This is a genomic window from Pseudomonas sp. P42 (assembly GCF_017973755.1).
Lineage (GTDB): Bacteria > Pseudomonadota > Gammaproteobacteria > Pseudomonadales > Pseudomonadaceae > Aquipseudomonas > Aquipseudomonas iridis.
This window is the reverse complement of sequence record NZ_JACOPU010000009.1, coordinates 55,595-286,280: the sequence shown is the minus strand read 5'-3', so window position 1 is coordinate 286,280 and position 230,686 is coordinate 55,595. Positions and strand designations below refer to the sequence as shown.

General features: G+C 60.3%; 181 protein-coding genes and 5 pseudogenes (2 of these 186 cut by a window edge). 108 read left to right on the top strand and 78 right to left on the bottom strand.

All coding sequences use genetic code 11. The features are described 5' to 3' along the window. The 4 genes in view from H8B20_RS26840 to H8B20_RS26825 are tightly spaced (at most 48 nt apart) and all read left to right on the top strand, a layout consistent with a single transcriptional unit that may run on beyond the window. Positions 1–1,849, top strand: the 3' portion of a protein-coding gene (locus tag H8B20_RS26840; protein WP_210625106.1) for a TonB-dependent receptor plug domain-containing protein. The gene continues 89 nt to the left of window position 1, outside the view; the window shows 1,849 of its 1,938 coding nt (coding positions 90–1,938); its start codon lies off the left edge, out of view; the stop codon is at positions 1,847–1,849. After that, positions 1,849–2,208 (top strand): (2Fe-2S) ferredoxin domain-containing protein, encoded by a 360-nt coding sequence (locus tag H8B20_RS26835; RefSeq protein WP_042558861.1) that lies wholly within the window; start codon positions 1,849–1,851, stop codon positions 2,206–2,208. The genes H8B20_RS26840 and H8B20_RS26835 overlap by 1 nt, the downstream gene beginning before the upstream one ends. Then, positions 2,205–3,131 (top strand): ABC transporter substrate-binding protein, encoded by a 927-nt coding sequence (locus H8B20_RS26830; protein WP_210625105.1) that lies wholly within the window; start codon positions 2,205–2,207, stop codon positions 3,129–3,131. Before H8B20_RS26835 ends, H8B20_RS26830 begins: the two co-directional genes overlap by 4 nt. Before the next feature lie 48 nt (positions 3,132–3,179). After that, entirely contained in the window at positions 3,180–3,395 is a 216-nt protein-coding gene (locus H8B20_RS26825) for a PLDc N-terminal domain-containing protein (protein ID WP_042558859.1), read from the top strand. Here the strand turns inward: H8B20_RS26825 and H8B20_RS27985 are convergent. Beyond that, positions 3,392–3,533: pseudogene (locus H8B20_RS27985) on the bottom strand (DNA methylase); the annotation flags it as partial. The gene H8B20_RS26825 and the pseudogene H8B20_RS27985 overlap by 4 nt on opposite strands. A gap of 45 nt (positions 3,534–3,578) precedes the next feature. Here H8B20_RS27985 and H8B20_RS26820 point away from each other — a divergent pair. From H8B20_RS26820 to H8B20_RS26790, 7 genes are all read left to right on the top strand, one after another. Then, positions 3,579–3,956: a low affinity iron permease family protein gene (locus H8B20_RS26820; RefSeq protein WP_210625104.1), complete on the top strand. Its 378-nt coding sequence runs from the start codon at positions 3,579–3,581 to the stop codon at positions 3,954–3,956. Between the two features lie 345 nt (positions 3,957–4,301). Beyond that, positions 4,302–4,868, top strand: a complete 567-nt coding sequence (locus H8B20_RS26815; RefSeq protein WP_210625103.1) for a P-loop NTPase family protein — start codon at positions 4,302–4,304, stop codon at positions 4,866–4,868. After that, a complete protein-coding gene (locus H8B20_RS26810) occupies positions 4,865–5,089 on the top strand; it encodes a barstar family protein (RefSeq protein WP_414704624.1) in 225 nt (74 codons plus the stop codon). The genes H8B20_RS26815 and H8B20_RS26810 overlap by 4 nt, the downstream gene beginning before the upstream one ends. A 42-nt stretch (positions 5,090–5,131) precedes the next feature. Continuing rightward, a complete protein-coding gene (locus tag H8B20_RS26805; RefSeq protein ID WP_042558856.1) occupies positions 5,132–5,563 on the top strand; it encodes a bleomycin resistance protein in 432 nt (143 codons plus the stop codon). A 67-nt stretch (positions 5,564–5,630) separates the two neighbouring features. Next, complete coding sequence (locus tag H8B20_RS26800) at positions 5,631–6,116, top strand: GNAT family N-acetyltransferase (protein ID WP_210625102.1); 486 nt, start codon at positions 5,631–5,633, stop codon at positions 6,114–6,116. Next, the gene (locus H8B20_RS26795; protein WP_228732769.1) at positions 6,113–6,541 is read left to right on the top strand and encodes a hypothetical protein; all 429 of its coding nucleotides are present in this window, start codon (positions 6,113–6,115) and stop codon (positions 6,539–6,541) included. The genes H8B20_RS26800 and H8B20_RS26795 overlap by 4 nt, the downstream gene beginning before the upstream one ends. Positions 6,542–6,814: 273 nt before the next feature. After that, positions 6,815–6,973 carry a DUF2986 domain-containing protein gene (locus tag H8B20_RS26790; protein WP_115146881.1) on the top strand — a complete coding sequence of 53 codons (159 nt, stop codon included), beginning with the start codon at positions 6,815–6,817 and terminating at the stop codon, positions 6,971–6,973. Between the two features lie 24 nt (positions 6,974–6,997). Here H8B20_RS26790 and H8B20_RS26785 read toward each other — a convergent pair. The 5 genes and pseudogenes from H8B20_RS26785 to H8B20_RS26765 form a co-directional block, all read right to left on the bottom strand. Continuing rightward, positions 6,998–7,108 (bottom strand): annotated as a pseudogene (locus H8B20_RS26785) (zinc-binding dehydrogenase); the annotation flags it as partial. A gap of 54 nt (positions 7,109–7,162) precedes the next feature. Then, positions 7,163–7,309, bottom strand: a pseudogene (locus tag H8B20_RS26780) (TetR/AcrR family transcriptional regulator); the annotation flags it as partial. 173 nt (positions 7,310–7,482) lie between these two features. Continuing rightward, positions 7,483–8,511, bottom strand: coding sequence for an alpha/beta hydrolase (locus H8B20_RS26775; RefSeq protein ID WP_210625101.1), 1,029 nt, complete (start codon positions 8,509–8,511; stop codon positions 7,483–7,485). 25 nt (positions 8,512–8,536) lie between these two features. Beyond that, a complete protein-coding gene (locus tag H8B20_RS26770) occupies positions 8,537–8,986 on the bottom strand; it encodes a cyclophilin-like fold protein (RefSeq protein ID WP_210625100.1) in 450 nt (149 codons plus the stop codon). A 27-nt stretch (positions 8,987–9,013) separates the two neighbouring features. Continuing rightward, positions 9,014–10,201, bottom strand: a complete 1,188-nt coding sequence (locus H8B20_RS26765; RefSeq protein ID WP_210625099.1) for an MFS transporter — start codon at positions 10,199–10,201, stop codon at positions 9,014–9,016. Between the two features lie 127 nt (positions 10,202–10,328). On the opposite strand from H8B20_RS26765, the gene H8B20_RS26760 reads away from it, so the two are divergent. The 5 genes from H8B20_RS26760 (at position 10,329) to H8B20_RS26740 (ending at position 17,196) form a co-directional block, all read left to right on the top strand. Beyond that, positions 10,329–11,222: a LysR family transcriptional regulator gene (locus tag H8B20_RS26760; RefSeq protein ID WP_210625098.1), complete on the top strand. Its 894-nt coding sequence runs from the start codon at positions 10,329–10,331 to the stop codon at positions 11,220–11,222. A gap of 258 nt (positions 11,223–11,480) precedes the next feature. After that, complete coding sequence (locus tag H8B20_RS26755; protein ID WP_210625097.1) at positions 11,481–12,245, top strand: hypothetical protein; 765 nt, start codon at positions 11,481–11,483, stop codon at positions 12,243–12,245. Positions 12,246–12,502: 257 nt separating this feature from the next. Next, entirely contained in the window at positions 12,503–12,961 is a 459-nt protein-coding gene (locus H8B20_RS26750) for a metallophosphoesterase family protein (protein WP_210625096.1), read from the top strand. A gap of 72 nt (positions 12,962–13,033) precedes the next feature. Further along, complete coding sequence (locus H8B20_RS26745; RefSeq protein WP_210625095.1) at positions 13,034–15,415, top strand: DUF3772 domain-containing protein; 2,382 nt, start codon at positions 13,034–13,036, stop codon at positions 15,413–15,415. A gap of 236 nt (positions 15,416–15,651) precedes the next feature. Then, positions 15,652–17,196 (top strand): methyltransferase regulatory domain-containing protein, encoded by a 1,545-nt coding sequence (locus H8B20_RS26740; protein ID WP_210625094.1) that lies wholly within the window; start codon positions 15,652–15,654, stop codon positions 17,194–17,196. A gap of 118 nt (positions 17,197–17,314) precedes the next feature. On the opposite strand, the gene H8B20_RS26735 is transcribed toward H8B20_RS26740, so the two are convergent. Then, positions 17,315–17,602, bottom strand: a complete 288-nt coding sequence (locus tag H8B20_RS26735; RefSeq protein ID WP_210625093.1) for a hypothetical protein — start codon at positions 17,600–17,602, stop codon at positions 17,315–17,317. Positions 17,603–17,637: 35 nt separating this feature from the next. Further along, positions 17,638–18,423, bottom strand: coding sequence for an AraC family transcriptional regulator (locus H8B20_RS26730; RefSeq protein ID WP_210625092.1), 786 nt, complete (start codon positions 18,421–18,423; stop codon positions 17,638–17,640). Between the two features lie 220 nt (positions 18,424–18,643). Here H8B20_RS26730 and H8B20_RS26725 point away from each other — a divergent pair, with 220 nt between their 5' ends. The 6 genes from H8B20_RS26725 to H8B20_RS26700 all read left to right on the top strand — a co-directional run bounded on the left by H8B20_RS26725 (position 18,644) and on the right by H8B20_RS26700 (position 25,877). Next, entirely contained in the window at positions 18,644–20,269 is a 1,626-nt protein-coding gene (locus H8B20_RS26725) for an APC family permease (RefSeq protein ID WP_210625091.1), read from the top strand. 23 nt (positions 20,270–20,292) lie between these two features. Beyond that, positions 20,293–21,219: a 4-hydroxyproline epimerase gene (locus H8B20_RS26720; protein WP_210625090.1), complete on the top strand. Its 927-nt coding sequence runs from the start codon at positions 20,293–20,295 to the stop codon at positions 21,217–21,219. A 55-nt stretch (positions 21,220–21,274) separates the two neighbouring features. Then, on the top strand, positions 21,275–22,222 hold the full coding sequence (locus H8B20_RS26715; RefSeq protein ID WP_042558840.1) for a dihydrodipicolinate synthase family protein: 948 nt from the start codon (positions 21,275–21,277) through the stop codon (positions 22,220–22,222). Between the two features lie 66 nt (positions 22,223–22,288). After that, positions 22,289–23,881 carry an aldehyde dehydrogenase (NADP(+)) gene (locus H8B20_RS26710; RefSeq protein WP_210625089.1) on the top strand — a complete coding sequence of 531 codons (1,593 nt, stop codon included), beginning with the start codon at positions 22,289–22,291 and terminating at the stop codon, positions 23,879–23,881. Next, the gene (locus H8B20_RS26705; protein WP_210625088.1) at positions 23,871–25,136 is read left to right on the top strand and encodes an NAD(P)/FAD-dependent oxidoreductase; all 1,266 of its coding nucleotides are present in this window, start codon (positions 23,871–23,873) and stop codon (positions 25,134–25,136) included. Before H8B20_RS26710 ends, H8B20_RS26705 begins: the two co-directional genes overlap by 11 nt. Before the next feature lie 381 nt (positions 25,137–25,517). Continuing rightward, positions 25,518–25,877 (top strand): DUF6124 family protein, encoded by a 360-nt coding sequence (locus H8B20_RS26700; RefSeq protein WP_210625087.1) that lies wholly within the window; start codon positions 25,518–25,520, stop codon positions 25,875–25,877. A gap of 201 nt (positions 25,878–26,078) precedes the next feature. Here the strand turns inward: H8B20_RS26700 and H8B20_RS26695 are convergent, their stop codons facing one another. Next, positions 26,079–27,008: a Gfo/Idh/MocA family protein gene (locus H8B20_RS26695; protein ID WP_042558836.1), complete on the bottom strand. Its 930-nt coding sequence runs from the start codon at positions 27,006–27,008 to the stop codon at positions 26,079–26,081. A 253-nt stretch (positions 27,009–27,261) separates the two neighbouring features. Between H8B20_RS26695 and H8B20_RS26690 the strand changes: the two genes are divergently transcribed. From H8B20_RS26690 to H8B20_RS26670, 5 genes are all read left to right on the top strand, one after another. Beyond that, entirely contained in the window at positions 27,262–27,957 is a 696-nt protein-coding gene (locus H8B20_RS26690) for a tRNA (adenine(22)-N(1))-methyltransferase (protein WP_228732768.1), read from the top strand. 253 nt (positions 27,958–28,210) lie between these two features. Further along, entirely contained in the window at positions 28,211–28,426 is a 216-nt protein-coding gene (locus H8B20_RS26685) for a tautomerase family protein (RefSeq protein WP_042558834.1), read from the top strand. Then, complete coding sequence (locus H8B20_RS26680; protein WP_210625086.1) at positions 28,423–29,079, top strand: DsbA family oxidoreductase; 657 nt, start codon at positions 28,423–28,425, stop codon at positions 29,077–29,079. Before H8B20_RS26685 ends, H8B20_RS26680 begins: the two co-directional genes overlap by 4 nt. 49 nt (positions 29,080–29,128) lie before the next feature. Further along, entirely contained in the window at positions 29,129–29,839 is a 711-nt protein-coding gene (locus tag H8B20_RS26675; RefSeq protein ID WP_042562036.1) for an SDR family NAD(P)-dependent oxidoreductase, read from the top strand. Positions 29,840–29,951: 112 nt separating this feature from the next. Next, positions 29,952–30,875 carry a LysR family transcriptional regulator gene (locus H8B20_RS26670; RefSeq protein WP_047300777.1) on the top strand — a complete coding sequence of 308 codons (924 nt, stop codon included), beginning with the start codon at positions 29,952–29,954 and terminating at the stop codon, positions 30,873–30,875. Positions 30,876–30,888: 13 nt separating this feature from the next. Here the strand turns inward: H8B20_RS26670 and H8B20_RS26665 are convergent, their stop codons facing one another. Further along, positions 30,889–31,473, bottom strand: a complete 585-nt coding sequence (locus H8B20_RS26665) for a TetR/AcrR family transcriptional regulator (protein WP_210625085.1) — start codon at positions 31,471–31,473, stop codon at positions 30,889–30,891. Between the two features lie 209 nt (positions 31,474–31,682). Between H8B20_RS26665 and H8B20_RS26660 the strand changes: the two genes are divergently transcribed. The 5 genes from H8B20_RS26660 (at position 31,683) to H8B20_RS26640 (ending at position 38,778) form a co-directional block, all read left to right on the top strand. After that, entirely contained in the window at positions 31,683–32,360 is a 678-nt protein-coding gene (locus H8B20_RS26660; RefSeq protein ID WP_210625084.1) for a type 1 glutamine amidotransferase domain-containing protein, read from the top strand. A gap of 122 nt (positions 32,361–32,482) precedes the next feature. Continuing rightward, entirely contained in the window at positions 32,483–33,607 is a 1,125-nt protein-coding gene (locus H8B20_RS26655) for an alkene reductase (RefSeq protein ID WP_210625083.1), read from the top strand. A 103-nt stretch (positions 33,608–33,710) separates the two neighbouring features. Continuing rightward, complete coding sequence (locus H8B20_RS26650; RefSeq protein ID WP_210625082.1) at positions 33,711–35,249, top strand: cryptochrome/photolyase family protein; 1,539 nt, start codon at positions 33,711–33,713, stop codon at positions 35,247–35,249. Positions 35,250–35,423: 174 nt separating this feature from the next. After that, the gene (locus H8B20_RS26645) at positions 35,424–38,339 is read left to right on the top strand and encodes a PAS domain-containing hybrid sensor histidine kinase/response regulator (protein ID WP_210625124.1); all 2,916 of its coding nucleotides are present in this window, start codon (positions 35,424–35,426) and stop codon (positions 38,337–38,339) included. A gap of 115 nt (positions 38,340–38,454) precedes the next feature. Beyond that, on the top strand, positions 38,455–38,778 hold the full coding sequence (locus H8B20_RS26640; protein WP_210625081.1) for a hypothetical protein: 324 nt from the start codon (positions 38,455–38,457) through the stop codon (positions 38,776–38,778). 38 nt (positions 38,779–38,816) lie between these two features. Here H8B20_RS26640 and H8B20_RS26635 read toward each other — a convergent pair whose 3' ends face one another. Further along, a complete protein-coding gene (locus H8B20_RS26635; RefSeq protein WP_210625080.1) occupies positions 38,817–39,815 on the bottom strand; it encodes a LacI family DNA-binding transcriptional regulator in 999 nt (332 codons plus the stop codon). A gap of 178 nt (positions 39,816–39,993) precedes the next feature. Between H8B20_RS26635 and H8B20_RS26630 the strand changes: the two genes are divergently transcribed. The 3 genes from H8B20_RS26630 to H8B20_RS26620 are packed head-to-tail and all read left to right on the top strand — an operon-like array spanning position 39,994 to position 43,536. Then, complete coding sequence (locus tag H8B20_RS26630; protein WP_210625079.1) at positions 39,994–41,184, top strand: Gfo/Idh/MocA family protein; 1,191 nt, start codon at positions 39,994–39,996, stop codon at positions 41,182–41,184. Next, positions 41,174–42,256 carry a sugar phosphate isomerase/epimerase family protein gene (locus H8B20_RS26625; protein WP_228732767.1) on the top strand — a complete coding sequence of 361 codons (1,083 nt, stop codon included), beginning with the start codon at positions 41,174–41,176 and terminating at the stop codon, positions 42,254–42,256. Before H8B20_RS26630 ends, H8B20_RS26625 begins: the two co-directional genes overlap by 11 nt. A 41-nt stretch (positions 42,257–42,297) precedes the next feature. Beyond that, entirely contained in the window at positions 42,298–43,536 is a 1,239-nt protein-coding gene (locus H8B20_RS26620) for a nucleoside permease (protein WP_210625078.1), read from the top strand. A 162-nt stretch (positions 43,537–43,698) separates the two neighbouring features. Here the strand turns inward: H8B20_RS26620 and ycaC are convergent, their stop codons facing one another. Beyond that, positions 43,699–44,331, bottom strand: coding sequence for an isochorismate family cysteine hydrolase YcaC (gene ycaC, locus H8B20_RS26615; RefSeq protein ID WP_042558826.1), 633 nt, complete (start codon positions 44,329–44,331; stop codon positions 43,699–43,701). Between the two features lie 303 nt (positions 44,332–44,634). Here ycaC and H8B20_RS26610 point away from each other — a divergent pair, with 303 nt between their 5' ends. Next, entirely contained in the window at positions 44,635–45,384 is a 750-nt protein-coding gene (locus H8B20_RS26610; RefSeq protein ID WP_210625077.1) for a helix-turn-helix transcriptional regulator, read from the top strand. A gap of 338 nt (positions 45,385–45,722) precedes the next feature. Here H8B20_RS26610 and H8B20_RS26605 read toward each other — a convergent pair whose 3' ends face one another. The 5 genes from H8B20_RS26605 to H8B20_RS26585 form a co-directional block, all read right to left on the bottom strand. After that, positions 45,723–47,681: a MacB family efflux pump subunit gene (locus tag H8B20_RS26605; protein WP_210625076.1), complete on the bottom strand. Its 1,959-nt coding sequence runs from the start codon at positions 47,679–47,681 to the stop codon at positions 45,723–45,725. 2 nt (positions 47,682–47,683) lie between these two features. After that, complete coding sequence (gene macA, locus H8B20_RS26600) at positions 47,684–48,832, bottom strand: macrolide transporter subunit MacA (protein WP_210625075.1); 1,149 nt, start codon at positions 48,830–48,832, stop codon at positions 47,684–47,686. A gap of 66 nt (positions 48,833–48,898) precedes the next feature. After that, positions 48,899–66,745 carry a non-ribosomal peptide synthase/polyketide synthase gene (locus H8B20_RS26595; protein WP_210625074.1) on the bottom strand — a complete coding sequence of 5,949 codons (17,847 nt, stop codon included), beginning with the start codon at positions 66,743–66,745 and terminating at the stop codon, positions 48,899–48,901. Continuing rightward, positions 66,742–79,758, bottom strand: a complete 13,017-nt coding sequence (locus H8B20_RS26590; RefSeq protein WP_210625073.1) for a non-ribosomal peptide synthetase — start codon at positions 79,756–79,758, stop codon at positions 66,742–66,744. The genes H8B20_RS26595 and H8B20_RS26590 overlap by 4 nt, the downstream gene beginning before the upstream one ends. A gap of 187 nt (positions 79,759–79,945) precedes the next feature. Beyond that, a complete protein-coding gene (locus tag H8B20_RS26585) occupies positions 79,946–86,356 on the bottom strand; it encodes a non-ribosomal peptide synthetase (RefSeq protein ID WP_274611393.1) in 6,411 nt (2,136 codons plus the stop codon). Between the two features lie 487 nt (positions 86,357–86,843). Here H8B20_RS26585 and H8B20_RS26580 point away from each other — a divergent pair, with 487 nt between their 5' ends. From H8B20_RS26580 to katG, 8 genes are all read left to right on the top strand, one after another. Beyond that, complete coding sequence (locus H8B20_RS26580; RefSeq protein ID WP_210625072.1) at positions 86,844–87,638, top strand: helix-turn-helix transcriptional regulator; 795 nt, start codon at positions 86,844–86,846, stop codon at positions 87,636–87,638. Between the two features lie 5 nt (positions 87,639–87,643). After that, positions 87,644–89,050, top strand: a complete 1,407-nt coding sequence (locus H8B20_RS26575; protein WP_342345726.1) for an efflux transporter outer membrane subunit — start codon at positions 87,644–87,646, stop codon at positions 89,048–89,050. Between the two features lie 158 nt (positions 89,051–89,208). After that, a complete protein-coding gene (locus H8B20_RS26570; RefSeq protein WP_210555184.1) occupies positions 89,209–89,814 on the top strand; it encodes an SCO family protein in 606 nt (201 codons plus the stop codon). Beyond that, positions 89,814–90,293, top strand: a complete 480-nt coding sequence (locus H8B20_RS26565; RefSeq protein WP_210625071.1) for a copper chaperone PCu(A)C — start codon at positions 89,814–89,816, stop codon at positions 90,291–90,293. The genes H8B20_RS26570 and H8B20_RS26565 overlap by 1 nt, the downstream gene beginning before the upstream one ends. 150 nt (positions 90,294–90,443) lie before the next feature. Then, positions 90,444–90,818 carry a hypothetical protein gene (locus tag H8B20_RS26560; protein ID WP_150604982.1) on the top strand — a complete coding sequence of 125 codons (375 nt, stop codon included), beginning with the start codon at positions 90,444–90,446 and terminating at the stop codon, positions 90,816–90,818. Then, positions 90,815–91,012 (top strand): helix-turn-helix transcriptional regulator, encoded by a 198-nt coding sequence (locus H8B20_RS26555; protein ID WP_210625070.1) that lies wholly within the window; start codon positions 90,815–90,817, stop codon positions 91,010–91,012. Before H8B20_RS26560 ends, H8B20_RS26555 begins: the two co-directional genes overlap by 4 nt. Positions 91,013–91,266: 254 nt before the next feature. Continuing rightward, a complete protein-coding gene (locus tag H8B20_RS26550) occupies positions 91,267–93,477 on the top strand; it encodes an LTA synthase family protein (RefSeq protein ID WP_210625069.1) in 2,211 nt (736 codons plus the stop codon). Positions 93,478–93,747: 270 nt separating this feature from the next. Continuing rightward, complete coding sequence (gene katG / locus H8B20_RS26545) at positions 93,748–96,018, top strand: catalase/peroxidase HPI (RefSeq protein ID WP_210625068.1); 2,271 nt, start codon at positions 93,748–93,750, stop codon at positions 96,016–96,018. A gap of 141 nt (positions 96,019–96,159) precedes the next feature. Here the strand turns inward: katG and pepN are convergent, their stop codons facing one another. Genes pepN through H8B20_RS26515 form a run of 6 tightly spaced genes read right to left on the bottom strand, consistent with a single transcriptional unit; the run spans position 96,160 to position 102,677 of the window. Next, a complete protein-coding gene (gene pepN, locus H8B20_RS26540) occupies positions 96,160–98,817 on the bottom strand; it encodes an aminopeptidase N (RefSeq protein ID WP_210625067.1) in 2,658 nt (885 codons plus the stop codon). Between the two features lie 10 nt (positions 98,818–98,827). Beyond that, positions 98,828–99,658, bottom strand: a complete 831-nt coding sequence (locus tag H8B20_RS26535) for a DUF2797 domain-containing protein (protein WP_210625066.1) — start codon at positions 99,656–99,658, stop codon at positions 98,828–98,830. Continuing rightward, the gene (locus tag H8B20_RS26530; RefSeq protein ID WP_042558818.1) at positions 99,655–99,915 is read right to left on the bottom strand and encodes a YeaC family protein; all 261 of its coding nucleotides are present in this window, start codon (positions 99,913–99,915) and stop codon (positions 99,655–99,657) included. The genes H8B20_RS26535 and H8B20_RS26530 overlap by 4 nt, the downstream gene beginning before the upstream one ends. 34 nt (positions 99,916–99,949) lie before the next feature. After that, the gene (locus tag H8B20_RS26525) at positions 99,950–100,819 is read right to left on the bottom strand and encodes a rhomboid family intramembrane serine protease (RefSeq protein WP_150595427.1); all 870 of its coding nucleotides are present in this window, start codon (positions 100,817–100,819) and stop codon (positions 99,950–99,952) included. Continuing rightward, positions 100,819–101,790, bottom strand: coding sequence for a metallophosphoesterase (locus H8B20_RS26520; RefSeq protein WP_210625120.1), 972 nt, complete (start codon positions 101,788–101,790; stop codon positions 100,819–100,821). The genes H8B20_RS26525 and H8B20_RS26520 overlap by 1 nt, the downstream gene beginning before the upstream one ends. Beyond that, positions 101,787–102,677 (bottom strand): NAD(+) kinase, encoded by an 891-nt coding sequence (locus H8B20_RS26515; protein ID WP_042558815.1) that lies wholly within the window; start codon positions 102,675–102,677, stop codon positions 101,787–101,789. Before H8B20_RS26515 ends, H8B20_RS26520 begins: the two co-directional genes overlap by 4 nt. A 115-nt stretch (positions 102,678–102,792) precedes the next feature. Between H8B20_RS26515 and H8B20_RS26510 the strand changes: the two genes are divergently transcribed. Then, positions 102,793–103,743 (top strand): DUF1853 family protein, encoded by a 951-nt coding sequence (locus H8B20_RS26510; protein WP_210625065.1) that lies wholly within the window; start codon positions 102,793–102,795, stop codon positions 103,741–103,743. Between the two features lie 93 nt (positions 103,744–103,836). Here the strand turns inward: H8B20_RS26510 and H8B20_RS26505 are convergent, their stop codons facing one another. Further along, on the bottom strand, positions 103,837–105,120 hold the full coding sequence (locus H8B20_RS26505) for an arsenic transporter (RefSeq protein WP_042558813.1): 1,284 nt from the start codon (positions 105,118–105,120) through the stop codon (positions 103,837–103,839). Between the two features lie 154 nt (positions 105,121–105,274). After that, positions 105,275–105,832: an NADPH-dependent FMN reductase gene (locus tag H8B20_RS26500; protein ID WP_042558812.1), complete on the bottom strand. Its 558-nt coding sequence runs from the start codon at positions 105,830–105,832 to the stop codon at positions 105,275–105,277. Between the two features lie 181 nt (positions 105,833–106,013). On the opposite strand from H8B20_RS26500, the gene H8B20_RS26495 reads away from it, so the two are divergent. Both H8B20_RS26495 and H8B20_RS26490 read left to right on the top strand, forming a co-directional pair. After that, entirely contained in the window at positions 106,014–106,250 is a 237-nt protein-coding gene (locus H8B20_RS26495) for a hypothetical protein (protein WP_042558811.1), read from the top strand. An 85-nt stretch (positions 106,251–106,335) separates the two neighbouring features. Then, positions 106,336–107,229, top strand: coding sequence for a LysR family transcriptional regulator (locus H8B20_RS26490; RefSeq protein ID WP_047300754.1), 894 nt, complete (start codon positions 106,336–106,338; stop codon positions 107,227–107,229). On the opposite strand, the gene H8B20_RS26485 is transcribed toward H8B20_RS26490, so the two are convergent. From H8B20_RS26485 to H8B20_RS26465, 5 genes are all read right to left on the bottom strand, one after another. Then, positions 107,195–107,809, bottom strand: coding sequence for a GNAT family N-acetyltransferase (locus H8B20_RS26485; protein WP_047300753.1), 615 nt, complete (start codon positions 107,807–107,809; stop codon positions 107,195–107,197). The two genes, H8B20_RS26490 and H8B20_RS26485, sit on opposite strands and share 35 nt — an antisense overlap. A gap of 14 nt (positions 107,810–107,823) precedes the next feature. Then, a complete protein-coding gene (locus tag H8B20_RS26480) occupies positions 107,824–110,079 on the bottom strand; it encodes an Orn/Lys/Arg family decarboxylase (protein ID WP_210625064.1) in 2,256 nt (751 codons plus the stop codon). Positions 110,080–110,191: 112 nt separating this feature from the next. Then, positions 110,192–110,950, bottom strand: a complete 759-nt coding sequence (dnaQ, locus tag H8B20_RS26475) for a DNA polymerase III subunit epsilon (RefSeq protein ID WP_210625063.1) — start codon at positions 110,948–110,950, stop codon at positions 110,192–110,194. Between the two features lie 191 nt (positions 110,951–111,141). Further along, on the bottom strand, positions 111,142–111,603 hold the full coding sequence (gene rnhA, locus H8B20_RS26470) for a ribonuclease HI (protein WP_042558800.1): 462 nt from the start codon (positions 111,601–111,603) through the stop codon (positions 111,142–111,144). Positions 111,604–111,695: 92 nt separating this feature from the next. Then, complete coding sequence (locus H8B20_RS26465; RefSeq protein WP_210625062.1) at positions 111,696–112,454, bottom strand: class I SAM-dependent methyltransferase; 759 nt, start codon at positions 112,452–112,454, stop codon at positions 111,696–111,698. A 66-nt stretch (positions 112,455–112,520) separates the two neighbouring features. Between H8B20_RS26465 and gloB the strand changes: the two genes are divergently transcribed. The 9 genes from gloB (at position 112,521) to H8B20_RS26420 (ending at position 126,573) form a co-directional block, all read left to right on the top strand. After that, positions 112,521–113,288, top strand: a complete 768-nt coding sequence (gloB, locus tag H8B20_RS26460) for a hydroxyacylglutathione hydrolase (RefSeq protein ID WP_210625061.1) — start codon at positions 112,521–112,523, stop codon at positions 113,286–113,288. Between the two features lie 99 nt (positions 113,289–113,387). Further along, entirely contained in the window at positions 113,388–114,851 is a 1,464-nt protein-coding gene (locus tag H8B20_RS26455; protein WP_210625060.1) for a transglycosylase SLT domain-containing protein, read from the top strand. A gap of 223 nt (positions 114,852–115,074) precedes the next feature. Next, positions 115,075–116,907, top strand: coding sequence for an extracellular solute-binding protein (locus H8B20_RS26450; RefSeq protein ID WP_210625059.1), 1,833 nt, complete (start codon positions 115,075–115,077; stop codon positions 116,905–116,907). Continuing rightward, positions 116,904–118,745 (top strand): extracellular solute-binding protein, encoded by a 1,842-nt coding sequence (locus H8B20_RS26445; RefSeq protein WP_210625058.1) that lies wholly within the window; start codon positions 116,904–116,906, stop codon positions 118,743–118,745. The genes H8B20_RS26450 and H8B20_RS26445 overlap by 4 nt, the downstream gene beginning before the upstream one ends. A 4-nt stretch (positions 118,746–118,749) precedes the next feature. After that, the gene (locus H8B20_RS26440; RefSeq protein WP_042558795.1) at positions 118,750–119,823 is read left to right on the top strand and encodes a microcin C ABC transporter permease YejB; all 1,074 of its coding nucleotides are present in this window, start codon (positions 118,750–118,752) and stop codon (positions 119,821–119,823) included. 1 nt (position 119,824) lies between these two features. Next, positions 119,825–120,844: an ABC transporter permease gene (locus tag H8B20_RS26435; protein WP_042558794.1), complete on the top strand. Its 1,020-nt coding sequence runs from the start codon at positions 119,825–119,827 to the stop codon at positions 120,842–120,844. A gap of 1 nt (position 120,845) precedes the next feature. Beyond that, positions 120,846–122,456 carry an ABC transporter ATP-binding protein gene (locus H8B20_RS26430; protein WP_210625057.1) on the top strand — a complete coding sequence of 537 codons (1,611 nt, stop codon included), beginning with the start codon at positions 120,846–120,848 and terminating at the stop codon, positions 122,454–122,456. A gap of 19 nt (positions 122,457–122,475) precedes the next feature. Beyond that, positions 122,476–123,270, top strand: a complete 795-nt coding sequence (gene fabI, locus H8B20_RS26425) for an enoyl-ACP reductase FabI (RefSeq protein WP_007910591.1) — start codon at positions 122,476–122,478, stop codon at positions 123,268–123,270. A 150-nt stretch (positions 123,271–123,420) separates the two neighbouring features. Beyond that, a complete protein-coding gene (locus H8B20_RS26420; RefSeq protein WP_210625056.1) occupies positions 123,421–126,573 on the top strand; it encodes a hypothetical protein in 3,153 nt (1,050 codons plus the stop codon). Positions 126,574–126,673: 100 nt separating this feature from the next. On the opposite strand, the gene H8B20_RS26415 is transcribed toward H8B20_RS26420, so the two are convergent. The 4 genes from H8B20_RS26415 to H8B20_RS26400 form a co-directional block, all read right to left on the bottom strand. Further along, positions 126,674–127,642, bottom strand: a complete 969-nt coding sequence (locus H8B20_RS26415; protein WP_210625055.1) for a GGDEF domain-containing protein — start codon at positions 127,640–127,642, stop codon at positions 126,674–126,676. Positions 127,643–127,704: 62 nt separating this feature from the next. After that, positions 127,705–128,283, bottom strand: a complete 579-nt coding sequence (locus H8B20_RS26410; protein ID WP_210625054.1) for a hypothetical protein — start codon at positions 128,281–128,283, stop codon at positions 127,705–127,707. Between the two features lies 1 nt (position 128,284). After that, positions 128,285–130,447, bottom strand: a complete 2,163-nt coding sequence (locus H8B20_RS26405) for a xanthine dehydrogenase family protein molybdopterin-binding subunit (protein ID WP_210625053.1) — start codon at positions 130,445–130,447, stop codon at positions 128,285–128,287. Positions 130,448–130,467: 20 nt separating this feature from the next. Next, positions 130,468–130,923: a (2Fe-2S)-binding protein gene (locus H8B20_RS26400; RefSeq protein ID WP_007965305.1), complete on the bottom strand. Its 456-nt coding sequence runs from the start codon at positions 130,921–130,923 to the stop codon at positions 130,468–130,470. Positions 130,924–131,183: 260 nt separating this feature from the next. On the opposite strand from H8B20_RS26400, the gene H8B20_RS26395 reads away from it, so the two are divergent. Further along, positions 131,184–132,014, top strand: a complete 831-nt coding sequence (locus H8B20_RS26395; protein ID WP_210625052.1) for an alpha/beta fold hydrolase — start codon at positions 131,184–131,186, stop codon at positions 132,012–132,014. 409 nt (positions 132,015–132,423) lie between these two features. On the opposite strand, the gene H8B20_RS26390 is transcribed toward H8B20_RS26395, so the two are convergent. Next, positions 132,424–132,816, bottom strand: a complete 393-nt coding sequence (locus tag H8B20_RS26390; protein WP_115146849.1) for a GFA family protein — start codon at positions 132,814–132,816, stop codon at positions 132,424–132,426. Between the two features lie 117 nt (positions 132,817–132,933). Here H8B20_RS26390 and H8B20_RS28425 point away from each other — a divergent pair. Continuing rightward, positions 132,934–133,071, top strand: a pseudogene (locus H8B20_RS28425) (VOC family protein); the annotation flags it as partial. Positions 133,072–133,141: 70 nt separating this feature from the next. Continuing rightward, the gene (locus H8B20_RS26380) at positions 133,142–133,975 is read left to right on the top strand and encodes a helix-turn-helix transcriptional regulator (protein WP_210625051.1); all 834 of its coding nucleotides are present in this window, start codon (positions 133,142–133,144) and stop codon (positions 133,973–133,975) included. Between the two features lie 98 nt (positions 133,976–134,073). Here the strand turns inward: H8B20_RS26380 and H8B20_RS26375 are convergent, their stop codons facing one another. The 4 genes from H8B20_RS26375 to H8B20_RS26360 form a co-directional block, all read right to left on the bottom strand. After that, positions 134,074–134,661: a LysE family translocator gene (locus H8B20_RS26375; protein ID WP_210625050.1), complete on the bottom strand. Its 588-nt coding sequence runs from the start codon at positions 134,659–134,661 to the stop codon at positions 134,074–134,076. A 208-nt stretch (positions 134,662–134,869) separates the two neighbouring features. After that, a complete protein-coding gene (locus H8B20_RS26370) occupies positions 134,870–137,107 on the bottom strand; it encodes an ATP-binding protein (RefSeq protein WP_210625049.1) in 2,238 nt (745 codons plus the stop codon). Continuing rightward, entirely contained in the window at positions 137,104–137,718 is a 615-nt protein-coding gene (locus H8B20_RS26365; RefSeq protein ID WP_210625048.1) for a biliverdin-producing heme oxygenase, read from the bottom strand. Before H8B20_RS26365 ends, H8B20_RS26370 begins: the two co-directional genes overlap by 4 nt. Positions 137,719–137,950: 232 nt before the next feature. Then, the gene (locus H8B20_RS26360) at positions 137,951–138,364 is read right to left on the bottom strand and encodes a VOC family protein (protein ID WP_210625047.1); all 414 of its coding nucleotides are present in this window, start codon (positions 138,362–138,364) and stop codon (positions 137,951–137,953) included. Between the two features lie 128 nt (positions 138,365–138,492). On the opposite strand from H8B20_RS26360, the gene H8B20_RS26355 reads away from it, so the two are divergent. The 3 genes from H8B20_RS26355 to H8B20_RS26345 all read left to right on the top strand — a co-directional run bounded on the left by H8B20_RS26355 (position 138,493) and on the right by H8B20_RS26345 (position 141,134). Further along, positions 138,493–139,575: a bifunctional transcriptional activator/DNA repair enzyme AdaA gene (locus tag H8B20_RS26355; protein WP_210625046.1), complete on the top strand. Its 1,083-nt coding sequence runs from the start codon at positions 138,493–138,495 to the stop codon at positions 139,573–139,575. Positions 139,576–139,606: 31 nt separating this feature from the next. Beyond that, positions 139,607–140,230: a DNA-3-methyladenine glycosylase family protein gene (locus H8B20_RS26350; protein WP_210625045.1), complete on the top strand. Its 624-nt coding sequence runs from the start codon at positions 139,607–139,609 to the stop codon at positions 140,228–140,230. Between the two features lie 388 nt (positions 140,231–140,618). Continuing rightward, complete coding sequence (locus H8B20_RS26345) at positions 140,619–141,134, top strand: HvfX family Cu-binding RiPP maturation protein (protein WP_210625044.1); 516 nt, start codon at positions 140,619–140,621, stop codon at positions 141,132–141,134. A 3-nt stretch (positions 141,135–141,137) separates the two neighbouring features. On the opposite strand, the gene H8B20_RS26340 is transcribed toward H8B20_RS26345, so the two are convergent. Beyond that, positions 141,138–142,754 carry a L,D-transpeptidase family protein gene (locus H8B20_RS26340; RefSeq protein WP_210625043.1) on the bottom strand — a complete coding sequence of 539 codons (1,617 nt, stop codon included), beginning with the start codon at positions 142,752–142,754 and terminating at the stop codon, positions 141,138–141,140. Positions 142,755–142,904: 150 nt separating this feature from the next. On the opposite strand from H8B20_RS26340, the gene H8B20_RS26335 reads away from it, so the two are divergent. Continuing rightward, positions 142,905–143,618: a murein L,D-transpeptidase catalytic domain family protein gene (locus H8B20_RS26335; protein WP_200615848.1), complete on the top strand. Its 714-nt coding sequence runs from the start codon at positions 142,905–142,907 to the stop codon at positions 143,616–143,618. Between the two features lie 90 nt (positions 143,619–143,708). Here the strand turns inward: H8B20_RS26335 and H8B20_RS26330 are convergent, their stop codons facing one another. Continuing rightward, the gene (locus tag H8B20_RS26330; protein ID WP_210625042.1) at positions 143,709–145,121 is read right to left on the bottom strand and encodes an MFS transporter; all 1,413 of its coding nucleotides are present in this window, start codon (positions 145,119–145,121) and stop codon (positions 143,709–143,711) included. A 103-nt stretch (positions 145,122–145,224) separates the two neighbouring features. On the opposite strand from H8B20_RS26330, the gene H8B20_RS26325 reads away from it, so the two are divergent. After that, on the top strand, positions 145,225–146,112 hold the full coding sequence (locus H8B20_RS26325) for a LysR family transcriptional regulator (protein ID WP_210625041.1): 888 nt from the start codon (positions 145,225–145,227) through the stop codon (positions 146,110–146,112). Here the strand turns inward: H8B20_RS26325 and H8B20_RS26320 are convergent. Continuing rightward, the gene (locus tag H8B20_RS26320) at positions 146,109–146,729 is read right to left on the bottom strand and encodes a cell wall hydrolase (RefSeq protein ID WP_210625040.1); all 621 of its coding nucleotides are present in this window, start codon (positions 146,727–146,729) and stop codon (positions 146,109–146,111) included. The two genes, H8B20_RS26325 and H8B20_RS26320, sit on opposite strands and share 4 nt — an antisense overlap. Positions 146,730–146,928: 199 nt before the next feature. On the opposite strand from H8B20_RS26320, the gene H8B20_RS26315 reads away from it, so the two are divergent. From H8B20_RS26315 to H8B20_RS26295, 5 genes and pseudogenes are all read left to right on the top strand, one after another. Beyond that, positions 146,929–147,780: a CAP domain-containing protein gene (locus H8B20_RS26315; protein ID WP_210555155.1), complete on the top strand. Its 852-nt coding sequence runs from the start codon at positions 146,929–146,931 to the stop codon at positions 147,778–147,780. Positions 147,781–147,913: 133 nt separating this feature from the next. Next, positions 147,914–148,912 carry a GTP 3',8-cyclase MoaA gene (gene moaA / locus H8B20_RS26310; protein ID WP_047300730.1) on the top strand — a complete coding sequence of 333 codons (999 nt, stop codon included), beginning with the start codon at positions 147,914–147,916 and terminating at the stop codon, positions 148,910–148,912. Positions 148,913–148,947: 35 nt separating this feature from the next. Further along, positions 148,948–149,846 (top strand): annotated as a pseudogene (locus H8B20_RS26305) (bestrophin family protein). A 502-nt stretch (positions 149,847–150,348) separates the two neighbouring features. Then, positions 150,349–151,713, top strand: coding sequence for a glutamine synthetase family protein (locus tag H8B20_RS26300; protein ID WP_047300728.1), 1,365 nt, complete (start codon positions 150,349–150,351; stop codon positions 151,711–151,713). Positions 151,714–151,798: 85 nt separating this feature from the next. Beyond that, positions 151,799–153,082, top strand: a complete 1,284-nt coding sequence (locus tag H8B20_RS26295) for an NAD(P)/FAD-dependent oxidoreductase (protein WP_210625039.1) — start codon at positions 151,799–151,801, stop codon at positions 153,080–153,082. 130 nt (positions 153,083–153,212) lie between these two features. Here the strand turns inward: H8B20_RS26295 and H8B20_RS26290 are convergent, their stop codons facing one another. Next, entirely contained in the window at positions 153,213–153,998 is a 786-nt protein-coding gene (locus tag H8B20_RS26290) for a DeoR/GlpR family DNA-binding transcription regulator (RefSeq protein WP_042558769.1), read from the bottom strand. Positions 153,999–154,325: 327 nt separating this feature from the next. Continuing rightward, on the bottom strand, positions 154,326–154,844 hold the full coding sequence (locus tag H8B20_RS26285) for a transporter suffix domain-containing protein (RefSeq protein WP_042558768.1): 519 nt from the start codon (positions 154,842–154,844) through the stop codon (positions 154,326–154,328). Between the two features lie 119 nt (positions 154,845–154,963). On the opposite strand from H8B20_RS26285, the gene H8B20_RS26280 reads away from it, so the two are divergent. From H8B20_RS26280 to H8B20_RS26270, 3 genes are read left to right on the top strand one after another with little or no spacing between them, the layout of a single operon-like run. Further along, positions 154,964–156,517 (top strand): efflux transporter outer membrane subunit, encoded by a 1,554-nt coding sequence (locus H8B20_RS26280; RefSeq protein WP_228732766.1) that lies wholly within the window; start codon positions 154,964–154,966, stop codon positions 156,515–156,517. Further along, complete coding sequence (locus H8B20_RS26275; protein ID WP_210625038.1) at positions 156,510–157,634, top strand: HlyD family secretion protein; 1,125 nt, start codon at positions 156,510–156,512, stop codon at positions 157,632–157,634. Before H8B20_RS26280 ends, H8B20_RS26275 begins: the two co-directional genes overlap by 8 nt. After that, a complete protein-coding gene (locus tag H8B20_RS26270) occupies positions 157,624–158,649 on the top strand; it encodes a DUF2955 domain-containing protein (RefSeq protein ID WP_210625037.1) in 1,026 nt (341 codons plus the stop codon). The genes H8B20_RS26275 and H8B20_RS26270 overlap by 11 nt, the downstream gene beginning before the upstream one ends. On the opposite strand, the gene H8B20_RS26265 is transcribed toward H8B20_RS26270, so the two are convergent. Further along, complete coding sequence (locus tag H8B20_RS26265) at positions 158,634–159,080, bottom strand: YMGG-like glycine zipper-containing protein (protein ID WP_210625036.1); 447 nt, start codon at positions 159,078–159,080, stop codon at positions 158,634–158,636. The two genes, H8B20_RS26270 and H8B20_RS26265, sit on opposite strands and share 16 nt — an antisense overlap. 176 nt (positions 159,081–159,256) lie before the next feature. On the opposite strand from H8B20_RS26265, the gene H8B20_RS26260 reads away from it, so the two are divergent. After that, the gene (locus H8B20_RS26260) at positions 159,257–159,877 is read left to right on the top strand and encodes a hypothetical protein (RefSeq protein WP_210625035.1); all 621 of its coding nucleotides are present in this window, start codon (positions 159,257–159,259) and stop codon (positions 159,875–159,877) included. A 5-nt stretch (positions 159,878–159,882) separates the two neighbouring features. Here H8B20_RS26260 and H8B20_RS26255 read toward each other — a convergent pair whose 3' ends face one another. Then, positions 159,883–160,902, bottom strand: a complete 1,020-nt coding sequence (locus tag H8B20_RS26255) for an AbrB family transcriptional regulator (protein ID WP_210625034.1) — start codon at positions 160,900–160,902, stop codon at positions 159,883–159,885. A gap of 142 nt (positions 160,903–161,044) precedes the next feature. Further along, the gene (locus H8B20_RS26250) at positions 161,045–161,467 is read right to left on the bottom strand and encodes an HD domain-containing protein (protein WP_200615814.1); all 423 of its coding nucleotides are present in this window, start codon (positions 161,465–161,467) and stop codon (positions 161,045–161,047) included. Positions 161,468–161,689: 222 nt separating this feature from the next. On the opposite strand from H8B20_RS26250, the gene H8B20_RS26245 reads away from it, so the two are divergent. The 4 genes from H8B20_RS26245 to H8B20_RS26230 all read left to right on the top strand — a co-directional run bounded on the left by H8B20_RS26245 (position 161,690) and on the right by H8B20_RS26230 (position 163,962). Next, the gene (locus H8B20_RS26245; RefSeq protein WP_210625033.1) at positions 161,690–162,121 is read left to right on the top strand and encodes a hypothetical protein; all 432 of its coding nucleotides are present in this window, start codon (positions 161,690–161,692) and stop codon (positions 162,119–162,121) included. A 507-nt stretch (positions 162,122–162,628) separates the two neighbouring features. Next, the gene (locus H8B20_RS26240; protein WP_210625032.1) at positions 162,629–162,919 is read left to right on the top strand and encodes a fructose-bisphosphate aldolase; all 291 of its coding nucleotides are present in this window, start codon (positions 162,629–162,631) and stop codon (positions 162,917–162,919) included. Positions 162,920–163,133: 214 nt separating this feature from the next. Beyond that, positions 163,134–163,634 carry an Hcp family type VI secretion system effector gene (locus tag H8B20_RS26235; protein WP_210625031.1) on the top strand — a complete coding sequence of 167 codons (501 nt, stop codon included), beginning with the start codon at positions 163,134–163,136 and terminating at the stop codon, positions 163,632–163,634. Continuing rightward, positions 163,627–163,962, top strand: coding sequence for a hypothetical protein (locus tag H8B20_RS26230; protein WP_210625030.1), 336 nt, complete (start codon positions 163,627–163,629; stop codon positions 163,960–163,962). The genes H8B20_RS26235 and H8B20_RS26230 overlap by 8 nt, the downstream gene beginning before the upstream one ends. 261 nt (positions 163,963–164,223) lie before the next feature. Here the strand turns inward: H8B20_RS26230 and H8B20_RS26225 are convergent, their stop codons facing one another. From H8B20_RS26225 to H8B20_RS26210, 4 genes are all read right to left on the bottom strand, one after another. Continuing rightward, positions 164,224–164,772, bottom strand: coding sequence for a cupin domain-containing protein (locus H8B20_RS26225; RefSeq protein ID WP_042558757.1), 549 nt, complete (start codon positions 164,770–164,772; stop codon positions 164,224–164,226). A gap of 508 nt (positions 164,773–165,280) precedes the next feature. Beyond that, positions 165,281–166,564, bottom strand: a complete 1,284-nt coding sequence (locus H8B20_RS26220) for an NAD(P)/FAD-dependent oxidoreductase (RefSeq protein ID WP_042558756.1) — start codon at positions 166,562–166,564, stop codon at positions 165,281–165,283. A 52-nt stretch (positions 166,565–166,616) separates the two neighbouring features. Further along, positions 166,617–168,107, bottom strand: a complete 1,491-nt coding sequence (locus H8B20_RS26215; protein WP_210625029.1) for an aldehyde dehydrogenase — start codon at positions 168,105–168,107, stop codon at positions 166,617–166,619. A 173-nt stretch (positions 168,108–168,280) separates the two neighbouring features. Continuing rightward, the gene (locus H8B20_RS26210) at positions 168,281–169,657 is read right to left on the bottom strand and encodes a glutamine synthetase family protein (protein WP_042558754.1); all 1,377 of its coding nucleotides are present in this window, start codon (positions 169,655–169,657) and stop codon (positions 168,281–168,283) included. A gap of 282 nt (positions 169,658–169,939) precedes the next feature. Between H8B20_RS26210 and H8B20_RS26205 the strand changes: the two genes are divergently transcribed. The 5 genes from H8B20_RS26205 to H8B20_RS26185 all read left to right on the top strand — a co-directional run bounded on the left by H8B20_RS26205 (position 169,940) and on the right by H8B20_RS26185 (position 175,249). Further along, positions 169,940–170,701: a gamma-glutamyl-gamma-aminobutyrate hydrolase family protein gene (locus tag H8B20_RS26205; protein WP_210625028.1), complete on the top strand. Its 762-nt coding sequence runs from the start codon at positions 169,940–169,942 to the stop codon at positions 170,699–170,701. 370 nt (positions 170,702–171,071) lie between these two features. Next, complete coding sequence (locus tag H8B20_RS26200) at positions 171,072–172,214, top strand: ABC transporter ATP-binding protein (RefSeq protein ID WP_210625027.1); 1,143 nt, start codon at positions 171,072–171,074, stop codon at positions 172,212–172,214. 29 nt (positions 172,215–172,243) lie between these two features. After that, a complete protein-coding gene (locus H8B20_RS26195; protein WP_191626509.1) occupies positions 172,244–173,125 on the top strand; it encodes an ABC transporter permease subunit in 882 nt (293 codons plus the stop codon). Further along, on the top strand, positions 173,122–173,997 hold the full coding sequence (locus tag H8B20_RS26190; RefSeq protein WP_042558750.1) for an ABC transporter permease subunit: 876 nt from the start codon (positions 173,122–173,124) through the stop codon (positions 173,995–173,997). The genes H8B20_RS26195 and H8B20_RS26190 overlap by 4 nt, the downstream gene beginning before the upstream one ends. Before the next feature lie 154 nt (positions 173,998–174,151). After that, positions 174,152–175,249, top strand: coding sequence for a polyamine ABC transporter substrate-binding protein (locus H8B20_RS26185; RefSeq protein WP_042558749.1), 1,098 nt, complete (start codon positions 174,152–174,154; stop codon positions 175,247–175,249). A 225-nt stretch (positions 175,250–175,474) separates the two neighbouring features. Here the strand turns inward: H8B20_RS26185 and thpR are convergent, their stop codons facing one another. Next, a complete protein-coding gene (thpR, locus tag H8B20_RS26180; protein ID WP_210625026.1) occupies positions 175,475–176,014 on the bottom strand; it encodes an RNA 2',3'-cyclic phosphodiesterase in 540 nt (179 codons plus the stop codon). 107 nt (positions 176,015–176,121) lie between these two features. Between thpR and H8B20_RS26175 the strand changes: the two genes are divergently transcribed. Further along, positions 176,122–176,316, top strand: coding sequence for a hypothetical protein (locus H8B20_RS26175; protein WP_200615762.1), 195 nt, complete (start codon positions 176,122–176,124; stop codon positions 176,314–176,316). Between the two features lie 240 nt (positions 176,317–176,556). Here H8B20_RS26175 and H8B20_RS26170 read toward each other — a convergent pair whose 3' ends face one another. After that, positions 176,557–176,913 carry a DUF1428 domain-containing protein gene (locus tag H8B20_RS26170; protein ID WP_210625025.1) on the bottom strand — a complete coding sequence of 119 codons (357 nt, stop codon included), beginning with the start codon at positions 176,911–176,913 and terminating at the stop codon, positions 176,557–176,559. 2 nt (positions 176,914–176,915) lie between these two features. Beyond that, positions 176,916–177,998: a hypothetical protein gene (locus H8B20_RS26165; protein ID WP_210625024.1), complete on the bottom strand. Its 1,083-nt coding sequence runs from the start codon at positions 177,996–177,998 to the stop codon at positions 176,916–176,918. Positions 177,999–178,276: 278 nt separating this feature from the next. Here H8B20_RS26165 and H8B20_RS26160 point away from each other — a divergent pair, with 278 nt between their 5' ends. Continuing rightward, the gene (locus H8B20_RS26160) at positions 178,277–178,552 is read left to right on the top strand and encodes a hypothetical protein (RefSeq protein WP_042558746.1); all 276 of its coding nucleotides are present in this window, start codon (positions 178,277–178,279) and stop codon (positions 178,550–178,552) included. A gap of 57 nt (positions 178,553–178,609) precedes the next feature. Here H8B20_RS26160 and H8B20_RS26155 read toward each other — a convergent pair whose 3' ends face one another. Then, the gene (locus H8B20_RS26155) at positions 178,610–178,816 is read right to left on the bottom strand and encodes a hypothetical protein (RefSeq protein WP_210625023.1); all 207 of its coding nucleotides are present in this window, start codon (positions 178,814–178,816) and stop codon (positions 178,610–178,612) included. A 243-nt stretch (positions 178,817–179,059) separates the two neighbouring features. On the opposite strand from H8B20_RS26155, the gene H8B20_RS26150 reads away from it, so the two are divergent. From H8B20_RS26150 to paoC, 4 genes are all read left to right on the top strand, one after another. Next, entirely contained in the window at positions 179,060–180,826 is a 1,767-nt protein-coding gene (locus H8B20_RS26150) for an L-lactate permease (protein ID WP_210625022.1), read from the top strand. Between the two features lie 253 nt (positions 180,827–181,079). Further along, complete coding sequence (gene paoA, locus H8B20_RS26145; RefSeq protein ID WP_047300711.1) at positions 181,080–181,703, top strand: aldehyde dehydrogenase iron-sulfur subunit PaoA; 624 nt, start codon at positions 181,080–181,082, stop codon at positions 181,701–181,703. Further along, the gene (locus tag H8B20_RS26140) at positions 181,700–182,653 is read left to right on the top strand and encodes an FAD binding domain-containing protein (protein WP_210625021.1); all 954 of its coding nucleotides are present in this window, start codon (positions 181,700–181,702) and stop codon (positions 182,651–182,653) included. Before paoA ends, H8B20_RS26140 begins: the two co-directional genes overlap by 4 nt. Continuing rightward, positions 182,650–184,848, top strand: coding sequence for an aldehyde oxidoreductase molybdenum-binding subunit PaoC (gene paoC / locus H8B20_RS26135; RefSeq protein WP_210625020.1), 2,199 nt, complete (start codon positions 182,650–182,652; stop codon positions 184,846–184,848). Before H8B20_RS26140 ends, paoC begins: the two co-directional genes overlap by 4 nt. Positions 184,849–184,914: 66 nt before the next feature. On the opposite strand, the gene H8B20_RS26130 is transcribed toward paoC, so the two are convergent. Further along, positions 184,915–185,391, bottom strand: coding sequence for a (R)-mandelonitrile lyase (locus H8B20_RS26130; protein ID WP_210625019.1), 477 nt, complete (start codon positions 185,389–185,391; stop codon positions 184,915–184,917). Positions 185,392–185,588: 197 nt separating this feature from the next. On the opposite strand from H8B20_RS26130, the gene H8B20_RS26125 reads away from it, so the two are divergent. Continuing rightward, positions 185,589–186,488 (top strand): LysR family transcriptional regulator, encoded by a 900-nt coding sequence (locus H8B20_RS26125; protein WP_210625018.1) that lies wholly within the window; start codon positions 185,589–185,591, stop codon positions 186,486–186,488. Here the strand turns inward: H8B20_RS26125 and H8B20_RS26120 are convergent. Further along, a complete protein-coding gene (locus H8B20_RS26120) occupies positions 186,485–187,429 on the bottom strand; it encodes an aldo/keto reductase (protein ID WP_181818475.1) in 945 nt (314 codons plus the stop codon). The two genes, H8B20_RS26125 and H8B20_RS26120, sit on opposite strands and share 4 nt — an antisense overlap. A 112-nt stretch (positions 187,430–187,541) precedes the next feature. On the opposite strand from H8B20_RS26120, the gene H8B20_RS26115 reads away from it, so the two are divergent. Then, positions 187,542–188,312, top strand: a complete 771-nt coding sequence (locus H8B20_RS26115; protein ID WP_210625017.1) for an alpha/beta hydrolase — start codon at positions 187,542–187,544, stop codon at positions 188,310–188,312. A 10-nt stretch (positions 188,313–188,322) separates the two neighbouring features. Here the strand turns inward: H8B20_RS26115 and H8B20_RS26110 are convergent, their stop codons facing one another. From H8B20_RS26110 to H8B20_RS26085, 6 genes are all read right to left on the bottom strand, one after another. Beyond that, positions 188,323–189,234, bottom strand: a complete 912-nt coding sequence (locus tag H8B20_RS26110; protein WP_210625118.1) for a DHH family phosphoesterase — start codon at positions 189,232–189,234, stop codon at positions 188,323–188,325. After that, positions 189,234–190,427, bottom strand: coding sequence for a cysteine desulfurase family protein (locus tag H8B20_RS26105; protein WP_210625016.1), 1,194 nt, complete (start codon positions 190,425–190,427; stop codon positions 189,234–189,236). The genes H8B20_RS26110 and H8B20_RS26105 overlap by 1 nt, the downstream gene beginning before the upstream one ends. Before the next feature lie 72 nt (positions 190,428–190,499). Beyond that, positions 190,500–191,270 carry a sulfite exporter TauE/SafE family protein gene (locus tag H8B20_RS26100; protein ID WP_210625015.1) on the bottom strand — a complete coding sequence of 257 codons (771 nt, stop codon included), beginning with the start codon at positions 191,268–191,270 and terminating at the stop codon, positions 190,500–190,502. A 1-nt stretch (position 191,271) separates the two neighbouring features. Next, a complete protein-coding gene (selD, locus tag H8B20_RS26095; protein ID WP_228732771.1) occupies positions 191,272–192,300 on the bottom strand; it encodes a selenide, water dikinase SelD in 1,029 nt (342 codons plus the stop codon). 270 nt (positions 192,301–192,570) lie between these two features. Then, positions 192,571–193,854 carry a Zn-dependent hydrolase gene (locus tag H8B20_RS26090; RefSeq protein ID WP_210625013.1) on the bottom strand — a complete coding sequence of 428 codons (1,284 nt, stop codon included), beginning with the start codon at positions 193,852–193,854 and terminating at the stop codon, positions 192,571–192,573. Positions 193,855–194,027: 173 nt separating this feature from the next. Continuing rightward, complete coding sequence (locus H8B20_RS26085) at positions 194,028–195,512, bottom strand: NCS1 family nucleobase:cation symporter-1 (RefSeq protein WP_210625012.1); 1,485 nt, start codon at positions 195,510–195,512, stop codon at positions 194,028–194,030. A gap of 623 nt (positions 195,513–196,135) precedes the next feature. On the opposite strand from H8B20_RS26085, the gene hydA reads away from it, so the two are divergent. The 3 genes from hydA (at position 196,136) to preA (ending at position 200,374) form a co-directional block, all read left to right on the top strand. Continuing rightward, the gene (gene hydA / locus H8B20_RS26080; protein ID WP_210625011.1) at positions 196,136–197,575 is read left to right on the top strand and encodes a dihydropyrimidinase; all 1,440 of its coding nucleotides are present in this window, start codon (positions 196,136–196,138) and stop codon (positions 197,573–197,575) included. Between the two features lie 156 nt (positions 197,576–197,731). After that, the gene (locus H8B20_RS26075; protein ID WP_210625010.1) at positions 197,732–199,099 is read left to right on the top strand and encodes an NAD(P)-dependent oxidoreductase; all 1,368 of its coding nucleotides are present in this window, start codon (positions 197,732–197,734) and stop codon (positions 199,097–199,099) included. Then, positions 199,100–200,374: an NAD-dependent dihydropyrimidine dehydrogenase subunit PreA gene (gene preA / locus H8B20_RS26070; protein ID WP_210625009.1), complete on the top strand. Its 1,275-nt coding sequence runs from the start codon at positions 199,100–199,102 to the stop codon at positions 200,372–200,374. A 210-nt stretch (positions 200,375–200,584) separates the two neighbouring features. On the opposite strand, the gene H8B20_RS26065 is transcribed toward preA, so the two are convergent. Genes H8B20_RS26065 through H8B20_RS26055 form a run of 3 tightly spaced genes read right to left on the bottom strand, consistent with a single transcriptional unit; the run spans position 200,585 to position 204,038 of the window. Then, positions 200,585–201,205 (bottom strand): TetR/AcrR family transcriptional regulator, encoded by a 621-nt coding sequence (locus H8B20_RS26065; RefSeq protein ID WP_042559668.1) that lies wholly within the window; start codon positions 201,203–201,205, stop codon positions 200,585–200,587. 38 nt (positions 201,206–201,243) lie between these two features. Next, positions 201,244–202,386: an HlyD family secretion protein gene (locus tag H8B20_RS26060; RefSeq protein ID WP_042559669.1), complete on the bottom strand. Its 1,143-nt coding sequence runs from the start codon at positions 202,384–202,386 to the stop codon at positions 201,244–201,246. After that, entirely contained in the window at positions 202,383–204,038 is a 1,656-nt protein-coding gene (locus H8B20_RS26055; protein WP_210625008.1) for an MFS transporter, read from the bottom strand. The genes H8B20_RS26060 and H8B20_RS26055 overlap by 4 nt, the downstream gene beginning before the upstream one ends. 320 nt (positions 204,039–204,358) lie before the next feature. Here H8B20_RS26055 and H8B20_RS26050 point away from each other — a divergent pair, with 320 nt between their 5' ends. The 6 genes from H8B20_RS26050 to H8B20_RS26025 all read left to right on the top strand — a co-directional run bounded on the left by H8B20_RS26050 (position 204,359) and on the right by H8B20_RS26025 (position 210,726). Continuing rightward, positions 204,359–205,654, top strand: a complete 1,296-nt coding sequence (locus tag H8B20_RS26050; protein WP_210625007.1) for an OprD family porin — start codon at positions 204,359–204,361, stop codon at positions 205,652–205,654. Between the two features lie 392 nt (positions 205,655–206,046). Continuing rightward, a complete protein-coding gene (locus tag H8B20_RS26045) occupies positions 206,047–206,871 on the top strand; it encodes an NAD-dependent epimerase/dehydratase family protein (protein ID WP_210625006.1) in 825 nt (274 codons plus the stop codon). Positions 206,872–206,915: 44 nt separating this feature from the next. Beyond that, positions 206,916–207,809, top strand: a complete 894-nt coding sequence (locus H8B20_RS26040) for an SMP-30/gluconolactonase/LRE family protein (RefSeq protein ID WP_210625117.1) — start codon at positions 206,916–206,918, stop codon at positions 207,807–207,809. Between the two features lie 60 nt (positions 207,810–207,869). Further along, positions 207,870–208,841 carry a TRAP transporter substrate-binding protein gene (locus H8B20_RS26035; RefSeq protein WP_042559675.1) on the top strand — a complete coding sequence of 324 codons (972 nt, stop codon included), beginning with the start codon at positions 207,870–207,872 and terminating at the stop codon, positions 208,839–208,841. A gap of 77 nt (positions 208,842–208,918) precedes the next feature. Beyond that, complete coding sequence (locus H8B20_RS26030; RefSeq protein ID WP_042559676.1) at positions 208,919–209,446, top strand: TRAP transporter small permease; 528 nt, start codon at positions 208,919–208,921, stop codon at positions 209,444–209,446. Continuing rightward, positions 209,446–210,726, top strand: coding sequence for a TRAP transporter large permease (locus H8B20_RS26025; protein ID WP_210625005.1), 1,281 nt, complete (start codon positions 209,446–209,448; stop codon positions 210,724–210,726). The genes H8B20_RS26030 and H8B20_RS26025 overlap by 1 nt, the downstream gene beginning before the upstream one ends. Before the next feature lie 47 nt (positions 210,727–210,773). On the opposite strand, the gene H8B20_RS26020 is transcribed toward H8B20_RS26025, so the two are convergent. From H8B20_RS26020 to H8B20_RS26010, 3 genes are all read right to left on the bottom strand, one after another. Next, positions 210,774–211,574, bottom strand: coding sequence for a sulfite exporter TauE/SafE family protein (locus H8B20_RS26020; protein WP_042559678.1), 801 nt, complete (start codon positions 211,572–211,574; stop codon positions 210,774–210,776). Positions 211,575–211,583: 9 nt separating this feature from the next. Continuing rightward, complete coding sequence (locus H8B20_RS26015) at positions 211,584–212,828, bottom strand: NAD(P)/FAD-dependent oxidoreductase (RefSeq protein WP_210625004.1); 1,245 nt, start codon at positions 212,826–212,828, stop codon at positions 211,584–211,586. 164 nt (positions 212,829–212,992) lie between these two features. Then, entirely contained in the window at positions 212,993–213,334 is a 342-nt protein-coding gene (locus tag H8B20_RS26010; RefSeq protein ID WP_150595589.1) for an ArsR/SmtB family transcription factor, read from the bottom strand. A 96-nt stretch (positions 213,335–213,430) separates the two neighbouring features. Here H8B20_RS26010 and H8B20_RS26005 point away from each other — a divergent pair, with 96 nt between their 5' ends. Then, positions 213,431–214,294 (top strand): MBL fold metallo-hydrolase, encoded by an 864-nt coding sequence (locus H8B20_RS26005; RefSeq protein ID WP_210625003.1) that lies wholly within the window; start codon positions 213,431–213,433, stop codon positions 214,292–214,294. Positions 214,295–214,428: 134 nt separating this feature from the next. Here the strand turns inward: H8B20_RS26005 and bkdR are convergent, their stop codons facing one another. After that, on the bottom strand, positions 214,429–214,917 hold the full coding sequence (bkdR, locus tag H8B20_RS26000) for a Bkd operon transcriptional regulator BkdR (RefSeq protein ID WP_042559682.1): 489 nt from the start codon (positions 214,915–214,917) through the stop codon (positions 214,429–214,431). Between the two features lie 185 nt (positions 214,918–215,102). Between bkdR and H8B20_RS25995 the strand changes: the two genes are divergently transcribed. The 5 genes from H8B20_RS25995 to H8B20_RS25975 all read left to right on the top strand — a co-directional run bounded on the left by H8B20_RS25995 (position 215,103) and on the right by H8B20_RS25975 (position 221,314). Then, positions 215,103–216,338 (top strand): 3-methyl-2-oxobutanoate dehydrogenase (2-methylpropanoyl-transferring) subunit alpha, encoded by a 1,236-nt coding sequence (locus H8B20_RS25995; protein ID WP_042559683.1) that lies wholly within the window; start codon positions 215,103–215,105, stop codon positions 216,336–216,338. A gap of 1 nt (position 216,339) precedes the next feature. Then, entirely contained in the window at positions 216,340–217,398 is a 1,059-nt protein-coding gene (locus H8B20_RS25990; protein WP_042559684.1) for an alpha-ketoacid dehydrogenase subunit beta, read from the top strand. Further along, a complete protein-coding gene (locus H8B20_RS25985; RefSeq protein WP_210625002.1) occupies positions 217,399–218,673 on the top strand; it encodes a dihydrolipoamide acetyltransferase family protein in 1,275 nt (424 codons plus the stop codon). Positions 218,674–218,677: 4 nt separating this feature from the next. Continuing rightward, on the top strand, positions 218,678–220,051 hold the full coding sequence (lpdA, locus tag H8B20_RS25980; protein WP_210625001.1) for a dihydrolipoyl dehydrogenase: 1,374 nt from the start codon (positions 218,678–218,680) through the stop codon (positions 220,049–220,051). Positions 220,052–220,294: 243 nt separating this feature from the next. After that, positions 220,295–221,314: a branched-chain amino acid aminotransferase gene (locus H8B20_RS25975; protein WP_042559687.1), complete on the top strand. Its 1,020-nt coding sequence runs from the start codon at positions 220,295–220,297 to the stop codon at positions 221,312–221,314. Positions 221,315–221,384: 70 nt separating this feature from the next. Here H8B20_RS25975 and H8B20_RS25970 read toward each other — a convergent pair whose 3' ends face one another. The 3 genes from H8B20_RS25970 to H8B20_RS25960 all read right to left on the bottom strand — a co-directional run bounded on the left by H8B20_RS25970 (position 221,385) and on the right by H8B20_RS25960 (position 224,292). Continuing rightward, the gene (locus H8B20_RS25970) at positions 221,385–222,206 is read right to left on the bottom strand and encodes a TIGR03915 family putative DNA repair protein (protein ID WP_210625000.1); all 822 of its coding nucleotides are present in this window, start codon (positions 222,204–222,206) and stop codon (positions 221,385–221,387) included. Continuing rightward, on the bottom strand, positions 222,203–223,423 hold the full coding sequence (locus tag H8B20_RS25965) for a putative DNA modification/repair radical SAM protein (protein ID WP_210624999.1): 1,221 nt from the start codon (positions 223,421–223,423) through the stop codon (positions 222,203–222,205). Before H8B20_RS25965 ends, H8B20_RS25970 begins: the two co-directional genes overlap by 4 nt. A gap of 110 nt (positions 223,424–223,533) precedes the next feature. After that, the gene (locus tag H8B20_RS25960) at positions 223,534–224,292 is read right to left on the bottom strand and encodes an ArsR/SmtB family transcription factor (protein ID WP_210624998.1); all 759 of its coding nucleotides are present in this window, start codon (positions 224,290–224,292) and stop codon (positions 223,534–223,536) included. 79 nt (positions 224,293–224,371) lie between these two features. On the opposite strand from H8B20_RS25960, the gene H8B20_RS25955 reads away from it, so the two are divergent. Continuing rightward, positions 224,372–225,481: a cytochrome P450 gene (locus tag H8B20_RS25955; RefSeq protein ID WP_210624997.1), complete on the top strand. Its 1,110-nt coding sequence runs from the start codon at positions 224,372–224,374 to the stop codon at positions 225,479–225,481. On the opposite strand, the gene dmeF is transcribed toward H8B20_RS25955, so the two are convergent. The 3 genes from dmeF to H8B20_RS25940 all read right to left on the bottom strand — a co-directional run bounded on the left by dmeF (position 225,478) and on the right by H8B20_RS25940 (position 227,571). Next, on the bottom strand, positions 225,478–226,413 hold the full coding sequence (gene dmeF / locus H8B20_RS25950) for a CDF family Co(II)/Ni(II) efflux transporter DmeF (RefSeq protein ID WP_210624996.1): 936 nt from the start codon (positions 226,411–226,413) through the stop codon (positions 225,478–225,480). The two genes, H8B20_RS25955 and dmeF, sit on opposite strands and share 4 nt — an antisense overlap. Before the next feature lie 12 nt (positions 226,414–226,425). Beyond that, positions 226,426–226,701: a metal/formaldehyde-sensitive transcriptional repressor gene (locus H8B20_RS25945; RefSeq protein ID WP_210624995.1), complete on the bottom strand. Its 276-nt coding sequence runs from the start codon at positions 226,699–226,701 to the stop codon at positions 226,426–226,428. 330 nt (positions 226,702–227,031) lie between these two features. Beyond that, positions 227,032–227,571, bottom strand: a complete 540-nt coding sequence (locus H8B20_RS25940) for a chalcone isomerase family protein (RefSeq protein ID WP_210624994.1) — start codon at positions 227,569–227,571, stop codon at positions 227,032–227,034. 146 nt (positions 227,572–227,717) lie between these two features. On the opposite strand from H8B20_RS25940, the gene H8B20_RS25935 reads away from it, so the two are divergent. Both H8B20_RS25935 and H8B20_RS25930 read left to right on the top strand, forming a co-directional pair. Further along, entirely contained in the window at positions 227,718–228,488 is a 771-nt protein-coding gene (locus tag H8B20_RS25935; RefSeq protein WP_042559696.1) for a hypothetical protein, read from the top strand. Positions 228,489–228,562: 74 nt separating this feature from the next. Continuing rightward, a complete protein-coding gene (locus H8B20_RS25930) occupies positions 228,563–229,126 on the top strand; it encodes a DcrB/PsbP domain-containing protein (RefSeq protein WP_210624993.1) in 564 nt (187 codons plus the stop codon). Here H8B20_RS25930 and H8B20_RS25925 read toward each other — a convergent pair. Continuing rightward, the gene (locus tag H8B20_RS25925; protein WP_210624992.1) at positions 229,116–229,832 is read right to left on the bottom strand and encodes an alpha/beta hydrolase; all 717 of its coding nucleotides are present in this window, start codon (positions 229,830–229,832) and stop codon (positions 229,116–229,118) included. The two genes, H8B20_RS25930 and H8B20_RS25925, sit on opposite strands and share 11 nt — an antisense overlap. A 187-nt stretch (positions 229,833–230,019) precedes the next feature. Next, on the bottom strand, positions 230,020–230,686 hold the 3' portion of the coding sequence (locus H8B20_RS25920; protein WP_210624991.1) for a succinylglutamate desuccinylase/aspartoacylase family protein. 446 nt of this gene lie beyond the right edge of the window; the window shows 667 of its 1,113 coding nt (coding positions 447–1,113); its start codon lies beyond the right edge, outside the window; its stop codon occupies positions 230,020–230,022.

Below are 230,686 nucleotides of genomic sequence, written 5' to 3'. Positions count from 1 at the left end.
ACTCAATCAGCAAATCATTTCCGCACCGTCGGTGGAGTCCACGACCGTCGCCGACATGGCGCATTACGGCAGCAAAGTGGACATCGTCAGCCGCGAACAGATCGAGCGCGCCGGCCCCGGAGCGGATGTCAGCCGCGTCATGCAGATGTTCATTCCCGGCCTCTATGTCGCCCCGAAAAACGGCCCGTTCGACTACGGCACTTATTCCCTGCTGGGCGGGCGCAACGACGATACGCTGATCCTGCTCGACGGCGTGCGCCTGAACAACCGCTTGTACGGTGGCTTGTATCTGGACACCTTGCCGGCGAACGCCATCGAACGCATCGAAGTGCTCAAGGGTGGGCAGAGTCTGTTGTTCGGCACGCAAGCGGTGTCGGGGGTGATCAACATCGTCACTCGCTCGCCACAGCGTCGAAAGGCCTCGGGCGAGGTGAACATGGGCCTCGATACCTTCGGCGGCACCACCGGCGATGCCCGGGTCGAGAACATCTTCAGCAACGGTTTCGGCGATCTGGGCTTGCTGGCGTATGTCAGCCACAACGTCTCCGACGGCTACCAGCCGTTTCGCAACCGCGACATGAAAAACGTCACCGAGAAAAAACGCGCCTATGAAGTCACCACGTTCGGTGGCAAGGCGATTCAGTCGTTCGGCGACGACTCGCGGCTGGAACTGTTCTACCAATACGCCGACGCCAACCTCGATTTCGCCCGTCCGGTCGGCAACCACAAAACCACCAACGACCGCGTGCAACAGATCGCCACAGCGACCTTCGAGCAAAACCTCAATGAGCGTCTGAGCTACTTCGTCAAAGGCCATGTCAACGATTGGGACACGCGCTACACACGCATCAACAACGTCGAGGGCGGCGCCAACAGAGTCATCAACCACAACGACTACTGGGGCTTCACCGATTGGGGCATACAGGCCGAAGGCAAGGCTGAATCGTCCGACGGTCATGTGCTGGTGTTTGGCACCGACAACCAGTGGTTCAAGGGCCAGGACGATGTCCTGATCATCGACAACGACAAGGCTGAAGCCCACGCGATCTACACCCAGTTGCGTCCGCGAGTCGACGCCCTGCCCGACTGGCACCCGAGCATCGGCGTTCGCCACGAAGCCATGGGTGGCGGCGACAGCGCCACGGTCGGCATGCTCACTTCGCTCTACGATCTCAACGACAACTGGACCGTGCGCGGTCAGTACGGCAGCGCCTACAAACTGCCGAACGCCGAGCAATTGTTCGTCAACGAACCGGGCGACGAGATCGGCAACCGCAACCTCAAACCGGAAAAAAGCCGCAACGCCGAACTGGGCCTCGACTACAAGGGGCTGCTGCTTGATCGCGCGTTCAGCGCCAGCATCACCGTGTTCAAACGCAGAATCGACGACCTGATCACCCTCGACGATAGTCGCTGGGTCAACGGCGAGGGCCAGGTGCGCATGCGCGGTTTCGAGGCCGACGCGAAACTGGCGCTCAACGCGCAATGGAGCCTGCAAGCGGACATGACCCGCAACCTCACCGAATCGCGCAGCGGCGCGACCATCAATGACATCCCGAGTTTCTTCGCCCGTTCGCGCATAGGCTTCGAGTCGGAAAACCGTCTGTGGGGTGCCGGCGGTGCGATCCGCTATATCCGCGATGTGACCAGCTCGAAACAGGTCGAGTACGGTCACTATTCAGTGATCGATGCCGACGCTTATCGCTACCTCGACAATGCCCGTCAACACCGCGTCAGTCTTCTGGTAGAGAACCTGTTCGACCGCGATTACGTCACCAGCCGTGCCAGCAACGTCGACAACCTCGGACGGCCGTTCACCTCAGAAGTACGCTACACGTACCGCTTCTGATGGCTGAATTCAAAACGGTCGACGGCGTCGACACGCACCCGGACTGGTCGCACGTTCCCGAACATGCGCGCCACGTGTTCCTCTGCACCGGCCCGCGCTGCACCCAGCGCGGCGCCTTGCAGTTATGGAAAACCCTGCGCCGGCATCTGCTGGCGCACGACCGCATCGAAACCCCGGGCGGCGTGTTACTGACGCGCACGCATTGTCAGTTCCCGTGCAATCTGGGGCCGATTCTGACGGTGTATCCCGAGACCTGCTGGTATGGCGCGCACAGCGACGCCGACGTGCAACGGCTGGTCGAGGTGCACCTGGTCGGTGGTGAGGTGGTAGAGGATTTGCTGATAAAGGAGCGCTCATGAGAACACTTGGGTTATGCCTGACGGCCCTGGTCTGCACAGCACCGGCCCTCGCTGACAATTATCGAAACTGCGGCGAAACCTGGAGCGCTGCACAATTGCCGCCATCGCGTATCGTCGCACTCAATCAACACGCGGCTGATCTGCTGATCGCCCTGGATGCAGGGCCGAGTCTGGTTGGCGTCGCCTATCTGGACGACACCCATGCCGGGGATCGAAAGACCGAGTACGCAGGCGTTCCGGTGATCGCGCCGCGCTACCCGTCCAGCGAAGTGCTGTACGCGCAGAAACCGGATCTGGTGGTCGGCGGCTTTGCCACGGCGTTCGGCGACGGCGTCACTTCACGCTCGGGTCTGGCGCGCAACGCCGTCGCTTCCTATTTACTGGAGTCGGCCTGTGCGGGGCATTCGCTGGATTATTTCGGGCATGTGCGCAATGACCTGCTGACCCTCGGTGCGCTGCTGCAAAAACAGCCAAAAGCGCAGCAACTGAGCGCCGCCATGGATGCCGATCTGGCACGCGCCCGCGCACTGATCGGCAGCGAAAAGCCGCTGTCGGTGTTCTATCTGGACAGCGAGGTCAACGGTCTGGATTCAGAGGGCGGACGCGGTTTCGTGACCACCCTGCTCGCTGCTGCCGGGGGGCGCAATCTATTCGCCGACATCAACCAGTATCGCGTGACGATAGATCGCGAGACCCTGCTGATCAGCGATCCCGACGTCATCTTGCTGGCCGATGCCGAGTGGTCGCCGGCCTGGCGCAAACGTCAGCTGCTGGAGAATGATCCGGTGTTATCGCGCTTGCGCGCCGTGCGTGAGCACCGCCAGATCGACATCCCCTTCACTCACCTGCTGCCGACGGTGGGCAGCGGCCGTGTCGCACTTCACCTGGCGCAGCAACTCAAGGCACTGCAGAAAAATAAATGAACCCGCCGAACCTCAGGCCACCTAAGAAAGACCATCAGGAGGTAGCCAATGCATATCGAAACCGTGTGGATCGTACTGGCGGCAGTTCTTCTATTGATAGAACTGTGGGCCATCAATCGGGTGCGCAAGAGTGAGGGGAAATCGAACAACAAGGGAGTCTGGATTGTGTTGATCGTGTTTGTGCCGTTGTTCGGGCTGATCGCTTGGGCAATCGCGGGTCCTAAACACATCAGCCCGAGCACGGCCGCGCGTCCTGGCCGTTAATCAAAAAGTACCGGCCCTGCTTCACGCCTGAAAATCTCGACGGTCTTGGGACCGATCCCGCCAAATTGCGCCAGGCGTTTCTCGAACGCCTGGCGCGTCGGCACTGGCTGCCACGATACGGCAGACCTTCCCCGCAAAATGGCCAAGGCCTACGCCTTACCTATCTCAAGAGCTTGCACAAATATGAAATTCGCGTCTTTCTGCCAGGCCCTGTCCAATTGGGCCGGCAGCTCAAAAACCTTTATCGCCGCCATTGTTCTGATCATCATCTGGGCGCTCACCGGCCCGGTCTTTCATTACAACGACACCTGGCAACTGATCATCAACACCTCGACCACGATCATCACGTTTCTGATGGTGTTCCTGATTCAGAACACGCAAAACCGCGACAACGATATCTTGCACCTGAAGATCGACGAACTGATTCGCGCCACCAAGGACGCGCAAAACGCCACGTTGGGGCTGGACAAAATGGGCACACGTGAACTGCGAAAATTGCGCAAGCACTACAGATCGCTCGGTGAAGCCGATGAGATCGACGTCGAGTCGACTGCACAGTAAACACAAGCGGTGATCTGCAATGCTTGCCCGACGTTGTTCATGCAGGGTGCAGAAGGCTTTTCCCCATATTCCTCGCAGACCATTGATCCAGCGCGGTCAAGGGTAGCGTCACGAGTTGGCACAGCTAATGCGCGCCTGGGCCAAGCCAAACTCGATGAACCCGGCGCGCAAATGGAAGCCATGAAGGCGAGCCACAAGAAAGACATGGCGGCCGGCAGTATGGCTGCGTAATGCTCTGAAGCTGTTCCGGGCCCGGCATTTTGCCGGGCTTTTTTTTGCGGTCGATGGCCTGCCCCAGGTCTTGGTGGCTTAGAATTGCCGACTTTTGCCGCAAGGGATTTGCATATGCAACGCATCGTCATTCTGGGCAACTCCGGCAGTGGAAAGTCCACCTTGGCCCGGGAAATCGGCCAGCGTCTGGACGTGCCCGTTGTTCACCTTGATCCGCTGTTCTGGGAACCCGGTTGGGTCGAACCGGATGACGAGGCTTTCCGTGAGCGGGTACGACAAGCCATCGCCGGTGATGCCTGGGTATGCGAGGGCAACTATTCCCGACGCACCTTCGATCTGCGCCTGCCCCGTGCAGACCTGATTATCTGGCTCGAAACACCGCGCCTGACCTGCCTGCGACGGGTTATCACGCGCAGCGCAATGAACCGGCCACGCCCGGATCTTCCGGCAGGATGCACCGAACGAATGGATAAAGCCTTTCTGGTCCTTCTGAAATATGTCTGGCACTTTGACCGAGTCAATCGCCCAGCCAGCGAGGCCAGACGAATGGCGATAGCACCGCAGATTCCGGTTATTCACCTGAGTGGGACGCGGCAGATTTCGGTGTTTTTGGCGGGTCTGAACAAATCAGCACCTGGTCACAGGATCGACAGCGATATCGTTACTGGCGAGGCTGAATGATGTCGCGACTTGAGCTTGTGAGTATTGATCTAAGTGAAGTGCAAAGTAGCCAGGCACTCCATGGCATGTTGAAAGAAGCCCTCGGATTCCCCGACTGGTACGGCTGCAACTGGGATGCTTTTTCCGGGCGCCTGCCCAGCGAGGCGGCACTGCTGAAAAAATGTCTGGCACACATGGCGAGCGAGTATCCAGAATCAGCGCCCGCTGTAGCGTTCGACTGAAGATTCAATTCATGGGCTACAGCTCGAAAAGGAAGTCATCTCATGTTTGAACGCAACAAACTGGTTCCCGAGCTCATGGTTACCCACCTGGATAACAGCTTGGCTTTCTGGGTGTCATGCCTTGGTTTCAGCATTGCTTATCAGCGTGCGGAAGATGGCTTCGCTTATCTGGATCTGAACGGCGCTCAAGTCATGCTGGAGCAGATTGATCCGAACGCTCGTCAATGGCTGACCGCTGCGCTGAGCAAGCCATTTGGCAGAGGCATCAACCTGCAGATTGATGTCGAGGCTGTGGGGCCCGTCATCCGCAAACTTGGCGAAGCAGGCTTTGCACTTTACCGGGAATGCCGGGACACCTGGTATCGGGCTGATACGGTAGAAGTGGGTCAACGCGAATTCATCGTTCAGGATCCGGATGGTTATCTGGTAAGGCTGGTAGAGCGCCTGGGTGAACGGCGAATCAGTTCAGCCTGAAAGCTCATCATTACTCCGTCTCGCGTACTCCTGCGCGCCCTTCAAAACTCAAGGAACGTGACTCACCATGGACGACACCATCACCTACCGCATCGCAACCGCTGAAGACGCACTGACCATGTGCGAGTTGGGCCAGTTGCTCAACGCCGTACACTACGCTGCCCGTCCCGATATTTATGCTGCCGCCACCGAAGACTTCTCACGCGACCTGCCACATTGGTCGGGCATTTTCGAGAAGCCGGATCAAGTAGCTTTTATCGCGCACGTCGGCGATCAGGCCGCCGCATTCATTACGGCCAGCCTGTCAGCCAGTTCGCCACCGCTGATGCAGCCGCAAAAGGTTGTGCGCATCGGCTCGGTGTGTGTCGCCGAGCGGTTTTCCGGAAAAGGCATTGGTCGGGCGCTGATGCAACTCGTCAGGGATTGGGCGATTGAACATGACGCACAGGATTTGCGCCTGACAGTCTGGCCGTTCAATGAACGTGCGGCGCGCATGTATGCCGAGTTCGGTTTCGAGAACCGCGCAGTTGAAATGGGCATGCGTCTGGTATGAGCAGGCAACGCCGACTCGTGATGATCGTCCTCGGTTTAGTGGTGTTTTACATGGGACTGTGGGCGGCGTCCCAGTGGTGGGAAAAGGCGCTGGCCATCCCTTACGGTGACGCTGATATCAGCCCCGATGGCTGCGTCCGGGTCCAGGCATTCAGGCCTTATTGGGTGTTGCCAAACTCCTTTCATCCTCAGTTCCACCCGGACGATCCGCAAGATCTGTCCTGGTTCGTTCGATGGGAGAGCCCGGCGTTTTTCCGCTTATACGATAATCGTGACGGGCAATTGCTCGGTGAGAGCGAGACCTACGACCTGACGGCGCATGGCGCGCCAGTGTCCTGGGGCTCCAGAGGCCACCCCACCGTAATGGTCGGTCTGATCCAGATTGGTGATCTCCCGCCCGACTGCGCGCGTAACCGGCCGTATTGATCACCCCGCAAATGCAGATGGCAAATCGCGTCTACGCTCACTCGGTTCCGGGTGAGGGCATTGGTTAATGGAAGAAGCGCGGCCCCCGACGATCAAGCTGTTCGGGACTTTATTGCGATGTGAGCAATTGATGTTGCCTGCACCCCGGCCATGCGTCAGGATGCCTGCCCTTTTGGGCCAGAGACAGCGACGCTTCCTTATGCGACTCTCTGGCCAATGCGCTCGAGAAGCCCTTCAATCGCCGATATCCAACAGACAAACCGAGTCGTCAACATGAACCGTCAGAAAAAACTGAAGCAGTTGTTCAGGGAAAAAGCCAAAAAGGCCAGCGCGAAACTGGCCCCGAAAAAGGAAAAGTACATCAGCAAGGCTGACCGCCTGAAGATGGCTGAGGAAACTGTCGCCGAGCCAGTCGTTTCGACTGATAGCTGAGGCATAGCCCCAACGGCCCCAATCGATCTTGATCACCACCTTGCCGAACGCCCCTTTCGCAAGATGCTCGTACGCTTGGCGGGCTTGCTCGAACGGATATACCTGATCGATAACCGGGCGGATCTTGTGTTCGTTTGAGCGCGGCAATCGGCAGCGTTGCCGCTTCTTCGTCGCTCATGTTGGCGGGCGCGCCGACGGCGCTGTCGGGTATTTTTCGCCCAGCGTCTGCAACGTACGCTCGATGCCTTCAGCGAAGGCCGACTTCAAATCGCCCGACTGACGCGCCGCATCACCGCATAACGCCGCCAGGGTGCAACCCGTGGAGCGCCCATCGCGTGATCCCTGGATTTTGCACACGATCTGCGCGATTTCGACGTGGTATTGAACAGCCTCGCAGATCGAAAGGCAAAGTCACCATTCAATAGGCGTACTGAAAAGAATGTCACTCGAACTCTCGCGAATGCCTCAAGATTTTGAGGCTTTCGCGGCAGGCAATCCCTGCGTGTTGGTTACTTCAGATTGTTCTGAAAGAAGGTAGCCAACTTGTCGAAAGGAATCAGATTGACACGATCATAGAGGTCTACATGGCCAGCGCCCGGGATGATAACCAGCTCCTTGGGTTGTCCGGCGAGCTTGTAGGCCTCCTCGCTGAACTCCCTTGAGTGCGCATCAGCGCCGGCAATGAACAACATCGGGCGCGGAGAAATCGTCTCGATATCATTAAACGGGTAGAAGTTCATGAACTTGATGTTGCTCGTCAGAGTCGGGTGCGTCGTCAACTCTTTAGAGGAACTGGACGGTGTGTACTCGCCGCGAGGTGTGCGGTAGAAGTCATAGAACTCGCGTTGAATGGGATGAGTGTTTTCATCCAGTTGATGTACCGTGCCGCTGGTGTAAGCGGTTTTACCCCCAGCGAACTCGACATCACGCTGCTGTGCCGCTTGCGCGATCATCGCCTTGCGTTGCTCAAGCGTTTGCGAGTGCTTCAAACCATTGCGATTGGCTGCGCCCATGTCATACATGCTGACCGTTGCGATGGCTTTCATGCGCGGGTCGATCTTGGCCGCGCTGATGACGAAACTGCCGCTGCCACAGATGCCGATTGCGCCAATGCGTTCCTTGTTGACGAAAGTCTGTGCACCGAGAAAGTCCACTGCCGCACTGAAGTCTTCGGCGTAGATGTCCGGCGAAACAGCATTGCGCGTACGCCCCTCGCTTTCACCCCAGAACGACAGATCCAGTGACAGGGTCACGAAGCCCTTCTCGGCCATTTTCGTGGCATAGAGGTTAGCGCTCTGCTCCTTGACCGCGCCCATCGGGTGGCCGATAACAATCGCCGGGCTCTTCGATTTTGCGTCGAGGTTTTTCGGGATAAACAGATTCCCCACCACATTCATTTGATATTGGTTTTTGAAGGTGACCTTCTGCACCGTCACTTTTTCGCTGGTGTAAAAATTATCTGCGCCGTTGGACATATCGGCTCCTGTTGCTGAGAGTGAACTGACAAGAAGCGTTAATAGAACAATGAATTTTTTCATTGGAATCCCTGTTGATTCGGATTGATCAGTCTTTAGAGAACATCACGCGCACATCCCCTCGCCCTAGCGCCTGAGCCAAGTCAGCGATGTCATCCACACGCCCGACCCGGGTGTAGGCGTACGTTGAGTTAAACGTTGAATAAAAAACCACCAGCGTATCCGCGCCATACAACATCAAATCACCGCTGTGGATTGTTCCTGGTTTGCTCGCGTTGGCAGGTAAAGTTTCTGGAAGGCTGGCGTGCTTCTCATTGCCGTTGAGATCACTCATCTCGATTGTTAACGGCAGTAGCCTGGCAAACGCGCCAGCGGCGGCGTTGTCAGCCAAAGTGATAGCGAAGCGTTGTTCCCCGACGGTCATCCACATGCGAGATTTCTCCGGTTTTAAAGACGCCGACGCGGCATCACCTACAGCGACGTAACCGCCCAGCACGAGCATTGCAGACAGCAAACCAAGCCAGCGAAGTGCTCTCATTGCCCATCTCCCGTAAAGTTGAATGTCTCAAGCGGATTGCGATATTGGGGACCGTGATGTCATTAACGTCACGAATGCGGCAAGCAGCAGCACGCCTGCGCTAAACACGAAAGTGCTCTGATAGCCGCCATGATCGAAAAGCAGCCCGCCGATGTTTGAGCCCAGGGCGATGGCCAGTTGAATCACCGCCACCATCAAGCCTCCCCCGGCCTCGGCATTGTTGGGTAAGGCCTGCGCGATCCAGCTCCACCATCCGACTGGCGCCGCGGTGGCCAACAACCCCCAAAAGCCAAGCAGTGCGGCAACGACTACGACCGAGGCGCCAAACGGAATCAGTGCAAAAGCAATCAACGCCATCAGCACCGGTATGGCTATCAATGTCCGGAAGAGACCGCGCCGTAAAAACGGGCCGATGATCAGAGTGCCGATAAAGCCTGCTACTCCGATCACCAACAGGATCAGCGACAGTGTGGATACATCGACACGCGTCACCGTTTCGAGGAAAGGTCGCAGGTAGGTAAACAGGGCGAACTGACCCATGAAAAAGGCGCCGCATCCGGCCATGCCGATTGCGACAGATCGGTTCTTCAACAGCTTCAAGGCATTGCCCGTTCCCGACGTGCGCGGCGCTACCTTCATGGTCGGCAGGCTGATCCACAGCCAGATGAAGGCAATCGTTGCTACGGGTACCAGACAAAAAAACGCGCCGCGCCAACCGATGATCGAGCCCAGATAGCTGCCCAGCGGTGCGGCGATCACGGTAGCCAACGCATTGCCGCCATTGAAGATGGCCAAGGCTTTGGGCACCTGCGAGGCGGGTACCAGTCGCATCGCGGTCGCAGCGGACATCGACCAAAAACCACCAATGACCACACCGATCAAGGCACGACCGACCATGTAAGTCAGATAGTTAGGGGCCAGTGCGACGATCGCGCCGGAAGCGGCCATCAACCCTGCCAATGCCATCAGCAAAATCTTGCGATTAAGGGTCCCGGCCATCCAGGAGAGGGTCAGGCTGCTTAACACGGCAAATGCCCCGGAGATCGCAATGCCCTGCCCGACCATCCCTTGCGTCACCTGAAGATCATCGGCCATCGGCGTCAGCAGACTGACCGGCATGAACTCCGACGCGATCAGCGCAAAGACACAAAGCGTCATTGCAAAGACGCCGCTCCAATGAGCAGGCGCATTCTGGGGAGCGGAGACAGCGACCATTGGGGCCTCATTAGCATTCATATTCATGCCGACAATGGTGACGAGTGAACGCGAGCGCGACTAGCTAATGAATACTTAACAAGGTTATAAGCTCAGCTAATCAATCGACTGTGACGGCGTTTACAAAATGGTCAGAAGAAATCTCAACGATCTGCTGTCGTTCGTAACGGTGGCGCGCGAAGGCAGTTTTACGCGCGCGGCAGGCGTACTGGGCGTCACGCAGTCTGCCCTGAGTCAGGCCATCAGCGGTCTGGAAGCACGTCTGCAAATCAGGTTGTTGACGCGAACCACACGCAGCGTTTCGCCGACCGCAGCCGGCGAAAGGCTATTGCAGGCGATCGGCCACCGCTTCGATGAAATCGAAACGGAACTGGATATCCTGACGGATCTGCGCGACAAGCCGGCCGGCACGGTACGCATCACCTGCGGCGATCACGTTTTGCGGACAACACTCCTTCCAAAACTCACCGCATTGCTACACGAATACCCTGATATCAATGTCGAGTTCGACGTCAATTACGGGTTCAGAGACATCGTGGCGGATCGTTTTGATGCAGGTGTGCGTCTTGGGGATACCATCGACAAAGACATGGTCGCCGTTCCGATAGGGCCGCCCTTACGCATGGCCGTCGTCGCCTCGCCAGCGTACTTCACCGCGCACGAGCGCCCGAAAAATCCACGAGACCTGATGAACCACAACTGCATCAATCAGCGTATGCAGACATCTGGCGGGCTCTATGTGTGGGATTTCGAGCGGCGCGGCAAACAAGTGAACGTGCGCGTAGACGGCCAGCTCATTTTCAACACGTCGACCCACATCGTCTATGCCGCTTTGGCCGGGCTGGGCATTGCCTACCTTCCCGAAGAGGAGTTTGAACCGCATCTGCAGGAAGGCCGGCTCGTGCGGGTTCTGGAAGACTGGTGCTTACCATTTTCTGGATATTACTTGTACTACCCCAATCGCCGGCAACCTTCGCCTGCATTTACATTGGTTGCGAATGCGCTGCGCGAAAGGGTTTAGTGGGGGGCGGGCTTTGGATAAGGTTGAGATAGCCGGATAGCCGCTGATAATCAGTGGTGACCGACACACTTGTCGCCACTGATTCGATCTGCTTATTCATTGTTTTACGGCCGGAAGCTTTCGGCCAAAATCGGACAGTGATAGAAAATAAATCTGTCGCCTTTCGATCGTCTTTTTTGGTCGTGGGTTGTGAGCAGTGGCAATTGCGGGCAACGTTGTACCGCTCGGTTATCACGACTTTAAAAATAAGGATGGGTCATGAAACTCAAGGAATGGGCTCAACTCGAGGCCCTTTATAAATTCAGTCGTAAACAACCCAATAAACACATATTCAAGCTCCACAATGCTCGCAAGTTGTGGCCAATGTGGTCAGCTGTAGGGTCAACCGCATTGCTTTTTGTGTTCGCAATGTTCGGCATCAAGAACCCAACGCTAATTCCTTACACCTACATGGCACTGGCTCCTTGGGCTCTTCTGCTCTATGTCACGCGCCTTAAGGCATTGCGCATGGTTTACCCGCAGCAGTTTGCAGATCACGCGATTGACCAGCAGCCGAGCCTGGAACGGGAAAACACCCTTTGTTATGCCTTCTTTCTGGAGGGATTGCGCAAGGAGGGCTACACGGTAGAGAAACTACGCGAGTTGTCAGCTTATGCGGGCCTGACCGGAAAACCCGCCAGGCCTGCTTTATCCCAGAACCTGAGTTTCGCCTCTCTGATCGCCCTGATGATCGCGTTGTGCACGGAAATTATTAAAGCCACGCCTTTGTTCACATGGGGCAAGGGCTCGGTGATCGTGGTGCTGGGTATGGGCGCACTGTTCTTGAACTGGCTGGTACTGGACGGTATTCGCAGCGTTTCCTATGAGCGGATGTGCATAAAACGCTATGTCGAAATGGCCGTTTTCGACTTGGGTGAACTTCTTGAGAAGACCGCCGAGGTACCTGTGGAGCAGCAGATACCGGTGGTGTTGAGCATCGCAGAACGAGACAGTAGCGTCAGCCCTGTCGCTAATTTGTCCTAGCTTTTTGGCTGCGGGGTAAATGCAGCCTTTTCAAGGTATTTAGGTAGAACAGGCAATAAGTAACCTGTGGCGAGCGGGCTTGTCCCGCGTTGGGTTGCGAAGCAGCCCCAAAACCAGCAGTCGAAGAGTGCCTGACTCGACGCATTCTTTCTTTTGGGGTCGCTTCGCAACCCAACGAAAAGGGGACAGATTTATTTACGGCTCCTCAGTCCGCTTCTGGCCGAAACCACCCACCCATTCCCTGCTAATCTCCCCCCATGAAAATCGCCATCATCTCCGACACCCACGGCCTCCTCCGTCCCGAAGCCCTCACCGCCATCCAAGGCTGCGACCTCATCCTCCACGCTGGCGACATCGGCAGTCCCGAAATCCTCGATCATCTATCCCAAATAGCCCCCGTCCACGCCGTGCGCGGCAACAACGACCTCGACCTCCCTTGGGCTGCCAACATCCCCGACCACCTCAGCCTCGACCTCAACGGCTGGCAAACCCTGTTGATTCACGACATCGCCGACGTCCCTGCCCGCCTCGCCTCCCATACCCGGCTCATCATTACCGGCCATTCCCACAAGCCTTTAATCGAATGGCGCGACAACCGCCTCTACCTGAACCCTGGCAGCGCCGGTCGCCGTCGTTTCAAACTCCCCGTGACGCTGGCCCTGCTCGAGGTGCGTGCAGACGCACTGGAACCGCAGCTGATCCACCTCCTGCCCTGAAACTTTTCCGCTTCATCCGGCTCGATCACCTAACCTCATAGACTGTGTGTTCCCTTCGAGCCCGTCCTACCCATGCGTAACACCATGAAGTCGTTGTTTCTGGTCGCTTTCATGCTGCTCGTTCCCGACAGTCTTTCGCTGTGGGCTGCGGATCTGCCGGCGCCTTCCGCGACGGCTGCGGCGCCGTTGCCGGCGATTAATCAAAGTGATCTGCAAGCGCTGCAACAACGTCTCGATGCGCTCAAGCAGCAGATCTCGTCGGCGAACAATTTCAATCAGCTCGAAGGGCCGCAGGATCGGGTTCAGGCTTTTATGCTGGATGTTGATCGGCTAACGACGTCGTTGTTGCCGCAGCAGGCACAGTTGGCGGTGCAGTTGGGGGTGTTGGGCGCGGCACCGGATGTCGAGGCGGCGGCGGAGCAGGCAGATATCGTCGCGCAGCGGGCGGCGCTGACGGAGCAGAAAAACAAGATCGATGGCACGCTGAAGAGTCTGGCGGCGTTGAAACAGAGTGCGGCGGATTTGATCACGCAGATCGCCGGTATCCGCCGTACGCTGCTTGAGAGCGAATTGACGCTGCGCACCCTGAGTGTGCTGAATCCGGATTTCTGGGCGCCGCTGGTCAATCCTTCAGAGAGTGATGCCCAGCGTTTCAATTATTTCTCCGACCAGATCCGCAAAACCTGGGCGACGGTATGGGCGCCGGGTGAGTACTTTTTCACGCTGGTGCTCATGCTGATCGCATGGCTGGTGTGGACGCTCGGACGGCGGCTGGCCGAGCGAGGGCTGACGTGGGTGTGTATTCACCGCATGCCGGAGGGGCGCTTGCGGCGCAGTGCGCTGGCGTTTGCATCCGCGCTGGCGACCATCGTCACCACCACCCTCGCCTTGCATTTGCTGTTCTATGCCCTGACTCGGCAAGCGCCGTTGACGCCAATGCTGACAACGTTCTCCGAAGAGTTCGAGAAAGTCGTCTATGCCTGTGTGCTGATCACAGGTTTGAGCCGCGCGCTGTTGGCGACGGAGCATCCGTCGTGGCGTTTGCCAGCGATTGCCGATGAAGTGGCGCTAGCCCTCAAGCCCTATCCGCGCATCTTGTCCTGCACATTGCTGGTGTTGGTGACGCTGGTGCAGGTCAGCAATGCGACGGCAATGAGCAGCAAGATTGTGCTGGCCGGCCGTGGCGTGGTCGCCATGGTGGTCATGGCGATCATCGTGACGATGCTGTTGCGTGTTGGCAAAGTGCGCAAGGCCTTGGCTGCGGCTCATGACCCGCAGACGAGCAGCACCTTCGCCGGAGTGATTTTCACCGTCGCCAGCATTTCAATGGTTGTTTCGACGGTCGCGCTGCTGACCGGTTACGTGTCGCTGGCCCGCTTCGTCACGTATGAACTGGTGTGGGCGTACATCGTGCTTGCTGGGTTCTACCTGTTGATTCAGGTGGTCAAGGACGGTTGCGAGTTCGCGTTTTCGCCCAGGTATTCAAGCGGCAAGGCGCTTGAGCATCTGTTCGGGATTGGTGATCGGCGGCTGGATCAGATCGCCATCCTGATATCCGGCATCAGCCGCGCCGTGCTGTTGCTGTGCGCGGTGATCACGCTGTTTGTCGGCGGCATCGGCACCACGCTCGGGCAGTTGACAAGCAACATCCTGGCGATCCTCGGCGGCGCCGGGTTGCGCAAGCTGAACATTGTTCCCGCTCATCTGCTCAACGCGGTGTTGGCGCTGCTGATCGGCATCTGGTTGATCCGCGCCCTGCGCCGCTGGCTGGACAACGAGTTCCTGCCCAAGACCGACATGGACCCAGGCATGTGCGCGTCGCTGAGCACGCTGTTTTCCAATATCGGTTACGCGTTGGTGATCCTGCTGACACTGTCGTCGCTCGGCGTGCAGTGGACCAATCTGGCGTGGATCGTCAGCGCACTGTCGGTGGGCATCGGTTTCGGTTTGCAGGAGATTGTGAAGAACTTCGTCTCGGGCCTGATTCTGCTCACCGAGCGCCCGGTGAAGGTCGGCGATCTGATCAGCATCAGCGGCGTCGAGGGCGACATCCGCCGGATCAATGTGCGCGCCACGGAAATCCAGCTCAGCGACCGCTCGATCGTGATCGTGCCCAACTCGCAACTGATCTCGCAGAACCTGCGCAACGTCACCCTCGGCGGCAGTGCCCAGGGCGTGGCGTCGCTGGAGTTGATGTTCCCGCTGGATATCGATCCCGAGGAGGTCAAAGAGCTTCTCCTCAACACCTACTGCGAGAACGAAAACATCCTCGACAAGCCGGCGCCGTTTGTGCGCTTCAGCCATTTGTCGCCGGACGGGATTACGTTGACGGTGACGGGGTATGTCGGCAGCCCGAGGATTGTCGGGGTGACCAAGAGTGATTTGCTGTTCGAGGTGCTCAAGCGGTTGGGCGCGGCAGGGATTGCGCTGGCGAAGCCGGCGTCGAGTGCTTGATCACAGATTCCCGGATATTTAAAGAATCTGCGCCAGACGCCGATCACTGTAGGAGTGAGCCTGCTCGCGGTGAGGGCATTTAGCGGCTGGGGCCTGCTCCGCAGTCCATCGGGGGATGAATCCTCGCCACCATGCGGACACGAATAGAAATACTCACTCGCATTTTGTCCTTGTGGCCCGTAATCACCAGCCCTTATAAAACCAGCCTTTCCGTAACGAAATATTAGGACACGAACATGAGCGACACCTGGAACGAAGGGTATTTCACCGACGAAGGCTACACCTACAGCTATAGCCGGGAAATCAATCCTGTCTTCCAGCGTTATTGCTTGTTGCTGCGCGGCTTTGCCAGCCTGGAATCGAGCGAAAGCTTTCATTGCGAACTGGGCTTCGGCCAAGGCGTATCGATCAATATCCATGCCGCCGCCAACCCCGGTTCCTATGTGGGTACAGACTTCACACCGTCCCAGGCCGCCTTTGCCAGTACGCTCGCCAGCGATTGGAACAGCGATGCCCGGCTGTATGACGACAGCTTCGCGCAACTACTGGCCCGCAATGACTTGCCGCAATTCGACAGCATCAGCCTGCATGGCATCTGGACCTGGGTCAGTCGCGACAACCAGCAACTGATCGTCGAGTTTGCCCGTCGCCATCTGAAACCGGGTGGAATGCTGTACGTCAGTTACAACTGCTTCCCCGGCTGGTCGCCCGCAGCGCCACTGCGCAACCTGTTCAGCCTGCATGATCGCTTCACCAAGTCGGCGTCTGCCGGCCCGGATCAGCGTATTGACGCCGCTCTGCAATTCTCTGAAGCGCTGTTGGCCGCTAATCCCAACTACGCCAGCTCAGTGCCGAACCTGGATGCCAAACTTCAGAGCATCAAGGGGCAGAATCGCCAGTACATCGCCCATGAATACTTCAATCGCAGCTGGGATTGCATGTATTTCACTGACGTGGTCGACGCCATGGCCCCCGCCAAACTCGACTACGTCACCACCGCTGTGCCGCTGGATTCGGTCGACCCGCTCAACCTCAGGCCCGAGGGCATGGATTTCCTGGAAGGGATCGAGCATCCGATCATGCGCGAACAGGCGCGTGACTATTTCGTCAATCAGAGTTTCCGACGTGACCTCTACGTGCGCGGCGCCACCCGGCTGTCCACCGCAGAGCAGCGCCAGGCATTGTTCAATACCCGCTTCATCCTGCTGCAAGCGCCAGAGAGCGTACCTGTCCACGTTCGCGGCCCTGCGGGTGAAGCCTCGCTACAGACGGAGATTTACGCCCCGGTACTTGAAGCGCTGGCAGCCAACGACTATGCACCGAAAACCTTGCGCCAGTTGTCAGCCGCCGCGTCCTCGCTGGCATCTGACGATGTGCTGCAGGCGCTTAACGTGTTGATCGGCATGAGTGCCGTGGCACCGTGCCAGAGCGAAGCTGCAGAGAAAGGCGTGCAGGCGCGTTGCAACGACCTGAATCTGGAACTGTGCAAACGCTCTCTGCTGAACGACAAGATCCAAGTGTTGGCCAGCCCGGTGACCGGCGGCGGCATCACCGTCAGTCGTTTCGAACAGCTGTTCCTGATAGCGATCAAGCATGGCCAGGAACACCCCGCCGAATGGGCACAACTGGCGTGGGCCATCCTCGGCGAACAAGGCGAAGTCCTCGTCAGGGACGGCGCGCCGCTGGCGAGCGCCGAAGAGAACATCGCTGAGCTGACGCTGAGTGCCCAAGTATTTGCCAGTAACAAACTGGTGATTCTCAGAGCGTTGAACATCGTCTGACAGGCACACGCGCGCAGAAGTATCGCTCATGAAAAAACCGGCTGAAGAGGCCGGTTTTTTTGTCACTAAAGGTTCGGTTTCGTTCGCGGCAACCGCATTAGCACCTTCGCAGCTCAAATCATTTGCACTTGGCCAACACCACCTGACAAGTATTCGGCGTGCCGCCTGAGCGACCGGCATAACGAATACAGTTGTTCATGGATTTCTGCCGCGCCATGTTCAGGCTTGAGCCCCAGGCCAGACCGCCCTCGCCCACCGTCGGCAACGCCTTGGCGTAGCAACTGTCGCCTACGCCGGAGGGCGGATAGTGTTTGCGGTTCGAGCAGCCGGCGCTCAGCGTCAGGCTGAAAACGACGAGCGCTGGCAAGAGCCACTGCGAGCATCGGTGCCAATGTGTTCCGATCATCGCTTCGCTCCTGTAGCAAGAGGGTTTTGACTCATTCAGTCTAGGTGCACCGGGATGTTCGTGGCCTGGCGATACTGGCGCGGGGTGAAACCGGTCGAAGCCTTGAACTGGCGGGTAAAGGCGCTGTGATCGGTGTAGCCACATTGCAGTGCAACCTCGGTGATCGGCAGGTCGTTGTGCAACAGCCGATGCGCATGTTCCAGCCGTACTTTCTGGATCATCTGTCGTGGCGTCAGGTGGAATACCCGTTTGCAGTAGCGCTCCAGTTGCGCCACTGAAATGCCCGCAATGCGAGTGAGTTCGCCCAGCGTGACGCGCCGATTGAAGTGCTTGCGGATGTGCTCGTCGACCGCGGCAAGTCGCTGGAATGCCGGATGCGTTTCAGTGGCCGACTGCAAATCGACCGAGATCCCGGCCAGCCCGATGATCGCACCATCACCGTTGTACAACGGGTGTTTGTGGGTCAGGCACCAACCCGGTTCGCGGCTGCCGTACAGATGCAGCTCGAGCTGATCCTCCAGCACGAAGCCCTGCTCCAGCACTTTGCGATCCTGTTCCGTATAGCCCGGCCCCAGTTGCGCCGGGAAGACCTGCGCGCTGGTTTTCCCCAGCATTGGCCGCAGATCCTTCAAGCCACAACGCTGCACCAGCGTGCGGTTGGCCAGCACATACCGGGCCTTTACATCCTTGATGAAAATCGCCGCATTGGGAATCAGGTCGAGCATCGGCAACAGCGGCGCCGCGCCGGCCAGGAGCGCTTCCAGCGTTTGCGGGCGATTGCCTTGACCCTCCTGGCACAGGATTGAAAGCGCGTTGTACATCGAAGGTTTCTCCCTGTTCGCAGGTCGGCCGTGGGGCAGCCGCCTGCAGATTGCAGCAACGTCTGCGCCGTGTCGAGTGACGCCGTGCATCCACGCAACTGTGCCGATTTCGTCATCAATCGCACCGCAAAACATCAATCGCGCCAATGCCGATGAGTTCAAAGTCTGGCCGTCCCAGTGACACAACTGCCTATCCAATAACTCACAAGAAGGCAACGCCATGTCTGGTCAAGGCAAGTTCAAAAAACAGCTATCACTGATTGATCTCACGTTTATCGGCCTCGGTGCGATTTTCGGCTCGGGCTGGTTGTTCGCGGCCAGTCATGTGTCCGCCATCGCCGGGCCGGCGGGGATTTTTTCCTGGCTGCTGGGCGGCTTCGCCGTGTTGCTGCTAGGCATCGTTTATTGCGAACTCGGCGCCGCACTGCCACGCGCCGGCGGCGTGGTGCGTTATCCGGTTTACTCCCACGGGCCGCTGCTCGGTTACCTGATGGGCTTCATCACCCTGATCGCGTTTTCCAGTCTGGTGGCAATCGAGGTGGTTGCCTCGCGCCAATACGCGGCAGCGTGGTTTCCCGGCCTGACCAAAAGCGGCAGCAGTGACCCGACCTTGCTCGGCTGGCTGGTGCAGTTTGGCCTGCTCTGCCTGTTCTTCGTGCTCAACTATCGCAGCGTGAAGACATTTGCCAAGGCCAATAATCTGGTGAGTGTTTTCAAGTTCATCGTGCCGCTGCTGGTGATCGGCGTGCTGTTCACTTTCTTCAAACCGGAGAACTTTCAGGTACAAGGTTTTGCGCCTTTCGGCCTGTCGGGTGTGGAGATGGCGGTCTCGGCAGGCGGGATCATCTTTGCCTATTTGGGGCTGACTCCGATCATCTCGGTGGCCAGTGAAGTGAAGAATCCACAGCGCACGATTCCCATCGCACTGATCCTTTCGGTGTTGCTGTCGACCCTGATTTACGTACTGCTGCAAATGGCTTTCCTGGGCAGCATTCCGACAGAAATGCTGGCCAACGGCTGGGCCGGTGTCAGCAAGGAATTTGCCCTGCCGTACCGCGACATCGCGCTGGCACTGGGCGTGGGCTGGTTGGCCTACCTGGTGGTCGCCGACGCGGTGATCTCGCCGAGCGGCTGCGGCAACATCTACATGAACGCAACGCCACGGGTGATCTACGGCTGGGCGCAGACCGGCACATTTTTCAAGGTCTTCACCCACATCGATGAAAAGTCCGGTATTCCGCGCCCGGCGCTGTGGCTGACGTTTGCGCTGTCGGTGTTCTGGACCCTGCCGTTCCCGTCGTGGGAAGCGTTGATCAACGTGGTCTCCGCCGCATTGGTGTTGAGCTACGCCGTGGCGCCGGTGACGGTGGCGGCGCTGCGCCGCAATGCGCCGGACATGCCACGACCGTTCCGGGTCAAGTACATGGGCGTGCTCGGGCCGGTGTCGTTCATCATTGCTGCGCTGATCGTCTACTGGTCCGGCTGGAACACCGTTTCGTGGCTGCTTGGCCTGCAAATCCTGATGTTTGTCGTGTATCTGCTGTGCGGCCGCTTCGTGCCAACCGCGCACCTGAGCCTGGCCCGCCAGGTCCGTTCTTCTGCGTGGTTGATCGCCTTTTACGCAGTCACCATCGTGCTATCGAAGCTCGGCACCTTCGGCGGCCTCGGCATTCTCGCCCACCCTTTCGACACAATCGTCGTGGCCGCGTGTGCCACCGGTATTTATTACTGGGGCGCCGCCACGGGCGTGCCGGCACACCTGCTGCGTCTTGAAGAGGGCGATGAAGAAAGCGAAGTCGCCTCCCCCGCTACCACCGTGAACGCGCGCCCTGCCGGCGCCTACTGAACTCAGCCAACGGGACACCTCTCATGAAACGAGTACACGTCATCGATTCCCACACGGGTGGTGAGCCCACGCGTCTGGTGATGAACGGCTTCCCCGAATTGCCCGGCAGCACCATGGCGCAAAAGCGCGATGCCCTGCGCAATCAGCATGATCAGTGGCGACGCGCCTGCCTGCTGGAACCGCGCGGCAACGAGGTGCTGGTCGGCGCGCTGTATTGCGCGCCGGTGTCGGCGGACGCCACCTGCGGCGTGATCTTCTTCAACAATGCCGGTTATCTCGGCATGTGCGGCCACGGCACCATCGGCCTGATCAACTCGTTGCAGTACCTGGGGCAGATCACTGCGGGCGTCCACAAGATCGACACACCCGTCGGTCCGGTCAGCGCGACCTTGCATGAAGACGGCATGGTCACGTTGGGCAACGTGCCGTCGTACCGCTACCGCCAACAGGTGCCGGTGGACGTGCCCGGTTTCGGCCGCGTGTCTGGCGACATCGCCTATGGCGGCAACTGGTTTTTCCTGGTGTCCGAGCACGGGCAAAACCTGTCGATGGACAACGTCGAGCACCTCACCGTCTACACCTGGGCGATGCTCAAGGCCCTCGAAGATCAGGGTATTTATGGTGAAGACGGTGCCGTGATCGACCACATCGAACTGTTCGCCGATGACCCCGACGCCGACAGCCGCAACTTCGTCATGTGCCCCGGCAAAGCCTATGACCGCTCCCCTTGCGGCACTGGCACCAGCGCCAAACTCGCGTGCCTGGCCGCCGACGACAAACTGCAGCCCGACGAGCGCTGGGTGCAGGCGAGCATCACCGGCAGCCAGTTCGAAGGCCGCTTTGAATGGCAAGGCGAACGCATTCGCCCGTACATCACCGGCCGCGCCTACATGACCGCCGACAGCACACTGTTGATCGACGAAACAGACCCGTTCGCGTGGGGCATCTGAGCCACCGCGCCGACTTTTCAACCCAATCCGAATGATGTGCCAAGGAGTTAAAACAATGAGCGACAACATCTTCACCGGTTGCATGCCGGCCCTGATGACCCCGTGCACCGCCCAGCGCAAACCGGATTTCGACGCACTGGTGGCCAAGGGTCGCGAGCTGATCGATATCGGCATGAGCGCTGTCGTGTACTGCGGATCCATGGGTGACTGGCCGCTGCTGACCGAAGCCGAGCGCCAGGAAGGCGTGGCGCGGCTGGTGGCCGCGGGCATCCCGACGATTGTCGGTACCGGTGCGGTGAATACCCGAGAGGCCGTTGCCCATGCAGCCCACGCGGCAAAAGTCGGCGCGCAGGGCTTGATGGTGATTCCACGCGTGCTGTCCCGAGGCGCTTCGGCCGCCGCGCAAAAGGCTCACTTCGCCGCGATTCTGCAAGCTGCGCCGAACTTGCCGGCGGTGATCTACAACAGCCCCTACTACGGCTTTGCCACCCGCGCCGAGCTGTTCTTCGAACTGCGCCGCGAGTACCCGAACCTGATCGGCTTCAAGGAATTCGGTGGCGGCGCCGACTTGCGTTACGCCGCCGAGAACATCACCTCCAAGGATGACGACGTGACCCTTATGGTCGGCGTCGACACCCAGGTGGTGCATGGCTTCGTCAACTGCAACGCCACCGGCGCGATCACTGGCATCGGCAATGCTTTGCCCCGCGAAGTGCTGCAACTGGTGGCCCTGAGCAAGCAAGCAGCGAAGGGTGATGCCAAGGCGCGGCGTCAGGCGCGGGAGCTGGAATCGGCACTGGCTGTGCTGTCGTCGTTCGACGAGGGCTGCGATCTGGTGCTGTATTACAAACACCTGATGGTGCTCAACGGCGACAAGGAATACACCCTGCATTTCAACGAAACCGATGCGTTGAGCGACTCCCAGCGCCGCTATGCCGAAAACCAGTACGCGCTGTTCCGCCACTGGTACGAAAACTGGTCGGCGGAGCAGAACTTCGCCTGACCCCAGGCTTTGTTTTCTTGCCCGCCGGGTTTGCGGCGGGCGCTTTTTTCTCATCAGGAAGACACCATGACTCTGACGGGCAACATGCTGATCGGGCAGCAACGTATTGCGGGCAATCGTGAAGCCATTCGCGGGATCGACCCGGCCACCCATACCGAGCTGGAACCTGCCTATGCCGGTGGATCGGCAACGCATGTCGAACAGGCCTGTGCCTTGGCGTGGGCGGCGCTGGACAGCTATCGCGAAACAACACTGGATGCCCGCAGCAAATTTCTTGAAGCCATTGCCCATAAAATCGAAGCCCTTGGCGATGAACTGATCGACCGCGCCGCCGCAGAAACCGGTCTGCCGCGTGCGCGTCTGCTCGGTGAACGCGGGCGTACTTGTCAGCAACTGCGTCTGTTTGCGCGCACGGTGCGCAACGGTGAGTGGCTGGACGTGCGCGTCGATACCGCACAACCGCAGCGTCAGCCGCTGCCGCGTTCGGATTTGCGTCAACGTCAGGTACCGCTGGGCCCGGTGGCCGTGTTTGGCGCGAGCAATTTTCCGCTGGCGTTCTCCATCGCCGGGGGCGACACGGCGTCGGCACTGGCCGCCGGTTGTCCGGTAATCGTCAAGGCGCACAGCGCGCATCCGGGCACCAGTGAGCTGATCGGTGATGCAATGGCGCGGGCGGTAAAAGCCTGCGGTCTGCCGCCGGGGGTGTTCTCGTTGCTGTACGGTTCCGGGCGCGAAGTGGGCATTGCGCTGGTCACCGACCCAAGGATCAAAGCCGTGGGTTTTACCGGTTCTCGCAGCGGTGGTCTGGCGCTGGTTCAAGCGGCGCAGGCAAGGCCGGAGCCGATTCCGGTGTATGCGGAAATGAGCTCGATCAATCCGGTATTGCTGTTTCCGGCGGCGTTGCACAATCGCGCGCAAGCGCTCGCTGAAGGGTTTGTTGCTTCGCTGACGCTAGGGGCTGGGCAATTCTGTACCAATCCCGGGCTGGTGATTGCGCGTAAGGGCCCGGCGCTGGACAGCTTTATCGCGGCCGCTGCCGAACGGTTACGACACAGCCCGGCGCAAACGATGCTGACGCCCGGGATCTTCAATGCCTATGCGGCTGGCGTGACTGCGTTGCTTGAAAACCCGCGCGCGCAACTGTGCGCTGAGGGTCAGATGAGCACAGGGCCAAATCAGTGTCAGGCCTGGCTGTTCGTCACTCAAGCCGGGGATTTTCTCGCCGATCACAGCCTGCAGGCCGAAGTGTTTGGTGCGGCGGCGCTGATTGTGCAATGCAGCGATGACGATGAAATTCGTCAAGTAATCGAACGCCTGGAAGGCCAACTCACCACCACGTTGCACCTTGACGACGAAGACCTTGAGCAGGCTCGCGCATTGTTGCCGACACTGGAGCGCAAGGCCGGTCGCTTGCTGGTCAATGGCTGGCCTACCGGCGTCGAGGTGTGTGAGGCGATGGTTCACGGCGGACCGTTTCCGGCCACGTCCGACTCGCGCACCACGTCGGTCGGCACCGCAGCGATCCAGCGGTTCCTGCGCCCGGTCTGTTATCAGGACTTCCCCGACAGCTTGCTGCCCGGCGCGCTGAAACAGGCCAATCCGCTGCGGTTGCGACGCTTGCTCGACGGGCAAAGGGAAGCGCAGAACAATGCCCAATAACGCCTCGCACGATATCGCCGTGGTCGGCGCCGGCATCATCGGCGTTGCCTGCGCATTGCGTCTGGCTCGCCAGGGTTTGCGAGTTGTCGTCATCGACCAACAGGAACCGGGCCACGGCGCATCGTTCGGTAATGCCGGGCATCTGGCGACCGAACAAGTGTTTCCGATTGCCGATCTGTCGATACTCAAGCGCCTGCCGGCCATGTTGATGGACCCGATGGGGCCATTGCGCCTGGACTGGAAATACATGCCCCGCGCCCTGCCCTGGTTCACACGGCTGTTATTGAATCTGCGTTCGGAACCCTTTCAGAAAACCGTCGCCGGACTGCGGGCGCTCAACGAAGGCAGCCTCGAAGCCTGGCATCGCTTGCTCAGCGACATCGAGCGTCCCGACCTGCTGAAAGTCGACGGTTCATTGCTGGTGTTCGAACGTGCGGAATCACTTCAGGCCATCGAAGCGCTTCAGGCACGCTTGCATCAGCAGCAGGTCCCCGTCGATTTCTGGCAGGCAGATGCGATTCGCGACACCGCACCGCAACTCAGCGAGCGGATTCGGGGCGGTTTGTTCTTTCCCCGCACCGGGCATTTCATCGATCCTTATCGCGTGGTTTGCGAGTTGGTCAGCGCAGCCAAGGCCAGCGGCGTGCGTTTTGAGAAGCAGCAGGTTCAGGGCGGATATGTTCAGGAGCACGGTGTTTCACTGATCACCGGCAACGGTGATTTGACCGCGAGCCGCGTCTTGATCGCCTGCGGCGCGCACTCGGCCAAACTCACGGCCGCGTTGACCGGTAAAACCGTGCCGCTGGACACCGAACGCGGTTATCACTTGATGCTGCCCCAGGAACACGGCCGACTGCCCTTCCCCGTCACCTCCATGGAACGCAAGTTCATCATGACGCCGATGTCCGAGGGACTGCGGCTGGCCGGTACCGTTGAGTTCGCAGGGCTTGAACAGCCGCCGAAGATGGAACGCGCGTGGCAGTTGCATCGGTTGAGCCAAGGGCTGTTCCGCAAAGATCTGAGTGCTGAAGCGGCGACACCGTGGATGGGGTTCAGGCCGTCATTGCCGGATTCACTGCCAGTGATTGATCAGGTGTGCGGTGGCAAGGTGCTGCTTGCGTTTGGGCATCAACACCTGGGACTGACGCAGGCGGCGGTCACCGCAGACATGATCGTGCAGATGGCGGGTGCGGCAACCACAAACCCGCCCAAAGACCTGCCATGCAGCGAGGCGTATCGACTGGCGCGCTTCTGACCTCGCGTCAAATGCGCTGAAGCGCGTCGCCTTGGTGCAGTGATCTTCGCTTTTAAACCAAGGTGTTTAAATGACACCTGAGGACACGGATCCGAGGCTACGCATCCTTGCGCAATTGCCTACAGCTAAGCCAGAATCCGCCGGCTTGTACGCCTTGAGGGCGGGTTCTATTGTGGTGCGGTCGCTGACGAATCAGTGATCGGGTTTAGCAGCTCGCCAATTTTCAAGGCACGTAAGTCCCGCCATTTCCCTATGGCGGCTTTGCGTGGGGCACTTCGGTGCGCCGGGATCCTTGAGCCTGGTCTGCTAACCCGCGCACAGCCGCCACCCTCTTCGTTTAGCAGCGAAGGTTGACGGCTCCATTTCTCAAGGAGCTTCACCATGATAAAACCAACACCAAACCCGCCCGAAACCGATCCCACCTCCCCCTACGAATCCCTCGATTCAAAAAAACTGAACGAAGCTGCCGACCGCGCCCTCGATCACTACCTCTGCCCGCCCGGTTCCACCCCTGCGCCACGCAAAACCCGCAGGATGTACGCCGTTAACGCGGATTTCAAAAACGAGGAACTGTTGGTCGATGCCTGCGAAACGCTCGCCTCGGCGAGAACCATCGCCAATGATTTCGCTGCTTTGGTGCCGACATCGCAGCGTCGGACGCTGGTGGGGATTACGCAGTTGATCATGCTCGGGGAGCTGGCGGTGAATCGGGTGCTGGATAATCTGGAGTTGCCGGGCTGACAATCGCGGTCAATATCCGCAGCGTTATCCGGGGCCAATTCTGGCCCCTTCGCGAGCAGGCTCGCTCCCACAGTTGACCGCGTTCCAATGTGGGAGCGAGCCTGCTCGCGAAGGCTGACGAATAAGCAACGCAGTGTCATCAGGCAAAAAAACCGCCGTCCCGATCAATCAGGACGGCGGTTTTTTGTGACCGCATTGGGATTATGCGTCGTAGAACGGGGCGACTGAGACGCGACTGCCGACGAAGAAACTATCCGCCACCAGCCGCAGTGGCTGAAGGTCGAGGTCGCTGGCCTTGTCACCAATCAACTGCTGAAAGTGCCGATAGACCGCCGCATATTCACCCTCCTGCGAAACGGTCTGGCGCACACCGTCGATACTCAACAACGCGCCGCCGTTGTCCAGTCGCAACACCCCTTCGGCGCAACGGATCTCGATGCTCCAGAGTTCGTCGTGGCCGTGGTCGAAGTCAAACTCGGCACGTACATCGAGGTGGCGAGCGTCTGACATTTTGATCGACGCGGCAATCGGTGACTGGCAGTTCTCTGGAACGCGCAGTTCGGCGGACTCGACAAACAACGGCAGCGCCAGCAAGTGCGTGACAATCGACAAGGCATTGATGCCCGGATCGAAGACGCCGAGACCGCCCGGCTGCCAGATCCAGGTCTGGCCGGGGTGCCATTTGCGCACGTCTTCCTTCCAGTCGATCTGCACGCTTTGCAGGGTGCGCGTGGCGAGCCAGTCGCGGGCGGCGGCAATGCCGGGGGCGTAGCGGGAATGCCAGGCGAACAACGCACTGACGCCTTGCTGCCCGGCCAAGCTGACCAAGGCCATGGCCTCGCCTAATGTGGCGCACGGCGGCTTTTCCACCAGCACATGTTTGCCGGCAGCCAGCGCCTCTTGCACCAAAGCAAAGCGCCCTTGCGGTGGTGTGCAGAACGCGATCGCATCAACCTGCGGGCCGTTGGCGAGCAGTTCGCTCAGGGACTGAAAGTTCTCAACGCCGGCGCAAGGCTTGCCCTGTGTGGCGACAGACACCAACTGGAATGCGGGATTGGCGTTGATCGCCGGGACGTGTTGATCCTGGGCAATCTTGCCGTAGCCCACCAGACCGAGACGGATCGGTTGCATCAATGACTCCTGTTTTTGTCTTGTTTTAGTCAGCGAGCCGGCAGATTACCCGCAATCACCGCGTTCGTCTGTCGGTGCAACGTCACAATGGCGCACAGGATCAGGCAAGCATTGCACAGGATTGCACTACTTCACGCCCGGATCGCAACGCGGCCCTTATCACCGGGATTTGACAGGCGACGCATAGCTCGACAAAGTCGCACCCCTTTTGCGGCCACCAGTGCCGCACGTCAGTGTTGAACAGGGGTTGTCGTTGAACGAACACACATTGTCCATGCGCCTGGAGCGCGTGGCGGCGCACGTGCCCGCCGGCGCGCGACTGGCCGATATCGGCTCGGATCACGGCTATCTGCCGGTGGCGCTGATGCGCCGTGGCGTGATTGCAGCGGCAGTGGCTGGCGAAGTGGCGTTGACGCCGTTCCGCTCGGCTGAACGCACGGTGCGCGAAAACGATCTTGAACAGCACATCACCGTGCGTCATGCCAGTGGTCTGGCGGCAATCGAGCCTGGCGACGCAATCACCGCGATCAGCATTTGCGGCATGGGCGGCGAGACGATCCGCGACATTCTTGACAGCGGCAAAGCGCAGCTGAGCGGCGCCGAACGCCTGATCCTGCAACCCAACGGCGGCGAGCAACCCCTGCGCCAATGGCTGATGGATAACGGCTACTGCATCCGCTGTGAAGAACTGCTGTGGGAGAACCGCTTCTACTACGAAATCATCGTCGCCGAGCGTGCAGATTCCGTCGCCTACACGGATCCGGAGTTGTACTTCGGGCCACTGCAAATGCAGGCGCGCAGCCCGGCGTTTCTGAGCAAGTGGCAGCGCATCCTTCGCGAGAAACAAAAGACGCTTGGCCAGTTCGCCCGAGCGCGGCAGGCGCTACCCGAAGCCAAAGTGCGAGAGATCACGCAACAAGCGCAATGGATCACCGATTTATTGGCTTGAGTGGCGTACGCCTGATCGTAATGACCGCTTCGCTTCAATCCTCGGCGCATATCCGTCGCGACCTAGGCTCCCGAACAACTCCCCCGCCAGCACCCTCTGTGGAAGGATCCCGCAGGGTTCGCCCCTTTCGATTTGATACACCACATCACAAATGAAGTACCTCAAGGCGTATTTATCAATCGCGCGCCACTTCTTAAAGTTCACTCCAACAGCAGCCCATCATCCCGACAGGCTGGCTAGTGGAGTTACTCCAATGCCTTTCATCAGCGTACGCATCACCCGTGACGGCGTCACTCGCGAGCAAAAAGCCCAGGTGATCAAAGAGATCACCGAAACGATGGAGCGAGTACTCAACAAGGACCCAAAACTCACGCACATCGTGATTGAAGAAGTCGACACGGATAACTGGGGTTACGCCGGTATAACGACCACCGAGTACCGCCAGCAGCTAGCGGACGAACAGTCATGAGCCGCACGGTAAAAATCGACTTTGTCTCGGATGTGGTCTGCCCATGGTGCGCCTTGGGCGCAACGGCCCTTGAGCAAGCGATTGCGAATCTGGCCGGTGAGATCGATGTTGAACTGACCTACAAACCGTTCGAGCTGAACCCGGAGATGCCGGCCGCAGGTGAGCACGCCGTCGAGCACATGATGCGCAAATATGGCCGTAGCGCTCAGCAAGTGGCGGAACGCAACGCGATGATCATTCAACGCGGCAAAGACATCGGTTTTAGCTTCGACCTGGAAAAACGCAGTCACTTCTTCAACACGTTCAATGCACATCGCCTGTTGTTCTGGGCACACATGGAAGGCCGGCAACGCGAACTGAAGCAAGCCCTGTTACGTGCTTACTTCACCGATGGCAAGAACCCGGATGACGCGCAGACGCTGGTGAATCTGGCGGGCGAAGTCGGCCTCGACACCCGACGTGCGCAAGAAGTGTTGGCAAATGGTGAGTTCAGTCAGGAGGTCCGCGAGCTTCAGCAGTTTTATCAGGCGCGAGGCATCAATTCGGTCCCGGCGATGGTGCTCAATGACCGAGAACTGATGTCCGGATCGCACTCGGTCGCCGAATACCAGCAAGCGCTTCGGCAGGCGGCACGAGAGACCTCTCACGCCTGATTTACAGATTTTTCTACTCAATCTCTATCGATTCAATGAGGAATTCATCATGAGCACTTCCAATAAAGTCGTAGTGGTCACCGGCGCCTCGCAAGGCATTGGCGCTGGCCTGGTCAAGGGCTTTCGCGATCGCGGGTATCAGGTTGTCGCGACGTCTCGCTCCGTCAAACCGTCGTCAGACCCGGATATTCTGACCGTCGCAGGCGACATCGCTGATCCGCAAACCGCCGAGCGGGTGATCCGTGAAGCCGTTGCACGCTTTGGTCGCATCGACACACTGGTCAACAACGCGGGCATCTTCGTCGCCAAGCCGTTCACCGATTACAGCAAAGAAGATTACGCCCAGGTCGTGGCGACCAACATGAGCGGCTTCTTCTACATCACCCAACTGGCCATTGCCGAGATGGAAAAAAACCGTAGCGGCCACGTCGTCAGCGTTACCACCAGCCTGGTCGACCACGCGATTGACGGCGTGCCTTCGGTGCTGGCTTCGTTGACCAAGGGTGGGATCAACGCGGCAACCAAATCGCTGGCCATCGAGTACGCCAAGCGCGGCATTCGGGTCAACGCGGTTTCGCCGGGCATCATCAAGACGCCAATGCACGGCGTGGAAACCCACGAAGCGCTGGGCAATCTCCACCCGGTTGGCCATATGGGCGAGATTGATGACATCGTGCAAGCGATCCTTTATCTGGATAACGCGAACTTTGTCACGGGCGAGATCCTGCACGTCGACGGTGGCCAGAGCGCGGGTCATTGATCCAGCCGCTGTCCTCGCCACAACAAACGGCACCGTCGGTCTATACCGGCGGTGCCGTTTGTTGTGGTAAATACCGGGATGAAATATCCGTTGAGCCTCGGTGTAATCAATTATGAAGCGCCACTTTGAAGACTTGCAGCTGGGCAGTATCGAACTCTTTTGCCTCGCCGCCGAAGCGGGCAGCTTCACTGCGGCTGCGCAGCTCGCCGGGGTGACTCCGGCAGCGGTGAGCCGGTCGATTCTGCGTCTGGAACAACGGCTCGGTGCGCGGCTCTTCGCGCGAACCACGCGCAGCATTCGCTTGACCGAGGCCGGTAGCAACTTCTTCGTCCAGTGCAACCAGGCGCTGACCCAACTGGTTGAAGCTCAGCAAGAGGTCATGGGCGCACAGACAAGTGCGTCAGGAAGATTGCGCATCAGCCTGCCGACCACATACGGGCATCACCGCATCCTGCCGCTGCTGCCAAAATTTCGCGCGCTGTACCCCGACGTCACCGTCGATATCCACTTGGGTAATCGCAACATCGACTTCGTCGCGGAGGGCTACGACTTGGCAATCCGCGTCCGCGCCCAACCGGACTCAACGATGATTGCGCGCCTGCTGGAGGACGCCAAACTGGTGGTGGTCGCCTCGCCCGAGTATCTGCACAAGGCCGGTACGCCGCAGACGCTGGAGGATCTGGTTGAACACGAGTGCATCCAGTTCGAACTGCCCAGCAGCGGACGGCGGATTTCATGGCTGTTTCAGGAAAATGGCAGCGATCGCGAGATTATTTCGGACGGCGGTTATTCCTGCTCCGACGATGTGCTCGGTGGCGTGACCCTGGCCAAGCACGGTGCCGGGGTGTTCCAGACCTACAAATTCATTGTCGAGCAGGAATTGGCGGACGGCCGACTCGTCGAAGTCCTGCAGCCCTATAAAGGTCGTTCCAGACCCTACACCTTGCTGTATCCACACGGCCGCTACGTGCCGCAACACGTGCGGGCCTTCGTTGATTTTCTGCTACAATATCGGGATCAATGGGCGGCGCTTTAGCCGACCGTCGAACTCAAACGCTGAGCAGTTGCCGGGTGGTCGCCATCGACGTGTTCAGCGACTGCCCGGTGCGCTGCAACTTGTTCAAAAGACTGGCGCCCAACCACATCTGGTACAGGGTTTCCGCCAATTGGCGAGCATCACCGTCAGGAAGGCTTTTTTCAGCCTGGCCCTCCTCGATGCACAGGGTAATGCGCGACACCACTTGTTCGGCGCCATCACGCAAGGTGAGGCGCATCGACTCGGACAGGTCGGCGACTTCGGCGCTGAGTTTCACCACCAGACACTCATCGCCATGCCCTTCAAGGGTGCAGCGGTTCTGCCAGCCCAGCCAGTAATCCATCAACCGCTCATAAGCCGTAAGGCCCGGCAGCGTCAGGCGCCGCTCCATGTCGGCGAGATAACCGACAAAGTAATCCTCGAGCAAGGCCTGGCCGTAGAGCTCTTTGGATTTGAAATAGTGATAGAACGAGCCCTTGGGCACGCCAGCGGTTTGCAGGATTTCATTAAGGCCGACACTGGTGAAGCCCTTCTCGGCCATCATCCGGTGGCCGGTATCGAGCAGGTGTTGGCGGGTGTCGTCGTAGGTCGGTTTCATGGGGCGCAAATTACCAGACAATAGACCAGTCGTATATTTCCAGGGAACGGGAGTTTGCCATATCTGTCAGTGAAAAACCTGCGTAGAAAAAACTACTAGACGACTGGTCTAATTGGAATCTATGCTGCGCTCCGACAACTCATCTCCCGGTGTCGGCGTTTCGCAAATCCGTTGCGCAGCGACGCCACCTGATCAACCAAGGGTGCTTTATGAAAATCTTGATGGTTCTGACTTCGCACGATCAACTTGGCGACACCGGCAAGAAAACCGGCTTCTGGCTCGAAGAGTTCGCTGCTCCTTACTACGCCTTCAAGGACGCCGGTGCTGAAGTCACGCTGGTGTCCCCGGCCGGTGGCCAGCCACCTCTGGATCCGAAAAGCGACGAGCCAGACGCACAGACCGCCGAGACCGATCGCTTTCGCAATGATCCGGCCGCCCAACAGGCACTGGCCAATACCGGGCGTCTGGCGGATGTTCGGGCGGATGATTTCGATGCGGTGTTTTACCCAGGTGGTCACGGCCCGTTGTGGGATCTGGCCGAAGATAAACAGTCGATCGCTTTGATCGAAGCCTTCGACCGCAGCAACAAGCCGCACGGTTTCGTTTGCCACGCACCGGGCGTACTGCGCCACGTTTTGAATGCCGAGGGCAAACCGCTGATCCAGCATCGCCAGGTCACCGGTTTCACTAACGCCGAAGAGGCTGCGGTCGGTTTGACTGATGTCGTGCCGTTCCTGATCGAAGACGAGTTCCAGCGTCTTGGCGGTTACTACTCCAAGGTCGCCGACTGGCAAGTGCATGTGGTGGCAGACGGGCAATTGGTCACTGGCCAGAACCCTGCCAGCTCCGCAGCGGTCGCCGAAAAACTGCTGAAGATGCTCGGCTGATTTCTCACGCCAAGCCCTTCGGGGGAAAAAACCACCCGAACGCCGTGCGCGTCATGCACGGCGTTTTTTTTACGCTCACTCAATAGTTGACTGGTCTAATAAATCAGTAAAAAAGGTTATTCATGAACAATAGCAGTTTCTTTACTCCCACCCAGTTGGGCCTGCACACCCTGAAAAACCGCATCGTCCTGCCGCCTCTCACCCGCCAGCGCAGTACCCAACCGGGCAACATCGCCAATGAATTGATGGCCGAGTATTACCAGCAGCGCGCCGGCGCGGGTTTGCTGGTGACCGAAGGCACGCAGATCGAGCCACGGGGCCAGGGTTATGCCTGGACGCCGGGCATTCACACCCCCGAGCAAATCGCCGGATGGCGCAAAGTCACCGATGCCGTGCATGCCGTCGACGGGGTGATTTTCGCCCAGCTCTGGCACGTCGGCCGTGTGTCGCACAGCGCGTTGCAACCTGGCGGTGCGGCGCCGGTATCGGCTTCCGCCGTGGCGACCGACCGCGTCAGTGTGTTCATCGAAACCGCGCCAGGCAAAGGCGAGTTGGTGCCGCCGTCCGCACCGCGCGCATTGAGCACTGATGAAGTTCAGGAGCTGATCCAGCTCTATATCCAGGCAGCACGCAACGCGATGGACGCCGGTTTCGACGGCATCGAACTGCACTGCGCCAATGGCTATCTGGTCAACCAGTTCATCTCCGCCCACAGCAATCTGCGCACCGATCAATACGGTGGTTCGCTGCACAATCGCCTGCGTTTTCTGCGCGAAGTGGTGGCGGGCGTCGCCGAGTGCATTGGCAAGGAGAAGGTCGGCGTGCGCTTCGCACCGCTGTTCACTACCACCGATGAGGCGCGCACGTACCTGGGCCTGGTCGAGGAAGATCCGCACACCACCTATATAGAAGCGATCAAGGTGCTGGAGGACGTCGGCATTGCTTATCTGTCCATCGCCGAAGCCGATTGGGACGACGCGCCAGCGATGCCGCAAACCTTCCGCCAAGCGGTGCGCGATACCTTCAGCGGCGCGATCATCTATGCCGGGCGCTACAACGCCGAATCCGGTGCGCAGTTGCTCGACTCCGGTCTCGCCGATTTAGTCGCTTTCGGTCGGCCGTTCATGGCCAATCCGGATCTGCCTGCGCGAATCGCCAATGGCTGGCCGCTGAATGCACTGAACCCGGCCACGGTGTATGGCGGCCGCGCTGAAGGTTATATCGATTACCCGGTGTACCCCGGCTAGCAAAAAAACCTATACAAAACCAACTTTCCGTACAACTATCTGAGCAAGGGCTTTCCCACCACTGGCTACCTCTATTGCCTCTCATCAGGCTGATTGCGTTCGAATGAAGACTGTTAACCGCTTGTGCCTGGTCCTCGGTGACCAGTTATCTTTCGATCTCGCCTCGTTGCAAGGGCTTGATCGCGAACGCGACACCGTCCTTTTGGTCGAGGTGATGGAGGAAGCCAGCCATGTTCCTCACCATCCGCAAAAAATCGTTCTGGTGTTCAGCGCCATGCGTCATTTTGCTCAGGCGTTGCAGGAGCAAGGCTTTCAGGTGCAGTACGTCAGGCTCGACGATCCGCAAAACACCGGCGCTGTGCCGAGTGAGTTGCAGCGCTGGCATGCGCTTCTGAAGCCGGACGAGTTGCACCTGACCGAATGCGGCGACTGGCGTTTGGAGCATTCGCTGCGCGATTGTGGTTTGCCCATCCATTGGCACAGTGACAGCCGTTTTCTATGCACCCGCGCCGAGTTCGCCGATTGGGCGGCCGGTAAAAAGCAGCTGCGCATGGAGTACTTCTACCGCGAGATGCGCCGCAAAAGCAGGATGTTGCTCAATGGAGATGGCACTCCGGTGGGTGGCGCTTGGAATTTTGACGCCGACAACCGCAAGTCGCTGCCCAAAGGCGTGAAGCCGCCCTACCCGCTCAACTTCAGCGCGGACCCTGTCACTCAGCAAGTCCTCGTTTTGGTGCGCGAGCGTTTCGCCAGTCATTACGGCGCTGTGGACGACTTCAACTACCCGGTGACCCACGCCGACGCCCAAGCGCTTTGGCAATACTTTCTGGATTTCGGTCTGGCCGGTTTTGGTGACTATCAGGACGCCATGGCCAGCGACGAGCCGTTTCTGTTCCATGCGCGCATCAGTGCCGCGCTCAACATCGGCTTGCTCGATCTGCGGCAACTGTGCAGCGACGTCGAATCGGCCTATTGGGCGGGCAGCGTTGCCCTGAACGCCGCCGAAGGCTTCATTCGGCAACTGATCGGCTGGCGTGAATATGTGCGCGGGGTCTACTGGCTGAAAATGCCTGACTACGCCGAAGGCAACTCATTCGGTAACACCCGGCCATTGCCGGAATTCTACTGGACCGGCAAAACACAGATGAACTGCATGCGCCAGGCCATCGGGCAAAGTCTCAAACATGCCTATGCACACCACATCCAGCGGCTCATGGTCACGGGCAATTTCGCCTTGCTGGCCGGCATCGCGCCGAGCGAGATCTGCGAGTGGTATCTGGCCATTTACATGGACGCGTTCGACTGGGTCGAGTTGCCCAACACCCTGGGCATGGTCATGCACGCCGATGGTGGATACCTGGGCTCCAAGCCTTACTGCGCCAGCGGCCAGTACATCAAGCGAATGTCCGACTACTGTCGCGACTGTGCCTACAAGGTAAGTGAAAGCACCACCGACAATGCCTGTCCGTTCAATGCGTTGTACTGGCATTTTCTGATGCGCCACGGCAACCTGCTGCGCAGCAATCAGCGCATGGGCATGCTCTATAAGAACCTCGACCGCATGCCCGAAGCCAAACAGCAGGCCCTTTGGCAACGCGGGCAAATGCTGCTCGACACGCTGGATAACGGGCAGTCGTTGTAGATCCGCAAGCGCCGCCCTTCAAGGCTGCAACTTATGTAGGTCGCGCCGTGTCAATGGGTGACCCGTAGTGTTCGTTTGCAGCACGCTGAACGAGTCCGGACCACAATAATCAATCAGGCGTGAGTGGTGAAAATCCTGAAACATCTTACCCGCGAAGCGCTTGAGTCAGAGGTCATGCGCCTGCGCCAGGCGCTGGAAACCAGCGCAGGACAAACACTCGTCAACGGCGCACAGCACGATATCGCCGCGCAACTGGCCGCCAGCCGTGCGGCGCTCGCCGCCAGTGAAGCGCGCCAGCGGGCGATCTTCGAGTGCGCGATCGATTTCGCCATGGTCGCCACCGATCCGCGAGGCAACATTACCGAATGGAACGCCGGCGCCGTCAATGTCATGGGCTGGACCGCCGAGGAAATACTCGGCCAGAGCGCCGCGATTTTTTTCACGCCGACGGATCGCGCCTCGGGTCGCGTTGAAATGGAAATGCAGCGCGCTCTGCTTGAGGGGCGCGCTTCCGATGAGCGCTGGCACCTGCGCAAGGACGGCCAATTGTTCTGGGCGTCGGGCGAACTGATGCCGCTTTATGCTGACGATCAATCCCATTTGGGCTTCGTGAAAATCCTTCGTGACCGCACCCAGGAGCATCTCGCTGGCCGTGCACTTTTCGAATCGCAAGAGCGCTATCGCCTGGCGCTCAAGGCCACACGCGATGCGGTCTGGGACTGGGATCTACAGACCCGGCAGATTGTCTGGAACGAAGCCCTGCAACAGGCTTATGGATTCCCGTGTGCGGCCATCGACTCGACGAGTGAATGGCGCTTTGCCCAGATCCATCCGCAGGATCGCGAACGCGTCGAGGAATCGATACGCTCGGCCATCGATGGCAGCGGATCGACCTGGAGCGCCGAGTACCGCTTCCGCTGCCAGGACGGTTCCTACGCCGAAGTGCTCGACCGCGGCCACTTGATCCGCGACGCCGACGGCCGCGCCGAACGCATCATCGGCGCGATGCTTGATCTGACGCGCTCGCGCAGTGCCGAAACGGCGCTGCGCCTGAGCGAAGAACGCTTCAGCACCATTCTGGAAACCATCGAAGCCGCATTCGCCATCGTCAAGGTCAAATTCGACGCCGACGATCGTCCGGTGGATTACTACTTCGTCGAGGCTAATCCGGCGTTCGAACGTCAATGCGGGGTCAATCTGCGGGGTAAATGGGTGACCGAGTTTGCACCCAATCTGGAAAAGTTCTGGTTCGAGACCTACGGGCACGTGGCCAAGACTGGCGAACCGGCGAACTTCGAAAGTTACGCCAACACCTTTGAGCGATGGTTCGACGTACGTGCCGTACGAGTCGGCGATCCGGCCGACCGGCAAATTGCGATCCTCTTTAATGACGTTACCGAACGACGCGACGCCGAAGAGCGCCTGCGCGTCAGCGAAGCACTGGCGCGTGAAAACGTCGAGCGTGTACAACTCGCCCTCGCCGCCGGCGCCATTATCGGCACATGGCACTGGGACCTGCCGACCGATAGCTTTACCGTGGATGAAGCCTTCGCCAAGGTGTTCAATCTCGACCCGGCTCTGGGCCGCACCGGTCTGAGCCTGGAACAAGTGGTGACGACCGTTCACCCCGACGACCGGGACGGACTCATCGGGGCGATCAACGAAGCGATTGCCCGCGGCGGCGCCTATTCCCATCAGTATCGGGTGCGCGACGCCGATGGCAAATTCAACTGGCTCGAGGCCAACGGGCGCGTCGAGTGCGCCGACGACGGTACGGCGCTGCGCTTCCCCGGCGTGCTGATCGATGTGGAAGAGCGGCGCAGTGTCGAGGCCGAGCGCGATCGGGCCAACGCGGCACTGCGCGCACTCAACGACACCCTGGAACAACGTGTAATCGCGCGCACTGCCGATCTCATGCAAGCCGAGGAAAAGCTGCGGCAATCTCAGAAAATGGAAGCCGTCGGGCAACTGACCGGCGGCCTCGCCCATGACTTCAACAATCTGCTGGCCGGCATTTCCGCCGCCCTGGAGCTGATGCAAAAACGCATCGCTCAGGGCCGCTTCAAGGACGTCGACAAGTATTTGGCCACCGCCCAAGGCGCGACCAAACGTGCGGCGGCGCTCACCCATCGATTGCTGGCGTTCTCCCGACGCCAGACTCTCGATCCGCGGCCAACGGACGTCAACACGCTGATTGTCGGCATGACCGAGTTGATCCAGCGCACCGTCGGCCCGAGCATTCGTCTGAAGACGTTGGTGGCACCCGATCTGTGGCCGGCGCTGGTCGATGCCAGCCAGTTGGAAAACGCTCTGCTGAATCTGTGCATCAACGCTCGCGATGCCATGCCGGATGGCGGCAGCATCACGGTGGAAACCGCCAATCGCGCCGTGGCCGTCGAGTCGGTCCGCACGCTGGACATTCCCGAGGGCGAGTACCTCTGCCTTTGCGTCACCGACACCGGCACCGGCATGAGCACTGAAGTTATCGCCAAGGCCTTCGACCCGTTTTTCACCACCAAACCGCTCGGTCAGGGCACAGGTCTGGGGCTGTCGATGATCTATGGCTTCACCAAACAATCCGGTGGCCATGTGCGCGTGCATTCACAAGTCGGCCAAGGCACCACGATGTGCATCTACCTGCCACGCTATCGCGGCGAAGCCAAACAAAATCACGACGCCACCCGCAGCACGACAACACCGCTGGTAAAAGCAGGCGAGACCATCCTTATTGTCGACGACGAACCCACGGTGCGCATGCTGCTCAAAGACGTGCTCAGCGAACTCGGCTATACCGTGCTGGATGCGGCCGACAGCATCGAAGGCCTTGAGACGTTGCGCTCCAACGCGCAGATCGACCTGCTCATCACCGATGTCGGCTTACCGGGCGGCATGAACGGCCGGCAAATGGCTGACGCGGGCCGGGAAATCCGCCCGAAACTCAAAACCCTGTTCATCACCGGCTACGCCGAAAACGCCGTCATCGGCAGCGCTCAACTAGGGCCGGGGATGCAAGTGCTGACCAAGCCTTTTGCGGTCGATACCCTGGTGTCGCGGGTCAGTGATTTGCTGTACGAAGCGAAAATGCCGTAACCCTCAACCGACCCGTGCAGGCGCTGCGGCGCGGGCTTTGATTCTGCCGTTGAACGCCCCGTGATCTCGGCTATCAACATGTCAGAAGCGCCTGCATCTTCAGAGGGGTTAGCAGATGCATCCAACCACGCCTGACGGCCGTTATTTCGTGGTCAAAGAACGGCTTTGGCGATGCAGCAACCCGTCTTTGGACCCGCAACAACGCCAGCATCTGGTCGACGACTTGATGACTGCGCGGCGCGAAGTCAAAGCGGCGAAGTCGCTGGGGGACCCGCAAGAATTGAAAACAGCCAGGGCGCATGTGCAAGCCGCCAAATTGGCACTGGGCGAACGTGGACCGGTCTGGTGGGAGGACGGCAGTGCGGATTACAACCGATACAAAGTGAGCAACACGCCGTATGCCGAGTGGTATCAAACGCTGAAGCCGCAAAGCGATTAAAGCGTTCGCTACCTGCGCAATGCGTGCTGACAGATGAGTCAGTCAAGTCGCGCCGTGCTGTCACGTGGCGTCAGCTGGAACGGCAACACCACATGTCGGGCAGGCAACGGCTGTTTCTCGATCAGCGCAATCAGCATTTCGACAGCTTTCTCGCCGAACACTTCCGCCGGTTGAGAAATGGTTGTCAGCGGCGGATCGCAATAAGCCGCCATCGGAATGTCATCGAATCCCGCCAGCGAAATATCCTCCGGGACGCGCAACCCCTCCTCCTTGATGCGCTTCAACGCACCAATCGCCATCTCGTCATTTTCACAAAACAGCGCACTCGGCCGGTCATCGAGCGCAAGCATTTTTCCGGCGCCGTCATAGCCCGCAGCCAGACTGAAATCCCCGTGACAAACAAGCGCATCGTCCAGCACAAGGCCCGCCTGGCGAATAGCCTGTTCGTACCCCGCCAAACGATCTCGCGTCAGCGGACTGCCTTTCGACCCTTTGATCAGGCCTATGCGCCGATGCCCAAGCGCAATCAAATGCTCAGTCATCGCCTTGGCGGCCGCGACGTTATCGAGGCTGATTGTCGGATGACGCCCTTGCTGGATCACTTCGCAGGCATTGACGATCGGCGGCAGATCCTTCCCCGAAGTGGAGCCTTCGAAGGGATCGAAGGCGCGCAGTTGAATCACGCCATCCGCTTGATGGGCGTACACCAGATCGGCGAACTGGCGCTCCAGTGCTTCGCGGCCTTGAGTGTCGCAGAGCAACAATCTGTAGCCGGCGGCATGCGCAGCCTTTTGTGCACCGCTGATGACCCGGGCGAAAAACGTGTTGGCGATGGTCGGGACCAGAATCACCAGGTTCCCGGTTCTGCGTGAGCGAAACTGCACCGCCATCAGGTTCGGCCTATACCCGGCCTGTTCGACGGCAGCCATGACCCGATCGCGGGTGTCGGGCAGTACGCGCTCCGGCGACTTCAGCGTTCTTGACACTGTTGCCACCGAAACGCCCGCCAGCCGTGCCACTTCGCGGATATTGGACAAGTCTGCCTCGCTCTTTCAATCAAATCGGCCGCCGAGCTTACCGCACCGCGGCGCACGCCGAAACGCCGACATTCGTCAGACGAGGTTTGACAGCGGAGCATTTCAAGCCTAGATTTCGCCTGCGATGTAACCGGTTACATCATAGACAACTTATGCACTCTCCACAGAGACAATTGCCATGATTGCTGCTGCTCGAAAAATAAGAATGGGCTTCGTCGGTGGGGGTGAAGGCGCCTTCATCGCTCAGGCACACCGGCAGGCAGCCGGCCTCGATGGACGCTTCGAACTGGTCTGCGGTGCGTTCAGCCGAGACGTGCAAAACAATCAGCGCAGCGGCACCGCACTGGGGCTGCCCGCGAAACGCTGTTATGACACCTGGCAAGACATGCTCGCCGCCGAATCCATGTTGTCGCCCGATCAGCGCATGGAGCTGCTGGTGATCGTCACGCCTAATCACTTGCACGCGCCTGTTGCCAGCGCAGCGTTGAGCGCCGGTTTCCATGTTTTCAGCGAGAAGCCTGCTGCGCTCAATCTGGCCGAAGTGCAGGCGCTCGAGCGCGTCGTCAGCAGCAGTCAGCGAATCTACGCGCTGGCGCACACGTATCTGGGTTACGCGATGGTATGGCAGGCTCGGGAAATGGTTGCCAGCGGCGTGATTGGTCGCCTGCGCAAAGTCCTCGTCGAATACCCGCAAGGCTGGCTCAGCACCGACGTCGCCGGACAAGGCAACAAGCAGGCCGACTGGCGCGACAACCCAGAGCAATCGGGCATCGGCGGCTGCATCGGTGACATCGGCACTCACGCGTTTTCCCTGGCGGAGTTTGTCGCCGGTCAGCCCATCCAGTTCATCAGCGCGATGCTCGGCTCGCATTTCAGCAGCCGTCAACTGGATGACGACGCCGCCATGCTGTTCAAAATGGTCGACGGCGCCAGCGGTGTGTTGATCGCCAGTCAGGTCTGCGCGGGCGAAGAGAATCCGCTGAAAATTCGTCTGTATGGCGACAAGGGCGGCCTGGAGTGGCGTCAGGAAGAGCCCGCCAGCCTGATCCACCGACCATTGAACGACCCCATGCGCGTGCTGCGATCCGGCCTCGGCCAAGCGTGGTTATGTGAAGCAGCAACCCGACGCATGCGCCTGCCCGCCGGGCACCCGGAAGGTTATCTGGAGGCCATGGCGAATCTTTATGGCGACCTCGCGCAGGCGATTCTTGAGGGCACGAGCGGCCCTGATGCGCCAGGCGTGCCGGGCATAGAGACCGGCCTGCGCGGCATGGCCTTCATCGAAACCGCTATCGCCAACCATCGCGGCGATGCCAAGTGGAGCGAAATACCTCACCAGTCAATCGGAGCATCCGCCAATGAAAACTGATCAAACAAAGCCTGGCGGCATGCGCGGCCCGGGCATCTTTCTCGCGCAATTCATCTCGGACGAAGCGCCCTTCGACTCCCTCGCCAACATTGCACAGTGGGCGGCCTCGCAAAGCTACAAGGCCATCCAGTTGCCAACCCTTGGCACGCGTTTCATTGATCTTGAGCGCGCCGCCGACAGTCAGGATTACTGCGACGAACTCATCGCAATCTGCGCCAAGGCCGGCGTGGTGATCAGCGAATTGTCGACGCATCTGCAAGGCCAACTGGTCGCGGTGCATCCGGCGTTCGACAGCCTCTTCGACGACTTCGCCCCACAGGATGTGCGCGGCAAGCCGCAAGCGCGCACCGAGTGGGCGATCAACCAGATGAAGCTCGCGGCGCGCGCCAGTCAGCGCCTGGGGCTGACAGCCCATGCAACCTTTTCCGGCGCCCTGCTCTGGCCGTATGTCTACCCGTGGCCGCAACGCCCTGCCGGTCTGGTCGAGCAAGGTTTTGCTGAACTGGCCAAGCGCTGGCTACCCATACTCGACTGCTTCGACGAGGCCGGTGTCGACCTCTGTTACGAAATCCATCCCGGCGAAGACCTGCACGACGGCGCCTCTTTCGAACGCTTTCTTGAGGCGGTGAATCATCATCCGCGCGCGGCGATTCTGTATGACCCGAGCCACTTGTTGTTACAGCAGATGGATTATCTGGGCTTCATTGATCGCTATCACGAGCGCATCCGCATGTTTCATGTGAAAGACGCAGAGTTCCGCCCCGATGCACGCTCCGGTGTCTACGGCGGCTATCAAGGCTGGGTTGATCGTCCGGGCAGATTCCGCTCGCTGGGCGATGGCCAGATCGACTTCAAATCGATCTTCAGCAAGTTGACTCAATACGACTTCAACGGCTGGGCCGTGCTCGAGTGGGAGTGCTGTCTGAAAGATGCTGCGCAAGGCGCTGCCGAAGGCGCCGCATTCATTGAACAACACATGATCACCAAGACCCGCAAGGCGTTCGACGACTTCGCCAGCGTGAGCGCTGACGTGCAATCGAATCGACGTCTTTTGGGGCTCCACGACCACTGATTTACCGCTGTTACCGACATAAAAATAATACGGTGATTGAAATGAACGTAATGAATGCGCGACTCAGCGTCATGATGTTTTTGCAGTTTTTTATCTGGGGTGGCTGGTTCGTCACCCTCGGCACGTTCCTCACCACAACGCTGGCGGCCAGCGGTGGACAGGTGGGGATGGCGTTCTCGACCCAGTCGTGGGGCGCGATCATTGCGCCCTTCGTCATTGGCCTGATTGCCGATCGATTCTTCAACGCCGAACGCATCCTGGCGGTGCTGCACCTGATCGGCGCAGTGCTGCTGTTCCAGCTCTATCAGGCGGCGGATTTCAGCGATTTTTATCCCTATGTGCTGGCCTACATGATGGTCTACATGCCGACGCTGGCCCTGGTCAATGCGGTGGCGTTCCGCCAAATCAAAGACCCGGCCCTGGAGTTTTCGCGCATACGGGTCTGGGGCACCGTCGGCTGGATAGTCGCCGGCATCGTCATCAGCTTCGGCTTTGCCTGGGACTCCCAACAGGCCATCGCGGCGGGCGGCCTGCGCAACACTTTCCTGATGTCTGCCGTTGCGTCGCTGGTATTGGGGCTTTACAGCTTCAGCCTGCCGAACACCGCCCCGCTGAAATCTGATGATGGGTCGGCAAGCCTTAAGCAGATGCTGGGTTTGGATGCGTTGAGTCTGCTCAAGGATCGCAGTTATCTGGTGTTCTTCCTCGCGTCCATTTTGATCTGCATTCCTCTGGCGTTTTATTACCAGAATGCCAATCCGTTCCTCGCCGAAATCGGCGTCACCAATCCGACGGCGAAGATGGCCATCGGGCAAGTGTCCGAAGTGCTGTTCATGCTGCTTCTGCCGCTGTTCATTCAGCGCTTCGGCATCAAGATTGCGTTGCTGGTTGGCATGCTGGCGTGGGCGCTGCGATACGTGCTGTTTGCCTTCGGCGATAACGGTGATCAGGCGTTCATGCTGCTCATCGGTATTGCCCTGCACGGCGTTTGCTACGATTTTTTCTTCGTCTGCGGGCAGATCTACACCGACGCCAAGGCCCCAGAGCGCTTTCGCAGCTCGGCTCAGGGCCTGATTACCCTGGCGACTTACGGTTTGGGCATGCTCGTCGGCTTCTGGATCGCCGGCCAGATTACTGACCACTTCGCCTCGGCTAACGGTCATGACTGGCGCAGCATCTGGCTGTTTCCGGCCGGTTTCTCGGTCGCGGTGCTGCTGCTTTTCTGGCTGACGTTCAAAGGGCGGGACACCGACAAGGCGGTGGTCCCCTCACTCGTCTAGACACTACTGTCCCTTGTGGGAGCTGCGATCTTTTGATCTTCATTTAAAGATCAAAAGATCGCAGCCTCGCTGCACTCGAATGCGCCTACAGGATGTTGTGTGTTCAGTTGAACGAACAAAAGCCTGCTTTTCAGGGCAGGCTTTCAGTCAGTCAGCGTCGACTTATTTTTGCTGCGCCGTCAGCGCCGCATAACCATTCATCAAGTTGCGATAGTTCGGAATCCGCTGCGACAGCAGATTGCCAAGTCCTTCGATGTCGTTGCGCCAGTCGCGGTGCAGCTCACAGGCTACCGAGAACCAGTTCATCATCTGTGCGCCGGCCTGAGTCATGCGGCTCCATGCGGCTTGTTGCACCGTGGTGTTGAAGGTGCCGGAGGCGTCGGTGACCACGAACACATCAAACCCTTCGGCCAGTGCCGACAATGTCGGGAACGCCACACAAACATCGGTGACCACGCCGGCAATGATGATCTGCTTGCGGCCAGTAGCCTTGATCGCCTTGACGAAATCTTCGTTGTCCCAGGCGTTGATCTGGCCTGGGCGGGCAATATAGGGCGCATCCGGGAACATCTCTTTCAGTTCCGGTACCAGTGGGCCGTTCGGGCCTTGTTCGAAACTGGTGGTGAGGATGGTCGGCAATTCGAAGAATTTCGCCAGATCAGCCAAGGCTAAAACGTTGTTCTTGAACTCGTTTGGCGAGAAGTCCTGCACCAGAGAAATCAAACCGGTCTGGTGGTCAACCAGCAGTACTACGGCGTCGTCTTTGTTGAGGCGGTTGTAGGTTGGAGTGTTCATCTGTGCAGTCCTTTTGGGTTGGGGAAGTTCTTGTTGCGTTCAAGATGTGCCCAGATTACTGACACTCCATCGATGGATAAATCGGCTGAAAAGCGTTTCACCGTCAACCAGAAAAGGACAATCAGATCAGCACGTAATCGCTACAGCGGTTGCCGTGGTTATTCGCTAATAACGCCTTCATTAAGCCGTCGCTCAAACGTTGTACTAGGATAGGATCCAACACCTGTAGTTTTGCGCCGCTTATGGAGATCGCCGACGGCGCTGCAGAGGGATTTGTACCCCGCACACTCATGGATGAAAAATATGAATTCGTACCTCTTCCCCCACATTGGCAAGGTCATCGCGAGCACCGGCAGCCGGCATTTTCCGCGCATGCTGCATGACCTGATCCTCACCCAACTGGCGGTCGACGCCACGCACATTCGGCAGATGCGTGTCGAACCGGTGGGTCGTAGCGCGAACCGCTCCGAGCCGGAACCCCTGACAGAACCGACACTGCTCGCCGAAACAGTATTTTCCGATCGCAATGCCGTCACGAGCGACGACCTGCCTGACGCGCAATCTGCGACTATCGACGACGCTCCGCAATTGCACCTGACACGGCGCAAGGACGGCTACCGTTACGTGATCTCGGTGTACCGCAATGGCCAGTCGCAACGATTTTCCGCGCAGGAGCGTAGCCTGTTACAAGACATATCCCCGGTCCTGCTGCCGATGGTCGAAAAACACATCATCGCCCTGCAACCGCCAGATGTTGACGCCACGAGTCCGTCCAGCGCCGCCGAAGGTTCAGGCCTGGAAACCCTGCGCGTGCGCTTCACCGAACGCTTGCAGCAGCTAGGACTAAGCCTGTCGAATCGCGAAACCGAGGTGTGCATCGGCCTGCTCGCCGGGCGCACGGCACCGGAACTGGCTGAACGGTTACAGTTGAAGGTCAACACAGTGGAAAGCTATCTCAAGCGCGCGGCAATCAAACTGGGCATCAGCGGTCGGCATTCGTTGATGCGCTGGATGTATTCGCCGTTGGAGGCATCGGCGTCGAGTGCGGCGTGACAGAGATGGATTCGTTCACGGCTCTGAACCGCTAATCCCAGCCCTCCCGAAACGTCGGACCTCCCCCAAGGGGGCGAGGGGGAAAGGGAGCCGATCTCGGTTGAATTCGAAACTGAACTCGACTTGGGAGCCGATCTTTGTACTGTTCAAAACCCGAGTTCGACTCGGTATCTCACGTCGACGTATTTTCAGCAAACACCACGGTCAGTCCCCTCTCCCTCTGGGAGAGGGTTAGGGTGAGGGCAATCGCGCGACGTGCTCCAATGCCTGATTCACCGCCAATCCCCTCCAACATCACGACCTGAGCAATGCCCAGCAGGTTTGATGAGGCCCGTTTTTTAATCCCGAGCCAACGCTTCAATCGGATCAAGCCGCGAAGCATTCCTCGCCGGCACAAAACCGAACACAACGCCGATCAACGTCGAGCACACCACCGCCGTCAGCACCGACGCCAGCGAGAACACCATCTCCCACTCCTTGATGAACACCGAAAACAAATGCCCGATCGCATACGACAGGGAAATGCCGATCGCCCCGCCCAACAGACAGACCATCACCGCCTCCACCAGAAACTGTTGACGAATGTCCGACTGCCGCGCGCCCACCGCCATGCGAATGCCGATCTCGCGGGTCCGTTCGGTCACCGACACCAACATGATGTTCATCACCCCGATACCGCCCACCACCAAGGAAATGACCGCAATCAGCGACAGCAGCAACGCCAGCGAGCGACTGGTTTTCTGCACCGTTTGCAAAACGCTGTCGAGGTTGTTGGTGAAGAAGTCCTTGGTGCCGTGGCGTTGCAGCAGCAGTTGGGTGACGTGCTCTTCGACCACTTTGCTCGGCTGGCCGTCCTTCATGCGTACGCTGATGCTGTCCAGATAACGCTGGCCCAACACCCGCCCGGCCGCTGTTTCGTAAGGCACCCAGACGTTGAGGGTCTTACCCGAGGCAAACAGGCTTTTATCTTCAGCGGCCACGCCGATCACCGTGCACGGCAGGTTGCCGATCAGGATCACCTGGCCCAGCGGGTCGACATCCTGGCCAAACAGGCGCTGACGGGTCTTGTGATCGATGACCACCACCTGCGCCTGGCGCCGCGCATCGCTTTCGCTGAACGCAATGCCCGCGGCCATTTTGATCCCGCGCACCTTGAAGTACTGATCGCTGACGCCGTTGACCTGGGCGTCGAGGTCGATATTGCGATAGCGCAGCAACAGACTGCGGCCGATCATCGGCGTGGCGCTGTCGACGTAGTACAGCTGATTCAACGCGGTGACGTCGGCCGGTGTCAGGGTTTCGATGGCTGCGGCGCGTTTGTCGCCATAACTGCTGCCCGGATAGACATCGATGGTGTTGCTGCCAATGGCGGCGATGTCCTTGAGCACGTAATTCTTCGCGCCCTCCCCGACCGCCGAAATCGACACCACCGAAGTGATGCCGATGACAATGCCGAGCATGGTCAGCAAGGTACGCATGCGATGGGAAATCAACGCCACCCACGCCATGGCGAACGCCTCTTTGAACAATCCGAGGCTGGCGACCAGACGCCGCGAGGAGTTGGCCTTCGGGGCAACAAGTTCTTCGCTGAGCAGGTGTGTGGTGTCGCGTTCGTTGCTGCGGTCGCTGAGGATCTCGCCGTCGCTGACTTCGATGATGCGCTCGGCGTTGGCCGCGACTTTCGGGTCGTGGGTGACCAGAATCACCGTGTGCCCCGCCGCGTGCAGCTCCAGCAGGATGCGCATTACCTCTTTGCCGCTGGCGGTGTCGAGGGCGCCGGTCGGTTCGTCGGCGAGGATCACCTCGCCGCCGTTCATCAAAGCCCGGGCGATACTCACCCGCTGCTGTTGACCGCCGGATAGCTGGCTCGGCCGATGCGTCAAATGCCCTTCCAGACCCAGTCGCGCCAACAACTCACGGGCACGGGCATGGCGCTGAAGCTGCGGCGTACCGGCGTAAATCGCCGGCATTTCGACGTTGTGCATCGCGCTCAAATGCGGCAGCAAGTGGTAACGCTGGAAGATGAAACCGAAGTAATCGCGGCGCAGTTCGGCCAAGGCCTGATTGTCCAGATCGCGGGTTTCCTGGCCATTGATCCGGTAGCTGCCGGCCGTGGCGTAGTCGAGGCAACCGAGGATGTTCATCAGGGTCGATTTGCCCGAGCCGGAGGCGCCGATGATCGCGACCATTTCCCCGGCATTGATCGTCAGATTGATGTTCTTCAGTGCGAGAAACTCACGATCACCAGCGGTGAAACTGCGGGTGATGCCGGTCAGTTGTAGCAGTGGCTCAGTCATGCTCACGCCCCCGCCACATTCGTCACCGGATCACCGATCACCACGCGATCGCCTTCCGCCAGGCCGGCGTTGATCTGCACTTTGACGTTGTTGTTGATCCCGGTCTGCACATTGCGCGACTGCGCGTGACCCTTGGCGTCGAGCACCCGTACCGGAAAACTGCCATCGGCATTGCGTGGGCCGAGCGCCGCCACCGGTACGGTCAGCACCGACTTGGCGGTGTCGAGGACGATGCGCACCTGCGCCGTCATCGATATGCGCAGGCGATGATCGGGATTGGGCACCTCGAACAAGGCGTTGTAGAACACCGCGCTGCTCTGCTTCGGCGTGCCGGCGGGCGGGGTTTCGAGGAAATTCTGCGGCGCCGGCTCGGTACCGCGCAGCTTGCCGTAATAACGTTTGTCCTCGCCAAGAATGGTGAAATACACCGCCTGCCCCGGGGCGATGTGAATCACATCGGCCTCGGAGACCTGCGCCTTGACCGTCATGGTGTCCAGATCCGCCAGTTTCAGCAGGATCGGCGCCAACTGGTTGGCGATCACGGTCTGGCCTTCCTGTGTCACCACGCCCACCACATCGCCGTCGATCGGCGCGACGATGCGCGTGTAGGCCAGATTGACCTTGGCCGTGTCGATCTGGATGTGCGCACTTTTGATCTGCGCGTCCAGCGACATCAGATTGGCCTGCTGCACCTGATAATCCGACTCGGCGGTTTCGAAATCCTGGCGCGAGATCGACGCGTCGTCCTGCAAGTTCTTGTAGCGTTCATAAATCGCTTTGGTCTGCCTGAGCTGAGCCTGGGTGGCGCGTTTTTGCGCTTGCAGGTTTTCCTCATCGACCTGGGCCTGACGCAGGGTGTTCTGCAACACCAGCGGATCGATTTCCGCCAGCCATTGGCCTTTTTTGACCTTGTCGCCGAGCTTGACCTTGAGCGACTTCAATTGCCCCGACACTTGCGCACCGACGTCCACTTGCCTGATGCCTTCGAGCAGCCCGGTAGCGAGCACCGCGTTTTCAATATCACCGCGTTCCACCGGGGCGGTCAGGTACTGCGGCGCCTCTGCCGGTGCCTGCACCGCGTAGAGCGTCAATCCCGCCACTGCCACCAACGCCAAACCCATACCGACTTTGCGCAACTTCGACTTTTCCATAAATAACCACAAGTCCGTTCAGGGGTGAGCCCGGCCAGCGGCCGGGCTCTGATAGATAAACAACAATCAGGACAGCACTTGGCCGGCCGGCACTTTCAGGCCGTCATGCCACCACGCTGCGAGGCTGAAGACGTTGGGCGCCTTGAGAATCGTGAAGTGGTTGCCCGGCCCGTACCACACCGCCAGATCCGCCACCTGACGCTGCCAGCCTTCGACCATCGCCGCCTGCTCGCGCTGATTGCCCCACGCATCCAGCGTCGGGTCATCGACCAGCGCAAGCCGCACCGGACCGGTGTAGGCCAGTTGCGGTTGATAGACCGTGCGCAAGGCTGTGGCGAAGGTGCGTACAGGGCCGTGCATCGCCTGAGCTGACGAACGCGCAGACAACACACCGGCGCGCACCATGCCCTCGTGCAACAGGCGCATTTGCGTGGTGTCGTCAGCCTCGGCGAACGCCAGCGGATCGATGCCCAACGACTTGCCGCTGGACAGTTGCAGCGTCTCGATCAAGCGTTCCAGCGCGGCAGTCGTCGTGTATGGCTTGCCCGCCGTACCGTTGCCACCGGGAGATTCGCTGTCGATCAGGGTCAACGACGCCACCTCACGCCCGGCCGCCTGCAACTGCGTCGCCATGGCATGCGCGACCCAACCGCCGAACGAATGGCCGATCAAGTGCACCGCACCTTGCGGATACAACTGCTCGACGGCTTGCAGGTAACATGCTGCTGCCGCTTCTACCTGACTGTGCGGCACGCCGTGACCATCCAGGCCACGCGGTTGCAGGCCGTAGATCGGCCATTCCGGGCCGAGCGCTTCGGTCAGGTGAATGAACCCGGTGACACTGTCGCCCGCCCCCGGCACGCAGAAGATCGGAGCATGTCCGGCGTGCCCGCTCTGGATCGTCAACACGGGCTGATACGCCTGTGGTGGCGGTGCCTGCGCCGCCGCCATGGCCTGACTCAAGGTCTGGCCGAGTGCCTGGACATCCGGGTTTTTCATCATGCTGCGGTGATCCCCCGGCACATCGATACAGCGCAGCAAACCGGGACCGACCTTGCTTTCCCAACCACGGGTCGGACTTGGCTGTGTCTGCCCCGGCATCAGTGCCTGAGCGCGGAACAAGTGCACCGGCTGACTGGCCGGGCTGACCCGGTAATGCGCCAGCGCCAGGCCATGAGCGGCCTCACGATCGAAGTAACTGCAAGCCTGCGCCGCCGTCAGTGCGACCAGTTCCGGGTCGGGCAATTGCTGTTCGCAGCAGCGTTGGAACAGCTCATCGAAGGCGATGAGTTCGACTTCAGCCTCAAGCCTTTCTACGTCAGCCAACGCTGCCTGCCCTTCTGCCCCCCGCATCTGCGAACGCGCGCGGCAGTGCTCGAGCAATTGACGCTTGTCGCGATGCGCGCCGCTCCAGCGGGTTTTATCCTGACTCGCGGGATGCGGCGCGTAGGTATCGAGCAGGCCGACAAACGCCACCGCCTCATCGAGACCGAGCAATTGCTGAGCGACTTCGTACGCCAGCAAGCCGCCAAACGACCACCCGGCCAGACGATACGGCCCATGCGGTTGAACCGCACGGATAATCCCGACCATCCGCGTGGCCATGCACTCAAGGGTCGGCAGTTGCGGTTGTCCCAATGGCACACCGGGTAAACCGTAAATCGGAAATTGGCCGTCGATGTGCAGCCCCAATACCGGGAAATAGACGTCCCGCCCGCTGAATTCATGGATCAGGAACAGCGCATTGCCGCCCTCGCCCGGTCGCACCACGACCAGTCCTTCCGGCTGTTCGGGCACGGCATGGCGTTGACTGAGCAGCGCGGCCAGCGACTCGATACTCGGACGCTGGAACAGCTCGGCCAGCGTCACTGGCTGCCCCGCACGTTGCAGCAGGTTGACCAGACGAATCGCCAACAGCGAATGCCCGCCCAATTCGAAGAAGTTGTCATGACGCCCGACCTGATCGACCTTGAGCACCTCGCCCCAGACCTGCGCGAGCAAGTTTTCGACCTCGCCTTGCGGCGCTTCGTAGTGTCGGCTGAGCACGGCGTCGATGCCCGGTGCCGGCAGCGCGTGACGGTCAATCTTGCCGTTGGGGCTCAACGGCAACACATCGAGCGCGACAAACGCGCCCGGCACCATGTACTCGGGCAACTGCTCGAGGATGAACGCGCGCAGCGTGTCGATAGCCGGTGCAGCGCTGCCGTCGCGCAGAGTGAAATACGCAACCAGACGCTCGTCGCGCATCAGCACCACCACCTCGCGCACCTGCGGGTGCTGGATCAACCGAGCTTCGATTTCACCGAGTTCCAGACGCAAGCCATGCAGCTTGACCTGGAAGTCGTTGCGCCCGAGGAATTCGAGGTTGCCGTCGGTGCGGTAACGCACCAGGTCACCGGTGCGGTACAAGCGATCACCGACCACGAACGGACTGTCGATAAAGTGCTCGGCCTGCATCTGCGGCAGCCCCCTATAACCGCGCGCAACGCCGATGCCGCCGATGTGCAATTGGCCGATGACGCCCAGCGGCACCGGTTGGTCGTGCGCATCGAGCACATACAGGCGGGTGTTACAGATGGCTTTGCCGATCGGCAATTCCGACGTTGGCACCGGCATGTGTGGTTCCAGTGTCCACGCCGTGCTGTCGACCGTGGCTTCGGTCGGGCCATACACGTTATGCAGGCGCACCCACGGCAGGTGCTGGCGCACAGCACCGGCCAGCGCCGCAGTGAGTTCGCCACCACCACAGAAAATATCGGTGAGGCTGGTGCATTCGCTGACCTCCTGCAGTTCAACAAACTGCTGCAACAGCGCCGGCACAAACTTGACGACCGTAACCCTTTGCTGACGAATCACCTGCGCCAGATACGCCGGCTCCCGATGGCCGCCGGGCCGTGCCAGCACCAGACGCACACCGGCCGTCAGCGGCCAGAAGAACTCCCACACCGAGCCATCGAAACTGAACGGTGCTTTCTGCAACAACGCGCCGTCCGGGGTTGGCGGGCAAATCTGCGAGCCCCAATGCACCAGATTGCACAAGCCACGATGTTCCAGCATCACGCCTTTGGGTGTACCGGTCGAACCCGAGGTGTAGATCATGTAGGCCAGATTCGAAGGACTCAGACCAGGCACCTGCGGATTGCTCTCCGATTGCGCGTGCCAGCTGCATTGGTCGAAGTCGATCACGGCCACGTTGCTCCCGGCAAACAGCGCACGGGTGGCCGTCTGCACCAGCACCGCCACCGGCGCGCAATCCCTGAGCATAAAGTCCAGGCGCTCCACCGGATAAGCCGGATCCAGCGGCACGTACGCGCCACCGGCCTTGAGAATGCCGAGCAACCCCACCACCAGATCAAGCCCACGCTCGACGCACAGCGCCACCCGCGCGTCCGGCCCCACGCCCTGCTGGCGCAGATGATGCGCGAGGCGATTGGCGCGGGCATTCAGCTCGCGATAGGTCAGGCTGTGTTCCCCCGACTGCACGGCGATGGCGTCCGGCTGACGCTGCACCTGCGCTTCGAACAGGCTTTGGATCGGTTGTTCGACCGGGCAATCGACTTGCGTCGCGTTGAAGTCGCCGAGCAAACGCTGCTGTTCATCCGTCGCCAGCAGGTTGACCTGCGCCAATACCCCTTGGTCATCGCTGACCAGCGCCGCCAGCAAGCGCTGCAAGTACCCGACAAAACGCTGCACGGTCGACTCATCGAACAACGCCGTGGCATAGCGCAGCGCGCCACGGATGCCTTGCGGGTTTTCCCCCAGGCTCAGCGACAGGTCGAACTTCACAAAGTGATTTTCTCCGGCCAGGCCCTCCAGCGTCAGCTCGCCCAATGCCAGGGCTGGCGCGACGCTACTGTCCCAACTCACCAGGGTCTGGAACAACGGTGTGTGGGAAAGGCTGCGCACCGGCCGGGTGATTTCCACCACGTGTTCGAACGGCAGATCCTGATGCGCCTGCGCGGCCAGCGTCTGCGCCTTGACCCGCGCCAGCAGCGCTGCGCCCGTCAGATCGCCCGAGGTATCGATGCGCAGCGCAAGGGTGTTGACGAACATGCCGATCAGTCCTTCGATCTCCGCGCGGGTTCGGTTGGCCACTGGCGAGCCAATGACCACATCGGACTGCCCGGACAGGCGAGCGAGCAACATCGCCCAAGCGCTCATCAGCACCATGTACGGCGTCACGCCGTGGCGCTGACACAACGTCTTGAGACCGGCGCTGGTCTGCGCGTCCAGCACGATCTCGACACTGGCGCCGCGGTGATCCTGTTGCGCCGGACGCGGACGGTCGGTCGGCAGGCTCAACAACGCCGGGGCACCGGCCAGGGTGTGCTGCCAGTAATCGCTCTGGCGCTGCAGCACCTCGCCGCTGAGCCAGCGCCGCTGCCACACCGCGTAGTCGGCGTATTGCAGGGCCAGCGCTGGCAGTGAATCTGCCTCGCCACGGCTGAACGCCTGATACAGCGCCATCAGTTCGCGGGTCAGCACGCCCATCGACCAGCCGTCGGAGATGATGTGATGCATCGTCAACAACAGCACATGGTGATCATCGGCCAGCCGCACCAACCGTCCGCGAATCAACGTGTCATCCTGCAAGTTGAACGGCGCGCGCGCCTCTGTTTCGAGCAAAGCGCGCAAGGTCCCTTCGGTCTGCGGCTGTTGCCGCCAATCCTCCTCAATCAGCGGCAGGCCACTGTCGACCGGGGCAATCAGCACTTGTGCTTCGTCATTCAGTTGGGTGAAACGGCTGCGCAGGGTTTCGTGACGCGCGACGATCCGCGCCAATGCCCGTTGCAGGGCCACGACGTCGAGTCGGCCACGTAAATGCAGGCCCAAAGGAATGTTGTAAGCGGTGTTGCCGCCGTCCATCTGCGCGAGGAACCACAAGCGTTGCTGGGCGAACGACAACGGCAGCGCCTGATCGCGGGGCGCCGGCAGAATCTCCGGCAAGCGGCTGCATTCGGCCCGGCTCAACACGTCGGCGACCGCCGCCAGTTCCGGGTTGGCAAACAGATCGGCCAGCGCCAGCTCCACGCCCAATTGCTGGCGCACCTGGGAGAGCATGCGCATGGCCAGCAATGAATGGCCGCCGAGCTCGAAGAAATTGTCACGGCGACCGACCTGCCCGACCTGCAACACCTCGGCCCAGACCTGCGCCAGACTTGCTTCCAGTGCGTTGGTCGGTGCCTCGTAGACCCGACTGAGCAGCGCCTCCGGCGTCGGTGCCGGTAATGCCTTGCGATCAACCTTGCCGTTGTTGTTCAACGGCAAGACATCGAGTTGCACCCACGCCGTCGGCAGCATGTATTCCGGCAGTCGTGCGTGCAATTGGGCGTGCAGTTCGGCGCTGTCCAAGTGCTCATCGTGCGCCGTGTAGTACGCCACCAGACGCGGGGTGTCCTGACCGTCGCGACGCGCCAGCACCACCGCTTCCTTGATGCCTGGGCAATTGAGCAGGCGATTCTCGATTTCTCCCAGCTCGATGCGGAAACCGCGAATCTTCACCTGGTCGTCGTTACGGCCGATGCAGTCGAGTTGCCCCGGCGCCAGCCAGCGCGCCAGGTCGCCGGTGCGATAGAGCAATGCGCCCGGCATCTCGCTGAACGGATCGCAGAGGAATTTCTCGTCGGTCAGGTCCGGCCGGTTCAGGTAACCCAGCGCCACGCCCTGCCCGCCGATATACAGCTCGCCGGTGACGCCCATCGGCACCGGTTGCTGATACGCATCGAGCACGTACACCTGGGTGTTGGAAATCGGCCCGCCAATCGGCACGCTCTCGGCGTTTTCGGCCACCTCTTTCACTTCGAACGTCGTGGCATAGGTGGTGGTTTCAGTCGGGCCGTAGCAATGCACAATTCGCAGTTCCGCCGCCTCGGCCAGCAGCGTGCGGAACGCCGCCGGATCACCGCGCTCGCCACCACAGAGCAGAATGCGCAGGCCTTTGAGGGCTTGCGGGATCAATTGCACGTACTGGTTGAACAGTGCGGTGGTGACGAACAGGATTGTCGCGCCAGTGGCACTCAGTTCGCGGCCGAAGGCGTCCGGATCAAGCAGGGTCTGATGGTCGATGATCACCACGCGAGCGCCATTGAGCAGCGGCCCCCAGATGTCCATGGTGCTCGCATCGAACGCCGGGTTCGAGGCGAAAACCACACGATCCTGCGCATTGAAATCGGCGTACCCGTTGTTGAGTACCAACCGGCCGATGCCACGGTGCGGCACCATCACCCCTTTCGGCGTGCCGGTGGAACCGGAGGTGTACATGATGTACGCCAGCGTCTCTGACGACTGCAGCAGGTTTGGATTGTGCGTCGGCTGGCCGTTGAGGGTCAGCGTGTCCAGATCGATACGCGGCGCGGTGTAGTCGATGTCTTCGCCGCTGAGGGTCAACAGCGCCACCGCCCGGCAATCCTCGACCATGAACGCCTGACGTTCGCTCGGCGCATGGATGTCCAGCGGCACATAGGCCGCCGCGCATTTGGCAATGGCCAGTTGCGCCACCAGCAACTCCAGCGAACGCGGCAGCAGGATCGCCACGTGATCCCCCGGTTGCACACCCTCTTCGGTGATCAAATGATGCGCCAGACGGTTGGCCTGAGCGTTCAACTCAAAGTAGCTCAGTGAATGTGCGCCATGCACCGCTGCCACAGCTTTGGGATGCGCGGCGGCCTGCTGCTGGAAAATCCCGTGCACGGTCAGGGTTTGCGGGTAATCGCGCGCAGTGGCGTTGAAGTCATACAGCATGCACTGGCGTTCATCGTTTGCCAGTAATGGCACACGTTCCAGCACCGTTTGATCATCGGCAACCATCGCTTCGAGCAGACGCTCGAAGTAGCCGATGTAGCGCTTGATCGTCAGCGCATCGAACAGCGCCGTGGCGTAGTTCAGCGAGCCGCGAATCACGCCGTTGACCTCGCCCAGGGTCAGCGTCAGGTCGAACTTGGCGACCTCGTCCGGCCCAGCGACGCCCTCCAGGGTCAAATCGCCCAACGCCAGTTGCGGGCCGACGCTGCTGTCCCAGCTCAGCGTGGTCTGGAATAGCGGGCTATGGGCTAGACTGCGCACCGGCCGGGTGATTTCCACCACCTGCTCGAACGGCAAGTCCTGATGCGCCTGCGCCTCCAGTGTTCGCGCCTTGACCCGTGCCAGCAGCGGTTCGACGCTCGGTGCGCCCGAGGTGTCGATGCGCACGGCCAGCGTATTGACGAACATGCCGATCAGGCCTTCAATTTCAGCGCGGCTGCGGTTGGCCACCGGCGCGCCGATCACCACATCGGTCTGCCCGGACAGGCGACTCATCAGCAACGCCCAGGCACTCATCAGGGTCATGAACAGGGTCGCGCCGTGACGCTGGCTCAACGCTTTGAGGCCAGAACTCAGGCGCTCGTCCAGCAGCACGTCAACGTGGCTGCCGGCATAGGCCTGTTGGGCCGGGCGCGGGCGATCGGTGGGCAGCGTCAACAAGGCCGGCGCGCCGTCGAGAGTCTGCTGCCAGTAGTCGCTTTGCCGCTGCAGCACTTCACCGCTGAGCCACTGACGCTGCCACACGGCGTAGTCGCCGTATTGCAGGGTCAGTGGCGGCAGCGGATCAGGCTGACCGTGGCTGAACGCTTGATACAACGCCATCAACTCACGGGTCAGCACGCCCATCGACCAGCCGTCGGCGACGATGTGATGCACGGTCAACAGCAACACATGATGATCGTCGGCCAAGCGCACCAGCCGTCCGCGAATCAATGGATCGTTGTGCAGATCAAACGCTGTCGAGGCTTCCTGCGCCATCAATTCCTGCACGGTGTGCTCGGTTTGCAAGGCTTGGCGCAGGTCGTCCACGCGCAAGAGCAGGCCGCTGTCGACCGGGGCAATGGCCACATGTGCGCTGTCGTCAAGGCTGATGAAACGGCTGCGCAGGGTTTCGTGACGGGCAACGATCCGTGCCAGCGCCGCCTGCAGGGCATCGACGTCGAGGTAGCCGCGCAGGCGCAGGCCCAGAGGAATGTTGTACGCCGAGTTGCCACCCACCATCTGCGCCAGGAACCACAGGCGTTGTTGGGCGAAGGACATCGGCAACGCTTGATCACGCGGTGCCGGCACAATGTCCGCAAGCGCGCTGCGCCCGGCACGATTCAATACATCAGCGACTGCGCTCAATTGCGCATCGGCAAACAGATCACTCAACGCCAGTTCGACCCCGAGGCGCTGACGGACCAGCGAGACCATGCGCATCGCCAACAGCGAATGACCGCCGAGTTCAAAAAAGTGATCGTGACGGCCGACCTGCTCGACTTGCAGCACCTCGGCCCATATCTGCGCCAGGGCGGTTTCCAGTTCGCTTTGCGGCGCTGCGTATTCGCGGGTGGGCAGCGCGGTCAGATCCGGTGTCGGCAACGCTCGGCGGTCGACTTTGCCATTGGCGGTCAGCGGCAAAGCCTCGAGCCGGACAAACGCGGCCGGCACCATGTAGTCCGGCAACTGCGTCAGCAGCTGTGCGCGCAACTCGCCCACCGCCAGTGGCTCGGTCCTCGCCTGTTCGGTGAAATAGGCCACCAGCCGGGCCTGGCCGGGTTGATCCTCGCGGGCCAGCAGCACCGCTTCGTTGATACCGGGGAGCTGATTGAGGCGGGCCTCGATTTCGCCCAATTCAATGCGCATGCCACGGATTTTCACCTGGTCGTCGTTACGCCCCAAGTAGTCGAGCGAGCCGTCATCGCGCCAACGGGCAAGGTCACCGGTGCGGTACATACGCGCATTCGGCGTGCGGCTGAACGGATCGCGCAGAAAGCGCTCGGCGGTCAGATCGGCGCGGTTCAGATAACCCCGGGCCACCCCCGCGCCACCGACGTACAACTCGCCCATGACGCCCATTGGCACCGGGCGTTGCTGCTCGTCGAGCAGGTAAACCGCCGCGTTCGCCACCGGTTTGCCGATGTGCAACGCCGCGCCGACGTCGATACGCCCGGAAGTGGCGACCACGGTGGCTTCGGTCGGGCCGTAATTGTTGATCACCGCGAAGCGCTGGCGGCGGCTGAACTGACGCAAGCGGTCACCACCAATCAGCAAGGTGCGCAAAGTCGGGTGATCGAGGCTCTGGCTGAACGCGTATTCAGCGATCGGCGTGGGCAGGAAGCTCACATCCAACGATTGTCCGCGCCACCATTCGAGCAGCGCGTCGATGTCTTCACTACCGTCGTGGACCGGCGCCAGGTGCACCGTCGCGCCCACACACAGGGCCGGCCAGACTTCCCACGCCATCGCATCGAAGCCAAACCCGGCAAGGCTTGAGGTGTGGCTGCCGGCGCGTAAATCGAACGCTTCACAGTGCCAGTCGATCAGGTTGGACAGCGTCCGATGCTCGACCATGACCCCTTTGGGCAGGCCCGTCGAACCCGAGGTGTAGATCACGTACGCCAGATGCGCAGCGCTCAGGCCCGGTACCGCCGGGTTGTACTGTGCCTGCGCCGGCCATGCGCACAGGTCGAGATCGATCACTGGCACGGTCAGCGCCGGTAGTCTCCCGTGCAGATCGCTTTGAGTGAGCACCGCGACTGGTGCGCTGTCGCCGAGCAGATAGCTGATGCGCTCGGCGGGATGCGCCGGATCGATCGGCACATAACCGGCGCCAGCCTTGAGAATGGCCACCAGACCGACCAGCGTATCCAGACCGCGGCGGGCGACGATTGCCACACGATCATCGGGTTTCACGCCCGATCCAATCAAGTGATGCGCCAACGCATTGGCCTGTCGATTGAGTTGCGAATACGTCAGTGGCTGCCCGGCAAACACCGCTGCCACAGCCTGCGGACGCTCAGCGACCTGCGACTCGAAACGCTGGGCAATCGTCAGCCCACGCGGATAGTCGGCCTCGGTCGCATTGAAGCGCACCAGCAACTGTTCACGCTCCGGTGCCGGCAGGATCGACAACCGATCAAACCCCACGTGCGGCGTATGCTCCAGCGCATCAAGCAAGGTGCACAACGCACGATGCATGTAGCCACAGATACGCTGCGCATCAAACCCCGCCCCGGCCAATACCTTCAGGCTGAAGTCTTCACCGAGATCATCAACACTGAGGGTCAGGCCATAGTTGGTGTGCTCCTCGGCCTCGAGCAATTGCATGCCGTGCCACGCCGCTTGCACTTCGGCTGATATCGGCCCGACCGGGGCGCTGTGACGATAGTTGAGCAGCGTGCTGAACAGCGGCGTACCCGACGGCATGGCGCTGCACTGCTGCACCTGCGCCAGTTGCGCATGTTCATGGGCGAGCAATTGACTCAGGCGTTCATGGGTCGCCAATGCGGCACCTTTGACGCTATGGGCGTTCAACTCAATGCACAGCGGCAAGGTATTGATGAACACACCCAGCGCGCGCTCGGCGCCTTCACCGCCCTGCAATCGGCCGAGCAACACCGTGCCGAAGACCACCGCGTCGCGCCCGGACAATTGCCCCAACACCTGCGCCCAGGCGAGGTGCATCAGGCTGGCGGCGCTGACACCCAAGCGCCGCGCCTGTTGACGTACGCTGTGGCTGAGTGGGTTTTCCAGGGTCAGCTGTGCTTGTTGCGCGGGACCGTCATGGGCCAGATTCTGACCGTAGGGCAAGGTCGGCTCATCGATGGCGCCGAGCATTTCGCGGAAGAAGCTATCGTGCTCTTGCTCACTCAGACCGGCCTGGGTGTGCGCCACGTAATTGCGATACGGCACCGGTTCGCTCAAGTGCCCGGTGTTGCCGAGCAGAAACGCCTGCATCTCGTGCTGCAACACCTCAAGCGCCACGTGATCCATGACCAAGTGATGGAATAGCAACAATGCCACCACGCGTTGATTGGACACATCGCGGCTGTACACCACGCGTATCAGCGGCGCCTCGGTGACGGGCATGCGGTAGTTATCGACGGTGAACCGGTGACGCAACTGGCTCAGTGCGTCGCCCCCTTCGGTGTCCGGTTCCAAGGCCTCGCAGCTCAGCGAAGCCTGACGCCAGACCACTTGCACCGGCTGCTCCAGCCCCTCCCAAAACAGCGAAGTGCGCAGAATGTCCTGGCGCTCGATCACCCGTTGCAGCGCATCGGTGAAGGCCTGCAAACGCTGTTCGTCGGCGAAGGCAAACTGCGCCTGCAGCACATACGGATCGCCCTGCGCGGCCGCCAGATGATGGAACAGGATGCCGGTCTGCAAAGGCGCCAGCGGGTAGATCTCCTGAACGTTGCAGGCACCGCCGGGGACACTCGCAACGATGCGGTCAATCGTCGCTTGATCCAGCGTCACCAGTGACAACAAATCAGGCGTGATACGCGTGCAGCCCGCCGGAACAAGATTTGCCGGCACCGCCGCATCGGGTTCTCCACCTACCGCCGCTGCCAATGCGGCCAGTGTCGGTTGACCGAACAGTACGCGAATATCCGCCGACAGGCCGGCCCGGCGCATGCGCGCGACCAGATTGACCGCCAACAGCGAGTGGCCGCCCAGCTCGAAGAAATGATCAAAGCGCCCGACCCGCTCAACCTTCAGCAGCTCGGCCCAGATCCCGGCTATGACGGTTTCGACTTCACCGATCGGGGCTTCGTACTCGCGGGTCAACAGTGCAGTCTGATCGGGAGCCGGCAAGGCCTGTCGATCCAGTTTGCCGTTGGGGCTCAGCGGCAAGGCCTGCAAATGCACAAACAAGGCAGGCACCATGTAATTCGGCAGATGCCTGAGCATTTGGCTGCGTAGCTGATCGTTCTCCAGACACTCGCCGCTGTAATACGCCACCAGCCGCTGCTCGCCCGGCACATCTGCACGGGCAAGCACGGCCGCTTCACGCACGCCGTCGACACGCGCCAGCTGCGCCTGAATCTCGCCCAGTTCGATACGCAAACCACGGATCTTGATCTGATCGTCGTTGCGCCCCAGATACTCGATATTGCCATCGGCCAGATACCGCGCGATGTCGCCGGTGCGGTACAAACGCGCGCCAGGCTGATCACTGAACGGATCGTCGAGGAAGCGTTCGGCTGTCAGCTCAGGCCGATTCAGATAACCCCGTGCGACCTGCACGCCGGCGAGATACATCTCGCCGACCACACCCAATGGCGTCGGTTGCTGATGAGCATCGAGGATGTACACGCGGGTATTGCACAGCGGTTTGCCAATCGGCGGCGCGCCTTGCGGTACCGGCGAATGAGGTTCCAGCGTCCACACGGTGCTGTCGACAGTGGCTTCGGTCGGGCCATAAACGTTGTGCAGGCGCACATGCGGCAGACGCTCGCGAACGCTGCGCACCAACGCGGCGGTCAGCTCACCGCCGCCACAGAACACATCGGTCAGGCTGCGGCATTCACCGACTTCTTCCACTTCAAGGAATGGCTGCAACAGCGCCGGTACGAACTGGATGACATTGACCTGTTGCTCACGAATCAGCTGCACCAGCGCGGCCGGATCGCGGTGGTCGTCCGGCCCGGCGAGCACCAGACGCATGCCGCAGCTTAACGGCCAGAATAGCTCCCACACCGAGGCGTCGAAGCTGAACGGGGTTTTCTGCAACAGCGCGGCGCCGGTTGAAAGCGGGCATAGGCTGGCGCTCCAGTACAGCAGATTGCCCAGGTTGCGATGCTCGACCATCACGCCTTTCGGCTTGCCGGTGGAGCCGGAGGTATAAATCACATAGGCCAGATTCGCCGCGCTCAGGCCTGGCACCTGCGGATTGCTCTGCGCCAGGTCTTGCCAGGTGCACTGGTCGAAATCGACCCGCACGCCCGCCCACTCGCCAATCAGCGCACGCGTCGGCGCATGCACCAGCAGCACCGTTGGCGCGCTGTCCTCGAGCATGTAGGCCAGACGTTCGGCGGGATAACCAGGATCGAGCGGCACGTAAGCGCCGCCGGCCTTGAGAATCGCCAGCAGACCGACCAGCAATTGCGGCCCGCGCTCGACGCAGATCGCCACCCGCGCATCACTGCCCACGCCGCACTGGCGCAGGTGATGGGCGAGTTGGTTGGCGCGGCGGTTCAACTCGGCGTAGCTCAAACGCAGCTCACCGGCCACCACGGCATCAGCGTCTGGCGTGCGCAACACCTGCATCTCGAAGCGGCCATGGACGGTCTGCTCAAGATCGTGGGCGACAACGGTGGCGTTGAGATCAACCAGCAGATGCTGACGCTCGTCGTCGGCCAACAACGTCACCTGCTCCAGCACCGCTTGATCATTGTTGACCATCGCCTGCAACAGACGCTGGAAGTAGCCGACGTAGCGCTTGATGGTCGACTCATCGAACAAGGCAATGGCGTATTCCAGCGCACCGCAAATCCCGCCCGGCGCGTCTGCCAACGTCAGCGACAAATCAAATTTGGCGAAGTGGCTCGGCTCGGCGACGCTTTCCAGTGTCAGCTCGCCCAGACTCAGACTGGCGCCGTGGCCGCTGTCCCAACTGAACATCGCCTGAAACAACGGGCTGTGCGCCATGCTGCGCAGCGGCCGGGTGATTTCCACCACTTGCTCGAACGGCAGATCCTGATGCGCCTGGGCGTCCAGCGTTCGCGCCTTGACCCGCGCCAGTAGCGCTTCGCTGCTCAACTCGCCCGAGGTGTCGATGCGCAAGGCCAGCGTGTTGACGAACATGCCGATCAAACCTTCGATCTCGGCGCGGGTACGGTTGGCCACCGGCGAACCGATGACCACTTCGGCTTGCCCCGACAAACGACTCAACAGGCTCGCCCAGGCACTGAGCATGAGCATGTACATCGTCACGCCGTGACGCTGGGCCAAGGCCTTGAGTCCGGCGCTCAGGCGTTCATCGAGCACCACATCGACGGTGCTGCCGGCGTAATCCTGCTGCGCTGGCCGTGCACGATCGGTCGGCAGCGTCAACAGCGCCGGAGCACCCGCCAGGGTCTGTTGCCAGTATTCACTCTGGCGCTGCAACACCTCACCACTGAGCCAGCGCCTTTGCCACACTGCGTAATCGGTGTATTGCAGCGTCAGCGGCGGCAGTGGATCCGGCTTGCCATGGCTGAACGCCTGATACAACGCCATCAATTCGCGGGTCAGAACACCCATCGACCAGCCATCGGAAATGATGTGGTGCAGGGTCAGCAACAGCACATGATGATCGTCGGCCATCCGCACCAGCCGTCCGCGAATCAGCGCGTCATCCTGTAAATCGAACGGCCCCGAGGCTTCGCCCTGAATCAGCGCCGCTAAGGTCTCGTCGGCTTGCGGGTGTTGGCGCAGGTCTTCAACGCGCAGCAATAAGCCGCTGTCGACCGGGGCGATCAGCACTTGCGCCTCGTCGTTGAATTGGGCGAAACGGCTGCGCAGGGTTTCGTGACGGGCGACGATGCGCGCCAAGGCTTGTTGCAGGGCGTGTTCATCGAGTTGCCCACGCAGGCGCAAACCGATGGGAATGTTGTACGCGGTGTTGGCACCTTCCATTTGCGCCAGAAACCACAAGCGCTGCTGGGCGAACGACAGCGGCAAGGCGCCGTCACGCGGCACCGGCACAATCTCCGGTTGCGTGCAGCGTCCGGCCGCGCTCAGTACCGCCGCAACCGCCGCCAGTTCGGCGTTGGCGAACAGCTCAGCCAGTGCCAGTTCGACGCCGAGCCGTTGCCGAACTTGCGAGACCATGCGCATCGCCAGCAGCGAATGGCCGCCAAGCTCAAAAAAGTGATCCTGACGCCCGACCCGCTCGACGTGCAGCACGTCGGTCCAGATCTGCGCCAGCGCGGTTTCCACCTCGCCTTCGGGCGCCACGTATTCGCGGGTAAACAACGCCGACAGCTGCGGTGCCGGCAAGGCTTTGCGGTCGACCTTGCCATTGGCGGTCAACGGCAACGCGGCGAGTTTGACGAACGCTACCGGCACCATGTACTCCGGCAAGCGACTCAACAATTGCGCACGCAACTCGCCGACCGGCAGCGCTTCGACCTGCGCCTGCTCGGTGAAGTACGCCACCAGTCGCGGCTGGCCGGGTTGGTCCTCGCGGGCCAGCAGCACGGCTTCCTGAATCCCCGGCAACTGATTGAGGCAGGTTTCGATTTCGCCCAGTTCGATGCGCACGCCGCGGATTTTCACCTGATCGTCATTGCGCCCCAGGTATTCAAGCGTGCCATCCTCGCGCCAGCGCGCCAGATCCCCGGTGCGGTACATCCGCGCGTTCGGCAAGCGGCTGAACGGGTCACGCAGAAAGCGCTCGGCGGTCATTTGTGCTCGATTGAGGTAACCACGGGCGACGCCGGCACCGCCGACGTACAACTCGCCCGCCACGCCCATCGGCACCGGGCGCTGGTGCTCATCGAGCAGGTACACCGTGGCGTTGCTCACCGGTTTCCCGATGTGCAACGCGTCGCCGCTGTCGACCCGCCCCGAGGTCGCGACCACGGTGGCCTCGGTCGGGCCGTAGTTGTTGATCACGTCGAAATGCTGGTTGCGGTTGAACTGGCGCAAGCGGTCGCCGCCGATCAGCAGCGTGCGCAGGGTCGGGTGTTCGAGGTTCTGGCTGAAGGCGTATTCGGCCACCGGAGTCGGCAAAAAACTCACGTCCAGCGGTTGTGCGCACCACCACGCCAGTAGCGCATCGATGTCTTCGTTGCCATCGTGGGTCGGCGCCAGGTGCAAGGTCGCGCCTGCACACAAGGCCGGCCAGACTTCCCAGGCCATCGCGTCGAACCCGAAACCGGCGAGGCTTGAGGTGTGGCGGCCGGCGCACAGGTCGAAGGCCGTGCAGTGCCAGTCGACCAGATTATTCAAGGTCTGATGCTCGACCATCACACCTTTGGGCAGGCCGGTGGAGCCGGAGGTGTAGATCACGTAGGCGAGGTGTGAGGCGCCAAGGCCCGGCACCTGCGGGTCGAGCGTGCAAGTCAGCGGCCAGGTGCAGCGGTCGAGGTCGATTACCGGTACGTCTAGCGCCGGCAAGCGCGCACGCAGATCGGTTTGGGTGAGGACCACCACAGGCGTGCTGTCGCCCAGCAGATAGTGCAAGCGCTCGGCCGGGTGCGCCGGATCGACCGGCACGTAACCGGCGCCGGCCTTGAGAATCGCGACCAGCCCGATCAGCGTATCGAGCCCCCGACGGGCGACGATGGCCACGCGGTCGTCGGGTTTTACCCCGTGCTCGATCAAGTGGTGTGCCAGGGCATTGGCGTGGCGGTTGAGCTCGGCGTAGGTCAATTGGGCGTCGGCAAACACTGCCGCCAACGCTTCCGGCCGTTGGGCAACCTGGGCCTCGAAGCGTTTTTGCAGGGTCTGAGCCGCAGGGAAACTCATGTGCGTAGCGTTGAAGCCAGCCAGCACTTGCTCAAGCTCCGCTGCGGGCAGAACCGGCAGTTGATTGACCGGGGTTTGCGGGGCCTGCTCGAGTGCCAGCAGCAGGTTTTCCAACGCACAGTGCATGTAGGCGCAGATCCGCTGAGGGTTGATCTGCGTGCTCGCCAGCAACGTCAGACTGAACGCATCACCGAGGTCATCCACGCTCAGGGTCAGCGGATAGTTGGTGCGCTCCTCGGAATGCAGGGTGGCAATGCCCGCCCACGCCGCCAGCGTTTCAGCGCTGGCCGTGGTGACGTTGTGACTGTGGCGGTAATTGAGCAGCGTGCTGAACAACGGCGTCGGCGCGACCACGTTGCTGCAGCGCTGGGCGAGTGCCAGCGGCGCGTATTCATGGCGCATCAGCGTGGTCAGCCGCTCATGGGTGGCGTTGACGGCGGCGCGCACGTCGGTGCTGTCGACATTCACCCGCAACGGCAAGGTATTGATGAAAATCCCCAGCGCCCGGTCGACCGCTTCGGCGCCTTGCATGCGCCCCATCAGCACCGTGCCGAACACCACCTGTTCCTTGCCGGTCAACGCCGCCAGTACCTGCGCCCAGCCGAGGTGAAACAGGCTGGCGGCGCTCACCCCGAGCTGGCGTGCCTGGGTGCGCAAACGCTGGCCCAGCAGCGCCTCGATCGGTTGGCTCAATTCGGCAATCCCGCTGCCGTCACCCTGCACGTCTTGCAAGCCGTACGGCAACGTCGGCTCATCGATGTCGCTGAGCATCTCGCGGAAAAACGCCTCATGCTCGGCTTCGCTGACCCCCAGGCGCGCCTGCGCCACGTAATTGCGAAACGGCACCGGCTGCCCCAACAACTCGCGCTGCCCGCTGAGACAGGCGCGCATTTCATGCCGCACCACGTCGAGTGCCGAGTGGTCGAGGGCCATGTGGTGGAACAGCAACGTCGCAATCACTCGTTGCCCGGCGTCATCCCAGGCATGGGCCAAGCGCATGAGCGGCGCACGGCTGACGTCGAGACGAAAGTGTCGGGCGTCGAAACGCTCGTGCAGGTACGCCAGCACATCGCCGTCAGCGTCAGGGACCTCGACCTCTTCCACCGACAGCTCGGCACGGCGCCAGACCATCTGCACCGGGGCATCCAGGCCTTGCCAGTGCACCGACGTGCGGAGAATGTCATGGCGATTGATGACGCTTTGCAGCGCCTGCGCGAAAGCCTGAAAACGTTCGCGGCTGGCAAAGGCGAATTGTGACTGCATCACATACGGATCGCCTTCGCCGCCACTGACGTGGTGATACAGAATGCCTTCCTGTAACGGCGCCAGCGGGTAAATGTCCTGCACATTCGCCGCGCCGCCGGGCACTTGCGCCACGAGGGAGTCGATGCTGGACTGATCCAGCTCGACCAGGGTCAGCATCGACGGTGTGATCTGCGTGGCGTCGGCCGCTATGCCGTTGGTCGGCACCTCGACCTGGCCGGCCTTGGTCGCCGAGTATTGCCCGGCCTTGATCAGTTCAATCAGCGCCGGTTTGTGTTCGCGCAACAGCGCCAGCAACGCCGGATCGCTCAAGGCCTGCTTGTTGCCGTTCACCCGAAGCTGATCATCGGTGACCGCCAGCTGGATGTCTTTAGCCTTCAATGTGGCCAACAGTTCGATCACGTTCACAGGACGATCTCCATTCGCTCGGTAATTGCGGCGTAGCCAGCCAGGGTCGGATGTTCGAACAACGACCTGACATCGGCTTCCATGCCTTCCTGACGCAACCGGCCGATCAGACTGACCGCCAGCAGCGAGTGACCACCCAGCTCAAAAAAGTGGTCATGACGCCCTACCCGTTCGACATTGAGCAGCTCACCCCACAGCCGTGCGAGGGTGATTTCGACTTCGCCGACCGGGGCTTCGTATTCGCGTGTTTTCAGCGCGCCCTGGTCCGGTGCCGGCAACGCCTTGCGGTCGAGTTTGCCGTTCGGGCTCAGCGGCAAACTGTCGAGATGCACGAACACCGCAGGCACCATGTAGTCCGGCAAATGCTCCAGCAATTGACTGCGCAGCACGTCGATTGCCAGGCATTCGCCGGTGTAATACGCGACCAGACGTTTGTCGCCGGGGGCGTCTTCGCGGGCCAGCACCACGGCTTCCTGGACCCCAGCGATCTGGGTCAGGCGTGCCTGGATTTCGCCCAGTTCGATGCGCAAGCCGCGGATCTTCACCTGATCATCATTACGGCCCAGGTACTCGATGTTGCCGTCAGGCCGATAGCGCGCGACGTCACCGGTGCGGTACATGCGTCCCTGCGGGTGAAACGGATCCTCGAGGAAACGTTCGGCCGTCAGCTGCGGCCGGTTCAGATAACCGCGCGCCACCTGCACACCGGCAATGTACAGTTCGCCAATCACGCTTTGCGGCACTGGCTGCTGTTGCGCATCAAGGATGTACATCCGGGTGTTGGCGATCGGTTTGCCGATCGGCGTGTTGTCCGGGGTTTGCTCGATCGATCCGGCGCAATCCCACGCGGTCACGTCGACGGCTGCTTCGGTCGGGCCGTAGAGGTTGTGCAACGCGCAACCCGGCAATTGCCGTTTGAAACGCCGCACCAGACTGCCCGGCAACGCCTCGCCGCTGCACATCACCTGACGCAGACTGCTGCTGCGGGCGGTGTCGCTGTTGGCGAGAAACACATCGAGCATCGACGGCACAAAGTGCAGCGTGGTGATGTGTTCACGTTCGATCACTTCGCTCAGGTAGCGCGGATCCTTGTGCCCACCGGGCTGCGCCATGACCAGTCGCGCGCCGGTCATCAGCGGCCAGAAGAACTCCCACACCGATACGTCGAAGCTGAACGGGGTTTTCTGCAACACCGAATCGGCCGCCGTCAGGCGATAGGCGTCCTGCATCCACAGCAAACGGTTGACCACACCCGCATGCTCGTTGACTACGCCTTTGGGCTGGCCGGTCGAGCCGGAGGTGTAGATCACGTAGGCGCTGTGCTGCGGTGTCAGCGCCGGAATTTGCGGATTGTCGGCAGACAACGCTTGCCAAGTGTCCTGGTCAAGATCGACCGCCGCTGTGGCGATGTCCCCCAGCAACGCGCGGGTCGCCCCGTGCACCAGCACCACGGCCGGCGCGCTGTCCTCGAGCATGTAGGCAAGGCGCTCCGGCGGATAGGCCGGGTCTAGCGGCACATACGCGGCGCCGGCCTTGTTGATCGCCAGCAAGCCGATGACCATTTCCAGGCTGCGTTCGACGCAGATTGCCACCCGCGCATCCACGTGCACACCAAGGCTGAGCAAGTGCCGGGCCAAGCGGTTGGCGCGCTCGTTCAACTGCGCGTAGCTCAATGCCTGGTCACCAGCGACAACGGCCACAGCCTGCGGTGTACGTTGCACCTGCGCTTCGAACAGGCCGTGCAGCGTTTGCTGCAAATCGTAATCGACGTCGGTGTGGTTGAGGCCGAACAGCAACGCCTGCCGGTCCTCGTCCGACAACACCGTGAGGCGGTTCAACGCTTGCTGTGGGGTGTGCTGCAATGCTTCAACCAGTGCAATCAGCGCGTTGTGCATGTACTGGCCGATGCGTGCCGCACCAATGCGCGACGGCGTCATCACGGTCAGTTGGAAGCCGCTGCCCAGATCGTCGACGTTGAGGGTCAACGGGTAATTGGTGCGTTCCTCTCCGGCCAGGGATTCGATGCCCTGCCAGGCCTCGCGCTTGTTATTTTGCTGAGCTTCGCTGTCGCTATGACGGTAATTGAGCATCGCGCTGAACAGGGGTGACGGCGCCGCGACACCGCTGCAACGCTGGGCCAATGCCAGCGACGCATGTTCGTGAGCCAACAGCGCGCTGAGCCGCGCATGCGTCGCCTTGACCCCGGCGCGCACGCTGGTTTCGTCGACATCCACGCGCAATGGCAGGGTGTTGATGAACATGCCCAGCCCGCGATCCGCGCCCGCCCCGCCCTGCATTCGGCCCAACAGCACCGTACCGAAAACCACCCGCTGCTGAGCGGAGGTTGCCGCCAGCACCTGTGCCCAAGCGAGATGGAACAGGCTGGCGACGCTGACGCCAAGCAACCGCGCCTGGCTGCGCAAACGCTGCGCTACCTCGGCGGGCAGCGGCAGGCAGGCTTCCTCGATGTCGTTACCGTCGCCGTGCACATCCTGCAGGCCAAAGGGCAGTGTCGGTTCGTCGATGTCGCCGAGCATCTCGCGGAAGAACACCTCGTGCTCCCGCTCGCTGACGCCAAGGCGGGTCTGCGCGACATAATTACGGTACGGCACAGCGGCCTCCGGCAGCCGCTCATCACCTCGCAAAATCGCCTGCATTTCAGCGCTGACCACCGCCAGCGCGGTGTGGTCCATGGCGATGTGGTGGAACAACAGCATGGCAACCACGCGCTGATTGTCCGGATCAAGGGCATACACCAGACGCAGCAACGGTGCCTGGCCCAGGTCCAGACGCCAGTGCCGCGCATCGAAGCGCGCGCGCAGTTGATCGATGGCATCACCCTGCGCGGGCTCCAGCGTCACGGCTTGGACCGGCAACTCCACACGGCGCCAGACCACTTGCACCGGCGCCGCCAAGCCTTGCCAGAGCACGCAAGTGCGCAGAATGTCGTGGCGCGTCATGACCTGACGCAACGCCGCCGCGAACCCTTGAAAACGCTCGAGGCTGTCGAACGCCAGACACGATTGCAACAAGTACGGATCGCCCTGCGCGGCGCTGAGGTGGTGATACAGAATCCCTTCCTGCAACGGCGCCAGCGGATAAATATCCTGCACATTGGCCGCACCGCCCGGCACCGTGGCGACGATGCGCTCGATGCTGGCCTGATCCAGTTGCACCAGCGGCAGCAAGTCCGGGGTGATGTGCGTGCAACCGGCCGCAATCAGATTCTCCGGCACGGCGACCTCGCGACCACTGCCCACCGCTGCGGCCAGCGCGGCCAGTGTCGGTTGGCTGAACAGCACGCGCACGTCGGTGCTCAGATCGGCCTGACGCATGCGTTCGATCAGCGTCACCGCCAGCAACGAATGCCCGCCCAGCTCGAAGAAATTATCGTGACGGCCGACCTGTTCGACGTTGAGGACTTCGGACCAGATCTGCGCCAAGGCCATTTCCACCGCGCCTTGCGGTGCAGCATATTCGCGGCTCAGCCACGCCGTTTGATCCGGCTCTGGCAAAGCCTTGCGGTCGAGTTTGCCATTGGCGGTCAGCGGCAGTGCTTGCAGACGCACGTAAGCGGCGGGCACCAGGGCTTGCGGCAACTGCGCTTGCAGATGACGGCGCAAATCCTCGATCTCGACGCTCAGACGTTCGGTAAACCACGCCAGCAACTGCCCGTCGCGCACCAGCACCACGCAATCCTGTACGGCTTCATGACCACTCAACGCCGCTTCGATTTCGCCCGGCTCGATGCGCACGCCGCGCAGCTTGACCTGATCATCGTTACGTCCCAGGTACTCGATATCGCCGTCAGACAGCCAGCGTGCGAGGTCGCCGGTGCGGTACATGCGCGCCTGCGGTGCGTCGCTGAACGGGTCGTCGAGGAAGCGCTCGGCGTTCAGCTCGGGGCGATGCAGATAACCGCGCGCCACACCGGCACCACCCACATACACCTCGCCGGCGACGCCGGCCGGGACGGGGCGCTGCTGGTCGTCGAGCAGGTAAACCTTCGCGTTGGCCATCGGCCGGCCGATATGCAGCACCTGCCCGGCCTCCACCGCGCCGGAGGTGGCAACCACCGTGGCTTCGGTCGGGCCGTAGTTATTGATCACCGAGAAGGTCTGCTCACGCGGGAACTGGCGCAATTTGTCGCCACCGATCAGCAACGTGCGCAAGGTCGGGTGGCCGAGGTTGCGACTGAAGGCGTATTCGGCGACCGGCGTGGGCAGAAAACTCACCTGCAGCGGCTGCGCACGCCACCACGCCAGCAACTCGTCCAGATGCTCGTTGCTCACCGCTTGCGGCGGCAGATGCAGGGTCGCGCCGACACACAGCGCCGGCCAGACCTCCCACGCCATCGCATCAAAACCGAAACCCGCGACACTCGCCGTGTGGCTGCCGGCGTGCAGGTCAAAGGCGCCGTTGTGCCAGTGCACGAGGTTTTTCAGCGTCGCGTGTTCGACCATCACGCCTTTCGGCTGGCCGGTGGAACCCGAGGTGTAGATCACGTAGGCCAGATGCGCCGGGGTCAGCGTCGGCACCTGCGGATTGGTATCCGGCAGATGCGCCCAGTCACAGCCATCGAGATCGATCACCGGCGCGGCACCGAGCAGATCTCGCGTCGAGGCCTCGGCCAGAACCGCCAACGGAGCGCTGTCCTCCAGCAGGTAAGCAATGCGTTCCGCCGGGTATGTCGGGTCGATCGGCACATAACCGGCGCCCGACTTGAGGATCGCCAGCAGCGCCACCAGCATCTGCGGGCTACGCCGCACGCACACCGCGATGCGGTCGTCTGGTCGCACGCCAAGGCTCAGCAGATGGTGGGCCAGACGGTTGGCGCGCTGATTGAGCTGGGCATAGGTCAACGCTTGCGTGCCCTGCACCACGGCCAGCGCATCCGCCCGTTGCGCCGCCTGAGTCTCGACCAGCGCATGAAGGGTTGCGCCACGGGGAAACGCGACGGCACTGCGATTAAAGTCGACCAGCAGTCGCGTCAGCTCGGGCAGCGACAGAATCGGCAGCTGATTGAGTGGCGTCCGGGGCTGATGCTCCAGCGCTTGCACCAGATGTTCCAGTGCAGTGTGCATGTAGCTGGCGATGCGTTGTGCACCGATCTCGGCGAGCGCCAGTACGTCCAGGGCAAAACCGTCGCCCAAATCATCCACCGACAAGGTCAGCGGATAATTGCTGCGCTCCTCGCCGCCGAGCATGCGCACGCCTTGCCAGATCCCCTGGCCGTCTTGCGGCTGTTGTCCAGCAGCGCTGTGCCGGTAGTTGAGCAAGGCGCTGAACAGCGGCGCGCAACCCTGCATGCCGCTGCAACGCTGGGCCAGCGCCAGCGACGCGTGTTCATGAGCGAGCAGCGCCGTCAGCCGCGCGTGGGTGGCTTTCACCCCGGCGCGCACACATTCAGCGAGATCAACCCGCAGCGGCAGGGTATTGATAAACACCCCCAACGTGCGGTCGGCGCCCTCACCACCCTGCATGCGCCCCATGAGCACGGTGCCGAAGACCACGTCGTGGCGGCCGGAGACCACGCCCAATACCTGCGCCCAGGCCATGTGCATCAGGCTCGCCGGGCTGACGCCCAACTGCCGCGCCTGTTCACGCAGGCGCCGATTGAGCGCGGCATCGACCGGTTGCAGCGCTTCTTCGATGCCGCGCCCGTCGCCCTGAACATCCTGCAGACCGAAGGGCAAGGTCGGCTCGTCGATATCGCCGAGCATTTCGCGGAAGAACGCCTCGTGTTCCTGCTCATCGGCGCCCTGGCGTGCTTGCGCCACGTAATTGCGGTACGGCATCGGCGGCGTCAGCGTGTCGAGTTGATCGAACATCAGCGCGTGCATTTCCCGGCCGATCACGTCCATGGCGGTGTGGTCGAGGATCGAGTGATGGAACAGCACGATAGCGACGACTTGCTGGTGCAATGGATCCTCGGCGTAGACCATGCGGATCAGCGGCGCGAGGGTCAGGTCGAGACGGTAATGCCGCGCATCGAATTGCGCGTGCAACTGCTCGAGAATGTCGCCGTTCTGCGCAGCCAGCGGCACGTGCTGCACAACCATCTGCGCCACGCGCCAGACCACCTGATGCGGGCTTGGCAAACCTTCCCAGACCACACTTGTGCGCAGAATGTCGTGACGGGCGATGATCTGCTGCAAGTGCTCGGCGAAGCTGTGCAGACGTTCAAGACTGTCGAAGGCCAGACGCGATTGCAGCAGGTACGGATCGCCCTGCTCAGCACTGAGATGGTGATAAAGAATGCCTTCCTGCAACGGTGCCAGCGGATAGATATCCTGTACGTTAGCCGCACCGCCCGGCACCGTGGCGACGATACGATCGATACTGGCCTGTTCCAGCGTGGTCAGGGTCAGCATGTCCGGGGTGATGTGCGTGCAATCGGCGGCAATCAGATTGGCCGGCACTGCGATTTCCCGGCCACTGCCCAAGGATCGCGCCAGTGCGGCCAGGTTCGGCTGATTGAACAGCACCCGCACATCGGCGCTCAGACCGGCCTGACGCATGCGCTCGATCAGGCTCACCGCCAACAACGAATGGCCGCCGAGTTCGAAGAAATTGTCGTGGCGGCCGATCTGTTCGATGTTGAGTACGTCGGCCCAGATCTGCGCCAATGCGATCTCGACCGGACCTTGCGGCGCTTCGTACTCACGGCTGAGCCACGCGTCCTGATCCGGCTCGGGCAAGGCCTTGCGATCGCGTTTGCCGTGGGCGGTCAGCGGCAGGCTGTCCAGGCGCACGTAAGCCGCCGGAACCAAAGTGTCTGGCAATCGCGCTTGCAGGTGACGGTGCAAATCGCCGATCTCGACAGACTCGATTGCGGTGAACCAGGCGACCAGACGTCCATCGCGCACCAGCACCACGCATTCGCGCACCGCGTCGTGAGCGCTCAGCACCGCTTCGATTTCGCCGAGTTCTATACGCACGCCGCGCAGTTTCACCTGATCATCGTTACGCCCCAGGTATTCGATATTGCCGTCCGCCAGCCAACGCGCGAGGTCACCGGTGCGGTACATCCGCGCGTACGGCTCATCGCTGAACGGGTCGTCGAGAAAGTGTGCCGCGGTCAGTTCCGGACGATTCAGATAGCCACGCGCAACCCCGGCGCCGCCGACATACAACTCGCCTGGAACGCCGGTCGGCACCGGTTGTTGCTGAGGGTCCAGCAGATAAATCCGGGCATTGGCTATCGGCCGGCCGATGTGCAGAACCCGCCCGGCTTCGACGCGTCCGGAAGTCGCCACCACCGTGGCTTCGGTCGGGCCATAGTTATTGATCACGTCAAATGTCTGCTCACGGGGGAATTGCCGCAGCTTGTCGCCACCGATCAGCAGCGTGCGCAGGGTCGGGTGCCCCAAATCGCGGCTGAAGGCATATTCGGCCACCGGGGTCGGCAGGAAACTCACCTGCAACGGTTGGGCGCGCCACCATTCCAGCAGTTCATCAAGGTGTTCATTGCCGATTGATGGCGGCGGCAGGTGCACGGTCGCACCGACACACAACGCCGGCCAGATTTCCCAGGCCATGGCGTCGAACCCGCAACCGGCGACGCTGGCGGTGTGACTGCCGGCGTGCAGGTCGAAGGCGTCGGCGTGCCAGTGCACGAGGTTTTCCAGGGTCTGATGCTCGACCATCACGCCTTTCGGCTGCCCGGTCGAACCGGAGGTATAGATCACGTAGGCCAGATTCGCCGGGGTCAGCCTCGACGGTGTTGGGTTGGTGTCAGGCAAGTGCTGCCAGTCGCTGGCGTCCAGATCGATCAATGGCACGGCGCCGAGCAGCTTCCGTGTCGACGCCTGCGCCATTACCGCGATCGGGTCGCTGTCCTGCAACAGGTAGGCGATGCGCTCTGCCGGATAATCCGGATCGATCGGCACATAACCCGCGCCGGCCTTGAGAATTGCCAACAACGCAACGAGCATGTCCGGCCCGCGACGCAGGCACAGCGCAACACGATCGTCGACTTGCACGCCGAGGCCGATCAGGTGATGGGCGAGGCGATTGGCGCGTTGGTTCAGTTCGCTGTAGCTGAGCTGTTGCCCGCCCTGCACCACCGCCAGCGCCTCGGGATGCGCCGCCACTTGCGCTTCGAACAGGCGCGGCACGGTCTGCGCCGGCGGGAATTCACGACCGCTGATATTGAAGCCGACCAGCACCCGTTGCCGCTCGCTCGGCGACACAATCGACAGCTGCTGCAACGGTGCCTGCGGCGTGTACTCCAGCGCCGTGACCAGACTGTGCAACGCGGTTTGCAAGAAATCGCAGACCCGCGCGCCATCCACCTGCGGCACGGCTTGCACGCTCAAGCGGAAACCTTCGCCGAGGTCATCGACGCTGACCACCAACGGATAGTTGCTGCGTTCGCGCGAACTCAGAATCTGCACGCCATCCCACGTTACAGTGGTCGAATCCGGCGCACTGTGGCGATAATTGAGCAACGTGCTGAACAGCGGCATCGCGCCCGCAACACCGCTGCAACGCTGGGCCAGGGCAAGCGAGGCCTGCTCATGCCCAAGCAGTTGCGCCAGACGCGCATGGGTTGCATGCACGCCGTCCTGTACCGACCCGGCACCGACGCTGACGCGCAGCGGCAACGTATTGATGAACATACCCAGTGCCCGATCAGCCCCCGCGCCACCCTGCATGCGCCCGAGCAGCACCGTGCCAAACACCACATCTTGCTGGCCGCAAATCTGCGCCAGCACCTGAGCCCACGCCTGATGCACCAGACTCGCCACGCTGACACCCAGCCGCCGCGACTGCTCGCGCAGACGTTTGCCGAGGCTGGCGCCCAGCTCTGCATGACTGTCTTGAATGTCACTGCCGTCGCCATGGACATCCTGCAAACCGAACACCACGGTCGGTTCGTCGATGGCGCCGAGCATCTCGCGGAAAAATGCCTCATGCGCCTGGTCATCGGTACCGAGCCGCGCCTGCGCCACGTAATTGCGGTATTGCACCGGAGCCGGCCGAACAATCTGCTCACCGAGCATGACGTCATTCATTTCCGCAATCAGCACCTCCAGCGCGGTGTGATCAAGGACGATATGGTGCAGCAGCAGAATGCCGATCCAGCGGTTGTGCGCTTGATCTTCGGTGTAGACAAACCGCATCAGCGGCGCACGGTTCAGATCCAGACGATAGTGGCGCGGATCGAAACGCGCCTGCATCTGCTCCAGCACATCGCCGTCGAGTTCATCGGCATCGACCCGTTCCAGCGCCAGCGGTGCCTCGCGCCAGACCACTTGCACCGCTTCTGCAAGACCGTCCCAGACCACGCCCGTGCGCAGGATGTCGTGACGCGCGATCACCGCGTTCAGGGCACGGACGAACGCCTTGATCTGTGGCAGGCCTTCGAAGGCAAATTGCGCCTGTAACACATACGGATCGCCGGCGTTGGTGGCCAGGTGGTGATAGAGAATTCCTGCCTGCAAAGGGGCCAGGCCATAGATGTCTTGCACGTTGGCGACACCGCCGGGCACCGTCGCGATAACGCGGTCGATGGCCGTTTGATCCAGATTGGCCAGCGGCAACATGGCCGGCGTGATGCGCGAGCAACCTGGCTCGATCAGGTTATCGGGAACGAAGATGGCGCGTTCGCTGCTCAAGGTCGCGGCCAGTGCAGCCACGCTCGGCTGGCCGAACAGCACCCGCACGTCGCAATGCAAATCGTGTTGGCGCATGCGCTCGATCAGCTTCACCGCCAACAGCGAATGACCGCCGAGCTCAAAAAAATTGTCATGCCGGCCAACCTGCTCGACGCCCAACAGGGTCTGCCAGATTGTCGCGATGAGGTTTTCCACTGCGCCGACCGGCGCCTCGAAACCACGGTGGGCAAAGGCCTCACTGGCAGGTGGCGGCAAGGCTTTGCGATCCAGTTTGCCGTTAGCGGTCAGCGGCAATGCTTCAAGCCGCACGAAGGCGCTGGGGACCATGTATTCGGCCAGCGACGTGAGCAGGTGATCACGCAATTGCGCGATCTCGACTGCACCGCCCTCATCGGCCAGCCAGTAGGCCACCAGTCGCTGATCACCGGGGCTGTCTTCACGGGCAATGACCACCGCTTCGCGCACACCTTCGCAGGCCGACAGGCGCGCTTCTATCTCGCCCAGTTCAATACGGAAACCGCGGATTTTCACTTGGTCGTCGTTACGTCCAAGGTATTCGAGGCTGCCGTCTGCGGCCCAACGTGCCAGGTCGCCGGTTTTGTACAGGCGCACTTCGGGCTGATGGCTGAACGGATCAACGATAAAGCGCTCGGCGGTCAGCGCCTGGCGATTCAGATAACCGCGAGCCACCCCGGCGCCGCCGACGTACAACTCACCGATCACACCGGTCGGCACCGGTTCGCGCTGGGCATCGAGAACATACAGTTGCAGGTCAGGAATACGCACGCCAATCGGGCTGACGCCCACCATGTGCGCATCGGCGGCCTGCAACGGGCGATAGGTCACGTGCACGGTGGTTTCGGTAATGCCGTACATGTTCACCAGTCGCGTACCAGCATTGCCGACCCGCGCATACCAGGGTTTGAGCAAGCCTGGCTCCAGTGCTTCCCCGCCGAAAATCACTTCGCGCAACGAGTGCTGCAACGGGCTGCGGTCTTGCGCGGCGATCAATTGCCGGAAGGCACTTGGCGTCTGGTTGAGCACGGTCACGCCGGTTTCGCAGAGCATCGCGTAGCAGTCGTCCGGCGAACGGCTGACGGCATGCGGCACCAACAGCAATTGCCCGCCGAATGCCAACGCCCCCCAGATTTCCCACACGGAAAAGTCGAACGCGAAAGAATGGAATAGCGCCCAGATGTCTTGTTGATTGAACTGAAACCAGTCATCGGTGGCGGTGAACAGCCGCGCCACATTGCGATGCTCGACCATCACGCCTTTGGGCAAACCGGTGGAGCCGGAGGTGTAGATGACGTAGGCCAGATGCGCTGCGGACAATTCTGCAACGTGCGGGTTGCTGTCGAGTTCAGCCTTGAGATAGCTGCTGTCGAGGTCGATCTGCGGCACGTTGAGATCGACCACGCGGTACTGCGTCGCCGCCTGCATCAAAACCGCCACTGGGGCACTGTCCTGCAAGGTAAAGCTGATTCTGTCCAGCGGATAGGCCGGATCGATCGGCACATAGGCGGCGCCAGCCTTGAGCACACCCAACAGGCCGATGATCATTTGCGGGCCACGTTCGACGCAGATGGCGACGCGGTCGTCCGGGCGAATGCCCAGCGCCAGCAAGTGGTGCGCGAGCTGATTGGCGCGGCGATTGAGCTCGCCATAGCTGAGCGTCTGCCCGTCAAAAATCAGCGCCGTGGCATTGTGTCTTGCCTGCGCGTGGGCTTCAAATTGCTGGTGGATCAGCGGTGTATCGGCGAACTGAGCCAGCGCTGAGTTGGCGCCGCGCAACAGCTGTTCGCGTTCGCTGGCCGGCAGGATGTTCAGGTGATGCAGCGCTGCATCGGGGCTGTTTTGCAGGGCCGCGACCAGACTTTCCAGCGCCGTGTTCAGGTAAGCAACCATACGCTCGGCACCGAGCACAGCATCCGCCAGTGCGGTGATGCGCAAGTCCGCGCCGATGTCATCGATGTTGATTGTCAGCGGATAGTTGGTGCGCTCGCGCGCGCCCAAAACCTGCACGCCTGGAGCAATCTCGATGACGTCAGCGACTTCTTCGGCGCTGCTGTGACGATAATTCAGAATTGCGCTGAACAGCGGCGTCGGCACCGCCACTGCGCTGCAACGCTGGGCCAGGGCCAGTGGCGCCTGTTCATGTGCCAGCAACGCAGTCAACCGTCGATGGGTCGCCAGCACGCCGGCGCGCACGCTCTGCGAACCGACATCGACCCGCAGCGGCAAGGTGTTGATGAACATCCCCAATGCCTGCTCGCCGCCCTCGCCCGCGTCCATTCGCCCCAGCAACACGGTGCCAAACACCACCGCTGTGCGCCCGGACAATTGCCCGAGCACCCGCGCCAGTGCCAGATGCGTCAGGCTCGCGACGCTCACCCCGAGCTGACGCGCCTGCTCGCGCAACTGCTGACTCAAGCCGCGGTCGAGCAGCCACCGGGCTTCCTCGATAGCGTGGCCGTCGCCCTGCACATCGTGCAAACCACACGGCAGCGTCGGCTCGTCGATATCGGCGAGCATGTCGCGGAAAAATGCTTCCTGCGTCTGTTCGTTGCCCGCCATGCGCGCCTTGGCCAAGTGGTCGCGATAGGGCACGGCCGGGGCGACTTGCGCGGTCTGCCCGAGCAGATACGCCTGAACTTCCCGGCGCAGCACATCCAGTGCCACGTGATCCATGATCATGTGATGAAACAGCAGCAGCGCCACCACACGCCCCTGCGCGGGATCCTGCGCATATACCATGCGCAGCAACGGCGCCTGTTGCAGGTCGAGTCGAAAATGCTCGGGGGCGTGGCGCTCAAGCAGTTGCGTCAGCGCATCGGCGCGGCTGTCGACGGTGACTTCCTGGCAAACCAGCGGCGCCTCGCGCCAGACCACTTGCACGGCTTCGTCCAGGTATTCCCAGACGAATGAGGTGCGCAGAATATCGTGACGTTTGACCACCCAACGCAGCGCCTCGGCGAAGGCATCCAGCCTTTGTCGGCTGTCGAATACAAAGCGCGCCTGGGAGATGTAGGGATCGCCGTCGGCGGCCGAGAGATGGTGATACAGCATGCCTTCCTGCAAGGCGGACAACGGATAAATATCCTGCACATTGGCCGCACCACCCGGCACCGTGGCGACGATGCGGTCGATGGTCTCCTGGCTCAGGTTGACCAGCGGCAGCATGTCCGGGGTGATGCGAAAGGCCGGGCTCAACCAGTCGCCGCCATGGCTGGCGACCAGCTCCAGCAATTGCGCCTTGTGCGCAGCGAGGCTGTCCCACAACGCGTCATCCAGCGCGTCGTCGCTCCCCAGAATGACCAGGTCTTCATCATCCTGTTGAAGGCGGATCGCATGGGTCGAAATAACAGCCATCAGTTCGCTGAATTGCATGGGGTAACCTGCTGTAAATACGCGGAAAAGGAGCGCGCAGCAGCGAGTCCGTGCAAGCCGCGCGCAGCCTGGAAAAACTAAAACATCGGGGCGTGAATGTCTGACATGGGAAGCGGGGACAAGCCGTACTCTGCTCATCCCCGTAGAAGCGGCCTAAGGCTGCTCCTACAGGACGAGTGTGTTGGTGTCAGAGCCGGCGTTTTCGGTTGAGGTCGGGAATGGTGGTCTGCGCAATCTCCAGTTGCTTCGCCTGCCGTGTGGTCTGCGCCGCCAGTGCCGCCAGCGTCGGTTGGCTGAACAGCGTCCGCGCATCGACATGCAGCCCGGCCTGGCGCAGGCGCGCGACCAGACTCACCGCTAGCAGTGAGTGCCCACCCAGCTCGAAGAAGTTGTCATCGCGCCCGACCCGCTCGACCTTCAGCACCTGCGCCCAGATCTGCGCCACGGTGCTTTCCACTTCACCTTCAGGCGCTGCGTAAGGTCGGTTGAGTACGGCTTCGGCACCGGGCGCCGGGAGCGCCTTGCGGTCGATTTTGTCGTTGGGGGTCAAGGGCAGCGCTGCGAGCGACACGTAAGCGCCGGGCACCATGAACTCTGGCAGGCGTTCCAGCACATGTGCTCGCAACGCTTCAAGCGTTGGCACCGTAATCCCGGCCCGCACAGTGTAGTAAGCCACCAGGCGCTCATCGCGAACCAACACCACGGCCTCACGGATCGCCGGATGTTCAAGCAACCGCGCTTCAATCTCGCCCAGCTCAAGGCGCAGGCCGCGCAGCTTGACCTGAAAGTCATTGCGACCAAGGAACTCCAGGTTGCCGTCAGCACCGTAACGCACCAGATCACCGGTGCGGTACAAACGGTCACCGACCACGAACGGGCTGTCGATAAAGCGTTCTGCCTGCAGTTGTGGCAGCCCCAGATAACCTCGCGCCACGCCGACCCCTCCAATGTGCAAGTGACCGCTGGCGCCGAGCGGCACCGGCTGATCGCTGGCATCAAGGACATACAGCCGCGTATTGCTCAACGCCTTACCGATCGGCACCTGCGCTTGCGGCACTGGCTGGTGCGGCTGCAGCGTCCAGCCGCTGCTATCGACAGTGGTTTCGGTCGGCCCGTAGACGTTATGCAAACGCACCCAGGGCAAGCGCTCACGTACCTGCTGCGCCAGCGCAACGGTCAATTCGCCGCCACCGTTGAGGACATCGGTGAGGCTGACGCACTGGCTGACATCGTCTTGCTCGATGAACTGCTGCAACAGCGCCGGCACGAACTTGACCACGCTGATGTTCTGTTCGCGGATCACTTGCGTCACGTAGGCCGAATCGCGATTGCCATCGGGACGCGCGAGGACCAGACGCATGCCCGTGCACAACGGCCAGAAAATCTCCCACACCGAACTGTCGAAACTGTACGGTGCCTTTTGCAGCAACGCGCCGTGTTCGGTGGGCGGTGAAAGCTGCGAGCCCCAATGCACCATGTTGCACACGCTGCGATGCTCGATCATTACACCTTTGGGCGTGCCGGTAGAGCCGGAGGTGTAGATCACGTAGGCCAGGTTTGAGGCATCAAGGCCGGATACCTGTGGATTGCCGTGCGGTTGGTCTCGCCATGCGCCGTGGTCAAGGTCAATCTGCGGCACGCCAGCGCCATCGAGCAGATCGCCAGTCGCGGCATGCACCAGCAGCGCCACCGGAGCGCTGTCTTGCAACATGTAGTTGAGACGTTGCAGCGGGTAATCCGGATCAAGTGGCACGTAGGCGCCGCCCGCCTTGAGGATGCCCAGCAGACCGATCACCAGTTCAGGCCCACGCTCGACACAGATCGCCACCCGCGCATCCGGCTGCACGCCTAATCCACGCAGATGATGCGCGAGGCGGTTGGCCTGCTCGTTGAGCTCGCGATAACTCAAGCGTCGCTCAGCAAACTGTAAGGCGATGGCATCCGGTTTCTGCAGGGCTTGCGCTTCAAACAATGCCTGAATCGGCTGTTCCATCGGGCAGTCGACTGCGCTGGCGTTGAACTCTATCAGCAGTTGTTGGCGCTCTGCTTCCGGCACGACTGGAAGACGATTCAACGGCCGCTGCGGCGTGGTCTCCAGCGCTTCGACCAAACCGCTCAATGCCGCTTGCACATAGCCGCAAATCCGCTGCGCGCCAATGTGCGCCAGGGTTCTGGTGGTCAAGCGCAATCCCGTACCGAAATCATCGACACTCAGGGTAAACGGGTAATTGGTGCGTTCTTCGTTGGCCAGGGTTTCGATGCCCTGCCAGGTTTGCCGTGAGGCTTTTTGCTCGACATCGTCGCTATGTCGATAGTTGAGCAAGGCACTGAACAGCGGCGACGGCGCGGCAACGCCACTGCAACGCTGGGCTAACGCCAACGAGGCATGTTCATGGCCGAGCAACGCCGTCAGTCGCGCATGGGTGGACTTCAGTCCCGCGCGAGCTCCTGCCCCGACATCGACCCGCAACGGCAAGGTGTTGATGAACACGCCCAGCGCACGGTCTGCCCCATCGCCGCCCTGCATGCGGCCCATCAGCACCGTGCCAAACACCACACGCTGCTGGCCGCAGGTCGCCGCCAGCACTTGCGCCCAGGCGAGGTGGATCAGGCTGGCGACACTGACCCCGGCCAGGCGTGCTTGCTGTTGCATGCGCGGGTAGAGCCCGGTCTCCAGCGTTTGTTCGGCTTCTTCGATGTTGCTGCCGTCGCCCTGCACGTTCTGCAAAGCGAACGGTAAGGTCGGTTCGTCGATATCGTCGAGCATGTCGCGAAAGAACACTTCATGCTCCTGCTCGCTGACGCCCAAACGCGTCTGTGCCACATAGTTGCGGTACGGCACCGCTGCCGCCAGCGGCTGCGCGTGCCCCGACAGACTGGCGTGTATTTCCTCGCGCATCGCTTCCAGTGCGATGTGATCCATCGCCAGATGATGGAACAACAGGATGCCGACCACTCTGTTGTGGGCCGGGTCCGGGGCGTACATCAAGCGCAACAGCGGCGCCTGGCTGACATCGAGGCGATAGCGCCGCGCATCGAAGCGCTGGCGCAATTGATCAATGATCGCGCCTTGAGCCGGATCCAACTGCACCTCCTCGAACGGCAGAGTTGCCTCGCGCCACACGACCTGCACTGGTGAAGTCAGCCCTTCCCAGACCACTGCCGTGCGCAAAATGTCATGCCGGGCGATGACCTGACGCAACGCAGCGGCGAAGGTCCCGACTCGCTCAATACTGTCAAACGCCAGCAGCGATTGCAGCAGATACGGATCGCCCTGGGCGGCGGTGATGTGGTGATAAAGAATGCCCTCCTGCAACGGTGCCAAGGGGTAGATGTCCTGCACATTGGCGGCACCGCCCGGCACCGTGGCGACGATACGCTCGATCGTCGCCTGATCGAGTTGCACCAGTGGCAGCAGATCCGGGGTGATGTGCGTGCAATCGGCCGCAATGCGGTTGGCCGGCACTTCGACTTCGCGGCCACTGCCCTCTGCCGCCGCCAACGCCGCCAGTGTCGGTTGACTGAATAACACCCGCACATCGCTGCTCATGCCGATCTGCCGCATGCGTTCGATCAGACCGACCGCTAACAGCGAATGCCCCCCCAGCTCAAAGAAGTGGTCGTGGCGCCCTACCCGCTCAACCTGCAAAACCTCGGCCCAGATCTGCGCAAGGGCGATTTCGACTTCGCCCTGCGGCGCCTCGTATTCACGCCGGATCAACGCCTCCGGCCCCGGCGCCGGCAACGCCTGGCGATCAAGCTTGCCATTGGCAGTCAATGGCCACGCCGTCAGGCGCACATAGGCGCTCGGCAGCATGGCGCTGGTCAGACGGGTTTTCAGGTGCGCGTGCAACTGGTTGATGTCCAGCGACTCACGCTCGATGAACCACGCCAGCAGTTGCCCGTCGCGCACCAGCACCACGGCTTCCTGGAGCGCGTCGTGGCTGCACAGTGCGGCTTCGATTTCGCCCGGTTCGACGCGCACACCACGGACTTTCACCTGATCATCATTGCGTCCCAGGTATTCGAGATTGCCGTCGGCGCGCCAGCGTGCGAGATCCCCTGTGCGGTACATGCGCGCGTTCGGCTCAGCACTGAAGGGGTCATCAAGGAAGCGTTCGGCGGTGAGGTCAGCGCGGTTCAGATAACCTCGGGCGACCCCGGCACCGCCAACGTAGAGTTCACCCATGATGCCAACCGGCACTGGGCGTTGCTGATCGTCGAGCAGGTAAACCGTGGCGTTGCTCATCGGTTTGCCGATGTGCAACGTCTGGCCGGCGGCGATTTGCCCCGAGGTTGCAACCACTGTGGCTTCAGTCGGGCCGTAGTTATTGATCACCGCGAAAGACTGCGCGCGATCGAACTGGCGTAAACGATCACCGCCAATCAGCAGGGTGCGCAACGTCGGGTGATCCAGTTGTTTGCTGAAGGCGTACTCAGCAATCGGCGTCGGCAGAAAACTCACGTCCAGCGGCTGCGCACGCCACCAGGCGAGCAGCGCGTCGACGTCTTCATTCCCCTCGGTCGCGGGCGCAAAATGCACGGTCGCCCCGGCACACAGCGCCGGCCAGACCTCCCACGCCATCGCATCAAAGCCGAACCCGGCGAGGCTGGAAGTGTGTTGCCCCACGCCAAGAGCAAACGCTTCGCAATGCCAGTCGACGAGATTGCCCAGCGTCTGGTGCTCGACCATCACGCCTTTGGGCAAACCGGTGGAACCTGAGGTGTAAATCACATAGGCAAGGCTGGCCGGGGTCAGCCCCGGCACGTCGGTATTGCTACTGTTGGCGAGCGGCCAATCGCGTCGGTCGAGCTCGATCACGGGCACCGATAGCCCAGGCAAGCGTTCACGCAAATCGCTTTGCGTCAGTAGCGCAACCGGAGCGCTGTCGCTGAGCAAATAGCTCAGGCGCTCGAGCGGGTGCGCAGGATCGATCGGTACATAAGCGGCGCCAGCCTTGAGAATCGCCAGCAGGCCGACCAGTGTCTCCAGTCCTCGGCGGGCAACAATCGCGACCCGATCATCAGGCCGGACTCCGAAGCCGAGCAGATGATGGGCCAGCGCATTGGCCTGAGCGTTAAGTTCGCCATAGGTCAGCGTCCGCCCCGGAAAAGTCGCGACCAGCGCATCGGGCTGTTGCACCGCCCGGGCTTCGAATCGCTGATGAATCGTCTGGCCCTGCGGGTAGCTGACGCGGGTGTCATTCCACGCCTCTAACGAAGCGATGTCTGCCGCTGTACTCAAGTTGAAATCGCAGACAGCCCGATCGGGACACTCCAGGCCTTGCTCCAGAATCAGCAGCAGGCGTTCGGTGAAAGAGGCGATCTCATCGGCCGCGAAATACGCCGGGGTGTAGACCAGGTGCAACCAGGCTTTATCGTTGAAACGGTTGCTGCGCAGGTGAATCGCCAGCGGTGTCGTCTCGTGCTGATTGGAGAGTTTGACGGCGTGCCCCGACGCCTCACCGTAGCGATAGTCGTGGTCGTCCTGCTCGTAGGACACCGACAGTTCAAACAGCTGCGAGCGGTCTTCGCGCAGCAGGCCCAGCGCGCGATTCATCTCGCTGAGCGGGTAACGCTGATGACGGAAATCCTGCCTCAGATCCTCGCCGATCGCCTTGACCAACGCAGCAAACGACAGCGTTCGGCCAAAGCCCATGCGCATCGCACTGACCTGGGTGAACAGCCCCAAGGTATTTTTGAAGCGCGCGCCCGAGCGATTGAGGATCGGCAGCCCCGCCACCCATTCATCACGCTGGGCCGTGCGACTGAAGTACACATGCAGCGCCGCCAGCAACACATGAAAGGCCGAGCCGCCGAGCCGCCGTCCAGTGTCTTTCATGCGCTGATGCAGCTGTGCAGGGAAAGCTTCGACGTGGATGCGGGCCGGCGCCGTGTTCGGTTCGAGGGTCTCGCGATGACGCGGGGTCAACAAGGACTCGGGGATACTGCGGTACTTATCCAGCCAGTAGCGCTGATCGAGTGCATAGCGTGGCGACTGCCGGTAGCCAGCGTCCTCTTCGATAAACCGGGCATAGGACGGTGCCGACAGGCAGGGCTGCTCGCCACGGCGCAACGCGCTATAGATTTCCCCGACCGACTTGAACAGCAGCGCGAAACCCCAGCCATCCATGATCAAGTGGTGAGCCTGCCCCGCCAGCCAGTGGCAGTGATGGTCAAGGCGAATCAGGCAGAAGCGGAACAACGCATGCCCACGCAACACGCCGGCCTCGGCCATTTGCGCTGCGACCAGCGCCCGGGCCGCCGCCAGTGGGTCGGGGTGCTCGCTGACGTCATGCAGTGGCAAAGCCACCGGCAATGAATCAGCAAAACACTGCAACGGCAACCCATCAGGATCGACGTCCGATAGCAACACAATGCGCAAGGCATCGTTGGCGTCGACCAGGCACTCGAGCGCCGTCTGCAACAACGCCGGATCCAACGTACCGCTGAGCTCGACGTAACCACCAATGTTGTACAGCGGCGAATCACCGCGGCTCAGTTGATCCAGCCAAATATCCCGTTGGGCGGCGGTCAGGGGGAACGTCTCGACAGGCGCGGACAGATCGTCCGCCGCGTTGGCAGAAGTTGGCTGCATAAGATCCATCTCATGAAATTTGTCACGTATTCAAGCATCGGCCTCCCCGCTGACATGACACCTGAAACCCGGACAACCACAGCCCCTTCCTACGCCTTTGACGCATTGTTCACCGACTCAGCGCTGGCATTCTCCAAAAGCTCTGGAAGTAAATACGGAAAAACTTGTAGGAAAAGCGCTACACGCCAGACGTGCTTTTTGCTTAAGGACGTTTACTCGAAATCCATAAACCCACTGCTTCCCGGGGCCGCGCCGTGACCATGCAGTCACAAAATCCCACATCAACGGGTCTCACGACGTCAGAAGCCCGGCGCCAACATTCAGAAATAGTGGCACTTTGTGTCCCCGTTTTCCCCTACAGACGTAGGACAAATCTATAGGCTTAAATCCAGCCCCAGATCATGTTCAGGAGAGATGACTGCGTGGGCGGCTTTTGCATAGACGGCAGACGACTCGGTGATGGCTCTGTACCAGGGATGACAAGGATATGAATCTGACCGGCAGTATTCGCAACATGGAAAACCCGCACTTCTATTGGCAACTGGGGGAGTTGATTGCAAGCACGGGCGATGATCACTTCGCCACGAACATGTTCCAGTTGGTCGACACCCTGGTGCCGGTCAATCGTGTCGATCTGAGTGAGTGGACGCTGGATGAACGTCAGGCCAGCGTGGTTGAGATCAAGACGCTGGGCAGTGCCGGTTTACCGCAAACCCTGCACGCGCCCGATCCGCTGGAACGTCCCGATGACCACCCGTTGTTGCAGAAAATGATCGAGATGAATGACTCGCTGTTGATTCAACTGAGGGCTTCGCTCCTGCCCCGACATCCGCTGCACAGCGTCCATCAATGCAACCTGGTGTCACGCAGGTCCAACCGGCGCTGCGTCATCTCGTTTTTCCGCCCGCACACCCAGCGGGTGTTTTCCTTGCCGGAACTGTCGTTTCTCAAGAGCCTGTCCGACACCTTGTTGCCGCTGATCGAACGACACGCGCAGATCAGCCGTGAAACCATCGCCAAACAAACGCGCCTGCCTCTGACCGATATCGATCAGGCACCGCTTGCGCAGGTGCTCGATGAGCGCCTGACGTTGAACGGCGTTGTCCTGTCAGCGCGCGAAAAAGAGGTCTGCCTTGGCTTGCTGACCGGCGGCACCGTGCCGCAGATGGCGGAAAAACTGCGGGTCAAGAACAGCTCGATCGAGACCTACCTCAAACGCGCCACCGCCAAGCTTGGTGTCAGCGGCCGGCATGGTCTGGCGAAATGGATGTCCGGGGCGTGATTCCAATAAACCTGAAAAAAACCCTACTGTTCTTGCCGATCCTGATAGGCGGCTGTTCGCTGATCCCCGACTACCAGCAGCCCGTCTCGCCGAGCGCCGGGCAGTACCCAACGGGCGCTGCGTATCCGCCATCGAACCCGACTGCAGTCAGCGAAGACTGGCGCACGCTGTTCAACGATCCGGCCCTGAAACAGCTGATCGAAAGTGCCTTGGTCAACAATCGTGACCTGCGTGTGGCGGCGCTCAATGTCGAAGCGTTTCAGGCGCAGTACCGCATCCAGCCCGCCGACCTGCTGCCGGCGGTGTCGGCCAATGCCAGCGAATCACGGCAACGAATGCCTCCCAGCGTGACCCGCGGCAAAGCCATGATCACCTCGACCTATGCGGTCAACCTCGGCATCAGCGCCTATGAACTGGATTTCTTTGGCCGCGTGCGCAGCCTCGGCGAACAGGCGCTGCAAACCTGGCTGTCGACCGAAGAGGCACGCCGCAGCGCACAGTTGAGCCTGGTGGCCAACGTCGCCAATGCTTACCTGACCTGGCGCGCTGACCTGGAGTTGCTCGCCCTGACCCGCGAGACCCTCGCCGCCGATGAACAGAGCCTGCGCCTGACCACGCGCAACCGCGACGCCGGCAAATCCTCGTCACTGGAACAGGCGCAAGCGAAGACCCGCGTCGATACTTCGCGGGCCAATCTGGCGCGCTATCAGCGGCAGGTCGCGCAGGACATGAACAGCCTGACGCTGCTGGTCGGCGCGCCGCTGCCGGCGTACTTGCCGGGGCGTCCGCTGGCCAGTGATCTGGTGCAACAACTGCCGGCCGGTCTGCCGTCGGACCTGCTGCAACGGCGCCCGGACATTCTGCAGGCCGAGTACAAACTTAAAGCAGCCAACGCCAATATCGGCGCGGCACGGGCGGCGTTTTTCCCCAGTGTCAGCCTGACCGCCAATGCCGGTACCTCCAGCCGCGAACTGTCTGGCTTGTTCGGCGCAGGCTCCGGGGCGTGGACGTTTCAGCCGCAGATCAACCTGCCGATTTTCAATGCCGGCAGTCTGCGCGCGAGTCTGGATTACTCGAAACTGCAAAAAGACCTGGCGGTTGCCGAATACGAAAAATCGATTCAAACCGCGTTTCAGGAAGTCGCCGACGGACTGGCCGCGCGCGCCACTTACCAGCAACAACTGCAAGCGCAGCGCGATCTGGTGCAGGCCACGCAGGACTATTACAACCTGGCGCAAAACCGTTATCAGAATGGCGTGGACAGCAGTCTGGTGTTCCTTGATGCGCAGCGCTCGCTATTCAGTTCGCAGCAAGGCCTGATCACCGATCGCCTGGCGCAACTGGTCGCGGAAGTGAACCTGTACACCGCGCTGGGCGGTGGCTGGCCGGCTACGCAGGAGATTGCTCAGTAAGCACCCGTCACTTTTTCTTACACCTTTTGTCGCCCTGCGACACCCTGTCAGCCGATCGAAAACCGACTCGCCGGTTCAGTTTGGTATCATGCGCCGCTTTTACGGTTAACCCACCCCGCCGGTCCTGCCGACTGACGGGCTGCAAAAGGCGGTATTAAATGACGGCTTTGTTGACTCGCCGCAAGGTACTTGCGGGAATGGGCGTACTCGGGCTCGGCCTGCTCGCCGGCTGCGACACCCGTGGCCAACTGTCGTACAAGTACGGCAAGGATCTGAGTAACAAGATCATGGGCCGCACCTTCAAACTGAAGGACACCGACGGCGACACCATGACCCTGTCGAGCTTCCGCGGCCTGATGCCGATGGTGTTCTTCGGCTTCACCCAGTGCCCGGCGGTCTGCCCGACCACCCTGGCCCGCGCGGCAAAAATCAAAAAACTGATGGGCAAGGACGGCGATCGCTTGCAGGTGATCTTCATCACCCTCGACCCCGAGCGCGACACGCCGCAAATCCTCGACGCCTACGTCAAAGCCTTCGACCCGACGTTCGTCGCGCTGTACGGCACGCTTGAGGAAACCAAGGCCACGGCCAAGGAATTCGACGTGTTTTTCGAGAAGGTGCCGGCCGGCGACACCTACACCATCTCGCACACATCCACCAGTTACGTCTTCGACTCGCGCGGCGAACTGCGCCTGGGTCTGTCCACCTCGCTTTCGGCAGAAGAATGCACGGAAGATTTGCTTACTGTTATGGAGGTTTGCTAATGCAACCGGTTCTGAACAACATCAAACGCGCGGTACTCGGTCTGTCCCTGCTGGGCCTGGCCTTTCAGGTTTCGGCGCAGACCAAGGTCGACGATGCGTGGGTGCGTGCAACCGTGCCGACCCAATCCGCCAGCGGCGCGTTCATGACCCTCACCGCCGACAGCGACAGCAAGCTGCTCAGCGTCGCGACCCCGGTGGCCAAAGACGTGCAAATTCACGAAATGAGCATGAAGAACGACGTCATGAGCATGGGCCCGGTCAAATCGGTCGACCTGCCGGCTGGTAAAGCCGTCAAGCTTGATCCGAACGGTTACCACGTGATGCTGATGGGCCTGACCGGTCAGTTGAAAGAAGGCGAATCCGTGCCGCTGACCCTGACCGTGGAAAACGCCAAGGGCGAAAAAGAAACCGTTGAAGTGAAGGCCAGCGTGCGTTCGCTGACCAACATGGAAGGTCACGATCACAGCAAAATGCATTGATCTGACTGAGCGGTAACAAAAAAGGGGCGGCCTGATCGTTGATCAGTCCGCCCCTTTTTAGTTTGGGAAATCAACTTTTATGGAAAGCGAGCTTTACATAAGGGAGATCTTTCGCAACTATGTAAAGGGTCTTTTACATAGGAAGTAAGCATGAACCGGTATTACCTGGAAATTGGCGCAGCACTGATCCTTTACACGGTGGCGTTGGTCGCCTCACTGGTTGCCTCGCAATACCTGATGGATGCCAACATTATTCTGCGTTCAGCCGTCGCCCTGACACCGATCCTCCCGGCAGGTTTGATGTGCTGGGCCATCGTGCGCAACATGCGCCGCATGGATGAAATGCATCTGCGCATCCAGTTCGAAGCACTGGGCTTCGCGTTTGCCGCTTCAGCGCTGCTGACCTTCAGCTACGGTTTTCTGGAAAACGTCGGCGCGCCGCACATTCCATGGACTTGCGTGTGGCCAGTGATGGGCGCGATGTGGATTCTCGGCCTACAGATCGCCCGGCGCCGCTACCAATGAAGAACCGCCTCAAGGCACTGCGCGCCGAGCGCAAATGGTCACAGGTCGATCTGGCTGAAAGGCTCAACGTGTCACGCCAGACGATCAACGCCATCGAGAACGAGCGCTACGACCCAAGCCTGCCACTGGCCTTCCAGATTGCCCGGGCGTTTGAACTATCGATTGAAAGTATTTTTGATGACGGCGTGGACTGAGCAAAAGTCGGTGCTGGCGGATCCCAGTTTCGGTTAAACAGCCTGAAACAAAAAAACGCCTGCACCGATTAGCCTGCCGTATTCCGGTTAATTGTCAGACACCCGCCCCTGACTGGGCTCCAGCTCGGTGCCCACGCTTACAAGTGCTCCCGACACCGGATCACCTTCAAGTTTTAGAAGGCGATCACACAGCTCACCCTTGGTATCATCACCCACACTTTTTTGACGATTTAATGACTGGAAGGTCTTTTTTTGTGAGCGCTCTTTTTCGCTGGTTGCGGCAGCCGCATGCCCGCCTGTTCTCTTTGGTTCTGCTGGTACTGATTGTGCCGGTGTGCCTGCGCGCGGCATTGGGCTGGTCGACACCGCTGGGTTATCTGTCGGATCTGGCCATTGGCAGTTTGCTGGTGGTTCTGCTGCATCGCCGGGCATGGTGGCTGGCGATGCCGGTGCTGGTGTTCTGGGCGCTGCTGGCGGTGGCAACGGCCGAGTTGGTCAGCGCTGTTGGCCGTTTGCCGAATCCTTCCGATCTGCATTACCTGATTGATCCGCAATTTGTCGAAAACTCCACCGGTGGTGGTTTGGCGCATCCGGCGCTGGGCATCACATTGCTGCTGGCCTTGGCGTTCTGGCTGCTGACGCAGTTGACCGGTCGCGGCATTGTCCGCCCACCCCTGCCCCGCGCGGTCTGGAGCGCGCCGCTGGTATTGTTCGCCGCGCACTGGGGCGCGCAGAATCTGTGGCCGAGCGAGGACGATCCGTGGCGCGCGTACAACCTGCCGCATCAATTGCTCGCCACTCAGGTCGCCGATATTCAGATTCAGGCCGAGGAATGGCTTGACGGTGATGTCGAAGAAGCCACACCGGCGATGGCCGGGCTCACCGACGTCGACCTCAACGGTCAAAAACTGCTGGCCGCGCCGGGGCAAGCACGCAACGTCTTGATCATTGCCCTGGAAGGCATTCCCGGTGCTTACATCCGCGCCAATCGCGAAGCCATCGGCAGCCATTATCAGGAAGACCTTATGCCCAACCTCAGCCGCTGGGCCGAGCGCGGCATGAACACTCCGGATTACGTTCTGCACACGCACCAGACCATTCGCGGTCTGTACGCGATGCTCTGTGGCGATTACGACAAACTAAACAACGGCACGCCCAAAGGCGTGGAAATGCTCACCCAGAAGGAACGCAATCAGGCCTGTCTTCCGGCGCAGCTGCGCGAACATGGCTTCAGCACTCACTACTTGCAAGGCGCCGGGCTGCGCTTCATGGCCAAAGACAAGATCATGCCGCACATCGGTTTCGATGCGACTCATGGCCTGGAATGGTTCACCAATGCCAACTACCTGGAGTTTCCGTGGGGCAAGGATGACAAAGCGTTCTTCGAGGGTGCGCTGGATTACGTCGGCCAACTTAACAAGCAGAAACAGCCGTGGATGCTGACGTTGTTGACGGTGGGTACGCATCAGCCCTACTCCGCGCCGGACGAATACCTGGAGCGCTACGAGACACCCAAGCAGGCCGCCGTCGGTTATCTGGACGATGCGCTGGACCACTTCCTCGCAGGGCTTGAGCGCCAAGGTGTGCTCAAAGACACGCTGGTGGTGATCACCTCCGATGAATCCCACGGCATCGACGGCGTACGTCTGGCCTCGTCGTGGGGCTTCAACCTGACGCTGGCGCCGGAGCAGCCACAACTGCCGCGACTAAATGCCGGGGTCTATGGTCATGTGGATCTGAGCACGTCGATCCTCGACTACTTCGACCTGCCGGTGCCCTCCGCGCTAAGTGGCCGTTCGCTGTTTCGCAACTACGATTCCGGTCGCGAAATCATGTCGTACACCAACGGCAAACTGCGCTATCACGACGGCCAGGGCATCTTTTCCGAATGTGACATGCCGCGCCGCTGCCGCTACTACGAAAGCGCCGGCTTCATCGCCGAGAGCGCCACGTTCAAGGGAAGCTACAGCGGCCAGCGCGCCCGGCAAGTCGCCGCCCGCGCCTCGGCACTCGACCTGTCGCTGCTGCGCACCCCGCTCAACCATCGCTATCAGTTCGGCAGCACCAACGTCATTGCGCTGCAAGCACAAATCAAGGACGACTGGGCCGACAACCTGATCGGCGCGCAATACCTGGAAATGCCCAAGGGCTCGCACACCCGCGTGCGCCTGACCGTGCGCTCTGTCGATCCGCAACAGGCGGCGTACATCCAGCTCAAGGCCAAGGAGTTCGAGCAGGACGTGCAACTGGGCTTGCCAGCAGAAATGGTCGCTACGGCGGATCAACCGCTGGAGATGGATTTCAGCTTTGATAACCCGCAGCAGCGCAAGGCGTTCTCGTTCCATTTGCTGGGTTATGGACTGGGCGCGGTGGAGGTTACGGATTTCAGTGTGATTACTGAAATACCGGGGCAAGAGGACATTCTCGACGACGTGCTTGAGGACGAGGCCGCGCAGTCGAGTTGACCGCGCAATCCCGTGTAGGAGCTGCCGCAGGCTGCGATCTTTTGATCTTGCTTTTTAAAGACCAACGTCAAAAGATCGCAGCCTTCGGCAGCTCCTACAGGGGGTTATGCGCTATGCCGAGTGAGGGTTTTGCAGCAACATCTACGGTAAAAGACTCTGCCTATCAGCGTCCAATAGTCGGGCTATTAGCCGACTCGCCAACTCGGGTCTAGCCTTACAAGTCCGAAGTCGGCACGAGCCGGCCGTCGCAGACCTGATAAGGACCCGAACATGGCAAATGAATCGAAATGCCCGTTCAACCACGCCGCCGGTGGTGGTACGACGAACCGTGACTGGTGGCCGAATCAACTCAACCTGAAGATCCTGAGTCAGCACTCGCCCAAGTCCGATCCGCTGGGCAAGGACTTCGACTACGCCAACGCCTTCAAAAGCCTGGACTTCCAGGCACTGAAACAAGACCTGCGCGCACTGATGACCGACTCCCAGGACTGGTGGCCGGCAGACTTTGGCCACTATGGCCCGCTCTTCGTGCGCATGGCCTGGCACAGCGCCGGCACCTATCGCACCGCGGATGGCCGCGGTGGTGCCGGCTCCGGCCAGCAACGTTTTGCCCCGCTCAATAGCTGGCCGGACAACGTCAGCCTCGACAAGGCCCGTCGCCTGCTGTGGCCTGTCAAACAGAAATATGGTCGCAATATTTCCTGGGCTGACCTGATTGTTCTCACCGGTAACGTCGCGCTGGAATCCATGGGCTTCAAGACCTTCGGCTTCTCCGGTGGTCGCGCGGATGTCTGGGAACCGGATGAAGACGTGTACTGGGGCTCGGAAAACGAATGGCTGGGCGGCGACAGCCGTTACGGCAAAAGCAAGGAGCCGATGCAGGAGCCCGGTGACGGTACGCTGGTCGCCGAGCCGGATTTGCATGGCAAAGAAGAAAGCCGCACCGACCAGGGTGAACGCAATCTGGAAAATCCGCTCGCCGCGGTGCAGATGGGGCTTATTTATGTGAACCCGGAAGGCCCCGAGGGCAATCCGGACCCGGTAGCGTCGGCCCGCGACATTCGCGAAACCTTTGGCCGCATGGCCATGAACGATGAGGAAACCGTGGCGCTGATCGCCGGCGGCCACGCTTTCGGCAAAACCCACGGCGCCGGCCCTGCCGATAACGTCGGTGCTGAACCGGAAGCCGCCGGGCTGGAAGAACAAGGTCTGGGCTGGAGAAACAGCTTTGGCACCGGCAAGGGCGCTGACACCATCACCAGTGGCCTCGAAGTGACTTGGACCACCACGCCGACCCAGTGGAGCAACAACTACCTGGAAAACCTGTTCGGCTTCGAGTGGGAGCTGACCAAAAGCCCGGCCGGCGCGCACCAATGGAAACCGAAAAATGGCGCGGGCGCTGGCACCATTCCCCATGCCCATGACCCGAACAAACGTATCGATCCGACCATGCTGACGTCTGACCTGGCACTGCGCTTCGATCCGGCTTACGAGCAGATCTCCCGGCGTTTCCTGGCCAATCCCGACCAGTTGGCCGATGCATTTGCCCGCGCCTGGTACAAGTTGATCCACCGCGACATGGGCCCGCTGTCACGCTACCTCGGCCCGGAACTGCCGAACGAGGAGCTGCTGTGGCAAGACCCGATTCCCGAGGTCACTCATCCGCTGATCGACGATAACGATGTGGCCACGCTGAAAAGCAAAGTGCTGGCATCGGGGCTTTCCGTCTCGCAACTGGTTTCGACCGCATGGGCGGCGGCGTCGACGTTCCGTGGTTCGGACAAACGCGGTGGCGCCAACGGTGGTCGCCTGCGTCTGGCACCGCAGAAGTTCTGGCAGGCCAACCAGCCTGAGCAATTGGCCAAGGTCCTGCAAACCCTCGAAGGGATTCAGGGCGAGTTCAATGGCGGCGCAACCGGCAAGAAAGTTTCGCTGGCCGACCTGATCGTGCTGGCGGGTAATGCCGGGGTCGAGCAAGCGGCGAAAAATGCCGGCCACGCGGTCACCGTGCCATTTTCGCCGGGACGTACGGATGCGACTCAGGAGCAGACCGACGTCGAGTCATTCGGTTTTCTCGAGCCGATTGCCGATGGCTTCCGCAATTACAGCAAGGGTAAATACACTGTAGCGGCCGAGGCGCTGCTGATCGACAAGGCGCAATTGCTCACCCTGACCGCGCCGGAAATGACCGTGTTGCTCGGTGGTCTGCGGGTGCTGAACACTAACGTCGGGCAAACCCGCCATGGCGTGTTCACCAGTCAGACCGAAGCGCTGACCAACGACTTCTTCACCAACCTGCTGGACATGGGCGTGGAGTGGAAGCCGACCTCACCGGAAGCGGACGCGTTTGAAGGCCGCGACCGTAAAAACGGTAGCGTGAAATGGACCGCGACACGGGTTGATCTGGTGTTTGGTTCCAACGCGATATTGCGGGCAGTCGCGGAGGTGTATGCGAGTGCGGATGCGAAGGAACAGTTTGTTAAGGACTTCGTCGCAGCGTGGACGAAGGTGATGAATCTGGATCGGTTTGATTTGAAGTAACTGACAAAACGCAAAACCCCTGTAGGAGCTGCGGCACGCTGCGATCTTTTGATGTTGATTTAAAGATCAGATCAAAAGATCGCAGCGTGCCGCAGCTCCTACAGGGTTTTGTGTTTGCCGAAGATATTGATTAGGCGAGCATTACGCCAGGCTCTTGCTCACCACCTCATACACATCACTCGACAGCTCACCCGAAGCCAGAATCCGCTCCAGTTCGCCTTTCATCAACGCCTGACGGGCGCTGTCGTATTTGCGCCAGCGCGTCAGCGGTGCCAGTTGGCGCGAAGCGATTTGTGGGTTGAAGCCATTCAGCTCGATCACCAGATCCGCGAGGAAGCGATAACCGGAGCCATCCGCCGCGTGGAAGTTGATCAGGTTCTGCCCGGCAAAAGCCCCCACCAGCGCACGCACCTTGTTCGGGTTCTTGATGTTGAACGCCGGGTGCTGCATCAGCGCTTTTACCCGCGCAAGACCGCCCGGCAACGTGCTGCCGGCCTGCACGCTGAACCACTGATCCATGACCAGCGGATTGTCCTTGAAGTGCTCGGCGAAACTCGCCAGCGCCAGGTCCTTCTGCTCATCAAACGGCGAGTTGACCAACACTGCCAGCGCGGTCAGGCGCTCGGTCATGTTGTCGGCCGTTTCGAACTGCTCCAGCGCCGCTGCCAGCACTTCCGGCTTGCCGCTGAGCATCAGGTACGACAGCGCGATGTTCTGCAGCGCACGACGGGCAAAGTGTTCGGCCTCGGCCACGTACGGGGTTTTCTTCGACAGGTCGCGGTTGGCCTGATAACGCAGCCACAGCGCCTCGAACAATCCTTCAGCCAGTTGCTTACGGGCAAACTCACGCGCGCTATGGATGGCATCAACGTCTGCGACTTCGCTGATTTCGGTGAGGTACGCCTCACCCGGCAGCGAGAGCATCTCGGCAACCATCGCCTGATCCAGCGACTCATCGGACAGCACCGTGCGCAGGGCCGACACCAGACGCGGGTCGAGCTTCAGGCTTTCGCCCTTCTGTTGCTGGCCGATCAGTTCTTGCAGCACCTGTACCGACAGTTGCTGACCGGCATCCCAGCGGTTGAAACCGTCGCTGTCGTGCTGCATCAGGAACATCAGTTGATCGCGGTTGTACGGGAAGCTCAGTTTCACCGGCGCCGAGAAACCGCGCAGCAAGGATGGCAGCGGCTGTTCAGCGATATCGACGAAGGTGAACGTCTGCTCAGCCTCGGTCACCGAGATCACGCGGGTGGTGCCTTGGGCCGACGCTTCGCCGCTCAGACGCAGGGCAATCTCATTGCCATTGCTGTCGAGCAGGCCCAATTCAACCGGGATCACAAACGGCAGTTTTTCCACCTTGTCCGGGGTTTCCGGGCAGCTTTGGCGGAAGGTCAGGCTGTAGGTTTTCGCCGCAGCATCGTAAGACTCGCTCACTGCCAGACGCGGCGTGCCGGCCTGGCTGTACCAGCGTTTGAACTGGGTCAGATCAACACCGTTGGCGTCTTCCATGGCCTTGATGAAGTCATCGCAGGTCACGGCTTGGCCATCGTGACGGTCGAAGTACAGATCGCTGCCTTTGCGGAAGCCTTCGGCACCCAACAGGGTGTGGATCATGCCGACCACTTCCGAACCCTTTTCGTACACGGTCAGGGTGTAGAAGTTGGAAATCTCGATGAAGCTGTCCGGGCGCACGGCGTGGGCCATCGGGCCGGCGTCTTCGGCAAACTGGTGGGTGCGCAGGTAGGCGACATCCTGAATGCGCTTGACCGTGGCCGAGTTCATGTCGGCGGAGAAGCCCGAATCGCGGAATACGGTGAAGCCTTCCTTGAGCGACAGCTGGAACCAGTCGCGGCAGGTCACGCGGTTGCCCGACCAGTTGTGGAAGTATTCGTGGGCGACGATCGCTTCGACCCGCTGGTGTGCGGCATCGGTGGCGGTTTCGGCACGGGCCAGCACGGCGCTGGAGTTGAAGATGTTGAGACCCTTGTTCTCCATGGCGCCCATGTTGAAGTCATTCACGGCGACGATCATGAAGATGTCCAGATCGTACTCGCGACCATAGACCTCTTCGTCCCAGCGCATCGACTTCTTCAGGCTGTTCATGGCGTGCTGGCACTTGTCGATGTTTTCCGGTTCGACGTAGATGCGCAGCGCGACTTCGCGCTCGGTCATGGTGGTGAAGGTGTCTTCAACGCACCACAAGTCACCGGCCACCAGCGCGAACAGGTACGCCGGTTTCATGAACGGATCTTCCCACGTTGCCCAGTGCCGGCCGTCTTCGCCTGGCCCCGAGGCAATCGGGTTGCCGTTGGACAGCAGCACCGGATAGCTGTGCTGTTCGGCCACCACGGTGGTGGTGAACTTGCTCATCACGTCCGGGCGGTCGAGGTAATAGGTGATTTTGCGGAAGCCTTCGGCCTCGCATTGGGTGCAGAACATCGCGCCGGACTTGTACAGGCCTTCCAGCGCAGTGTTGGTTTCCGGGTGGATCCTGACGCTGGTGTCGACCGTGAAGGTTTCGCTGGTCGGCTGCAGGATCAGGTTGTTTTCGCTGAGCTGATAAGCGTCGGCACTCAGTTCCTGATCGGACAGCGTCACCGACAGCAGTTCCAGTTGCTGGCCATCAAGCACCAGCGGCGGCAGGCCCGCGCCACGCGCCGGGTTGCGGCGCATCACCAGTTGCGCATGGACCAGGCTGTGGTCCTCGAACAACTCGAAGGTCAGGTGCGTTTCGTCGATCAGGTACTCGGGCGCCTGATAGTCCTTGAGGTAAATCATCTTCGGTTGTTCGGTGCGCATGCTGGAATCCTTATTGATGCACGGCGAGCTGATAAGCCGTGTACTTGCGAATATTGATCACGCCGGTGTCGAAGATCAGGTACTGGCCCTTGATTCCCAGCAGCGTGCCTTCGGCAATGGGGTTCTTGTCCAGGTTGAAGCTGACGATTTTGGCCGGGTATTGCTCGACCGGATAGCGGATTTCGAGAGGTTCGACATCGGCAATCGTCTGAATGGCTTGTAGGCCGAATCGCTCTTGCAAGCCTTGCAGACCTTCGGCGCAGCTTTCAAACAACTGTTCACGCACCTGCGCCAGATCCACAGACACCGCATCGCCCTTGAGCAGCGCACGCCAGTTGGTCTTGTCCGCCACCTGACTGCGGAACAGGTCTTCAACGAAGCCTGACTGCTGTCGCGTGGACACACGCATGATGGGCAATGCCTGACTGGCGCCCTGATCAAGCCAGCGCGTCGGCAATTGGGTTGCACGGGTAATGCCGACCTTGATGCCCGAGGAATTGGCCAGATAGACCACGTGGTCGGTCATGCAAAACTGCTGGCCCCACACCGGATCCCGGCAGGTGCCCGCATGAAAGTGGCAACGCTCCGGGCTCATGATGCACAGATCGCACTGCGCCAGTTTGGTCATGCACGGGTAGCAATACCCCTGGCTGAAACTGGTTTTGGTCTTGCGCCCGCAATGGGTGCAATGTATCGCCCCCAGATACTCCAGACGCACCGTCGTGCCGATCAACGGGTTGACCGGCACCTCGACGTCATCCAGACGAAACGCATATTGCACGTTCGGCCCGTCAAGGCGCGCCGACATTTTGCTGATTGCACCGCGGCCAATCTCGATCAATGGATGGCATCCGACTTGAACAGGATGTTCGGCACTTCGATCGACTTCGACGCACATTCTTGCGGGCCCATGTAACCGGTGCGCTGGTCTTCAGGCAGGTTCTGGATTTCCCAGGCGATCATCGCCTGCAACGACAACTCGCGCTGTTCAGCGGTGAGCTTGCCACCGTCGGCCCACTTGCCGATTTCCACGGCCAGTTTCAGGCTCTCGTAGATGTCCGGGGTGATGTTCTTGATCATGTCGTTAAAAGAGGACATCTGGGTCTCCGTGCTCTTTATCTACAAACTAAAATTAGATGGCCAGTTTACGGCGGTTATACAAACCACCCAACAAACCGGTGAAGCATCCGATGAGTAACCCGCTGACATGCGCGGCGTTGGCGATTTCACCAAAACCGATCATCGAGATCAGCCCGGACATGCACACCACCAGCCATACCAGCATCATCACCAACACGCCGCGCGGCAGGCGATAAGCCGGATTCGGCGCCAGCAACTGGAAAATCCAGCAATGCCCGAGCAAGCCGTAAAGCACGCCGGACAGGCCGCCGAACAGGGTCGGACCGCTCCAGACAAATTGCGCGTAGTTGGAAACGAGGCTGAACAATAAGGTCAGGCCGATCAGGTTGATGCTGCCCTGACGCGACTCAATGCGCCGCCCCAGCTCCCAGTACCACATGCCATTCATGGCCAGGTGCAGGATGCCAAAGTGAATCAGCATCGGCGTGACCAGACGCCACCACTGCCCCGCCGCGAGGCTGTCGGCCAATGGCGTGAAGTGGATGTACTCGCCGATCACGCGAAAATCGAGAAAGGTCAGCCAGCGAAGGGTTTCAAGATTTTCGCCGAGGAAGGTCAGGCCGCCGACGATCAGGCTCAGCAGCAGGATGAACCCGGTAGCCTTGGCATGCTTCAGTTGCTCGACAAACCCGGGGCGCTTGAAAGTCTGCGCAACCGGGATATCCAGCTGCTGATCGGGATCGCCCGCCGGAAAACGCTCGTACAGCGAACGCACGTCGTCGCTGATCTCCGCAGGCGCCCACAGCACCTGCTCGCCCGCCTCTTCACTGACTCGATGGGGCACTTGCATGCGTTGCAACAGCGTGACGAAACCGCTCAGATCCACCGCCAGGGGCAGACGCAATACCGCTACCGAACTCATTACAGCACCTCCGGCCGCTCGACATCGACCCAGACAAATTTATGCGGATCCAGACGCGTTTCCTGATCCAGACGATAGGCGACGAGTTTGCCGTAGAGCACCGCGCTGTAATCCAGACACGCGAGGTTCGGGCGGATCGGCGCCGGTTTGCCGCTGCGCCAGTAGTGGCCGACGAACAGCAATGGCTCATCTACACCGTAGCGCAGCAGGGAATTCTTTTCGGTTGAAGTCAGCGGGGTTTGCGCCACCGGCTCCGGCAGTGCATCGGGCTGGAAGACAATGTCGCCGTAGGTTTTCGGATCGTCCTCCCAGAACTTGGTGCGGAAGAACGAACGCACCAGGCCATCGCCACTGGTCATGGTCTGGCCGTCGGGCAGGCGCATGTCGGTACCGCGCAGCAAGCGGTCGAACACGGTGCAGGCGAAACTGCCCGGCACTGCCGAAGCCTGGAGGAAGTGTTCATCGATGCAGCCGTCGGGGAACAACGCGCGCAACGGCTCGATCAGGCCGGCATCCCAACAGGCATGCACCACGCGAAAACGCCCGGCATCGACGAACAGCGGCAGTTGATAGAACCACTGCTGGAAGTCATGCCAGTCGCCCGGATGGTCTTCGAATTGCGTCAGGGTTTCATGCAGCAGGCGCGCATGGCGCGGCGTGTGTTCGCGCACAAACTGCTTGCCGCTGCCCGGTGGCGCCGGGGTGCTCCAGCCCAGAGCGTTGAATTCGTGGTTGCCCATGATGCACAAGGCCTGACCGGCCTCGACCATGTCATGGACGATGTGCAGCGCCTCGCGAATCCGCGGGCCACGGTCGATGATGTCGCCGACGAACACGGCCATGCGCGATGGATGCCGCCAGACCCCGCCCTGCTTGTGATAGCCGAGGCGATCAAGCAAGTGTTCGAGGGTCAGCGCGCATCCGTGCACGTCACCGATCAAGTCATAACTGCGCGCGGGATCGAGCATCAGTCGCCTCCACCACCCAACTTGCTGCCCCAGCCGAGCTTGGTCCGGCAGACTTCGTAGTAGTTGTGGTCGAGCGGGTGAATCAGCCGCAGCTTTTGCGCTTTTTTGCTGACAGTGATGGTGTCGCCCGGCGCGCAGGTGAAGTGGTTCTGCCCGTCGCAGGAGACTTGCGGGTAGATCTGCATATCTTTGGACACGACGATTTTCAGCTCACTGTTGCCATCGACCACAATTGGCCTGCTGGACAACATATGGGGATACATCGGCACGATCACAATGGCGTCGAGCTTGGGATGCATGATCGGGCCACCGGCAGACAGCGCATACGCGGTGGAGCCGGTCGGTGTGGCGACGATCAGGCCGTCGGCCTTTTGGCTGCAGACGAACTGGCCATCGATGTACAGCTCGAACTCGATCATTCGCGTCGACTTGCCGGGGTGCAGCACCACATCGTTGAGCGCGTCGCCCTGTCCGATGGCCTCGCCGTGGCGGCGAACTTCGGCTTGCAGCAGGAACCGGTTTTCCACCAGGTAGTGGCCGTCGAGTACTTTGGCGACTTCGACTTCCAGCTCATCCGGGCGAATGTCAGTGAGAAACCCGAGGCTGCCACGGTTGATCCCGAGCACCGGCGTATTGTGTTTGGCCAGCGCTCGGGCGGCGCCGAGCAGGCTGCCGTCGCCGCCGACAACGATGACCATGTCGCAGACTTCACCGAGCATCTTGCGCGACGAGGTTTGCAGGCCATGCCCTGGCAGGACTTCGGCGATGGTGTCTTCGAGGATCACATGCAGGTGACGATCGAGCAGAAACCGTTTCAGTCGGCGGACGGTATCCAGCACCTGAGAACTGCCCAGGCGACCGATGATGCCGATATTACGAAATTGCTCCATGGGACCTCTGCGGACAATCGAAAACGCGAAAAACCCGATTATGGGCGAAAGCCGCCGTTAGACAAAATCCTTTCAGCCTCAAGGGAGGGCGCGTGTTTAAGGCTATGCTCGCAAGATGATCCTATTTCCAGACCTGCTGCAGCTACCCCACCGATTACGCCATCCGCACGTGCGCGATCTGGCGTGGGTGATCCTCGCCCCGCCGATGCTCGCGACCACGCCGTGGCCGCAGCGCCATCCACTGGCGGGCAGCGACTGGGTCAGCGATCCCGAGCGACTGGAGCAATGGCTGCGTCAGCTCGATCACGACAGCAGCGGTTTGCTGCACTGGTTGTCCCAGGCACGCACGCGGCGCCTGGGTTTGTATTACGAGCGACTGTGGCAGTTTGCCGTGCAGCACGCGCCAGGCATTGAGTTGATCGCGGCCAATCTACCGATCCGCCGCCAGGGGCACACCCTTGGCGAGCTGGACATGCTGCTGCGTGATCGCGACGGCGTGCATCACCTGGAACTGGCGATCAAACTCTACCTCGGCCCGCAAAACGGCGACGGCCAGGATCCGGCGCAGTGGCTGGGGCCAGGTTGCCATGATCGACTGGATCGTAAACTGGCACACTTGGCCGAACATCAACTGCCCATTTCGGCGCGCCCGGAAAGCCGTGAAACCCTGGCTGCACTGGATATCGAGGCCTTCAGTGCACAACTGTGGCTGGGCGGATATCTGCTGTACCCGTGGCCCGGCAAGTCGCAATCACCGAATGGCGCGCATCCGCAGCATTTGCGTGGCAGTTGGTTGCATCAGAAAGACTGGCCGGCATTCCTGGCGCAGCGTCCGCCGGGACGCTGGCAACCCCTGCCCCGCCATGCCTGGCTGGCGCCGGCGCATTACCCGGCGGATCAGACCTGGAGCCGTGAGCATTTGCAGATGTGGCTCGAGGCGCTGGAACCCTTGGCGCCAGCGCAACTGATGGTGCGCCTGACCGAGAATGCGGGAGGGGAATGGGAAGAGGCGGAGCGGCTGTTTCTGGTGTCCGACCTTTGGCCGAATGTCCCCGGGCAACCCTGAGAATCTGTGGTGTTCATACCGGCCCCCTCGCTGGCAAGCCAGCTCCCACAGGTTTCTGTGAGAGCTGGCTTGCCAGCGAGGGGGCGACCCCGGTCAAAGGGATAAGCGCAATGCCAACGCCGCCAACGTCACCAACAACACCGGCACTGTCAGCACAATCCCCACCCGGAAGTAATACCCCCAGCCAATCCGGATCCCCTTGCGCTCCAGCACATGCAGCCACAGCAAAGTGGCCAGACTGCCAATCGGCGTGATCTTCGGCCCCAGGTCGCTGCCGATCACGTTGGCGTAGATCATCGCCTCCTTGACCACCCCGCTCGCCTGACTGGCATCAATCGACAAGAGCCCGATCAGCACCGTCGGCAGGTTGTTCATGATCGATGACAACAGCGCCGTCAGCACGCCGGTTCCGAACGCCGCGCCCCACACACCATATCCGGCGAAACCATCGAGCCAGCCAGCCAGATACCCGGTCAACCCGGCATTGCGCAGGCCGTAGACCACCAGATACATGCCCAGCGAGAAAATCACGATCTGCCACGGCGCTTCTTTCATCACTTTGCGTGTGGAAATCTTGTGGCCACGGGCGGCGATCGCCAGCAGCAGCGCCGCGCAGACAGCGGAAATCGCACTGATCGGAATGCCCAGCGGTTCCAGCGCGAAACACCCGATCAGCAAAATCACCAACACCGCCCAACCGGCATAGAACGTGGCTTTGTCGTGGATCGCGGTTTCTGGACGCTCGAGCTGTTCGGGGTCGTAAGCCGCCGGAATATCGCGACGGAAAAACCACATCAGCATGCCCAGCGTCGCGGCCACACTGACGAAGTTTACCGGCACCATCACCGCCGCATAGCGGTTGAAGCCGATGTTGAAGAAGTCCGCCGAAACGATGTTGACCAGGTTCGACACCACCAGCGGCAGGCTTGCAGTGTCGGCGATAAACCCTGCACCCATGACGAACGCCAGGGTCGCTGCCGGCGAAAAACGCAGCGCCAGCAGCATGGAAATGACAATCGGCGTAAGAATCAACGCCGCTCCATCATTGGCGAACAGCGCCGACACCAGCGCGCCGAGCAGCACCATGAAGGCAAACAGCTTGCGCCCGCTGCCCCGCCCCCAGCGCGCCACGTGCAATGCGGCCCAATTGAAAAAACCGGCTTCGTCGAGCAGCAGACTGATAATGATCAGCGCAACAAAAGTGCCGGTGGCGTTCCAGATGATTTGCCACACCAGCGGGATATCACTGAGGTGCACCACCCCAAAGATCAGCGCCAGCACCGCGCCCAACGTCGCACTCCAGCCGACACCTAGGCCTTTGGGTTGCCAGATCACGAGGGTAATGGTCAGTAAAAAAATCAGTGACGCAAAAAGCATTCCTAACAACCTTCAATAGGGTGAAATAACTCAATCCACAAAACCTGTAGGAGCGAGCTTGCTCGCGAAGAGGCCTTCAGCCACACATTATGGGTGATTGAAGGTCCGCCTTCGCGAGCAAGCTCGCTCCCACAGGGCTTCGGTTAAGAGGTCTTTACTTTTTGTGTTGCTCGACGAACTGGCCATAAGCATCAATAAACTTTTGCAAGAACGGCTTCACCGACTCGCTCAATTTACCCGCCTCGTCAAATGCCGAGCCCGCGCCACCCAAATAGGCTTCCGGTTGCTGCATGCAGTGAACATCAAGAAACACAAACGACTGGCGCAGATGCTGGTTCGCGCCAAAACCGCCGATTGCCCCCGGCGATACGCTCATCACCGCGCCCGGCTTGCCGCTCCAGGCGCTCTTGCCGTAAGGCCGCGAGCCGACATCGATGGCATTCTTAAGCGGTGCCGGCACGGAACGGTTGTACTCCGGCGTTACAAACAACAACGCGTCGGATGAACCCACTTTTTCACGGAAAGTGCTGTAGGCTGCGGGCGGTGAATCACCGTCGATGTCTTCGTTGTACAGAGGCAGGTCGCCAATCTCGACAATCTCAAGCTTCAGGTTCGCCGGCGCCAGCTCAGCCAGTGCCAAAGCGACCTTGCGATTGATCGAAGCTTTACGCAGGCTACCAACCACTACTGCGACGTTGTAGACATTGCTCATGGAAACTCTCGACTGTCAGTGGGGGAGCCACTAGTTATAGATGATTCGATGACGATTTCACCAGCTAAGGAGGGAAATTCCCGCCTGCTGATTATTTTTTTCCTGTAGGAAAACTTACAGCACTTGATGACGGTCTACCAAGCCGCAAATCAAGCGTTTTATCTCCAGAGGTTCTAAGCAGATGGCAGCAGTACTCGTCGGTCAGTTCCATGCAAGAGATGCGGAAGGCCGCGTTTATTCCGTGCATGAGTTCCAGGAATCCACTCCGTCGGCGGACGGAATCACCGGCAAGGAGCCCGTCACCACTTACAAACTGGCGATTGGCGATCGCATCGAGAAACTTGATGACGCTGAATTCAAGCTGGTTCAGTCGGGCATTATCCTGACGCGAGAACCTGAGCCAATCGTCGCTTCATAAGCGTGCGTTATGAGCAGAAGTCATATGCGCAGACTTGGGGTAGGATTCGGCCTCTGACCCCACCTGCTGAACATGGACTTCACGCATGCGTTTACGCCATATCGAAGTGATTCAGGCGCTCTTGCAGACTGGTCACATGGGCACCGCCGCCGAATGGCTGCAGTTGCCGGTGACCGAAGTCGAAGAGCGTTTGCGTGAAGCCGAGAGTCAGTTGGGGTTCATGCTGTTCGCCAGCGTTCGCGGGCGCCTGCAATCGACGCCCGAGGCGCGGGCGTTGCAGGTGGAAATCGCGCACGTTTACGAAGCGCTGGAACCGGTGCAACGCCTGGCCAGCAGCCTCAAGCAATACCTCGCACCGCCGCTGCGCATCATCGGCACCCCGCCGCTGGCGCAACAATTACTCCCGCACAGCCTCGCCGCCCTGCGTCGACGCGTGCCAGACGCACCGTGCAGCCTGCTCAGCGCGCCGACCCGCGATATCGTCCGCAGCTTGCTGCTGCGCGAAAGCGATCTCGGCTTGAGCCTGCATGATCCCGAACACCCCGACATTCATTGCCAGCCACTGGCCCAGAGCAAGCTGCAACTGCTCGCGCCGCATGGCTGGCTGCAACCCAGACAAAAGTACATTTCCCTACAGGATCTTGCGGGCCAGGCGATGGTCGGACTCGAGGGTCAGGACCCGCTGAGCCCGGCGCTGGATAACAAACTCCAGGCCGTGCGCCCGGCGCCGAGTATCCAGACCCGCGTGCAAACCCACCAGATGATGCGCAGCATGGTCGAGGCTGGCGAAGGGCTGGCCATCGTCGACCCGTTTACCGCGCTCGGTGCACGTGCGGCCGGGCTGGATGTCTGCCCGCTGTCGCCTGCCGTGCCGATCAGCCTCTACGCCCTGACCTTCAAACACGCCGCCCCCTCATCGGCGATTCAGACGTTACTGGCGATCATCACGGAACAAGCCGAGGCGATGTTGTCGAACTGAGCGGATTTTCCAGCGGGTTATCGAACAATCGATACCAGAACAGCGCCTCTTCGGCGGTGTTCGGATCAATACCGCGATAACGCAACTTGTCGACGCCGCCAATCACATACCCGCATCGCTCATACAGCCGACAGGCACCGAGGTTGTTGTTCTGGGTTTCGAGCATGATGCCCGGTAGCTTCTTCTTGCGACTCCAGAACTGCGCCACATCCAGCAATGCCTTGGCCACGCCATGGCGACGGGCCGGCGCGTGCACCGCCAGTTCATCGATATGGGCAAAGCCGTTCCAGTTGGTGCTGATCACCAGATGGCCCACTGGCTCATCATCGAGGTAGGCCATAAATATCGCGCTATCGGCAGCTTTGTGAAAGCTGCTGAATTCCTCGGGATCAATGCCATAGCACTTGCGGTACGGCACGATGGGCGTCACCCGCCACTGGTCGACGGGTTTGCCGATAACAGCGACACCATACGCCGCGACTTCAAAACTGAAGTCACTGCCCCAGATATAAGGCGCAAAACCTTCATCGGCAACCCGCACCGACAGCCCTGGGTGTTTTGGATTCATGACCGGTTGCATGCTCGCAAAGCTCCTCATTCCTTGACGCAATCGACGGTGTAATGCCGCCCATTGCCTTCGTCTTCATGTTGCAGTCCATGTACATCGGCAACGAAACCCTGGAAGCTGCTATCGAACGTGCGGGCAAATTTCAGGTAATCGATGACCGAGCGAGTCGACTCGGTAAAGCGCTCGCCGGGCATAATCAACGGAATGCCCGGCGGATACGGCACCAGCATCACGGCAGCAATCCGCCCTTCCAGCTCGTCGATCGGCACCGCCTCGACTTCACCGCGCACCAGGTGATCGTAAGCGTGGGCCGGCTTCATGGCGATTTCCGGCAGCACCGTGTACATGCGTTTGAGATGCCTGGCGGTGGCATTGCTGCGATAACAGGCGTGCAACTGATCGCACAAATCCCGCAGGCCCATGCCGCGATAGCGTGCGGTATCTTGCTGAGCGACACACGGCAGACACGTCGCCAGACTTACATTAGCGTCGTAACTGCGCTTGAACTCCAGCAACTCGGTGAGCAACGTGCTCCATTTGCCTTTGGTGATGCCCATGGAGAACAACACCAGAAACGAATACAGCCCGGTCTTCTCCACCACCAGCCCACGCTCCCAGAGGAACTTGCTGACCACCGCCGCCGGGATGCCCTTCTCGCTCAACGCGCCACCGGCGTTCAGGCCCGGCATCACTAGCGTGACCTTGATCGGATCGAGCAACACGTAATCGTCGCTGACCTCGCCGAAACCATGCCAGTCGGCGTCGGGCTTGAGCAGCCAGTCCTCGGTGTGGACGCGGTCGATGCCTTCGACACCCGGCGGCTGCCAGATCGAAAACCACCAGTCATCCGCCGCGATGTGCTGACGCAGATTGGCCAGCGCACGGCGAAAACTCAGGGCTTCGTCGAAGGTTTCCTGCAACAGCGAGCGCCCGGCCGGGCCTTCCATCATCGCCGAAGCCACGTCCAGCGAGGCGATGATGCTGTACTGCGGCGAGGTCGAGATGTGCATCATGAATGCTTCATTGAAACGATCACGATCCAGTTGCCGCGCGCCGCCGTCCTGCACATGAATCATCGAGGCCTGACTGAACGCCGCCAGCATCTTGTGAGTGGAATGGGTGGTAAACACCAGAGGACTGTCTTCACTGCGCGAAGTGTCCATGCCATAGCGCCCGGCGAAGAACTCGTGAAACGCCGCATAGGCGTACCAGGCCTCGTCGAAATGCAGCACTTCGACGCTGTTGCCCAGGCTTTGCTTGATCAGTTCGGCGTTGTAACAGAGCCCGTCGTAGGTCGAGTTGGTGACCACCGCCAGTTTCACTTTCGGCGCGCGCCCCTTGGTCAGCGGACTGGCGTCGATCTTGGCCTGGATCGATTCGCGGCTGAATTCGCTGAGCGGTATCGGGCCGATAATCCCCAGTTCATTACGCTCCGGGCACAGGTACAGCGGGATCGCGCCGGTCATGATGATCGCGTGCAGCACCGACTTGTGGCAATTGCGATCCACCAACACCAGATCATCGCGAGCGACCATCGAATGCCAGACGATCTTGTTGGCGGTCGAAGTGCCGTTGATCACGAAAAAAGTGTGGTCGGCTCCGAAGTTGCGTGCTGCGCGGGCTTCCGCCTCGGCGAGCGGGCCGGTGTGATCGAGCAGCGAACCGAGTTCGGGCACCGACACTGACAAGTCGGAACGCAGAGTGTTTTCACCGAAAAACTGATGAAACGCCTGCCCCACCGGACTCTTGTGATACGCCACGCCGCCGCCATGGCCGGGGGTGTGCCAGGAATAATTGGAGTCGGCGGTGTGTTGCACCAGCGCCTTGAAAAACGGCGGCAGCAAACCGTCGAGATACTTGCGCGCCGCCCGCGCCACTTGCCGGGCCAGAAACGGTACGGTGTCTTCGAACAGGTAAAGGATGCCGCGCAGTTGATTGAGCTCGGCCATGGCATCGGCCGGGGCATTTTCCAGGGTGACTTGCTCGCCCAAGGCGAAGATCGGCAGATCCGGTGCCCGCACCCGTGCGAGGCTGATCAGTTCGGCCATGTTCTGCAAGAGATGCGAGTCGGTGCTGGCGTCCTCGGCGGCAATCAACACGCATGCCAGACCATGATGGGTCGAAGCCACCAGACGCCCTTCCGCGTAGTCGGTGGCCGAAACGATACCGAAACCTTCCTGCTCCAACTCCCGGGCAATGCCTCGAATACGATCGCCGGCGACCGTGTCTGCCTTGATATCACGATGGACAATCAATACCGGAAATTTCAAGTCTTTGTACATGAGGCTCAGTGTCCTGAGGCGGCGGATTCGAATCCGCCAATGCATTCAGGGTAGAGGGTTGCAGCGAAAGTGGCGAGGGTGGCCAGTTGTCAGCAACGCGATCTTTTGATCTTCAAGCCTGCGCGTCAGCCTCGGCAATCTGCGTCCACAACGCCGGGCCACCGGCCGACTTGGCAATGATCTCCAGCCGCACCAGATGCGCAGCCAGTTCAGCTTCAGTCGCACGAATGATCCGTGCTGGCTGGCGATCAGCCGGCAAGCGACGAATCTCGGTAGCGGAGTTGTCCGAGCCATCGCCCGTGCCATTGCCGTCGGAGGCGTTGCCGGCCAGCGACAGACTGGTCTGGCCACCGGTCATGGTCAGGTAGACGTCGGCGAGGATCTCGGAGTCGAGCAAGGCGCCGTGCAGTTCACGGCCGGAGTTGTCGACGCCATAACGTTTGCACAATGCATCGAGGCTGTTGCGCTGACCCGGGTGACGTTCCCGGGCCATCATCAGGGTGTCGAGGATCGAGCAGTGTTGCGTGATGTCTGCGAGATCCTGTCGCCCCATCAAGGCGAATTCGTTGTTGATGAAGCCAACGTCGAACGCCGCGTTGTGGATGATCAGCTGCGCGCCTTTGATGAACTCGAAGAACTCATCGGCGACTTCGGCAAAGCGCGGCTTGCCGACGAGGAATTCGTTGGTGATGCCGTGGACGCCGATGGCGCCTTCGTCACTCTCGCGATCCGGTTGCAGGTAAACGTGGAAATGCCGGCCCGTGAGGCGCCGACCGATCAGTTCGACACAACCGATTTCGATAATCCGGTGACCATCGGTCACCGGCATGCCGGTGGTTTCGGTATCGAGTACAACGGATCTGGTGGCCATCAGTGCTCAGCTCTCAACGGGTCAATCGGGCAAAAACGCGGATCTTAACACGCTCACGGGGTGTATCTGCCTTGGCGCGTTATCGTTCTTCGCCAGCAGGCTCGCTCCTGGAGGGGGATTTGTGAGCTGCACAAATCCAATGTGGGAGCGAGCCTGCTCGCGAATGGGCGCCACGGTGGAACTGGAAAGAATCAGCTCTGTTTGTAACCGCGCACTTCATCAACGCCACGGTTCGCCAACTGGTCAGCCCGCTCGTTACCGTGATGACCAATGTGCCCGCGCACCCACTTCCAGGTGACCTTGTGGCGGTTGACCTGCTCGTCCAGCTCTTTCCACAGATCAGCGTTCTTCACTGGCTCTTTGGCAGCTGTCTTCCAGCCGCGCTTCTTCCAGTTGACCATCCACTCGTTGATGCCCTTCATCACGTATTGCGAGTCGGTCACCAGCAGCACTTCACACGGGCGCTTCAAGGCTTCGAGGCCGCGGATCGCGCCGAGCAGTTCCATGCGATTGTTGGTGGTGTTGGCTTCGCCGCCCCACAGTTCCTTTTCGACGCCCTTGCACACCAGCAAGGCGCCCCAGCCGCCCGGACCGGGATTGCCCTTGCAGGCGCCATCGGTGAACAGTTCTACGCTTTCGACGGTTTCGCTCATGCCAATCTATCCAGAAAAAATGCGTGCCTCGCCAATCGCGGATCGACGATGACTGCGGCCGAAGCAAGTCCGGCCACTATAAAAAGAAGGGTTTACGGTTCGATGCGGCGGCGGTTGACCTTGGCCATCGGCAGCGGAATCAGCTTGCCCATCGGCTCGCGTCGCTCCTGACGCAGTGGGCGTAGCCCGACAACAATCTTGCGCGCCACCAATAAGTAGAAGCCGCCTCCCGACAGTTGCCAGTCACCGGCCTTGCTTTCCCAGCCGGCCAGACGGGCCTGCCACTTGGGCGACGCAAGCGGCGGACGATAGCACCCGAAGCGGCGTTTCTCCAGCGCAAAGCCCAGCAGATTGAGCCAGTCGGCAACCCGCGAAGGCGAGATGCAGCGTGCCTTGCGCAAGGCGTCGTGAGCAAACGCATGGCGCAGGCCCCAGGTGCTCCAGGGGTTGATGCCGATAATCAGTAAATGCCCGCCAGGGCGGACGCTGCTCGCCGCTTCGCGCAACAGACCGTGAGGTGACAGACAGAAATCCAGTCCATGCTGCATCACCACCACGTCGGCGGCGTGCTCGCTCAATGGCCAGGCCTGCTCTTCGCAGACGATCTCGACCCCCGGCAACGGCGCACCGAGCCGCACGTTGCGCTGCACTTGCGGCGCTGACGGCGGGGTTTCGGCCGAGGGGCCGTAGTGCACCAGATAGCCACCAAAGAACCGGGCCAACTCGTCCTCGAGCATGCGCCGCTCTTCATCCAGCAGAAATTGCCCGAGCGGGCCCGACAGCCATTCACGGGCGGCGCTGATCAACGCCAGCCAGTCGGGATCTGCCTGAGCGAACGCTTTATCGGTCATGTGATTCTCCAACGCGCCAGGAACTACTAAGATGCGCCAATGTTTTCCGCTTGGCGAATTCCGACGATGATACAGATCAGTGCCCTGCCCGCGTTCACCGATAACTACATCTGGTTGTTACAGGATCACCGTGCCCAGCGCTGCGTGGTGGTCGATCCAGGCGATGCCGCGCCCGTGCTGGCGTGGCTCGACGCCCATCCTGGCTGGGTGCTGAGCGATATCCTGATCACCCACCATCATCACGATCACGTCGGCGGCGTCGAGCGCCTGAAGCAGCTCAGCGGCGCCACCGTGTACGGCCCGGCCAGCGAAAATATTCCGGCACGAGACGTGGCCCTCAAGGACAACGACAGCGTCAGCGTGCTCGGCTGGGACTTCGATGTGTACGCGGTGCCCGGTCACACATTGGGACACATTGCCTATTATCACCACGGCTTGCTGTTTTGTGGCGATACGCTGTTTGCCGCCGGTTGTGGCCGCTTGTTCGAGGGCACGCCTGAGCAGATGCACCACTCGCTCGGCCGGCTCGCCGCGCTGCCTGAAGATACGCTGGTCTATTGCACCCACGAATACACCCTGAGCAACCTCAAGTTTGCCGCAGCGGTTGAACCGGGCAACCCGGACATTGCCGCCCGTCTGGAAAAAGTCACCCGGCAACGGCAAAACGGTGTCATGACCCTGCCCTCGACCCTGGCGCTTGAAAAGCTCACAAATCCGTTTTTGCGCACCACTGAAACATTGGTTACACAAAAAGTGGACGAACGGGACGGCGCTCAAAACCGGGGCCCGAGTGAGGTTTTTGCGGCTCTGCGGGCATGGAAAGATACGTTCTAAGTGCCCCATGGCCTGATACAAAAATTCTGAATGGTTGACCGCAAGGGGTGCACTTTCTAGAATCGCCCGACATTTTTGCCCGGAACTTACTTCCAGCCAATGTCGTCATCCATACGTAAGTCCGTCAATTCAGATGCGTTGACCCGCCTGGCGCAAGCCATCGCGGTGGCGGTGTCTGCCACGCTGGCGGGCTGTTCCAGCCATGCCCCGCAGCCTGAAGCGACCCATACGCCGAACATTGCTGCGCGAGCGAAGCAGAAGCCGATCTGGCTGACCGAGAAGCCCAGCCCACAGGTTCCCCAGGATGTCTGGGAGCGCATGCGCCAGGGTTTCCAGTTGCAGGAAGGCCTGGGTGTGAACCCGCGCATCGAGCAGCAGCGCCTGTGGTTTGCCAGCAACCCCTCTTTTCTCGAGAACGCCGGCGAACGCGGCAGTCTCTATATCCATTACATCGTCGAACGCCTCGAAGAACGCAACATGCCGCTGGAACTGGCCCTGCTGCCAGTGATTGAAAGCTCGTACAACCCGATGGCCTATTCCCGGGCCCATGCGGTAGGTCTCTGGCAATTCATTCCTTCAACCGGTCGTTACTTCAACCTGCGTCAGACCCGTTTCTACGATGGCCGTCGCGATATCACTGCCTCGACCACCGCAGCAATGGATTACCTGACTCGTCTGCACGATATGTTCAACGGTGACTGGCTGCTGGCGCTGGCGGCCTACAACGCCGGTGAAGGCACAGTGAGCCGCGCGATCGAGCGTAACGAAAGGCTCGGCCTGCCAACCGACTACTGGAACCTGCCGCTGCCAGCGGAAACCCAGGCCTATGTGCCAAAGTTGCTGGCCCTGTCGCAAGTGGTCCTGGCGCCGGAAGCCTACGGCGTCAATCTCAATCCGATCGCCAACGAACCGTACTTCCAGGTCGTCGAAATCAACCAGCGCATGGACTTGTCGAAAGTCGCTGCGGTGGCCAACATCGACGAAGACGAACTGTTCCAGCTCAACCCGGCGTTCAAGCAGCGCACGACCATCGACGGGCCTCAGCATTTGCTGGTGCCGACGTCCAAGGCGCAACTGCTGACCGCCAGCCTGCAAACCATGCGTCCTGACGAGTTGATCAGCCCGCGCTCGCTGAAACCGGTGTTCGAAGGTGCCGATCCTGCCGAAGTGGCGCAGCTCAAGCGCGCCTACCGCGTGAAGCGCGGCGACAACCTTGGCACCATCGCCAAGGCCAACAAGGTTGAAGTCAAGGATCTGCAACGCTGGAACAAACTGACCGGCAAGAACCTCAAGGTCGGTCAGACCCTGGTGATGCAGGACAACACCAAGCGCAGCCCTTCGCGCAAGAGTGGCCGGGTCAACACCGTAATTGCGGCGAACAGCAAGGCCAAAGGCAAGGCCGAGAGCGCCCAGCAGACCCAGTACAAGGTCAAGCGCGGCGACACCCTGTATGTTGTGGCCAAGCGTTTCAATGTTGAGATGCAACATCTCAAGCGCTGGAATCCGGGTGCCGGCAAGGCATTGAAGCCAGGGCAGATGCTCACGGTTTATTCGCCGCATTGATTGATAAAAAAGCCCCTGAATTTCAGGGGCTTTTTTTCGACGGGCGTCTGACTTGAACGCGGGGTGACTGGCAGATCCATCCCCTCTCCCTTCTGGAAAGGGTCAGGGTGAGGGGTTCTTCGGCAAGAGGATTAACAGCCCATTACCCGGCTATCTTTTTCCTGTCCAGACAAGCTGTTACTGTACGGCCCACAAAGCCCAAGCCGCCTGGATCAGATCTGACTTGAAGCGTCCCCTCCTCCTGCTCCTGATCAGCCTGGCCTTGAGCTCACCCGCAAGTGCGACGATTACCGAAAGTCACGGTTATGCGCAATTCGGCACGCTCAAGTACCCGGCCAGATTTACCCACTTCGACTGGGTCAACCCGCAAGCGCCCAAGGGCGGTACGTTGCGGGTAATGGCGTTCGGCACCTTCGATACGGTCAATCCGTACACCTTCAAGGGCACCAGCCCGGTTTCTACAGGGAATTTCCTTCAGTACGGCATCAACGAGCTGAATGAGCCGTTGATGGTCGGCACTGGCCAGTATTCGCCGTCCGGTGACGAACCGGCATCCAGCTACGGCTTGATCGCGCAATCGGTGGAGTACAGCGAAGATCGCAGCTGGGTGGTGTTCAATCTGCGCCCGGAAGCACGCTTCCACGACGGAACACCCATCACCGCCTACGACGTGGCGTTCTCCTACCGATTGCTGCTCAAGGAAGGTCATCCGCTATATCGCACCGCGCTGCAGGAAGTGCTGCGGGTCGACATCCTCAACAAGCAGCGCATTCGTTTCGTGATGAAGCGCTCAGGCAACCCGCTGTTGATTCTGCGCCTGGGCGAATTACCCGTGCTGCCGCAACACTACTGGAAAGACCGCGACTTCAAGGCCACCACCTTCGAACCGCCGCTGGGCAGCGGCCCGTACCGCATCACTTCGGTGACGCCGGGGCGCCAGTTGATCTTCGAGCGGGTCAAGGATTACTGGGGCAAGGACCTGGCGGTCAATCGTGGCAAGTACAATTTCGATCGCATGGAAGTCGAGTTCTACCGTGACAGCGACGTCGCTTTCGAAGCCTTCAAGGCCGGCGAGTTCGACATCTACATCGAGCATCAGGCGAAGAACTGGGCCAACGGCTACAACTTTCCGGCCGTGCGCCGTCGCGAGGTGATCAAGGCGCAGATCGCGCATCAGATCCCGACCCAGAGTCAGGGCCTGTTCATGAATACCCGGCGAGCGACCTTCGCTGACACCAGGGTTCGCGAAGCGCTGGGCCTGATGTTCGACTTCGAATGGACCAACCGCGCGCTGTTCAGCAATGCGTACAAGCGCACCACCAGTTACTACCCCAACAGCGAATTTTCCGCCAGCGGCCTGCCGGTCGGGCACGAATGGCTGATGCTCAAGCCGTACAGGGAGCAACTGCCGGCCAAGCTGTTTACCGAGCCGTTCACCCTGCCGCAGACCGACGGGCGCGGGGTCCCGCGGGACACTATGCGCAAGGCGCTGGCGTTACTTGCCGAGGCTGGCTGGAAACTTAATGGCCAACGCCTGCAAAACGCCGCTGGCCAGCCGTTTCGCTTCGAGCTGTTGCTGGTCAATCCGAACCTGGAACGCCTCCTCCAGCCGTATATCGAGAACCTCAAAAGTATCGGCATCGACGCGCGCCTGCGCACGGTGGATCGCGCCCAGTACAAACAACGCCTCGATCAATTCGACTTCGACATGATCCTGATGACGCTCAACCAGACCCTCAGCCCGGGCCTTGAACAATGGCAGTACTTCCATTCCAGCCAGGTCGGGATCAAGGGCAGCAAGAATTACGCGGGCATCGCCAATCCGGTGGTCGATCACCTGCTCGAACAATTGCTCGCCGCGCGCACCCGCGACGAGCAGGTCGCCGCCGGCAAGGCCCTCGACCGCGTACTGCTCTGGCAGCACTACAGCATTCCCAACTGGTACCTCAATTATCATCGCCTGGCCTACCGCAACCGGTTGGCCTTTGTCACCACGCCGCCCTTCACCCTGGGCCTGAGCGCATGGTGGCTGAAGTCTTCGGAGAAAGATCAATGAAACCGATCCGCGCCCTGCTCGTGCAGGCCAGCGGCCTGCTGTTCGCCGGGCTGGCGTTTGCCGCCCCGCAGCATGCCTTGACCCTGTACAACGAGCCGCCGAAATACCCGGCCGACTTCAAGCATTTCGACTACGTGAACCCCGACGCGCCCAAAGGCGGGACTTTTCGCCAGGCCGGGTCCGGCGGCTTCGACAGCCTCAACCCGTTCATCAGCAAGGGCGTACCTGCCGAAGACATCAGCCAGATCTACGACACCCTGACCAAGCACAGCCTTGACGAGCCCTTCACCGAATACGGCCTGATCGCCGGCAAGATCGAAAAGGCCCCGGACAACAGCTGGGTGCGGTTTTACCTGCGCCCCGAAGCGCGCTTCCACGATGGTCACCCGGTACGCGCCGACGACGTCGTGTTCAGTTTCGAGACGCTGACCAAGGAAGGTTCACCGCTGTTTCGCGGCTACTACAATGACGTCGCCGAAGTGATCGCAGAAGATCCGTTGAAAGTGCTGTTCAAATTCAAGCACACCAACAACCGCGAACTGCCACTGATCCTCGGCCAGTTGCCGGTGCTGCCCAAACACTGGTGGGCCGGGCGCGACTTCACCAAAGGCAACCTGGAAATTCCGCTCGGCAGCGGCCCCTACAAAGTCACCGAAGTGAAGGCCGGGCGCTCGGTGCGCTACGAGCGGGTCAAGGATTACTGGGGCAAGGACTTGCCGGTCAATCGCGGCTTTTACAACTTCGACACGATGACCACCGATTACTACCGCGACAACACCGTCGCGCTCGAAGCGTTGAAGGCCGGTCAATTCGATTACTGGCTGGAGATGACCGCGAAGAACTGGGCCAACGCCTACAACATCCCGGCCGTCACCGAGGGTCGGTTGATCAAGGAACAGATCGCCAACGGCAACCCGACCGGCATGCAGGGTTTTGTCTTCAACCTGCGCCGCCCGGTGTTCCAGGATGTTCGGGTACGTCAGGCGCTGGGGCTGCTGCTCGACTTCGAATGGACCAACAAGCAATTGTTCAACGGCGCCTATGTGCGCACCCGCAGTTATTTCGAAAACTCGGAAATGGCCGCCATCGGCCTGCCCGACGCTGATGAGCGGGCGATCCTCGACCCCTTTCGCAGCAAACTCCCGGCGCAGGTGTTCAGCGAAGCCTTCGAGAATCCGAAGACCGACGCCAGCGGCATGATTCGCACGCAGCAACGCGAGGCCTATCAACTGCTGCAAGAGGCCGGCTGGAAGATCGTCGACGACAAAATGGTCGACGCCAGCGGTAAACCGGTGGTCATCGAATTTCTGCTGACGCAGACCGACTTCGAACGCGTGTTGCTGCCGCTCAAGCGCAACCTCAGCGACCTCGGCATCGATCTGGTGATCCGCCGTGTTGACGTCTCGCAGTACATCAACCGCGTGCGTTCGCGGGATTTCGACATGATTGTCGGCAGTTTCCCGCAGTCCAATTCGCCCGGTAACGAGCAGCGCGAATTCTGGATGAGTGCCGCCGCCGACAAGCCGAGCAGCCGCAATACCATGGGCTTGAAAGATCCAATCGTCGATCAACTGGTCGAGAGCCTGATCAACGCTGATACGCGCAAAAGTCTAGTAGCCCATGCCCGCGCGCTCGACCGCGTTTTGCAGTGGGGCTATTACGTGATCCCCAACTGGCACATCAAGACCTGGCGCGTCGCGTACTGGAACCACATCGGCCACCCGAAAGTCTCGCCCAAGTACGACATCGGAATTAATACCTGGTGGGTCAAACCCGACGCGAAACCGGCGATAGAAGTCGAAACCAAACTGCAAGCCGACCCTGCGGGCACGGAGTAATCAGATGCTGGCGTATATTTTTCGGCGACTGTTGCTGATCATCCCGACCCTGTTCGGCATTTTGCTGATCAACTTCGTGATCATTCAGGCTGCGCCCGGCGGGCCGGTCGAGCAAATGATCGCCAAGCTCGAAGGTTTTGAAGGCGCCACCAGCCGCATTGCCGGCGGCGGTGCCGAAGTGTCGGTGGCCGGTTCCGCCTATCGCGGTGCGCAGGGCCTCGACCCGGCGCTGATCAAGGAAATCGAGCACATGTACGGGTTCGACAAATCGGCCCCGGAACGTCTATGGATCATGGTCAAGAACTACGCATCGCTGGATTTTGGCGACAGCTTTTTTCGCGACGCCAAGGTCATCGACCTGATCAAGGAAAAGCTGCCGGTATCGATCTCACTAGGGCTGTGGAGCACGCTGATCATGTACCTGGTGTCGATCCCGCTGGGGATCGCCAAAGCCACGCGACACGGCAGTCACTTCGATGTCTGGACCAGTTCGGCGATCATCGTCGGCTACGCGATCCCGGCGTTCCTCTTCGCGATCCTGCTGATCGTGGTGTTTGCCGGCGGCAGTTATCTGGACTGGTTTCCGTTACGCGGCCTGACCTCCAACAACTTTGACGAATTGAGCCTGGGCGGCAAGGTCCTTGATTACTTCTGGCACCTGGCGCTGCCGGTGACGGCATTGGTGATCGGCAATTTCGCGACGATGACTCTGCTGACCAAAAACAGCTTCCTCGACGAGATCAACAAGCAGTACGTGGTCACCGCCAAGGCCAAGGGCCTGACCCGTCACCGCGTGCTCTACGGTCATGTCTTCCGCAACGCCATGCTGCTGGTGATCGCCGGGTTTCCGTCAGCGTTCATCGGTATCTTCTTCACCGGCTCGTTGCTTGTGGAAGTGATTTTCTCGCTCGACGGCCTCGGTCTGATGAGTTTCGAAGCGGCGATCAACCGCGATTACCCGGTGGTGTTCGGCACCCTGTTCATTTTCACCCTCCTGGGGCTGGTGGTGAAACTGATTGGCGACCTCACCTACACCCTGGTCGATCCGCGTATCGACTTCGAAAGCCGGGAGCATTGAGATGAACCTGTCCCCTCTCAACCGCCGCCGCTTCGAACTGTTCAAGGCCAACAAGCGCGGCTGGTGGTCGCTGTGGCTGTTTCTGATCCTGTTCGGGCTGAGCCTGGGCGCCGAATTGATCGCCAACGACAAACCGCTGGTGGTGCATTACGACAACAACTGGTACTTCCCGGCGATCAAGCGCTACCCGGAAACCACCTTCGGCGGTGAATTTCCGCTGGAAGCCAACTACAAGAGCCCGTACATCCGTGAACTGCTCAAGGCCAAGGATGCGTGGGTGCTGTGGGCGCCGATTCCGTACAACTATCAAAGCATCAACTACGACCTGAAGGTCCCGGCCCCTGCCCCTCCGTCGGCGGACAACCTGCTGGGCACCGATGATCAAGGTCGCGATGTGCTGGCGCGGGTGATTTACGGCTTCCGCATTTCGGTACTGTTTGCCCTGACGCTGACCATTCTGAGTTCGATCATCGGCGTGATCGCCGGGGCCTTGCAGGGCTTCTATGGTGGTTGGGTGGACTTGGCCGGACAGCGTTTTCTGGAGATCTGGTCAGGGTTGCCGGTGCTGTACCTGCTGATCATTCTGGCCAGTTTCGTCCAGCCGAATTTCTGGTGGCTGCTGGGGATCATGTTGCTGTTTTCGTGGATGAGTCTGGTTGATGTGGTGCGTGCCGAGTTCCTCCGTGGCCGTAACCTCGAGTACGTACGCGCAGCGCGGGCGCTGGGCATGCAGAACGGGGCGATCATGTTCCGCCACATTCTGCCCAACGCCATGGTCTCGACCATGACCTTCATGCCGTTCATCCTCACTGGCGCCATCGGTACGCTCACTGCACTGGACTTCCTTGGTTTCGGCTTGCCGGCCGGCAGTCCGTCGCTGGGCGAGCTGGTGGCCCAGGGCAAATCCAACCTGCAAGCGCCGTGGTTGGGCATGAGTGCGTTTGCGGTGCTGGCGCTGATGTTGAGTTTGCTGGTGTTTATCGGCGAGTCCGCTCGCGATGCCTTCGACCCGAGGAAGTGAAATGAATCAGGACAATCTGATCGAAGTGCGCGACCTCGCCGTCGAATTCGGTGTCGGCGAGCGCCTGCACCGGGTGGTGGAGGGCGTGAGCTTCGACATCAAACGCGGCGAAACCCTGGCGCTGGTCGGCGAATCCGGCTCGGGCAAATCGGTGACCGCCCACTCCATCCTGCGTTTGCTGCCGTACCCAATGGCGCGGCATCCGGCCGGCAGCATCAATTACGGCGGGCAAAACCTGTTGGGCCTGAGCGAGAAAACCATCCGCCACATCCGCGGCAACCGCATCGCGATGATTTTTCAGGAGCCGATGACCTCGCTCAATCCGCTGCACTCGATCGAGAAGCAGATCAACGAGGTGCTCGGCATCCACAAGGGGCTGACCGGCAAAGTCGCGACCAAGCGCACGCTGGAGCTTTTGGAGATGGTGGGCATCCCCGAGCCGCACAAGCGCCTCAAGGCCCTGCCCCACGAACTGTCCGGCGGCCAGCGCCAGCGGGTGATGATCGCCATGGCCCTGGCCAACGAGCCCGAACTGCTGATTGCCGATGAACCGACCACGGCGCTGGATGTGACCGTTCAGCTGAAAATCCTCGATTTGCTCAAGGAACTTCAGGCCCGATTGGGCATGTCGCTGCTACTGATCAGTCACGATTTGAACCTGGTGCGAAGAATTGCGCATCGCGTATGTGTCATGCAGCGCGGTTGCATCGTCGAACAGGCATCGTGCGCAGAGCTGTTCCGTTCGCCGCAGCATCCGTACACTCGGGAATTGCTCGGCGCGGAGCCCAGCGGAGGCCCGGCGACCAATAAAATCGGGGCGCCGCTGCTTGAGGTCGAGGACTTGAAAGTCTGGTTCCCGATCAAGAAAGGCCTGCTCAAGCGCACGGTGGATTACGTCAAGGCAGTGGACGGCATCAATTTCAGCCTGCCTCAAGGTCAGACTTTGGGCATTGTGGGCGAAAGCGGTTCCGGTAAATCCACGCTGGGTCTGGCGATTTTGCGGCTGATCGCCAGCAAAGGCGCGATCCGTTTTGAAGGCAAGCAGCTAGACTGCCTGACGCAGAACGAGATTCGCCCGTTGCGCCGGGAGATGCAGGTGGTGTTTCAGGACCCGTTCGGCAGTCTGAGCCCGCGGATGTGCGTCAGCGACATCGTGGGTGAAGGCCTGCGGATTCACAGGATGGGTACCGCCGCCGAACAGGAAGCGGCAATTATTGCGGCATTGAAGGAGGTAGGTCTGGATCCGGAAACCCGGCACCGCTACCCCCACGAATTTTCCGGTGGGCAACGGCAACGCATCGCCATTGCTCGAGCGTTAGTGCTCAAACCGGCGCTGATCCTGCTGGACGAGCCGACTTCAGCGCTCGACCGGACGGTGCAGCGGCAAGTGGTGGAGCTGTTGCGTTCACTGCAAGCCAAGTACAACCTGACGTATTTGTTCATCAGCCATGATCTGGCTGTCGTCAAAGCGCTGAGCCACCAGTTGATGGTGGTCAAGCATGGCCAAGTGGTCGAACAGGGAGACGCGCAAGCAATCTTTGCCGCCCCTGAACATCCGTATACACAGCAGTTGCTGGAAGCCGCTTTTTTGGCACCAGCCACTGCGCAATAACCTGAAAGAGGAGCAACACATGGGTTTTCTCGCCGGTAAGCGCGTACTGATCGTCGGTGTCGCCAGCAAGCTGTCCATCGCATCCGGCATCGCTGCCGCCATGCATCGCGAGGGCGCTGAGCTTGCCTTCACTTATCAGAACGACAAACTGAAAGGTCGTGTTGAAGAGTTCGCCCAAGGCTGGGGTTCGAGCCCTGAGCTGTGCTTCCCGTGCGACGTGGCCAGCGATGAAGAAATCGCCAAGGTCTTCGAAGCACTGAGCAAGAAGTGGGACGGCCTGGACTGCATCGTGCACTCCGTTGGCTTCGCCCCGGGCGACCAACTGGACGGCGACTTCACCGAAGCCACCACCCGTGACGGTTTCCGCATCGCTCACGACATCAGCGCCTACAGCTTCGTGGCCCTGGCCAAAGCCGGCCGCGAAATGATGAAAGGCCGCAACGGCAGCCTGCTGACCCTGTCGTACCTGGGCGCCGAGCGCACCATGCCTAACTACAACGTCATGGGCATGGCCAAGGCTTCGCTGGAAGCTGGCGTACGTTACCTGGCCGGTTCCCTGGGCCCGGACGGCACCCGCGTCAACTGCGTATCGGCTGGCCCGATCCGTACGCTGGCCGCTTCCGGCATCAAGAACTTCCGCAAGATGCTGGCCGCCAACGAAGCGCAGACCCCACTGCGTCGCAACGTCACCATCGACGAAGTCGGCAACGCCGGCGCGTTCCTGTGCTCTGACCTGGCGTCGGGCATCAGCGGTGAAATCATGTACGTGGACGGCGGCTTCAACACCACCGCCATGGGCAACATCGAAGAGTGATCTCGATGTAGAAGAAACCGCCTTTCGAGGCGGTTTTTTTTCGCCTGCGCAAAACGCGCGCACGGGCAATAACTATGTACCACCGGAGGTTCTCCCCGTCGTTCGACAATCGACGCTCAGCGGTTTTCAACCGCCTATAGGAGAACACTGATGGACGAAACCGAACCGCAACCGCAACCGCAACCGCAACCGCAACGCGACCGGCGCGAACAGGCGCTGATCCGATGCCTCATCGATGAATTGACCGCCGTGCCGGTCGCCAGCCCCGACGCCCCGCTGCGCACCCTGGAAATTCCGCGCGAGTGCCTGCTGCATGAGTGGACAGAGCTTTATTGGTCTGCACTGGAGCGCCCGGAGTTTCTCGACTGGGCCAGCCGGTTCCACATCGACCTCGACACCCTCAATCTCAAGGACGACACGTTACAGGTCCTGACGGCCCCGAACGGCACGCGCACCCTGCGCACATTCACCCTGGAGGACGACTCCGGCTGGTGGCAAATGGCACCGATCCTGTGGTCGATCTCCCAGCGCATCGATACGGCCGGATTCGGCCTGCCGTATGTCGGCGGCAAGTCCGCCAACCCGCTGCATCGTTTTCCGCGCCGCGTGGTGCTGGCGTTTTACGGTTATCCGGAGCCACAAAACGTGCAGCAGGCTCGCGCATTGATCAATGAGCTGAAACACAGCGGCCTCGCGCGCATCAACGCCGACGGCCACACGACGTCCGCGCTGGTCGTGGAGCGCAGCACTCAGCTCCAGGATCTTCGCGACATTGCGACGACACTCGAACAGGCCCTTGCGGAAGACGAGCAACTGAAGCGGCCGTTCGACCGTGCGAGCATTGCCGGCCTACCGATTACCCTCACGTCAGGCTCGCAGCTGTCCAACGCCGCTTTAGCCCTCGACCTCGATCACGTATTGAGCCGGTACGGCTACCCATTGCCGCAAAACAGCCAGCAAGCCCGCACGCTGGTCTCGCGTTTGCGCCAGCAGACCTGGCCACCCCTGCCCTACGTCAGTGAGTATGTGCAGACGGCGCTGCCCATCCTGCGTTACCAACAGGCTTTCGGCGACGTCGAGAACTGCCAGCACATCATTCGGCGGCTGGAGGCGTTTAGCCGTAACAAAGACGCCACGGCGCCAATTGATCTGACGGAACAGAGCCAACCGATGCCGGTTTCTTCATTGGGGCACCGGGTGGCCGCCGACAAGGTGACCCTGGCGGCGTTCAGGGCCAATGCTGCGTTTCAAGCGATTCTCAGGCGCGAAAACCTGCGGGCGAACAGCCCATTGTTGGTAAGCGAAAGGGGCCACGTGGGGACGCCAGGCAGGAACGACAGTTGGGTCAACCTGACGGCAAAGGTGAAAAAGAACAGGGAGCTGAATGCCATGCTCGAGCGGCTTAAATCACTGGCGGCCGAGGCCGGTGGCGCCATGCGCAGCAACGGCAAGGTCAGCCTGAGGCAAATGATGCGTTTCTATGAAATGAATCTGCCCGACAACGTCGAATCGGCGCGACGCATCGCGCAGTGGGAAAAAACCCTGTTGGCCCTGCATCCCTCTTACATGGATCACTGGTACCTGTTAGGCCACCCCGGCAAAAACGCCGAGCGATTTACCGTGGAGCAACGCCAACTGATCATCGACACCACCCAGGCATTCGTCCCCCCTGACAGCGCACCGCTGATCGACTACCTGAGCGAAGGCGTCGACACCGACCTGCCCCGCGCAACACTGCTGGCCAAAGCGGATTACCGGATCAGCCAGATCCTCATCACGCCCCGTTCGCATGCGCTGGGCAACCAATTGTTGAGTGCGTTCAAGCAGGCGTACAAAGAGAAGGCATTGATTGCCGTCAACCGCGAACGTCTGATAATGGCGGCGCTGATACTCAGTCTTGATGCGAACATCGGCGAGCAGCTCGACCGGGTCGTGGGCCAACCGTTGAACGACCGCTTTTTCTGGGGTGAAAGTCTGAGCGAGGTGCGTCGCTTCATCGAGCATCAATCCGGTCTGGCCGCGATCACAAACAAAACCCTGGCCACCCACTTGCTGTTGTCGGGCATTGCGCCGGAGTTTCTGATTCGCGGCATCCCGGACTCCGTCACGTACATCAGCTCCATTGACTGGGTCAAACTGAAACAGACGGTGTTGCATGTCGAGCATCTCAAGTCAGGCCTGAGCCGACTGATGTCGTTCGACCAACTGATGACCCTGGCCAGCATCCCGATCGCGCTGACTGCACAGACGTACGAGAGCAAGTATGCGAGCGCTGCGCTGGTCGCCGACTGGGCCATCGCCCGAGGTCTGATCCAGCGTGATCCCGAGCTTGCCGGCAACACCTATGACGCAGCAACGCTGGGACAGGCTGCCGCCCGGTTCAGCGCGCACACGCAAGCGTTGGACCGGCTGCGCCAGGAAGCTTTCGACTCAGGGTTCGCCACGCCTTACACCGTGGCACTGGCCGATCTGCAGACTGTCTTCGGCCATCACCTGCACCTGGAAGACAGGGTTCTGGTCGCGAGCGACGCCAGCGCCAATGCGCACAACCAGGCGCCTTTTTACTCCCTCGTCGAGCTGCACATGGCCGACAGGTTGAAGCCCGACATGACGCACTGGCGCTCGACGCTGGCAGCGTTGAATCTGCAAACGATGGCGCCGCAGTTTTACCGACTTAGAAAGGTATCGGGGCAATTTCAGTCTGCACTGGCCAGCCGCCTGACGCGTTTGAAAAACGCCTACGTCGCGCTGATCAAGGAAGCGTTCTGCGAGCTGCCGTTGCAGCAAAGGCTCGATATCGAAGACGGTACGCTGCAACTGTTTGCGCTGCACCCGGTAGCAGAGCCGCAGCAGCCTGCCGGTGCGGGGTCGTTCGCCATCATCGCGTTGCTCGAGGGTTTTACCTCGCGGATTTTCGAAATTTTCGTGCGCCACTCGCAGGTGCGGTTGCGCAGGGACATTCCCCCGTCACTGTTGATGTCAGCCGCTCAGCGCGAGCTGCCATTCGATGACGAGGCCTACCGGCGCGGCACGCGTCCTCGTGAGCAGGCGATCTGTCAGGGCACCATTGTGCGTCTCGACGTACCGGGGGCGCCGTTCACGCGGCAGTCGGCCGCGATTCCCGACACCTACGCCTCACCCGCAATCAACGCCATCGCCCAGGCCGCAGTCGATCACATGTTCAAGGAGCGCGAAGCATCAGCCCTGGAGCGTGCCGGGGCTACCCTCGACCTGAAAGATGCCGAGACCTGCCATGCGGCCTGGTTGGCGTTCTATCAATCCTTGAGTCCGTACGAACGATGACAACGCGCCGAACGTCACCGGCGCCATTATGTTTTGAGCGGTTTGCTGGAGTTCAGGCATGCCGCCGCCCGTGTGGGAGCGGGCACTGCGCTTCAGGTGCTTACTGGATACGCTTCAACGCCTGTTTGTGCGCGTACATCGCCGTGTCCGCGTCGGCCAGCAGGCGGTCGACGTTGTCGTGGCGTTGCGCGTCGTATTCGATCTGGCCGACGCTGAAGCGGATGGCGTAACCACGGTGGAGCGTGGCGTTGCGTTCTTCGAGAATTTCCTTGAGGCGTGCCATGACCGCTGTGGTCTCGATGTGGCTGGAGCCGGTCAGCAGTGCGACGAATTCATCGCCGCCCAGGCGTCCGACCACATCGCTCTCACGAAAGGCGATGCGCAGCACATCGGCGAAAGTCTTCAACGCGTTGTCGCCCTCGGCATGGCCGTACAGATCGTTGATTTGCTTGAAGTCGTTGAGATCGAAAAACAGCAGCGTCGCCGGGCGACTGAGCCGGGCGCAGGCGTCCAGGGCATGTTGAGCCAGCTGCTTGAAGCCGCGACGGTTGGACAGCAGCGTCAGCTCGTCCATGCTCGCCATCTGCACAGCCGTCAGCTCTTGCTCGGCCATTTCGGCCAGATCACGTAGCAGTGCACGCTCCTCTTCGTCGAGATCACGGGGTTTGGTGTCGATCAGGCACAACGTCCCAAGTTTGTTGCCAGTGGGCACGGTCAGCGGATAGCCGGCGTAGAAACGAATGTTCGGCTCGCCGGTCACCAACGGATTGTCATGGAAGCGCTCATCCTCGCGGGCATCGCGCACCAGCAGGAGGTCATCCTTGAGAATCGCGTGGCCGCAGAAGGAAATGTCCCTCGACGTCTCGGTAGCATCGAGCCCGACACAGGATTTAAACCACTGACGGTCCTTGTCCACCAGCGTCACCAATGCAATGGGCACATTGAACAGACGTTTGGCCAGCCGCGTGAGTCGGTCGAAACGCTCTTCGGGGGCCGAATCCAGAAGATTGAGGCCATGCAGCGCCTGAATGCGCGCCTCTTCGTTGGCAGGTTTTCGGGGAACCAGCATCACACACTCCATTGGCATCAGTGTTCCTAAGAGTAGCGCTAATTCTCCTCGGCCTCACCCCATCAACCACCCACTACAGGACATGGCCCCCCAGCATCGGCCCAGAGCTTGAACTGGTTCACGAATATGTCGTGCGGCACCGGCACTGGCGCGCGGCCGGTGCCGGGATTCCAGCCCCAAAGCACCAGTTTGTCCTCGCTGACATGTTTGATCAGCGCGGCGAAATCGCGGTCGCCATTGCTCGAACGGTCTTTGATCATCGCGCACAGCTTGTCCGGCGGCAGGCCGATCCAGGCCATTTTGTGCGCCGCTGGGGGCAGGCTCCAGTGCGGCGCCCCCGGCGGGGCATGGGGGCCATAACTGGCCGGCGGATTGTTGTCAGCATGACACGTGGCACAAGGCAAACCGGCGGCGCCCTTGCCGTCCATACCGCGCACAACGCTCATCGCATGAGGAATGCCGGCGTCGAATTGCAGCGGCGAATCGCCGGGAATGTGGCAGTTCTGGCAGCGCGGACTCTGGAACACTTTCTGCACCGTGGCGAAGGCTTTCAAGGCCTCCTGCTCGTCGGCGAACACATCCGCGGCATAGCCGCCCAGACCGACCAACACCACCGCTCCCAAGACCAGATGTCGTTTCATCTCATACCCCCGACAGTTGCAGCGGCAGCTCGCGCAGGCGTTGCCCGGTCAGGGCGTACACCGCGTTGGCCACCGCCGGTGCGGTCGGCGGCACACCGGCCTCGCCGATGCCGCCAGGTTTGTCGCTGCTGGGTACGATGTGCACCTCGACCACCGGCATTTCGTTAAGCCGCAGCACCTGATAATCGTGATAGTTGGACTGCACGACCGCACCGTCCTTGAGCGTGAGCTTGCTGTGCAGCGCCATGCCCAGACCGAAGGTGATGCACGATTCCATCTGCGCCGCGATGCTCTGCGGGTTGGCCGCAATCCCACAGTCCACCGCGCACACCACCCGATGCACGCGAATCGCCAGATTGTCCTGGGACACCTGCGCGACCTGCGCCACATAACTGCCAAACGATTCGTGCACCGCGACACCCAGGGCATGGCCATCCGGCAGCGGCGCTGTCCAGTTGGCCTTCTCAACCGCCAGATTGAGCACGCCGAGATGACGCGGATGCTCCTTGAGCAATGTTCGCCGGTATTCGACCGGGTCCTTGCCCGCCGCCGTGGCCATTTCGTCGATCAGCGACTCCATGACAAACGCCGTGTGGCTATGCCCCACCGAACGCAGCCACAGCACGTTGATTCCGGTCTGCGGTGAATGCAGATCGACCTGATGATGGGCCAGACCTTTGACGTACGGACTGTCGCTGACACCTTCGACGGACGTCGGGTCGATGCCGTTCTTGACCATGGTCGCTTCCAGCAACGTGCCGGTCATGATCGACTGCCCGACCAGCACATGCTGCCAGCTCAGGGGCAGCCCATCCGCGCCAAGGCCGATTCGCGCCTGATGCAGAAACATCGAGCGGTAATAACCGCCGCGGATATCGTCCTCCCGCGACCACACGGTTTTCACCGGCAGACCCGCCGCTTTCGCCACTTGCACGGCTTCAGCGACAAAATCCGAAGTCGGATTGGCCCGGCGGCCAAACCCGCCGCCGAGGAATTCCGTGTGGATTTCCACCTGCTCGGGCTTCAACCCGGTGATTTTTCCGGCAACCATTTGGTCGAGCGTCTGAAACTGCGTGCCCGTCCAGATTTCACATTTCTGCTCGCTGATTTTCACCGTACAGTTCAACGGTTCCATCGGCGCATGCGCCAGGTAAGGCACGCTGTATTCAACGTCGATCTTCTTCGCCGCTTTGCTGAAGTTGCCCTTGGCATCGCCGGCCTGACTGGCTGATGTGCCCGGTGTGGTGGCCAGTTTGCGAAAGCTCTCCAGTAGCTTTTCGCTGCTCAGATCCGCGTGAGGCCCAAGGTCCCAATCGACTTTCAGCGCATCGCGGCCCAGTTTCGCCGCCCAGTAATGCTCCGCAATTACCGCGACGCCACTCGGCACCTGCAGCACTTTATGTACGCCCGGGATCGCCAATGCTTGAGCGCCTTCGAAGGACTTGACCGTCGCCCCGAAAACCGGCGCACGGACGACCATGGCGGTCATCAAACCCTCGAATTGCACGTCCATGCCGAACTTGGCGCGGCCGGTGATTTTCTCCGGGGTATCGAGGCGTTTGGTCGGTTTGCCGATGACCTTCCAGTCCTTGGCCTCCTTGAACGTGATGGATTTCGGATCCGGTACCGGCAGTTGCCCGGCGGCGTCCGCCAGTTCGCCGTAGGTTGCGCGTTTATCGCCAGCCATCACTACACCCGATTCGGTGCGAATCGTCGAAGGCGCGACGTCAAAGCGTTTGGCCGCCGCTTCGACCAGCATCTGCCGGGCCGTTGCACCGGCTAACCGATAACGGTCGAACTCCATCCAGGTTGACGTCGAGCCGCCAGTAATCTGCATGCCGCCGAAAGCGGGCATGCCGTAATCCGCCGCCGACGCGGGCGAATGTTCGACGCGGATGGTCGACCAGTCAGCGTCCAGTTCTTCGGCGATCAGCATGGTCAGGCCGGTCCAGATGCCCTGGCCCATTTCCGAATGCCCGAGCAGTACGGTGACGCTGTTGTCGGCGCCGATGCGCAGAAAGGCATTCGGCGCAAAGACTTTGCCCTCACCCTCCGCCGCCATGGCAAACCGGTGGCCGCCAGGCACGGCAAACGCCACCACCAGACCGCCGCCCAACAGGGCACTGCCTTTGAGAAAACCCCGACGCGATACGGGACTGTTCATCGTTTATCTCCCCGTCAGGTTCAACCGATCTCGGCCGCACGTTTGACCGCTGCGCGAATTCTTGGGTAAGTGCCGCAGCGGCAGATGTTGCCGGAGAGCGCCTGATCGATATCGCTGTCGGTAGGTTTGGGGATTTTCGCCAGCAAGGCGGCGGCCGACATGATCTGCCCGGACTGGCAATAACCGCACTGCACCACATCGAGTTCGGCCCAGGCTTGCTGCACGGGGTGCGAGCCATCCGTGGACAAACCTTCGATGGTGAGGATTTTCTGCCCATGGGCGACGGCCGTGGCCGGGGTGATACAGGCACGCAACGGCGCGCCATCGACATGCACGGTGCACGCGCCGCACTGCGCCATGCCGCAACCGAATTTGGTGCCGGTCAGGTGCGCGACATCACGCAGGACCCAGAGCAACGGCATGTCCGCGGGGACGTCGAGCTCTTGATCCTTGCCATTGATATTCAAAGTCAGCATCGGGATTTTCCTCAGACTCACGGTGTTCTGAAGGGGCATCACTGCGGCTGTAAAGCCTGCGCGCGCCTCGGCTTATCCCTTTCAGCAAAGCCTAATTTGCGCCTCAAGCCAGACGTGGCGACCACCGGTCATGCACATGTCGACTTTAATCCTACAGTTGATAACGGCTCGCACTGCGCCGCCAGAGGAACACTCGTACCAGCGAACCGATTCGCGAACATCTCGCGGATTGCCCTCCATATGTGTCAGGAGTAGCGAACATGGGATTTGTCACCACCCAAGATGGCGTCGAAATTTTCTACAAGGACTGGGGACCGAAGGACGCCCCGGTCATCCACTTTCACCATGGCTGGCCGCTCAGCTCCGACGACTGGGATGCACAGATGCTGTTCTTTCTGGGGCAAGGCTTTCGGGTGATTGCCCATGATCGCCGTGGCCACGGACGTTCGAGCCAGGTCTGGGACGGTCACGACATGGATTACTACGCCGATGATGTCCTGGCGGTGGTCAACCATCTGGGCGTGAAAAAAGCCGTGCACGTCGGCCACTCCACCGGCGGCGGTGAAGTCATCCACTACATCGCCCGCCATGGCCAGGACAAAGTCCTCAAAGCAGCGATCATCAGCGCGGTGCCACCGCTGATGGTCAAGACCGACAGCAACCCGGGTGGTTTGCCGAAATCGGTGTTCGATGACTTGCAGGCGCAACTTGCGGCCAATCGTGCACAGTTCTATCGCGATGTGCCGAGCGGTCCGTTCTACGGCTATAACCGACCGGGTGCCGAGGCGCAGGAAGGTGTTATTGCCAACTGGTGGCGCCAGGGCATGATTGGCGGCGCGAAAGCGCATTACGACGGCATCGTGGCGTTCTCGCAGACCGATTTCACTGAGGATCTAAAGCGCGTGACGGTGCCGGTGCTGGTGATGCATGGCGAAGATGACCAGATTGTTCCCTATGAGAACTCGGCGCCTTTGTCGGCGAAATTGCTGCCAAATGGCACGTTGAAGTCGTATCCGGGGTTCCCGCACGGGATGCCGACGACGGAGGCTGCGACGATTAATGCGGATTTGTTGGCGTTTATTCGCGGGTGATCATTCCTGGAGTCAGAGACTTGGCCCTGTAGAAGCGAGCTTGCTCGCGAAAGCGGTCTGTCAGTGAATATCATGCTGACTGACCCACCGCTTTCGCGAGCAGGCTCGCTCCCACGGGTTCTGAGTGCATACAGTGAAATATGGCAACTTGAGTGGTGAGAAGCGCAGGCGGTCGGCTTTGGGTCTCGTGGTGTGCTCGCCCCTCACCTCAGCCCTCTCCCGAGGGAGAGGGAGCCGATATCTGGGCTTTTCAACACTTGAGTTCGACTCGATATCCCACGTCGGTGTACTTCTCGCCAGCGCCTCGGTCAGTCCCCTTTCCCTTTGGGAGAGGGTCTGCTTTTGGCTGTTTAAAAACGTGCAGACGGTGCACACCGCTCTTGATCTTGTCCTGCGGCCCCGTCACGCACTAGTCCTCGGAACGCCCACGACGCTCGCGATCCCGTTCGTAATGGTGAGCCACAGGAAGCGCCGGCAGCCAGGACTCACGCCGAATCGTCCAGAGCTCATAAGTGGGTTTGAATTGATCAGGCTGATCGAGCGACCCCACGTTCACCTCAACTTCATCAGCCGAACGCGTAAACACGGGAGAACCACAGCGTGGGCAAAAAAACCGCCCATTGTAGTCACGCGTTTCGCCAGTAACCGTCACTGCGCTAGCAGGAAAAATCGCCGAGGCGTGAAACAACGCGCCATGGCGTTTGCGGCAGTCGAGACAATGGCAAAGTCCCACGCGGTAGGGTTGCCCTGAGGCTTCGAAGCGAATGTCGCCGCACAGGCAGCCACCCGTGAATCGGTCCATGGTGGATCTCCTCTGTTCACCTATGTGTACCGTGCGTAAACACATTCCCGCACGCCAGTTTTAAGCGATCTACGGCACCACTAATCGACGAAGGACTGACTACGCTGTTAATCCAGCATGTCTTACCTGCCGAGGACGACTGCCAGGCAACGCTTTCAAAAACTCACCCTGTGCCTGTGGTTCGACAATCAGGCTGAAGCCGCCGCGAGGTTCTACTGCTCGATCTTCGATGACGCGAAAATTACCGGTCTGACTACAGACTGCAACGAGCCTTTGCCGGCCAGAGCTAATACACTCGGGCGCTGGCCTGCCGGGAAGGACGATGATGAAACACGCTGCCGCCAAAAACCCTGAAAAAGCCCCGCGCTTCTGGCGTGATGAGGCCCTGCCATTCATTGAGGCGCGGGCCATCGCCGATGGTCGCGAGGTGTGCTACGCGCGGCATTCCCACGCGCATTTTTCCATTGGTGCGATCACTGCCGGGCGCAGCACGTATGTGCATGAGCAAGCACATTTCGAGGTCGCCGCCGGCACTGTGGTGTTGATGAATCCTGGCGATGTGCACGCGTGTAATCCGATTGATGATCAGCCGTGGTCGTACCTGATGCTGTATGTCGAGACACCTTGGCTGACCGATCTGCAACACCAACTGGGTTTCGGTGTGGAGCTTGAGTTTCGCCGGTTTGCGACCACCCATGTCAACGATGCCAGCCTGTTCGAAGACCTCAACGATTTGTATGAAATCCTCGTCGACCCCCAGCAGGATGCCCTGCGTAAACAGAGCGCAGCGGTGGAGTTTTTCACCGATCTGCAATTGCGCCTGAACCCCTCGCAACTGCCGGTGCGCGAGCCGAATTTCAAGCTCGAACGTGCCGCCGACTACATCCGTGAACACTGCACCGACCTTCTGAGCCTGGATGACATTTGCCGCGCGGCGCAGCTGTCACCGTCCTACCTGATCCGCGCCTTCAAGCAACATTTCGGCATGACGCCGCATGCTTTTCTGGTCAACCAACGCATCCAGTTCGCTCGCGAGCGATTACGCAACGGACAGTTGATTGCCGATGTGGCGCTGGAGGCGGGGTTTGCCGATCAGGCGCATTTCCAACGGGCGTTCAAACAGCATCTGGCAGCGACGCCCGGCCAGTATCGCGGCTGACCGGGTCGTTCAGAATCAAAAGATCGCAGCCTCCGGCAGCTCCTACAAGGATCGGTGCAGGAGCTGTCGAAGGCTGCGATCTTTTGATCTTCAAGCAACTACGGTAGCAACAGATAAACCGCGCTCACGACCAACAACCCCGCCATCAGCCGATTGAACAGGCGCATCCCCGCCGGATTAGCCAGATACCCACGCAAAAACGTCCCGGCATAGACCCAGCAGCCCACCGACACATAGCAGATCACCAGATACACCGCCGCAAACTGCCAAACCAACCGTGCCTCGCCATCAGCAACAAACGCGCCCATGCCGGCGACGCAGGCCAGCCAGGCCTTCGGATTGAGCCATTGCATGACGGCGCCATAGAGCATGGATGGAGCACGCCCCGAGTCACCGGTATTCAGTCGCCCGTCATCGCTCGCGAGCTTCCAGGCCATGAACAGCAGAAACGCCACCCCGGCCAGCTGCACCACGCGGGTCATGAATGGCCAGAGCTTGAGGATTTCGTGCAGGCCCAATCCCATCAGCACCAGCAACAGCACAAACCCCAACGTCGCCCCGGCGACATGTCGCTGGCTGGCGCGAAAGCCGAACTGCGCTCCGGAGCTCAGCGCCACGATGTTGACCGGGCCGGGTGTAATGGACGCTGCCAGAGCAAACGCCGCCATCGAAAGAACAAGACTCATCGCACACCTGCTTCAAAACGAGGAACAAGGTGCTCACGGTAACCAGCGACTGGTCACCGGTATTGAAGAAAATCACCCTGAACCTGAAACGACTAACCCCTGTAGGAGCTGACGCAGGCTGCGATCTTTTGACTTTGTTTTTTAAAATCAAGATCAAAAGATCGCAGCCTTCGGCAGCTCCTACAGGGGCGAAGTGCAGGCAATTGGATCAGTCCAGCCGCGGCACGGTGAAACGGAACTCGCTGCCCTGCCCCGGCTCACTGTCGGCGAAGATCTGGCCGCCATGCGCTTCGACGATGCCTTGGCTGATGTACAAACCCAGGCCGGTGCCAGTCGGATTACCTTCTTTCACCGTCCAGTAACGGTCGAACACGTGAGGCAGATGTTCCTTGGGAATGCCTTCGCCGCTGTCGCGCACGATGAAGACGATTTCATTGCCGACTGATTTCGCGTGCACGCCAACCGAACCCAGGCGCGGGGTGAATTTGATGGCGTTGCCCACCAGATTCGACAACACCTGAAACAGCCGCTCCGGGTCGGCATGGATGCGCAGATCCGGATCAGCCGCGAAAGAAATGCTGATGTCCTTGTCCAGTGCCAGCGGCGCGAGCAAGGCTTGCGCCTCTTCGAACATCTGGCTGACGTCGAGTTTCTGCGGCGTGATGCTGTATCGCCCGGCGTCGATCTTGGAGGTATCGAGCAAGTCTTCGAGCAGCGTATTCATACGCCCGGCCGCCTGTTGCATGGTGTCGATGGCCGTCGAGATTCGCCGCGAGGTGTGCGGGCCGTCGGAGCTGAACGCTTTCTGCATCATGCCGCAGAGCATCGAAATGACGGTCATTGGATTGCGCAGGTCGTGGGAGACCACCGCCACCAGTTCATCGCGGGCACGCACGGCTTCCTGCTCGCGTCGTACCTGACGGGCCAGATCGTTTTCCAGCGCCGACCGGCGCAAATCGTTGGCCGCAAACAGGTCGCCATGGCTCCACTTGGCGGAAATACCGGCCATCTCGACCTTCCAGATTTCAAACGAGGTGCGCGGACGCAGGCGCATGCCCGAATCAGAATTTTCCAGATCCAGCGGCTTGCGCGGATCGCCACTCCAGTTGATGTTTTCTTTCACTTCCGCCCGGAACCACAGCACGCCGTTGTCCACCGGTTTTGGCAGGCTCATGGCAAGTACGCCGCTGGCCACGTGGGGATACTGCGCGGCGGGTGGATAAACGCTGGCCAGATGGTGACTGGCGAACACCGGCTCGGCGCTTTCCTGCAACCATTTGTGCAGGGCGCGGATGTCTTCCGGTTCAGGGCAGTTGCCGTAACGATGCAATTGCTTGTCTTCAATGATTGCGACACCGCCTGCATCGGCCAGCGCCATCAGAACCTGTGGCTGATTGGCCAAGCCGTCGAAGACATTTTGCGGCGAATCGATCATGGCCTGATTGAGCAGCGCCAGCGCTTCGACCTTCTCTTCACGCTGGCGACTGACCTCCAGCGCCTCCATCGCGCTGATCTGCAGCGAAAGCACCTGGCCGATGGTCTGGCAAGCGGTGCGCAATTCATGCGGTACATGCAGTGGCTGACGGTTGCCGCAACTGATCAGCCCCCAGAGCTTGTCACCCTTGAGCAGGGAAATGCTCATCGACGACAGCACGCCCATGTTCTTCATGTATTGGCAGTGAATCGGTGACACGCTGCGCAGCGTCGCAAAACTCAAATCCAGCGGCGTCTGCGTATCCGGACGCAACTTCGGTACAAGTGGCACCGGTTGATAGTCGGCGTTGGGAATGATCCGCAGCCAATTTGTCCGGTACAGCTCTCGCGCCTGTTCGGGAATATCCGAGGCCGGGAAGAACAGTCCGTTGAAGACTTCCATCGACGGATCGGACGCTTCGGCGATGACCTGGCCGTGTCCCTCTTCTTCGAAACGATAGATCAGCACCCGGTCATACCCGGTGATCGCCTGGATTTCCTTGACGCTGATGTCGTACAGCGCCTGCAGCGTCGTGGCCGCTTGCAGACGCTGGAGCATGCGCCCCAGATTTGTCTGGCTGCCGGCAACATTGCGCGGCTGGAAGTTTTCGACGTGAATCTCAAGCTCAAGAATCAGCACGCCTTGATGCCGATGCAGCAAGCCTTCGAACGCGGTGCCATTGAGCTGAAAGTGCAGCGGCGGCGCGTCGAAAAACGCCGCTTGTTGCAAGACCTCACGCACCTGTTTGGTGTGCGCGTCACCCAGCAGATCCGGCAATGGTCGGCCAATCAATGCCTCTGGCGCACGGCCCAGCAGGGTTTCGACGTTGGCGCTGACCTGAATGATTTCGAGCGCAGGTTCGCTCAGCGTCAGCAGTAAACCGTGAGGCTGGATTGCGCCGGGGAAGCGGATCGGCTCGTCAGCACAGTTGGCCAGCAGCTCTTCAAAATCTTTCTTGTCTTGCGGGTTCATGCCAATACCTCCTGGCATTCGAGCCAGCGCTCGAAGCAACTGAATGTGGTTTGCGCGGCCAGCACGACCGCATTGCGCTCATCAGCGTCCATCGGGCGATTGCCCAGGTATTCGATGAAATCGCGCCAGCGACGGCCGGTGGCAGCGCCGTAGACATCGAGGAAGGCAGCGCCGTTGTCTGCTTCAAGGCCCAACCGTGCGGAGATTTCTCGACGCAGGATCTGTCCGCCGAGGGTTGCGCCTTCGAGCACGTACAGCACACCCAGGCACGCAGCGCTCGAATCAATCACGGGCAACTGATCGCAGATCGGCAGGTTTTCCAGCGAAGCGGGCGCTAACCCCAACGCTTGCAGATCGCCGCGCAATGTATGGGTTTTGAGGCGTGGCGTCAGGTCGAAATCGTCGGGGACTGAACCACTGCGCTGCAATGCGTTTTCCAGCGGGAAATAGAAGCCGTAATAGGCCGCTATCAAGCGCTTGAAAGCAGGTAAATCGAGCGTATCGGAGAAAAAAGGAAGGCGTTTTTCCAGTGCGATGTGCAGTTCGGAAGTGCCGGCCCGCAAATCTTGCAGCACCGGTGGCACATAAACCTCACGGGCCTTTGCTTGCATGTATGTCGCTCTTGGTGAGGCCACCTGGGGCCATTCGGGGTGTAAAAACGTCACGTGAAATTTTACACGTCAAACGACATTTCTGACCGCGCAGATCGTTTTTTCAGACGAAACCACGGCCCTCGGACATTTCAGAGTTCCCTCTGACGCGAAAAGTTCGACCCGATTTGATGCGCCTGCGGTTGCTGTACCGCGACGGCACCGCCTGACTGTATGGGCCTGCGAAGCGGGCTTAAGTCTGCGACGGACCTTTGAGTTCGACCTGATTGCCATCCGGGTCGAAACAGTACAGCGACAAGCCGTTGCCCTCGGCACCGAAGCGGGTGGCGGCTTTTTCCACGCTGAGGCCGTGTGCCCGCAAGTGCTCGATCAGCGCCGCTTCATCGAATGGCTCGACGCGCAGGCAGAAGTGATCGACGTTGCGCCCCTCGGCACCCGCCGCTGCGCCGCCCTGGCGGCCGATGTCGCCCGCAAGGTCAACGAGATCGATCATCGAAGTACCAGCGCGCAAATGCACCAGGCCCAGAGGTTCATTGCGCTTGACCACGTCGGCACCGAACACCTGGCCGTAGAAATCGATGCTGCGTTGCAGATCCGCGACGCGCAGCACAATGTGATCGATGTGTTGAATGGAGAACGGTTGCATGGGCAGACCTCAACAAACTGTAGGAGCTGCCGCAGCCTGCGGCAGCCCCTACAATAGTTCAGCGTTAGCCGGAATTCATTGTCGATTTTTCGGTGGAGCCATCGAGAATCTGGTTTTACTCTCACCCCATGAACATACAAACCGCTGCCCTGCCGCCCCACACCGAGATGGTTCGCGCCATGCTCGAACGCGACACTGCCTATGAAGGCGTGTTCTTCACGGCCGTGAAAACCACCGGGATCTTCTGCCGTCCCAGTTGCACCGCACGCAAACCGAAACCGGAAAACGTCGAGTTCTTCGCCCATGCCGATGAATGCATGAGCGCCGGTTACCGCGCCTGCCTGCGCTGCAAACCGCTGGACGCGGCGGCCATTGCGCCGGACTGGGTACAGCGTTTGCTCGCGGCCGTCGACGCTGACCCCGAGCTGCGCTGGAGCGATGCGCAATTGCTCGCCGAAGGCATTGAGCCGCTGAAGCTGCGGCGCTGGTTCAAGCAGCATTTCGGCATGACGTTCCATGCCTGGCTGCGTACCCGGCGCCTGGGCATGGCACTGGGCGGGATCAAGCAAGGCACCTCGATCGACCACGCAGCGTTCGATTCAGGGTATGAATCGCTCAGCGGATTTCGCGACGCCTTCCAGAAATCATTCCACATCACCCCGGGCCGCACCGCCCACAGTGAACCGCTGTTGTTTACCCGACTGACCACGCCGCTGGGGCCGATGATCGCCATGGCTGAACAACGCGGTCTGGTGTTGCTGGAGTTCCTCGACCGGCCGGCACTGACCCGGGAAGTCGAGGAATTGCAAAACCGCTATGGCTACGTGGTCGCGCCGGGGCACAACGCGCATTTGCAGCAGATCGAGCATGAGCTGGCGCAGTATTTCGCCGGCCGCTTGACCGCGTTTACCGTCGCCTTGCACCTGCCCGGCAGCGAGTTCGCCCGGCAAGTCTGGTCGGCCCTGCAGCAAATCCCCTACGGCCAAACCAGCACCTACGGCGCCGTTGCCGCCAGCCTGGGCAAACCCGGCGCCAGTCGCGCGGTGGGCCTGGCCAACGGTCAAAATCGTCTATCGATTGTGGTGCCTTGTCATCGGGTGATCGGCGCAGACGGCTCGCTCACCGGCTATGGTGGAGGTCAGCCGCGCAAGGCGTTCCTGTTGAGGCTGGAAAACGCCGCCGTTCAGCTCACGCAACAACTGGCTTTCTGATTGCCCGGATCAACCGACAAGAAGGATTTCGATGGCCCCGCACGACACTTATCGAGCGCAAAGCTCATTCCTCGCCACGCTCGATGCCGACTGGCAACGACACATCGCCGCTGTCGGCCCTTGCCTGCATCAACCGCATCCGGCGCGCGATCCATACGAATCGCTGGTGCGGGCGATTGCCTATCAGCAACTGCATGCCAAGGCTGGAGATGCGATTGTCGGTCGGTTGGTCGGGTTGTTTCCCGGGCAATCGTTTCCGCGACCGGAGCAAATCCTCGCCACCGGGTTTGATCAACTGCGCAGCTGTGGGTTTTCGGCGGGCAAGATTGCGACGATTCAAGGAATCGCCCAGGCGACGCTGGATGGCGTGGTGCCGGATTACGCCACGGCGTTGGCGATGGATGATGAAGCGCTGATCGAGCGACTGGTCAGCCTGCGCGGGGTCGGGCGCTGGACGGTGGAGATGCTGTTGATTTACAGCCTTGAGCGGATGGACATCTTGCCGGCGGATGATTTTGGCGTGCGCGAGGGGTATCGGCGGTTGAAGGGGTTGCAGGTGCAGCCGACGCGAAAGCAGATGGTTGAGATTGGTTTGGGCTGGAGTCCGTATCGGACGGTGGCGGCTTGGTATTTGTGGCGGGTTGCCAAGCCGTAGACCGCATCATCGTTCATCGCTGGCAAGCCAGCTCCCACGGGTTTTGTGTCGGATGGAAAACTTGTGTTCGCCGCTAGACTCTGTGGGAGCTGGCTTGCCAGCGATGGCGTCTACACGTTCCGCACATGCTCCAAGTCCAGACACTATCCCAACGTAGGAACTGCCGAAGGCTGCGATCTTTTGATTTGGTTTTTTAAAGACAAAATCAAAAGATCGCAGCCTTCGGCAGCTCCTACAGGGGAATGCAGTGGACTGTATCGCACTGTGTACCGCCAGGCGGCAGACACATCCAATGCACAAATTCGCACAGTGGCGACACACCAACGATACACCCCAACGCTCAAATCACCCGGTCGATCCCACTCACCCGATCCACCGGAGATTCCCCATGACCACCACCCTTTCGAGCGCCGTCAAAGGCTTGCACCTGAACCTGGACCGCGCCGGTGCCTGGCTGGCGCCGCTGACCCTGCGCGTGTTTATCGCCTGGGAATTTTTCGAGTCGGGGCTCGAGAAGTTCCACGGGCAGAACTGGTTTGAAGACATTCAGGACAAATTCCCGTTTCCCTTCGATCACCTGCCGGCGACACTGAACTGGGAACTGTCGATGTGGGCCGAGCTGATCTGCGCCTTGGCGATCCTTATCGGTTTCGGCACGCGAATCTCGGCCATTTCGCTGATCGTGGTGACCGTCGTCGCCACCGCCGCCGTGCACTGGCCTGCCGACTGGTCGTCATTGAGCGAACTGGCCCAAGGTTACGCGATCACCAACAAGGGCTTCGGCAACTTCAAGCTGCCGGTGATTTACCTGGCAGCTTTGGTGCCGCTGGTGTTCGCCGGCGCCGGCAAGTTGAGCATCGATGCGTGGCTGGCGCGGGTGTTGTGGAATCGCCGCGACCGCTGAAGCTCAATGCGCGCGATCCAGGGCCACCAACAAGGCACTGTCACGGCTGTAGATGTCTGGCGAATAACGCACGTGACCGGCGCTGTCGACCTGCGCCGTCCAGTAGGTCATCAGGATCGGCACCGGCGCCGACAAGCGAAACTCATGGGTGGCGCCGGTGGCGAGCAAGGTGTCGGTGCGTGCCCTTTCCGCAGGGCTGAGCAGCAGATCGCGCAGTTGCATCGGGTGCTCGACCCTGACGCAGCCTGAGCTGAACGCCCGCGGCCCTTTGTCGAACAGTGCCTTGCTCGGCGTGTCATGCAAGTACACCGAAAACGGATTGGGGAAGCGAATGACCATCTGTCCCAACGGATTGCGTGGCCCCGCGTCCTGGCGCAAAAGGATGTTGCCGGGGTGGTCCCAGTCGATGTCTGCGGCCGCCAACGGCTGACCGTTGGCATCCAGCACTTGCAGATTATGCCGACTGAGGAAGGTCTGGTCCTTGCGGATCTCCGGCAGTTTGTCTTCCTTCCAGATGGTTGGCGGCACGGTCCAGGTCGGGTTCAGCGTCAGGCGCGTGACACGGGATTTGAGCAGCGGCGTCTGGCGCTCGGCACGGCCGACCTGGGTGCGCGTCTGCCACACCGGTTCGCCGCCCTTATACAAGGTCAGTTCCGCCGCTGCGACGTTGACCAGCAAACCATCGGGCTCCATGTCCTGGGCCAGCCAACGGAAACGTTCAAGGTTGACCCGCAGTTGTTCACGGCGGGTCAGCGGGCTGATGTTGAGTTCGGCAATCGTCCCCGGCCCGACCACACCGTCAGCCTGCAACGAATGATTGGCCTGGAAGCTTTTCACCGCGTCCACCAACGCGCCTTCGTAAACAGTGTCGGTAGTGCCGACCGCGTGGCTCAGATAGCCTTCGCTGTACAAGCGCTGGGCCAGTTCCGGCACGCGTTTGTCTTCCATGGAGGGGCGCAACAGCGGCCCGCTGCCCACCGACTGCCATTTCGGCAAGGCTGTGAGCCGTTGCGCGGCGTAGAGCTGGCGCAGTTTCTGATATTGCGCCAAGTGCGGACGGGCCAGGTCGAACGCCGCCGGAATGTCATGCATACCCGGCACGGCAATCGCCAGCAGTTCGGCCTGACGGTCACGCTGTGTGTCATCGGCATGCCACAACGGCTCGAAGTGTGATTGCAGCAGACGGCCGTAATGCAGATCCTGCAGGGCTTGCAGGTAATAGCGGCTGATATCGATATCGGCGCACAACTCGCCATCCTGCGGCGCGGCTAACGCGACCGGATAGCGTTGCGGGCTGAGGCCATCGTCGGCCAACAGCGGCAATTGCGACTGCAAAGCCTGCAATCGTGAAGATTCACTGGTCCATACCGGCATCCAGTCCTGCTGTTGATAGAAGGCTTGCAACTGTTGCAACGACGGGCCGCTGAGCTGCTTTGCGAGCGCCGGGCAGGTCTGTGGCAGACCGATCAATACGGCATGCAATGGACTTTGCAGCTCGACCGGCATTTCGGCAGGAGGTGTCGGCAGCGTCTGCAATGGCGGCAGTGATTCATCGGCACAAGCGACAAACGGCGCTGCGAGCAAACAAATGCTCAAGTAGGATGCGTACTTTTTGAACAACTGCTTTACTCCAATCCATGGCCACCTTGATGATGGCCACCTTACATCAGGTGCGCTGAACAGTCAGGCTCGAACTTCGGGCTTGCAGGTTACGACTGGACGTCAGGAGCCAAAGTGCCAAATAAGTAGCAAGTTGAGGACACTTTATAAATGTTGACGTATTTGCGCCGACTTCTGCTGACCACCGCGACCCTTGTCGCCGTGAGCAGCCCAGCTTTCGCCGCCGGCAAACCATCGCCGGTTCTCTTCACCAGCCTCGCGCACGCCGCGCCAGAACTCAATCCCCAGGCGCTGAAAGGTGCCTTGAGCGCCATGCAATGTGCGGTCAACAGCGGAGCCAAGCCGTCCCGTCACCTGGCGATCATCGACTATTCGCAACCGTCCACCGAACGCCGACTGTGGATCTTTGACCTCAACCGGAAAAAACTGGTGCTGCGCGATCTGGTCGCCCACGGTTCCAACTCCGGGGAAAATTTCGCCACCCAGTTTTCCAATGTCGAAGGCAGCTATCAATCCAGCCTCGGCTTGTTCCGCACCCAGGAAAGCTACAGCGGCACTCATGGTTACTCGCTGCGCATGGATGGTCTGGAACCCGGCTTCAATGATCTGGCACGTGATCGCGCTATCGTCATTCACGCCGCCGATTACGTGAATCCGTTGTGGAGCAAGCGTCAGGGCCGCATCGGTCGCAGCCAGGGTTGCCCGGCCGTCCGCCCACAGATTGCGAAACAGGTGATCGACAAACTGAAGAACGGTCAGTTCATGTTCTCGTGGTACCCGGATCAGCGCTGGTTGAGGAAGTCGCCGTATCTCAACTGCCAGCCGCAGCAGGTGGCGAGCATCATCAGTACCCACGCCAGCTAAGAGAAACACCACAAAACCCTTTAGGGGTAGTGTGCCCCCCGCACTGCGAAAACCACCTGTGGGAGCCAGGTTGCTGGCGATAGCGGCGTCTCAGTCACCGGTTGTTTTGGCTGAGCCGACGCCATCGCGAGCAGGCTCGCCCCTGTCGTTGATCTGCATTCGGCTGATGATCAGGGCCATGACCATCAATGCCGTGCCCACACCGAAAGTGATGTGCATGCCACTGCCGATGACGGCGGCGGGCGCTTGCGTCGGGTTACCGGTGGCCACGGCAAACACCGCGCCCATCGCCGCCGCGCCTGTGATCAACCCCAGATTGCGGGCCAGCCCGAGCAGCGCCGACACCACGCCGCGCTGGTCCTGACTCACCGCCGCCATCAGCCCGGTATTGTTGGCCGCCTGGAACAGCGCGTAACTGCCGGCGATCACCGTCATCGGCAACACGTAAGCAGGCAATCCGAAACTCATCGGCAGCAGCGCCAATGACCCGCAACCGCAAACCATCCCGAGCAAGGCGCCCGGCACCACCCGCTGTGCGCCGAAACGATCGACCAGCCGTCCGGCCGGCACGCCACCGAGCGCAGCCAGCAACGGCCCGACCGACAACACCAGCCCGACCACGGTGGGGCTCAGACTCAAACCGCGACTCAGGTAAAACGGCCCGACCACCAGCGTGGTCATCATCACGGTCGTCACCAGCAACGTCAGCGCCAGACTGCCGCTCAGGCGTAGATCGGCGAACAGTGACAGGCGAATCAGCGGTGCCCTGGCTTTCATCTCGACCACGATGAACAATCCCGCGCCGCACAGGCTGATCAACAGCAACCTCAGCGTGAACCCCTCAATCGTCATCGCCAGCGCATAGGTCGCCAGCGTCAACACGAGCACCCCGCTGCCAAGGTAATCAAACGCAACTCGCGGCCCTGCGGCCCGATCTGCAGGCAGATAGCGGTACACCAGCCATGCGTTGAGCAGTCCCAATGGCACGTTGAGTAAAAATATCGATTGCCAGCCAACATGCGCCATCAACAACCCACCCAGCGACGGGCCGAGGGTGGTGCCGGTGGCCGACATCGTCGCCAGCAACCCCATCGCACTGCCCGCCCGCGTTGTGGGCACCGCATCGGCCACCAGCGCGACCGTCAATGCAAACATGATCGCTGCGCCAATGCCTTGCACCGCCCTTGCGCCGATCAGCCAGCCAAGCCCCGGGGACAGCGCGCAAAACAATGAGGCACTGGTGAAAATGCCTATCCCGATCAACAGCAATCGCCGCCGACCAAAGCCATCGCCCAAACGTCCGACGCTGACAATCAACGTGGTGATTGCCAGCAGGTACGCCAGAACAATCCACTGCACCTGTTGGAACGTCGCATCAAACGCCGTCGCCAGCGTCGGCAACCCGGCGTTGGCGATGCTGGTGTCCAGCGACGGCATCAACATCGACAGCGCCAGACTGGTCAGCGCCCAGCGGGCTTGGGTATCGAGGGGTTGTCTGGGCATGGTGTGCTCACTGAACAAAGGACATGCGCCATAGCCTGAGCCTCGACAATACAAGGCGCAAGACGCATGCTTTGCACTCAACACCTGCATGGAACGCCATGTCATGACAACGCCGGATCTGAACCTGCTGATCACCCTCGACGTGCTGCTGCGCGAAGGCAGCGTCGCTCGCGCCGCCAAATGCCTGCGGTTGAGCCCTTCTGCCATGAGTCGCGCCTTGGCCCGTCTGCGCGAAACCACCGCAGATCCGTTGCTGGTGCGCGCCGGTCGAGGCCTGGTGCCAACGCCGCGCGCGCTGGAATTGCGCGAACGGGTCAGTCACCTGGTGCAGGAAGCCGAGGCGGTTTTGCGCCCTGCGCAAGTGCTTGATCCCGCGCAGCTACAACGCACCTTCACCTTGCGCAATACCGACGGGTTTGTTGAAACCTTCGCCGCCGCCCTGCTCGCCCGCATTGCCGCCGAGGCGCCCAACGTGCGCCTTCGTTTTGTGCAGAAAGCCGACAAGGACAGCACGCTGCTGCGCGAAGGCCGGGTGGATCTGGAGACCGGTGTAGTCGACGACAGCACCGACCCGACGCTGCACAGCCGCATCCTGTTTCACGATCACTGGATCGGTGTAGTACGTGAGGGCCATCCCTTGAGCGCAGGCAAGGTCAGCGCCAAACGCTTCGCCTCAGGCCAGCATATTCTGGTGTCACGGCGCGGGCGCAGCAGCGGCCCGGTAGATCAAGCGCTACTCGAGTCCGGACTGACGCGGGACATTGTCACGTCGTTCGGCGGGTTTTCGGCGGCACTGACGCTGGTTCGTGAATCCGACCTGATTGCCACCGTCCCGGAACGTCACACCAGCAAACTGCGCACAGGCCTGCACAGTTTCGAGCTGCCATTGAAGATGCCGCAGATCAGCGTGTCGATGCTCTGGCATCCGCGCATGGATGCCGATCCGGCGCATCGCTGGTTGCGCGATTGTGTGCGGGAAGTCTGCGCCTAGCGCGCATCGCCGCCAGCGGGTTTATAAAAGAGGAATTTTTTCGTCTCGGCGGTTTTCCGGTATTCCCTGGCCCAACTCGGGCGGACATTGCGGTCATGGAAATACAACGCGCCATTGGTGCGATCCTTGAGCTGACGGTTCAGCGCCTTGCCGGCAACTTCCTTGGCGAGCGCGTATTCGGCGTCTTCCTTGACCTGATCCGGACGCCCGTCACACCACCAGGAAAACTGGCAGCTCCTGGTTTCGGAACCTTGCTTGACCACCGCACACACCGTGTCTGGAAAACCTTCGTGGCCGAGGCGATTCATCACCACACTGGCCACGGCTTCCATTTCCGGCGTGTCCTTGCCTTTGGCTTCCCAGTAGATGCTGCGCGCCAGACAAGTGATCGGATCATCCAGCGGCGCGGCACCGGCAGGGTCGACCGCCTGCACTTCCTTCGGGGTGATCGCCTCGGATTTCGGCGCTGGTGCCGCGCTGACTTTATCGGCGGCTTTTTCTTCCAGCACCTGGGCTTTCTCTTCAGCCTTGGCTTTGATCGGCGCTTGATCGGTGGCCCAGGCAGCGCTGGCCAACAGGGTTATTGCGAAACAGCCAGCCAACCATTTCAATCCCATGTGAACTCTTCCGGCAGGGCCCGGTTCGGGCAAGGTGTTACGTCGGGGAGACACCCGGATCCCGGGGTCTTGGCTGAGTGTAGACGGCTAAATCAACCGCAGCGTTCCGTAGAAAAAACTGTCGACGGAAGAAAAAGACATTGCACCCACCGGGGGCGTTTCGCGCATCATGGGCGCATTCAGCTCAAGGGAGAATTCCATGCGCTTCATGCCGTCCGTTTTGCGATTTGCCGCGCTGTCCGCAGGCCTGATGTTTGCCGCCTCGGCCTTGGCCACCGACGAGTTGCAACTGATCGAGTCGATCAACAGCTATCGCAGCCAGCCGCAACGTTGTGGCACGCAGGCGTCCAGTGAGTTGCCGCCCCTGTCGGCTGATCCACGCCTGAGGTTGCCGGCCAGCGGCGCCGTCAATCTGCAGCAAGCCATGGCCAGCGCCAGTTACCCGATGGTCAACGTACAGGCGATTACCCTCAACGGCCCACGCGATGCGGCGTCGGCGATGAAGGCGATTCAGGAGAGCTTCTGTCAGGTCGTGCTGGATCCGCAGTTTGTCGATGTCGGCGTCAGCCGCGCCGATCGCGACTGGCGCATTGTGCTGGCGCGGCCGCTGCTGTCAGCCAAACTTGGCGACGCGCAGAGTGAAGGGCAAAAATTGCTCGAACAACTCAACACCGCACGCAGCCAGCCACGCCAGTGTGGCGGCCAGGCCTTCGCCGCCGCCGCACCGCTGGCGTGGAATGCGACCTTGGGCACTGTCGCTCAGGATCACAGCCGCGACATGGCCAACAAAAACTACCTCGACCACAAAGACCGCGACGGCCGCACCCCCGGCGATCGCGCTGAGCTGTCGGGCTACAGCGGGCAACTGGTTGGCGAAAACATCGCCGCCGGCCAAGACACCGTGGGCAAAGTCGTCGACGGCTGGCTCGCCAGCCCCGGCCACTGCGCCAACCTGATGAACCCGCAATACAAGGAACTGGGGGCCGCTTATGCGACCGATCCGAAAAGCGATGCGGGGATTTACTGGACCGCGATGTTTGGTGCGCAATAACCCTCAGGCTCACACTTGATCATCGACGCGATCAATCAGCCGTTAACTTTCACTGATTGGACGCCCATGGCAGTTACGCCTACCCTGCCCGTCCAAACCCGTTCATCAGCGGTTTCAATACTGCGAGGCTGTCATGACAGAGCGCGTCCTGATCGATGCTCACAACCGCCGCGTCGACTATCTGCGCATGTCGGTGACCGACCGTTGCGACTTCCGCTGTGTCTATTGCATGGCTGAAGACATGCAGTTTCTGCCGCGCCAGCAAGTGCTGACGCTCGAAGAAATCTTCCAACTGGCGCAGAGCTTTGTCGCGCTCGGTACCCGCAAGATTCGCCTCACCGGCGGCGAGCCGCTGATCCGCCGCGGCGTGGTGCAGTTGTGCGAACAGATCGCCGCGCTGCCCGGCCTGCGTGAACTGTGCCTGACCACCAACGGCTCGCAACTGGGCAAACTCGCCGCGCCGCTGTTCGACGCTGGGGTCAAGCGCCTGAACATCAGCCTCGACAGCCTCGATCCCGAGCGCTTCAAGCAGATGACCCGCACCGGCGATCTGGCGCAAGTGATCGACGGCATCGATGCCGCGCGCCAGGCCGGTTTCACCCGCACCAAGCTCAACTGCGTGGTGATGCAGGGCCGCAACGATCACGAGATCAATGATCTGGTGAGTTTTGCCATCGACCGTCAGCTCGATATTTCTTTCATCGAGGAAATGCCACTGGGGATCATCAGCGACCACAGCCGTGCGGAGTCGTTTTTTTCCAGCGTGCAGGTCCGCGAGAAAATCGCCGAGCGCTACACGCTGATCGACTCTACGGAATCGACTCAAGGCCCGTCGCGCTATTGGCGTCTGGCCGAGGCCCCGCAGATTCGCCTGGGGTTTATCTCGCCGCACAGCCACAACTTCTGCGGCACCTGCAATCGGGTGCGGCTCACCGTCGAAGGTCGTCTGCTACTGTGTCTGGGTAACGAACATTCGGTGGATTTGAAAGCAGTACTGCGCGCTCATCCGGGGCATCCGCAACGTCTGGAGAACGCCATCATCGAGGCGATGAAAATCAAACCGTATCGGCATAATTTCGAAATCAACGACGACGTCCAGGTCGTACGCTTCATGAACATGACCGGCGGCTGATCCGCCGCTTTCCTGCGTTATCGGGACCGCTCTGCATGATCATCAGACCCAAGGTCAGCCAGTTCGCCATTCTCTTCACCCTCAAGGGCTCGATTGCCAAGCGCATCGCGTTGCGCACCTTGATGGTCACACTGCTGGCCTCGGCCATCGTGCTGGTCGAAATCCTTCATCCGAGCAGTTTCACCAAGGTCAACGCCACGCCGTTCACTTTGCTCGGCTTGTCGCTGTCGATCTTCATGAGCTTTCGCAACAACGCCTGTTACGACCGCTGGTACGAGGCACGCAAGGCCTGGGGTGAGGTGATCGTGCACATTCGGTCGGTCATCCGCGAAACCCATGTCATCCGCGAATCCGCAGAACGCAAACCGCTACTGCTCAACCTGTGCGGGTTTGCCCATGCGCTCAATGCGCGGTTGCGCAAGGAGAGTGAAGCCGACGCCAGCCGTCAGTGGATCACCCCAAAACACGATGCGGGGGTGCCGGATTACAGCGCGCGGATCCTGCAACAGATCGGCCAGCAGTGTTCCGATCTGCATCAAAACGGTGAGCTGAGCGAGTGGCGCTACATGCTGCTGGCCAATCACCTGACCAGCCTGACGCAAGCGCAAGCCGTGTGCGAGCGGATCAAAACCACGCCACTGCCGTTTCCCTACACGTTGCTGTTGCACCGCACGATCTACCTGTTCTGCATCCTGCTGCCGTTCGCCATGGCCGAGCCGCTGGGCTGGCTGACGCCCTTGTTTACTGCGATTGTCAGCTACACTTTTTTGGTCTGGACGCGATTGCCGATGAACTGGAAGACCCGTTTGGCCGCGATGAGAATGATCTGCCGACCGACGCGCTGGTGCGCACGATCGAGCGCGACATTCTCGCCGAACTCGGCGTGGCGGATCTTCCGCCGCCGCTGAAGCCGGTCGAGTATGTCCTCAGCTAATCACCCCGTTTCCAAGCGCGGGAGCCATGTCAGGTTGATCGTTTGCGTCTCCGTGAGACCGGGCGTTCGTCTGCTGCGCTGAGTAACCGGTCACAGCGCATCCCGGAAACAGTCGTTTACACGCCCGCAGATTCCCCCTTACTATCCGGGCACACCGGTCGACGGGTCAGTCCCGCCGCCGACGTTTTCCGCCAACGGAAACATGCGTTATGAGCACGTCACTACAACAACCAGAATCGTTGACCGTCTCTACTCAGCGCGCCCTCTCTCACAGGGGCGGCGTATGAATCGTATCGTCAATCTCCCCATGGCCCTGCGCCGTTCCAAGCTGCGTCACTCCGCACGCCCGCCGGATATCGCCCGGACGCTCTGATCGCGCCCGTTTAAAACCGGCGACAGCCCCCTGCTCCCTGATATCCCCTGCCAGGACGCCCGCGCCTATTCTCGCGCCGCGTCCGGCCTGAACCTGCGCGCCTGTGCGGCGCCAACGTGAGTGTTTGCCATGAAATTCGCAGCCATTGAAGACGCACGCCTGTTCCTTGAACAAAACCCCGACATCGACATGATCGAGCTGTTCATCCTCGACGCCAACGGCGTGCCGCGCGGCAAGCTGTTGCACCGCGAAGAATTGCTCGCCGTGTATGAAAGCGGTCGCCCGCTGCCCAGCACTATCCTCGGTCTGACCGTGCAGGGTGAGGACGTCGAGAACTCCGGCCTGGTCTGGGATGTCGGCGATATCGACTGCCGCGCCTATCCGCTGGAAGGCAGTCTGGTGCGCTTGCCGTGGCGCAAGATTCCGACCGCTGCAGTGCAGGTCAGCATGCACCCGACCGAGGGCATGCCCGCCAGCATTGCCGACCCGCGACACCTGCTGATCAAGGTCATCGACGGCCTCAAGGCGGAGGGTTACAACCCGGTGATGGCCTGCGAGCTGGAGTTTTATCTGCTCGATGCCAAACGCGATCACAACGGTCGTCCGCAACCGGCACTCGATGCTGATGGTGGTCGACCGCGACATACCCAAGTCTACGGTTTGCGCGAGCTGGAACAGATCGAACCGTTCCTCGCCGACCTTTACAGCGCCTGCAAACTGCATGGCATTCCGGCGCGTACGGCAATCTCGGAATACGCACCGGGTCAGGTGGAAATCACCCTCGAACACGGTGATGCGCTGGAGGCAATGGACCAGGCGGTGCGCTACAAGCGACTGGTCAAAGCCGTGGCGCACAAGCACGGCATGCAGGCGACATTCATGGCCAAGCCGTTCGATGATCTGGCCGGCACCGGCATGCATATGCATGTCAGCCTCGCCGATGGCGAGGGGCGCAACCTGTTCGCCTCCGAAGACCCGGCCGGCACACCGCTGCTGCGCACGGCGATTGGCGGCATGCTCGCCTCGTTGCTCGATTCGCTGCTGCTGTTCTGCCCGAACGCCAACTCCTACCGACGCTTTCAGGCCAACAGCTACGCGCCACTGGCGCCGACCTGGGGCGTCGACAACCGCACCGTCAGCCTGCGCGTACCGGGCGGCCCGGCCAACACCCGGCACATCGAGCACCGCATCTGCGGCGCCGACGCCAACCCGTATCTGGCGGCGGCGGCGATTCTTGCCGGCATCCATCGGGGCATTCGGGAGAACCTTGATCCGGGCGCGCCGGTTGAGGGCAACGGCTATGCGCAAGCCAAGGAATTGCTGCCAACCGATTGGCTGACGTCGTTGCAGGCACTGGAAAATTCGGTGTGGGCACGCGATGCGCTGGGGCAGGAATTTCTCGGGGTGTATCTGGCGGTGAAGCGTGCCGAATATCGGCAGTTCATGGCTGAAGTGGGTGAGCAGGATTGGCGCTGGTATCTGACCGAGGCCTGATTACACCCCGCTAACCTGTGGGAGCTGGCAAACCAGCTCCCACAGGGATCCCGATTAGCTTCCCGAATTTTGTGTGGACACTGACATGACTGAACGTTGCAATTCCTACTACACCGCCACCCTCAACCAAGAGACCGATTACCCGACCCTGCAGGGCCGGCACAAGGTTGATGTGGTGATCATCGGCGGCGGCTTCACCGGCGTCGCCACCGCTGTCGAACTCGCCGAAAAAGGCTTGAAGGTCGCCATCGTCGAAAGCAACAAGATCGGCTGGGGCGCCACCGGGCGCAATGGCGGGCAGGTCACCGGCAGCCTCTCCGGCGACGGCGCCATGCGCAAACAGATGCGCCCGACACTCGGTGACGAGGTCGACGATTTCATCTGGCACCTGCGCTGGCGCGGCCACGAAATCATCAAACAGCGCGTGGAAAAATACGCCATTGAGTGCGACCTCAAGCACGGCCACCTGCACGCCGCGTACAAGCCGAGCCACATGAGCGATCTGCGCAAGGATTACGAAGAAGCGGTGCGTCGCGGTCTGGGTGACGAGGTCAGCCTCCTCGACCGCAGTCAGCTGCGCGATCTGCTGCAAAGCGACCTTTACCACGGCGCGATCAAGAATACCCGCAACATGCACCTGCACCCGCTCAACCTGTGCATCGGTGAAGCGCGGGCGGCGGAAAGTCTCGGTGCGCTGATCTTCGAAAACAGCGAAGTGCTGGAGATCATTCACGGTGACGCCCCAGGCGTGAGAACTGCCCACGGCCAGATCGACGCCAACCAGGTGATGCTGGCCGGCGACGTTTATCACAAGCTCGAACCTGGCCAGCTAAAGGGCAAGATTTTCCCGGCCATGGGCGGCATCGTCACCACCGCGCCGCTGGGCGATCTGGCCAGGCAGATCAACCCCGAAGACCTCGCGGTGTACGACTGCCGTTTCGTCCTCGACTACTACCGCCTCACTGCCGACGGCCGTCTGCTGTTTGGCGGCGGCGCCAACTACAGCGGCAAGGACTCGCGCGACATCGCCGCCGAACTGCGCCCGTGCATCGAGCAGACTTTCCCGGCGCTCAAAGGCGTGCAGATCGACTATCAGTGGAGTTGCGCGATGGGCATCGTCATCAACCGCATCCCGCAACTGGGCAAACTCTCGGACAACGTCTGGTACTGCCAGGGTTACTCGGGGCACGGCATCGCCACGACGCACATCATGGGCGAAATCATGAGTCGGGCGATTACCGGGCAGATGGAGCAGTACGATACGTTCGCGGCGTGTCAGCACATTCGCGTGCCGATGGGGGATTTGCTCGGCAATCCCTTGCTGGCGGCGGGGATGTGGTATTACCAGATGCTTGAAAAATTGCGTTGACGGCCCTGGCCCCATCGCCGGCAAGCCAGCTCCCACAGGTTTTTATTGGTGTACATGGACGCTGTGTACAACGCGGACACTGTGGGAGCTGGCTTGCCAGCGATGGGGGCATTAGCCCCAACACAAAATCTCAATCCGGCAACTGCTCCACCTCAATCCCCAACCGCCGATAATCCTCGACACTGCCCGATGCCAGATGCTGCTCGGTAATCAGCGTATGCACGCGATTGCACGGCGTCACCACAAACGGCTCGACCGCCCCCAGCTTGTCCGCCGTGGTGACTGCAATCACTTGGGCGGCGCTCTCGAACAATGCCTGCTTCACCGGCACCTCATCGAAATACAGCGAGCTCAGCCCAACCTCCGGGTGAATCGCGCAGACCCCGGTAAACAGCACGTCAGCCTTGATACTTTGCAGCAGCCGCACGGTTTCGTGGCCGCTGACTGACATCGTCGCCAGATTGAGTTGCCCGCCAGCAAGAATCACCTTGATGCCTTGGTATTCGGCGAGTGTGATCGCGGTCATTGGCGAGGTGGTAACGGCGGTAATCCGGATGTCCGCAGGCAATGAGCGCGCGATCTGCAACGTGGTGGTGCCAGAATCGAACAGCACGATCTGGCCGTCCTTGACCCTTCCGGCAGCGAGCTGCGCCAGGCGGGTCTTCACTTCATCGGTTTCGCTGATACGGGTGAAGTAATCCTTGCCGGTGTCTTTGGGCCGCGGCAACGCCCCGCCGTGTACTCGCTGCACCAGCCCGGCGTTGTCGAGTTCGGCGAGGTCGCGGCGGATCGTATCTTCAGACACCGCAAAATGCTGGCTCAGCTCGGAGGCCATGACCTTGCCGTCGCGTTCCAGGATCAAAAGGATTTTCTGTCGGCGCAGGGACGGCAGTTCGGTGACGGAATGATCGTGCATGGTTCTGCCTGTTTATGCTTGTAGTTGCAGGTTTTCGCGGAGTTTAGCGAAAGCCTCGGGCAAACACAAACAGACAGGTATCGATTACTTTGATCATTGGAATCGACAAGGCGAATTTTTCCTTTGCATTCAACCTGTTCAGAATGACGCCACTCTCAAAAGTCTCAGGATGGACACCGCATGAATCTCAATTTCGCCTTCGCTTGCATGATCGTTGTGTCTTTCGCGGTTGCCCTCGGGCACGCGTGATGCGGTCACATTCTCCACGCGCATATCAGGATCGTGGCGAGGGGATTTATCCCCTCACCGACATGATTTCACGCTCTCTCAAACGCTGACCACACGCGCCTTGCGCACGAACAGCGCTTGAGCCTTGTCCCAGAAATTCCCCCCCAGCACAAAAAAACTGCCAACAAACATCAAATCCCCAAGCAATTGCATTTGCCACAGGTTGGGCCGCAACCCTGGCCAGAAGTTATCGAAATACGGTTCCAGAAAAGACGACAGCAACGGCAGGCAAAACATCACCACGCCGATGCGATGGCGCGTCGGGCCAACCTCGTCCACCGGGGCTGGAATGATCCCCGAGACATAACGCCCGATCGTGTGCTTGAGCTCGGCAAATCCGGCCTTGCCCATCACCGCGATCACCACCAGCAACAACACCTTGTTGCTGATAAACAACACGCCAGTGAGTGCCGCGACTTTCGAGCCAGGCACATCAAGCGCGGCCGCCAGCGGCACCATCAACCACGAACCGAGCATCAGGCAAATAATCCCCACACCGACCTTGAAGCGCCAGGTTGCGGGTGCCGCCGGGGTCTGCGGATCTTGGGCAGTGTCCATGGTTTCTTACCTGTCTGGGTGGAGTTGCGATGCCTCAAAAGCGTAGCAGCAGATTCGCCCGAACAACTTGCAATTGGCCGTCTATGCTCCACTGATATTCACGGCCCGGGAAACAAGCAATGCCTGCAACAACAGCACTGCTGACGCGATCCGGTCATCTGTTATTGCTCGGTGTCTTGAGTGTGGGCGGTTGCGTGCGCCTGGGGCCGGATTTCCAGCCGCCCGCCGAAGCATGGAGCAAACAATGGAACAGCACGGCTTTGGAGCAGGCCAGTGAACGCGCCGCCCATCCCGATCTGCGCCAATGGTGGCAAGTCTTCGGTGACCCGGTGCTGGATCGCCTGATCAGCGAAGCCGATGCGCGCAACAGCAGTCTGAAAATCGCAGGCCTGCGAGTCCTCGAAGCCCGCGCACAACTGGGTATCGCCGAAAGCGGCCGCTACCCGCAATTGCAACAGCTCGGCGTCGACAGCCTTTACGTCGACCGTCACCAGTCCGGCGGCAACAATCCGCAGGATCTGCACTTCTGGCAGCACAGCGCCGCGTTTGATGTCGGTTGGGAACTGGATTTCTGGGGCCGCTTCAGTCGCGCCATCGAGTCATCCGATGCGCAATATTTCGCCGCGCAAGCCAACTACGAAGACGCCCTCGTATTGCTGCGCGCACAAGTCGCCGACACCTATTTTTCCCTGCGCACCACTGAAGCAAGGCTGCGCGTCGCGCGGGAAAACGCTGTCCAGCAGAAGCGTAATTTCGAGATCACCGAAAAACTCTTCAACAGCGGCCAGAGCGCTGAACTCGATCTGCAACAGGCGAAAACCCAATACCTTGGCACGCTGAGCAGCATCCCGGCATTTGAAGATCAGCTACTGCGCACGCGCAATGCGCTGGCGGTGCTGGTTGGCCAGCCGCCCGGCGGCGCGGCGCTGCTCGCCGAACAACCGGGGCTGATTCCGTTGGTGGATCGCGCCGTGCTGCAAGACGTACCGGCCAACCTGCTGCTGCGCCGTCCGGATGTGCGCGCGGCGGAACTGAATGTCGCCGCGCAATCGGCGCTGGTCGGTGTCGCTGAAACCGATCTGTATCCATCGCTGACCTTGCTCGGCAGCATCGTCTGGTCCACCGACTCCCTCAGCGCCACGCCGCGCAGCCTCGACCTGATCGGCGGGCCGAGCCTGCGCTGGAACATCTTCGATTACGGGCGCATCCGCAACAACATACGGGTGCAGGACGCACGCTTGCAGCAACTGATCGAAGCCTATCGCGACAAGGTCCGCCAAGCCGCACGCGAGGCCGACGACGCCGCCAGTGGCTTGAGCAAAGCGCTGGAACGCGAGCGGATTCTGCGGGAGGCCGAAGGCGCCGCGCGGCGCTCACTGGTGCTGGCCAACACGCAATATCGCGAAGGCTATTCGGACTTCCAGCGCGTGCTCGACGCGCAACGCGCGCTGCTGGAATTGCAGGACAACTATCTGGTCAGTCGCAGCAACGCCGTGAGCAACCTGATCGCCCTCTACAAAGCCCTTGGCGGCGGTTGGCAAAGCACTTCGCCGCAGATCGACGAGCCGACCCGCGAACAGATGCAACAACGCACTAATTGGGGCGACTTGCTCACCGCGCCGCCCGCCCAACCGCTGTATCCACTCCCGTCGCAGGACCGCCGCCATGACTGACGCCGCACCTCCCCCTCCGGCGCCCACGCCAGCCCCGAGCGATCCGGCCAAAAAAGGCATCCGCTGGGTGCTGCTGTTGATTGTGCTGAGCCTGGCCTGGTACCTGCTCGCCGACCGCTACACGCCCTACACCCAGCAGGCGCGGGTCGGCGCATTCGTGATTCCGGTGGCGGCGGAAGTCGCCGGCCGGGTGATCCGGGTCAACGTGCGCAACAACCAAGACGTCAAGGCTGGCGACGTCCTCTTTGAGCTCGATCCGCAGCCGCTGCAAATCGCCGTGGATCGGGCGAAAGCCGATCTGGAATCGACCCGCCGTCAGGTCGGCGCCAGCACCGCCGGCATCGCTTCGGCGCAGGCCTCGCTGCGTGCCGCGCAAGCCAACGAGCTCAAGACGCGGCAAGACAATCAACGCCTCGAAGGTTTGTACAAACAGGACCCGGGCACCATCTCCGTACGCTTGCTCGAAGTGTCGCGAGCCAACCGCGAACAGGCGGTCGCCCAGGTCGCCGCCACCCGCGCCGAAGTGCAGCGCGCGCAGGAGCAGGAAGGTGGCAACACCGACACCAACGCGCAGCTGCGCAGCGCGGCCTCGGCACTGGCAAAAGCCGAACTGGATCTGGCCAACACTCGCATCGGCGCACGTTCGGCCGGGTTGATCACCGACCTGCGCACCGATGTCGGCCAGTTCGCCGCTGTCGGCAGCCCGGTGATGACTTTGATCGCCATCCATGATGTGTGGATCAGCGCCGATCTGACCGAAAACAACCTCGGCCGCGTGCAACCCGGAACACCGGTGGCCATCGTCCTCGACGCGCTGCCCGGCGAAGTCCTCGATGGCCGAGTGCGCAGCGTCGGCTATGGCGTCAGCGTCGGGCAGACGCCAGCGCCGGGCACCTTGCCGAGCATCCAGAACAGCCGCGACTGGCTGCGTCCGGCGCAGCGTTTTCCGGTGATTATCGAGTTCACTGAGGAGGCGAAAAAACGCCTCATCGACAACCGCGCGATCCGTGCCGGTGGTCAGGCTGAAGTCATGGCCTTCCCCAGCGAAGGCAACCCGCTCAATCCGCTGGGGCGGCTGTTTGTCGGGCTGATGAGCTGGCTGTCGTATGCCTACTGAGCACAGCGTCCCGGCGCAACGGGCGTTGCGCCTGGCGTTCGGCACCGCGTTGTGCACCGCCGTCAGTTATGCGCTGGCGCTGCCGCTGGCGTTTATTTCGCCGGTGCTGGCGGTGTTGTTACTGGCCAGTCTGCCCCGGCCATTGCCGCTCAAAGGTGCACTGGTGCTGGCGTTGGTCGCGGCGCTCACCACCAGCATCGGGCTGCTGCTGATGCCGCTGCTGCGTTACTACCCGGTGAGTGGCGTGTTGTTGATCGGCCTCGGTCTGTTTCTGGTGTTCCGCTTTGGCTTGCGCGGCGGCAACCCGTTGATCGTGACCTTTCTGGTGATCGGCATGACCATGATCTCCGCCGCCGGGTTCGCCGAATTCGATCTGGCAATGGCGGTGATTGGTGCGTTGATCAAAGGCCTGTTGCTGGCGGTGGCGGTGGTCGGCGTCAGCCACGCGCTGTTTCCTGAGCGGCCTGATAGCCCGCTCCCACCCAAGCCACCCGCAATGCCCGCCGACGAAGTACCGCGCGTGGCCCTGCGCGCCACGTTGATCGTGCTGCCAACCTTTTTGCTGGCCCTGAGCGACCCGGCCAGCTACATGCCGATCATCCTCAAAGCCGTCAGCCTCGGCCAACAAAGCTCCACGACCAACACCCATCACGCGGGGCGTGAACTGCTCGGCTCGACCCTGCTCGCCGGCGTTTTGGCGGTGCTGGTGTGGTGCGGATTAAGCCTTTTCGTGCACCTGTGGATGTTCTTTCTGTGGATGCTGCTGATCGGACTATGGCTGGCGCGCAAACTCTATCGCCTCAGCCCGGCGCAGCTCAGCCCGGGGTTCTGGCTCAACACCCTGATAACAATGATCATCCTGCTCGGCCAATCAGTGCAGGACAGCGCAGCAGGCAAAGACGTCTACACAGCGTTTGCCGTGCGCATGGCCCTGTTTATTCTGGTTACGCTTTACGGCGTATTGATGATGCACCTGCTCCAAGGGCACAGAACCCGCCGTCAGGGCGTGACCTGATAGCCGCGTCCTTGCAAACACCCGGTGTAGGCACTGGAACTGGCCGCTGCATCGGTTTTGCTCTGCGCGCGACGTTCTTGCCGCTGTCGAGAGCCACCGACTACCGCACCGGCCGCAGCGGTTTGCTGGGCCCGGTTCTGTCGGTAATCCTGTTTGCGATCATCGTCGACGCGGTCGTAAACCTCGTCGTGTTGACGGCCGCGGACTTCAGAACCTACTGCTCCGGCAGCGGCACCGACAGCGGCCCCCTTCAGACGACCACCCGCTTGGGGTGTTGAAGTCGGCGAAGACGAAGCGATGGAGTGGCAGTCGTTGATGTCGATCTGGGTTTGTTGAGAAGACTGGCCTTTGAGCGGAACGATGGATTCGGCGCTGGCGTGAGTGGCGTACAGGGCAGCGATCATCAGCGTGATGGACGTTAGGCGATACATGATTACCTCCGGCGGGGCCTGGGGTTGGCTGTGATGCGGGGTAATAAGGAAGTCTAGTTCAAAGTATTCGGAAAGGAACTCTTGAAGATGGCACTCGACGTTATGGAATCAGTGGCCCGCACCCGCCGTTATGGATACCATCCCGACACCCTCAATTTCGCCGATCACGGATCTCGATGCGTCGTTTACTCAGCCGAATTGCCGCGCTCATCAAACCTGAGGCAAAGCCACTTTTTGCCGGATACAGCCTGAAAGTCCTGCAGTCGTACTTTGTGGCGCCGTTGTCGATCGTCCGCCTGCCTAACCTGCCGATGATGACATCGCTGGAGCAATCCGGAGTATCCGCCTGTTACATCGCACTTCTGACTGAAAAAAACGACGTCAGCCGTTTCCGGCTGCAGGTCGACTCGTCCTTCCAAAAGGTCAGGGAAAGCACGTTCAACGGCCTGCGCACCTTTGAATATGAGGACGCCTTGAGCAAGGAGCGCTTGATATTCTTCACCGCCAGTCAAGCGTTCAACGCGGTCACGATTCATTTAGTGACTAACAGCGCGAGGTTCCTCGACTGGCTGAACGACGAAAGGCTCACTGTCCCACCACCGTGGGTCGCCTTCGAGGGTTACAACCCCTCATTGTGGGGAGGCAACATGCAAGGTGCCCAAGGTTTCTACAACGAGCGCTATTTCCTGCCGTTTTTTACTTGTTTGAGCGACGCTGAAAAACAGCGCTATTACGCAAGATTCAATGCCAGCGCCGAGTGGATAGAACAACTGGAGTTGATGTACAGCGATGATTGATTCGTTCAGGCCCCCTCACGCACCCGCCGCACCTGCACCAACAACGCCGGCGCAAAATGCAGCAGCACCATCCGCGCCAAGTGGTGAGTGAGGATAAACACCACATTCAGCCCGCCGGCAAACGCGACAATCGCAATCGTCTCGATCGCCCCCGGCATATACGCCAGCCACAGCGACAGCGGATCACTGTCCAAAAATCGCGCCGCCACTTCCGCAAATCCCGCCGCGACCACGATCATCAACCCGACCGAGACCAACGCCGTGCGGCCATGCAGGCCCAATTCCTTGAAGCCCAAACCCTGAAACCGCGAGCCGATGCGCACGCCGAGAATCAGCGCCGCCAGATTCAAACTCCAGTCGGGCATGTGAAAACCGTGCAACCAGCCTGCTTTTACAAAGACTGCGGTGATGATGATCGCCGTGAGCATGAACGGCGCCGGCACGCCGATCACCAGGAGCAATCGACCGAGCACGACGCTCAAGCCGATTACCGAGAGAACCGTCAACGCCATGCCGGTGGTCAACGGATCGCTTTCAACAGCAGCAACCGACACCTGCCCCGGAATCAAAAAGCTCACCAGCACCGTGATCAGCAGTAACCGCATCAGGTGCACGATGATGACTTTGCTTGAAGCCTTTTCCGACTCCAGCAAATCGAAAACCGCTGCCAATGCGCCCGGGTACACCGCCAACAATGCATCAGTGCGATTCCACCCTGCCCCGCGCGTCAGCCACCAACCGGCCAGGGCAATCTGCACCGTCAGACACAGCAGCAACACGCCAAGGCTCGGCAACATCGTCGACGCCGTCGCACTGTCCCACGCCTCGAACATCAGCCCAGTGGCGATGCCCAGCGTCACCTGTATGTAGCCCAGCCCATAAGGCGTCGCGGGTGCGAAACCCGATTTTGTCACGACCAATGCCGTGACAAGGATCGAACCCAACAGCAAGCCGTGCGGCACGCCGAGGGACTGCAACACCGCGCCAAACCCGGCGGCGATCAACAAACACAGAATGGATTTCATATTCGCCTTCCTGGCTATTCAACTGACCCAATACAAATCCCATGTAGGAGCTGCCGAAGGCTGCGATCTTTTGATCTGGCTTTTTACAATCAAAGTCAAAAGATCGCAGCCTTCGGCAGCTCCTACACCAGGGCCTCGGAATTTATGAGCGCAACCGGCCAATCGCCCGCCGATACTTCTCGATCCGCTCCAGATCCTCCCAACTCGGCGAGGCGATCCGCGAAAGGTCGCTGTTCTCTTCCAGATCCGCCAGTTTCACCACACGGCCGATCGGGTTCTGCGCGGCGCGTTCGACGAAATCCTCATAGGATTCGCCCGGCACCTTGGTCACCGATTCGATAGCGCTCAGCACTACTTCGCTGAAGCCTTCCTTACGCAGATCATCGAGACTGATTTCGCAATCCTCGACCACATCGTGCAGCACGGCGACGATGCGTTCTTCCAGCGTGGTCATGCGCAGCATCACTTTCAGCGGATGCAGAATGTACGGCGCCCCGCCCTTGTCCACCTGCCCGGCGTGTGCGGTGGCGGCGATGGCTATAGCGCGTTCGAGTGTTTGAGTCATGAGCATCTCCGTTGGCGCGAGGCGGGAGAGTCGTTGCGACTGTTGATTTCAATCATGGGCAACTTCCACTCCTTGGGTGCGTTGAATGTTTCCGATTGTTTCGCAGTCTACGCGAACCGCGCAAATGAAAAACCCGATTGAACCTCCGTCATCGACGCCCTCTCGAAACCCTATAGCGCCAACTGAATGCTCAGAACCGGCGCCATTGAAGAGGAAATACCGATGAACATTCGATTCCTGCTTCTGCTCGCCACTTTCTGCGTCATCCCCACCTGCGTCATGGCCGAAGGCTGCGACGTCCAAACCCGTTCTTCCAGCTCCGCCGTGCCTGCCGTATCCGGCCACAGTTGCTATGAGTACGAAGGAACGCCGGTCAACGCCATCGATTGGTCGTGCAGCAACGAAAGCAAAGACATGGTCAACGCCGTCAAGAAAAAGGTCCAGCAGTGCGACGACCACTACAAGGCTACTTGCATCGCCACCCTCACCCAGGAATCGCTCGCCAACCCGCACTCCACCAGCAAGGATAAAAACGCCAAGGCGTTGAACATCCCGGATGGTGCGCAGGTGACTACGTATTACTACGGTGCGGAGGATTTGGGGCAGGCGAAGATTGATTGTGAAAGTGGTGGGGGGAATTGGAAGGCGAAGTAGTGTTTGTCGCCCGCGCACCAAACAAAAGCCATGCCTTGAGATCGACCGAATTGGAGTCTGAAAAACGCGTAGGAAAACACCCCTTGTGGCGAGGGGATTCATACCCGATGGGTTGCGAAGCGGCCCCAAACCGGCGAGCTCATTTCCCCAGACACGCCGCAGGCCACGGATTACGACAACTGCGTCGCCGAGCGGGAGCAAGCTCCCTCGCCACAGGGTCGGGTTTGCGTCCTACAGGCTGGTTGTGGGTGTGGGAATTGCTGCCTAGAGTGGGGCTGTCGCTGACCGCAGTTGGCGATGGGTTTCGCAGCCCTCAGAAGTGACACACACCGCTAGATGACAACTGTGGCAAAATCCGCCGCCGTTTCGTTATATGGCGGCTGTGTGTGGGAGACCTTCGGGTCTGCCGGTTTGACTCTTCTCCGGTCTGCGAACCCGCATACAGCTGCCACCCATTTGTTTCGCAGCAGAAAGGTGGCACTTCTTAATTATTTGAAGAGCAATCTTATGACGATCAAAAAACCGCTCAACCACTACGCCCACATGTCCCATCCCGCCACCGACAACCCCGTCCTCCTGATCGACGCCGACGCCCCACTGCGCGAACTCCACGCCTGCCTCGCCGAACGCCTCAACGCCGTCCTCAAATACCTCGACCTCATCGCCTGCACCAGCCTCCCCGACTACGCCGAACACGACATCAACACCGTCACCAATATCGCCAGAATCATGGTGCAAGACGTGAGTGACGTGTTTCGGGTAATCGAACAGCGAGGCTTTGACGCGTCCACCTCATAACCAAGACGTTGCCAAAGTGCCAATTTCATAAACGCCCGGTCATCCAATCAGCGATAACGTCGTTGGCACTTCGGAATAATCACCTCCTGACTTCCGCGCCCCTTGTAAGACGCGTCTGAAAATCACCAACAGCTAACCGACGCCTCACTGTTCCGGCTTTAGTGGACGGTTACTCTTCAACCAAGAGTCTTCCATTCAATAAAGCAGAGCGTCCATGGCCAACCACAGTTACATGAGCATTACCGGAAACAGACGAGGACTGATCTCCGCCGGTTGTTCCGACACTAATTCAATCGGCAACAGGTGCCAACTGGGTCACCTTGACGAAATAATGGTACTGGCCTATTCCCACAACATGACCACCGGCAATAACGGCGGCGTCACCGCAGATCGTGGCCAACACTTGCCGATCATGATTACCAAGAACATCGACAAATCCTCACCACTGCTGTCCGCCGCACTTCATGAGCGTGAAGTGCTGGACTGCACCATCTTCTTCTACCGAACCTCACCCGCTGGCACACAGGACAAGTACTTCAAAATCCACATTGCCGGCGCAAAAATCGCCCACATCAACCTCCAGGTTCCCCACGCCATCCACTTGAACGACGCCCAGCCTCAAGAATTGGTGTCGTTTACTTATCGCGAAATCAGTTGGACACACCTACAGGCGGGCACGTGCGGTTTTAGCCGTTGGGAAAATGAAGATGAATGAGGATTCGTGTGACATCAACGACGTTACCCGGGCTGCTTCCGATCTGGTCGCATTCGGGTGCCAGATCGGCGCGATTCGGTTGTACGATAGCTTCAGCCAACTCAAGCTTGGCGAGGTTGTTTCATCTTATGCGAATGAGATTGTTCGAGCGGTAGATGAAGGTGTTATTAGTGCAAAACAAGGATTTGATGCAATTAGCAGCGAGTATTCAGAGCTTTCAAGGAAATCTGCTTTCTACATCGAGAACGGAATAGGCGTGATCGCAGGAGCTATTCAGTTTGAGTCAGGCGTTTCCAAAATCAAAAACAGCCGAGGACACCCTTTATAATTGAGCGCGAAGCAAGACACATTTCCCGAACACTCACTAGTCCGCCACACCTTCGCCTCGAAAAAAAAGCGCAAAGCAATGTAAACATGCCAGATAATTCATTACGCCATTAGCCCTGCATCATCACGCACTCATTCAGAGCCTTCCTACAAATGAAAACCGACAAGCCTACAAACCTTTCCTCGACTCAAAAAAAATCCGCCGCCCTTCAACAAGGCGTCGGATTTACTTACAGCGCATGGTTTTTACCTAAAGCATCAATCAGAAGTTAGCCGGCGTATTCGCACTAATAATCTCAGCCTCATCCGCCCCGATATTGCGAAACTTATGCGGCAACGTCGTAGGAAAGTAATACCCATCCCCGGCATTCAGCACACTCACCGAGCCATCCACGGTCAACTCGACAGTCCCGCGCGTCACAAGCCCACACTCCTCACCTTCCGAGTGAACAATCGGCTCTTCCCCGGAGCTCGCGCCCGGTGCGTATTGCTCGCGCAGCAAGCGCATCTGGCGGCTTGGTACCGAGGCGCCGATCAGTAGCAGGCGCAGGCCGTGGCGGCCGAGGTCGGGCTGTTCGTTGGCGCGGAAGACGTATTGATGTTCGCGCGGCGGCTGGTCGAAGGTGAAGAAGTCGGCCAGGGACATCGGGATGCCTTCGAGCAGCTTTTTCAATGAGCTGACGGAGGGACTGACGCGATTCTGTTCGATCAGGGAGATGGTGGCATTGGTCACGCCGCTACGCCGGGCCAGCTCGCGCTGGGAGAGTTTGTAGCTTTCGCGTACTAGTTTGAGTCGAGAACCCGTATCCATGACTGCCTTATGTAAGAACGACTTAAGGGCGATGGGGGTGGGTGGCGGGTGACGCGCCGGGGCGCGGGTCACGTTGCTCCCGTGTCCCGGAACCGTGAAAGGCGGCTATTAAATCACGTTTGGTGGTGTTGCTCAGCAGGTTCGATGGGTGGTGGGGGAAAAGTCTTTCTTGCCTTGGTAATACAGTGACTGTGGGAGTGAGCCTGCTCGCGAAAGCGGTGTGTCAGACGACGGCGATGTTGGCTGATATGACCTCTTCGCGAGCAGGCTCGCTCCCACAGTTGGATCTCTTTTGTGTCAGTTGGCTTTGTGGAGGTTGTCAGGCCGTCATCGCTGGCAAGCCAGCTCCCACAGGTTTTGTGGTTGTCAGTGGGAGTGATGGCGTCTTTACAGGCGCCATCGCTGGCAGGCCAGCTCCCACAGGTTTTGTGGTTGTCAGTGGGAGTAATGGCGTCTTTACAGGCGTCATCGCTGGCAAGCCAGCTCCCACATTTTGAACATTGCCAGCTTAGATGCCGAAACGATCGCGCAGCGAGTAGTAGACGGCGCCGAGGGCGGTCAGTGGAGCGGAAAAGGTGCGGCCGCCGAGCATTGGCATGTGTGGCAAGGACGCGAACGCGTTGAAGCGTTCGGCATCGCCGCGGATCATTTCCGAGATCAGTTTGCCGGCCAGGTGCGAGCAGGTGACGCCGTGGCCACTGTAGCCTTGCATGTAGTAGGCGTTTTTCTCGATACGGCCGAATTGCGGCATACGTGACATGGTCAGCAGGAAATTGCCGGTCCAGCGGTAGTCGATTTTCACGTCTTTGAGCTGCGGGAAGGTTTTGAGGATCTTCGGGCGGATCAGTTGTTCGATGTCGTCCGGTTCACGCGCGCCGTAGACCACGCCGCCGCCGTACAGCAAACGGTTGTCGGCAGTGAGGCGGTAGTAATCCAGCAGATAGTTGCAGTCTTCGACGCAGTAGTTGTTGGTGATCAGGCTGCGTGCCTGTTTCTCGGTCAACGGTTCGGTGACAACGATTTGCGAGCCGCAGGGCATGCTTTTCGCGGTGACGCGGTTGTCGAGGCCTTGCGGCAGGTAGGCGTTGCCGGCGATCAACAGGTACTTGGCGCGGACCAGACCTTTGGCGGTGCGCACGACATTTGGCTCGCCGTAGGTGATTTCCACCGCGGCCGATTGCTCGTAGATCTTGCCGCCCAAACTCACGATGGCTGCAGCTTCCCCGAGGGCCAGGTTGAGTGGATGCACGTGGCCGCCCTGCAAGTCCAGCAGACCACCGACGTAGGCGTCGGAGCCGACTTCGCGACGAATGTCCGCAGCGTCGAGCATCTTCAGATTGCGGTTGCCGTAGCGTTCCCAGTTTTTCTTCTGCTCGGCCAGACCATTCAGTTGTTTCTTGTTCATCGCCGCGAAGATACCGCCCGGACGGTAGTCGCATTTGATGTCGTATTGCTTGATGCGCGAACGAATGATGTCGGCACCTTCGAAGATCATGCTGCCCAGGATTTCGGCGGTCTTGTCGCCGTAACGCTCTTCGATCACGTCGACGTCGCGGCTGTAGGAGTTAACCAGTTGCCCGCCGTTACGGCCGCTCGCGCCGTATCCGACTTTCGCCGCTTCCAGCACCGTGACCTTATAGCCAGCCTCGGCGAGGAACAGTGCCGAGGACAGGCCCGTGTAACCGGCGCCGATGATGCAGACGTCGCAATCTACCGCTTCTTCGAGGGTCGGAAAGTCGATGACTTCGTTGCGAGTGGCGGCGTAGTAGCTGTTTACGTGTTGTTGTTTCATACGGTTCTCCGAGGGTCGCCGGCTCACGCCGGCAACCGCCGCTGTAAAAGAATTAGAGCTTGATCCAGGTCGCTTTCAGCTCGGTGTACTTGTCGAACGCGTGGAGCGATTTATCGCGACCGTTGCCCGACTGTTTGAAGCCACCGAACGGCGCGGTCATGTCGCCGCCGTCGTACTGGTTGACCCAGACGCTGCCGGCACGCAGGCCACGAGCAAAGGTGTGCGCCTTGCTCAGGTTGCTGGTCCAGACCCCGGCGGCGAGGCCGAAGATGCTGTCGTTGGCGATCTGCAGCGCTTCTTCAACGGTGTCGAAGGTGATCAGCGACAGCACCGGGCCGAAGATTTCTTCCTGAGCGATAGTCATGGCGTTGGTCACGCCGTCGAAAAGCGCCGGCTGCACATACAGGCCACCAGTTTCTTCGAGGGTGCGTTGGCCACCGGCAATCAGCTCGGCGCCCTGCTCGCGACCGATGCTGATGTAGCGCAGCACGTTGTCGAGTTGACGCTGATCGACCACGGCGCCGACGGTGGTCGCCGGATCCAGGGCGTGACCGGGTTTCCACGCTTGCAGTGCTTCCACCAGCAGCGGAATGAACTGCTCACGGATCGAACGCTCGACCAGCAGACGCGAACCGGCGGTGCAGACTTCGCCCTGGTTGAAGGCGATGGCGCCGGCCGCTGCTTGTGCCGCGGCGCGCAAGTCCGGCGCGTCGGCAAACACCACGTTCGGGCTTTTGCCGCCGGCTTCGAGCCAGACGCGTTTCATGTTGCTCTGGCCGGCGTAAATCATCAGTTGCTTGGCAATCGCCGTGGAGCCAGTGAAGGCCAGCACGTCGACGTCCATGTGCAACGCCAGCGCCTTGCCGACGGTATGGCCGAAGCCTGGCAAGACGTTGAACACGCCTTTCGGAATGCCGGCATCCAGTGCGAGCTGAGCGATGCGGATCGCGGTCAGCGGAGACTTTTCCGAAGGCTTGAGGATGAACGAGTTACCCGCCGCCAGGGCCGGGGCGAATTTCCAGCTGGCCATGATCAGCGGGAAGTTCCACGGCACGATGGCCGCCACCACGCCGCAAGGCTCACGAGTGATCAGGCCGAGCTGGTCGTGCGGTGTGGCCGCGACTTCGTCGTAAATCTTGTCGACGGCTTCGGCGCTCCAGCGGATCGCGTTGGCGGTCGCCGGGATGTCGATGCTCATCGAGTCGCTGATCGGTTTACCCATATCGAGGGTTTCCAGCAGCGCCAGTTCTTCCTGGTTCTGCAGGATCAGATCAGCGAAGCGGATCAGGATGCGCTTGCGCTCGGCCGGGGCTTTGTTGGCCCACACGCCGGATTCGAAAGACTGGCGCGCGACTTCCACGGCGAGGTTGGCGTCGGCGTCATCGGTGCTGGCGACGGAGGCCAGAAAACGGCCGTCAACGGGGCTCAGGCATTCAAATGTGTCGCCGCTGATCGCCGGGCGGTATTCACCGTTGATGAACGCGCGGGATTCAATGGTCAGGGACTGGAAGCGTTGTTCCCAGTCGTTGCGGGTTGTGGTCATTGTTATGGCTCGACGAGGGGTGGTGAGCAGCGGACGGACGCCGCCGATCAAAATCTGGAAACCCGATGCCCTGTAGGAGCTGCCCAAGGCTGCGATCTTTTGATCTTGATCCTGAAAAACAAAGTCAAAAGATCGCAGCCTTCGGCAGCTCCTACAGGGAATGGTGTTGGGCTTTAAACGGTATGCAGATACCAGTTGTACTCAAGGTCAGAAATCGAGTTTTCGAACTCGGCCAGCTCGCTCTCCTTGCACGCGACAAATACGTCGATGTACAGCGGGTCGATGTAGCGGGCCATGACTTCGCTGTCGTCCAGCTCACGCAATGCGTCGCGCAGGTTGTTCGGCAGGCTCTGTTCGTTCTGCTCGTAGCTGTTGCCCTCGACTGGCGCACCCGGTTCGATCTGATTGGTCAGGCCGTGGTGGATACCGGCCAGCACCGAGGCCATCAGCAGGTACGGGTTGGCATCGGCACCGGCGACACGATGCTCGATGCGCACCGCGTCAGCAGAACCGGTCGGCACACGTACTGCAACCGTGCGGTTGTCGATGCCCCAGCTCGGCGAGTTCGGCACGTAGAACTGCGCGCCGAAACGACGGTACGAGTTAACGTTCGGGCAGAGGAAGGCCATTTGCGCAGGCAGGGTCTCCAGCACACCGCCGATCGCATGTCGCAGCGCGGCGTTCTGCTCGGGATCCTCGCTGGCGAAGATGTTGTTGCCTTCTTTGTCCAGGATCGAAATGTGTACGTGCAGACCGTTACCCGCCTGGCCCGGATACGGCTTGGCCATGAAGGTGGTGTCCATCTCGTGGTCGTAGGCGATGTTTTTCACCAGACGCTTGAGCAGGACGGCGTAGTCGCAGGCCTTGATCGGATCGGAGACGTGATGCAGGTTGACTTCAAACTGCGCCGGGGCGCTTTCCTTGACGATGGCGTCAGCAGGAATGCCCTGCTCTTTCGCGCCTTCGAGGATGTCTTGCAGGCAGTCGACGTATTCGTCGAGGTCGTCGATCAGGTAGACCTGAGTCGACACCGGGCGCTTGCCGGAAACCGGCGAGCGTGGCGACTGCGGACGGCCGTTCACGTTGTCCTGGTCGATCAGATAAAACTCGAGTTCGAACGCTGCACAAATGGTCAGGCCGAGGTCGTCGAATTTGCGCACCACGTTGGCCAGCACTTCACGCGGGTCAGCGAAGAACGGCTGGCCTTCAAGTTCGTGCATGGTCATTAACAGTTGTGCGGTTGGGCGCTTCTGCCACGGCTCGATGCTGAGGGTGCCGGGGATCGGATAGCAGATGCGGTCGGCGTCGCCGATGTCCAGGCCCAGGCCGGTGCTTTCCACCGTGGAGCCGTTGATGTCGAGGGCAAAGAGCGAGGCCGGCAGGTTGATGCCTTTCTCGTAAACCTTATGAAGACTGGTGCGTTCGATGCGCTTGCCGCGCACCACACCGTTCATATCCGCAATCAGAAGGTCGACGTACAAAACCTCAGGATATTTCTTAAGGAATGCGTTTGCTTCGTTGAGTTGAACGGTACGCAGAGGGACCGACATGATGCACCTATTTAGCTGTTAATTATTATGTTCACTGCTGTTTCGCCGAGCCAGTCAACCCGAACGGCAAAGTGAAGTCAATAGCGAACACCCTGCCGCTCAGCCTTTATTTTTAGGGCTTTTCTTGACACCCGCGTGCCAAAACAGGCGCCAGACGCCTGCCAATCATGAAGATTTGATGAACGGCGTTTAGAATTTTTTACACGGGAGTTGTTAATTAAAATCAACGACGCTAAGCTCCGGAAAAGCTCGTTCAAGTGTCAAACTTCGAGGTGAATAAAAATGGCATTCAAGCCATTGATCGGCGTTACTGCGTGCGTCAAACAGATTGGCCTGCACCCCTATCACATCAGCGGCGACAAGTACGTACGTGCTGTCAGCGTTGGCGCCCAGGGGCTGCCGGTGGTCATTCCTTCCCTTGGCAACCTGACTGAAATCGAGGACCTGCTCGGTCAACTCGACGGTCTGCTGCTGACCGGCTCGCCTTCCAACGTGGAACCTTTCCACTATCAAGGCCCGGCCAGCGAACCCGGTACGGATCACGATCCGGCGCGGGATGCCACGACCCTTCCTTTATTGCGTGCAGCCATTGCGGCGGGCGTTCCGGTGCTGGGCATTTGCCGCGGCTTCCAGGAGATGAACGTGGCATTTGGCGGCAGCCTGCATCAGAAGGTGCATGAGCTGCCGGGCATGCTCGATCACCGTGAAGCGGACAGCCCGGATGTGGCCGTGCAATACGCACCGGCTCATGCGGTCACGGTGCTTGGCGGCGGCGTGTTCGAATCGCTGGGGTTGCCCGGCGAGTTCCAGGTCAATTCCATTCACAGTCAGGGCATCGACCGCCTCGCGCCCGGCCTGCGTGCCGAAGCGGTGGCGCCGGATGGTCTGATCGAGGCGATCTCGGTGGAGCACAGCCCGACCTTTGCCCTCGGCGTGCAATGGCACCCAGAGTGGCAGGTGCTGGACAACCCGAGCTACCTGAAGATTTTTCAGGCCTTCGGTGAGGCTTGCCGGCAACGGGCGGCGCGACGCAACCAGCGCTGATATCAGCAAAGAATACCTGACGATTTACTGCCCCCACGCAAGTCGGGTGTGCCTGCGCACATCCGTCATTCGTGAAAAACAACACCCGTAATAACAACAAGTACGACCCAGGCAGCCAGGACGGCGGCGCCGAACAAGCCGGAGCGGTATGAGCAGTACCCGTTGGATCAATGCAAAACCCTGTGGGAGCTGGCTTGCCAGCGATGGCGGTGGGTCAGTCACCCTTTATGTTGAAGGTGACGGCCTCATCGCTGGCAAGCCAGCTCCCACAGGGTTTTGCGGTGATCCGACCGGGAATGTGCTTACAGGCTTGCAATCCACTTAAGCCAGGCCACATTGGCCAGGCACTGAAACCTGTTGGGAGTTTCACATGGCAAACGCCTCCAGCACTTACAGGAAGGCACTTGAAGGTCATCAGCAACCGAAAAAGGTGTTGGTGAAAGTCGATCGTGTCACCAAGAAGTTCGACGAAACCACCGCAGTGGACGATGTATCCCTGGAGATCCATCAGGGCGAAATCTTTGCCCTGCTCGGCGGCTCCGGCTCGGGTAAATCGACCCTGCTGCGCATGCTTGCCGGTTTCGAGCGCCCGACTGAAGGGCGGATTTTGCTCGACGGCGTGGACATCACCGACATGCCACCGTACGAGCGGCCGATCAACATGATGTTCCAGTCCTACGCGCTGTTCCCGCACATGACCGTCGCGCAGAACATCGCCTTCGGCCTCAAGCAGGACCGTTTGCCAGCCAGTGAAATCGACGCCCGCGTTGAAGAAATGCTGCGTCTGGTGCACATGACCCAATACGCCAAACGCAAACCGCATCAACTCTCCGGTGGTCAGCGCCAACGTGTCGCCCTCGCCCGTTCGCTGGCGAAACGGCCAAAGCTGTTGCTGCTCGACGAACCGATGGGTGCGCTGGATAAAAAGCTGCGTTCGCAAATGCAGCTGGAGTTGGTTGAGATCATCGAGCGCGTCGGCGTGACCTGCGTGATGGTGACTCACGACCAGGAAGAAGCCATGACCATGGCCGAGCGGATCGCGATCATGCACCTGGGCTGGATCGCGCAGATCGGCAGCCCGATTGACATCTATGAAGCACCCGTCAGCCGTATGGTCTGCGAGTTCATCGGCAACGTGAACGCCTTCGACGGCACTGTGGTTGAAGACCTCGAAGGCCACGCGATCATCCACAGCTCGGACTTGCAGCAGAAGATCTACGTCGGTCACGGCGTCAGCACCTCGGTGCAGGACAAGTCGGTCACCTACGCGATCCGTCCGGAAAAAATGCTCGTCAGCACGACCCAGCCCGAGTTCCGCTACAACTGGTCCGAAGGCAAGGTGCATGACATCGCCTACCTCGGCGGTCACTCAGTGTTTTACGTGCAATTGCCGGGCGGCAAAATCGTCCAGTCGTTCATGGCCAACGCTGAACGCCGTGGCGCGCGACCGACCTGGGACGACAAGGTTTACGTCTGGTGGGAAGACGACAGCGGCGTGGTACTGCGCTCATGAGAACTTTCAATCAGCAATTCCTGCGCCTGGTGCCCAGTGGCCGAAAACTGGTGATCGGTATTCCGTTCATCTGGCTGTTCCTGTTCTTCATGCTGCCGTTTTTTCTGGTGATGAAGATCAGCTTCTCGGAAGCTGCGCTGTCAATCCCGCCGTACTCGGAGATCTACACCTACGCCGAACAGAAATTCCAGCTGCTGCTGAACATCGGCAACTACGCCATGCTCGGCGAAGACGAGCTATATCTGTCGGCCTACCTCGGGTCGTTGAAGGTCGCGGCGCTGAGCACGCTGATGTGCCTGGTGATCGGCTTCCCGATGGCTTATGCCATCACCAAGACCGGCAAGGAAACGCAAAACGTCCTGCTGCTGTTGATCATGATGCCGACCTGGACCGCGATCCTGATCCGCGTTTACGCGTGGATGGGCATTCTCAGCAACAACGGTTTGCTCAACAGCTTCCTTATGTGGACTGGCCTGACCGATCACTCGATCGAGATCCTCAACACCAACACGGCGGTGTATATCGGCGTGGTTTACGCCTACCTGCCGTTCATGGTGTTGCCGCTGTACGCCAACCTGGTGAAACACGACGGCAGTCTGCTGGAAGCCGCGTCGGACCTGGGTTCGAGCAACTTCAACAACTTCTGGAAAATCACCGTACCGCTGGCCAAGAACGGCATCATCGCAGGCTGCATGCTGGTGTTCATTCCGGTGGTGGGCGAGTTCGTGATTCCCGAACTTTTGGGTGGTCCGGAGACGTTGATGATCGGTCGCGTGCTGTGGCAAGAGTTCTTCAATAACCGCGACTGGCCGGTGGCGTCTGCTCTGGCGGTGGTGATGCTGTTGATCCTGATTGTGCCGATTCTGCTGTTCAACCGCAGCCAGGCCAAAGAGATGGAGGCACGGGGATGAAACGCTTCGGTTTTGCAAAGTTCATGTTGATCTTCGGCCTGACGTTCATCTATCTGCCGATGCTGATCCTGGTGATCTACTCGTTCAACGCCTCGAAACTGGTGACGGTATGGGGCGGCTGGTCGATCAAGTGGTACACCGGTTTGCTCGACAACACGCAGCTGATGGGTTCGGTGGTGCGCTCGCTGGAAATCGCCTGCTACACCGCGATTGCTGCTGTGGCACTCGGTACTCTGGCTGCGTTCGTGCTGACTCGGGTGACGCGCTTCAAGGGTCGCACGCTGTTTGGCGGCCTGGTCACCGCGCCGTTGGTGATGCCTGAAGTGATCACCGGTCTGTCGTTGTTGCTGCTGTTTGTGGCGATGGCGCAACTGATCGGCTGGCCGCAGGAGCGTGGCATTGTCACGATCTGGATCGCCCACACCACGTTTTGTGCAGCCTATGTGGCAGTAGTAGTCTCCGCCCGCCTGCGTGAACTGGACCTGTCGATTGAAGAAGCGGCGATGGATCTGGGCGCGAAACCGTTCAAGGTGTTTTTCCTGATCACCATTCCGATGATCGCGCCGTCGCTGGCGGCGGGCGGGATGATGTCGTTCGCCTTGTCGCTGGATGACCTGGTGTTGGCAAGCTTCGTCTCCGGCCCCGGCTCCACCACCCTGCCGATGGAAGTGTTCTCGGCGGTGCGTCTGGGCGTGAAGCCGGAGATCAACGCGGTGGCGAGTCTGATTCTGCTGGCGGTGTCGCTGGTGACTTTCCTGGTCTGGTACTTCGGCCGCAAGGCTGAGGCCAACCGCAAGCGTGCGATTCAGGAAGCGATGGATCAGACGGCGAACGAGTCGTGGCAGCAACCGCCACGCGCGGCCACCGCATAACCTGTAGGAGCTGCGGCACGCTGCGATCTTTTGCCTTTGTTGTTGAAGATCAAAAGATCGCAGCCTCGTTTCACTCGACAGCTCCTACATAACGGGCGTAGTCGACCAAGTTTTGGCTTTGTGTTTTTTGAATAAAAAGAATGGAGTTGTACCGATGAAAATGTTTGGCAGGACTCTGCTGACACTGTCCTTAATGGGCGCAATCGTCATGGGCGCCCAGGCCAACGACAAAGTGCTGCGTGTTTACAACTGGTCCGATTACATCGCGCCGGACACCGTCAAGAAGTTCGAAGACGAGACCGGCATCCGTGTGACCTACGACGTCTTCGACAGCAACGAGACCCTTGAGGCGCGCTTGCTGGCGGGCAAATCCGGCTACGACATCGTCGTGCCGTCCAACAGTTTCCTGGCCAAGCAGATCAAGGCTGGCGTCTATCAGCCGCTGGACAAATCGAAGCTGCCGAACTGGAAGAATCTCAACCCGGTGCTGCTGAAAAATGCCGCCGCCAGTGATCCAGACAACGCTCACGCGTTCCCGTACATGTGGGGCTCGATCGGCATCGGTTTCAACCCGGCCAAGGTCAAGGAAGTACTCGGCGCCAACGCCCCGACCAACTCCTGGGACTTGCTGTTCAAGCCGGAAAACGCTGAAAAGCTGAAGGCCTGCGGCATCAGTTTCCTCGACTCGCCGACCGAAATGATCCCGGCCGCCCTGCACTACCTGGGTTACCCGGTGAACGACAAGGACAAGGCGCACATCATGGAAGCCGAAGCGCTGTTCATGAAGATCCGCCCCAACGTGGCGTATTTCCATTCCTCGAAGTACATCTCGGACCTGGCCAACGGCAACATCTGCGTGGCGGTCGGTTACTCCGGGGACGTCCTGCAGGCCAAGGCCCGCGCGGCGGAATCGGGTAACAAGGTGAAGATCGACTACAGCATTCCCAAGGAAGGCGCCGGCAGTTTCTACGACATGGTCGCCATCCCGCGTGATGCGGCGAACGTCGACAACGCGTATCTGTTCATGGACTTTTTGATGCGTCCGGACATCATTGCCGAGATCACCAACAGCAACGGCTACAGCAACGCCAACTCGGCGGCGACGCCATTGGTGGACGAAGCGATTCGTAACGACCCGGGCTCGTACCCCTCGCAAGCGGTGATGGCGACGCTGTATGCGGTGCCGGATCAGCCGATTGCGACCCAGCGGATCATGACTCGCGGCTGGACGCGGGTGAAACTCGGCAAGTAACCACTACCCAGTGTAGGAGCTGCCGAAGGCTGCGATCTTTTGATCTTTAAAAGCAAAAGATCGCAGCCTTCGGCAGCTCCTACAGTGGAATTGTGTGGTTTGAGAATTATTGCTTTTCCGTTCACGCAGCGCCTTACCACCGCTGCACCCTGCATATGAACGGCCTCACCTGGCTCCCTCGGCTCAGGTGAATTTCAGGCGCCCTCGGGCGCCTTTTTTTGTCGCTCAGGTCAGTGGCCAATCCTGCAGAATCCGGTAGCGGCCCTTGTGCGATTCAAACAACGCAAAGCGCTCGGCACGCAGGAAAAACTCTGGCGGCGTGGCCGATTCCGGCTCCGGCGCCCGGTATTCACGGGCCAGAGTCAGGTGCGGACGAAACTCATGGGCCGTCTCTTCAAAACCGAATGGCAGCATCGCCTGTTCAAGCCCATAGGCTAATCGCAGCAACGCTTGCGGAGCCTGATCCGGCGCCAATGCCAACACCCCGGCACGGTGCCAGACCTGCAGGCGATCCAGTGAAATCTGCAACATGTGCCCCGGCGTGCCCACTTTGCCAGCCGCCTCACAGACTCCGCCGATCTGGGCCAGCGGCACTGCGCCGAGAAACAGCAGCGTCAGATGAAAGTTGTCCGCCGGCACTGGCTTGCCGGTTCTCAGACGCAACTCCGCGCGCCACTGCGCAATCGCCTTACGCTGTGCCGGTGGGCAGTCCAGCGCAAAAAACAGGCGTTTGGAGGGTTCATCCCTGTGCGCGTCATCGGTCATGGCCGGGCTCCTGCGTTTCTGGTGGTCGGCGTGATTCTACACAGCCTGATCTGACGACTCGCGACACCGGTCTATAGTTCAAGGATTGCCATCAACCGGAGGCCGCCATGCGCGAGGTCCTCAGCAAAGAACCGTGGTGGGCACGACCACCACATCCCGGGCAGGATGAAACCGAGCTGGAATGGGGCTGGCTGGTGCATTACAGCGAGGGTGAGCCACGTTTTGAATTCGTCCGCGAACGCCCGACGGACGAGCAGATCCGCAACCGTAAAGGCTGCCGAATCACCCCCTCCGCAGAGTAAATACATACCCTGCAGGATTGAGCCTGCTCGCGATGGCGGCATATCTGTCACTGTAGCTGTTGGATGTACCGACGCCATCGCTGGCAAGCCAGCTCCCACAGAGATTTTGATGGATTCTGTATTTTCGTGAACACCCGAAAAACCTGTGGGAGCTGGCTTGCCAGCGATAGCGGTGGGTCAGGTGACATTTGTGATCACTGACACATTGCAATCGCGAGCAGGCTCACTCCTACAGAGGATTTATTCAGGTTCGATCAGGTACTGAAAGCCGCCGAAGATCATCCGCTGCCCATCAAACGGCATCGGGTTGACGTCTGGTTGCATGCGCGGGTCTTCCATCATTTTCGCCATGCCGGTATCGCGAGTGGCCTTGTCGGGCCAGATCAGCCAGCCGGACGCGACGGTTTCATCGTCCTTGAGTTTTACCGCCATCGGGAACGAGGTGAGCTTGCCGTCCGGCACATCATCGCCCCAGCATTCGGCCACGCTCAGGGCGCCGTATTCCTTGAAGATCACCGCTGCGATTTCAGCGTGCTTTCTGTACTGCTCGCGATTGGCGGTCGGGACCGGCGCTACAAAAATATCGATGTAAGCCATGATCATTCTCCTGGTACGTTGGGTTCGATCTGCTGGGTAGTCGATTCCGGCGGACGCCATTCGACACGATTCGCCCCAAACCCGACCGACGGCTCATCAAGCCCACCGAGATTGCGCTCAACCTGCCCGGCCATGTGCAGCGTGCCGGCCATCACGCCAGTGGTCGGGTTCTGCACCAGTTTCAGCCAGGCCTTATCGAAAGTGTTGCCCAGGCTGCTGCGTATCAGCGCCTCACTGTCGGGCCGGTCGTTGGCCTGGAGAATCGCGCGGATGCCCATCACGCCGACGGAAATCATCGCCCCGGCCAGTTTGCCCGCCGCTGCCGCGACTGCACTGGCAGCACCACGCGGGGCCATTTCCGCCTCCATTCGCTGGCTCGCCCGCTTGGCGACGGGTGCCATGCCGGCGTCGGTCGACGCGATGCCTCTGGCGCCGCCGTCGGTGTGAATCTTGTCGATCAGAGCCGCGTACGCCGGCAGGGTGTTCAACGGTTCGGTGCTGATGACTTTGTACAGCGAGGCATCCCGCGCCGGCGGTGGTCCGAGGGCAATGGCCGGGATCTTCTGCAAACGACCGTTGAGCTGGGCAATTGGCACGCGGTGACGCTGGGCGATGAGCGGCATCTGCCGAGCCATCAGCTCTGCATAGAACGCCGTGGCCTGGCCCAGGATCGCATCCGGATCTACCTCCACCGCGACCGGCGCGAGTACCCTTTTCTGATACTGTTCAAGCAGATACGTCGCCAGGCGCTTGGCCGAGGCATCCTGCTCGTCACCGGCGCTGATCGAGTACCAACTGACCTTCATCGACAGCCATTCCTGGGTCCAATAGCTGCTGAACCACGGGATGAAATTTTCTTCAGTTTGCTGATAGACGCGAGTGCGCCAATGTTCCATCGAGCCCCGGGCGAACAACTTGACCTGCTCGGTGGCTTGCTGCGATGCGTTGACGATTTCGCGGTCGATCTGTTGCCAGGTCGCGGGCGACACCACCACAGCCTGCACAGCGGTCACTGGAGCCCGGGCCGACGTGGCGCAGCCGGCCAGCAAAAACAGCGCGGCGACGACCAGCGCACGCAGGCTCACGGTGGGTGTGTCCTTTAAATGAGGAGGGAGCAGATTTGAGTATAGGTGGGTCAGTCGGCGGTGTTGCTGGATGTTCTGGCCGCATCGCTGGCCACAGTGATCTTCAGTGAACGACGGGAAACCTGTGGGAGCTGGCTTGCGAGCGATGAGGCCAGCCAATGCGCCGCACAACTCAAGCATCAATACCGTCGATATTCACCATTGCGACGATCACCTTCCGTCTGCCGCCCACGCAGGGCACGATGGCCACATCCGAACCGCAACGAGGAGTTCACATCATGATTCACACCATCGCACTCTCCGTGAGTTTTCCGGTGTTCGGCAGCAACTACTACGACCAGCAACCTGTGTCGCACAAGGCACAATCACTGGTGTTCAACGAAGATTTCGAAGATCTGCTGATGCCCGCCGCGACCAATCATTTCAGCAATGAAGTGGTCGGCATCAACGATCAGTTCCGCTTTCTGAGCGACATTCTCGCCACCCATTTGCTGGATCTCGAGGCCTCTGTGCCTGCGCGTTCCCGCGTCCAGGCGAGCGCTCGTTTTATTTGATGACTGAGGGCCAATGATCAAGGGCGTTCCTTTGCGGGAACGCCCTTTTGTGTTCAATCAATCATCATCCCGATCGCGGTGATAGCGACGGCCATCGCGGCGGTCGTCATCGCGGTCGTCCAAGCGCCGGTCATTGTCGTAATGGCGCCCATGGTCGCGGTCGTAATGCCGGCCGTGGCGGTGGTCATCATCAAAATCTGCCACACAGCCGCCGAGCAATACGGCGGCGGTCACGGTCAGCAGCATCGTTGTAGCGCGCTTCATTCAACACATCCCTAAAACCAAGGTCTTGACGACGGAATCGGCCACGCCGCCCTCGCCTTCAGGACGCGGTGCGCGCAGCCGTCAATACGACCGGGTAAACGAGGGATGATTCAGTGGCCACTCATGACCGTTTATCGCCTCGCCCGCCCATCCCGAACAGCGGCGAGATGCCACCTATACTGCTTGCAGCCCAACCCCATGCAATGGATCTGCACCCTCAATAACAAAAAGCAGAGGTAGACCATGGTATGGCAGCAAATCTACGACCCGTTTGGCAATCCGGTGATCTCCACGCTCATGGCCGCCGTCCCGGTGGTGGTGATGCTGGCGGCGCTGGCGTTCTTTCACGTCAAAGCGCATCTGGCGGCGCTGCTGGCACTGGCTTCAGCGCTGTTGATCTCGATCTTTGCGTTCGGCATGCCCGCCTCCATGGCCGGTTCGGCAGCACTGTTCGGTGCGGCCAATGGCTTGCTGCCGATCGGCTGGATCGTGCTCAACATCATCTTTCTGCATCGCCTGACCACCGAGAACGGCTCGTTCAAAGTGCTGCAGGATTCGCTGGCGCGGATCACCGATGATCGCCGTTTGCAGTTGCTGCTGATCGCCTTTTGCTTCGGTGCTTTCTTCGAAGGTGCGGCAGGTTTCGGTACGCCGGTGGCGGTGACCGGGGCAATCCTCATCGGCCTCGGTTTTTCGCCGCTGGCCGCGTCTGGCCTGGCACTGATCGCCAACACTGCGCCGGTGGCTTTCGGCGCACTCGGCACACCGATCATCACACTCGCCAAAGTCACCGGACTGGACGAGATGGAGCTGTCGATGATGGTCGGTCGGCAACTGCCATTCTTCTCGGTGCTGGTGCCGTTCTGGCTGATCTGGGCGTTCGCCGGGTGGCGCAAGATGCTCGAGGTCTGGCCAGCGATTCTGGTGGCCGGGGTCAGCTTCGCCGTGCCGCAGTTTCTGGTATCGAACTACCACGGCCCGATGTTGGTGGACGTGATCGCCGCGTTGATTTCCATGGCCTGCCTGACGCTGTTCCTGAAGGTCTGGAAACCGGCGACCATTCACACCTCGGCGGCGCTGTCCGGTCGGGTCGACAACTCCAGGGTCGATGAAGAAAAAGTCACCGCCAGCGCCGCATTCAGCGACCAGGCGCGCCCGGCCGTGATGCGCGCGTGGATGCCGTGGTTCATCCTCACAGTGTTCGTGTTCGCCTGGGGCACGCAGGGTTTCAAGAACCTGTTCGACACTCGGCCGGCAATTGATCCGGTCACACAATCAGCCAAACTCGATCCGCAAGGCAAACCGATGCGTGAGGCCAATCCGATCTTCGCCCCGGCCATCGTGTTCACGACGCTGCATCAACAGGTCGAGAAGGTGCCGCCTGTGGTGCCTGCGCCGAAAACCGAAGAGGCGGTCTACAAGTTCACCTGGTTGACCAGCACCGGCAGCGGAATTTTACTGGCGGCGATTGTCGGCGGTTTACTGATGGGCTATTCGATCCCGCAACTGATCAAGCAATACCTGCGCACACTGTGGGTGGTACGTTTTTCGCTGATCACCATCGCGGCGATGCTGGCACTGGGGTTCCTCACGCGCTACTCAGGCCTGGACGCAACCATGGGCCTGGCGTTCGCGGCGACGGGGATTTTCTACCCGATGTTCGGCACCCTGCTCGGCTGGCTCGGGGTGGCACTGACCGGCTCCGACACCGCGTCCAACGTGCTGTTCGGCGGACTGCAACGGGTGACGGCGGAACAACTTGGCATCAGCCCGGTGCTGATGGCAGCGGCCAACAGTTCCGGTGGGGTGATGGGCAAAATGGTCGATGCGCAGTCGATTGTGGTCGCATCCACGGCAACCCGTTGGTATGGGCATGAGGGCGAGATTCTGCGCTATGTGTTCTTCCACTCGATTGTGCTGGCGATTCTGGTGGGCGGGTTGGTGACGTTGCAGGCCTACGTTTCACCATTCACCCACATGGTCGTCGGCGGCCACTACCCCCCCCTGTAGGAGCTATCGAAGGCTGCGATTTTTTAACTTTGTTTTGCAAGATCAAAAGATCGCAGCCTTCGGCAGCTCCTACAGGGAAGCGTGTCCATTTGCTGATTCATGAGCTGAGTAAATAACTCTATAGCGAAAATCCGCAAAAACCTTTTCCTCCCTTCAACGGTCACTCCTAGACCGAGACTGGCAAACATGCCGGCATGCCCCTATGGGCCTTTCGCAAACCTGCCGCCTGATTGAGAGAAATAGGAATCGAACCATGCCGATTTCCCGACGTAAATTTATGATTCTCGGCGCCGTCACCGCAACGGCGTTCGCGATGCCGCCATTCATCAGCCTCAAGGCCTACGCCGCCAACCTGGAGCAACCGGCCATGAACAAAGTGACCATTCAAGTCAATGGCAAACCTCAGTCCCTTGAAGTCGACAACCGCACCACCCTGCTCGACGCCTTGCGTGAACACCTGCACCTGACCGGCAGCAAAAAAGGCTGCGACCACGGCCAGTGCGGTGCCTGCACGGTGATCGCCGATGGTCGGCGGATCAACTCATGCCTGACGCTGGCGGTGATGCACGAAGGCAGTGAGATCACCACCATCGAAGGCCTCGGCATGCCGGACAACCTGCACCCGATGCAAGCCGCGTTCATCAAGCATGATGGCTATCAATGCGGTTACTGCACGCCGGGGCAGATCTGCTCGGCAGTCGCCGTTATCAAGGAAATCCGCGACGGCATTCCTAGCCACGTCAGCCCCAGCCTGACCGAGTCGCCACAACTGATCGCTTCCGAATTCCAGGAGCGCATGAGCGGCAATATCTGCCGCTGCGGCGCCTACTCGAACATCATCGAAGCCATCACTGAAGTCGCGGAGGTGCCGGCATGAGACCGTTCAATTACAGCCGTGCCGACTCCCCTGCCGCAGCGGCGCAAGCGGCGCAGATCGAAGGCGCGAAGTTCATCGCCGGCGGCACCAACCTGCTCGACCTGATGAAACTCGACATCGAAACCCCGCTGCACCTGATCGACGTCAATCACCTGGGCCTCGACACGATCGAAGCCACGCCCGAGGGCGGTTTGCGCATCGGAGCGCTGGTGCGCAACACCGATCTGGCGGCCGACGCCCGGGTCAGAAAAGACTATGCGCTGCTGTCCCGCGCCTTGCTCGCCGGTGCCTCTGGGCAGCTGCGCAACATGGCGACCACCGCTGGCAACCTGTTGCAACGCACCCGCTGCCCGTATTTCTACGACACAAATCAGGCCTGCAACAAGCGCATTCCAGGCAGTGGCTGTTCGGCAATTGGCGGGGTCACCCGGCAGTTGGGGATCATCGGCGTCAGCGACGCCTGTATCGCCACGCACCCGAGCGACATGGCGATTGCGATGCGCGCCTTAGATGCGCAGATTGAAACGGTGAAACCCGACGGCAGCACCCGCAGCATCGCCATGGCCGATTTCCACCTGTTGCCGGGCAACACGCCGAACATCGAAACCAGCCTCGGCGCCGGCGAATTCATCACCGCCGTGACGTTGCCTGCGCCGGTGGGTGGCACGCACATTTATCACAAGGTACGCGATCGTTCCTCGTACGCCTTTGCCCTCGTGTCCGTGGGTTTGATCCTGCAAAAGGACGGCAGCGGCCGCGTCGCGGTCGGCGGTATTGCGCCGAAACCGTGGCGCGTGGAAGCGGCTGAAGCGCTGCTGCCCAAGGGCGCGAAAGCCGTCAGCGAACGCTTGCTCGACGGCGCCACGCCGACTCACGACAACCAATTCAAACTGACCCTGGTCGAGCGCACGCTCGGTTCGGTGTTGGCGCAAGCGAGGGAAGAAGCATGAAATTCGACACGCCCGCCACCACCAACCCGATTGATCAATTGAAGGTGATCGGCAAGCCGACCGATCGTATCGAAGGCAAGCTGAAAACTTGCGGCCAGGCGCCTTACGCTTACGAACAGCATGAAGCCGTGGCCGATCAGGCCTACGGTTTCATGGTCGGTTCGGCTATCGCCAAGGGTCGCATCAGCCACATTGATCTCGCCGACGCAAAAGCTGCGCCCGGTGTGTTGGCCATCGTCACCGCCGACAATGCCGGCAAACTCGGCAAGGGCCAGTACAACGCCGCGCATTTGTTGGCCGGGCCCGAGATTCAGCACTATCACCAGGCCGTTGCACTGGTGGTTGCCGAGACCTTCGAGCAGGCCCGCGCCGCCGCACAACTGGTGAAGGTCGATTACGTCGCGAGCAAAGGCGAGTTCGATCTGGCCAGCGTGCGTGACCAAGGCGTCGAGCAGAAAGAAGAAATGCCTGACGTCACCCACGGCGATTTCGCGACAGCGTTCGCCGGTGCCCCGGTGCAATTCGACCAGACGTACACCACCCCCGACCAGTCCCACGCGATGATGGAACCCCACACGACCCTGGCCGCGTGGAAAGGCGACCAACTGACGCTGTGGACGTCGAACCAGATGATCGCCTGGAGCGTCGGCGACATTGCCGAAACCCTCGGCCTGCCCAAGGAAAAAGTCCGCTTGATCTCGCCCTACATCGGCGGCGGTTTCGGCGGCAAACTGTTTATTCGCGCTGACGCGATCCTCGCGGCCCTCGGTGCGCGCATGGCCGGCAGACCGGTGAAAGTCGCCCTCGCCCGCCCACAGGTCGCCAACAACACCACGCATCGCCCCGCCACTATCCAGCGTATCCGCATGGGCGCCACGGCGGACGGCAAGCTCACCGCCATCGCGCATGAAGGCTGGTCGGGCAATCTCGCGGAGGGCAAGGTCGAAGTCGCGGCGCAGCCGAGTCAGTTGCTGTACGCGGCGCAAAATCGTCTGGTCACCATGCGTCTGTCGCCGCTGGATCTGCCTGAAGGCAACTCAATGCGCGCACCCGGCGAAGCGCCGGGATTGATGGCGTTGGAAATCGCCATGGACGAAATGGCCGAACAGCTCAAACTCGATCCCGTGCAGTTCCGCATCCTCAACGACACCCAGGTCGACCCGGTGAAAACCGAGCGCCCGTTCTCGCAACGACGCTTGATCGAATGCCTGCAAACCGGCGCCGAAAAATTCGGTTGGGACAAGCGCAACGCCAAACCCGGCAGCCGTCGCGAAGGTCGCTGGCTGATCGGCATGGGCGTCGGCGCGGCGATCCGCAACAATCTGCTTATGAAGTCTGGCGCGCGGGTGCGGCTCGAGCGTGACGGCAAGATCACTGTAGAAACCGACATGACCGACATCGGAACCGGCAGCTACACGATCATCGCGCAGACCGCCGCAGAAATGATGGGCGTGGGCATCGACGATGTCGTGGTACGGCTGGGCGATTCGAATTTCCCGGTATCGGCGGGTTCCGGCGGCCAGTTTGGCGGCAATTGCTCGACTGCCGGCGTGTATGCCGCGTGCGTGAAACTGCGTGAGGCGATCGCCGGCAAATTGGGCATGGCGGCTGATCAGGCGGAGTTTGTTGACGGTCAGGTGCGGGTCGGCGGCAAAACTGTGGCGCTGCGAGAAGCGGCAAAAAATGGTGAGGTGGTGGCTGAAGACAGCATCGAATTCGCCGACCTCGAAAAGCAGTATCAGCAGTCAACCTTTGGCGCGCACTTCGTCGAAGTAGCGGTGGATGCGGCGACAGGTGAAGTTCGTGTGCGGCGGATGCTCGCGGTGTGCGCGGCCGGGCGGATTCTCAATCCAAAAGCGGCGCGCAGTCAGGTGATCGGCGCCATGACCATGGGCGTTGGCGCGGCGTTGATGGAGGAATTGGCGGTCGATAAAAAACTTGGTTTCTTCGTCAACCATGATCTGGCCGGATACGAAGTGCCGGTGCATGCCGACATCCCGCATCAGGAGGTGATTTTCCTTGATGAGACCGACCCGATTTCCTCGCCCATGAAAGCCAAGGGTGTGGGTGAGTTAGGGATTTGCGGGGTGAGTGCGGCGCTGGCCAATGCGATCTACAACGCCACCGGAGCGCGAGTGCGGGAGTATCCGATCACGCTGGACAAGATTCTCGATTCCTTGCCGGCGATGATCTGAAGACCTGAAGAGCCCCTCACCCTAACCCTCTCCCACAGGGAGAGGGCTGGGGTGAGGGTCAGCGGGTTACTCGGTGCGCGGATATTGCGCCTCATTCACCTGCTCCATCCACTCCACCACACGACCGTCCAGCACCTCAGCAATGGCGATATGCGTCATCGCCGTCGTCGGGGCTGCGCCATGCCAATGCTTGGCCCCCGGTGCGATCCACACCGTGTCACCGGGGCGAATCGCGCGAATCGGCTGGCCCCATTCCTGCACAAAACCTGAACCGGCAGTAACAATCAGCGTCTGACCCAACGGATGGGTGTGCCACGCCGTGCGTGCGCCGGGCTCAAAGGTAACGGTGGCGCCGCTGACTCGTGCCTCGTCGGTGCCCTTGAACGGCGCATCGACGCGTACGGTCCCGGTGAACCAATCGGCCGGCCCCTTGGCCGAGGGTTGCGAACCGTTGGGGGTCACGGTCACACGCACGGGTTCATTGGCTTGAACCTCGCCAGCGAGCAAGGAAAGGGTCAGCGCAGAGGCAGCAATCGGGTTCATGGCATTCTCCAGAAAAATGATTCAATCCCCCTGTAGGCGCTGCCGCAGGCTGCAATCTCTTGATCTTGACTCTAAAAAAGACGTCAAAAGATCGCAGCCTGCGGCAACTCCTGCACGAGACATGCGTTCACTCTACCGGGCTGTACTGTTTAGATAATCGACTAGAATCTGAAAAAACTTATGCAGGAAACTAATCAATGCTTCGTGAAAACGCCAGCGACCTGCTCGCTTTCCTAGCGGTGGCGCGCGAGCGCAGTTTTACCAAAGCCGCGGCCAAGCTCGGCGTCTCGCAATCGGCGCTCAGCCATACCATTCGCGCACTGGAAACACGCCTCGGCCTGCGTCTGCTGACCCGCACCACCCGCAGCGTCTCCCCCACCGAGGCCGGCGAACATTTGCTGCAAACCGTCGGCCCGCGCTTCGAGGAGATCGAGCAGGAACTCGCCGCCCTGAGCAACCTGCGTGAAACCCCGGCGGGCAAGATCCGCATCAGCGCCACCGACCACTCGCTGGACTGGCTGCTGCGCCCGGTGCTCAAGACATTCCTGCCGCAATACCCGGACATCGCCGTGGAGGTCTGCTGCGACTACGGTTTCGTTGATATCGCAGGCCAGGGTTTCGATGCCGGCGTGCGTTTGGGTGAAGACGTTGCCCAAGGCATGATCGCCACCCGCATCGGCCCGGACATGCGCATGGCCGTCGTCGGTTCGCCGGCCTACTTTGCCACTCGTTCAGCGCCAGACACCCCACGCGATCTGACCGGGCACGCCTGCAACAATCTGCGCCTGCCCACTAACGGCGGGCTGTACACCTGGGAATTCGAAAAGGACGGCGAAAGCCTGAACGTGCGGGTGTCCGGGCAAATCACCTTGAACGGCGTCTATCCGTTGCTCGATGCCGCACTGGACGGCTTCGGCTTGAGCTACATCCCGGAAAACCTCGTCGCGCCTTTGCTGGCGGAAGGACGCCTGGTGCAGGTGCTGGCAGACTGGTGCCCGACGTTTGCCGGTTATCACCTCTACTACCCGAGCCGGCGTCAGGCAGCACCGGCATTTGCGCTGTTGCTGGAGGCGTTGCGATTTCGCGGTGAAAACTAACTCACCAACGCAATCAACTGATGACGCTGCGCATCGGTGAGTGTCGGCCCGAAGCCGGCCTTGACGTTATCCGCCATGTAGCGCGGATTACCGGTGCCGGGAATCACGCAAGTGACCGCCGGGTGCGCCAGCAAAAATTTCAGCGCCAACTGCGGCCAACTGCTCACCTGCACATCCGACACCCATGCGGGCAGCGGCTTGCCCTTGAGCCTTCCCAACAACTCTCCGCCACCAAACGGCCGGTTGCAAATCACCGCCACACCGCGCTCGCGGCACAGCGGCAGGATGCGTTTTTCCACGCCACGATCATCGAGGGCATAGTTGATTTGCAGGAAGTCCAGTTGCTCGGCTTTCAGCACTGCTTCGACTTCGTCATAAGCGGACGACGTGTAGTGAGTGATGCCGATGTAGCGAATGCGTCCCTGCTCCTTCCATTCGCGCAGGGTTGGCAGGTGGGTTTGCCAGTCGAGCAGATTGTGAATCTGCATCAGGTCGATACGCTCGGTACGCAACAGGCTGAACGACTGCTCCATCTGCGCGATGCCCTCCTTGCGTCCCCGTGTCCAGACCTTGGTCGCCAGAAACGCCGGCGAACGTGGTTCGTGGATCGACAGCAGCTCACCGGTTGTTTCTTCGGCGCGGCCATACATGGGCGAACTGTCGACCACCGTGCCACCCTTGGCGAACAGTTCCTCGAGCACCACCGGCAATTGCCGGTAGGCCGGATCCCCCGGCGCGACGTCGAAGCCGCGATAGGTGCCCAGGCCCACCACGGGCAGGGACTCGGAGCTTGATGGGATGGCGCGGGTCTGCATGGCTTGGCCTCCGGAAGCGGCGGACGACGTGGCAGTGGCCAACGCCCGATCAAAGGTGAACACCGCCGAAACGCCGGCAGCCAGCGTGAGCAATCGGCGACGGGAGTAACCCTCAGTGTGGCTCATGCTGGTTCCCCTGCAGCGTGGATCTGTTGCACGTTGTGTGCGCAGGCTGCCGCTTGCATCCGCTGGACTACACTGCGACAGCAAACCTTCATACCCCGTTAAAAGTAGCCGAATGTCCCGAACCCTGATGTCACTCGTCGCATTGATCGTCGCCGCGTACCTGGTGCTGTGCGCGGCGCTGTTCGTTTTTCAGCGCTCGCTGATCTATTTCCCGCAGCCCGGCGCCGTCGATTCGCTGGATTCGCGGCTGAAACTGTCGATGCCGGACGCGGATATCTGGGTCACCACCCGCGAACGCGTCGGCCCGCGTGCGTTGATCTATTTCGGCGGCAATGCCGAGGACGTTTCGCGCAATTTGCCGGAGTTCGCCGAAGCCTTTCCCGAGTACGCGTTGTACCTGCTCAATTACCGAGGCTTCGCCGGCAGCGGTGGTTCGCCATCCGAAGAGGCGATTGCCGAAGATGCCTTGGCATTGTTCGATCAGGTGTATGCCAGCCACACACAGATCGCCGTGGTCGGACGCAGCCTGGGCTCAGGAGTCGCCGTTCGCCTGGCCAGTCAACGTCCGGTGCAGCAGTTGATTCTGGTCACGCCCTACAACAACCTCGAAGAAATCGCCGCGTGGCAATATCCATGGGTGCCGGTGAAGTGGTTGCTAAAGGATCGCTTCGAGTCAGGCAAGTACGCCGCGCACATCCGCGTGCCGACATTGCTGCTGGCGGCAAGTGATGACGAGGTCATTCCCCGCGCCTGCACCGAGCGATTGCTGGGCAGTTTCCCCAAAGGTGTTGCGCTGCTCAAGGTTGTGCCGGATTCGGGGCACAACACGATTTCCGAGCGGGGGGAATATTTGCAGTGGATGGGGGATGTGTTGAATCGGTGAGGGTGGTTTATCAGCAAGCTGTCAGGCCCAGCGTCAACAACTCTTTTCGCAGAATTGAAGGCTTTAAAACTGCAATTCCAGCCTGCCAATCGAGTGACAACAGGTTATTCAGCTTTTGTTGGGTTAGAGTGGATTCGGCCAGAAGACAGCTTTTTCGGTCGCGAATACCGATGACATTCAGCAACCAGTCATCGCCATGCCCCGCCATCCAGCGGCTGAACGTCGGACGGTGTTTGTGCAGTAAGGCGTCGGCATCCCATACCGTCATTTGCGCGAAGACCTGCGGCAAATTGCTTTCGGGCCTCATGCGTTTCAAGTCAGCGGCCAACGCACCTGTAAGGTTTCCCTCAATGTTGGCTTGGCATTCAAGGAAATATTGTTCCGGCCAGTCTGGACTCAGTTTCGCCAGAGGAGCGAGTTCAGCATACGCCTCAATGTCGGCCGCCGTGGTCATCTGCCCGCTGAAATTGAGCGTGTTATCCAGAATCGCCGTGGCCAATAATGCGGCGCTTTGCTCGCTGATCTGCGGCAACAGTCCAGCCGTCTGCCAGCGCTGGAAAACCTGAGTAGCGGCAGCGCCTATCGGGCGTATGTCAGCGGCTGATCCAAGTTTGTGCGACCAGTGAGCCTCGTAACCTGGATGATGATCAATGACTTCCACTACCTGATCTAGCACTACGACCGGGTCAAAATGGTGATAGTCCGAGACATCCACTAGCACGAATTCATCCCCCATCTGCGGCACATAGCAATCCAGCAGTACATGCCCACCGAGCACGCTGTCGCAGATGCTGGCGTTGAGCGGCGCACTACTGACCGCCAGGGCTTCAATACCCTGCAGGTTCAGCAGTTGCGCATAGGCTATGCAGCAAGCGTACGCGTCAATATCCAGATAAGCCGATCCGGACGTCACGCACCTCATCAGACCTGCTCCCATTGTTGCGGCGCCGTTTCCTCAAGCGCCAGATTCAGCGCGTTGGCGATGCCTGCCAGGATTCGCGCATAAGCAAGCTGACACTGTTCTTCCTCAATGGAAATACGCACGGTGCTCCCGGCGACTCGGTCAGGGAAGCCCAGTTGCGTGACGGTATTGGACAGGTTGTTTTTCTTGTCCGAGCACGCAGACCCGCCGGTGATGTAGATCGACTGGTTATTCAAGGCCCATTGCAGTTTTTTGGTGTTGATCCCAGGCATCGCAATAAAACTCACACACGGTACGCGCGCGGCTTGCTGACCGATCACCACTGACTCACCCAGCATCGCTTGCAGTTTGGCTTCGAAAGTCTCCCGTGCCTGTTCTGCCGGGGATTTTCCCGTTGCGAACTTGGCGTGTTTCTCATGCAATGCCGTCTCGATCGACAAAATGCCGGGATAGTTCTGAGTACCACCACGCAGTCCGCCTTCCTGACCACCACCGGCAATCAATGGCGACAGTGCGTAACGATTTTTCGCATACAGAAATCCCGCACCGGGCAATGCGCCGAATTTGTGTCCCGAGGCAATGGCGAAATCCACACCGCAAGCCTGTAGATCCACCGGTATCTTGCCAATCGCCTGAGTCATGTCCGAGAACAGCAAGGCACCTTGAGCCTTGACCCTCCGTGCGATGGTTTCGAGCGGCTGAACCACGCCCGTTTCATTATGCACAGCCATTACACAAACCAGCGTCGGCCGCCCGACATGGGCGAGCAGTTTTCGCTGCAACTGGTCGACGTCAAGCAGACCGTTGCGGTCATGCCCGATCGCGACGGCGTGCAGACCTTCCAAGGTGTATTGCTTGATGTTTTGCAGGGTGCAGGCGTGCTCGATTGCCGAATACAGCACTACAGGTCGATCCTGTCGGTAGCGCTCGAAAAAATCATGAAATACCTGTGCGCATCCTTCGCTGGAACCGCTGTTGAAAATCAGGCATTGAGTATCGACGTTCAAAAGTCGGGCAATACTGCCGCGTGCCCGCTCCACCCGCTCCAGCAACTGCACACCGAGGGCATGGTTGGCATTAGGGTTGGCGCATTGGCGGGTCGAAAACAACGCCTGCAGCATGTTGCTGACACCCAGCGAGACCGGTGCCGAACCACAAACGTCGGCATAAACTGCATCTACAGCGATATCCATATCAAACACTTCCAGTTTTCTGTTTTATGTCATTCAGGATGCTGCCCGAGAAAACGGGCAATCGTTCTTTGGCTACACGATCAAGCGCGCCATGAGCTGGATCGAGCACAGCAACACGAAGGCGTTGAGCGCCCGTTTCAGGTGTTTTGCCTCCAGTCGGTGAGACAATGCAGTCCCCAGAAAGCCCCCCAGTAAAATCCCGATCACCAGTTCACCGGTGTAACCGAGAAAATGCTCCGACGTGCCCACTCGGCCCAACAACGCGCCACTGGCGCCAATGATGCCGATCAGTGCCGAGGTCGAAATGGCCTGCTTGATTTGCAGGCCGAACAGACTGATCAATACCGGCAGATAAATGAACCCTCCCCCTTGCCCGACCAGACCACACAACACCCCCAGCACCAGCCCGGTCAGCGGTAACGATAACGCCGGGTGGTCGCATAGGATGGGCACCGGTTTGCGGAACAGATACGTCACCAGCAGCGACAACAAACCCAACAAACCGAAGACGAACAGAATGAAGTTTTCGCTGAACGCATCGGCATGGATCGAGGCAAAAAAATTTGCAACGGCCATCGGTATTGCAAAGCTTCTGATCACTCGCCAATCAGGCTGAAACCTGACGCGGTGTAGCGCAAACGACACCAGGGAAGAGAAAAAACCTTGTGCGGAGGACAGGCCCGTGACCACTTCAATCGGCAGCTTCTGACCGCAGAGCATCGGATAAACCAGCACCAGCAGAGGCGTCACGATGATGCCTCCACCGATACCGAATAGACCCGACATGAAACCGGCCATTACCCCCACACCGATCATTACCGGGTAGAACGTCATAGCTGTCATCTCAGCAGACCTTGATCTTGCCCGCCCCGTGCGTCACACGCCCGATTACCATCAGGTCGGGACAATCGGCCAGCCACGCCTGACGGTTGTCTGCCAGACACGCCTCACTGACGGTGAACAACAACCCGCCGTTGGTTTGCGGATCGTGCAACAGAAACTTCTTGGCCAAGGGTAGATCGCTGAGGTATTCGACGTGCTGGGCATACTTCCTGATGTTGGCAAAAACGCCACTGTCGGCGGACGTAACGGCTACTGCCAAGGATTCAGCGTCGTCATAAAACGTCAGTGCAGCGGTGTCGAGCGTGACATCCAGCTCACCCAAACCGACCATTTCGCTGATGTGGCCGATCAGGCCGAAACCAGTAATGTCGGTCAGACTGCTGACCTCGATGCTTGCACTGAGTGTGCGACCAAATGCGTTGTCGGCGGTGATCCGCGCTAGCGTTGGTGCAGACAGGTCCGTCTGCTCGATAATGCCCGCCTTCAACGCATTGGCGAGGATGCCCACGCCGATCGGTCGGGTCATGACCAACACATCACCTGCCTTGGCCGTGTTGTTCTTCTTCAGACGGTGTTTTTCCACTTCACCAATGATCGAGAAGCCGTAGAGCGGCTGGCTGTTCTTGATCGTGTGGCCGCCCACGATGCTGACATTGAACTTGTTCATCACCGACTGTGCGCCGAGGATCATCTGTGTAACCTGTTCGACCGGAACCTGTTGCGGATCGAACGCCATGATCGAGTTGGCGATCAATGGTGTGCCGCCGGAAGCAAAGATATCGCTCAGCGCATTACTGGCGGCCAGTTGGCCAAACACATAAGGATCATTGACGATCGGGGAAAAATAGTCGGTAGTAAACAGCAGGTAATTATCGCCATTGTCATAAACGGCGCAATCATCGAAAGACTCGAAACCCAACACGACCTTGTCATCCGCCACGGTGTTGGCCGCGGTCGTTTCGGACAGGATTTTGCTCAATACACTGGATGGGATCTTGCACCCGCACCCGCCACTCTCAGATTTATCCATAATCTGGCAAAACGTCGACATCACACTTCCTTAGAATCCATATTCCGCTTTAAAAACAGAGCGTTAAGCCCTCGCAAACCTGTTACATCATGTTTCAGGCAGGGGCAAAATCGCACAGTCACATGACAAAAACATGACAGCGAACAAGGATTCAACGTACGAAGGATGACAAACGGGGTATGCGGCAAAAGATCGCTGCGACTGGCAACTCCTACAGCAGAAACACGAATTCCTGTGCAGGAGCTCCAGAAGACTGCGATCTTTTGGTCTTCAAGCCGCGCGTTGTCCCCCCGCCACCATCGCCGAAGCCGCCAGCATCGCCCGCAGCAACACCGCGCACCCCGCCGCCAGATCATCCGGTGCGGCGTTTTCGATTTCGTTATGGCTGATACCGCCTTCACACGGTACGAAAATCATCCCGGCAGGCCCCAGTTCAGCGAGGAAAATCGCGTCGTGGCCGGCGCCGCTGACGATGTCCATGTTCGACAAGCCCAGACCCTTGGCGGCAGCGCGCACAGCGTCGACGCAACCCTTTTCGAAGTACAGCGGCGGGAAGTCGGCTGTCGGGGTCAGTTCATAGGTCAGGCCGTGCTCTTCGCAGGTGGCCTCGATGACTTGTTTTACCTCGGCGATCATAGAGTCCAGGCGCGCCGGTTCCAGATGGCGGAAGTCGAGGGTCATGCGCACTTCGCCAGGAATGACGTTGCGCGACCCCGGATAGGCTTGCAGGCAACCGACCGTGCCGCAGGCGTGGGGTTGATGGCCGAGGGCGGCGCGGTTGACGGCGCCGACGATGACCGAGGCGCCGACCAATGCGTCCTTGCGCAGGTGCATCGGGGTTGGCCCGGCATGGGCTTCGACGCCGCGCAGCTTGAGGTCGAACCACTTCTGCCCCAGCGCGCCGAGCACCACGCCGATGGTTTTATGTTCGTCTTCCAGAATCGGACCTTGTTCGATGTGCGCCTCGAAATAGGCGCCGACCTTGTGCCCGCTGACTTTGCGCGGCCCTGCATAGCCGATTGAATTCAACGCTTGGCCAACGGTGACGCCATCGGCATCGACTTTGGCGAGGGTTTCTTCGAGGGTGAATTTTTCCGCGAACACGCCAGAACCCATCATGCACGGCGCGAAACGCGAGCCTTCTTCGTTGGTCCAGACCACCACTTCCAGCGGCGCTTCGGTTTCCACGCCGAGGTCGTTAAGGGTGCGCAACACCTCGACACCGGCGAGTACACCGAAGCAGCCGTCGAACTTGCCGCCAGTGGGTTGCGTGTCGATATGGCTTCCGGTCATCACCGGTGGCAGGCTCGGATTGCGCCCAGCGCGGCGGGCGAAGATGTTGCCGACCTCATCGACCGTGACGCTGCACCCGGCGTCCTTGCACCACTGCACAAAAAGATCACGGGCCTGGCGGTCGAGGTCAGTCAGGGCCAGGCGACAGACACCGCCCTTGACCGTGGCGCCGAGCTTGGCCAGTTCCATTAACGACGACCACAAGCGGTCGCGGTTGATGTGCTGATGGGTCGATTGCAGAACGTCTACAGCTGCGTTCATGGGGATCTCCTCAGGCTGCTTTTCTTATGGATATTGCTGTGGCGTTTGTGAGACCGCCATCGCTGGCAAGCCAGCTCCCACAGAGATCAAGTCGTACACAAAATATGTGTTCACTCAAATACCTGTGGGAGCTGCGGTGCGACGATTCGACTTGCCAGCGATAGGGTCCTGCCTCACACCGCCGATTTCACGACTGAAGGCTGCGCTCGCATCACGCACAACCCGTAATAAATGATTCCTCCCAACGCCGAGCCAGTGAACCAGCCGTAGCTGTAAAACCAGCTGAACGCATCACTGCCCAGCGACAGCAAGGTCAGCACCACCGGCACACCAAACGCGACGAACCCGGCCCAGTTCCACGCTGGGTAAACGTCGTCGCGATACAATCCGGCCAGGTCCAGTTGTTGTTTCTTGATCAAGAAATAATCCACCACCATGATCCCGGCGATCGGCCCGAGCAGGCTCGAATAGCCCAGCAGCCAGTTGGAATACACGGTTTCGAGGCTGACGTCGGAGACGATCAGGCCGAGTTTTTTCAACAGCTCATGGGTCATCAACACCAGCCCCACCAGACCGGTCAGCAACACGGCTTTGGTGCGGTTGATGACCTTCGGCGCGATGTTCTGAAAGTCGTTGGTTGGCGAGACGATGTTGGCAGCGGTGTTGGTCGACAACGTGGCGATGATGATCAACGCCATCGCCACCGCGACCCATACCGGGCTCTGAATGTGGCCGATCAGGGTGACCGGGTCAGCAACCGTCACGCCGACCAGCTTCACTGACGCGGCCGTCATGATCACGCCGAGGGAGGCGAACAGGAACATGGTCAGCGGCAGGCCAATGATCTGCCCGACAATCTGATCCTTCTGGCTCTTGGCGTAGCGACTGAAGTCAGGAATGTTCAGCGACAACGTGGCCCAGAAGCCGACCATCGCCGTCAGCCCGGCGGCGAAGTAACTGACCACGCTGGCACCTTCAGGGCGCTTGGGCGGGATCGCCAGCAGTTCGGTCATCGACACATTGGGCATCGCCCACACCAGCAGGCCGATACCGACCGCGACCAGCAGCGGCGCGGACAAGGTTTCCAGCCACTTGATCGACTCGGCGCCGCGAATCACCACCCACAGGTTCAGCGCCCAGAAGATCATGAAACCGATCACTTCGCCGGTGCCACCGAGGGATTTCCAGCCCTCGAACACCGAGCCGAGAAACAGGTGGATCGCCAATCCGCCAAACATCGTCTGAATGCCGAACCAGCCACACGCGACCAGTGCGCGGATCAGGCACGGCACGTTGGAACCGAGAATGCCGAATGATGAGCGCAACAATACCGGAAACGGAATGCCGTACTTGGTGCCGGGAAAAGCATTCAGCGTCAGCGGAATCAGGACGATGACGTTAGCAAACAGAATCGCCAACAGCGCTTCACCGACGCTCAGGCCGAAATACGCCGTGAGCACGCCGCCCAGGGTGTAGGTCGGCACACAGATCGCCATGCCTACCCACAATGCGGTGATGTGCCATTTATTCCAGGTTCGTTCGCGCACCTTGGTCGGTGCCATGTCGTGGTTGTAACGGGGACTGTCGAGGACGTCGCTGCCGGCTTCAAGCTCAAACAAGCCGTCGCGCTCGGTCACTTGCGATCTGATCTGTTGCATGGCCGCTCCACTGTTCTTCTGATTATTTTTTGCTCATCAGGCGGCTGGCGCATGGGGCGCGAGCCGGACGATGGCCGGAGGAACTGACAACTTTCATGCACCGGCCATGGTGTCAGCGGCGGCATCAATAAACGTGCCGGGTGTACCGCTCAGCGCTCGGGCCGTGCATTAAACGCATTGCAACTTTCTGATATTGCTCGATTTTAATTATTCACCGGGTGAGCCTTCGGAAACTTGTCTGGGCGCTCAGGCTAAACGCTTGGCTAGTTGTCCGAACAGACAGGACTCAAACTGGTGCACTGCACTTTTTTTGTTGATGAGCGATCAACCGCAGCTCAACTTCAAGCGGCTGATTTCACATAAGAAATCTTGACCATATTTCCATCCTGTCAAGTGCGTCAAAATGGTGAGCAGGCTCACCATTTTGGTGATTTTGATTATTTTTCGTTAATTATCAGTAATTTAATTAAGATATAAGCTTATAGAAAATTATCTTGATCTATTGTAAAACTGAGGCTAGTTTCTATTCCTGACAGCGATGACAGGAATACGCCCTTCGCCGCTGTACATCAATAAAACATTTAGAACCGGCACAAGTCGGTCATGCCTGCGAGGAACTCGGAATGTCTCTGTTGATCCGTGGCGCCACCGTTGTTACCCATGATGAAAGTTATCGCGCCGACGTCTATTGCGCTGACGGCGTGATTAAAGCCATCGGTGAAAACCTTGATGTTCCCGCCAGCGCTGAAGTGCTCGACGGCAGCGGTCAATACCTGATGCCCGGCGGCATCGACCCACACACTCATATGCAACTCCCGTTCATGGGCACCGTGGCCAGCGAGGATTTCTACAGCGGCACGGCGGCCGGTCTGGCCGGCGGCACCACGTCGATCATCGATTTCGTCATCCCCAATCCGCAGCAGTCGTTGATGGAGGCGTTTCATCAGTGGCGTGGCTGGGCGGAAAAATCGGCGTCGGACTACGGTTTCCATGTCGCGATCACCTGGTGGAGCGAGCAGGTACGCGAGGAAATGGCCGAACTGGTCAGCCATCACGGGATCAACAGCTTCAAGCATTTCATGGCCTACAAGAACGCGATCATGGCCGCCGACGACACGCTGGTGGCGAGTTTCGAGCGCTGTCTGGAACTCGGCGCGGTGCCGACCGTGCACGCGGAAAACGGCGAGCTGGTTTATCACCTGCAACGCAAATTGATGGCCCAGGGCATCACCGGTCCGGAGGCGCACCCGCTGTCGCGGCCTTCGCAGGTTGAAGGTGAAGCGGCGAGCCGGGCCATTCGCATTGCCGAAACAATCGGCACGCCGCTGTATCTGGTGCACGTTTCGACCAAGGAAGCCCTCGACGAAATCACCTATGCGCGCAGCAAGGGCCAACCGGTTTACGGCGAGGTTCTGGCCGGCCATCTATTGCTGGATGACAGCGTCTACCAACATCCGGACTGGCAGACCGCCGCCGGTTACGTGATGAGTCCGCCATTTCGTCCACGCGGCCATCAGGAAGCGCTGTGGCATGGTCTGCAAAACGGTAATCTGCACACCACCGCCACCGACCACTGCTGTTTCTGCGCCGAGCAAAAAGCCGCCGGGCGCGACGACTTCAGCAAGATCCCCAACGGCACTGCCGGCATCGAAGACCGCATGGCGCTGTTATGGGATGAAGGGGTCAATACCGGGCGTTTTTCGATGCAGGATTTTGTCGCGCTGACCTCCACCAACACCGCGAAGATCTTCAACCTCTACCCACGCAAAGGCGCGATTCGCGTCGGCGCCGATGCCGATCTGGTGCTGTGGGATCCGCAAGGCACGCGCACCATTTCCGCCAAGACCCACCATCAGCAGGTGGACTTCAACATCTTCGAAGGCAAGACCGTGCACGGTGTACCGAGCCATACCGTCAGCCAGGGCCGTGTGGTCTGGGCCGATGGCGACTTGCGTGCCGAACGGGGTGCCGGACGGTACATCGAACGACCGGCGTATCCGGCGGTGTTTGATTTGCTGAGCAAGCGGGCTGAGCAACATAAGCCGACAGCTGTGAAACGCTGAAATCCAGGCCTTCGGCCTTCGCGAGCAGGCTCGCTCCCACATTTGAAATGCTTTCCCCTGTGGGAGCGAGCCTGCTCGCGAAGAGGCCAGTCCAGGCAACACAAAAACCAATGCCCATCAGAGGCAGCACCTCAAATAACCGTGAGGCCATAAACCGTGATCGAGACCCTGAACCATCTCCCCCACCCGCACGAAAGCGCGGCCGCCCTCGCCGGTCATTTCACCGATCTGGCGCCGCCGCTCAATGCTCGGCAAGCCCATCTGGAAGCGTCGCGTTGCCTGTATTGCTACGACGCGCCGTGCGTCAATGCGTGCCCGAGCGAGATCGATATTCCCTCGTTCATCCGCAACATCCATCAGGACAACGTGCCCGGTGCCGCGCAGAAAATCCTTTCGGCGAACATCCTCGGCGGCAGTTGCGCACGGGTCTGTCCGACCGAAATCCTCTGCCAGCAAGCCTGCGTGCGCAACAACGCCCAAGAATGCGCACCCGTGCTGATCGGCCTGTTGCAACGCTACGCCGTGGACAACGCGCGCTTCACCGAACACCCGTTCCAGCGCGCCGCTGCGACCGGCAAGCGCATCGCGGTGGTGGGCGCCGGGCCGGCAGGATTGTCCTGCGCCCATCGCAGCGCCATGCACGGTCACGATGTGGTGATTTTCGAGGCGCGGGAAAAGGCTGGCGGGCTCAATGAATACGGGATCGCCAAGTACAAACTGGTCGACGATTACGCGCAGAAGGAACTGGATTTCCTCCTGCAAATCGGCGGCATCGAAATCCGCCATGGGCAAAAACTCGGCGAAAACCTGACCCTCAGCGAATTGCATCAACAGTTCGATGCGGTGTTCCTTGGCCTCGGCCTCAACGCCAGCAAACAACTGGGCCTGGCCCACGAAGACGCCCCCGGCCTGCTCGCGGCCACCGACTACATCCGCGAACTGCGTCAGGCCGACGACCTGACGCAACTGCCGCTGGCCGAGCGTTGCATCGTCCTTGGCGCCGGCAATACCGCGATCGACATGGCGGTGCAAATGGCTCGCCTCGGTGCTCGCGATGTGAATCTGGTCTATCGCCGCGGCGCGGCGGACATGGGCGCCACCGGCCATGAACAGGACATCGCCAAAGCCAATCAGGTGCGCCTGCTGACCTGGGCGCAACCGGAAGAGGTGCTGCTCGATGATCAGGGCCGCGTACGCGGCATGCGTTTCGCCCGCACGGATCTGGTCGACGGTCGTCTGCAAACCACCGGGGAAACCTTCGAACTGGCGGCCGATGCGATCTTCAAAGCCATCGGTCAGTCCTTCGACGGCAGCGCCCTCGCCGACCCGATGGCCCGTGAACTCAAGCGTCAGGGCGAACGGATTCAGGTCGATGAAAACCTGCGCACCAGCATTCCCGGCGTGTATGCCGGTGGCGACTGCACCAGCCTCGATCAGGACCTGACGGTGCAAGCGGTGCAACACGGCAAGCTCGCCGCCGAGGCGATCAACGCTCAACTGATGCTTAACGTGGAGGCTGCGTAAATGGCCGATCTCTCGATAGTCTTCGCCGGCATCAAAGCCCCTAACCCATTCTGGCTGGCCTCCGCGCCGCCGACCGACAAAGCCTACAACGTGGTCCGCGCCTTCGAGGCGGGCTGGGGCGGCGTGGTCTGGAAAACCTTGGGCGAGGACCCGGCGGCGGTCAACGTGTCGTCGCGTTACTCGGCGCACTACGGCAACAACCGCGAAGTGCTGGGCATCAACAACATTGAGTTGATCACCGACCGTTCGCTGGAGATCAACCTGCGCGAAATCACTCAGGTGAAAAAGGATTGGCCGGACCGCGCGATGATCGTGTCGCTGATGGTGCCGTGCGTTGAGGAATCGTGGAAATACATTCTGCCGCTGGTGGAAGCCACCGGGGCAGATGGCATCGAACTCAACTTCGGCTGCCCCCACGGCATGCCGGAGCGCGGCATGGGTGCGGCGGTCGGTCAGGTGCCCGAGTACGTCGAACAAGTGACGCGCTGGTGCAAGACTTACTGCTCGCTGCCGGTGATCGTGAAGCTGACGCCCAACATCACCGACATCCGCGTCGCCGCCCGCGCAGCGCATCGCGGTGGCGCGGATGCGGTGTCACTGATCAACACCATCAACTCGATCACCAGTGTCGATCTGGAACACATGGTCGCCCTGCCCACCGTCGGCAGCAAAAGCACCCACGGCGGTTACTGCGGCTCGGCGGTGAAACCGATTGCGCTGAACATGGTTGCGGAAATTGCCCGCGATCCACTGACTCAGGGCTTGCCGATCTGCGGCATCGGCGGCATCGGCAGTTGGCATGATGCAGCGGAATTCATGGCGTTGGGCAGCGGCGCGGTGCAGGTGTGCACGGCGGCGATGCTGCATGGTTTTCGGATTGTCGAGGAGATGAAGGACGGCCTGTCACGATGGATGGACAGTCAGGGTTACGCCAGCATCGCCGAGTTTTCCGGGCGTGCGGTGGGCAACACCACGGACTGGAAGTATCTGGACATCAACTATCAGGTGATTGCGAAGATCGATCAGGAGGCTTGCATTGGTTGCGGGCGTTGCCACATTGCTTGCGAGGACACTTCACATCAGGCGATCAGCAGTGTTCGCAAGGCCGATGGCACGCATAAATATGAAGTGATCGATGATGAGTGCGTCGGCTGCAATCTGTGCCAGATCACCTGCCCTGTAGCGGACTGCATCGAGATGGTGCCGATGGAGACGGGCAAGCCGTTTCTGGACTGGAATCATGATCCGAGGAACCCGTATCACGTCGCGGTTTAGATTGCGTGCTGATCCAACGGTCCCCTCACCCTAACCCTCTCCCCGAGGGAGAGGGGACTGATTGGGGAATATTGGCGTTATACACCGACTTGAACGATTTGCTGCGAATCCATAAACGCCTCGGTCTTTCAGGTCGACGTAGCTCGCCAGACACCACGGTCGGCCCCCTCTCCCTCCGGGAGAGGGCTGGGGTGAGGGTCAGCTTTTGATTTAGGGCTCCAACCCGATCCCGCGCAAAATCACACTCGTCACCGTCTGCACCGCCCGCTCGAACTGCATGTCCGACAGCGGCTGGTGATCGTTCAGGATATTCACCTGATGATCAAAGTCGGCGTAATGCTGGGTCGACGCCCAGATCATGTACAGCAGGCTCGACGGCTCCACCGGCAAAATGCGCTTGTCCTCGACCCACTGGCGGATCTTCGCTTCTTTCATCTTCGCCCAGTCATACAGGCTGACATCCAGCGCCTCACCCAGCGTCGGCGCACCATGAATGATTTCATTGGCCCAGACTTTCGAGCCATACGGCCGGCTGCGCGAGTGGTTCATCTTGGCGCGGATATAGCTGCTGAGCACCACCCGCGGGTCATCGAACATCTCGAAGCACAATGCGTCCTGCTTCCAGACCTCCAGCAAGTCGAACAGCACCGCGCTGTACAACTCACTCTTGGTGCTGAAGTAGTAATGCAGATTGGAACGCGGCAGTTGCACCTCCGCGGCGATGTCGGCCATGGCGGTGCTGCCGAAGCCTTTTTCGGCGAAGACCTTTTCCGCGCCGAGGAGGATTTTTTCGACGTTACTGCGGCGAATCTCGATCTTGTGATTGCCCATGTGGGCTCCCTGACAACAACGTTTTCGAAGACTGTTGGTCAATGCGGCTGGGTATCCCCCGCCGCCGTATCAATACTTACCACCACCGACATCCCCGGTCGCAATCGTTCTTCTTCCTGCTGATCGGGATCAATGGTGATGCGCACCGGCACTCGCTGGGCGATTTTGACGAAGTTGCCTGTCGCATTATCCGCCTGCAACAAGGCAAATTCAGAACCGGTACCCGGCGAAATATGCTGCACATGCCCGGTGAATTTGCGGTGGTTCAACCCGTCGACGGTGAAGTGCACCGGTTGCCCGACCCGCACGTTATTCATCTGGGTTTCCTTCATGTTGGCGATCACCCATTTCTGGTTCGGCACCAACGCCATCAACTGCGCCCCGGAGTTGACGTAAGCGCCGAGACGCACGCCGATCTGCCCGAGCTGGCCGTCGCGCGGGGCGACGATGCGCGTGTTCGACAGGTCGATCCGCGCCAGTTGCACGGCGGCGTCGGCGCTGGCGACAGCGGCCTCGAGTGAGCCGCGATTGACGATCACCGTTTGCAGGTCCTGACGGGCGATTTCCAGATTGGCCTTGGCCTGGGCGACGGCCGCGATACTTTGCGCGTCGGCCGCCAGTGCCACGTCCATCTCACGTTTGGACACCGAGCCGTCTCTCACCAGTTCCTTGTTACGGCGCAGATCGGCCGCACTTTTGCGTAACTGCGCTTCGCTGTCGGCGACCACTGCCTGACGCAACTTGATCGTCGCTTCGGCGCTGTTGCGTTGCTGCACCACATTGGCCAGGGCGGCTTTCTGCACCGCCAGTTGCGCCAGCGATTGGTCGAGGCGTTGCTGATAGATGCGGTCATCCAGACGTACGAGCAAATCACCGGCCTTCACGAACTGGAAATCCTGCACCGGCACTTCATAAACATAGCCCGCAAGCTGGGGGCCAATGATCGTCACCTGCCCGCGCACCAGGGCGTTTTCGGTGGTCTCGACGGCACTGCTGAACGGCGGCAATTGCCAGGCATACAGCACGATCAATACGCCGACGATGGCAACCGCGGCAAAACCCAATGACGAGATGATCCGTACCCGCAGTGAACGCGGTTCGGTGCCTGGCGAGGATGGCGGCGCCACGCCTTCCGGGGTGGCGGCGATGGCATTGGTGGTTGTGGTGGTCGGTTCGGTCATGAAGTTGTGGCACCGCTGGAAGATACGGAAGGCGCAGGGGCGACGGCTTTGGTGGTGCTCATCAGCCACAGTGCGCGAATGGAAATCCAGATCATGGTCAGCACCGCGATCACCGCGATAAGCATGAACACATCGTTATAGGCCAGCACGTTGGCTTCGCGCGTCGCGGCATTGGCCAGGCTGCGAATCCCGGCCAGATTGCGCAGGCTCGGGTCGGCCAGTAGCGAGCCGTACGCCGAGCCGCCGCTCTGTACCCGCGCGGCCACTAACGGATCAGACAACGTCAGGTGCTCGACGATGTGGCTGGAATGAAATTTTTCCCGGACGATCTGAAAGGTGCCGAGCAGCGCCGCGCCGATCAGGCCGCCGAGGTTATTGCAGATCCCGAACAGCACAGAAAAACTCACCAGATTGCGTGGATTGGTCAGCACATTGCGGGTGCCGAGGACCATGGTCGGACCGAGGAAAAAGGTACTGCCGAACGCCAGCAAAAACTGGCTGAAATACAGGTTTTCCGGCCGGGTCAGGTTGTTGGAGAAACTGTCCATCACTGAGCCTGTGGCCATCAATGCCAGCGAAATAATCAGCGGCATGAGCAGGTGTTTCGGGTTGATAGTCAGCGCACTGGTCAACAACCCGGCGACGCTGCCGATCATCATCACCACGTACAAGCTGTACAACTGCTGGCTGCTCATGTTGAGGTATTGCATGAAGCCGACGGCACCGGTGGATTGCTCGGAGGTGACCATGCGAATCAGGATCACCGCCAGCGCCAGACGAATCATCACCCCGCTGCCGAGCCAGCGCGTCATCAACATCGGGTTGCTGCGGTTGTGCTCGATGGCCAGGCCCGTGAGTATCAACGCGATCGAACCGGCCAGGGCGACGCCAAGCCAGTCGGCCTCCAGCCACCAGTCGATCCGCCCCAGCGACAGCACCGCGCAGAGCAGCGCCACACCGCTGGCCAGAATCGCGAAGGTGAGAAAGTCGAGTTTTTCGAAGGTCTTGAAGCGGTCTCCGGGCGGCAGCTTGAGCAGCAAAACACAACCCAGCGACAGCAGTGCCATGCCCAATTCGAACAGGTACAGCCCACGCCATTCGGCAATCTGCAACAAATCTTCGGAAAACAATCGCGCCAGCGGCAAAGCCAACTGCGAGCTGCCGAGGCCGAGCACCAGCGCTTTCATCCGCCATTTCGCCGGAAATGCCTGGACCATGTAATACAGACCCAGGGAGCTCAACGCCGCGCCGACCATGCCGTGCGCCGCACGCACCGCCACTGCCGAGTTCAAATCGTTGACGAATAAATGGCCGAAGGTCACCAGCGCATACAGCACCAGAAACACCTCGGTAAACGCACGCAAGCCGAACTGCTGGCGAAACTTCACCAGCAGCAGGTTCATCGACACGTTGGTCATCACATACGCCGCCGGCAGCCAGGCCATCTCCGCCGTAGTCGCACCGAGCGCGCCCTGCAGGTAAATCAGATTGGCGACCACCAGCGAATTGCCCAAACCGCCAGTCAACGCCACCAGCAACCCCACCAGCGCATAGGCCAGTCGCTTGGGATTGGAGTGCAGTGGCGTCGAGGGGGAACCGGGCAAGCTGGGCTTCTCGTGAGGCTGCCAGTTGCGCGGGGCGTATTGATCCATTGAAAAGCCTTGTGCGGGAGATGAACGAAGTTTGCCGCAAAACCGCAGACAGCACATTCCATGGACAACAAAAAACCCTGTGGGAGCTGGCTTGCCAGCGATGAGGCCGGCAGATCCGGCATCTTTGTGTACTGACCCACCGCTATCGCTGGCAAGCCAGCTCCCACAGGGTTCTATGTTGAATGGGCGATTTTTACCTCGAACGAGTCATCGTATAACTTCCTGTTGACTTTCCAGTGAAACCTAGGAAATATCCGCCCTCATGTTGTACGACGACGTATAACAATAATAAAAACAACAATGATCCAGGGAGCGTCACAGTGAGCACAATCGCCCGCAATTCCGTCCGCCCTTCCCGCTTTAGCGTCACTTGTCCTCGTGCCACCCTTAGCCTGATCGGCTGCAGCAGTCTTGTTCTTGCCTTGCCCATGAGCGCCGCCGCCGAAGGCTTTCTGGAAGACAGCAAAGCCACGCTGAACCTGCGCAACGCCTACTTCAACCGCAACTTCACCAACCCGAACAATGCGCAGGGCAAAGCTGAAGAGTGGACGCAGAGCTTCATCCTCGATGCCAGGTCCGGCTTCACCCAAGGCACCGTGGGTTTCGGCATAGACATGCTCGGGCTGTACTCGCAAAAGCTCGATGGTGGCAAAGGCACTGGCGGTACACAGCTGCTGCCGATCCATGATGACGGGCGCCCGGCAGACAATTTCGGTCGCCTCGGTGTGGCGTTGAAAGCCAAGGTGTCGAAGACCGAATTGAAGGTCGGCGAGTGGATGCCGGTGCTGCCGATCCTGCGTTCCGACGATGGCCGCTCCCTGCCGCAAACCTTTCGCGGTGGCCAGATCACATCCACCGAGATCAACGGCTTGAGCCTGTACGGCGGCCAGTTCCGCGGCAACAGTCCGCGCAACGACGCGAGCATGGAAGACATGTCGATGAACGGCCGCGGCGCGTTCACGTCCGACCGGTTCAACTTCGGCGGTGGTGAATACGCCTTCAACGACAAGCGCACCCTGGTCGGCGTGTGGTACGCCGAACTCACCGACATCTACCAGCAGCAATACTTCAACCTCAGCCATAGCCAGCCAATCGGCGACTGGACGCTGGGCGCCAACCTCGGTTTCTTCACCGGCAAGGAAGACGGCAGCGCGCAGGCCGGCGATCTCGACAACAAAACCGCATTCGCCCTGCTTTCGGCCAAATACGGCGGCAACACCTTCTATGTCGGCCTGCAGAAACTCGGCGGCGACGATGCATGGATGCGCGTCAACGGCACCAGCGGCGGCACCCTGGCCAACGACAGTTACAACGCCAGTTATGACAACGCCAAGGAGCGCTCCTGGCAGGTTCGCCATGACTACAATTTCGTCGCGCTCGGCGTTCCCGGGCTAACCATGATGAACCGCTACATCAGCGGCGATAACGTCCACACCGCCACTACCAGCGATGGCAAGGAATGGGGACGCGAGTCGGAACTGGCCTACACCGTACAGAGCGGGCCACTGAAAAATCTCAATGTGAAATGGCGCAACGCGACTATTCGCCGAGACTTCAGCACCAACGAGTTCGATGAGAACCGGCTCTTTATCAGCTATCCGATATCGTTGTTGTAAGGCATCCGCCCTTTGTCTGTGGGAGCGAGCCTGCTCTCGATGGCGTCATGTCAATCAATGCAAATGTTGCCTAAACCGCCGCCATCGCTGGCAAGCCAGCTCCCACAGTGTTGGTGATGAAAACAGGAATCGTACATGCCTTTGATACCTGTGGGAGCTGGCTTGCCAGCGATGAGGGCGGCAGATTCAACATTGATGTTGATAGACACTGCGCCATCGCGAGCAGGCTCACTCCTGCAGGGATCGCATTGTCAGGCGAGAACCGGGCAATCAGCCCTTCCGTCATTTACACCAAAAGTCGCGTTGACAAGATCCGGAAACCCTACCGATACTTCAGCGCAGTCATACGACAACCTACAACAAACCTAATAACAATGAGTTCAGGGATTGCCATGACGTCCACCTCTACCTCACGCGCCCCATTCAATCGCCTGCTGCTGACCGGTGCTGCCGGCGGCCTGGGCAAAGTCTTGCGCGAACGTCTGCGGCCTTACGCCAATGTGCTGCGTTTGTCTGACATCGCTGCGCTCGCCCCGGCCGTGGATGATCGCGAAGAAGTCGTGCTGTGCGATCTCGCCGACAAAAACGCTGTGCACCAACTGGTCGAAGGCGTCGACGCGATCCTGCATTTCGGCGGTGTGTCCGTTGAACGGCCGTTCGAAGAGATACTCGGCGCCAACATCTGCGGCGTCTTCCACATCTATGAAGCCGCTCGCCGACATGGCGTGAAACGGGTGATCTTCGCCAGTTCCAACCACGTCATCGGCTTCTACAAACAGGACGAACAACTCGACGCCAGCTCCGCCCGCCGCCCCGATGGTTACTACGGCTTGTCCAAGTCCTACGGCGAGGACATGGCCAGTTTCTACTTCGATCGCTACGGCATCGAGACCGTGAGCATTCGCATCGGCTCCTCGTTCCCGGAACCACAGAATCGCCGAATGATGCACACCTGGCTGAGCTTCGACGACCTCACCCAATTGCTCGAACGCTCGCTGTACACACCGAATGTCGGTCACACCGTGGTGTATGGCATGTCCGACAACAAGGACGTCTGGTGGGACAACCGCTTGGCCAGCCACCTCGGCTTCGAAGCCAAGGACAGCTCTGAAGTGTTCCGCGAAAAAGTCGAGGCACAGCCGATGCCGGCCGCCGATGACCCGGCGCGCATTTATCAGGGCGGCGCCTTCGTTGCGGCCGGCCCGTTTGGTGACTGACCTGTCCACTTGATCCCCCTCCAACAAGAACCAAGGGAATGAGTATGCAAGCCGAATTGATCGTCGACGCCCGCAACGCAGTCGGTGAAAGCCCGGTCTGGGTGCCGCAGGAAAACGCCCTCTATTGGGTGGATATTCCCAACGGCGGCCTGCAACGCTGGAGCGCCGACACCGGGCATGTTCACGCCTGGAAAGCCCCCCAAATGCTCGCCTGCATCGCCCCTCACAGCCGTGGTGGCTGGATCGCGGGCATGGAAACCGGTTTCTTCCGGCTGTACCCGAACGCGGACGGCAGCCTCGACAGCGAATTGCTCGCTACGGTCGAACACAGCCGCGAAGACATGCGCCTCAACGATGGTCGTTGCGACCGCCAGGGCCGTTTCTGGGCGGGCAGCATGGTGCTGAACATGGGTTTGAATGCGCCCGAAGGTCGGCTCTATCGCTACGGCGCCGCCGAGTCAGGTGTGATCGACGCGCAACTCGACGGTTTCATCGTGCCCAACGGGCTCGGCTTCAGCCCCGATGGCAAAACCATGTACTTGTCCGACTCGCATCCCAACGTGCAACTGATCTGGGCTTTCGATTACGACACTGCCAGCGGCACACCGTCGAACCGGCGCGTCTTCGTTGACATGAATCAACACTGCGGCCGCCCTGATGGCGCGGCGGTCGATGCCGACGGTTGCTACTGGATCTGCGCCAACGACGCCGGCCTTGTCCACCGTTTCACCCCCGATGGACGCCTTGATTATTCGCTGCCAGTGCCAGTGAAGAAACTGACCATGTGCGCCTTCGGTGGCGCCCGAATGGACACCCTGTTTGTCGCTTCGATCCGCCCCGGCGATGACCACGACCCGCAGTCTCTGGCCGGCGGCGTGTTCGCCCTGAACCCCGGCGTCAAAGGCCTGCCGGAGACGCTTTTCAACGATTTGCTTTAACCCGCCTCTGCTGCACCGCTGTGCCTTGAACACAAAAATAACAAGACTGGAGACACCCCCATGGACTTCAAACGCACCTTGCTCGCCGCTGCACTTCCGCTGGCCTTCACCCTCAGCAGCGCCGCTCACGCGCTGGAAATCAAATTCGCCGACATCCACCCCGCCGGTTATCCAACGGTTGTCGCCGAAAAAAGCATGGGCGATGCCCTGACCAAGGAAACCAATGGCGACCTGACCTTCAAGTATTTCCCGGGCGGTGTGCTCGGCTCGGAGAAAGAGGTCATCGAACAGGCGCAGGTCGGCGCGATCCAGATGACCCGGGTCAGCCTCGGTATCGTCGGCCCGGTCGTACCGGATGTGAACGTGTTCAATATGCCGTTCATCTTCCGCGATCAGGCGCATATGCGCGCCGTCATTGACGGCGAAGTCGGCGATGCAATTCTCGACAAGATCAGCAATTCCGAATTCGGTCTCGTCGCCCTGGCCTGGATGGACGGCGGTACGCGCAACATCTACACCAAAAAACCGGTGCGCAAACTCGAAGACCTCAAGGGCATGAAGATTCGCGTGCAAGGCAATCCGATGTTCATCGACACCATCAACGCCATGGGCGGCAACGGCATCGCGATGGACACTGGCGAGATCTTCAGTGCCCTGCAAACAGGGGTGATCGACGGCGCGGAAAACAACCCGCCGACCCTGCTCGAACACAACCATTTCCAGAACGCCAAGTACTACAGCCTGACCGGTCACCTGATTCTGCCCGAGCCCATCGTGATGTCGAAAATCACCTGGGAAAAACTGACTCCCGATCAACAAGTACTGGTCAAGAAAGCAGCCAAAGCCGCGCAGGCCGAGGAACGCGCGTTGTGGGACGCCAAGTCCACCAGCAGTGAAGAGAAACTCAAGGCTGCCGGCGTGGAGTTCATCACCGTCGACAAAAAACCCTTCTACGAGGCCACCGCTTCGGTCCGCGAAAAGTACGGCGCGCCTTACGCTGACCTGATCAAGCGCATCGAAGCCGTTCAGTAACTCTCTGTCCTCAATGAAAGGCCCGGCAGCGCTGACCTCGTTTGGTGTCAGCGCCTGCCCGGTTACGGTGGAACCCGATGAAGAATCTACTGCTGAGCATCAATGACCGGATCTACATGGCCTGCATCTGGGTCGCCGGTCTGTCGGTGCTGACCATTTCCCTGATCATCCCCTGGGGCGTGTTTGCCCGTTACATCCTTGGCACCGGTTCGAGCTGGCCGGAGCCCACCGCCATCCTGCTGATGATGGTGTTCACCTTCATCGGCGCTGCCGCCAGTTATCGCGCCGGTGCACACATGGCCGTGGCCATGGTCACCGATCGCCTGAACCCGAACATGCGCAGAACCATGAGCATCGTCTCCCAGGTGTTGATGGGCATCATCTGCCTGTTCATGACCATCTGGGGCACCAAGCTGTGCCTGTCCACCTGGAACCAGTTCATGAGCGCCATGCCTACCCTGCGCGTGGGCATCACTTACATGCCGATTCCGGTTGGCGGCGCGCTGACATTGATTTTCGTCGTGGAAAAACTGTTGCTGGGTGACCAGAGCAATCGCCGCGTGGTGCGGTTCGATCTGGTTGAAGAAAACGAAGGGGCTGCCTGATGGACGCATTGATTCTGCTGGGCAGTTTTATCGTACTGATCCTGATCGGCATGCCGGTCGCCTACGCCCTCGGGCTGTCGGCGCTGATCGGCGCATGGTGGATCGACATTCCGTTTCAGGCCCTGATGATCCAGGTCGCGGGCGGGGTGAACAAATTCTCGCTGCTGGCGATTCCGTTCTTTGTTCTGGCCGGGGCGATCATGGCCGAGGGCGGCATGTCCCGGCGCCTGGTGGCGTTTGCCGGTGTGCTCGTCGGGTTCGTGCGTGGTGGCCTGTCGCTGGTCAACATCGTGGCGTCGACGTTTTTCGGCGCAATTTCCGGTTCGTCGGTAGCCGACACCGCTTCTGTGGGGTCGGTGCTGATCCCGGAAATGGAACGTAAAGGCTACCCGCGTGATTTCTCCACGGCGGTGACCGTCAGCGGCTCCGTGCAAGCGCTGTTGACCCCGCCGAGCCACAACTCGGTGCTCTACTCGCTGGCCGCCGGCGGCACCGTGTCCATCGCATCGCTGTTCATGGCCGGCGTGGTTCCCGGCCTGTTGATGAGCGCGTGCCTGATGGTGCTTTGCCTGATTTTCGCGCGTAAACGCGACTATCCCAAAGGCGAAGTCATCCCGATGCGCCAGGCCCTGAAAATCTGCGGCGAAGCGTTGTGGGGTTTGATGGCGATGGTGATCATCCTCGGCGGCATCCTGTCGGGGATTTTCACTGCCACCGAATCGGCTGCGATCGCGGTGCTGTGGTCGTTCTTCGTGACCATGTTCATCTACCGCGACTACAAGTGGAGTGAACTGCCCAAGCTGATGCACCGCACCGTGCGGACGATTTCGATCGTGATGATCCTGATCGGTTTCGCCGCGAGCTTCGGCTACATCATGACCCTGATGCAGATTCCGGCGAAGATCACCACGCTGTTCCTGACCCTGTCGGACAACCGCTACGTGATCCTGATGTGCATCAACGTCATGCTGCTGTTGCTCGGCACGGTGATGGACATGGCGCCGCTGATCCTGATCCTCACGCCAATCCTGATGCCGGTGATTCTCGGCATTGGCGTCGACCCGGTGCAGTTCGGCATGATCATGCTGGTCAACCTCGGGATCGGATTGATAACACCGCCGGTGGGCGCCGTGCTGTTTGTCGGCTCGGCCGTGGGCAAGGTCAGCATCGAGAGCACCGTGAAAGCGCTGCTGCCGTTCTATGCGGTGCTGTTCATGGTTTTACTGCTGGTAACGTACGTGCCGGCGATTTCGTTGTGGCTGCCGCATCTGGTGTTGTAACGCAGTACTTGTGGCGAGGGATTTGCTCCCTCGCCACAGGGTTTCCCTCAAGCCCGCAACAACATGTACCCCGCCACCACCAGACACACACTCGCAAAACCCACCTGCAACGCACGTGCCGGCACCCTTGCGCAGAGCTTGCGCCCGATGATCATGCCGACAACGCTGGCGACAATGAACGCCGCACCCAGGCTGTCGATCCGCACCCCGGCATGAAACGCACCGATCACGCCGATCGCCGAAATAAGGCTGATCACCATCAATGACGTGGCAACGATGCCGCGCATTTGCACATCGGTCAGTTGCTTGAACGCCGGCACGATCAAGAAGCCGCCACCCACACCCAACAATCCTGAAACCACGCCCGTCACCGCACCCAATGCTGCCAGGGTTGCAGTGCATTTGGCCGTCCAGTCGAAGCGTCCGGTCTCTTCATCGAGCATGCAATTCTTCTGGCCCCAACTGGCGTGACCATGATCGCTCGGCCCCGCTTGCTGACGCTCGCGCCGCAACATGCGCCAGGCCACCATGACCATCAGCAGGCTGAACAGAATCATCAGGATCTTCTCTGGCAACTGATGCGCGAAGTAGATCCCCAGCGGCGAAAACACCGCGCCGAGTGCGGCAATCAATAGCGCCGCGCGATAACGCACCAGACCATGACGCAAGCCATCGATAGCGCCGACAGCCGCCGCACTGCCGACAGCAAACAACGCCACTGGCGCCGCTTGCGTCATCGTCCAGCCGAGCCCGAGCACCAGCGCCGGTACCGCAAGAATCCCGCCGCCGGCCCCCGTCAACCCGAGGACCAACCCCATCACCACGCCAAACAGACTTGCCAGCAACATAGGGTTTTCTCAATCGACCTTGGACAGGCTGGTCAGCCATTCGCGACCTTTAAGCATGCCGTTCCAGTAGAACCACGGCAGCAGCGTTGCCTTCAACCACCATGCCGACCGACGTGGCACGGTCGGGTCCAGGGCAAAGGTCGGCAGCAATTTACCGGCATAACCGAACTCGGCGAGGATCACCTTGCCCTTCTCCACCGTCAGCGGGCAGGAACCGTAGCCGTCGTATTTCAACAGCAGCGGTTGTTGCTTGCGCAGGGCCAGCAGGTTTTGTGCGACCACCACAACTTGCTTACGCACCGCCGCGGCGGTTTTCGCGTTGCTGGTGCCACAGATATCACCCAGTGCAAACACCTCGGGATAACGCGGATGCTGCAGGCTGTGCGGATTGACTTCGCACCAGCCAGCGGCGTCGGCCAATGTGCTTTGCGCAATGAACTCCGGCGAAACCTGCGGCGGCACGACGTGCAACAGATCGAAGGTTTTTGCTTCGCGGGTGACGTTGCCGTCGGCGTCCTTGACCTCGAACCACGCGGTTTTCGCCGGGCCGTCGACCTTGACCAGATTCGCGTTGAACGCCAATTGCGCGTTGTACTTCTCGATGTATTTCATCAGCGGCGGCACGAACGTGGCCACGCCGAACAACGCGGCGCCCGCCAGATTGAATTCGACATTGATGTTGTTCAGCACGCCGTTCCTGCGCCAGTGATCACAGGACAGGTACAAGGCTTTTTGCGGCGCACCAGCGCATTTGATCGGCATTGCCGGCTGAGTGAACAGCGCCTTGCCGCCGCGCAGTTTCTGCACTTGATCCCAGGTGTACTGCGCGTGCTGATAACTGTAATTGGAGGTAACGCCGTGCTGGCCGAGGCTGTCTTGCAAGCCTTCGATTTTCTCCCAGGCCAGACGCAGGCCGGGACAGACGATCAGGTTTTGATAGCTGACACTGCGTTGATCGCTGAGGGTGAGTTGGCGGTTGTCCGCGTCGATTTGGGTGACCGCCGCTTGAATCCAGGTTGCCTGGCGCGGCATGACTTTGCTCATCGGGCGAACGGTGTCTTTCACGTCATAAGCGCCGCCACCGACCAGCGTCCACGCCGGTTGGTAGTAATGTTGGGAGCTCGGTTCGATGACGGTGATGTTCAAGTGCGGGTCGCGCTTGAGCAGGCTGGCGACGAAAGCGATACCGGCAGTGCCGCCGCCGATGACCACGATGTCTGCACTGATGGATGGGCCACAGTGTTGAACGTTCATTGCTTGTTCCTTATAGCTGCACGCAAGGTTACCCGTCATACACAAAACCCGTGGGAGCTGGCTTGCCAGCGATGGCGGAGTGTCAGTCGCCATCAATATCGAATGAAAAATCCTCATCGCTGGCAAGCCAACTCCCACAGGGAATGTGGTGTGTTGGCGGATATTTACTGATGACCCAGGCTCTTGAGCACAGCGCCACAGTAGAGGCCGGACAATGTTTTCATCACCTGAATCACTTCAGGACTGGCCAGTCCGTAGAAGATGTATTTGCCCTCACGACGGGTGCCGACCAATCCCTCATCGCGCAGGATGCCCAGTTGCTGGGACAGCGTCGGTTGACGCACGCCGGTCATCTTTTCCAGTTCGCCGACATTGCGCTCGCCCTGGGTCAGCTGACAGAGGATCAACAGACGATCTTCATTGGCCATGGCCTTGAGCAGCGAACAGGCCTTGGAGGCCGAGGCGCGCAATTGGGCGACTTCACATTCGGTCAGACTGGATTGCATTTGCATGATGCCTTCAACGTCACTTAAGCTGCGAACATTATGTTTTTACATAAAGTGTTGCAACTGACTTTTCCACCCTTGCACAGGTTCATGTCCATGCCCGCGTTGATTGAAGCCTTTCTTGACCCCGCCTCCTCGACCTACAGCTACGTGGTTTACGAGGCCGACGGCGGACAATGCGCAATCGTCGACCCGGTGCTCGACTACGATGGCGCCGCCGGCCGCACCTGCACCGCTCAGGCTGATCGGATCATTGCGTTTGTCCGCGCACATGACTTGCAAGTGCAATGGCTACTGGAAACCCACGCCCACGCCGATCACCTGTCCGCCGCGCCGTATCTGCGTCGGGAACTGGGGGGCAAGATCGCGATTGGCGAGTCGATCAGCAAAGTGCAGAACGTGTTCAAGGCGTTGTTCAATCTCGAGCCGGAATTCTGTGTCGATGGCTCGCAGTTCGATCACCTGTTCGCGCCAAACGAATCATTCACCATCGGCAACCTTAAGGCCACGGCGCTGCATGTGCCGGGGCATACACCGGCGGACATGGCTTACCTGATCGATGGCGAGCAGATTCTGGTCGGTGACACGCTGTTCATGCCGGATGTGGGCACGGCGCGCTGCGACTTCCCCGGCGGCAATGCCCATCAACTGTTCAACTCGATTCACAAACTGCTGGCCTTCCCTGCCAGCGTGAAACTCTACGTTTGCCACGACTACCCGCCAGAGGGCCGCGAGGCCCACTGCCAGACCACCGTCGGTGAACAGCGTAAAAGCAACATTCATGTGCATGACGGCATTGATGAAACGGCGTTCGTCGAGATGCGTACCAAGCGTGATGCCGGGCTGGGTATGCCGACGCTGCTGCTGCCGGCGATTCAGGTAAATGTGCGGGCGGGGAATTTTCCGGCGGCGGAAGACAATGGCGTGGTTTATCTGAAGATTCCGATCAACAAGCTTTAACGTCAAAAGATCGTCCGATCGCGGCCCGAGCCTGCGGCAGCTTCTACAGGTGAAATGTGCCCCCCATCACTTTGGATTGGAGTGCGTTTCCCGTGTAGGAGCTGCCGAAGGCTGCGATCTTTTGATCTTGCCTTTCAGACACCCAACGTCAACCCATTCGCCGGTAACGGCAACGCCGTTTTATAGCGCACCTGCTTGAGCGCAAAGCTCGACCGGATATTCGCCACCCCCGGCACTTTCGTCAGAAAGTCCATCATGAATCGCTCCAGCGATTGGATGGACGGCACTAAAACCCGGATCAGATAGTCCGGGTCGCCGGCCATCAGGTAGCACTCCATCACCTCGGGGCGATCGGAAATCGCCTCCTCGAAATGCTGCAATGCCTCCTCCACCTGCTTCTCCAGGCTGACGTGAATGAACACGTTGACATGCAGACCCAGCAGATCGGCATCGAGCAGCGTGACTTGCTCGCGAATCAGGCCCAATTCTTCCATTGCCTTGACCCGGTTGAAACACGGGGTTGGCGACAGATTCACCGAGCGTGCGAGGTCGGCGTTGGTGATGCGCGCATTCTCCTGAAGGCTGTTGAGAATGCCGATATCGGTACGGTCCAGTTTGCGCATGAGACAAAACCACCTGTTTTTTATGTTTATGCAGATTTTTTATCTGCAAATCATCTCCAGCGCAACGAAACAGAGAGAAATATTCTTCTTGCCCGCGCCTATGATTGTTGTAGGACAAGATTTCTTCCAGCGAAGAATGACTGCCAGCTCACTACAAGAAATTCACAAGATCGAGCGTAGAAGCCATGACCCAAGCGTACGAACCGCTGCGTCTGCACGTCCCTGAACCCTCGGGCCGTCCAGGCTGCAAAACCGACTTTTCCTACCTGCATCTGACCGATGCCGGCACGGTGCGCAAACCTTCCATCGACGTTGAACCCGCCGACACCGCCGACCTGGCGCGAGGCCTGATTCGCGTGCTCGACGATCAAGGCAACGCCCTCGGCCCATGGGCTGAAAACGTGCCGGTCGAGATCCTGCGCAAGGGCATGCGCGCCATGCTCAAGACGCGTATCTACGACAACCGCATGGTGGTCGCCCAGCGTCAGAAAAAAATGTCGTTCTACATGCAAAGCCTTGGCGAAGAAGCCATCGGCAGCGCCCAGGCGCTGGCGTTGAACGTCGACGACATGTGTTTTCCGACCTACCGTCAGCAAAGCATTCTGATGGCGCGCGACGTGCCGCTGGTCGACCTGATCTGCCAGTTGTTGTCCAACGAGCGGGACCCGCTCAAGGGCCGTCAACTGCCGATCATGTACTCAGTCAAGGACTTCGGCTTCTTCACCATTTCCGGCAACCTCGCCACCCAGTTCATTCAGGGCGTGGGCTGGGGCATGGCCTCGGCGATCAAGGGCGACACCAAAATCGCCTCGGCGTGGATCGGCGACGGCGCCACTGCCGAATCAGATTTCCACACCGCCCTCACCTTCGCCCACGTTTATCGGGCGCCGGTGATCCTCAATGTGGTCAACAATCAGTGGGCGATTTCGACCTTCCAGGCCATCGCTGGCGGTGAAGCCACCACCTTCGCCGGACGCGGCGTCGGTTGCGGCATTGCCTCGCTGCGTGTTGACGGTAACGACTTCTACGCGGTCTACGCGGCTTCTGCATGGGCTGCCGAGCGCGCCCGCCGCAACCTCGGCCCGACCATGATCGAATGGGTCACCTACCGCGCCGGCCCGCACTCGACCTCCGACGATCCATCGAAATATCGTCCTGCCGATGACTGGAGCCACTTCCCGCTCGGCGACCCGATCGCGCGTCTCAAGCAGCACCTGATCAAGATCGGCCACTGGTCCGATGAAGAACACGCCGCCGTCAGCGCCGAACTCGAAGCCGAAGTGATTGCCGCGCAGAAACAGGCCGAGCAGTACGGCACCCTCGCAGGCGGCCAGATTCCAAGCGCCGCGACCATGTTCGAAGACGTCTACAAAGAGATGCCGGAGCACTTGAAGCGCCAGCGTCAGCAGTTGGGGGTCTGAGATGAACGATCACAACAACAATATTCAGCTGGAAACCGCCATGACCACGACCACCATGACCATGATCCAGGCCCTGCGCTCGGCCATGGATGTGATGCTTGAACGTGACGACAACGTGGTGGTATTCGGTCAGGACGTCGGTTACTTCGGCGGCGTGTTCCGTTGCACCGAAGGCCTGCAGACCAAATATGGCTCGTCGCGGGTGTTCGACGCACCGATTTCCGAAAGCGGCATCGTCGGCGTTGCCGTTGGTATGGGCGCTTACGGTTTGCGTCCGGTGGCCGAGATCCAGTTCGCCGACTACGTCTACCCGGCGTCCGACCAGATCATTTCCGAAGCGGCGCGTCTGCGCTATCGCTCGGCTGGCGAGTTCACCGCACCGATGACCCTTCGCATGCCGTGCGGTGGTGGCATCTACGGTGGCCAGACCCACAGTCAGAGCATCGAGGCGATGTTCACTCAGGTCTGTGGTCTGCGCACGGTCATGCCGTCCAACCCGTATGACGCCAAAGGTTTGCTGATCGCCTCCATCGAAAACGATGACCCGGTGATCTTCCTCGAACCAAAACGCCTGTACAACGGCCCGTTCGACGGCCACCACGACCGCCCGGTAACCCCGTGGTCGAAACACCCCGCTGCGCAGGTTCCGGACGGCTACTACACCGTGCCGCTGGACGTCGCCGCGATCACCCGTCCGGGCAAGGACGTGACCGTGCTGACCTACGGCACCACCGTATATGTCTCGCAAGTGGCCGCTGAAGAAAGCGGCGTCGATGCCGAAGTCATCGACCTGCGCAGCCTGTGGCCGCTGGACTTGGAAACCATCGTCAAATCGGTGAAGAAAACCGGTCGCTGCGTAGTGGTTCACGAAGCCACTCGCACCTGCGGTTTCGGCGCAGAGTTGGTGTCGCTGGTGCAAGAGCACTGTTTCCATCACCTGGAAGCGCCGATCGAACGCGTCACCGGTTGGGACACCCCCTACCCGCACGCGCAAGAGTGGGCGTATTTCCCTGGCCCGTCCCGAGTGGGCGCGGCTTTGAAACGGGTCATGGAGGTCTGAATGGGCACGCACGTTATCAAGATGCCAGACATTGGCGAAGGCATCGCAGAAGTAGAACTGTCGCAATGGCACGTCAAGGTTGGCGATCTGGTGGTTGAAGATCAGGTGCTGGCCGATGTCATGACCGACAAGGCGATGGTCGATATTCCGTCGCCGGTGCATGGCAAGGTGATTGCGCTCGGTGGTCAGCCGGGTGAAGTGATGGCGGTCGGCAGCGTGCTGATCAGCATTGAAGTGGAAGGCGCGGGCAATCTGAAAGAGTCGGCGGCGCCGGCTCCGGTTACTGTCAAGGAACCTGCTGCACCGAAAGCCGAAGCTGTCGTAGAGACCAAACCCGCCGCCGCTGCACCGCGCTCGGCTGCCGTTTGTCAGGGCCCGATGGTTGCCCGTGAGGCGAATGAGCGTCCGCTGGCCTCCCCGGCCGTGCGCAAACATGCGCTGGATCTGGGCATTCAATTGCGTCTGGTGCGTGGCAGTGGCCCGGCCGGTCGCGTATTGCACGAAGACCTCGATGCCTATCTGGCGCAATGTCAGTCCAACGCTCAAGCGCCAGTCGCCGCCGCTTATGCCCAGCGCAACGACGAAGAACAGATTCAAGTGATCGGCATGCGCCGCAAGATCGCCCAGCGCATGCAAGACGCCACTCAACGTGCCGCGCACTTCAGCTACGTGGAAGAAATCGACGTCACCGCGATTGAAGAACTGCGCGCGCATTTGAACGAAAAACACGGCGCCAGCCGCGGCAAGTTGACCTTGCTGCCGTTCCTCGTCCGCGCATTGGTGGTGGCCCTGCGCGACTTCCCGCAGATGAACGCCCGTTACGACGACGAAGCCCAAGTCATCACTCGCCTCGGCGCCGTGCATGTCGGGGTCGCCACGCAAAGCGATGTCGGCCTGATGGTGCCGGTGGTGCGTCACGCCGAAGCGCGCAGCCTGTGGGACAGCGCTGCAGAAATCTCGCGCCTGGCCAACGCCGCGCGCAATGGCAAGGCCAGCCGCGATGAACTGTCCGGCTCAAGCATCACCCTGACCAGCCTCGGTGCGCTGGGCGGCATCGTCAGCACGCCGGTGCTGAATCTGCCTGAGGTGGCCATCGTCGGCGTCAACAAAATCGTCGAACGTCCGATGGTCGTCAAAGGCCAGGTAGTGATCCGCAAGATGATGAACCTCTCCAGCTCCTTCGATCACCGCGTGGTCGATGGCATGGACGCGGCGCTCTTCATCCAGGCCATTCGCGGCCTGCTCGAACAACCCGCAACGCTGTTTGTGGAGTGATGCAATGCAAACCTTGAACACCACGCTGCTGATCATTGGCGGCGGCCCCGGCGGCTACATCACGGCGATTCGCGCCGGGCAACTGGGCATTCAGACCATTCTGGTCGAAGGCCAATCGCTGGGCGGCACTTGCTTGAACATCGGCTGCATTCCCTCGAAAGCGCTTATCCATGTGGCTGAGCAGTTTCATCAGACCCAGCAGCACAACCAGCATTCGGCACTGGGTATCAGCGTTTCGGCGCCGACCCTCGATATCAGCAAAAGCGTCGAGTGGAAGGACAGCATTGTTGATCGCCTGACCACTGGCGTCGCCGCATTGCTGAAGAAGAACAAGATTCAAGTCATCAACGGCTGGGCCAAAGTCATCGACGGCAAAACCGTGGAAGTCGGCGACACGCGCATTCATTGCGAGCATCTGGTGCTGGCCACCGGTTCGACCAGTGTCAACCTGCCGATCCTGCCGATTGGCGGACCGATCATCTCCTCCACCGAAGCGCTGGCGCCGAAAAGCGTGCCGAAACGCCTCGTCGTGGTCGGCGGTGGTTATATCGGTCTGGAGCTGGGCATTGCTTATCGCAAGCTTGGCGCTGAAGTCAGCGTGGTCGAGGCGCAGGAACGCATTCTGCCGGCTTATGACGCTGAGCTGACGCAACCGGTGCATGAAGCGCTGAAGCAACTGGGCGTGAAACTGTATCTGAACCACAGCGTACTGGGTTTCGACGGTACGTTGCAGGTGCGTGATCCAAACGGCGACACCCTGAATCTGGAAACGGATCAGGTGCTGGTGGCCGTCGGTCGCAAACCGAATACGCAAGGCTGGAACCTCGAAGCATTGAATCTGGACATGAACGGCTCGGCGATCAAGATCGACAGCCGCTGCCAGACCAGCATGCGCAATGTCTACGCTATCGGCGACCTCAGCGGCGAGCCGATGCTGGCCCATCGCGCCATGGCGCAAGGCGAGATGGTTGCCGAGCTGATCAGCGGCAAAAACCGCGAATTCAACCCGACAGCCATCGCTGCCGTGTGCTTTACCGACCCGGAACTGGTGGTGGTCGGCAAGACGCCGGACGAGGCCAAAACTGCCGGGCTCGACTGCATCGTTTCCAGCTTCCCGTTCGCCGCCAATGGCCGGGCAATGACCCTGGAATCGAAAACCGGCTTCGTGCGGGTGGTTGCGCGTCGCGACAATCATCTGATTGTCGGTTGGCAGGCGGTGGGTGTCGGGGTTTCGGAGTTGTCCACGGCGTTCGCGCAGAGCCTGGAAATGGGCGCGCGGCTGGAAGACATCGGCGGCACCATTCATGCGCATCCGACCTTGGGTGAAGCGGTGCAGGAAGCGGCGTTGCGTGCTTTGGGGCATGCGTTGCATCTGTAATTCAGGACTTTTGCGGATGGCCATGAAGGCCCCTTCGCGAGCAGGCTCGCTCCCACATTTGAAATGGGTTCTACCTGTGGGAGCGAGCCTGCTCGCGAATTCCTGAGGGCAACACGAATTATCTGTCTGTCATCCGATAGTCCGGGCTGCGAAACCGCTCAAGAATGAAGTATTGTTGTGCCCATCCAAAAAACGTCAGAAGCCTTGAACCGTTTCGACGGTTGTTCAGTGATAGAGGGTGTCATGGGTAACGAAAGCATCAATTGGGACAAGCTGGGTTTTGACTACATCAAGACCGACAAGCGCTATCTGTCGTACTTTCGCGATGGCGAGTGGGACAAAGGCACCCTGACCGAAGACAACGTGCTGCACATCAGCGAAGGCTCGACTGCCCTTCACTATGGTCAGCAGTGCTTCGAAGGCATGAAGGCCTATCGTTGCAAGGACGGTTCGATCAACCTGTTCCGCCCGGACCAGAACGCCCTGCGCATGCAACGCAGCTGCGCGCGTCTGCTGATGCCGATGGTCGAAACCGAGCAGTTCATCGAAGCCTGCAAAGAAGTGGTTCGTGCCAACGAGCGTTTCATTCCGCCATACGGCACCGGCGGCGCGCTGTACCTGCGTCCGTTCGTGATCGGCGTGGGTGACAACATCGGCGTGCGCACTGCGCCCGAGTTTATCTTCTCGATCTTCTGCATCCCGGTCGGCGCCTACTTCAAGGGCGGCCTGACCCCGCACAACTTCCAGATTTCCAGCTACGACCGCGCCGCCCCACAAGGCACCGGTGCAGCCAAGGTCGGCGGCAACTACGCGGCCAGCCTGATGCCGGGCTCGAAAGCCAAGAAAGCCAACTTCGCTGACGCGATCTATCTGGACCCGATGACCCACACCAAAATCGAAGAAGTCGGCTCGGCCAACTTCTTCGGGATCACCCACGACAACAAGTTCGTGACCCCGAGCTCGCCCTCGGTACTGCCGGGCATCACCCGTCTTTCGCTGATCGAGCTGGCGAAAACGCGTCTGGGCCTGGAAGTGGTTGAAGGCGATGTGCTGATCGACAAACTGGCTGACTTCAAGGAAGCCGGCGCCTGCGGCACTGCGGCGGTGATCACCCCGATCGGCGGCATCAGCTACAACGACCATCTGCATGTGTTCCACAGCGAAACCGAAGTCGGCCCGGTTACCCAGAAGCTCTATAAAGAGCTGACTGGCGTGCAAACCGGCGACATCGAAGCGCCAGCGGGCTGGATCGTCAAGGTTTGATCTGACGGTTGCTGATGTTCAAAAGCCCCCACCGGGAAACCGGTGGGGGTTTTTTATTTAGAGCGATCTTTTATTTAAGCGCAATCCGTTTCCCGGAACGCCCGGCAATCCCGCTCGCCTGCCCATTCTGCTGCTTGCCCATCCGCGCTTGCGTGATCAGTCCGGGGATCAATTCCCCCTCCGGCAGATTTTTCCAGAATCGCACCGGCAAATGGCCCTGCATCACTTTCGGGTTCAGCCGCGCCGGGTTGAAGATGTGGCTGTAATAGGTCAACCACAGATTGCCGTGCGGATCGTCGACGTTCTGCGCCATTTGCTGCCATTCCACCGGGCATTGGCGCTCATGGATCAGTTGTTCACCATCGAAATAAACGCCATCACGCGGGGTCGCGATCAACCAACGGTGCCGGCCCATGCGCGCGACGAAATGCTCGCTGGCGCTGTGCAGGATGTCGTGCGCCGGTTCGTGCCACGCCACATATTGCGGGCCGGGCAAATCCGTCGGCCGCTCAATGAAGCGCACGAAAGCATGCAGGTGGTGGGCTTCGCGGCGTACTTGCTTGATCCGCCGCTGTAACTCGCTGCCCAGCTTGTCCCCAGCCATCATCGCCGTGCGATCGCCGTGGCTGACCCGCCACAACACTTCGTACAAGAGACTCCAGCGCTGGTCGCCACGATATTGTGCGGCTTGCCCAAGCGTATCGAGCAATGCACGCGGAATTCGCGCCTGAAACGGCCCCTGCCCTTCGGGGATTTGATGCTCACTGGCGAACAGATCACTGACGCCCTCGCTGGCCCAGCTCACCACACTCGGGTCGACTTCATGGCTAAGCAGCCAGCGTGCCTGCTGGCGCCAGGTATCGAACAGGTCGTCGCAATCGAGATTGATCATACCCACAACCCCATCTGCTGCGGCATCGGCCGATCGCGCAATTGCTGATAGAGCAATTGACTGGTGACCTCGGCCTGCTGCGGGTGGTAATCGCTGGTGATGATGAACGGCTTGGCCTTGGCCAGCACACAGCGCATGCGCGCCACATCTTCGTAACGGATGCGCCGCTGCCGACGCAACTCCACCAGACGTTCCGTGGTGCGCAGGCCAATGCCGGGAATACGCGCGATCAACGAGGGTTCAGCGCTGTTCAGATCCAGCGGGAATACCTCGCGATTCTGAAGCGCCCACGCCAGTTTCGGGTCAATGTCCAACGCCAGGTTTCCCGGCCCCTTGAGCAACTCGCCGGCGCTGTAGCCGTAGCTGCGCAACAGAAAATCAGCCTGATACAGGCGATGCTCGCGCATCAGCGGCGGTGCAGCCAGTGGCACGCTTTTCGGGCTGTCGGGGATCGGACTGAACGCCGAGTAGTAGACCCGGCGCAGCCGGAAGTTACCGTACAAGGCCTGGGCGCCATGGAGGATGGTGCTGTCGTCGGTGTCATCGGCGCCGACAATCATCTGCGTGCTTTGTCCGGCCGGTGCGAACTTTGGCGCACGAGGCTCGTTGAGTACGGTCTGCTCGCCGGTGTAGATGGTCTGCATCGCCTGCTTGATCGAACCGATGTGCTTTTCCGGTGCGAGGATTTGCAGGCTGGCATCGGTTGGCAGCTCGATGTTGACGCTCAGGCGATCAGCGTAGCGCCCGGCCTCCGCGATCAATGCAGGGTCAGCTTCGGGAATGGTCTTGAGGTGGATGTAGCCGCGAAACTCGTGCTCTTCGCGGAGCAATTTGGCCACTCGAACCAGCTGCTCCATGGTGTAGTCGGCCGAGCGGATAATCCCCGAGCTGAGAAACAGCCCGCTGACGCAGTTACGCCGGTAGAAGTCCATGGTCAGCGCCACGACTTCCTCGGGTGTGAAGCGCGCGCGAGGCACATCACTGGAACGGCGGTTGACGCAGTATTGGCAATCGTAGAGGCAGAAATTGGTCAGCAGGATTTTCAGCAGCGAGACGCAGCGCCCGTCCGGCGTATAGCTGTGGCAAATGCCCATGCCATTGGTCGAGCCCAGACCACTCTTGCCCTCGGAACTGCGCTTGGGCGCGCCACTGCTGGCGCAGGAGGCGTCGTACTTGGCGGCGTCGGCGAGAATGCTGAGCTTGTCGATGATTTGCATGGCACGGGCCCTTTACTGGTTGCATATACAGTATAGGGTCGACCTGTCAGGTTCAAGGTGAAAAAGTGCCCTTCGTCGGTAGATCAAAAGATCGCATCGTGCGATAGCTTCTACACGTGATCACGGCCCGCCGGAGTTGCCGAAGGCTGGGGTCTTTTGGTCTGGCTGTTCTCAATCGGCAACGCGATACCGAACTTCGCACGAATTTCCTTGCGCCCCACCGCCGTCAACGCCAACGCCCGACTGTCCAGATCCTGCGTCACCCACTTGCGCTTGAGCGCTGCTTGCAGCAACGCCGCCCCCAGTGACCCGCCAAGATGTGGCCGGCGCATGCTCCAGTCCAGGCACGGGCAGGCAAATTTGCGCCGCAGTGCATTCAAGTCCTCGACCTCAATGCCCAACCCCGCAAACAGCGCCTTACCGTTGTCGCTCAAGCGATACGCCTGCTCGTCGGTTGCCACCAACCACCCCGCTTCGAGCAAACGGTCGTGCAGCATCACCGCCAGTGTCCCGGCCATATGGTCGTAGCACGTGCGGGCGAATTGCAGGCGATCCGGTGTGTGTGGCTTGAAGGTTGGCGCGGCGTTCTGGCTGATCACCATCAACGCTTCCAGCGCCTGTGCGACGCGTTTGTCGGCGAGGCTGTAATACCGATGGCGACCTTGAACATGCAGACGCACAAGCGCCAGATCCTTGAGTTTGGCCAGGTGCGCACTGGCGGTGGAGGCGCTGACTTCAGCAACGGCTGCCAGCTCGGTGCTGGTGCGAGCGTGGCCGTCCATCAGCGAGCAGAGGATTTTCGTCCGCGCCGGCTCGGCGATGGCGGCGGCCACCTGCGAGACGCCGATGTCTTGATGTTCTGCGTGCATATTTCGCTCCCCGACGAATCATCGCCGTTACGGACTGCAGATAGTAGCAACACTTTCCTCATCGACAAGGCTGCGAACCATGGACCCGATCATCGCTGTGACTCACGCCGATCCTTATCCCTACTACGCAAAACTACGCAGCATGGGCGGACTGACCTTTGATCCCGAACTGAGACTGTGGGTCGCCAGCAGCGCTCGCGCCGTCTGCGCGGTATTGGCTCATCCAGACTGCCGGGTGCGGCCAGCGCTGGAGCCGGTGCCCAAAGCGATTGCCCGGGGCATGGCCGGCAAGGTCTTCGGCCACCTGATGCGGATGAACGACGGCGAACGCCAGCGCTGCCCACGTTCGGCATTCGAGCTGCCACTGGGGCTGATCGATCAGAACGAAGTCCGGGCGCGAGTCAACGCACGACTGCTCAGCACGGATGCGGACGGCTTGTACAAAGCCATGTTCCGCGGTCCGGTGTCGGTGGTGGCAGCGTTGCTCGGGTTTTCTCCGGCGCAGAGTCGGACGATCAGTGCGCTGACGGCGGATTTTTCGGCGTGCCTGTCGCCACTGAGCACCGACGTGCAACTGGCGGCTGCCCATGTCGCCGCCGAACAGTTGCGCGGGCAGTTCATCGAGTTGTTGGCCGAGCCCGCGGTGAACCGTTCTTTGCTTGCAGGTATCAGGCAGCGCTTTGAAGGGGATGAAGAAAACCTGATCGCCAACCTGATCGGCCTCTGCTCGCAGACGTTTGAAGCCTGCGCGGGGCTGATCGGCAATGCGCTGCTGGCGTTACATCGTCAGCCCGAGTTGCGTGGCGAATCAGTGGAAGCCTTGCTGAGTGAACTCCAGCGCTTCGACCCGTCGGTACAGAACACCCGGCGCTTTGTCGCCGCATCCTGCGAAATCGATGGTGTGCGCGTCGAGGCTGGCGCGGTGATTCTGGTGCTGCTGGCCTCGGCCAACCGCGATCCGGCCCTGAACGACAACCCTGACCAGTTTCTACTGGATCGCCCAAACCGCCGCAGTCTGAGCTTTGGCAGCGGTCGACATCAATGTCCGGGACAAGCGCTCGCCATGAATATTGCCAGCGCGACGGTGCAGGAAATTCTCACTCACGGCATTGAACTGGAACACCTGAGCTGGCACTACCGCCCGTCCCTCAATGGGCGGATTCCACTGTTCACTGAAGTGAAGAATTAAGCGCTGTGCAGTTCGATGGTCAAGTGCGACAGCTCATGCACCGGTGCCAGCCGTGCGCGAACGGCTTCTGCGGTAACCCCTGCACTCGCTACCACGCTGACAATCGCCGCCCGTGCTTGCGGGCCAACCTGCCAGACGTGGAGATCGCTGATCCGCACGTCGCCCGAGGTTTCCAGCAGCTCGCGGATTTCGGCAGCCACCGGCTCATCGGTGGCGTCAAGCAACACAGCGGAGCTGTCACGCATCAGGTTGAACGCCCATTTGGCAATGACGATGGCGCCGACAATACCCATCACCGGATCCAGCCAGACCCAGCCGAGATACCGGCCAGCCAGCAACGCGGCAATCGCCAGTACCGAAGTCAATGCATCGGCCAGCACATGAACGTAGGCTGAACGCAGGTTGTTGTCGTGATGGTGATGACCGCCATGTTCGTGAGCATGGTCATGATGATGGCCGTGGTCATGCCCGTGGTGGCCCATCAACACAAAGGCGCTGACCAGATTGACCGCCAGCCCCACAACGGCAATCACTGTCGCCTCGCCAAACGCCACGGTGGTCGGCTGGAACAGGCGCAGGATCGACTCGCCGGCAATGCCCAGCGATACCAGCCCCAGCACCATGGCCGAGGCGAAACCGGCCAGATCACCGACCTTGCCGGTGCCGAAGCTGTAGCGCTTGTTGTTGGCATTGCGCCGGGCAAAACCATAGGCCGCAGCGGCAATACCCAACGCGCCGGCATGGGTCGCCATATGAAAACCGTCGGCCAGCAATGCCATGGAGCCAGTGATATAACCGGCGGCAATCTCGCCGATCATCATTACAAACGTCAGCGCGACCACCCAAAGTGTGCGACGGGCGTTTTCATCGTGAGAGGCGCCGAGAAACTGGTGATCGTGGCTGTGGCGATCAATCTGTGGAGTCAGATTCATGATGTTGGCGCTCTATTTGGAATAACGGCGGATAGCCAGAAGCAAGTCTTCGGCACCTTGTGCGCGCGCTTCGTCACTGAGGTCGGGGTGCGCGACGTGCTCACGGGTGTGAGCTTCAATGAATTGCTCCATCAAGCCGTTGACCGCCCCCCGAATCGCAGCGACCAGATGCAGGGTCTTGGCGCAATCGGCATCACCTTCGAGCGCTTTTTCCACCGCTTGAACCTGACCGGCAATGCGCCGGACGCGGTTGAGCAGTTCATCTTTGTGTTCATGAATGTGCGACATACCTATACCCCCTACCCCTATACTCCTTGCATGCTCGCTGATTACATCGCCAGCGGCAAGAGGCAACCGGATGAGAGGAGCAGACCCTTGCCGATCCTCCGCGTCTGCAAGATGGACGTGCACAGATAAAGGTTATGCGGCATCGCTGATCACCGACAGCGACGGCTTGAAGCCTTGATTGATGCAGTATTGGGATCAACCGTGACACTACCGGCCACTTCCGGCGGGCAGAACGGTGTAGTAGCGATTTCGGGCAAGCTGAGTTTCACCCGCACATTCGTAAACCAGTCGAAAACTCAGCTCAGGCGTTTCGACCTCGTTGACGAGAGCTCAAGATCCCGTCACGCCCAGCAATTGCTGGCGCAGTTCGGGATTGCGCGTACGCGGATTCAACCAGATATCAAAAAACGCTCGGGCAAACTGCGGGTCATCGATCTCATGCTGCAACTGCTGACCGACAAAAAAACGTGCGCCCTGCCCCGGCAAATACACCCCGGTGATACGGGTGCCGGCCTGAACATCGACGAACGCCTGCTGCATCTGTGCCTGCCAGCCGGTCAGTTGTGCCGGGGTGACGGAGGCTCCATTCAGACGTTTGATTTCATCAACGCTGGCTTCGACCAGATCGTCGCGAGAAATCTTGCGCTGGTAGATCAACTCCAGGGCAAAAGGCTGCCCGTCTGCCAGAGGCTGCGCGGCACTCCACAGCCGTGCGTTATAAACGTCGAAACCGAACACACTGAAATCGCCGGTACCAATGATCCTGGCGCCGGGCACTTCGTCCTGCCAGTTGGCCCAGACAGGCGCCACCAGCAAGGCCCAAAAGCTTATGGCACAGCACCCACGCAAAACATTTTCTGATCGGCTCATTACGTCATCGACTCTGCGAATCCCTCATAAGCAAAGCATAGCCGGATATCAGACCAAAAATCTTGTATACAAAAATTGCACGCATCTGCAGCAATGTACGTGCAGCAATGCTACCGTGGCCGTCTCTCACTGACGGAGACACCCGCGTGCTGATCCTCAAACTGCTGCTGATTCCCGGTTTTTTGCTGCTGATCTCATTGGCCGGCAAGCGCTGGGGGCCTAGCGTCGCCGGTTGGCTGTCGGGTTTGCCGGTGGTGGTCGGGCCGATTCTGTTTTTCCTGGCGATCGAACAGGGGCCGCAGTTTGCCGCGCAGTCAGCAGTGGCCGCGTTGTCGGCGATGTTCGCCATGATCGCCTTCTGCATCACGTACGCGCAGGTCGCGCAGAAGGCGAACTGGCCGTGGGCGCTGAGCGCTTCGCTGGCGGTCTGGGCGACGCTGGCGTTGGTCTTGTCGCTGATCCCGGCGTCGCTGCCGTTTTCTATAGGGGCGGCCGCCGTTGCTTTATTGGCGGCGCCCTACCTGTTTCCCAAGGTGCAACCGGTGCTCAATCGCTCGGCGCCAAAGTCGGACAAACTGATCTGGCGGATGATCGCCGGTGCGGCGTTGACGCTGCTGGTGACGATGCTGGCCAGCACCGTCGGCGAACGCTGGAGCGGACTGCTGGCAGTCTTCCCGGTGCTCGGCAGTGTCATGGCGGTGTTTTCCCAGCAGACCCGCGGCCCCGAGTTTACCGCGGCATTGTTGCGCGCGACGGCGACCGGGATGTACTCGTTTTCGGCGTTCTGTCTGGTGTCGGCACTGACCTTGCCAAGCCTGGGCTTCAGCGGATTTGCTATTGGCGTTGCCGTGTCAGTGGCCATGCTTGGCGTCACGCGCAAACTGCTGGCCAAACCGGCACCGCAGCCGCAAGCCTGACGAGACGTGCTGGAGTGCCGAGGCGCTGCGTGGGATGATCGCCCGCCTGGCATGACCACTTCCCGGAGATTCGAATGACATTGTTGAGCAAGAAAGCCGTCGTCCTGTTGCTGGCGGCGGTTGCCGGTCTCGGCGCCATCAACGCTCAGGCCGCCAAGGCCAAGGAAAAAACCGCCACCGAGAAGGTTTCGATGCTGGGCGGCAAATTCGCCTTCACCCTGCCCAAAGGCTTCGTTGCCGAACCGCTGCCGGCAAGTCCGACCGGTGCCACGGGCACGATGTACACCAACCAGACCAGCAAAACCGTGGTCATCGCCGCAGAAAACCAGATCCCCGAAGGCAACAACGTCAAGGACAACGACAGCGAGTTCCTGGACGCCAGCGTGTCAGATTTCATCGAAGCCCAGCGCAAAGCGCTACCGGACTTCAACAAACTCAGTGAAAAAAGCCTGACCCAGAAAGGCACTGGCCTGGGATTGCGTCAGGTCGACAGCACCGCCAGCCAGGGCGGCGGCCAAACCCTCAACACGACGTTGATGGCGGGTTCCGGCACACGCATGGCGCTGGTTCAGGTGATCTCCCGGGTCAGCGACAAGAAGGGTCACGATGCGCTGGTGAAGACCATCCTCAAGGATTGAGCTGTTGCAACCAGGCGTTCAAGTCCCGCAGTTCGGCCGCACTGATGCTGTGGCCGACGCCGGGATACGCGTGAAACTGCGGTTTGTAATCCAGTTTCTGGAGTAATGCATTGGCCTCAGTACCGAGGTGATACGGCACTGGATCATCGGCCGTGCCGTGACCGATGAAAATGCTCAGCGGCAGCGGTTGTTGCCCTGTCTTCAGCTCTGCCTTCAACACCGGCAATAAACGCCCGCTCAACGCTGCAATACCGCCCACCGCCACGGGTGGTCGCAGGCCCACCTCGTAGGTCATCATCGCGCCCTGGCTGAACCCGATCAGGTACACCTTGTCCGGGGCAGCGTGATATTTCTTCGCCGCTTGCGCTACAAAATCCCGAAGTTTCTGGCCGCTGACTTTCAGATCATCGGTCTCGCCGTTGTAGGCACCTTCGCCTTTCTTGCGAAACCACTGGAAACGCCCTTCGCCTAACGTCAGCGGTGCCTGCACCGAGAGGTAGTTGTACTGCGCCGGCAGCTGAAATTTCATGCCGATCAGATCGGCTTCATTGCTGCCGTAACCGTGCAGGAAAATCACCAACGGACGTGGATCGGCGTCAGGGTGAACCTGTTCGATGTACTTGAGCGGCAGATCGGATTGCAGTGTGATTTGAGCATGAGCGGCGGTGGACGCCAGGAGGGTCAGCAAAGCAAACGCCTTCAACATAAATCTTCCTTCACCGGGTGCAGGGTTAGGGGGGAGCCTAACATCCTGAAGCGAGGATCCAAATGTTGTGGTGCCGCTGATGCCGCCATCGCTGGCAAGCCAGCTCCCACAGGGATCTATGGTGCTCACATAACCTTGTGGGAGCTGGCTTGCCAGCGATGAGGCCAGCAAATACAGCAAAAATCGGTCAGTCGTTAGTCAATTTACCCGTGCGAAACGGTACCCGCCCCGCCACTTTCGCTTGCCAGATCCCCGGCTCGGTGTAACGCCCGCGATCAATCGCAAACAACACCCCGCTGGTTCCTGCACACACGGTGGTGACGCGATCTTGCAATGGATCCACCACCTCGAACAACGCATCCCCCTGCTCTACCCACTCGCCCGCCGAGCGCAGAAAACTCACCACACCATGGTGCGGCGCGAAGAGGTATTCGGTGCCTTCGAATGGCATGCCTTCGCAGCATTCGCCTGGCGCCGCCGGCCACTCACCGCTGATGAAACCCTGCTCCGCCAGAAACCCGAGAATCGCTTCGCAATTGGCCTGCGCCTGGTCGACCCGGGTATCGCCCATGCTGCCCAGCTCCAGCGTGGTCGCGAGGTTGGCCGCTGGAATTGCCGCGTCCGGGAAGGCTCGTGCCAGACGCAGCCACGGCGTCGAACAGGATTCATCGAACGAACTGCCGCCGGAATCTTCACACAACAACGCCACGCCAGCCTTCAAGCGCGCCGCCAATGACTGCCACTGCGGCCAGTGCTGGGGCAACGCATACAGGTGGATTGAGGCTTCGAAATCGCAGTGCAGATCGAGGGTGATATCGGCATCGCAAGCGTGGCGCAACAACAAACGATGCAGG

Coding starts and splice junctions, on each gene's coding strand:
- H8B20_RS26620 (WP_210625078.1), top strand. CDS start 42,298: ATGAACGTAATGAATGCGCGACTCAGCGTCATGATGTTTTTGCAGTTT.
- H8B20_RS26605 (WP_210625076.1), bottom strand. CDS start 47,681: ATGACTGAGCCACTGCTACAACTGACCGGCATCACCCGCAGTTTCACC.
- dmeF (WP_210624996.1), bottom strand. CDS start 226,413: ATGAATCTGACTCCACAGATTGATCGCCACAGCCACGATCACCAGTTT.
- fabI (WP_007910591.1), top strand. CDS start 122,476: ATGGGTTTTCTCGCCGGTAAGCGCGTACTGATCGTCGGTGTCGCCAGC.
- H8B20_RS26285 (WP_042558768.1), bottom strand. CDS start 154,844: ATGGACACTGCCCAAGATCCGCAGACCCCGGCGGCACCCGCAACCTGG.
- H8B20_RS25995 (WP_042559683.1), top strand. CDS start 215,103: ATGACCCAAGCGTACGAACCGCTGCGTCTGCACGTCCCTGAACCCTCG.
- ycaC (WP_042558826.1), bottom strand. CDS start 44,331: ATGAACACTCCAACCTACAACCGCCTCAACAAAGACGACGCCGTAGTA.
- H8B20_RS26685 (WP_042558834.1), top strand. CDS start 28,211: ATGCCTTTCATCAGCGTACGCATCACCCGTGACGGCGTCACTCGCGAG.
- H8B20_RS26675 (WP_042562036.1), top strand. CDS start 29,129: ATGAGCACTTCCAATAAAGTCGTAGTGGTCACCGGCGCCTCGCAAGGC.
- H8B20_RS26255 (WP_210625034.1), bottom strand. CDS start 160,902: ATGAAATCCATTCTGTGTTTGTTGATCGCCGCCGGGTTTGGCGCGGTG.
- H8B20_RS26375 (WP_210625050.1), bottom strand. CDS start 134,661: ATGAGTCTTGTTCTTTCGATGGCGGCGTTTGCTCTGGCAGCGTCCATT.
- H8B20_RS26835 (WP_042558861.1), top strand. CDS start 1,849: ATGGCTGAATTCAAAACGGTCGACGGCGTCGACACGCACCCGGACTGG.
- H8B20_RS26485 (WP_047300753.1), bottom strand. CDS start 107,809: ATGCAACCGGTCATGAATCCAAAACACCCAGGGCTGTCGGTGCGGGTT.
- H8B20_RS26555 (WP_210625070.1), top strand. CDS start 90,815: ATGAAGAACCGCCTCAAGGCACTGCGCGCCGAGCGCAAATGGTCACAG.
- H8B20_RS26705 (WP_210625088.1), top strand. CDS start 23,871: ATGCCCAATAACGCCTCGCACGATATCGCCGTGGTCGGCGCCGGCATC.
- H8B20_RS25925 (WP_210624992.1), bottom strand. CDS start 229,832: ATGTTGAAGGCGTTTGCTTTGCTGACCCTCCTGGCGTCCACCGCCGCT.
- H8B20_RS26175 (WP_200615762.1), top strand. CDS start 176,122: ATGCGCGAGGTCCTCAGCAAAGAACCGTGGTGGGCACGACCACCACAT.
- H8B20_RS26680 (WP_210625086.1), top strand. CDS start 28,423: ATGAGCCGCACGGTAAAAATCGACTTTGTCTCGGATGTGGTCTGCCCA.
- H8B20_RS26730 (WP_210625092.1), bottom strand. CDS start 18,423: ATGTACAACGCGCTTTCAATCCTGTGCCAGGAGGGTCAAGGCAATCGC.
- H8B20_RS26170 (WP_210625025.1), bottom strand. CDS start 176,913: ATGGCTTACATCGATATTTTTGTAGCGCCGGTCCCGACCGCCAATCGC.
- H8B20_RS26455 (WP_210625060.1), top strand. CDS start 113,388: ATGTCGTCATCCATACGTAAGTCCGTCAATTCAGATGCGTTGACCCGC.
- H8B20_RS26440 (WP_042558795.1), top strand. CDS start 118,750: ATGCTGGCGTATATTTTTCGGCGACTGTTGCTGATCATCCCGACCCTG.
- H8B20_RS26225 (WP_042558757.1), bottom strand. CDS start 164,772: ATGGATACGGGTTCTCGACTCAAACTAGTACGCGAAAGCTACAAACTC.
- H8B20_RS26215 (WP_210625029.1), bottom strand. CDS start 168,107: ATGACCACAACCCGCAACGACTGGGAACAACGCTTCCAGTCCCTGACC.
- H8B20_RS26270 (WP_210625037.1), top strand. CDS start 157,624: ATGCCTACTGAGCACAGCGTCCCGGCGCAACGGGCGTTGCGCCTGGCG.
- H8B20_RS25960 (WP_210624998.1), bottom strand. CDS start 224,292: ATGCACGCAGAACATCAAGACATCGGCGTCTCGCAGGTGGCCGCCGCC.
- macA (WP_210625075.1), bottom strand. CDS start 48,832: ATGGAAAAGTCGAAGTTGCGCAAAGTCGGTATGGGTTTGGCGTTGGTG.
- H8B20_RS26250 (WP_200615814.1), bottom strand. CDS start 161,467: ATGACTCAAACACTCGAACGCGCTATAGCCATCGCCGCCACCGCACAC.
- H8B20_RS26585 (WP_274611393.1), bottom strand. CDS start 86,356: ATGCAGCCAACTTCTGCCAACGCGGCGGACGATCTGTCCGCGCCTGTC.
- H8B20_RS26105 (WP_210625016.1), bottom strand. CDS start 190,427: ATGGATATCGCTGTAGATGCAGTTTATGCCGACGTTTGTGGTTCGGCA.
- H8B20_RS26710 (WP_210625089.1), top strand. CDS start 22,289: ATGACTCTGACGGGCAACATGCTGATCGGGCAGCAACGTATTGCGGGC.
- thpR (WP_210625026.1), bottom strand. CDS start 176,014: ATGACCGATGACGCGCACAGGGATGAACCCTCCAAACGCCTGTTTTTT.
- H8B20_RS26630 (WP_210625079.1), top strand. CDS start 39,994: ATGATTGCTGCTGCTCGAAAAATAAGAATGGGCTTCGTCGGTGGGGGT.
- H8B20_RS26660 (WP_210625084.1), top strand. CDS start 31,683: ATGAAAATCTTGATGGTTCTGACTTCGCACGATCAACTTGGCGACACC.
- H8B20_RS26035 (WP_042559675.1), top strand. CDS start 207,870: ATGGACTTCAAACGCACCTTGCTCGCCGCTGCACTTCCGCTGGCCTTC.
- katG (WP_210625068.1), top strand. CDS start 93,748: ATGGCAAATGAATCGAAATGCCCGTTCAACCACGCCGCCGGTGGTGGT.
- H8B20_RS26755 (WP_210625097.1), top strand. CDS start 11,481: ATGAAACTCAAGGAATGGGCTCAACTCGAGGCCCTTTATAAATTCAGT.
- H8B20_RS26045 (WP_210625006.1), top strand. CDS start 206,047: ATGACGTCCACCTCTACCTCACGCGCCCCATTCAATCGCCTGCTGCTG.
- H8B20_RS25945 (WP_210624995.1), bottom strand. CDS start 226,701: ATGTCGCACATTCATGAACACAAAGATGAACTGCTCAACCGCGTCCGG.
- moaA (WP_047300730.1), top strand. CDS start 147,914: ATGACAGAGCGCGTCCTGATCGATGCTCACAACCGCCGCGTCGACTAT.
- H8B20_RS26155 (WP_210625023.1), bottom strand. CDS start 178,816: ATGAAGCGCGCTACAACGATGCTGCTGACCGTGACCGCCGCCGTATTG.
- H8B20_RS26445 (WP_210625058.1), top strand. CDS start 116,904: ATGAAACCGATCCGCGCCCTGCTCGTGCAGGCCAGCGGCCTGCTGTTC.
- H8B20_RS26115 (WP_210625017.1), top strand. CDS start 187,542: ATGTCCCGAACCCTGATGTCACTCGTCGCATTGATCGTCGCCGCGTAC.
- H8B20_RS26220 (WP_042558756.1), bottom strand. CDS start 166,564: ATGAAACAACAACACGTAAACAGCTACTACGCCGCCACTCGCAACGAA.
- H8B20_RS26415 (WP_210625055.1), bottom strand. CDS start 127,642: ATGCTGGTTCCCCGAAAACCTGCCAACGAAGAGGCGCGCATTCAGGCG.
- dnaQ (WP_210625063.1), bottom strand. CDS start 110,950: ATGGCCACCAGATCCGTTGTACTCGATACCGAAACCACCGGCATGCCG.
- paoA (WP_047300711.1), top strand. CDS start 181,080: ATGCCGATTTCCCGACGTAAATTTATGATTCTCGGCGCCGTCACCGCA.
- H8B20_RS26065 (WP_042559668.1), bottom strand. CDS start 201,205: ATGGGCAATCACAAGATCGAGATTCGCCGCAGTAACGTCGAAAAAATC.
- H8B20_RS26735 (WP_210625093.1), bottom strand. CDS start 17,602: ATGATCGGAACACATTGGCACCGATGCTCGCAGTGGCTCTTGCCAGCG.
- H8B20_RS26025 (WP_210625005.1), top strand. CDS start 209,446: ATGGACGCATTGATTCTGCTGGGCAGTTTTATCGTACTGATCCTGATC.
- H8B20_RS26505 (WP_042558813.1), bottom strand. CDS start 105,120: ATGCTTTTTGCGTCACTGATTTTTTTACTGACCATTACCCTCGTGATC.
- H8B20_RS26410 (WP_210625054.1), bottom strand. CDS start 128,283: ATGAAACGACATCTGGTCTTGGGAGCGGTGGTGTTGGTCGGTCTGGGC.
- H8B20_RS26405 (WP_210625053.1), bottom strand. CDS start 130,447: ATGAACAGTCCCGTATCGCGTCGGGGTTTTCTCAAAGGCAGTGCCCTG.
- H8B20_RS26010 (WP_150595589.1), bottom strand. CDS start 213,334: ATGCAATCCAGTCTGACCGAATGTGAAGTCGCCCAATTGCGCGCCTCG.
- pepN (WP_210625067.1), bottom strand. CDS start 98,817: ATGCGCACCGAACAACCGAAGATGATTTACCTCAAGGACTATCAGGCG.
- H8B20_RS26150 (WP_210625022.1), top strand. CDS start 179,060: ATGGTATGGCAGCAAATCTACGACCCGTTTGGCAATCCGGTGATCTCC.
- H8B20_RS26240 (WP_210625032.1), top strand. CDS start 162,629: ATGACGATCAAAAAACCGCTCAACCACTACGCCCACATGTCCCATCCC.
- H8B20_RS26315 (WP_210555155.1), top strand. CDS start 146,929: ATGCGCTTCATGCCGTCCGTTTTGCGATTTGCCGCGCTGTCCGCAGGC.
- H8B20_RS26005 (WP_210625003.1), top strand. CDS start 213,431: ATGCCCGCGTTGATTGAAGCCTTTCTTGACCCCGCCTCCTCGACCTAC.
- H8B20_RS26565 (WP_210625071.1), top strand. CDS start 89,814: ATGCAACCGGTTCTGAACAACATCAAACGCGCGGTACTCGGTCTGTCC.
- H8B20_RS26715 (WP_042558840.1), top strand. CDS start 21,275: ATGAGCGACAACATCTTCACCGGTTGCATGCCGGCCCTGATGACCCCG.
- H8B20_RS26140 (WP_210625021.1), top strand. CDS start 181,700: ATGAGACCGTTCAATTACAGCCGTGCCGACTCCCCTGCCGCAGCGGCG.
- H8B20_RS26265 (WP_210625036.1), bottom strand. CDS start 159,080: ATGTATCGCCTAACGTCCATCACGCTGATGATCGCTGCCCTGTACGCC.
- H8B20_RS26090 (WP_210625013.1), bottom strand. CDS start 193,854: ATGAACGCAGCTGTAGACGTTCTGCAATCGACCCATCAGCACATCAAC.
- H8B20_RS26355 (WP_210625046.1), top strand. CDS start 138,493: ATGAACATACAAACCGCTGCCCTGCCGCCCCACACCGAGATGGTTCGC.
- H8B20_RS26430 (WP_210625057.1), top strand. CDS start 120,846: ATGAATCAGGACAATCTGATCGAAGTGCGCGACCTCGCCGTCGAATTC.
- H8B20_RS26745 (WP_210625095.1), top strand. CDS start 13,034: ATGCGTAACACCATGAAGTCGTTGTTTCTGGTCGCTTTCATGCTGCTC.
- H8B20_RS25985 (WP_210625002.1), top strand. CDS start 217,399: ATGGGCACGCACGTTATCAAGATGCCAGACATTGGCGAAGGCATCGCA.
- H8B20_RS26650 (WP_210625082.1), top strand. CDS start 33,711: ATGAAGACTGTTAACCGCTTGTGCCTGGTCCTCGGTGACCAGTTATCT.
- H8B20_RS26120 (WP_181818475.1), bottom strand. CDS start 187,429: ATGAGCCACACTGAGGGTTACTCCCGTCGCCGATTGCTCACGCTGGCT.
- H8B20_RS26210 (WP_042558754.1), bottom strand. CDS start 169,657: ATGTCGGTCCCTCTGCGTACCGTTCAACTCAACGAAGCAAACGCATTC.
- H8B20_RS26185 (WP_042558749.1), top strand. CDS start 174,152: ATGAAAATGTTTGGCAGGACTCTGCTGACACTGTCCTTAATGGGCGCA.
- H8B20_RS26760 (WP_210625098.1), top strand. CDS start 10,329: ATGGTCAGAAGAAATCTCAACGATCTGCTGTCGTTCGTAACGGTGGCG.
- H8B20_RS26245 (WP_210625033.1), top strand. CDS start 161,690: ATGAACATTCGATTCCTGCTTCTGCTCGCCACTTTCTGCGTCATCCCC.
- H8B20_RS26300 (WP_047300728.1), top strand. CDS start 150,349: ATGAAATTCGCAGCCATTGAAGACGCACGCCTGTTCCTTGAACAAAAC.
- H8B20_RS26040 (WP_210625117.1), top strand. CDS start 206,916: ATGCAAGCCGAATTGATCGTCGACGCCCGCAACGCAGTCGGTGAAAGC.
- H8B20_RS26790 (WP_115146881.1), top strand. CDS start 6,815: ATGAACCGTCAGAAAAAACTGAAGCAGTTGTTCAGGGAAAAAGCCAAA.
- H8B20_RS26775 (WP_210625101.1), bottom strand. CDS start 8,511: ATGAAAAAATTCATTGTTCTATTAACGCTTCTTGTCAGTTCACTCTCA.
- H8B20_RS26665 (WP_210625085.1), bottom strand. CDS start 31,473: ATGAAACCGACCTACGACGACACCCGCCAACACCTGCTCGATACCGGC.
- H8B20_RS26720 (WP_210625090.1), top strand. CDS start 20,293: ATGAAACGAGTACACGTCATCGATTCCCACACGGGTGGTGAGCCCACG.
- H8B20_RS26695 (WP_042558836.1), bottom strand. CDS start 27,008: ATGCAACCGATCCGTCTCGGTCTGGTGGGCTACGGCAAGATTGCCCAG.
- H8B20_RS26805 (WP_042558856.1), top strand. CDS start 5,132: ATGTTTGAACGCAACAAACTGGTTCCCGAGCTCATGGTTACCCACCTG.
- H8B20_RS26480 (WP_210625064.1), bottom strand. CDS start 110,079: ATGTACAAAGACTTGAAATTTCCGGTATTGATTGTCCATCGTGATATC.
- H8B20_RS26435 (WP_042558794.1), top strand. CDS start 119,825: ATGAACCTGTCCCCTCTCAACCGCCGCCGCTTCGAACTGTTCAAGGCC.
- H8B20_RS26560 (WP_150604982.1), top strand. CDS start 90,444: ATGAACCGGTATTACCTGGAAATTGGCGCAGCACTGATCCTTTACACG.
- H8B20_RS26280 (WP_228732766.1), top strand. CDS start 154,964: ATGCCTGCAACAACAGCACTGCTGACGCGATCCGGTCATCTGTTATTG.
- H8B20_RS26515 (WP_042558815.1), bottom strand. CDS start 102,677: ATGGAGCAATTTCGTAATATCGGCATCATCGGTCGCCTGGGCAGTTCT.
- H8B20_RS26400 (WP_007965305.1), bottom strand. CDS start 130,923: ATGCTGACTTTGAATATCAATGGCAAGGATCAAGAGCTCGACGTCCCC.
- H8B20_RS26525 (WP_150595427.1), bottom strand. CDS start 100,819: ATGAGTTCGGTAGCGGTATTGCGTCTGCCCCTGGCGGTGGATCTGAGC.
- H8B20_RS26810 (WP_414704624.1), top strand. CDS start 4,865: ATGATGTCGCGACTTGAGCTTGTGAGTATTGATCTAAGTGAAGTGCAA.
- H8B20_RS25975 (WP_042559687.1), top strand. CDS start 220,295: ATGGGTAACGAAAGCATCAATTGGGACAAGCTGGGTTTTGACTACATC.
- H8B20_RS25990 (WP_042559684.1), top strand. CDS start 216,340: ATGAACGATCACAACAACAATATTCAGCTGGAAACCGCCATGACCACG.
- H8B20_RS26580 (WP_210625072.1), top strand. CDS start 86,844: ATGAATCTGACCGGCAGTATTCGCAACATGGAAAACCCGCACTTCTAT.
- H8B20_RS26130 (WP_210625019.1), bottom strand. CDS start 185,391: ATGAACCCGATTGCTGCCTCTGCGCTGACCCTTTCCTTGCTCGCTGGC.
- H8B20_RS26055 (WP_210625008.1), bottom strand. CDS start 204,038: ATGGATCAATACGCCCCGCGCAACTGGCAGCCTCACGAGAAGCCCAGC.
- H8B20_RS26320 (WP_210625040.1), bottom strand. CDS start 146,729: ATGGGATTGAAATGGTTGGCTGGCTGTTTCGCAATAACCCTGTTGGCC.
- H8B20_RS26390 (WP_115146849.1), bottom strand. CDS start 132,816: ATGGACCGATTCACGGGTGGCTGCCTGTGCGGCGACATTCGCTTCGAA.
- H8B20_RS26295 (WP_210625039.1), top strand. CDS start 151,799: ATGACTGAACGTTGCAATTCCTACTACACCGCCACCCTCAACCAAGAG.
- H8B20_RS26110 (WP_210625118.1), bottom strand. CDS start 189,234: ATGAGGTGCGTGACGTCCGGATCGGCTTATCTGGATATTGACGCGTAC.
- hydA (WP_210625011.1), top strand. CDS start 196,136: ATGTCTCTGTTGATCCGTGGCGCCACCGTTGTTACCCATGATGAAAGT.
- H8B20_RS26640 (WP_210625081.1), top strand. CDS start 38,455: ATGCATCCAACCACGCCTGACGGCCGTTATTTCGTGGTCAAAGAACGG.
- H8B20_RS26795 (WP_228732769.1), top strand. CDS start 6,113: ATGAGCAGGCAACGCCGACTCGTGATGATCGTCCTCGGTTTAGTGGTG.
- gloB (WP_210625061.1), top strand. CDS start 112,521: ATGATACAGATCAGTGCCCTGCCCGCGTTCACCGATAACTACATCTGG.
- H8B20_RS26625 (WP_228732767.1), top strand. CDS start 41,174: ATGAAAACTGATCAAACAAAGCCTGGCGGCATGCGCGGCCCGGGCATC.
- H8B20_RS26765 (WP_210625099.1), bottom strand. CDS start 10,201: ATGGTCGCTGTCTCCGCTCCCCAGAATGCGCCTGCTCATTGGAGCGGC.
- H8B20_RS26700 (WP_210625087.1), top strand. CDS start 25,518: ATGATAAAACCAACACCAAACCCGCCCGAAACCGATCCCACCTCCCCC.
- H8B20_RS26645 (WP_210625124.1), top strand. CDS start 35,424: ATGCGCCTGCGCCAGGCGCTGGAAACCAGCGCAGGACAAACACTCGTC.
- H8B20_RS26820 (WP_210625104.1), top strand. CDS start 3,579: ATGAAATTCGCGTCTTTCTGCCAGGCCCTGTCCAATTGGGCCGGCAGC.
- H8B20_RS26800 (WP_210625102.1), top strand. CDS start 5,631: ATGGACGACACCATCACCTACCGCATCGCAACCGCTGAAGACGCACTG.
- H8B20_RS26510 (WP_210625065.1), top strand. CDS start 102,793: ATGATCCTATTTCCAGACCTGCTGCAGCTACCCCACCGATTACGCCAT.
- H8B20_RS26345 (WP_210625044.1), top strand. CDS start 140,619: ATGACCACCACCCTTTCGAGCGCCGTCAAAGGCTTGCACCTGAACCTG.
- H8B20_RS26335 (WP_200615848.1), top strand. CDS start 142,905: ATGTTGACGTATTTGCGCCGACTTCTGCTGACCACCGCGACCCTTGTC.
- H8B20_RS26230 (WP_210625030.1), top strand. CDS start 163,627: ATGAATGAGGATTCGTGTGACATCAACGACGTTACCCGGGCTGCTTCC.
- H8B20_RS25940 (WP_210624994.1), bottom strand. CDS start 227,571: ATGAGCCGATCAGAAAATGTTTTGCGTGGGTGCTGTGCCATAAGCTTT.
- H8B20_RS26750 (WP_210625096.1), top strand. CDS start 12,503: ATGAAAATCGCCATCATCTCCGACACCCACGGCCTCCTCCGTCCCGAA.
- paoC (WP_210625020.1), top strand. CDS start 182,650: ATGAAATTCGACACGCCCGCCACCACCAACCCGATTGATCAATTGAAG.
- H8B20_RS26125 (WP_210625018.1), top strand. CDS start 185,589: ATGCTTCGTGAAAACGCCAGCGACCTGCTCGCTTTCCTAGCGGTGGCG.
- H8B20_RS26015 (WP_210625004.1), bottom strand. CDS start 212,828: ATGAACGTTCAACACTGTGGCCCATCCATCAGTGCAGACATCGTGGTC.
- H8B20_RS26740 (WP_210625094.1), top strand. CDS start 15,652: ATGAGCGACACCTGGAACGAAGGGTATTTCACCGACGAAGGCTACACC.
- H8B20_RS26235 (WP_210625031.1), top strand. CDS start 163,134: ATGGCCAACCACAGTTACATGAGCATTACCGGAAACAGACGAGGACTG.
- preA (WP_210625009.1), top strand. CDS start 199,100: ATGGCCGATCTCTCGATAGTCTTCGCCGGCATCAAAGCCCCTAACCCA.
- H8B20_RS26190 (WP_042558750.1), top strand. CDS start 173,122: ATGAAACGCTTCGGTTTTGCAAAGTTCATGTTGATCTTCGGCCTGACG.
- H8B20_RS25970 (WP_210625000.1), bottom strand. CDS start 222,206: ATGATCAATCTCGATTGCGACGACCTGTTCGATACCTGGCGCCAGCAG.
- H8B20_RS26825 (WP_042558859.1), top strand. CDS start 3,180: ATGCATATCGAAACCGTGTGGATCGTACTGGCGGCAGTTCTTCTATTG.
- H8B20_RS26590 (WP_210625073.1), bottom strand. CDS start 79,758: ATGCAATTCAGCGAACTGATGGCTGTTATTTCGACCCATGCGATCCGC.
- H8B20_RS26395 (WP_210625052.1), top strand. CDS start 131,184: ATGGGATTTGTCACCACCCAAGATGGCGTCGAAATTTTCTACAAGGAC.
- selD (WP_228732771.1), bottom strand. CDS start 192,300: ATGGATAAATCTGAGAGTGGCGGGTGCGGGTGCAAGATCCCATCCAGT.
- H8B20_RS26205 (WP_210625028.1), top strand. CDS start 169,940: ATGGCATTCAAGCCATTGATCGGCGTTACTGCGTGCGTCAAACAGATT.
- H8B20_RS26610 (WP_210625077.1), top strand. CDS start 44,635: ATGAATTCGTACCTCTTCCCCCACATTGGCAAGGTCATCGCGAGCACC.
- H8B20_RS26330 (WP_210625042.1), bottom strand. CDS start 145,121: ATGCCCAGACAACCCCTCGATACCCAAGCCCGCTGGGCGCTGACCAGT.
- H8B20_RS26020 (WP_042559678.1), bottom strand. CDS start 211,574: ATGTTGCTGGCAAGTCTGTTTGGCGTGGTGATGGGGTTGGTCCTCGGG.
- H8B20_RS26030 (WP_042559676.1), top strand. CDS start 208,919: ATGAAGAATCTACTGCTGAGCATCAATGACCGGATCTACATGGCCTGC.
- H8B20_RS26570 (WP_210555184.1), top strand. CDS start 89,209: ATGACGGCTTTGTTGACTCGCCGCAAGGTACTTGCGGGAATGGGCGTA.
- H8B20_RS26200 (WP_210625027.1), top strand. CDS start 171,072: ATGGCAAACGCCTCCAGCACTTACAGGAAGGCACTTGAAGGTCATCAG.
- H8B20_RS25965 (WP_210624999.1), bottom strand. CDS start 223,423: ATGCAAATCATCGACAAGCTCAGCATTCTCGCCGACGCCGCCAAGTAC.
- H8B20_RS26350 (WP_210625045.1), top strand. CDS start 139,607: ATGGCCCCGCACGACACTTATCGAGCGCAAAGCTCATTCCTCGCCACG.
- H8B20_RS26725 (WP_210625091.1), top strand. CDS start 18,644: ATGTCTGGTCAAGGCAAGTTCAAAAAACAGCTATCACTGATTGATCTC.
- H8B20_RS25955 (WP_210624997.1), top strand. CDS start 224,372: ATGGACCCGATCATCGCTGTGACTCACGCCGATCCTTATCCCTACTAC.
- H8B20_RS26420 (WP_210625056.1), top strand. CDS start 123,421: ATGGACGAAACCGAACCGCAACCGCAACCGCAACCGCAACCGCAACGC.
- H8B20_RS26500 (WP_042558812.1), bottom strand. CDS start 105,832: ATGAGCAATGTCTACAACGTCGCAGTAGTGGTTGGTAGCCTGCGTAAA.
- lpdA (WP_210625001.1), top strand. CDS start 218,678: ATGCAAACCTTGAACACCACGCTGCTGATCATTGGCGGCGGCCCCGGC.
- H8B20_RS26530 (WP_042558818.1), bottom strand. CDS start 99,915: ATGTCCTCTTTTAACGACATGATCAAGAACATCACCCCGGACATCTAC.
- H8B20_RS26380 (WP_210625051.1), top strand. CDS start 133,142: ATGAAACACGCTGCCGCCAAAAACCCTGAAAAAGCCCCGCGCTTCTGG.
- H8B20_RS26370 (WP_210625049.1), bottom strand. CDS start 137,107: ATGAACCCGCAAGACAAGAAAGATTTTGAAGAGCTGCTGGCCAACTGT.
- H8B20_RS26260 (WP_210625035.1), top strand. CDS start 159,257: ATGCGTCGTTTACTCAGCCGAATTGCCGCGCTCATCAAACCTGAGGCA.
- H8B20_RS26160 (WP_042558746.1), top strand. CDS start 178,277: ATGATTCACACCATCGCACTCTCCGTGAGTTTTCCGGTGTTCGGCAGC.
- H8B20_RS26100 (WP_210625015.1), bottom strand. CDS start 191,270: ATGACAGCTATGACGTTCTACCCGGTAATGATCGGTGTGGGGGTAATG.
- H8B20_RS26290 (WP_042558769.1), bottom strand. CDS start 153,998: ATGCACGATCATTCCGTCACCGAACTGCCGTCCCTGCGCCGACAGAAA.
- H8B20_RS26770 (WP_210625100.1), bottom strand. CDS start 8,986: ATGAGAGCACTTCGCTGGCTTGGTTTGCTGTCTGCAATGCTCGTGCTG.
- H8B20_RS26365 (WP_210625048.1), bottom strand. CDS start 137,718: ATGCAAGCAAAGGCCCGTGAGGTTTATGTGCCACCGGTGCTGCAAGAT.
- H8B20_RS26465 (WP_210625062.1), bottom strand. CDS start 112,454: ATGACCGATAAAGCGTTCGCTCAGGCAGATCCCGACTGGCTGGCGTTG.
- H8B20_RS26655 (WP_210625083.1), top strand. CDS start 32,483: ATGAACAATAGCAGTTTCTTTACTCCCACCCAGTTGGGCCTGCACACC.
- rnhA (WP_042558800.1), bottom strand. CDS start 111,603: ATGAGCGAAACCGTCGAAAGCGTAGAACTGTTCACCGATGGCGCCTGC.
- bkdR (WP_042559682.1), bottom strand. CDS start 214,917: ATGCGCAAACTGGACCGTACCGATATCGGCATTCTCAACAGCCTTCAG.
- H8B20_RS26085 (WP_210625012.1), bottom strand. CDS start 195,512: ATGCAACAGATCAGATCGCAAGTGACCGAGCGCGACGGCTTGTTTGAG.
- H8B20_RS26060 (WP_042559669.1), bottom strand. CDS start 202,386: ATGACCGAACCGACCACCACAACCACCAATGCCATCGCCGCCACCCCG.
- H8B20_RS26830 (WP_210625105.1), top strand. CDS start 2,205: ATGAGAACACTTGGGTTATGCCTGACGGCCCTGGTCTGCACAGCACCG.
- H8B20_RS26275 (WP_210625038.1), top strand. CDS start 156,510: ATGACTGACGCCGCACCTCCCCCTCCGGCGCCCACGCCAGCCCCGAGC.
- H8B20_RS26490 (WP_047300754.1), top strand. CDS start 106,336: ATGCGTTTACGCCATATCGAAGTGATTCAGGCGCTCTTGCAGACTGGT.
- H8B20_RS25930 (WP_210624993.1), top strand. CDS start 228,563: ATGACATTGTTGAGCAAGAAAGCCGTCGTCCTGTTGCTGGCGGCGGTT.
- H8B20_RS26360 (WP_210625047.1), bottom strand. CDS start 138,364: ATGCAACCGTTCTCCATTCAACACATCGATCACATTGTGCTGCGCGTC.
- H8B20_RS26670 (WP_047300777.1), top strand. CDS start 29,952: ATGAAGCGCCACTTTGAAGACTTGCAGCTGGGCAGTATCGAACTCTTT.
- H8B20_RS26815 (WP_210625103.1), top strand. CDS start 4,302: ATGCAACGCATCGTCATTCTGGGCAACTCCGGCAGTGGAAAGTCCACC.
- H8B20_RS26325 (WP_210625041.1), top strand. CDS start 145,225: ATGACAACGCCGGATCTGAACCTGCTGATCACCCTCGACGTGCTGCTG.
- H8B20_RS26495 (WP_042558811.1), top strand. CDS start 106,014: ATGGCAGCAGTACTCGTCGGTCAGTTCCATGCAAGAGATGCGGAAGGC.